General features: G+C 64.9%; 216 protein-coding genes, 3 tRNA genes and 1 pseudogene (1 of these 220 running past the window's edge). 133 read left to right on the top strand and 87 right to left on the bottom strand.

The features are described from left to right. Positions 1-89 precede the first annotated feature (89 nt). The 7 genes from ACN5W5_RS01690 (at position 90) to ACN5W5_RS01660 (ending at position 7,869) form a co-directional block, all read left to right on the top strand. Complete coding sequence (locus ACN5W5_RS01690) at positions 90-2,708, top strand: 4Fe-4S binding protein (RefSeq protein WP_420046871.1); 2,619 nt, start codon at positions 90-92, stop codon at positions 2,706-2,708. Positions 2,709-2,782: 74 nt separating this feature from the next. Then, positions 2,783-3,988 carry a nitrous oxide reductase family maturation protein NosD gene (locus ACN5W5_RS01685; protein WP_420047421.1) on the top strand — a complete coding sequence of 402 codons (1,206 nt, stop codon included), beginning with the start codon at positions 2,783-2,785 and terminating at the stop codon, positions 3,986-3,988. Next, entirely contained in the window at positions 3,969-4,913 is a 945-nt protein-coding gene (locus ACN5W5_RS01680; RefSeq protein ID WP_420046870.1) for an ABC transporter ATP-binding protein, read from the top strand. Before ACN5W5_RS01685 ends, ACN5W5_RS01680 begins: the two co-directional genes overlap by 20 nt. After that, on the top strand, positions 4,910-5,737 hold the full coding sequence (locus ACN5W5_RS01675) for an ABC transporter permease (RefSeq protein WP_420046869.1): 828 nt from the start codon (positions 4,910-4,912) through the stop codon (positions 5,735-5,737). The genes ACN5W5_RS01680 and ACN5W5_RS01675 overlap by 4 nt, the downstream gene beginning before the upstream one ends. Continuing rightward, positions 5,734-6,279 (top strand): nitrous oxide reductase accessory protein NosL, encoded by a 546-nt coding sequence (locus tag ACN5W5_RS01670; RefSeq protein ID WP_420046868.1) that lies wholly within the window; start codon positions 5,734-5,736, stop codon positions 6,277-6,279. The genes ACN5W5_RS01675 and ACN5W5_RS01670 overlap by 4 nt, the downstream gene beginning before the upstream one ends. Positions 6,280-6,400: 121 nt before the next feature. Then, positions 6,401-6,835 (top strand): c-type cytochrome, encoded by a 435-nt coding sequence (locus tag ACN5W5_RS01665; RefSeq protein WP_420046867.1) that lies wholly within the window; start codon positions 6,401-6,403, stop codon positions 6,833-6,835. Between the two features lie 17 nt (positions 6,836-6,852). After that, positions 6,853-7,869, top strand: a complete 1,017-nt coding sequence (locus ACN5W5_RS01660) for an FAD:protein FMN transferase (protein ID WP_420046866.1) — start codon at positions 6,853-6,855, stop codon at positions 7,867-7,869. Positions 7,870-7,888: 19 nt separating this feature from the next. Here the strand turns inward: ACN5W5_RS01660 and ACN5W5_RS01655 are convergent, their stop codons facing one another. After that, on the bottom strand, positions 7,889-8,455 hold the full coding sequence (locus ACN5W5_RS01655) for an Rrf2 family transcriptional regulator (RefSeq protein WP_420046865.1): 567 nt from the start codon (positions 8,453-8,455) through the stop codon (positions 7,889-7,891). 174 nt (positions 8,456-8,629) lie between these two features. Next, positions 8,630-9,076 (bottom strand): OsmC family protein, encoded by a 447-nt coding sequence (locus tag ACN5W5_RS01650; protein ID WP_420046864.1) that lies wholly within the window; start codon positions 9,074-9,076, stop codon positions 8,630-8,632. A gap of 176 nt (positions 9,077-9,252) precedes the next feature. On the opposite strand from ACN5W5_RS01650, the gene ACN5W5_RS01645 reads away from it, so the two are divergent. From ACN5W5_RS01645 to ACN5W5_RS01635, 3 genes are read left to right on the top strand one after another with little or no spacing between them, the layout of a single operon-like run. Then, positions 9,253-9,396: a hypothetical protein gene (locus tag ACN5W5_RS01645; protein ID WP_420046863.1), complete on the top strand. Its 144-nt coding sequence runs from the start codon at positions 9,253-9,255 to the stop codon at positions 9,394-9,396. Positions 9,397-9,404: 8 nt separating this feature from the next. Continuing rightward, positions 9,405-9,785 (top strand): hypothetical protein, encoded by a 381-nt coding sequence (locus ACN5W5_RS01640; RefSeq protein WP_420046862.1) that lies wholly within the window; start codon positions 9,405-9,407, stop codon positions 9,783-9,785. Between the two features lie 54 nt (positions 9,786-9,839). Next, the gene (locus tag ACN5W5_RS01635) at positions 9,840-11,102 is read left to right on the top strand and encodes a nitronate monooxygenase (protein ID WP_420046861.1); all 1,263 of its coding nucleotides are present in this window, start codon (positions 9,840-9,842) and stop codon (positions 11,100-11,102) included. A 92-nt stretch (positions 11,103-11,194) separates the two neighbouring features. Here the strand turns inward: ACN5W5_RS01635 and ACN5W5_RS01630 are convergent, their stop codons facing one another. The 5 genes from ACN5W5_RS01630 to ACN5W5_RS01610 all read right to left on the bottom strand — a co-directional run bounded on the left by ACN5W5_RS01630 (position 11,195) and on the right by ACN5W5_RS01610 (position 15,745). Further along, a complete protein-coding gene (locus ACN5W5_RS01630; RefSeq protein WP_420046860.1) occupies positions 11,195-11,494 on the bottom strand; it encodes a hypothetical protein in 300 nt (99 codons plus the stop codon). A gap of 142 nt (positions 11,495-11,636) precedes the next feature. After that, on the bottom strand, positions 11,637-11,891 hold the full coding sequence (locus ACN5W5_RS01625) for a MoaD/ThiS family protein (protein ID WP_177137973.1): 255 nt from the start codon (positions 11,889-11,891) through the stop codon (positions 11,637-11,639). Positions 11,892-11,968: 77 nt separating this feature from the next. Continuing rightward, a complete protein-coding gene (locus ACN5W5_RS01620; RefSeq protein WP_420046859.1) occupies positions 11,969-13,321 on the bottom strand; it encodes an NAD(P)/FAD-dependent oxidoreductase in 1,353 nt (450 codons plus the stop codon). Between the two features lie 68 nt (positions 13,322-13,389). Next, positions 13,390-15,237 carry an aldehyde ferredoxin oxidoreductase family protein gene (locus tag ACN5W5_RS01615; RefSeq protein ID WP_420046858.1) on the bottom strand — a complete coding sequence of 616 codons (1,848 nt, stop codon included), beginning with the start codon at positions 15,235-15,237 and terminating at the stop codon, positions 13,390-13,392. Positions 15,238-15,265: 28 nt separating this feature from the next. Then, the gene (locus ACN5W5_RS01610; protein WP_177137979.1) at positions 15,266-15,745 is read right to left on the bottom strand and encodes a 4Fe-4S dicluster domain-containing protein; all 480 of its coding nucleotides are present in this window, start codon (positions 15,743-15,745) and stop codon (positions 15,266-15,268) included. Between the two features lie 224 nt (positions 15,746-15,969). On the opposite strand from ACN5W5_RS01610, the gene ACN5W5_RS01605 reads away from it, so the two are divergent. Then, the gene (locus ACN5W5_RS01605) at positions 15,970-17,088 is read left to right on the top strand and encodes a helix-turn-helix domain-containing protein (RefSeq protein ID WP_420046857.1); all 1,119 of its coding nucleotides are present in this window, start codon (positions 15,970-15,972) and stop codon (positions 17,086-17,088) included. 341 nt (positions 17,089-17,429) lie between these two features. On the opposite strand, the gene ACN5W5_RS01600 is transcribed toward ACN5W5_RS01605, so the two are convergent. Both ACN5W5_RS01600 and pedF read right to left on the bottom strand, forming a co-directional pair. Next, on the bottom strand, positions 17,430-18,299 hold the full coding sequence (locus tag ACN5W5_RS01600) for a substrate-binding periplasmic protein (RefSeq protein WP_420046856.1): 870 nt from the start codon (positions 18,297-18,299) through the stop codon (positions 17,430-17,432). Positions 18,300-18,383: 84 nt separating this feature from the next. Further along, positions 18,384-18,881, bottom strand: coding sequence for a cytochrome c-550 PedF (gene pedF, locus ACN5W5_RS01595; RefSeq protein ID WP_420046855.1), 498 nt, complete (start codon positions 18,879-18,881; stop codon positions 18,384-18,386). Positions 18,882-19,316: 435 nt separating this feature from the next. Between pedF and ACN5W5_RS01590 the strand changes: the two genes are divergently transcribed. Beyond that, the gene (locus ACN5W5_RS01590; RefSeq protein ID WP_420046854.1) at positions 19,317-21,371 is read left to right on the top strand and encodes a sigma-54-dependent Fis family transcriptional regulator; all 2,055 of its coding nucleotides are present in this window, start codon (positions 19,317-19,319) and stop codon (positions 21,369-21,371) included. Between the two features lie 107 nt (positions 21,372-21,478). Here ACN5W5_RS01590 and ACN5W5_RS01585 read toward each other — a convergent pair whose 3' ends face one another. Both ACN5W5_RS01585 and ACN5W5_RS01580 read right to left on the bottom strand, forming a co-directional pair. Continuing rightward, on the bottom strand, positions 21,479-22,492 hold the full coding sequence (locus ACN5W5_RS01585; RefSeq protein WP_420046853.1) for an MBL fold metallo-hydrolase: 1,014 nt from the start codon (positions 22,490-22,492) through the stop codon (positions 21,479-21,481). A gap of 47 nt (positions 22,493-22,539) precedes the next feature. Then, the gene (locus ACN5W5_RS01580) at positions 22,540-23,658 is read right to left on the bottom strand and encodes an alpha/beta fold hydrolase (RefSeq protein ID WP_420046852.1); all 1,119 of its coding nucleotides are present in this window, start codon (positions 23,656-23,658) and stop codon (positions 22,540-22,542) included. A 78-nt stretch (positions 23,659-23,736) separates the two neighbouring features. On the opposite strand from ACN5W5_RS01580, the gene pqqA reads away from it, so the two are divergent. The 10 genes from pqqA (at position 23,737) to ACN5W5_RS01530 (ending at position 30,815) form a co-directional block, all read left to right on the top strand. Next, the gene (gene pqqA / locus ACN5W5_RS01575) at positions 23,737-23,811 is read left to right on the top strand and encodes a pyrroloquinoline quinone precursor peptide PqqA (RefSeq protein ID WP_068167214.1); all 75 of its coding nucleotides are present in this window, start codon (positions 23,737-23,739) and stop codon (positions 23,809-23,811) included. An 89-nt stretch (positions 23,812-23,900) separates the two neighbouring features. Then, the gene (gene pqqB / locus ACN5W5_RS01570) at positions 23,901-24,818 is read left to right on the top strand and encodes a pyrroloquinoline quinone biosynthesis protein PqqB (protein WP_420046851.1); all 918 of its coding nucleotides are present in this window, start codon (positions 23,901-23,903) and stop codon (positions 24,816-24,818) included. 10 nt (positions 24,819-24,828) lie between these two features. Further along, on the top strand, positions 24,829-25,560 hold the full coding sequence (pqqC, locus tag ACN5W5_RS01565) for a pyrroloquinoline-quinone synthase PqqC (protein WP_420046850.1): 732 nt from the start codon (positions 24,829-24,831) through the stop codon (positions 25,558-25,560). Between the two features lie 136 nt (positions 25,561-25,696). Then, the gene (gene pqqD, locus ACN5W5_RS01560; protein WP_420046849.1) at positions 25,697-25,972 is read left to right on the top strand and encodes a pyrroloquinoline quinone biosynthesis peptide chaperone PqqD; all 276 of its coding nucleotides are present in this window, start codon (positions 25,697-25,699) and stop codon (positions 25,970-25,972) included. Further along, positions 25,956-27,101 (top strand): pyrroloquinoline quinone biosynthesis protein PqqE, encoded by a 1,146-nt coding sequence (gene pqqE, locus ACN5W5_RS01555; protein WP_420046848.1) that lies wholly within the window; start codon positions 25,956-25,958, stop codon positions 27,099-27,101. Before pqqD ends, pqqE begins: the two co-directional genes overlap by 17 nt. Next, complete coding sequence (locus ACN5W5_RS01550; RefSeq protein WP_420046847.1) at positions 27,098-27,868, top strand: hypothetical protein; 771 nt, start codon at positions 27,098-27,100, stop codon at positions 27,866-27,868. Before pqqE ends, ACN5W5_RS01550 begins: the two co-directional genes overlap by 4 nt. Beyond that, positions 27,843-28,454, top strand: coding sequence for a hypothetical protein (locus ACN5W5_RS01545; RefSeq protein WP_420046846.1), 612 nt, complete (start codon positions 27,843-27,845; stop codon positions 28,452-28,454). The genes ACN5W5_RS01550 and ACN5W5_RS01545 overlap by 26 nt, the downstream gene beginning before the upstream one ends. Positions 28,455-28,606: 152 nt before the next feature. After that, positions 28,607-29,131, top strand: coding sequence for a hypothetical protein (locus ACN5W5_RS01540; RefSeq protein WP_420046845.1), 525 nt, complete (start codon positions 28,607-28,609; stop codon positions 29,129-29,131). Between the two features lie 119 nt (positions 29,132-29,250). After that, positions 29,251-29,919, top strand: coding sequence for a hypothetical protein (locus ACN5W5_RS01535; RefSeq protein WP_420046844.1), 669 nt, complete (start codon positions 29,251-29,253; stop codon positions 29,917-29,919). Positions 29,920-30,164: 245 nt separating this feature from the next. Next, the gene (locus tag ACN5W5_RS01530) at positions 30,165-30,815 is read left to right on the top strand and encodes a DUF5666 domain-containing protein (protein WP_420046843.1); all 651 of its coding nucleotides are present in this window, start codon (positions 30,165-30,167) and stop codon (positions 30,813-30,815) included. 13 nt (positions 30,816-30,828) lie between these two features. Here ACN5W5_RS01530 and ACN5W5_RS01525 read toward each other — a convergent pair whose 3' ends face one another. Beyond that, positions 30,829-30,957 (bottom strand): hypothetical protein, encoded by a 129-nt coding sequence (locus tag ACN5W5_RS01525; RefSeq protein ID WP_420046842.1) that lies wholly within the window; start codon positions 30,955-30,957, stop codon positions 30,829-30,831. Positions 30,958-31,087: 130 nt separating this feature from the next. After that, on the bottom strand, positions 31,088-31,735 hold the full coding sequence (locus ACN5W5_RS01520) for a hypothetical protein (RefSeq protein WP_420046841.1): 648 nt from the start codon (positions 31,733-31,735) through the stop codon (positions 31,088-31,090). A gap of 277 nt (positions 31,736-32,012) precedes the next feature. On the opposite strand from ACN5W5_RS01520, the gene ACN5W5_RS01515 reads away from it, so the two are divergent. Continuing rightward, positions 32,013-32,663 (top strand): DUF5666 domain-containing protein, encoded by a 651-nt coding sequence (locus ACN5W5_RS01515; protein WP_420046840.1) that lies wholly within the window; start codon positions 32,013-32,015, stop codon positions 32,661-32,663. 50 nt (positions 32,664-32,713) lie between these two features. Here ACN5W5_RS01515 and ACN5W5_RS01510 read toward each other — a convergent pair whose 3' ends face one another. The 9 genes from ACN5W5_RS01510 to ACN5W5_RS01470 all read right to left on the bottom strand — a co-directional run bounded on the left by ACN5W5_RS01510 (position 32,714) and on the right by ACN5W5_RS01470 (position 43,255). Beyond that, positions 32,714-35,116, bottom strand: coding sequence for an MASE3 domain-containing protein (locus ACN5W5_RS01510; protein ID WP_420046839.1), 2,403 nt, complete (start codon positions 35,114-35,116; stop codon positions 32,714-32,716). 121 nt (positions 35,117-35,237) lie between these two features. After that, on the bottom strand, positions 35,238-35,834 hold the full coding sequence (locus ACN5W5_RS01505; RefSeq protein ID WP_420046838.1) for a hypothetical protein: 597 nt from the start codon (positions 35,832-35,834) through the stop codon (positions 35,238-35,240). Beyond that, entirely contained in the window at positions 35,831-36,154 is a 324-nt protein-coding gene (locus ACN5W5_RS01500; RefSeq protein ID WP_420046837.1) for a c-type cytochrome, read from the bottom strand. Before ACN5W5_RS01500 ends, ACN5W5_RS01505 begins: the two co-directional genes overlap by 4 nt. A gap of 147 nt (positions 36,155-36,301) precedes the next feature. Further along, positions 36,302-37,993, bottom strand: coding sequence for a PQQ-dependent methanol/ethanol family dehydrogenase (locus ACN5W5_RS01495; protein ID WP_420046836.1), 1,692 nt, complete (start codon positions 37,991-37,993; stop codon positions 36,302-36,304). Positions 37,994-38,330: 337 nt separating this feature from the next. Continuing rightward, on the bottom strand, positions 38,331-39,320 hold the full coding sequence (locus ACN5W5_RS01490) for a quinoprotein relay system zinc metallohydrolase 1 (RefSeq protein ID WP_420046835.1): 990 nt from the start codon (positions 39,318-39,320) through the stop codon (positions 38,331-38,333). After that, positions 39,317-40,120 (bottom strand): quinoprotein dehydrogenase-associated SoxYZ-like carrier, encoded by an 804-nt coding sequence (locus ACN5W5_RS01485; protein ID WP_420046834.1) that lies wholly within the window; start codon positions 40,118-40,120, stop codon positions 39,317-39,319. Before ACN5W5_RS01485 ends, ACN5W5_RS01490 begins: the two co-directional genes overlap by 4 nt. Then, positions 40,117-40,962: an ABC transporter permease gene (locus tag ACN5W5_RS01480; RefSeq protein ID WP_420046833.1), complete on the bottom strand. Its 846-nt coding sequence runs from the start codon at positions 40,960-40,962 to the stop codon at positions 40,117-40,119. Before ACN5W5_RS01480 ends, ACN5W5_RS01485 begins: the two co-directional genes overlap by 4 nt. Beyond that, complete coding sequence (locus tag ACN5W5_RS01475) at positions 40,944-42,113, bottom strand: branched-chain amino acid ABC transporter substrate-binding protein (RefSeq protein ID WP_420046832.1); 1,170 nt, start codon at positions 42,111-42,113, stop codon at positions 40,944-40,946. Before ACN5W5_RS01475 ends, ACN5W5_RS01480 begins: the two co-directional genes overlap by 19 nt. 149 nt (positions 42,114-42,262) lie before the next feature. Beyond that, positions 42,263-43,255: a PQQ-dependent catabolism-associated beta-propeller protein gene (locus ACN5W5_RS01470; protein WP_420046831.1), complete on the bottom strand. Its 993-nt coding sequence runs from the start codon at positions 43,253-43,255 to the stop codon at positions 42,263-42,265. Between the two features lie 268 nt (positions 43,256-43,523). Between ACN5W5_RS01470 and ACN5W5_RS01465 the strand changes: the two genes are divergently transcribed. Both ACN5W5_RS01465 and ACN5W5_RS01460 read left to right on the top strand, forming a co-directional pair. Continuing rightward, positions 43,524-44,501, top strand: a complete 978-nt coding sequence (locus tag ACN5W5_RS01465) for a tripartite tricarboxylate transporter substrate binding protein (protein ID WP_420046830.1) — start codon at positions 43,524-43,526, stop codon at positions 44,499-44,501. Positions 44,502-44,526: 25 nt separating this feature from the next. Then, on the top strand, positions 44,527-45,267 hold the full coding sequence (locus ACN5W5_RS01460; protein ID WP_420046829.1) for an ATP-binding cassette domain-containing protein: 741 nt from the start codon (positions 44,527-44,529) through the stop codon (positions 45,265-45,267). Positions 45,268-45,315: 48 nt separating this feature from the next. Here ACN5W5_RS01460 and ACN5W5_RS01455 read toward each other — a convergent pair whose 3' ends face one another. The 9 genes from ACN5W5_RS01455 to ACN5W5_RS01415 form a co-directional block, all read right to left on the bottom strand. Further along, entirely contained in the window at positions 45,316-47,406 is a 2,091-nt protein-coding gene (locus tag ACN5W5_RS01455; protein ID WP_420046828.1) for a TonB-dependent receptor family protein, read from the bottom strand. Positions 47,407-47,532: 126 nt separating this feature from the next. Further along, positions 47,533-48,513, bottom strand: coding sequence for a helix-turn-helix domain-containing protein (locus ACN5W5_RS01450; RefSeq protein ID WP_420046827.1), 981 nt, complete (start codon positions 48,511-48,513; stop codon positions 47,533-47,535). A gap of 204 nt (positions 48,514-48,717) precedes the next feature. After that, complete coding sequence (locus tag ACN5W5_RS01445; RefSeq protein ID WP_420046826.1) at positions 48,718-49,113, bottom strand: VOC family protein; 396 nt, start codon at positions 49,111-49,113, stop codon at positions 48,718-48,720. Between the two features lie 17 nt (positions 49,114-49,130). Beyond that, positions 49,131-49,568 carry a nuclear transport factor 2 family protein gene (locus tag ACN5W5_RS01440; protein ID WP_420046825.1) on the bottom strand — a complete coding sequence of 146 codons (438 nt, stop codon included), beginning with the start codon at positions 49,566-49,568 and terminating at the stop codon, positions 49,131-49,133. A gap of 13 nt (positions 49,569-49,581) precedes the next feature. Continuing rightward, positions 49,582-49,938 (bottom strand): nuclear transport factor 2 family protein, encoded by a 357-nt coding sequence (locus tag ACN5W5_RS01435; protein ID WP_420046824.1) that lies wholly within the window; start codon positions 49,936-49,938, stop codon positions 49,582-49,584. Positions 49,939-49,959: 21 nt separating this feature from the next. Further along, entirely contained in the window at positions 49,960-50,388 is a 429-nt protein-coding gene (locus tag ACN5W5_RS01430; RefSeq protein ID WP_420046823.1) for a cupin domain-containing protein, read from the bottom strand. 244 nt (positions 50,389-50,632) lie between these two features. Then, positions 50,633-51,001: a DUF779 domain-containing protein gene (locus tag ACN5W5_RS01425; RefSeq protein ID WP_420046822.1), complete on the bottom strand. Its 369-nt coding sequence runs from the start codon at positions 50,999-51,001 to the stop codon at positions 50,633-50,635. Positions 51,002-51,080: 79 nt separating this feature from the next. Further along, complete coding sequence (locus ACN5W5_RS01420) at positions 51,081-52,601, bottom strand: aldehyde dehydrogenase family protein (protein ID WP_420046821.1); 1,521 nt, start codon at positions 52,599-52,601, stop codon at positions 51,081-51,083. A 232-nt stretch (positions 52,602-52,833) separates the two neighbouring features. Further along, complete coding sequence (locus ACN5W5_RS01415; RefSeq protein ID WP_420046820.1) at positions 52,834-53,625, bottom strand: TOBE domain-containing protein; 792 nt, start codon at positions 53,623-53,625, stop codon at positions 52,834-52,836. 258 nt (positions 53,626-53,883) lie between these two features. Here ACN5W5_RS01415 and ACN5W5_RS01410 point away from each other — a divergent pair, with 258 nt between their 5' ends. The 9 genes from ACN5W5_RS01410 (at position 53,884) to ACN5W5_RS01370 (ending at position 64,303) form a co-directional block, all read left to right on the top strand. After that, the gene (locus ACN5W5_RS01410; protein ID WP_420046819.1) at positions 53,884-54,297 is read left to right on the top strand and encodes a PepSY domain-containing protein; all 414 of its coding nucleotides are present in this window, start codon (positions 53,884-53,886) and stop codon (positions 54,295-54,297) included. 25 nt (positions 54,298-54,322) lie between these two features. Further along, on the top strand, positions 54,323-54,799 hold the full coding sequence (locus ACN5W5_RS01405; protein ID WP_420046818.1) for a DUF2271 domain-containing protein: 477 nt from the start codon (positions 54,323-54,325) through the stop codon (positions 54,797-54,799). Positions 54,800-54,809: 10 nt separating this feature from the next. Continuing rightward, entirely contained in the window at positions 54,810-57,017 is a 2,208-nt protein-coding gene (locus ACN5W5_RS01400) for a PepSY domain-containing protein (RefSeq protein ID WP_420046817.1), read from the top strand. Beyond that, on the top strand, positions 56,998-58,035 hold the full coding sequence (locus ACN5W5_RS01395; RefSeq protein WP_420046816.1) for an FAD:protein FMN transferase: 1,038 nt from the start codon (positions 56,998-57,000) through the stop codon (positions 58,033-58,035). The genes ACN5W5_RS01400 and ACN5W5_RS01395 overlap by 20 nt, the downstream gene beginning before the upstream one ends. Positions 58,036-58,404: 369 nt before the next feature. Further along, a complete protein-coding gene (locus ACN5W5_RS01390; RefSeq protein ID WP_420046815.1) occupies positions 58,405-59,247 on the top strand; it encodes a c-type cytochrome in 843 nt (280 codons plus the stop codon). Positions 59,248-59,315: 68 nt separating this feature from the next. Next, the gene (locus ACN5W5_RS01385) at positions 59,316-60,695 is read left to right on the top strand and encodes a cbb3-type cytochrome c oxidase subunit I (protein ID WP_420046814.1); all 1,380 of its coding nucleotides are present in this window, start codon (positions 59,316-59,318) and stop codon (positions 60,693-60,695) included. A gap of 41 nt (positions 60,696-60,736) precedes the next feature. Next, a complete protein-coding gene (locus ACN5W5_RS01380) occupies positions 60,737-61,537 on the top strand; it encodes a CbbQ/NirQ/NorQ/GpvN family protein (protein WP_420047420.1) in 801 nt (266 codons plus the stop codon). 13 nt (positions 61,538-61,550) lie between these two features. Next, a complete protein-coding gene (locus ACN5W5_RS01375) occupies positions 61,551-63,584 on the top strand; it encodes a nitric oxide reductase activation protein NorD (protein ID WP_420046813.1) in 2,034 nt (677 codons plus the stop codon). Beyond that, positions 63,581-64,303: a succinate dehydrogenase iron-sulfur subunit gene (locus tag ACN5W5_RS01370; protein ID WP_420046812.1), complete on the top strand. Its 723-nt coding sequence runs from the start codon at positions 63,581-63,583 to the stop codon at positions 64,301-64,303. Before ACN5W5_RS01375 ends, ACN5W5_RS01370 begins: the two co-directional genes overlap by 4 nt. Here ACN5W5_RS01370 and ACN5W5_RS01365 read toward each other — a convergent pair. Continuing rightward, positions 64,301-64,519 (bottom strand): annotated as a pseudogene (locus ACN5W5_RS01365) (hypothetical protein); the annotation flags it as partial. The gene ACN5W5_RS01370 and the pseudogene ACN5W5_RS01365 sit on opposite strands and share 3 nt — an antisense overlap. A 710-nt stretch (positions 64,520-65,229) precedes the next feature. Between ACN5W5_RS01365 and ACN5W5_RS01360 the strand changes: the two are divergent. The 5 genes from ACN5W5_RS01360 (at position 65,230) to modC (ending at position 71,794) form a co-directional block, all read left to right on the top strand. After that, positions 65,230-68,808, top strand: coding sequence for an autotransporter outer membrane beta-barrel domain-containing protein (locus ACN5W5_RS01360; RefSeq protein ID WP_420046811.1), 3,579 nt, complete (start codon positions 65,230-65,232; stop codon positions 68,806-68,808). Positions 68,809-68,814: 6 nt separating this feature from the next. Then, positions 68,815-69,126 (top strand): response regulator, encoded by a 312-nt coding sequence (locus ACN5W5_RS01355; protein ID WP_420047419.1) that lies wholly within the window; start codon positions 68,815-68,817, stop codon positions 69,124-69,126. Between the two features lie 125 nt (positions 69,127-69,251). Then, the gene (gene modA / locus ACN5W5_RS01350) at positions 69,252-70,007 is read left to right on the top strand and encodes a molybdate ABC transporter substrate-binding protein (RefSeq protein ID WP_420046810.1); all 756 of its coding nucleotides are present in this window, start codon (positions 69,252-69,254) and stop codon (positions 70,005-70,007) included. 15 nt (positions 70,008-70,022) lie between these two features. After that, positions 70,023-70,706 (top strand): molybdate ABC transporter permease subunit, encoded by a 684-nt coding sequence (gene modB, locus ACN5W5_RS01345; RefSeq protein ID WP_420046809.1) that lies wholly within the window; start codon positions 70,023-70,025, stop codon positions 70,704-70,706. After that, complete coding sequence (gene modC, locus ACN5W5_RS01340) at positions 70,703-71,794, top strand: molybdenum ABC transporter ATP-binding protein (RefSeq protein ID WP_420046808.1); 1,092 nt, start codon at positions 70,703-70,705, stop codon at positions 71,792-71,794. The genes modB and modC overlap by 4 nt, the downstream gene beginning before the upstream one ends. Here modC and ACN5W5_RS01335 read toward each other — a convergent pair. From ACN5W5_RS01335 to ACN5W5_RS01325, 3 genes are read right to left on the bottom strand one after another with little or no spacing between them, the layout of a single operon-like run. Then, positions 71,791-73,056: an NAD(P)/FAD-dependent oxidoreductase gene (locus ACN5W5_RS01335; protein WP_420046807.1), complete on the bottom strand. Its 1,266-nt coding sequence runs from the start codon at positions 73,054-73,056 to the stop codon at positions 71,791-71,793. The genes modC and ACN5W5_RS01335 overlap by 4 nt on opposite strands. A gap of 13 nt (positions 73,057-73,069) precedes the next feature. After that, positions 73,070-74,038, bottom strand: a complete 969-nt coding sequence (locus tag ACN5W5_RS01330; protein WP_420046806.1) for a proline racemase family protein — start codon at positions 74,036-74,038, stop codon at positions 73,070-73,072. Positions 74,039-74,040: 2 nt separating this feature from the next. Then, the gene (locus ACN5W5_RS01325) at positions 74,041-74,979 is read right to left on the bottom strand and encodes a dihydrodipicolinate synthase family protein (protein WP_420046805.1); all 939 of its coding nucleotides are present in this window, start codon (positions 74,977-74,979) and stop codon (positions 74,041-74,043) included. 126 nt (positions 74,980-75,105) lie between these two features. Here ACN5W5_RS01325 and ACN5W5_RS01320 point away from each other — a divergent pair, with 126 nt between their 5' ends. Beyond that, on the top strand, positions 75,106-75,849 hold the full coding sequence (locus ACN5W5_RS01320) for a helix-turn-helix domain-containing protein (protein ID WP_420046804.1): 744 nt from the start codon (positions 75,106-75,108) through the stop codon (positions 75,847-75,849). A gap of 2 nt (positions 75,850-75,851) precedes the next feature. Here the strand turns inward: ACN5W5_RS01320 and ACN5W5_RS01315 are convergent, their stop codons facing one another. From ACN5W5_RS01315 to ACN5W5_RS01305, 3 genes are read right to left on the bottom strand one after another with little or no spacing between them, the layout of a single operon-like run. Further along, complete coding sequence (locus tag ACN5W5_RS01315) at positions 75,852-76,769, bottom strand: extracellular solute-binding protein (protein ID WP_420046803.1); 918 nt, start codon at positions 76,767-76,769, stop codon at positions 75,852-75,854. Next, positions 76,766-77,506, bottom strand: a complete 741-nt coding sequence (locus ACN5W5_RS01310) for a phosphate ABC transporter ATP-binding protein (RefSeq protein WP_420047418.1) — start codon at positions 77,504-77,506, stop codon at positions 76,766-76,768. Before ACN5W5_RS01310 ends, ACN5W5_RS01315 begins: the two co-directional genes overlap by 4 nt. Before the next feature lie 38 nt (positions 77,507-77,544). Next, positions 77,545-78,273, bottom strand: coding sequence for an ABC transporter permease (locus ACN5W5_RS01305; protein ID WP_420046802.1), 729 nt, complete (start codon positions 78,271-78,273; stop codon positions 77,545-77,547). 118 nt (positions 78,274-78,391) lie between these two features. On the opposite strand from ACN5W5_RS01305, the gene ACN5W5_RS01300 reads away from it, so the two are divergent. Further along, positions 78,392-79,513: a substrate-binding domain-containing protein gene (locus ACN5W5_RS01300; protein WP_420046801.1), complete on the top strand. Its 1,122-nt coding sequence runs from the start codon at positions 78,392-78,394 to the stop codon at positions 79,511-79,513. Positions 79,514-79,642: 129 nt separating this feature from the next. On the opposite strand, the gene ACN5W5_RS01295 is transcribed toward ACN5W5_RS01300, so the two are convergent. Together ACN5W5_RS01295 and coaBC are read right to left on the bottom strand one after the other, a co-directional pair. Then, positions 79,643-80,713, bottom strand: coding sequence for an MBL fold metallo-hydrolase (locus tag ACN5W5_RS01295; protein WP_420046800.1), 1,071 nt, complete (start codon positions 80,711-80,713; stop codon positions 79,643-79,645). A 96-nt stretch (positions 80,714-80,809) separates the two neighbouring features. Next, entirely contained in the window at positions 80,810-82,036 is a 1,227-nt protein-coding gene (gene coaBC, locus ACN5W5_RS01290; protein ID WP_420046799.1) for a bifunctional phosphopantothenoylcysteine decarboxylase/phosphopantothenate--cysteine ligase CoaBC, read from the bottom strand. 137 nt (positions 82,037-82,173) lie between these two features. On the opposite strand from coaBC, the gene ACN5W5_RS01285 reads away from it, so the two are divergent. The 8 genes from ACN5W5_RS01285 (at position 82,174) to ACN5W5_RS01250 (ending at position 89,333) form a co-directional block, all read left to right on the top strand. Beyond that, positions 82,174-82,716, top strand: coding sequence for a hypothetical protein (locus tag ACN5W5_RS01285; RefSeq protein ID WP_420046798.1), 543 nt, complete (start codon positions 82,174-82,176; stop codon positions 82,714-82,716). Between the two features lie 116 nt (positions 82,717-82,832). Further along, the gene (locus ACN5W5_RS01280) at positions 82,833-84,500 is read left to right on the top strand and encodes a CTP synthase (protein ID WP_420046797.1); all 1,668 of its coding nucleotides are present in this window, start codon (positions 82,833-82,835) and stop codon (positions 84,498-84,500) included. A 12-nt stretch (positions 84,501-84,512) separates the two neighbouring features. After that, the gene (gene kdsA / locus ACN5W5_RS01275; protein ID WP_420046796.1) at positions 84,513-85,367 is read left to right on the top strand and encodes a 3-deoxy-8-phosphooctulonate synthase; all 855 of its coding nucleotides are present in this window, start codon (positions 84,513-84,515) and stop codon (positions 85,365-85,367) included. Further along, positions 85,364-85,717: a DUF1330 domain-containing protein gene (locus ACN5W5_RS01270; RefSeq protein WP_420046795.1), complete on the top strand. Its 354-nt coding sequence runs from the start codon at positions 85,364-85,366 to the stop codon at positions 85,715-85,717. Before kdsA ends, ACN5W5_RS01270 begins: the two co-directional genes overlap by 4 nt. Before the next feature lie 42 nt (positions 85,718-85,759). Beyond that, positions 85,760-87,043: a phosphopyruvate hydratase gene (gene eno / locus ACN5W5_RS01265; RefSeq protein WP_420046794.1), complete on the top strand. Its 1,284-nt coding sequence runs from the start codon at positions 85,760-85,762 to the stop codon at positions 87,041-87,043. Positions 87,044-87,081: 38 nt separating this feature from the next. Then, positions 87,082-87,366, top strand: coding sequence for an FtsB family cell division protein (locus tag ACN5W5_RS01260; protein ID WP_420046793.1), 285 nt, complete (start codon positions 87,082-87,084; stop codon positions 87,364-87,366). A gap of 60 nt (positions 87,367-87,426) precedes the next feature. Next, positions 87,427-88,104 (top strand): AAA family ATPase, encoded by a 678-nt coding sequence (locus ACN5W5_RS01255; RefSeq protein WP_420046792.1) that lies wholly within the window; start codon positions 87,427-87,429, stop codon positions 88,102-88,104. Beyond that, entirely contained in the window at positions 88,101-89,333 is a 1,233-nt protein-coding gene (locus ACN5W5_RS01250; protein ID WP_420046791.1) for an AGE family epimerase/isomerase, read from the top strand. The genes ACN5W5_RS01255 and ACN5W5_RS01250 overlap by 4 nt, the downstream gene beginning before the upstream one ends. Positions 89,334-89,346: 13 nt before the next feature. Here the strand turns inward: ACN5W5_RS01250 and ACN5W5_RS01245 are convergent, their stop codons facing one another. Continuing rightward, positions 89,347-90,327 carry an Hsp33 family molecular chaperone HslO gene (locus ACN5W5_RS01245; protein WP_420046790.1) on the bottom strand — a complete coding sequence of 327 codons (981 nt, stop codon included), beginning with the start codon at positions 90,325-90,327 and terminating at the stop codon, positions 89,347-89,349. Positions 90,328-90,365: 38 nt separating this feature from the next. Further along, entirely contained in the window at positions 90,366-90,890 is a 525-nt protein-coding gene (locus tag ACN5W5_RS01240; RefSeq protein WP_420046789.1) for a gamma carbonic anhydrase family protein, read from the bottom strand. Between the two features lie 71 nt (positions 90,891-90,961). On the opposite strand from ACN5W5_RS01240, the gene ACN5W5_RS01235 reads away from it, so the two are divergent. The 9 genes from ACN5W5_RS01235 (at position 90,962) to ACN5W5_RS01195 (ending at position 99,743) form a co-directional block, all read left to right on the top strand. After that, positions 90,962-91,831 carry a ferritin-like domain-containing protein gene (locus tag ACN5W5_RS01235; protein ID WP_420046788.1) on the top strand — a complete coding sequence of 290 codons (870 nt, stop codon included), beginning with the start codon at positions 90,962-90,964 and terminating at the stop codon, positions 91,829-91,831. A 156-nt stretch (positions 91,832-91,987) separates the two neighbouring features. Further along, positions 91,988-93,016, top strand: coding sequence for a sensor histidine kinase (locus ACN5W5_RS01230; protein ID WP_420046787.1), 1,029 nt, complete (start codon positions 91,988-91,990; stop codon positions 93,014-93,016). Beyond that, positions 93,013-94,500 (top strand): sensor histidine kinase, encoded by a 1,488-nt coding sequence (locus tag ACN5W5_RS01225; protein WP_420046786.1) that lies wholly within the window; start codon positions 93,013-93,015, stop codon positions 94,498-94,500. The genes ACN5W5_RS01230 and ACN5W5_RS01225 overlap by 4 nt, the downstream gene beginning before the upstream one ends. Before the next feature lie 173 nt (positions 94,501-94,673). Beyond that, positions 94,674-96,095, top strand: a complete 1,422-nt coding sequence (dbpA, locus tag ACN5W5_RS01220) for an ATP-dependent RNA helicase DbpA (RefSeq protein WP_420046785.1) — start codon at positions 94,674-94,676, stop codon at positions 96,093-96,095. 51 nt (positions 96,096-96,146) lie between these two features. After that, on the top strand, positions 96,147-96,404 hold the full coding sequence (locus ACN5W5_RS01215) for a DUF3297 family protein (protein WP_420046784.1): 258 nt from the start codon (positions 96,147-96,149) through the stop codon (positions 96,402-96,404). A 6-nt stretch (positions 96,405-96,410) separates the two neighbouring features. After that, positions 96,411-96,995 (top strand): DUF1439 domain-containing protein, encoded by a 585-nt coding sequence (locus ACN5W5_RS01210; RefSeq protein WP_420046783.1) that lies wholly within the window; start codon positions 96,411-96,413, stop codon positions 96,993-96,995. Between the two features lie 86 nt (positions 96,996-97,081). Next, positions 97,082-98,527: a phospholipase D-like domain-containing protein gene (locus ACN5W5_RS01205; protein ID WP_420046782.1), complete on the top strand. Its 1,446-nt coding sequence runs from the start codon at positions 97,082-97,084 to the stop codon at positions 98,525-98,527. Positions 98,528-98,599: 72 nt separating this feature from the next. Next, on the top strand, positions 98,600-98,851 hold the full coding sequence (locus tag ACN5W5_RS01200; protein WP_177138146.1) for a hypothetical protein: 252 nt from the start codon (positions 98,600-98,602) through the stop codon (positions 98,849-98,851). Between the two features lie 28 nt (positions 98,852-98,879). Then, the gene (locus ACN5W5_RS01195; protein ID WP_420046781.1) at positions 98,880-99,743 is read left to right on the top strand and encodes a PA4780 family RIO1-like protein kinase; all 864 of its coding nucleotides are present in this window, start codon (positions 98,880-98,882) and stop codon (positions 99,741-99,743) included. Positions 99,744-99,863: 120 nt separating this feature from the next. Here the strand turns inward: ACN5W5_RS01195 and xerD are convergent, their stop codons facing one another. Then, positions 99,864-100,826, bottom strand: coding sequence for a site-specific tyrosine recombinase XerD (gene xerD, locus ACN5W5_RS01190; protein WP_420046780.1), 963 nt, complete (start codon positions 100,824-100,826; stop codon positions 99,864-99,866). A gap of 154 nt (positions 100,827-100,980) precedes the next feature. Between xerD and ACN5W5_RS01185 the strand changes: the two genes are divergently transcribed. From ACN5W5_RS01185 to ACN5W5_RS00965, 45 genes are all read left to right on the top strand, one after another. Continuing rightward, entirely contained in the window at positions 100,981-101,940 is a 960-nt protein-coding gene (locus tag ACN5W5_RS01185; protein WP_420046779.1) for a TAXI family TRAP transporter solute-binding subunit, read from the top strand. Between the two features lie 88 nt (positions 101,941-102,028). Beyond that, positions 102,029-104,074, top strand: a complete 2,046-nt coding sequence (locus tag ACN5W5_RS01180) for a TRAP transporter permease (protein ID WP_420046778.1) — start codon at positions 102,029-102,031, stop codon at positions 104,072-104,074. A gap of 4 nt (positions 104,075-104,078) precedes the next feature. Continuing rightward, positions 104,079-104,507: a DUF1850 domain-containing protein gene (locus ACN5W5_RS01175; protein ID WP_420046777.1), complete on the top strand. Its 429-nt coding sequence runs from the start codon at positions 104,079-104,081 to the stop codon at positions 104,505-104,507. A 44-nt stretch (positions 104,508-104,551) separates the two neighbouring features. Continuing rightward, positions 104,552-105,481: an AEC family transporter gene (locus ACN5W5_RS01170; protein WP_420047417.1), complete on the top strand. Its 930-nt coding sequence runs from the start codon at positions 104,552-104,554 to the stop codon at positions 105,479-105,481. A 145-nt stretch (positions 105,482-105,626) separates the two neighbouring features. Next, on the top strand, positions 105,627-107,423 hold the full coding sequence (locus ACN5W5_RS01165) for a GDSL-type esterase/lipase family protein (RefSeq protein ID WP_420046776.1): 1,797 nt from the start codon (positions 105,627-105,629) through the stop codon (positions 107,421-107,423). Between the two features lie 196 nt (positions 107,424-107,619). Further along, positions 107,620-108,786 (top strand): nucleotide sugar dehydrogenase, encoded by a 1,167-nt coding sequence (locus tag ACN5W5_RS01160; RefSeq protein ID WP_420046775.1) that lies wholly within the window; start codon positions 107,620-107,622, stop codon positions 108,784-108,786. A 215-nt stretch (positions 108,787-109,001) separates the two neighbouring features. Next, on the top strand, positions 109,002-110,063 hold the full coding sequence (locus ACN5W5_RS01155; RefSeq protein ID WP_420046774.1) for a glycosyltransferase: 1,062 nt from the start codon (positions 109,002-109,004) through the stop codon (positions 110,061-110,063). Between the two features lie 41 nt (positions 110,064-110,104). Beyond that, on the top strand, positions 110,105-111,064 hold the full coding sequence (locus ACN5W5_RS01150) for a lysylphosphatidylglycerol synthase domain-containing protein (protein WP_420046773.1): 960 nt from the start codon (positions 110,105-110,107) through the stop codon (positions 111,062-111,064). An 87-nt stretch (positions 111,065-111,151) separates the two neighbouring features. Further along, positions 111,152-112,687: an ArnT family glycosyltransferase gene (locus ACN5W5_RS01145; RefSeq protein WP_420046772.1), complete on the top strand. Its 1,536-nt coding sequence runs from the start codon at positions 111,152-111,154 to the stop codon at positions 112,685-112,687. A gap of 83 nt (positions 112,688-112,770) precedes the next feature. Beyond that, positions 112,771-113,343, top strand: a complete 573-nt coding sequence (locus ACN5W5_RS01140; RefSeq protein WP_420046771.1) for a hypothetical protein — start codon at positions 112,771-112,773, stop codon at positions 113,341-113,343. A gap of 56 nt (positions 113,344-113,399) precedes the next feature. Then, positions 113,400-114,464 carry a dTDP-glucose 4,6-dehydratase gene (rfbB, locus tag ACN5W5_RS01135; RefSeq protein ID WP_420046770.1) on the top strand — a complete coding sequence of 355 codons (1,065 nt, stop codon included), beginning with the start codon at positions 113,400-113,402 and terminating at the stop codon, positions 114,462-114,464. Then, the gene (rfbD, locus tag ACN5W5_RS01130) at positions 114,461-115,348 is read left to right on the top strand and encodes a dTDP-4-dehydrorhamnose reductase (protein WP_420046769.1); all 888 of its coding nucleotides are present in this window, start codon (positions 114,461-114,463) and stop codon (positions 115,346-115,348) included. Before rfbB ends, rfbD begins: the two co-directional genes overlap by 4 nt. Continuing rightward, entirely contained in the window at positions 115,345-116,235 is an 891-nt protein-coding gene (gene rfbA / locus ACN5W5_RS01125) for a glucose-1-phosphate thymidylyltransferase RfbA (protein WP_420046768.1), read from the top strand. The genes rfbD and rfbA overlap by 4 nt, the downstream gene beginning before the upstream one ends. A 3-nt stretch (positions 116,236-116,238) precedes the next feature. Then, positions 116,239-116,784, top strand: a complete 546-nt coding sequence (gene rfbC / locus ACN5W5_RS01120; RefSeq protein WP_420046767.1) for a dTDP-4-dehydrorhamnose 3,5-epimerase — start codon at positions 116,239-116,241, stop codon at positions 116,782-116,784. A 66-nt stretch (positions 116,785-116,850) separates the two neighbouring features. Further along, positions 116,851-117,978 (top strand): glycosyltransferase, encoded by a 1,128-nt coding sequence (locus ACN5W5_RS01115; protein ID WP_420046766.1) that lies wholly within the window; start codon positions 116,851-116,853, stop codon positions 117,976-117,978. A 9-nt stretch (positions 117,979-117,987) separates the two neighbouring features. Continuing rightward, a complete protein-coding gene (locus tag ACN5W5_RS01110; RefSeq protein WP_420046765.1) occupies positions 117,988-119,436 on the top strand; it encodes a mannose-1-phosphate guanylyltransferase/mannose-6-phosphate isomerase in 1,449 nt (482 codons plus the stop codon). Positions 119,437-119,467: 31 nt separating this feature from the next. Next, the gene (locus ACN5W5_RS01105; protein WP_177138640.1) at positions 119,468-120,271 is read left to right on the top strand and encodes an ABC transporter permease; all 804 of its coding nucleotides are present in this window, start codon (positions 119,468-119,470) and stop codon (positions 120,269-120,271) included. 4 nt (positions 120,272-120,275) lie between these two features. Beyond that, positions 120,276-121,025 carry an ABC transporter ATP-binding protein gene (locus tag ACN5W5_RS01100; RefSeq protein WP_420046764.1) on the top strand — a complete coding sequence of 250 codons (750 nt, stop codon included), beginning with the start codon at positions 120,276-120,278 and terminating at the stop codon, positions 121,023-121,025. Between the two features lie 37 nt (positions 121,026-121,062). Further along, on the top strand, positions 121,063-122,448 hold the full coding sequence (locus tag ACN5W5_RS01095) for a phenylacetate--CoA ligase family protein (protein WP_420046763.1): 1,386 nt from the start codon (positions 121,063-121,065) through the stop codon (positions 122,446-122,448). Between the two features lie 7 nt (positions 122,449-122,455). Continuing rightward, on the top strand, positions 122,456-124,045 hold the full coding sequence (locus tag ACN5W5_RS01090; protein ID WP_420046762.1) for a polysaccharide deacetylase: 1,590 nt from the start codon (positions 122,456-122,458) through the stop codon (positions 124,043-124,045). Next, on the top strand, positions 124,042-125,172 hold the full coding sequence (gene wecB / locus ACN5W5_RS01085) for a non-hydrolyzing UDP-N-acetylglucosamine 2-epimerase (RefSeq protein WP_420046761.1): 1,131 nt from the start codon (positions 124,042-124,044) through the stop codon (positions 125,170-125,172). The genes ACN5W5_RS01090 and wecB overlap by 4 nt, the downstream gene beginning before the upstream one ends. Then, positions 125,159-126,355: a glycosyltransferase gene (locus ACN5W5_RS01080; protein WP_420046760.1), complete on the top strand. Its 1,197-nt coding sequence runs from the start codon at positions 125,159-125,161 to the stop codon at positions 126,353-126,355. Before wecB ends, ACN5W5_RS01080 begins: the two co-directional genes overlap by 14 nt. Before the next feature lie 66 nt (positions 126,356-126,421). Next, a complete protein-coding gene (locus ACN5W5_RS01075) occupies positions 126,422-128,452 on the top strand; it encodes a glycosyltransferase family 2 protein (RefSeq protein ID WP_420046759.1) in 2,031 nt (676 codons plus the stop codon). 62 nt (positions 128,453-128,514) lie between these two features. Then, the gene (locus ACN5W5_RS01070; RefSeq protein ID WP_420046758.1) at positions 128,515-129,615 is read left to right on the top strand and encodes a DegT/DnrJ/EryC1/StrS family aminotransferase; all 1,101 of its coding nucleotides are present in this window, start codon (positions 128,515-128,517) and stop codon (positions 129,613-129,615) included. Further along, entirely contained in the window at positions 129,612-130,559 is a 948-nt protein-coding gene (locus ACN5W5_RS01065) for a glycosyltransferase family 2 protein (protein ID WP_420046757.1), read from the top strand. Before ACN5W5_RS01070 ends, ACN5W5_RS01065 begins: the two co-directional genes overlap by 4 nt. Then, positions 130,560-131,510: a WxcM-like domain-containing protein gene (locus tag ACN5W5_RS01060; protein ID WP_420046756.1), complete on the top strand. Its 951-nt coding sequence runs from the start codon at positions 130,560-130,562 to the stop codon at positions 131,508-131,510. After that, positions 131,500-133,839 (top strand): GtrA family protein, encoded by a 2,340-nt coding sequence (locus tag ACN5W5_RS01055; RefSeq protein ID WP_420046755.1) that lies wholly within the window; start codon positions 131,500-131,502, stop codon positions 133,837-133,839. The genes ACN5W5_RS01060 and ACN5W5_RS01055 overlap by 11 nt, the downstream gene beginning before the upstream one ends. Positions 133,840-133,873: 34 nt before the next feature. Further along, entirely contained in the window at positions 133,874-135,364 is a 1,491-nt protein-coding gene (locus ACN5W5_RS01050; RefSeq protein WP_420046754.1) for a hypothetical protein, read from the top strand. 244 nt (positions 135,365-135,608) lie between these two features. Beyond that, complete coding sequence (locus ACN5W5_RS01045; RefSeq protein ID WP_420046753.1) at positions 135,609-137,552, top strand: acyltransferase family protein; 1,944 nt, start codon at positions 135,609-135,611, stop codon at positions 137,550-137,552. A gap of 244 nt (positions 137,553-137,796) precedes the next feature. Next, complete coding sequence (locus ACN5W5_RS01040; protein WP_420046752.1) at positions 137,797-138,990, top strand: rhamnan synthesis F family protein; 1,194 nt, start codon at positions 137,797-137,799, stop codon at positions 138,988-138,990. Beyond that, positions 138,960-139,964 (top strand): glycosyltransferase, encoded by a 1,005-nt coding sequence (locus ACN5W5_RS01035; RefSeq protein WP_420046751.1) that lies wholly within the window; start codon positions 138,960-138,962, stop codon positions 139,962-139,964. Before ACN5W5_RS01040 ends, ACN5W5_RS01035 begins: the two co-directional genes overlap by 31 nt. A 1-nt stretch (position 139,965) precedes the next feature. Continuing rightward, the gene (locus tag ACN5W5_RS01030) at positions 139,966-142,668 is read left to right on the top strand and encodes a glycosyltransferase (RefSeq protein WP_420046750.1); all 2,703 of its coding nucleotides are present in this window, start codon (positions 139,966-139,968) and stop codon (positions 142,666-142,668) included. Positions 142,669-142,682: 14 nt separating this feature from the next. Beyond that, on the top strand, positions 142,683-143,423 hold the full coding sequence (locus tag ACN5W5_RS01025; protein WP_420046749.1) for a class I SAM-dependent methyltransferase: 741 nt from the start codon (positions 142,683-142,685) through the stop codon (positions 143,421-143,423). 26 nt (positions 143,424-143,449) lie between these two features. Next, positions 143,450-144,520: a glycosyltransferase family 4 protein gene (locus ACN5W5_RS01020; protein WP_420046748.1), complete on the top strand. Its 1,071-nt coding sequence runs from the start codon at positions 143,450-143,452 to the stop codon at positions 144,518-144,520. Positions 144,521-144,698: 178 nt separating this feature from the next. Next, positions 144,699-145,673: a glycosyltransferase family 4 protein gene (locus ACN5W5_RS01015; RefSeq protein ID WP_420046747.1), complete on the top strand. Its 975-nt coding sequence runs from the start codon at positions 144,699-144,701 to the stop codon at positions 145,671-145,673. Between the two features lie 8 nt (positions 145,674-145,681). Then, positions 145,682-146,746 (top strand): glycosyltransferase family 1 protein, encoded by a 1,065-nt coding sequence (locus tag ACN5W5_RS01010; RefSeq protein WP_420046746.1) that lies wholly within the window; start codon positions 145,682-145,684, stop codon positions 146,744-146,746. Positions 146,747-146,748: 2 nt separating this feature from the next. Then, complete coding sequence (locus tag ACN5W5_RS01005) at positions 146,749-147,342, top strand: histidine phosphatase family protein (RefSeq protein WP_420046745.1); 594 nt, start codon at positions 146,749-146,751, stop codon at positions 147,340-147,342. A 10-nt stretch (positions 147,343-147,352) separates the two neighbouring features. Further along, positions 147,353-148,225: a hypothetical protein gene (locus ACN5W5_RS01000; protein ID WP_420046744.1), complete on the top strand. Its 873-nt coding sequence runs from the start codon at positions 147,353-147,355 to the stop codon at positions 148,223-148,225. 107 nt (positions 148,226-148,332) lie between these two features. Then, positions 148,333-149,283, top strand: coding sequence for a glycosyltransferase family 2 protein (locus ACN5W5_RS00995; RefSeq protein WP_420046743.1), 951 nt, complete (start codon positions 148,333-148,335; stop codon positions 149,281-149,283). 32 nt (positions 149,284-149,315) lie between these two features. Further along, positions 149,316-150,404 (top strand): acyltransferase family protein, encoded by a 1,089-nt coding sequence (locus ACN5W5_RS00990; RefSeq protein ID WP_420046742.1) that lies wholly within the window; start codon positions 149,316-149,318, stop codon positions 150,402-150,404. A gap of 5 nt (positions 150,405-150,409) precedes the next feature. After that, positions 150,410-151,336, top strand: coding sequence for a UDP-glucose 4-epimerase family protein (locus ACN5W5_RS00985; protein ID WP_420047416.1), 927 nt, complete (start codon positions 150,410-150,412; stop codon positions 151,334-151,336). Beyond that, positions 151,333-151,893 carry a sugar transferase gene (locus tag ACN5W5_RS00980; RefSeq protein ID WP_420046741.1) on the top strand — a complete coding sequence of 187 codons (561 nt, stop codon included), beginning with the start codon at positions 151,333-151,335 and terminating at the stop codon, positions 151,891-151,893. Before ACN5W5_RS00985 ends, ACN5W5_RS00980 begins: the two co-directional genes overlap by 4 nt. A gap of 16 nt (positions 151,894-151,909) precedes the next feature. Then, positions 151,910-153,844 carry a polysaccharide biosynthesis protein gene (locus tag ACN5W5_RS00975; RefSeq protein ID WP_420046740.1) on the top strand — a complete coding sequence of 645 codons (1,935 nt, stop codon included), beginning with the start codon at positions 151,910-151,912 and terminating at the stop codon, positions 153,842-153,844. A 106-nt stretch (positions 153,845-153,950) separates the two neighbouring features. Beyond that, the gene (locus ACN5W5_RS00970) at positions 153,951-155,093 is read left to right on the top strand and encodes a Gfo/Idh/MocA family oxidoreductase (protein WP_420046739.1); all 1,143 of its coding nucleotides are present in this window, start codon (positions 153,951-153,953) and stop codon (positions 155,091-155,093) included. A 78-nt stretch (positions 155,094-155,171) separates the two neighbouring features. Then, positions 155,172-157,136, top strand: a complete 1,965-nt coding sequence (locus ACN5W5_RS00965) for an acyltransferase family protein (RefSeq protein WP_420046738.1) — start codon at positions 155,172-155,174, stop codon at positions 157,134-157,136. Between the two features lie 106 nt (positions 157,137-157,242). Here the strand turns inward: ACN5W5_RS00965 and ACN5W5_RS00960 are convergent, their stop codons facing one another. The 3 genes from ACN5W5_RS00960 to orn all read right to left on the bottom strand — a co-directional run bounded on the left by ACN5W5_RS00960 (position 157,243) and on the right by orn (position 161,806). Continuing rightward, entirely contained in the window at positions 157,243-159,135 is a 1,893-nt protein-coding gene (locus tag ACN5W5_RS00960; RefSeq protein ID WP_420046737.1) for a DEAD/DEAH box helicase, read from the bottom strand. A 360-nt stretch (positions 159,136-159,495) separates the two neighbouring features. Next, positions 159,496-161,082 carry an inorganic phosphate transporter gene (locus ACN5W5_RS00955; RefSeq protein WP_420046736.1) on the bottom strand — a complete coding sequence of 529 codons (1,587 nt, stop codon included), beginning with the start codon at positions 161,080-161,082 and terminating at the stop codon, positions 159,496-159,498. A gap of 115 nt (positions 161,083-161,197) precedes the next feature. Next, complete coding sequence (gene orn / locus ACN5W5_RS00950; RefSeq protein WP_420046735.1) at positions 161,198-161,806, bottom strand: oligoribonuclease; 609 nt, start codon at positions 161,804-161,806, stop codon at positions 161,198-161,200. 101 nt (positions 161,807-161,907) lie between these two features. Between orn and ACN5W5_RS00945 the strand changes: the two genes are divergently transcribed. Genes ACN5W5_RS00945 through rsgA form a run of 3 tightly spaced genes read left to right on the top strand, consistent with a single transcriptional unit; the run spans position 161,908 to position 164,531 of the window. After that, positions 161,908-163,182, top strand: a complete 1,275-nt coding sequence (locus ACN5W5_RS00945; RefSeq protein WP_420046734.1) for a M48 family metallopeptidase — start codon at positions 161,908-161,910, stop codon at positions 163,180-163,182. Between the two features lie 24 nt (positions 163,183-163,206). Next, positions 163,207-163,527, top strand: coding sequence for a 4a-hydroxytetrahydrobiopterin dehydratase (locus ACN5W5_RS00940; protein WP_177138251.1), 321 nt, complete (start codon positions 163,207-163,209; stop codon positions 163,525-163,527). A gap of 32 nt (positions 163,528-163,559) precedes the next feature. After that, positions 163,560-164,531 (top strand): ribosome small subunit-dependent GTPase A, encoded by a 972-nt coding sequence (rsgA, locus tag ACN5W5_RS00935; RefSeq protein ID WP_420046733.1) that lies wholly within the window; start codon positions 163,560-163,562, stop codon positions 164,529-164,531. Between the two features lie 151 nt (positions 164,532-164,682). Here rsgA and ACN5W5_RS00930 read toward each other — a convergent pair whose 3' ends face one another. The 6 genes from ACN5W5_RS00930 to rpsP all read right to left on the bottom strand — a co-directional run bounded on the left by ACN5W5_RS00930 (position 164,683) and on the right by rpsP (position 168,946). Continuing rightward, positions 164,683-165,618 (bottom strand): CobD/CbiB family protein, encoded by a 936-nt coding sequence (locus tag ACN5W5_RS00930; protein WP_420046732.1) that lies wholly within the window; start codon positions 165,616-165,618, stop codon positions 164,683-164,685. Positions 165,619-165,707: 89 nt separating this feature from the next. After that, positions 165,708-166,391 (bottom strand): CoA pyrophosphatase, encoded by a 684-nt coding sequence (locus tag ACN5W5_RS00925; protein WP_420046731.1) that lies wholly within the window; start codon positions 166,389-166,391, stop codon positions 165,708-165,710. 118 nt (positions 166,392-166,509) lie between these two features. Continuing rightward, positions 166,510-166,866, bottom strand: a complete 357-nt coding sequence (gene rplS / locus ACN5W5_RS00920) for a 50S ribosomal protein L19 (RefSeq protein WP_177138265.1) — start codon at positions 166,864-166,866, stop codon at positions 166,510-166,512. A 144-nt stretch (positions 166,867-167,010) separates the two neighbouring features. Next, a complete protein-coding gene (gene trmD, locus ACN5W5_RS00915; RefSeq protein ID WP_420046730.1) occupies positions 167,011-167,787 on the bottom strand; it encodes a tRNA (guanosine(37)-N1)-methyltransferase TrmD in 777 nt (258 codons plus the stop codon). A gap of 262 nt (positions 167,788-168,049) precedes the next feature. Continuing rightward, a complete protein-coding gene (gene rimM, locus ACN5W5_RS00910; protein WP_420046729.1) occupies positions 168,050-168,640 on the bottom strand; it encodes a ribosome maturation factor RimM in 591 nt (196 codons plus the stop codon). A gap of 48 nt (positions 168,641-168,688) precedes the next feature. After that, positions 168,689-168,946: a 30S ribosomal protein S16 gene (gene rpsP, locus ACN5W5_RS00905; protein ID WP_226465634.1), complete on the bottom strand. Its 258-nt coding sequence runs from the start codon at positions 168,944-168,946 to the stop codon at positions 168,689-168,691. Between the two features lie 196 nt (positions 168,947-169,142). Here rpsP and ACN5W5_RS00900 point away from each other — a divergent pair, with 196 nt between their 5' ends. Both ACN5W5_RS00900 and ACN5W5_RS00895 read left to right on the top strand, forming a co-directional pair. Further along, positions 169,143-169,682: a GNAT family N-acetyltransferase gene (locus ACN5W5_RS00900; RefSeq protein ID WP_420046728.1), complete on the top strand. Its 540-nt coding sequence runs from the start codon at positions 169,143-169,145 to the stop codon at positions 169,680-169,682. Then, positions 169,679-170,203 (top strand): hypothetical protein, encoded by a 525-nt coding sequence (locus tag ACN5W5_RS00895; protein ID WP_420046727.1) that lies wholly within the window; start codon positions 169,679-169,681, stop codon positions 170,201-170,203. Before ACN5W5_RS00900 ends, ACN5W5_RS00895 begins: the two co-directional genes overlap by 4 nt. 102 nt (positions 170,204-170,305) lie before the next feature. Here ACN5W5_RS00895 and ACN5W5_RS00890 read toward each other — a convergent pair whose 3' ends face one another. The 6 genes from ACN5W5_RS00890 to ACN5W5_RS00865 form a co-directional block, all read right to left on the bottom strand. Next, a complete protein-coding gene (locus ACN5W5_RS00890; protein ID WP_420046726.1) occupies positions 170,306-171,262 on the bottom strand; it encodes an AEC family transporter in 957 nt (318 codons plus the stop codon). Positions 171,263-171,323: 61 nt separating this feature from the next. Continuing rightward, on the bottom strand, positions 171,324-171,647 hold the full coding sequence (locus tag ACN5W5_RS00885) for a DUF3299 domain-containing protein (protein WP_420046725.1): 324 nt from the start codon (positions 171,645-171,647) through the stop codon (positions 171,324-171,326). A 332-nt stretch (positions 171,648-171,979) separates the two neighbouring features. After that, positions 171,980-172,219, bottom strand: coding sequence for a hypothetical protein (locus ACN5W5_RS00880; protein ID WP_420046724.1), 240 nt, complete (start codon positions 172,217-172,219; stop codon positions 171,980-171,982). A 5-nt stretch (positions 172,220-172,224) separates the two neighbouring features. After that, positions 172,225-173,442: an FtsX-like permease family protein gene (locus ACN5W5_RS00875; protein WP_420046723.1), complete on the bottom strand. Its 1,218-nt coding sequence runs from the start codon at positions 173,440-173,442 to the stop codon at positions 172,225-172,227. Then, positions 173,439-174,083 carry an ATP-binding cassette domain-containing protein gene (locus ACN5W5_RS00870; protein ID WP_420046722.1) on the bottom strand — a complete coding sequence of 215 codons (645 nt, stop codon included), beginning with the start codon at positions 174,081-174,083 and terminating at the stop codon, positions 173,439-173,441. Before ACN5W5_RS00870 ends, ACN5W5_RS00875 begins: the two co-directional genes overlap by 4 nt. Continuing rightward, complete coding sequence (locus ACN5W5_RS00865; protein WP_420046721.1) at positions 174,080-174,571, bottom strand: Fur family transcriptional regulator; 492 nt, start codon at positions 174,569-174,571, stop codon at positions 174,080-174,082. Before ACN5W5_RS00865 ends, ACN5W5_RS00870 begins: the two co-directional genes overlap by 4 nt. 83 nt (positions 174,572-174,654) lie before the next feature. Here ACN5W5_RS00865 and aztA point away from each other — a divergent pair, with 83 nt between their 5' ends. The 4 genes from aztA (at position 174,655) to ACN5W5_RS00845 (ending at position 178,258) form a co-directional block, all read left to right on the top strand. Further along, the gene (gene aztA / locus ACN5W5_RS00860) at positions 174,655-175,455 is read left to right on the top strand and encodes a zinc ABC transporter ATP-binding protein AztA (RefSeq protein ID WP_420046720.1); all 801 of its coding nucleotides are present in this window, start codon (positions 174,655-174,657) and stop codon (positions 175,453-175,455) included. Then, positions 175,452-176,357, top strand: a complete 906-nt coding sequence (locus ACN5W5_RS00855; RefSeq protein WP_420046719.1) for a metal ABC transporter permease — start codon at positions 175,452-175,454, stop codon at positions 176,355-176,357. The genes aztA and ACN5W5_RS00855 overlap by 4 nt, the downstream gene beginning before the upstream one ends. 9 nt (positions 176,358-176,366) lie before the next feature. Continuing rightward, positions 176,367-177,302 carry a metal ABC transporter substrate-binding protein gene (locus tag ACN5W5_RS00850; RefSeq protein ID WP_420046718.1) on the top strand — a complete coding sequence of 312 codons (936 nt, stop codon included), beginning with the start codon at positions 176,367-176,369 and terminating at the stop codon, positions 177,300-177,302. Between the two features lie 74 nt (positions 177,303-177,376). Next, positions 177,377-178,258, top strand: coding sequence for an EamA family transporter (locus ACN5W5_RS00845; RefSeq protein ID WP_420046717.1), 882 nt, complete (start codon positions 177,377-177,379; stop codon positions 178,256-178,258). 89 nt (positions 178,259-178,347) lie between these two features. Here the strand turns inward: ACN5W5_RS00845 and msrA are convergent, their stop codons facing one another. The 5 genes from msrA to ACN5W5_RS00820 form a co-directional block, all read right to left on the bottom strand. Beyond that, entirely contained in the window at positions 178,348-178,881 is a 534-nt protein-coding gene (msrA, locus tag ACN5W5_RS00840; RefSeq protein ID WP_420046716.1) for a peptide-methionine (S)-S-oxide reductase MsrA, read from the bottom strand. Positions 178,882-178,949: 68 nt separating this feature from the next. Beyond that, positions 178,950-179,609, bottom strand: coding sequence for a nucleotidyltransferase family protein (locus tag ACN5W5_RS00835; RefSeq protein WP_420046715.1), 660 nt, complete (start codon positions 179,607-179,609; stop codon positions 178,950-178,952). 70 nt (positions 179,610-179,679) lie between these two features. Further along, positions 179,680-180,729 carry an XdhC family protein gene (locus ACN5W5_RS00830; RefSeq protein ID WP_420046714.1) on the bottom strand — a complete coding sequence of 350 codons (1,050 nt, stop codon included), beginning with the start codon at positions 180,727-180,729 and terminating at the stop codon, positions 179,680-179,682. An 11-nt stretch (positions 180,730-180,740) separates the two neighbouring features. Further along, complete coding sequence (locus ACN5W5_RS00825; RefSeq protein ID WP_420046713.1) at positions 180,741-182,981, bottom strand: molybdopterin cofactor-binding domain-containing protein; 2,241 nt, start codon at positions 182,979-182,981, stop codon at positions 180,741-180,743. A gap of 13 nt (positions 182,982-182,994) precedes the next feature. Then, positions 182,995-183,468 carry a (2Fe-2S)-binding protein gene (locus ACN5W5_RS00820; RefSeq protein WP_420046712.1) on the bottom strand — a complete coding sequence of 158 codons (474 nt, stop codon included), beginning with the start codon at positions 183,466-183,468 and terminating at the stop codon, positions 182,995-182,997. Positions 183,469-183,767: 299 nt separating this feature from the next. Between ACN5W5_RS00820 and ACN5W5_RS00815 the strand changes: the two genes are divergently transcribed. Then, positions 183,768-184,607 (top strand): AraC family transcriptional regulator N-terminal domain-containing protein, encoded by an 840-nt coding sequence (locus tag ACN5W5_RS00815; protein WP_420046711.1) that lies wholly within the window; start codon positions 183,768-183,770, stop codon positions 184,605-184,607. A 23-nt stretch (positions 184,608-184,630) separates the two neighbouring features. On the opposite strand, the gene ACN5W5_RS00810 is transcribed toward ACN5W5_RS00815, so the two are convergent. Then, positions 184,631-185,515 (bottom strand): LysR substrate-binding domain-containing protein, encoded by an 885-nt coding sequence (locus ACN5W5_RS00810; protein WP_420046710.1) that lies wholly within the window; start codon positions 185,513-185,515, stop codon positions 184,631-184,633. Between the two features lie 107 nt (positions 185,516-185,622). Between ACN5W5_RS00810 and ACN5W5_RS00805 the strand changes: the two genes are divergently transcribed. After that, positions 185,623-186,810: an acyl-CoA dehydrogenase gene (locus ACN5W5_RS00805; RefSeq protein WP_420046709.1), complete on the top strand. Its 1,188-nt coding sequence runs from the start codon at positions 185,623-185,625 to the stop codon at positions 186,808-186,810. 41 nt (positions 186,811-186,851) lie between these two features. Here ACN5W5_RS00805 and ACN5W5_RS00800 read toward each other — a convergent pair whose 3' ends face one another. The 3 genes from ACN5W5_RS00800 to ACN5W5_RS00790 form a co-directional block, all read right to left on the bottom strand. Then, complete coding sequence (locus ACN5W5_RS00800) at positions 186,852-187,691, bottom strand: class I SAM-dependent methyltransferase (protein ID WP_420046708.1); 840 nt, start codon at positions 187,689-187,691, stop codon at positions 186,852-186,854. A gap of 65 nt (positions 187,692-187,756) precedes the next feature. Beyond that, complete coding sequence (locus ACN5W5_RS00795; RefSeq protein WP_420046707.1) at positions 187,757-188,593, bottom strand: homocysteine S-methyltransferase family protein; 837 nt, start codon at positions 188,591-188,593, stop codon at positions 187,757-187,759. Positions 188,594-188,880: 287 nt separating this feature from the next. Further along, positions 188,881-189,288, bottom strand: a complete 408-nt coding sequence (locus tag ACN5W5_RS00790; RefSeq protein WP_420046706.1) for an MAPEG family protein — start codon at positions 189,286-189,288, stop codon at positions 188,881-188,883. 308 nt (positions 189,289-189,596) lie between these two features. Between ACN5W5_RS00790 and ACN5W5_RS00785 the strand changes: the two genes are divergently transcribed. From ACN5W5_RS00785 to ACN5W5_RS00735, 11 genes are all read left to right on the top strand, one after another. Beyond that, positions 189,597-190,802: a serine hydrolase domain-containing protein gene (locus ACN5W5_RS00785; RefSeq protein ID WP_420046705.1), complete on the top strand. Its 1,206-nt coding sequence runs from the start codon at positions 189,597-189,599 to the stop codon at positions 190,800-190,802. 190 nt (positions 190,803-190,992) lie between these two features. Further along, positions 190,993-191,640 carry a carbonic anhydrase gene (locus ACN5W5_RS00780; RefSeq protein ID WP_420046704.1) on the top strand — a complete coding sequence of 216 codons (648 nt, stop codon included), beginning with the start codon at positions 190,993-190,995 and terminating at the stop codon, positions 191,638-191,640. Between the two features lie 141 nt (positions 191,641-191,781). Next, positions 191,782-193,266 carry a potassium/proton antiporter gene (locus tag ACN5W5_RS00775; protein ID WP_420046703.1) on the top strand — a complete coding sequence of 495 codons (1,485 nt, stop codon included), beginning with the start codon at positions 191,782-191,784 and terminating at the stop codon, positions 193,264-193,266. A gap of 97 nt (positions 193,267-193,363) precedes the next feature. Beyond that, positions 193,364-194,062, top strand: a complete 699-nt coding sequence (locus ACN5W5_RS00770; RefSeq protein WP_420046702.1) for a TetR/AcrR family transcriptional regulator — start codon at positions 193,364-193,366, stop codon at positions 194,060-194,062. Next, complete coding sequence (locus tag ACN5W5_RS00765) at positions 194,059-195,255, top strand: efflux RND transporter periplasmic adaptor subunit (protein WP_420046701.1); 1,197 nt, start codon at positions 194,059-194,061, stop codon at positions 195,253-195,255. The genes ACN5W5_RS00770 and ACN5W5_RS00765 overlap by 4 nt, the downstream gene beginning before the upstream one ends. 10 nt (positions 195,256-195,265) lie before the next feature. Next, the gene (locus tag ACN5W5_RS00760; RefSeq protein WP_420046700.1) at positions 195,266-198,460 is read left to right on the top strand and encodes an efflux RND transporter permease subunit; all 3,195 of its coding nucleotides are present in this window, start codon (positions 195,266-195,268) and stop codon (positions 198,458-198,460) included. A gap of 42 nt (positions 198,461-198,502) precedes the next feature. Next, positions 198,503-199,198 (top strand): protein-L-isoaspartate O-methyltransferase family protein, encoded by a 696-nt coding sequence (locus ACN5W5_RS00755; RefSeq protein WP_420046699.1) that lies wholly within the window; start codon positions 198,503-198,505, stop codon positions 199,196-199,198. A 38-nt stretch (positions 199,199-199,236) separates the two neighbouring features. Further along, positions 199,237-199,584, top strand: a complete 348-nt coding sequence (locus tag ACN5W5_RS00750; RefSeq protein WP_420046698.1) for a rhodanese-like domain-containing protein — start codon at positions 199,237-199,239, stop codon at positions 199,582-199,584. 44 nt (positions 199,585-199,628) lie between these two features. Continuing rightward, positions 199,629-200,990: a TolC family outer membrane protein gene (locus ACN5W5_RS00745; RefSeq protein WP_420046697.1), complete on the top strand. Its 1,362-nt coding sequence runs from the start codon at positions 199,629-199,631 to the stop codon at positions 200,988-200,990. A gap of 63 nt (positions 200,991-201,053) precedes the next feature. Further along, positions 201,054-201,794: a glycosyltransferase gene (locus ACN5W5_RS00740; RefSeq protein WP_420046696.1), complete on the top strand. Its 741-nt coding sequence runs from the start codon at positions 201,054-201,056 to the stop codon at positions 201,792-201,794. Then, positions 201,770-203,800, top strand: coding sequence for a 3-deoxy-D-manno-octulosonic acid kinase (locus ACN5W5_RS00735; RefSeq protein WP_420046695.1), 2,031 nt, complete (start codon positions 201,770-201,772; stop codon positions 203,798-203,800). The genes ACN5W5_RS00740 and ACN5W5_RS00735 overlap by 25 nt, the downstream gene beginning before the upstream one ends. A gap of 83 nt (positions 203,801-203,883) precedes the next feature. Here the strand turns inward: ACN5W5_RS00735 and ACN5W5_RS00730 are convergent, their stop codons facing one another. The 3 genes from ACN5W5_RS00730 to ACN5W5_RS00720 form a co-directional block, all read right to left on the bottom strand. After that, positions 203,884-204,735: a glycosyltransferase family 2 protein gene (locus tag ACN5W5_RS00730; protein WP_420046694.1), complete on the bottom strand. Its 852-nt coding sequence runs from the start codon at positions 204,733-204,735 to the stop codon at positions 203,884-203,886. Between the two features lie 54 nt (positions 204,736-204,789). Then, positions 204,790-206,073, bottom strand: a complete 1,284-nt coding sequence (locus tag ACN5W5_RS00725; protein WP_420046693.1) for an O-antigen ligase family protein — start codon at positions 206,071-206,073, stop codon at positions 204,790-204,792. A gap of 111 nt (positions 206,074-206,184) precedes the next feature. Beyond that, on the bottom strand, positions 206,185-207,567 hold the full coding sequence (locus ACN5W5_RS00720; RefSeq protein ID WP_420046692.1) for a phosphomannomutase/phosphoglucomutase: 1,383 nt from the start codon (positions 207,565-207,567) through the stop codon (positions 206,185-206,187). Between the two features lie 116 nt (positions 207,568-207,683). Here ACN5W5_RS00720 and ACN5W5_RS00715 point away from each other — a divergent pair, with 116 nt between their 5' ends. The 3 genes from ACN5W5_RS00715 to ACN5W5_RS00705 are packed head-to-tail and all read left to right on the top strand — an operon-like array spanning position 207,684 to position 210,710. Beyond that, a complete protein-coding gene (locus ACN5W5_RS00715; protein ID WP_420046691.1) occupies positions 207,684-209,219 on the top strand; it encodes a DNA-3-methyladenine glycosylase 2 family protein in 1,536 nt (511 codons plus the stop codon). Next, positions 209,216-209,794 carry a methylated-DNA--[protein]-cysteine S-methyltransferase gene (locus tag ACN5W5_RS00710; RefSeq protein WP_420046690.1) on the top strand — a complete coding sequence of 193 codons (579 nt, stop codon included), beginning with the start codon at positions 209,216-209,218 and terminating at the stop codon, positions 209,792-209,794. Before ACN5W5_RS00715 ends, ACN5W5_RS00710 begins: the two co-directional genes overlap by 4 nt. Positions 209,795-209,798: 4 nt before the next feature. Further along, positions 209,799-210,710, top strand: coding sequence for a DMT family transporter (locus ACN5W5_RS00705; RefSeq protein WP_420046689.1), 912 nt, complete (start codon positions 209,799-209,801; stop codon positions 210,708-210,710). Positions 210,711-210,813: 103 nt separating this feature from the next. On the opposite strand, the gene ACN5W5_RS00700 is transcribed toward ACN5W5_RS00705, so the two are convergent. From ACN5W5_RS00700 to pip, 10 genes are all read right to left on the bottom strand, one after another. Beyond that, positions 210,814-210,890 (bottom strand) — tRNA-Asp (locus tag ACN5W5_RS00700). A 56-nt stretch (positions 210,891-210,946) separates the two neighbouring features. Further along, positions 210,947-211,022, bottom strand: a tRNA-Glu gene (locus ACN5W5_RS00695). Between the two features lie 75 nt (positions 211,023-211,097). Continuing rightward, positions 211,098-211,173, bottom strand: a tRNA-Ala gene (locus ACN5W5_RS00690). Between the two features lie 75 nt (positions 211,174-211,248). After that, a complete protein-coding gene (gltX, locus tag ACN5W5_RS00685) occupies positions 211,249-212,637 on the bottom strand; it encodes a glutamate--tRNA ligase (RefSeq protein ID WP_420046688.1) in 1,389 nt (462 codons plus the stop codon). Position 212,638: 1 nt separating this feature from the next. Then, positions 212,639-213,847 carry an O-succinylhomoserine sulfhydrylase gene (locus tag ACN5W5_RS00680; RefSeq protein ID WP_420046687.1) on the bottom strand — a complete coding sequence of 403 codons (1,209 nt, stop codon included), beginning with the start codon at positions 213,845-213,847 and terminating at the stop codon, positions 212,639-212,641. An 8-nt stretch (positions 213,848-213,855) separates the two neighbouring features. Then, the gene (purF, locus tag ACN5W5_RS00675; RefSeq protein ID WP_420046686.1) at positions 213,856-215,358 is read right to left on the bottom strand and encodes an amidophosphoribosyltransferase; all 1,503 of its coding nucleotides are present in this window, start codon (positions 215,356-215,358) and stop codon (positions 213,856-213,858) included. A gap of 33 nt (positions 215,359-215,391) precedes the next feature. Further along, the gene (locus ACN5W5_RS00670) at positions 215,392-215,877 is read right to left on the bottom strand and encodes a CvpA family protein (RefSeq protein WP_177138361.1); all 486 of its coding nucleotides are present in this window, start codon (positions 215,875-215,877) and stop codon (positions 215,392-215,394) included. A 31-nt stretch (positions 215,878-215,908) separates the two neighbouring features. After that, positions 215,909-216,562, bottom strand: a complete 654-nt coding sequence (locus tag ACN5W5_RS00665) for an SPOR domain-containing protein (RefSeq protein WP_420046685.1) — start codon at positions 216,560-216,562, stop codon at positions 215,909-215,911. A gap of 181 nt (positions 216,563-216,743) precedes the next feature. After that, positions 216,744-218,093 carry a bifunctional tetrahydrofolate synthase/dihydrofolate synthase gene (gene folC, locus ACN5W5_RS00660; protein WP_420046684.1) on the bottom strand — a complete coding sequence of 450 codons (1,350 nt, stop codon included), beginning with the start codon at positions 218,091-218,093 and terminating at the stop codon, positions 216,744-216,746. 30 nt (positions 218,094-218,123) lie between these two features. Beyond that, positions 218,124-219,071, bottom strand: a complete 948-nt coding sequence (pip, locus tag ACN5W5_RS00655) for a prolyl aminopeptidase (protein ID WP_420047415.1) — start codon at positions 219,069-219,071, stop codon at positions 218,124-218,126. Positions 219,072-219,127: 56 nt separating this feature from the next. On the opposite strand from pip, the gene ACN5W5_RS00650 reads away from it, so the two are divergent. Genes ACN5W5_RS00650 through argG form a run of 3 tightly spaced genes read left to right on the top strand, consistent with a single transcriptional unit; the run spans position 219,128 to position 221,198 of the window. Further along, the gene (locus ACN5W5_RS00650) at positions 219,128-219,475 is read left to right on the top strand and encodes an ArsC family reductase (protein ID WP_420046683.1); all 348 of its coding nucleotides are present in this window, start codon (positions 219,128-219,130) and stop codon (positions 219,473-219,475) included. Between the two features lie 56 nt (positions 219,476-219,531). Continuing rightward, positions 219,532-219,849, top strand: a complete 318-nt coding sequence (locus ACN5W5_RS00645; protein WP_420046682.1) for a pyrimidine/purine nucleoside phosphorylase — start codon at positions 219,532-219,534, stop codon at positions 219,847-219,849. 8 nt (positions 219,850-219,857) lie between these two features. Next, entirely contained in the window at positions 219,858-221,198 is a 1,341-nt protein-coding gene (argG, locus tag ACN5W5_RS00640) for an argininosuccinate synthase (protein WP_420046681.1), read from the top strand. Positions 221,199-221,273: 75 nt separating this feature from the next. Here the strand turns inward: argG and ACN5W5_RS00635 are convergent, their stop codons facing one another. Genes ACN5W5_RS00635 through murB form a run of 3 tightly spaced genes read right to left on the bottom strand, consistent with a single transcriptional unit; the run spans position 221,274 to position 224,562 of the window. Then, positions 221,274-222,854, bottom strand: coding sequence for a hypothetical protein (locus ACN5W5_RS00635; RefSeq protein ID WP_420046680.1), 1,581 nt, complete (start codon positions 222,852-222,854; stop codon positions 221,274-221,276). 6 nt (positions 222,855-222,860) lie between these two features. Further along, on the bottom strand, positions 222,861-223,454 hold the full coding sequence (locus ACN5W5_RS00630) for an SRPBCC family protein (RefSeq protein ID WP_420046679.1): 594 nt from the start codon (positions 223,452-223,454) through the stop codon (positions 222,861-222,863). Positions 223,455-223,512: 58 nt separating this feature from the next. Then, a complete protein-coding gene (gene murB, locus ACN5W5_RS00625; RefSeq protein WP_420046678.1) occupies positions 223,513-224,562 on the bottom strand; it encodes a UDP-N-acetylmuramate dehydrogenase in 1,050 nt (349 codons plus the stop codon). 40 nt (positions 224,563-224,602) lie between these two features. Between murB and ACN5W5_RS00620 the strand changes: the two genes are divergently transcribed. Continuing rightward, positions 224,603-225,094 (top strand): YajQ family cyclic di-GMP-binding protein, encoded by a 492-nt coding sequence (locus tag ACN5W5_RS00620; RefSeq protein ID WP_177138396.1) that lies wholly within the window; start codon positions 224,603-224,605, stop codon positions 225,092-225,094. Between the two features lie 188 nt (positions 225,095-225,282). Further along, positions 225,283-225,930: a retropepsin-like aspartic protease family protein gene (locus tag ACN5W5_RS00615; protein WP_420046677.1), complete on the top strand. Its 648-nt coding sequence runs from the start codon at positions 225,283-225,285 to the stop codon at positions 225,928-225,930. A gap of 4 nt (positions 225,931-225,934) precedes the next feature. Here ACN5W5_RS00615 and ACN5W5_RS00610 read toward each other — a convergent pair whose 3' ends face one another. The 4 genes from ACN5W5_RS00610 to ACN5W5_RS00595 form a co-directional block, all read right to left on the bottom strand. After that, positions 225,935-226,291, bottom strand: a complete 357-nt coding sequence (locus ACN5W5_RS00610) for a RidA family protein (protein ID WP_420046676.1) — start codon at positions 226,289-226,291, stop codon at positions 225,935-225,937. Continuing rightward, positions 226,288-226,917, bottom strand: a complete 630-nt coding sequence (plsY, locus tag ACN5W5_RS00605; protein WP_420046675.1) for a glycerol-3-phosphate 1-O-acyltransferase PlsY — start codon at positions 226,915-226,917, stop codon at positions 226,288-226,290. The genes ACN5W5_RS00610 and plsY overlap by 4 nt, the downstream gene beginning before the upstream one ends. 64 nt (positions 226,918-226,981) lie before the next feature. After that, on the bottom strand, positions 226,982-227,473 hold the full coding sequence (locus ACN5W5_RS00600) for an aminoacyl-tRNA deacylase (RefSeq protein ID WP_290971525.1): 492 nt from the start codon (positions 227,471-227,473) through the stop codon (positions 226,982-226,984). Beyond that, positions 227,473-227,769, bottom strand: partial view of an aldo/keto reductase gene (locus tag ACN5W5_RS00595; RefSeq protein WP_420046674.1) — the end only. 747 nt of this gene lie beyond the right edge of the window; only the last 297 of its 1,044 coding nucleotides appear in the window; its start codon lies off the right edge, out of view; the stop codon is at positions 227,473-227,475. The genes ACN5W5_RS00600 and ACN5W5_RS00595 overlap by 1 nt, the downstream gene beginning before the upstream one ends.

Below are 227,769 nucleotides of genomic sequence, written 5' to 3'. Positions count from 1 at the left end.
ACCTCCCCCCGGGGAGGTCCTGCTTTGCCGTGTCCGATGTCGGCGCCGTGTGGCGCTGGCACCGGACTCTGCCCCCCTGGACCCCAACGATGTCGATTGCACGCCTTTTCTCGGCCGCACTGACCGCCGCCGCCCTGTTGCTGACCACGCTCGGCAACGATGCCCAGGCACAAGCCTACGACGCCCATCTGCCCGCCGACCTGGCCACCAACCCGGACCTGTGCGCCCTCGTGCCGTGCACGGAGGTGTTCCCGGGCGCCCAGAGTTTTTCCCAGCGCATGGGCCAGCCCCCGTATGTGGAGGCCTATGGCGACGCCGACCCGCAGCAGCCGGGCAAGAAGACGCTGCTGGGCTACGTGATGCTCTCGACCGACATCACCGACATCCCGGCCTACTCCGGCAAGCCGGTGGTCACACTCATCGGCATGGACGCGCAGGGCCGCTATGTGGGCGTCAAGGTGCTCAAGCACTCCGAGCCCATCCTGCTGCTGGGCATCCCTGAAAAAGCCCTGGTCGATTTCAACCACCAGTACCTCGGCAAGTCGGTGGCCGACCAGATCGAAGTGGGGCCCTCGCGCCCCGACGAAAACGTGCTGGGCCTGGACGCCATCTCCGGCGCCACCGTGACCGTGATCGCGCAGAACCAGGTGATGCAGCTCTCGGGCTCGGCCGTGGCCCGCCAGGTCGGCATCATCGAACCCACGCGGCGCGACCCCGCCCGCTTCGTGGCGCGCCAGCAGCGCTACAGCTGGGCCGAGCTGGTCCAGATGGGCGCCGTGCAGACCCTGCGCGTCACGCCCGAACAGGTGGGCTTGCCGCGCGGCGACGTGCCCTTCATCGAACTCTGGTTCGGCGACCTCAACCACCCCGACATCGCCAGCAGCCTGCTGGGCGAACGCAGCTTCGCCAACCTGCGCGAGCGCCTGCAACCCGGTGAGAACGCGGTCTTCGTGGTGCGCACCGCGGGCGTGGAGTCGTTCAAGGGTTCCGGCTTCGTGCGCGGTGGCCTGTACGACCGCGTCCAGGTGAAACAGGGGGCCGACTCGTTCACCTTCCGCGACCTCGACTACGTCAACCTCTATGGCCTGCAGGCCGCGGGCGCGCCGGCCTTCAGCGAGTCGGCCATCTTCGTCATCCGGGCCGGCTCGTTCTCGGCGGCCTACCCCTGGAAACTGGCCTTCCTGGGCAACCGCGTGGACCGCGCCACCGGGCACCGCAGTTTCGCGAATTTCGAATCGAAGTACTGGCTGGCGGACAACCTGCTCGAAGGCGGGCGCCCGGTGGTCACCGAGCCCGACGCCCCCTGGGTGCGCATCTGGAAGTCGCGCGCCATCGAGATTGCCCTCTTTTGCGCCCTGCTGCTGGCGGTGGCCGTGGTCTATGGCCTGCGCGACCAGCTCACGCGGCGCTCGACCCACAAGAACAAATGGCCGGTCAACGCCTTCAAGTACTCGGCCTGGGCGCTCAGCATCGGATTCATCGGCTTCGGCCTCATGGCGCAGCCCTCCATCACCCAGGTGCTGACCTGGTTCCACGCCCTGCTGTTCCAGTGGACCTGGTCACTGTTCCTCTCCGACCCGTTCATCTTCGTCTTCTGGGTCTTCATCATCATCACCGTGTTCGTGTTCGGGCGCGGGTTGTTCTGCGGCTGGATGTGCCCTTTCGGCTCGCTCTCCGAAGCGCTCTACAAGGTGGGGCGCGTGATCGGCCTCAAGCGCTTCCAGACCAAGCTGCCGCAGGTCTGGCACGACCGGCTCAAGTGGCTGAAGTACGCCATCTTCTTCGGCCTGCTGGTGGTGTCCATGTTCTCCATGGGCCTGGCCGAGGTGCTGGCCGAGGTGGAGCCGTTCAAGACCACCTTCCTGGTCGGCCTCACGAACCGCAGCTGGCCCTACGGTCTGTTCGTGGTGGTGATCCTGGGCCTGTCGCTGTTCATCGAACGCCCCTACTGCAAGTACATCTGCCCGCTGGGTGCCTCGCTGGCCATGCCCAGCACCTTCCGCTGGTTCGGCCTGCAGCGCAAGCAGGACTGCAACAGCTGCAAGGCCTGCGCCGTGGGCTGCGGCGCGCAGGCGATCGACGCCGATGGCCGCATCGACCACCGCGAGTGCCTGCACTGCCTGGACTGCATGGTGCTCTACACCGACCAGAAGGGCTGCCCGCCGCTAGCCAAAGAGCGCAAGCGCCGCGAACGCGACGGCCTGCTCATCACGCCGATCGGACGCGACGGTTACTTCATCCCGATCCAACCGGTCTCGCCCGTCAGCGCCCGGGCCGCGCAGGGCCCCGATCCGCGCATGCCCACCGCGCCCGCCCAGCCCTGGCCCGGCGGCCGCGCCCCAGGCCTCAAAGGTCTGTGGCAGGAGGTGCAGCACCACCTGTGGCCCTGGAGCCGCGACGGCTGGAAGAACCAGCGCGCCCTGCAGTTCGCCGGGCTTTCGCTGGCCCTGGCCGCGAGCGTGGCCTGGCTGCTGGCGGCCGACGGCAGGCTGTCGGCCAGCGCCATCATCGGCTGGTGGTTCGGCTGGAGCGTCTACGAGGTGCTGATCCGCATGGCGGGCAAGCGCTACGTGAAGGATGGCCCGTGGTGGCAGGCGCGCTACCGCGTGGCGAACTGGATGGACATGCTCAGCTACGTCGGCTTCAAGAACCTGCTGATCGGCGCGACGCTGTTCCTCGCGCTCAAGACCCTGGGGCACCTGGCGTGAAGACCCACAGCTCCTGGTGCCAACGGCTGGCCTGCGTGTGGCTGCTGGGCCTGGCCCTGCCCGCGTGGTCCGCCGTGTGGCGGGTGGAGCCGGGCGGCGACATCCAGGCCACCGTGGCGCTGGCCGCCGCCGGTGACGTCGTGGAGGTGGCGCGCGGCTTCTACAGCGTGAACCTGCGCATCGACAAGCCCCTGACCCTGCGCGGCATGGACCGCCCCACCCTCAGCGGCGGCCAGCGTGGCGACACCATCCGCATCGCGTCGCCCGACGTGCTGATCGAAAACCTGATCGTGCGCGACTCGGGCACCAGCCTGAAGAGCCAGCACGCGGGCATCTACGTGCAGCCCGGTTCGCACCGCGCCGTGGTGCGGCGTTGCGACCTGACCTACAACCTCTTCGGCCTGTGGATCGAAAAGGCCAACGGCGTGCGCGTCGAACACAACCGCATCACCGGCCTGCGCGACCTCAACTCATCGCAGCGCGGCAACGGCATCCAGCTCTACAACACGCAGGGCGCGCGCATCACCGGCAACGACATCAGCTTCGTGCGCGACGCGCTGTACGTCGACGTGTCGCACAACGCCGAGTTCCGCGGCAACCGGCTGCACCACAGCCGCTACGGCTCGCACTACATGAACTCGTACCACAACCTGTGGGAAGACAACGACAGCTACTACAACCGCGGCGGCCTGGCCCTGATGGAGGTGCGCGACCAGGTGGTGCGCGGCAACCGCACCTGGGGCAACTCCGACCACGGCATCATGCTGCGCACCCTGCAGGACTCGGTGATCGAAAACAACGTGGTGGCCGGCAACGCCCGCGGCTTCTTCATCTACGACGTCGAGTTCGTGACCCTGCGCAACAACCTGGTGGTGGACAACCACGTCGGCGTGCACCTCTCGGCGGGGTCCACGCGCAACCAGGTGGTGGGCAACGACTTCATCGGCAACCGGGAGCAGGTGCGCTACGTCGGCGCGCGCGACGAACCCTGGGGCCACCCCAAGCCCGGCCAGGGCAATTACTGGAGCAACTACCTGGGCTGGGACCGCGACGGCAACGGCATCGGCGACCTGTCCTACGAAGCCAACGACCTGGTGGACCGCCTGCAGTGGCGCCACCCTTCCATTCAACTGTTGCTGGGCAGCCCCGCCGTGCAGGCCCTGCGCGTGCTGGGACACCAGTTCCCCGTGCTGCGCGTGCCCAGCGTGATCGACCCCCATCCGGCCATGGCGCCGAAACACCCCAACTGGAGCACCTGGCGTGACAAGTATTTCCGCTGAAGCCCTGCACCTGGAGGGCGTCACCAAACCCTACGGCAACCGGCGTGCGCCGCTGCTGGCGCTGGACAACGTGAGCCTGCAAGTGCCGCGCGGCCAGCTCTTCGGCCTGATCGGCCACAACGGCGCGGGCAAGAGCACCCTCTTCAAGCTCGTGCTCGGCCTCATCACCCCCAGCCAGGGCCGCATCCAGGTCAACGGCTGCGCGGTGAACGGCCCCGACTTCCGCACCACCCGGCGTGCCCTGGGCTACCTGCCCGAGAACCTGGTGCTGTACGACAACCTCACCGGGCTGGAGACGCTGCGCTTCTTCGCGCGCCTCAAAGGGGCACCGCAGACGCAGTGCGCCGCCCTGCTGGATCGCGTCGGCCTGACCCGGGCTGGCGGGCGCGCGGTGCGCGAGTACTCCAAGGGCATGCGGCAACGGCTCGGTTTTGCCCAGGCCCTGCTGGGCGCCCCCCAGCTGCTGCTGCTCGACGAACCCACCACCGGCCTGGACCCGTCGGCGATCCGCGACTTCTACGACCAGCTCGACCTGCTGCGCTCGCAGGGCGTGACCCTGGTCATCAGCTCGCACATCCTGGCCGAATTGCAGCAGCGCGTCGATGCCCTGGCCATGCTCAGCAACGGCCGCGTGTGTGCGCAGGGCACGGTGCAGGCGCTGCGCGAGCGCTCGCGCATGCCCCTGGTCTTCCAGCTGCGCGCCGCGCCGACCTGGCTGCAGACCCTGGCCACCGAACTGCCCGGGCAACTGGCCGGCGCCGAGATCGCGCTGCAGCTGCGCGAACCCGGCCTCTTGGAACTGCGCTGCCCCCGCGAACACAAGATGCGGGTGCTGGCCTGGCTGGCCAACGCGGAGCTGAGCGATCTGCAGATCCACGAACCCTCGCTGGAGGACGTGTACTTCGGCCTGAGGGAGGCACCATGAACGTTTCATTGCAGTGGCGCCAGGTGCAGGCGGTGGCCGCCAAGGAATTCCGTGACCGGCTGCGCAACCGCTGGGTGCTGGCCGTGGCCGTGGTCTTCACCGTGTTCTCGCTGCTCATCACCTACTTCGGCGCGGCCGCGCAGGGGCAGATCGGCCCGCGCTCGATCGAGCTGACCATCGCCAGCCTGGTCAGTCTGGTGATCTACCTGATCCCGCTGATCGCGCTGCTGCTCGGCTTCGACGCCATCGTCGGCGAGCGCGAGCGCGGCTCACTCGACCTGCTGCTGGCCCTGCCCATCACGCGGCTGGAACTGCTGCTGGGCAAGTACCTCGGGCTCGCGGGTGCGCTGACGCTGTCCACCGTGTCAGGCTTTGCACTGGTGGCCCTGCTGCTGTACCAGCGCTTCAGCTGGGCCGGCCTGTACCACTACGCCGGCTTCGTGCTCAGCTCGGTGCTGCTGGGGCTGGCGTTCCTGAGCCTGGCCGTGCTGCTGTCGGTGCTGGCCCGCGACCGCACCCGCGCCTCGGGCCTGGCCATCGCGCTGTGGTTCGCGCTGGTGCTGGTGTTCGACCTGCTGCTGCTGGGCTTGCTGGTGGCCACCGGCGGCCAGGTCGGCGGCGACTCCGTCGCCTACCTGCTGCTGCTGAACCCGGCCGACATCTTCCGCATCCTCAATGTGTTTTCGCTCGACGACGTGCAGCGCCTGTATGGCCTGGCCAGCATCCTGCCCCCGGCGCTCAGCCAGGTGGGCTGGCTCAGCAGCGCCATGCTGGCCTGGATCGTCGCACCCCTGGCCCTGGCTTCCTGGAGATTCCGACCATGAACACCCCTTCCAACGTCACCCTGAACCGGCGGCGCCTGCTGTGCGGCTGCGCCGGCCTGGCCACCCTCAGCCTGCTGGGCTGCGGCCAGAGCGGCGATGCCACCTCCGACGCCCCGGCCGAGATCGACGCCCAGTCCAGTTGCTCGCTGGACGGCATGCAGTTGTCTGACTACCCCGGTCCCAAAGGCCAGATCCGCTACGCCGGCGTGGCGGAGGTGCAGTGGTTCTGCGATTCGGTGGAATTGCTGTCGGTGCTGCTGGCGCCCGAGCAGGTGCGCGCGGTGGTGTCGGTGCACGTGCAGGACATGGGCCAGGCCGACTGGGACCAGCCCCGCGGGCACTGGATCGACGCGCGCCAGGCGCTCTACGTGCTGGGCAGCAAACGCCACGGTTCCATGGGCCCCACGGCCGCCAGCTTTGCCGCCGAAGCCGAGGCCCAGGCCTTCGTGCAGCAACACGGCGGCCGCCTGCTGCGCTACGCCGACATCAAACCCGAAATGGTGGATCTCAGCGGTGGCGCCCTGCACGACACCCGCATGTGATGCCGCCGCGCCACGCCACGCCGTCATCGGTCTGTCGTTGTCAGAACTCAATTAATTATTCATATAAAATGAACATTAAAATCCAACCCACCCCTTTCACCACCTCACGCAAGGACGCCCCATGAACGCCAAGAACCTTCTCCTGATCCTGGGCTGTAGCGCGGCCCTGATGGCCTGCGGCGAAAAGCCCGCCGACACCGGTGCGGCGCCGGCGGCTCCCGCCCCGGTGGCCGCTGCGCCCGCCCCGGTGGCCGCTGCGCCCGCGCCGGCCCCGGAACCCACACCGGCCCCCGTGGCCGAGAACGCCGTGGGCAAGAAGGTCTATGGCTCGGTGTGTTCCATGTGCCACGCCGCCAACGTGGCCGGCGCACCCAAGCCCGGCGACAAAGCCGACTGGGGCCCGCGCATTGCGCAAGGCAACGACACGCTCTACAAGCACGCCATCGAAGGTTTCACCGGGGCCAAAGGCATGATGCCCGCACGCGGCGGTGGCAGCACCCTCACCGACGACGAACTGAAGGCCGCCGTGGATTACATGGTCGCCCAGTCGCTCTGAACCCACCCGGCTGCACCATGACGTACCTGCTCCAACGCCGTCAGTGCCTGGCCGGGCTGGGCGGCCTGCTCGTGGCCGGCCTGGGCATGCACCCGGCGCTGGCCAGCCCCGCCGTCCACCGCGCGTCCCGCGTCCTGATGGGCACGCGGGTGGACATCGTGGCGCAAAGCGACAACCCCGGCGCCACGGCGGCCGCCGTGCAGGCGGCCTTTGCGGAAATGCAGCGCCTCGAACGCATGATGAGCCGCTACCGCGCCGACAGCCTGGTGAGCGCGATGCACCGCAGCGCGGGCCAAGGCTTGGTGCAGACGCCACCTGAACTGGTCGCGGTGCTGCAGCGTGCCGCCGAGCTGTCCCGGCTCAGCGAGGGCGCTTTCGACATCACCGTGGGGGCGTACCACGGCTGGTCCTTCGATCCGCAGGATGCCCGCGTGCCCGCACCGGAAGACCTGCGCCGCGAACGCCGGCTGGTGGATTTCCGCGATGTGTTGATTCACCCCGCGACGGGCCAGGCCGGCCTGAGCCGCCCGGGCATGCGCATCGACCTGGGGGGCGTGGCCAAACTGCCCATCCTGCAGGCGGGCCTGCGCGTGCTCGAACAACACGGCCTGCGCCACGCCATGGTCAATGGCGGTGGTGACGTGCTCACGCGCGGCCAGCTCCAGGGCCAGGACTGGCGCGTTGGCATCCGCGACCCGCGGGCTCCCGAGCGGTTGATCGGTACCGTGCAAGTGCGCGACGCCTGCGTGGCCTCGTCCGGTGACTACGAGCGCTGCTTCGTGCACAACGGCCACCTCTACCACCATGTGCTGGACCCGCGCACGGGCATGCCCAGCCGCGGCATGCGGGGCGTGGTCACGGTGTCGCACCAGACCGATCGCGTCAACGGCCTGGGGGCCTCGATCATGGTGGCGGGCGCCGCTGCTGGACAACACCTGCTTGCGCCCCTGCGCGGGGTGGACAGCCTGATGGTGGACGCCAGCGCCCAGGTCCTGACCACGGGACGCATGGTCGAACGCCTGCAAGGGGCCTGAAAACGGCCCCGGCGCTGCTTCAACCGGTCTTGGCCTGCTTCGGTTTTCGCGACGCCGCGGGCTTGGCCGGGTGAGCGACCTTGGTGGCGTCGGGCAAGGCCTTTTTCGGTCTGGCCAGCGAAGCAAACTGAATGGGAATGAGGTGGGGCAACTGCCCCGCAGGCCCCTTGCCTGACGCCTTTGGCGCGAGCAAGTCGGCCAGCGTGATGCCATCCAGCACGTCGAAGAAGCCCTGCATCGCCTTGTGCAAGGAATCCTTGAGGCGGCAATAGCCATCGAGGCGGCAGGTGTTGGTCTTGCGGTCAAAACACTCCACCAGCGTCATATCGGTTTCGGTCTGGCGGATGACTTCGCCCAGGGTGAGCTCCCCGGCCGGCTTGAGCAAGCGCAGACCACCGCCCCGACCCCGCGTGGTCGCGATCCAGCCGCACGCGGCAAGGATCATGGCGATCTTGGTGAGATGGCTGCGCGAAATGCCGTGCGCCTCGGCGATCTCGTTCACCGTTGGCGGATGCTCGCGCCCTTCACAAGCTGCGCAATACATCAGCATGCGCAAGCTGTAGTCGGTCCATTGGGTGAGTCGCATGGGGTCATCTGCCTGTCAGAAGAATGGGCGTTCGAGAATGGGTCACTGTACCGTCAAAACAGCGAGCGCCAGACGCGTTGCATCAAGGCGGCAGGGCCGTGGTCACGGAGTCCACCTTGCAGATGACAGCGCCTGCGGGACCCGGGCCCGCGGCAAGGCCAGCCGACCAGGCCCTCAGCCTTTGAGGAGGGCTCCGGTGCCGTCCTGCACCTGCACGTTGATCGCAATGCCCTGGCGCACGCTCATCGAAACGGTGCAGAACTCCTCGAACTGGGCGAGCACGCGGTCCAGGTGTTCGATGTCGGCCGCGGCCTGCCCAAGCTCCAGTTTCACGTTGATACCCATGATGCGCAGGCGCTTGTTTTCATTGCGCCCGACCTCGGCCGTGGCGGTCGCCTTGAGGGCGCCCGGATCCTGTTTGAACTTCTGCAACGAAAACAGCAGGCTGGCGCTCAGGCAGTTGGCCACCGCGGCCAGCAGCATGTGGTCGGGCGCCGGGCCTGCGCCCAGCCCCAGCGGCGCGGGTTCGTCGGCCAGCAGCTGCGGGATGGCGGCGCCGAAGTCCACCAGAAACTGGTAGCCCGACTGGCGGGTGATGGTCACGCTGGCGTTTTCGCTCATGGGAGTTCCTGAAGAGTGCGACCGCTGGACACGGGGCCGACGGTCGAGGGTTTCCGATAGGGGGCACAGGCCGCCAGATTGACAAAGGTCAAATCCCGATCTGCGGTCAATTTCCATATTAACAAACTCCCAGGGGTATCAAAACAACCGGAGCCATTCACCCGCAGGAGACACCCATGTCCGAGACCCTGCAACCCGACCCGCGGGTCGAAACCGAGCGCCGACGCGTCCTGGCCGGTCTGGCCGCCGCGGGCATCAAGCCGCCGGCCTGCACGGCATCAAACACCGGCGACTATCTGCCCATGGTGTCGAGTGGATGACGGAGCGGGTGGCCGATTCCGATCCGGAAGACAACGAGGTCCTCACCGACAGGGGCAAGGCCGTGGCCTGCGACTTCCTGATCCTCGCGACCGGCCTGGCACTGAACTGCGCCGGCACCGAAGGCATGGACACCGCGCGCATCGGCCAGAACGGCATCGGCAGCATCTGCCACAGCCCGCAGGCCGCCACCGCCACCTGGCAGGCCATGTCGGTGTTCGCAGAAAAGGGCGGTCTTCGCTTTTTTCAGCGACATCGCGTAAGGGATATGTCGCTTTTTCCGGGTACCGTCACAGGTTTGACCGAAAATGGCCCCTGCACCGAACGATTGAACCTGCGCGCCCGACGACGGGCGCCGGCCGATGCCGGTTCATATTTGACAAATCCGTGAAAAAAACAGTGTCATGGACCGGGTAAGCTTGGGCCGTACATTCGAAAGCTGACTATGAGACGATTGGAAGATTTCCGCCTGAAGATGGGCCGCCAGGAAATGGTGCCCATCATGATCGGCGGCATGGGGGTGGACATTTCCTCTGCCGACCTGGCACTGGAAGCCGCCCGCCTGGGCGGTGTCGGGCACATCTCCGACGCCATGATCAAGACGGTGACCGACCGCCGCTACAAGACCAAGTTCGTCAAGGCCAAACAGGCCATGTACAAGTACAACATGGCCTCGGAGGACAAGTCCGCCATCAAGTTCAACCTGGACGATCTGGCCGAAGCGACACGGCTGCATGTCGAACACACCATGGCCCGCAAAACGGGGCCTGGCCAGGTGTTCATCAACTGCATGGAAAAGCTGACGATGAACGCGCCCAAGGAGACGCTCAAGGTGCGCATGAGTTCCGCGCTGGACGCGGGCATCGACGGCATCACGCTCGCCGCCGGCCTGCATCTTGGCTCGTTCGCGCTGATCGAGGACCACCCGCGTTTCCGCGACGCCAAGCTCGGCATCATCGTCAGCTCGCTGCGCGCGCTGCAGCTGTTCCTGAAGAAAAACAGCCGCCTGAACCGCCTGCCCGATTACGTGGTCGTTGAAGGCCCGCTGGCCGGCGGCCACCTGGGCTTCGGCATGGACTGGGCGCAGTACGACCTGGCCACCATCGTGGCCGAGATCCTGGCCTGGATGAAGGCCGAGCAGCTCGACATCCCGGTCATCCCCGCCGGCGGTATCTTCACCGGCAGTGACGCCGTGCGCTTCATGGAGATGGGCGCCTCGGGCGTGCAGGTGGCCACGCGCTTCACCGTCACCAAAGAATGCGGCCTGCCCGACGACATCAAGCAGGAGTACTTCAAGGCCAACGAAGACGACATCGAGGTCAACGAGATCTCGCCCACGGGCTACCCGATGCGCATGATCAAGAGCAGCCCCGGCATCGGCGACGGCATCCGCCCGAACTGCGAGGCCTACGGCTACCTGCTCGATGCCAACGGCAAGTGCGCCTACGTCACGGCCTACAACCGGGAAGTGGCGGCGCACCCCGATGAAAAGCGCATCAAGGTCATGGACAAGACCTGCCTGTGCACCCACATGCGCAACTTCGACATCTGGACCTGCGGCCAGCTCACCTGGCGTCTGAAAGACACCACCGTGCGCAACGCCGACGGCAGCTTTCAGCTGCTCAGCGCCGAACACGTGTTCAAGGACTACCAGTTCAGCACCGGTAACCGGGTTTCGCTGCCCGAGCCGGAAGCCGTGCCCGCCTGAACCCGGGTCTCGACCGCTCCAAAGACAAAGGCCGCTCGCAGCGGCCTTTGTCTTTTTCAGTGCACCGCGCAAGGCCACGCCCTGCGCAGCGCTCAACCACCCCCGCGCTGCATGTACAGGTCGAAGCGCTTCATGAAGGCGAAGCGCTGTGCCGCGTCCAGTCCGCTGAAGGCGAAGTTCACACGCAGCACCGGCATGCGCATCAGCGCGATCACGCGCGGCGGCATGACCTGCCAGCGGAGCTGCAGCGCGCCGGGGGCGATATCCACCCGGGCTGATCCACCATCAAGCTGCCAGGGGCAACTGCCGATGGCCGCGGGCAGCCAGCCCAGCCACTCGGTTTCGGTGCAGCCCATGTCGCGCTCGAAGGTCTCAGCGTAGCTTGACTGCACGTCAGCGTTCCCGCAACGCGGACCCCGGTCCAAACCGGGGCGAAGGGTCTGACCCGGAGACACCGCCGGCCTGGCTTTGCCATACGGCTGGTGTCGCCCCCTGGAGGGGTTCGCGCGCAGCGCGGCGGGGGTGTTTCATCAATCAACCGCCCGCGATGGGCGGCCAGATGGCCAGCACGTCGCCTTCGGCCAGCGTCGCGGTCATGCGTTTTTCAGGCTCCACGTATTTGCCGTTGACCAGCACCAGGTGCACCAGCTTCGGCGGCAGGCCAAAGGGTTCGATGATCTGGCTGATGGGCGCAGCCGGACTCACGTCCAGCTCGACGAGGTTGCTGCGACGTGCCTCGGCGGGCAGGTAGTCCGTCAGGGTGGCGAAGAGCTTGAACGTGATTTTCATGGATGTGATTTTCCCATTCCGGGCTGCGCCGCGTCAGCGGCGCCGGGTATCGCCCCTGACGGAGCGGCGGAATGGACTCAGCGGCGGCGGTCGTCGGCAGCGCCGCTCCACTGCCCCTGCCCCTGCGCGCTGGCGAGGTAGGCGTCCATCAGCCTGGTCGGGTCGGCCATCAGCGTGTCCTTCCATTCGCCCAGGTGCACCTGCCCTTCCACCAGGCCCCGCATGACGCCCACGTGGTCGGTCCAGCCCACGCTGTTGCAACCGACCATGAGGTCGTCCTTGAACTGCAGGCTCAGGTGGCGGCCCGACTTCTCGTCGGTCAGCTCCACGTGTTCGCCACCCGGCAGGCCTTCCCAGTTGCCAAAGCTGGTGGAGATCATGCCCAGCGTGTCGAGCACGTTGATCTGCGTCACGCCTTTCAGCTCGGCGGTCTGACCCACCATGTTGAGCGCGGCCACGCGGGCCTGCTCGGCGGCGTTGGGCTGGATGGCGCTGACGATGGTCTTGCCACTGACCTTGTCGAAGGCCTCGGCGCAGTCGCCGGCGGCGTAAATGCCGGGCACGTTGGTCTGCAGGTGTTCGTCGGTCAGCACGCCGACCAGGCAGCGCACGCCGCTGTTTTCCAGGAAGCCGATGTTGGGCTTGACGCCGGTGGCGCTGATGACCAGATCGGCCTCCAGGCGGTCACCGGTGGACAGGCGCACCTGCATCTTGCCGTTGGATGCGTTCGACGACCCGATACCCACCACCTGCGCGATCTTGCCCAGCAGGCCGGGCTCTGCACCGTCACCGCGCTCGATCGCCTCGACCCGCGCGCCGGTGAAGACCTTCACGCCCTTTTTCTGGCACCAGTCCTTGATCATGCCGCCCGCGGTGGGGCCCATCATGCGGGGCACCATGCGGTCGCCCATCTCGACGACGGACAACTCCACGCCGCGTTGCTGCAGCGATTCCATGATGATGCAGCCGATGAAGCCGGCGCCCATCTGCAGCACCTTGGCACCGGGCTTGGCCAGGTTGGCGATGGCACGCGCGTCGGCCAGCGTCCAGCAGCTGTGCACGCCCGGGCCGTCAATGCCGGGAATCGGCGGCGTCGCGGGCGATGAGCCGGTGGCGATGAGCAGCTTGTCGAAGTGCAGCGTGTTGCCGTCGCTCAGCCCGATGCAACGGTTGGCCAAGTCCAGCTGCTTGGCGCGAACGCCGCGCAAGACCTTGATGTTCAGCGCCTCGAAGTGGCCGGCCGTGTGGCGCAGGTGCGTGCCCTCCTCGCCGACCTTGCCGATCAGCAGGTAGGGAATCGCCATGCGCGAGTACGGCGCTTCGTTTTCGTCACCGATGACGGTGATGCGGTCGTGGGGCGCGTGCTTGCGGATGGTCTCGGCCGCGATGACACCGGCCGGGCCGGCGCCGAGGATGACGTGGTGGGTCATGAAAGTGTTCTCCAAAAGAAAGAAGCGGCCGCAGGGGACCGCTTCTTTGATGTCCCCGATGCGAAAGATCAGAGGCTCAAGCGTGCCTTGGTCTCGGCGGTCGGGCGGCCTTCGGGGTCCCAGCCACGCGCGGCGTAGTACTTGGGCAGCATCTCGGGCAGCTTGCTGACCATGCCCTTGGAGGCACCGGTCTTGGCCGCTTCGGTCAGCAGGCGCTTGGGCAGGCTGTCGTCCTTGGCGGTGAAGCCGGCGGCGTTGTTGAATTCGCGCTCCATGTTCCAGATGCGCTCACCGATCTTCTCCAGCTCTTCGGTGGTGAACTCTTCGTTGCACGCGGCCTGCAGCTGCGGCGCCAGATCGGCCACGCCCCAGGCGAAGGTGGTGAACACACACAGGCCCGACGAGTCGAACGCGGCGGTGGCGTCCTGGAACGCCTTCACCAGTTCCGGCTTGCCTTCGCTCTCGACCGGATCGGTCTTGACCGGAATGCCCAGCACTTCCGACGCGATGGTGTAGCCACGCAGGTGGCAGGCGCCGCGATTGGACGTGGCGTAAGCCAGGCCGATGCCCTGGATCGCGCGACCGTCGTAGGCCGGGAATTCCTGGCCCTTGACGCTCATCGACAGATCGGGGTGGCCGTATTTTTCGGTCAGGCGTTTGGAACCCTGGCCGATCTCCTTGCCGAAGCCTTCGCCCTTGGCGGTGATCTCGGCGAAGTGGGCCAGCGCCTGCGCCGAGCCGAACTTGGCGTCGATGCCGAGCTGCTCCGCGGTGAGCACGCCCATTTCGTAGAGCTCCATCACCGCGCCCACGGTGGCGCCGAAGCTGATCGGGTCGAAGCCCTCTTCGTTGCACAGCATGTTGGCGTATTGCAGCGCTTCGAGATCGTTCACGCCGTTGGCCGCGCCCAGCGCCCAGGCCGCTTCGTACTCCAGACCGCCGTTGGCGCCCCAGTACTGCGGCTTGTTGGCCACGGTGAAGTGGCCTTCGTCCATCTTGCTGATGCGCCCGCAGGCGATGGTGCAGCCGAAGCAGGCCTGGTTGGTCACCAGGTGCTTCTTGCCGTCGCTCTCTCGCGGCGTGGCCATGGCTTCGGCCGAAATGTCTTTGGCGCCTTCGAACTGCACGTCGCGGTGGTTGCGCGTGGGCAATGCACCCATCTCGTTGATCACGTTCATCAGCACCTGCGTGCCGTAGGCCGGCAGGCCCTGGCCCGTCACGGCGTTTTCGGCCAGGATCTTCTTCTTCTCGAAGGTGACTTTCATGAAGGCCTTCGGATCGCGGATGTTGCCCACGCCCTTGGTGCCGCGCACGGCGATCGCCTTCAGGTTCTTGCTGCCCATGACGGCGCCCACGCCCGAGCGGCCGGCCGCGCGGTGCAGGTCGTTGACCACGGCGGCGTACAGCACACCGTTTTCGCCCGACTTGCCGATGCTCGACACGCGCAGCAGCGGGTCCTGCAGACCGGTCTTGAGCATCTCTTCGGTCTTCCACACGCTCTGGCCCCAGAGGTGCGAAGCGTCGCGCAGTTCGGCGTCGTCGTCGTTGATGTAGAGGTAGACCGGCTTGTCCGACTTGCCTTCAAAAATGATCATGTCCCAGCCGGCCATCTTGAGCTCGGCGCCCCAGTAGCCGCCCGAATTCGAGCAGGCGATGGCGCCGGTCAGCGGGCCCTTGGTGATGACGGTGTAGCGCCCGCCCGTGGAGGCCATGGTGCCGGTCAGCGGGCCGGTGGCCCAGATGATCTTGTTGTCCGGTGACAGCGGATCGACCTTGGGGTCGATCTCGCTGATCAGGTATTTGCTGCCGAGGCCGCGCGAACCGAGGTAGGAACGCGCCCACTCCATGTTCAGCGGTTCGGATTTGACGGTGCCCGCGGTCAGGTTGACGCGGAGGATTTTTCCAGCCCAAGACATGTTGTGCTCCTTGAATGGGTTGGGGGGATCAGGCGGCAGCGGACGGCTGGTTGCCCAGCTTGTCGGCCCACTGTTTCATCTTGTCGATGCCGGTCCAGTTGGCGTCCACAAACGTGATCGCGGCGGTCGGGCAGGCTTCGGCGCAGGCCGGCTCGCCACCGCAGAGGTCGCACTTCTGGACCTTGCCGGTTTCCTGCACGTAGTTGATGGTGCCGAACGGGCAGGCGATGGTGCAGACCTTGCAGCCCACGCAGGTGGTTTCGTTCACCACCTTGGCGCCGGTCATCTTGTCCACGGTGATCGCCTCGACCGGGCAGGCGTGCAGGCACCAGGCCTCGTCGCACTGCGTGCAGGTGTAGGGGACTTTCTTGCCGGTGTGGTGGAAATCGAAGACCTTGATGCGGGACTTCGAGGTGGCGTAGGTGCCGTAGTTCTCGAACGAGCAGGCCATTTCGCACTGCAGGCAGCCGGTGCATTTGTCCGGGTTGATGTGCAGGACTTTCTGCATGAGGTTCTCCTGTGGGGGTGCGGCGCCACTTGTGCTGCGCCATGCTTATGAAAAGATTTGCCTAGCCATTGTTGGTGGGCTGTTCCACTTTGTGGTCAGGGTTATCCCTCATTCGCTCCACCGCACCCGCGGAAATTCTCAAAATGAAACACCGCAGCCGTTGGCATACTTGATGCTGTCTGTGGCGTGGCAGACAAAAATTTGAACAAAAACGAGACACTCCCATGAGCATCCGCCAGCCCCCCCAGGCAGCCAGCAACACGTCCGACCGGCTGACCCTCATCGAGCACGCGCGCCAGGCGGTGTTCCAGAGCGACGGCATGGCCGCCGCAGCCCGGCTGGAACCCTGGATCGAACGTTCCTGGCGGCGCTGTCTGGCGCAAGGCCTGCAGCCCGACCAGCGCCTGGCTTTCGACCCGGTGTCGAGCGTGGCCATGCGCCGCGTGATCGAGGCCAACCAGCCGCTGCTGCGCGCGGCAGCACCGGTCATCCAGCAGCTCGCACGCGCCATGGCCGACACCCGCTACTTCGCCATCCTCACCGATGCCCAGGGCGTGGTGATCGATGTCAATGGCCCGATCGACCACCACAACCGCCTCGCACACCTGATCGCCCGCGTGGGCGTGGACCTGTCGGAGCAGGCCGTGGGCACCACCGCCATCGGCGCCACACTGGCCGAGCAGCAGCCCGTGTGGCTGCACCGCGGCGAACACTTCTTTGACGACACCAGCGCCTACAGTTGCGCCGGCGCCCCGCTGTTCGGGCCCGATGGCCGCTGTGTCGGCATGCTGGACCTGACCGGCATCAACGTGCCCGAACGCCCGGCCCTCAAACACCTGGTCACCCAGTCGGCGCTGAGCATCGAGAACGCGCTCACACTGGCGCAGCCGCACCACCTGCTGCTGCGCCTGAACTGGCCCGGCCGCTCGCCCGGCGAAGAGAGCGACGGTCTGGTGTGCCTGGATGCCGATGGCCGCATCAGCGGCGCCAACCGCGCGGCGGCCGACATGCTGACCCTGCCCGCCGGCGCGCCCTGGCCACATTGCAGCGACGTGATCGCCGTGCCACCCGACAGCCTGTTCGATGCCGCCCGCGCGCAACGCGGTGCTGTCGAGCTGCCCCTGTGGTCGGGCCTGCGCCTGCAGGTGCTCGCGCGCCTGAACGACGGGCGCGCCGGCACGGCCGCCTCGCAGCGACCGCTCAGAACCAGCGTGCCGCTGAAAGACGTGGAAACCGCACTCATCCGCCGCGCGGTGGAAGAAGCGCGCGGCAACGTGATGGAAGCCGCCCGCGTGCTCGGCATCAGCCGGGCCACGGTGTACCGAAAAATCGGACGGAGGTAGCCCCCCCTGCGCCGCTTCGCGGCTTCCCCCCAGGGGGACCACGCCCTTGGACCGGCAGAGCCGAGGTACTGGCCCCACCCCCGTCGCTTGTTCGCTTCGCGTAACCGCTCCGCCCCTCAAGGGGCAACGCGAGTGGCCCGGCAAAGCCGGTTCCACCGCGTTCTGGGTTGAGGCACATCGCGCCGGTTGGGTCCTTTGCGATGCGGCAGTTTGCTCCCGTGAGCCCACAGCCTCTCCGGAGCGCGTGCATCAGCCCAGCACACGCCGAAGATCCGGCTCTGCCGGTCCAAGGGCGTGGTCCCCCTGGGGGGAAGCCGCGCAGCGGCGCAGGGGGGAACCTGTCAAGGCGCGGTCAGCGTCATCCCGTGCTGCTGGAAAATCTTCAGCAACTCACCGCTCTCGCGCAGTGACTTGAGTGCCGCTTCCAGCGCCAGGCCCAGCTCTTTGTGGCCCGACTTGATCGCCATGCCCACGGGCCAGCCGGTGTCGGCGATGCCGTTGTTGAAGTTGAGCTTGGTGATGCGGAAATGCGTGGCGCTGCCCGGGTTGCGCGACAGCACCGACTCGGCCTGTGCGCGTGTCACGAGGGCCGCCGCCGCTTTGCCGTCCACCGCGGCCTGGACCGCTTCGGTGCCGGTGTTGAAGATCGACACCTGGTTGCGCAACAGGCCACCGCCGTAGCCCATGAGCACGCTGGCCGCACCCGCGCCGCGCTCGGCGGCGAGCTGCACGCCCTTGAGGTCTTCGGGCACCGCGGCATCGGCCAGTTTGCGCGTGTCGTGCACCAGCACCACCGACTCCCGCATGTACGGCGCCATGATCATCACCTGCGGGTTCTTCTGTGCGAGGTACTTGTCGGCCGGCACATGCAGCATCAGGTCGGCCGGGCCATAGCCCAGGTAGTGGCCTTTCCAGACCATGTTGCGCAGGTCGTCGCCCATGTTCTCGCCGGCATCAAAGGGCAGCAGCGAGAGCTTCAGGCTCATCTGGCGAGCCAGTGCTTCCGCCAGCGCCACATCCAGTCCTTTCATGTCGGCCGCCGCGCCATCGGAAAACGGCGCGTTGTCCTTGTACACAGCCACCTTCAACATGCCGTTGGCACGGATGCGGGCCAGGTCGGTCAGCTCGGTCTGCGCATACACCGAGTAGTGCCCGGCGACCAGTGGCATCAGCACGGCCAGCGTCTGCCGGCGGGTCAGGCCGCGGGTCACGGGCGGGAGTTCCTGAAAGCTTTTCGAAACGGACGGCATGGTGTGTTGTCTCTCTTGTGGTTGTGGGCGTGGCGACGGGGCGGATCAGGGCTCGCGACGGGTCTCGATGTAGGTGCGGATCGCCCACACCGCTTCCTGCGTCAGTGTGCCCTCAAAGGGGGGCATGTAGACACGGCCATCGCGCACACGGCCACGCCGCACGGTGGAGATGAAGTAGTCGTCCATCTCCTTGAAGCAGGCGGCCTTCTTGGCCTCATCAGCCAGGCCGGTGCAGTCGCCATCGAGCTTGCGCAGGTCGGGCGAAATGCCACCGGAGATGGCTTCCAGTCCGTGGCAGCGCGCGCAGTTCTGGTTGTAGGCCGAGGTACCGATGCGCAGGGCTTCCTTGCGGGCCGGACTCTCTTCGTTATAGGGGTTGGCGTCCAGCCACTTGGCGCCGAGCTGCGGCAACGTGGTGGTGTCCACGCTTTGCGGTACCACGTCGCCGTGGGCCATGACGGCGGCGGCCACCAGACCACTGGCCGCCAGGGCCAGGACACGCAGCGTGGTGCGAGAAGGTTTCTTGAAGAGTGAGGCTTTCATGGGGGATGTCTCCTGTTGTCAAAGGGTTTCCACCCCCAATCAGCAATATGCGGGCCACCGACACCAGGTGCCTTGAAATCCTTGGACAGTCGGCCATCCAGCGCGAACGCGCCGGGCACAGGTGTTCCAATTTGAATCATTTGCGCCTCATCGGACCGGCGCGCTGTCACAGACTGGCATTCAAAAGCACCCGCCAGCGGCACCCAGGTGGCCACACCCGGTGGCGGGCAAATTGCTTTGGCACACAAAGAGGCAGTCGGTACAACATGTTTCATACCGGGAATACCCAGTGTTGATTCATGGGACAGATATGAAGAGAATCACATGCACCAAGACCAACAAGACACAGACGAGACAACACCCCTCCTGACCCCGTGCGATGCGCCCTGGGCCATGGACTATTGGGGGGGATTTCCGCCCGACCCTGGAGACGACATGAGTGCAGGCATCCACACGCGCCCCGACGAAGGACGCGTCGGGGCTGCGCCAGCTGGCGCCTCCCCGAACCCCGACCTGATCGGCCAGTCCCACCAGCGTTCGCAGGCCTATGGCATCACGGCGCAGGCCGAACCCGACTTCTCCAGCCCCTCGCGTGGCGTGTTGAACGACGCGCTGGACGAAAACCGCTTTCTCTTCCAGCACGCCGCCCCCGTGATGGAGACGCTGTACGACCAGATCGTCAACACCCACAGCATGGTGCTGCTGACCTCGGCGCGCGGCATGGTGCTGCACTCGCTGGGTGACACCGACTTCCTTGAAAAAGCTTCGCGCGTGGCGCTCACGCCCGGTATGGACTGGTCCGAGCAGACCAAGGGCACCAACGCCATCGGCACCGCGCTGACCGAAGAAGAAGCGCTCACGGTGCACGGCAACCAGCACTACCTGAACGCCAACAAGTTCCTCACCTGCTCCGCCGCACCCATCTTCGATCCCTACGGCCAGGTCATCGGCGCGCTCGACGTCACCGGCGACCACCGCAGCTTCCACCAGCACACACTGGCACTGGTGCGCATGTCGGCGCAGATGATCGAGAACCACATGTTCGCCGACATCTTCCCGAAGGCGATCCGCATCCACTTCCACACCCGCTCGGAATTCCTGGGCACCCTGGTCGAAGGCATCGCGGTGTTTTCGCCCGAGGGGCGTTTCATCTCGGCCAACCGCAGCGGGCAGTTCCAGATCGGCCTGCCCTTCGCGGCGCTCAAGGCCCACACCTTTTCTTCGCTGTTCGGCATCCCGATCTCGGCACTGTTCGAGCTGTTCAGCGGCGCCATGCCCAACCCCAAGCAGCTGGTGCTGCACAACGGCGTGTCGGTGTGGTGCCGCGTCAAGGTCAAGACGGCCCATCCCTGGTCGGCTGCCCGGCCAGATGCCCACCAGGGACAGCAGGCCTTCACCGCGGAAACGGGTCAGGGCGTGGCAGCGCAGGCGCTGGCCAAACCCCTGGTCAAGAAGATGCAACTGTCGTCGCTGCAATACCTGGACACCGGTGACGCCCAGGTGTCGTCGGTCATCCACAAGTTGCGCATGGTGTCGGGCAAGGACATCCCGGTCATGATCCTGGGCGAAACCGGCACCGGCAAAGACCTGCTGGCGCAGGCCATCCACGGCGACTCGAACCGGTCCGGCCAGCCCTTCGTGTCGGTCAACTGCGCGTCGATTCCCGAGACCCTGATCGAGTCCGAGCTGTTCGGCTACGAAGAAGGCGCCTTCACCGGCGCGCGCAAGAAGGGCGCCATCGGCAAGATCCTGCAGGCCCATGGCGGTACGCTGTTTCTTGACGAAATCGGTGACATGCCCAAGCACCTGCAGGCGCGGCTGCTGCGCGTGCTGCAGGAGCGCCGGGTCAGCCCGCTGGGTGCGGGCAAAGAGGTCGACGTGGACGTGGCCGTGGTCTGCGCCACACACAAGAACATCAAGGACATGATCGCGCGCGGCGACTTCCGCGAGGACCTGTACTACCGGCTCAATGGCCTGGTGGTGCGCCTGCCGGCGCTGCGTGAGCGCACCGACTTCGAACTCGTCGTGCGCAAGATCCTCAAGGCCCTGTGCGAGAACGGCGAGCAGATCGGCATCTCGCCCGAGGTCATGAACATCTTCAAGCGCTACCACTGGCCGGGCAATTTCCGCCAGCTGCACAACCTGATGCGCACCGCCGTGGTCATGGTGGGCTGCCAGGGCGTGATCGAGCTGAGCCATCTGCCCGACGATTTCCTGGAAGAGCTGGAGCATGGCCTGCCCAACCCGATCCCGCCGCGCCTGATGGGATCGATCGGCCCGGCCCAGCCGCTGCCCGACGAGCCCAACACCGCCCCGATGCCCGAGCCAGCGGCGCCCGAGGGCAGTCGCCTGGAAGACGTGGCACTGAACGCCATGGCGCAGATGCTGCGGCTGCACAAGGGCAACGTGTCGGCCGCGGCCAAGGCGCTGGGCGTCTCGCGCAACACGATCTACCGCAAGAAGGATCTGCTGCCTCCGGGGACTTTGTAACCCCCTGCGCCGCCTGCGGCGTCCTCCCCAAGGGGCGATGCGAGTGGCCCGGCAGAGCCGGCTCCACCGCATCCTGGCTTCAAGGCACTTCGCGCCGGAGGTGCTGATTATTTTGTTGGCGCTGTTCCCTGCTCCATCCACACGGGTTCCAGCTCGCGCCAGGCGCGCTGCAGGTTGAAGCCGTGGCGCTCGCTGTACCCGGCCCAGTCGCGGTAGGCCGGTAGTTCGCCCCAGGCCGTTTCCTGTGGCTGGTGGCCCTGGTCCATGGCTTGCAGCACGCGCGCGCGCAGCGCCGTCAGGTAGTTTTGTGTGGCCGCCAGCGCTGGCGCTGCCTTTCCCGCCTTTGGCGCGCGAGACCACACGGTGCCCAGCACCTGTTGCGGCCGCAGCGCCTGCAGCCGTTCCAGCGCCGCGAGCCAGCCGTCCAGGCTGCCCTGCGCGAGTTCGGGCACGCGCCCGTCGTACACCAGACCACCGGCCCACAGCACGCGGTGGCGGGCGTTCCAGAGCACCAGGTCGCCCTCGGTGTGGCCGGGCTCAATGGACTTCACCAGAAGGCTCAGCAGGCCCACGCGCAGCCGCTCGCCCACCGCCAGCGTGCGGCTGGGCAACACGATGCCCGTGCCCGCCAATGCCGCTGTGCCTGCGCGGCTGGTCAGGCTGGCCAGGCAGTCCGTGCAGCGCTGTTGCATGGCCCTGCGCGTGGCGGCGCTGGCCAGGATCTCCAGTTCACCGGCTTCCAGCAGGTCGGCAAAGGCCGAGTTGGCCATCACGTTTTCGGCGTGAGCGTGGGTGTTCACCACCCAGCGCACACGCGCCTTGAATTGGCAGGCGATCGACGCGCGCAGGCGCAGGCCGTGGCGGTGGCTCGGGCCGGGGTCGATCACCAGCGCCTCGCCGCCGCTGACCACCACACTGGCGGGCAGCACATGGCCGGCGTTGGCGGGCGACACCTCGCCGTTCTCCGCCGCGGGCCAGACCCAGATGCCCGGTGCCACCGGCTGCCACGGCACGGCGTCGACCGCCTGGCAATCGATTGACGGGTCGGCCGCTTGCGACGGCGCCACGAAGCCGCCAAAGCACAGCAGCGCGACCAGCCAGCGGATCAGCACGGCGCTCATCGCCAGGCCTGCGTGCCGTGCTCGGTGAGGGCGTATGGAATGTGTCCTCATCCGTGTCTCCGCAGCACCGCGCGCAAGGCGGCGAGCATGCCCGGCTCGGCACCCAGGTGGCCGCTCAGGGGCTCGGTCAGCGTGACCCGTTGCGGCGCCAGATGACGGCCCAGCGCGGCCCAGGCACGGCTGTTGGCGGGCGGGCAGACGGCGTCGCAGGCGCCGTGCACCCAGTCCACCGGCACGCCCTGGCGCGCCAGGCCCAGCACGGCGCCATCCAGCGCGCCGGGCCGCACAAAGCCGCGGTGCTGCAGGTAGTGCGCCTGGATGCGGAATTTGTTCAGCGCCGCCCGGTCCAGCGGGCTCGTGGCGCGGCGGTGTCGGCTGGCCTGTGACTTCCGTTGCCGACGCCGCAGCGCAGCCCAGTCGCGCCGGATCGCGGCGGCCTGGGCAGCCGTTGCCTGCGTCACCGCCTGCCGCAGCGCGCGGCGCATGCCGTTCGAAACGCAGGCCGTCTCCAGCAAGGCCCAGCGCCGCGACACGCGCAGGCCTGCAACACCGGGTGTTCCACTTTGAAGCAGTTGTCTCAGCCGGGCCAGCGTCGCGGGCAATGACACACCCGGCACGGCGGGCCAGGCGGCCTCGCGGCCGAGGGTCTGTAGCACCCGGCGTGACGGCTGCAGCAGCCCGCCCACCTCGCGCCGGCTGAGCGCAAACGCGCCACGCAACACCAGGCGCTGCACCCGCTGCGGGTGTGCTCGTGCATAGGCCAGCGCCACCACCGTGCCCCACGAACCCGCCAGCAGCGACCAGCGTTCGACGCCCAGATGTTGCCGCAACAACTCCATGTCGGCCACCAGCGCATGGGTGGTGCTGGCCGCGGTTTTCCCTCTGGGGCGACTGGCTCCGCAGCCGCGCTGGTCGGGCGCGATCGCCCACTGGCACGACAGGTCCAGCGGCGCAAGCATGCCTGGCTGGCAACTGCTGCCGGGGCCACCGTGCAGCAGCAGCCAGGGTGCGCCCTGCGGGTTGCCCGCGGTGCGAAACGCCATGCGGTGACCGCGCCCGACGGACAGGTAGGCCGGCGGTGGCCAGGCGCTGCGCCGACCCGCGGAAAGCGCCGACTCAGGGGTATCCCTAGGTTGGTCTTTCGTGGCATCGATATTGCTGTTCATGGGGTGCAACTTGAGGTGCAGTGGTGCTGACAAGTTAGCAGACATGTTTCATGCCAACCCACCTACCGGAGACAGACTATGCAATGGACCACCCCCGCTTTCACCGACCTGCGTTTCGGTTTTGAAATCACGATGTACATCGCCAACCGCTGAAACGCGGCCGGCTTTGACCTGAAAGCGCACGGCCCCACCTCCGTGCGCTTTTTTCTTCACCCCACCCCCAACGTACAACAGGCTCGACCATGCGCATCCGGGTTCTCGGCTCATCGGCCGGCGGGGGCTTCCCGCAGTGGAACTGCAACTGCCCCAACTGCGACGGCTTTCGCCGTGGCACGCTCAAGGCGCGTGCGCGCACACAGTCGTCCATCGCCATCAGTGCCGACGGCAGCGACTGGCTGCTCGTCAACGCCTCGCCCGACATCCTGACCCAGATCCGTGAAGCGCCCGAGCTGCAGCCGGCCCGCGCCATCCGCGACAGCGGCATCGCCGCCGTGCTGCTCATGGACGCGCAGATCGACCACGTCACCGGCCTGCTGATGCTGCGCGAACGCCAGACACCGCTGCCCCTGCTCGCCACGCCCGAGGTGTTCTCCGACATCTCCAGCGGCTTCCCGATCACCGGCATCCTGTCGCACTACTGCGGCGTGCAACGCCAGGAACTGCCCATCGACGGCAGCACGGTGAACGTGCCCGGCCTGCCTGGCCTGCAGGTGCAGACCGTGTCGCTCTCGTCCAAGCCGCCGCCGTATTCGCCCTTCCGCGGCAACCCGCGCCCCGGTGACAACATCGGCCTGCTGATCAGCAACCCTGCCACCGGGCAACGCGCGTTCTACGCGCCCGGCCTGGCGGAGGTCACGTCCGCGCTGATCGAGCTCATGAGCGGCTGCGCCGTGGTGCTGATCGACGGCACCTTCTGGACCCACGACGAAATGCAGCGCCTGGGCCTCTCGGCCAAGGCCGCGCTCGACATGGGCCACCTGCCGCAGAGCGGCCCGGGCGGCATGATCGAACAGCTCGATAGGTTGCCGGCAGGCATCCGCAAGATCCTCATCCACATCAACAACACCAACCCCATGCTGGTGGAAGACTCCGATGAACGCGCCGAACTCACCGCGCACGGCATCGAGGTCGCCCACGACGGCATGGACATCACGTTCTGAAGACCCGGCCATGGAAATCGCCCAAGCCATCCGCACCAACAGCCACCTGCCCGCCTGGAGCCCCGACGCCTTCGAGGCCCAGCTGCGCGACAAGGGCCGCAGCTACCACATCCACCACCCGTTCAACGTGCGCATGAACTCGGGCGGCTGCACGCCCGACGAGATCCGCTGCTGGGTGGCCAACCGCTTTTATTACCAGATCTGCATCCCGCGCAAAGACGCCGCCATCCTCGCCAACATGCCCGACCGCGCGCACCGCCGGCTGTGGATAGAACGCATCCTGGACCACGACGGCCATGGCGACTACGAGGGCTCGGCCGCGGGCGGCATCGAGGCCTGGACGCGGCTGGGCGAAGCGGTCGGCATCGCGCGCGAAGACCTGTGGTCGCTGCAGGGCGTGGTGCCCGCGGTGCGTTTTGCGTGCGACGCCTATGTGAATTTCGCGGCCAAGGCGCCGTGGCAGGAAGCCGTGTGCTCCTCGCTCACCGAAATGTTTGCGCCGCAGATCCACAAGGACCGCCTGGCCACCTGGCCCACGCACTACCCCTGGATCGAGGCCAGCGGCCTGGCCTATTTCCGCAGCCGCATCCCGCTCGCCAGCCGCGACGTGGAACACGGCCTGCAGGTCACGCTGAGCCACTTCAACACCCGCGAAGCGCAGCACCACGCACTGGACATCCTGCAGTTCAAGCTGGACATCCTCTGGACCATGCTGGACGCCATCGAGAAAGCCTGTCAGTGATGGACGCCCCCCTGCGCCGCTTCGCGGCCTCCCCCCAGGGGGACCACGCCTTTGGACCGGCAAAGCCGGATCTTCGGCGTGTGCTGGGATTGACACGCAAGCCGGACAGGTTTCTGCACCGCATCGAACAACCAACATGGGCACTGCGATGAGTACGTTGCCGAATCAACCCAAGCTCTCGCGCCGCTTCCGCTTGCAGTACGAAGAAGCGCAGAGCCGCTGGGTGCTGCTGTACCCCGAGGGCATGGTGCAGCTCAACGGCAGCGCGGCGGAAATCCTGAAACGCTGCGATGGCGAGCGCAGCCTGGACACCATCGTGGGCGAGCTGGAGCAGGCGTTCAACGCTGAAGGGCTGGCGCCGCAGGTCCAGGCACTTCTTGAAGAGGGACAACGCCGTGGCTGGATCGACTGACGCCCCCACCGTCGGTCAGCCCCTGTGGCTGCTGGCCGAGCTCACCTACCAGTGCCCGCTGCACTGCGTGTTTTGCTACAACCCGACGCAGCACGCGCGCATCAAGGACGAGATGAGCACCGCGCAGTGGGTCGACGTGATGACCCAGGCGCGCAAGCTGGGCGCCGCGCAGTTGGGCTTTTCGGGTGGCGAGCCGCTGCTGCGCGACGACCTGGAGGAACTGGTGCAGGAAGCCCACCGCCTGGGCTACTACACCAACCTCATCACCTCCGGCGTGGGCCTCACGCCGACCCGCGCGCAGAAGCTGAAGGACGCCGGACTCGACCACGTTCAACTCTCGTTCCAGGACTCCACCAAGGAGCTGAACGATTTTCTGAGCCACACCAAGACCTTCGAACTCAAGCAGCGCGTGGCGCGGCTGATCAAGCAACACGACTGGCCGATGGTGATGAACTGCGTGCTGCACCGGCACAACCTGCCGCACGTGGGCAAGATCATCGAAATGGCCGTGGCGCTCGAAGCCGAGTACCTGGAACTCGCCAACACGCAGTACTACGGCTGGGCCTGGATCAACCGCGACCACCTCATGCCCACGCGCGAGGAGTTGCAGGAAGCCGAGGCGGTGGTCAACCGCTTCCGCGCCGAACAGGAAGGCAAGACCGGCCCCAGGACCCGCGTGCTGTTCGTGGTGCCCGACTATTTTGAAGAACGCCCCAAGGCCTGCATGAACGGCTGGGGCGCGGTGTTCCTCTCCATCGCGCCCGACGGCCTGGCCATGCCCTGCCACAACGCGCGCGACCTGCCGGGTCTGCAACTGCCGAACGTGAAAGACACGTCCGTCGCCGAAATCTGGCAACGCAGCAACGCCTTCAACGCCTTCCGTGGCGACAGCTGGATGAAGGCCCCCTGCCGCACCTGCGACGAACGCCACAAGGATTTCGGCGGCTGCCGCTGCCAGGCTTTCCTCATCACCGGCGACGCCACCGAGGCCGACCCGGTGTGCAGCAAGTCGCCGCACCACGAGAAGGTGGTGCAGCTGGTGAAACAGGCGCCCACGCGACGCAACATCCCGATCGTGTTCCGCAGCGATGCCGAATCCAGGCTGTTGCACGCCGAACCCAACGCATGAACCCACCCACGCCCGCCAGCGCCCCGCACCACCGCATGCTCGGTGCGGCGCTGGCCAGCCGCATCCCTGGCGCGCGCCACAGCCCGCTGGCATTGGAGCGCATGGAGCACGGCCTGTTCCTGCTCTGGCTGGCCTACATGGGCCTGCTGCTGTTCGGCGCCCTGCTGCTGTGGCAGGCCGGCGCCTGGCACCGTCTGGTCGAAGCCGATCCGACCGGGCTCACTGTCACCATCGTCCTGCTGTTCATCGGCTGCTCGGCCTGGGCCGGACGCCGCGCCTGGGTGCTGGGCCAGCAACGCCAGTGGCTCGACACCCATTTACACGCTGCCGGCACCTCTTCATCCGCCTGGAGCACCGAATACCACCAGGGCTGCGCCCTGCCCGGTGCCGACCGCAGCATCTGTCTCCAGGTCTTGGGCGAGCGTGCCCACGGCCCGCACGAGATGGCCTGGTGGCTCAACGGCATCCAGCTCAAGCTCGGCCTGCTCGGCAAGGTGATCGGTTTCTCCATCCTCGCGTTGCACCTGGGGCAGATGGACACGTTCGACGCCAGCCAGTCGTCGCTGCTGCTGAAGAACCTCACCGGCGGCCTCGGCATCGCCCTGCTCACCACCGTGACCGGCCTCACCGGCAACATCCTGCTCGGCCTGCAGCTCATGCGGCTGGACCGTTTTGCAGATGCGCTGGTGGCCGACACACTGGCCGCCATCCCCCCGACGACGCCACCGCAGGAGCCGCCCCATGGCGATCGGCCGAGCGGTCCGTGACACCGAAACCGACCCGTTCTACGACATGTTGTTCAACATGTTGATCGCCTTCGTCTTCTGTTTCGTCATCGCCCTGCTCTCGTTCAATCCCAAGGCCCGCAAGGCCGGCGACGTGCCGGCCAAGGCGGAGTTCATCGTCACCGTGTCCTGGCCCGACAACAACCCCAACGACGTCGACGCCTGGGTGCTGGAGCCGGGCGGCAAGACGCTGTGGTTCCGCCAGCGCGACGCTGGCATGCTGCACCTCGACCGCGACGACCGCGGCGCCAAGAACAACAGCGTCATGGTCAACGGCCGCGAGATCAGCAGCCCGATCCGGCAGGAGATCGTCACCCTGCGCGGCCTGGTGCCCGGCGAATACGTGGTCAACGCGCACTACTACGAGAGCAAGGACAAGCTGCCGGTGGACGTGTCGGTCGCGGTGGTGAAGGTCAACCCGCAGGCCGAGATCGTCTACACCGGCACGCAGCAGATTCCCGCCAAGGGCGACGAACGCACCCTCGTGCGCTTCAGCATCGACGAAGGTGGCAACGTCATCGACCTCAACACCCGACCCTTGACCATCGTTCAACGCGCCGGACTATGAAACACCCCCTGCGCCGCTTCGCGTCTTCCCCCCGGGGGACCAAACCAACGGCCCGGCAAAGCCGGCGCCTGGGTGTGTACTGGGTTGGCCCTGCTTCTTCCGTTGCGCTTCGCACGCCGGGCTGCTCACCTACTGACATGGTCTGAAAAATAATGATCCCCGCCGTTTCATCCCAGTTGCTGCTGCTCGTGCTGATGTACGCGCTGCTCGCCTTTCTGCTGCTTTGCCTGTGCCTGGCCACGCGCTGGCACTGGGGCCTGAAGGCCGCCATGGTGCTGCTGGTCAGCGGCTTCTATGTGTTTGGCCAGCAGACGCTGCTCGGCATTTCCGGTTGGCCGAGTGACGACGCTCTACCCAAGCGTTTCGTGCTGCTCGCCGCCGTGTTCGACGAACCCAGCCCGGCGCGCGACCACCCCGGCGCCATCTACATCTGGGTCAACCCCATGAAAGACAACGCGCCGCTGGCGATGCCGCGCGTGCACCGCCTGCCGTACGAGAAAGACCTGCACCGCATCCTGGGCGACGGCATGAAGAAGGCCCGCGACGGCAACACCCAGATGGGCAGCACCGAACCCAAGCGCGGCCAAGGCGGCCTGGCCTGGCTGCTGCCCGCGAGCAACGACAAGGTCGAGATCAAATTGACGGACCTGCCCCGCGCGCAGCTGCCGGAGAAATGATGAGCCCCCCCTGCGCCGCTTCGCGTCGTCCCCCCCACGGGGGGGACCCCACCAGTGGCCTGGCAAAGCCAGTTCCACGGTGGGTGCTGGGTTGCGCGCACACGTGGCTGGCTTCTGTTGTGATCGCCTTGCTCGCGACCGGGTGCGGCAACCGCAACCAGGGCAATCAGTGGTTCCCCCTGCGCGAAGGCGAAGCACAGGACTTCGTTGTGCAATACACCGGCGATGAACCGCGCGAGCCCGAACAATGGACCTTGCGCGTGACCCAACCCGAAACGTTTCAGGACCAGCCCGTCGCCGTGCGCCACCACTCCGCCGGCGTGAGCTACTACCTCAAAGTGGACGAGCAAGGCATCCGCCGCATCGCCACCCGTACCGACATCGACAATCAACCCACGGCCGACGCCGAACCGCTGTGGGTGCTGAAAGCGCCGTACCAGGTCGGTACCGAATGGACCACGCCCACCGTGCCCTACCTGATCCAGCGCAGGAACGAACACCCGCGCGACCTGAAATACACCCACAAGGCGCACATGACCTGGCGCATCGAGGCGGTGGATGACACCGTGAAGCTCGCCGACGGCACAGAACACCAACCCTGCCTGCGCGTGGTTGGTCAGGCCCGGCTGAACCTCTACACCGACCCGGTGAACGGATTCACCGACATCCCTCTGATCAGCCGTGAGTGGTATTGCCAAGGTGAGGGGCTGGTGAAATTCGAACGCGAGGAAAAGGTGCCCTCGGGTTTCCTGAGCGGAGGCCTGCTCACGGGTGAGTGGCTGCGGTGAGCGCAGACCAAAGCTGCCAGCGCTCCTTCCAGCGGATTGAAATCGGGACGGCACCCGAGGTCTCAAGGACTCCCATCTTGGCCGAGGAACTGACAGATCAGACAGGTGCGTCGATACCAAAAGTAAGTGCTGAATCGCCGGGTGCCACTTGCATTTCACGCAGGTCGGAAGACTGAAAATCCGGTACGTGCCGACACCGACACCGACACCGACATGTTCAGTCCAACCTTTTTCGGAGACACATCATGAACCAGCCCGCTTCTTTCATTCCGTTCTCGCCTTTTCGCTGGCATGCCATCAAACGAGCAACTGTGGTGCTGGCACTGGCGTCACTGACCGCCTGTGGTGGTGGCTCTGACGACGAGAACGCATTGACGAACGCCAAATCTTTCAAGGGCGTCGTTACCGACGTTGTCAGTCCATCGAGCTTCACCGTGGACGGCATCCCTGTGGACGCCTCGGGTGCACAGGCCACGCCACAGGGCCTGACAACAGGCAGTCTCGTGGAACTCCACGGTGAAGTGGTGAATGGCGTCTTTGTCGCCAGGCGCGTCGAACTGGACGACGACGATGACGACGATGACAACAACGACGATCCCAACGAACTCGAGGGTCGGGTGACTGCTTTCACAAGTCCGACCAGTTTCAGCGTGGACGGCATTCCTGTCGATGCAACCGCAGTCCCGATCACGCTCGCCCTTGGCGACGAGGTGGAAATCCATGGCGTGATCGTCAACGGTGTGATGCAGGCCAGTCGCATTGAACTCGAAGACGACGACGACGACGATGAAGACGACGACGATGAAGACGACGACGATGAAGATGACGACGACGACGAAGACCGCGATGACGACGAAGATGACGATGACAACAGCGGTCCGTCAGGGCAAAGCTGAACGGACATGCGGCTCAGTCCAGGCACCTCTGGTTCTTTGAGATTCCAGGGACGGTGGTGTCAGAGATGACGACCACCTTGCTGCCCGCCTTTGCCCAGATCCTGATCAGCCTCAGGCCAATCACCTGAAGGCGCAGGTTCATGGCGCCATCGTCCAGCATGAAAATGCTGGACGATCAGCCTGCCTTTGAAGCAGGCGGATCAATGATTGAGCTCCATCCAGGTCGACAGCCCCACCCCATCCGGATCTGGACAGGTCTGGCCCTCACAGGCTCAGCGCTTGCCTCCGCCATTCCCGCCGCCGCCACCTTTGCCTCCGCCATTCCCGCCCCCGCCATTCCCCCCGCCGCCACCTTTGCCCCCGGCGTTCCCTCCGCCGCTTGAGCGTCCACCCGCGTTGCCGCCGGCACTGGCACCACCCCCTTTGCTACCGCTGTTGCCGGCACCCTGTCCGCCACCATTGTTTCCGTTGCCCCCGGAGGCCTTGCCTCCACCCACACCGGCTCCAAGGCCGTTACCAGCGGCTGCCGCATGGCGGGTGGCGCGGGCACCAACAGTCACACCGGCCACGCGGTCGGCCTTGTCGGCCCGGTTGGCCGCGCTGACCACGGCGCCCAGGCGCAGGCCCAGGCTGTTGGCGATCTGGCCCCAGCCCATGCCACTGTCGCGCAGCGCCTGCACATCGCTGGTGGCCAAGGCGAGCTGCCCGGTGCTGGGCTCGCTGATGCCCTGCTGGCTGAGGTTGGCCCGGGCCAGTTGCAGGGTCATCTCTTGCTGACGCGTAGCCACCGCGGGGTCGGCAACCGCCACCGGTTCGACCACCACGTCCACGGTGACTTGGGCCCAGCTGGCGCCAGCGGCCAGGCAGGCAACGGCCAGCACGAGCGGGCGAAGGGTGGGGATTCGGTGTGTTGTGTTCATGAGTTTCTCCATGTGAACGAAAAGACAGACGGGATGCTACCCAGGGTAGCGGCAAGTCCCGTCACCAAATGTGACGAGATGTATGACTGAAGCACCGCACGACCCGCCTTGCGGGCCGGCCAATGAAGCACAACCACCAAGAAAACCTCGCCGGCTTCAGGTGGCGTTAAGCAACGGCCCGCATCGTTGCGCTGGCGGTGCAAGGGCACCCACCAACAGCCGATCCCGGTTTGGGGTCAGCAGCGTCACCACAAACACCCACAGAGGACACCAAGGCATGAACCACTCCCACACACTCCCCAACCGTTCCCCATTGGCAGCGCTGCGGCTGCTGTCTGCCTCATTGCTCATGGCCGGCCTGGTCGCCTGCGGCGGCGGCAGCGACGGCGACACCACCGCCGCAGCCAAGTCGTACAAGGGCACGGTGACCAGCTTTGACAGCCCGCAGAGCTTCAGCGTTGACGGCATCCCGGTCGATGCCAGTGGCTCCAATGCCGTGCCCCAGGGCATGGCCACGGGAACCCGGGTCGAGATTCAGGGCGAGATGGTCAACGGCAGGCTGCAGGCCCGACGCGTCGAGCTCGATGACAACGACGACACCGACGACGACAACACAGACCCCAACGAACTCGATGGCCGCGTGACGGCCTACTCAGGGCCTACCCGTTTCAGTGTGGATGGCATTGCCGTCGACGCGAGCGCCGTCCCCACCACCCTGGCCATCGGCATGCGCGTCGAGGTGTACGGAGCGATGAGCAACGGCACGATGGTGGCCAGCCGTGTCAAGGTCGAAAACCAGAGTGGTTCCGATGACAACGCGGACGACGACAACGAAGACAACGACGCCAACGATGACTCGGACAGCGGCAACGACGACCTCTGCGACGCCGTGGACAAATCGGCCTGTGAGGACGACAGCAAGGATTGAATGAGGCCTGAACGCGGGCGCCTTGCGAAAGACCATGCGGCCCCGCAGGTTCAAGCTTCAGCCACCTGTTCCACCGCAGGTCGCAGCGTGTCACCCAGCAGCTTCACCAGGTCATCGAGCACGCGGGTTTTCTCCAGCACGTGGCACACGCCCTGTGCGGCCGCGCGGGCGCGCAGTTCGTCGCTGACGTAGCCCGAGACCAGGATGGTCGGCAGGCCCGGGCGCATGCGGCGGATGGCGGTGATCACGTCGAGCCCGGAGTGCTGGGGCATGTTGTAGTCGGTCACCACAATGTCGAAGGCCTGCGGGTCGGCGCGCACCACGGCCATGGCCTGCTCGGGCTCGCTGTGGTGCGACACGCGGTAACCGTGGCGCGCGAGCAGCTTTTCCAGCATGGCGGACATGAGCAGGTCGTCTTCGATCAGCAACACCCGTTCGCCTTGCCCGAGTCCTGCTTCGGGCTGAGCCACTGTGCCGCGGGCCGGGGCGGGCGCCACTCCACCGGGCGGGGCCGGAATGAAAATGTCGAACCGGGTGCCCTGACCGGGGTGTGAATGCACGCCGATGGCGGCATCGTGCGAGCGCACGATGCCGTGCACCACGGAGAGCCCCAGCCCCGTGCCCTTGCCCACCGGCTTGGTGGTGAAGAAGGGTTCGAAGATGCGCTGGCGCACCTGATCGTCCATGCCGCTGCCGTTGTCCTGCACCCACAGGCGCACATGGCGCCCGGGCAGCAGGCCCAGGGGCATGGCCGCGGCGGCACCGAGCACCACGGTGTCCAGCCCCACTTCAATGCGCCCACCCTGGTCGCCCAGCGCATGCCAGGCGTTGGTGCAGAGGTTGAGCAGCACCTGTTCAAACTGGGTGCGGTCGATCTCGGCGCTGGCCTCGGGGTCGTCGATGCATTCGATCAGCTGCACGCCGGCCGGCAGAGTGGAACGCAGCAGCGACAAGCTTTCACGCAGCACCGGCAGCACGGGCTGCACCTGGCGCCGGGCGGCGTCGCGCCGGCTGAAGCTCAGGATGCGGTCGACCAGGTTCCTGGCCCGGTCGCTGGCCTTGATGATCTGGTCCAGGCTGAGCGCCACATCGGCCGGGTTGCCGCCCTTGAGGTCTTCACGGGCCATGTGGGCGTTGCCCAGGATGGCCGCAAGCACGTTGTTGAAGTCGTGGGCGATGCCGCTGGCCAGCGTGCCGATGGACTCCATCTTTTGCACTTCGCCCAGCTGCTGTTCCAGCCGGCGCCGGGCCTCCTGTGCTTCGGTGCGGTCGGTGACGTCGGTGAGCAGGCCATCCCACACGATGAGGCCACCGTCCAAGACGCGCGGCGCAGACACCAGATGAATGCGGCGCACGCTGCCGTCGGGCCGGCGGAAGCGTGCTTCGCAGTCGAACACCTGCAGTGCTTCGGCGCAGCGCTGTTCGGCGGCGGCGAGGCTGGCCATGTCGTCCGGGTGGACGCTGCCGTACATCGTGATCGGGTCACGCAGCACATCGGCCACGGTCACACCGCAGACGCGTTCCACCGAGTCGGACACCTCGGTGAAGCGGCGATGGCCATCGGGTTCCATCACCACCTGGTACAGCACGGCGTTCTGCAGGTTGGCGCCCAGCGCGTGCATGCGGGCCTGGCTTTCACGCACCCGGGCTTCCGAGAGGCGCAGGGCTTCGAAAGGGGCACGGATGCTGGTGATGAAGGTGGCGCGGTAAAGCAGGGCGTAGGCCGTCACCTTGTAGAGGTGGCCCACCACGTTCTGGAAATCCGAGGGTGCCACATAGGCCGTGAAGGCAAATCCACCCAGACCCATGAAGAGGCAAGAGAGTGCGAGCAGAGCGTGTTGCCGCGATTGTTCGGATTTCGCCCGGCGCCACAGCACCAGCGCGAGCAGGCCGTTGAGCCCTACCAGCACGTACTCGTAGCCCGCCTTGAAAGGCGTCACGCCCTGCCCCGGCACAAAGGTGACGGGAAACAGATCGAGCGCGAAAGAGCCAAAGGCGATGATGACCAACGCCACCGCCAGGCCAATGCCCAGCAAGGCCGCCCGGGGCCAGCGGGGTGCCAGGCCCGCCGCGACGGCACCCAGCGTCAAGAACTCGAAGCTGCGGCCCATGAGCCAGAAGAAGATGGCCTGGGGCGTGCTGCTCTCGGTGAGCAAGGGTGGCATGCCTTCGTAGGTCAGGGCGTGCATCAGATCGCAGCCGATGACCACCACAAAACCCGCGAGCAAGGCGTTGGCACTGTGGTCCTGCTGGCGGTCGAGGGTGTGCCAGGACACCGTGACCACCAGCGCGGCGATCACGATGGCAAACAGCTCCAGCAGCAGGTGCAGTTCGAGCATGCGGCCGGCGAGCAGACCGCTGGCGGTGTCGGGTGGGACACTGACGATGCCGACCATGCCCAGCACCGCAAGCAGGCTGAGAAAACCGTATCTGAGCGGGTGGGTGAAGGCCATACCGTCACATTAACGGAAAAATGCGCGGCCTCTTGAAAAGCGCTGCCGCGCGGTCGCGGGCCGTTCCCGGGAAGCGTTTCGAGCGCCGGAGGCGCCCGCGGCACAACTGCCCGCGCCCGCCTCACTCAATCCGCAGTTCCTGCATCCAGCGCGCCCCGGGCGCAAAGTCGTCGCGATCGAACGCGCCGTAGGGCGGCTCGTCCAGGTTGTCGGGCGGCACACCGATGCGGTTGAGGTCCACCGCCTGGGGTTTGCCCACGAGGCCGGTGGGCGTGGCCGCGAACTTGAAGATGACACCGTTCCACAGCTTGGCCCCGAAGTCGGCGGGCTGCTTGAAGAAGAACAGCAGGCTGTGCTCCAGCCAGGCGAACTGGCCGGGCGCGACGGTGCCGGGCTGCGCATAGGGATACGGCACGAAGCAGCTGATTTCCTGCGCAGCGGGCAGGCACTTGAATTCGCGCATGGAGAGGAAATGGTCGCGCATCACGGCGGGGTCCATCTGCACGCGGAAGCGGGATGTGCCCTGCCCCTGCGGCTCGAAAAACACCGCGCCGATGCGGGTGCGCTGACCATCCTTGGTGAAGGCCACCAGCGCCTTCTCGCCGCTCAGCTCGAAGGCCTGGGCACCCGCTGTGGTGCTCAGGCCACACAGCAGCGCACACGCCAGCCCCCCGCGCCAGCTTCGGCGCGCAGCGGGCGGTGTGCGCCGCGGGTTCATGGCTTGATGGTCATGACCCACTCGGCCAGGGTCTTGATGTCGGCGGGGCTCATGCCGGGGTGAGGCGGCATGGGGATACGTCCCCACTTGCCCTTGGAGCCGTACTGGATGGACTGCACCAGCGAGGCCACGGCGTCTTTGTCGTCCTTGTATTTTTCGTGCACGGCACTGTAGGCCGGACCGACCACTTTTTCGTTGGCCGAGTGACAGGAGAAGCAGCCGTTGGCCTTGGCCATTTCAATGGCGGCGGCGGCGTCGAGCGCGTGGACCGGGGCGCTGAGGCCAGCAAGGGCGGAGACAAGGATCAGAACGGGTCGCATGGCAAGGCACCTGAAAGAAGAAAAGAGAGATGGAAAACAAACACGGGACAAAAAAAGGGCGGGGTCGACCGTTCGCACGCGTGCGGCGGCCGACACCGCCCAATGTGGCAGGGCCGCCCCTTCAGGCTGCGCCCCGCTGCCGCTGAATCACTTCATCAACTTGAAGGTCCAGACCGAGCCGCCCTGTTCGAGGAAGTTGACCTTCTTGGCCACTTCACCGCCCCACAGGGGCACCGCGCCGCCCCAGCCGGAGACCACGCTCACGTACTGCTCGCCGCCTTCGGTCCAGGTGATGGGAGGTGCCACCACGCCGGAGCCGGTCTGGAACTGCCACACCACCTTGCCGGTCTTGGCATCGGCGGCCTTGAGGTAGCCTTCAGGCGTGCCCCAGAACACCAGGTCGCCCGCGGTCAGCACACCACCCCAGAGCGGGGCTTCGTTCTTGACTTCCCACTCGACCTTGCCGGTCTTGGGGTTGATGGCGCGCAGCGAACCGATGTGGTCGTCAAACAGCGGCTTGATGGTGAAACCCGCGCCCAGGTAGGCGGCGCCCTTCTTGTAGGTGATGGGCTCGTTCCAGATCTCCATGCCCCATTCGTTGGTGGGCACGTAGAACAGGCCGGTCTTCGGGCTGTAGGCCATGGGCATCTGGTTCTTGCCACCCAGGAAACCCGGCGCCGAGAACACGGACTTGCCCTTGGCACCGTCGCCACCGGCGGCCGTCGGGTCGCCCGGGCGGTTGGCCGGGTCAAAGTTCGGGCGGCCGGTCTTGAGGTCGATGCCGGTGGCCCAGGTCACCTTCTTCACGAAGGGGAAGGCGTTGAGCAGCTTGCCGTTCTCGGCGTCCATCACGTAGAAGAAGCCGTTGCGGTCGGCCTTGGCGCCGACGCGCTTGCCGTCCATGTCGAAGGTGATGAACTCGTTCACGCCGTCGTAGTCCCAGCCGTCGTTGGGCGTGGTCTGGTAGTGCCACTTGATCTGGCCGGTCTTCACGTCGATGGCGACGGTGGAAGCCGAATACAGGTTGTCGCCCTTGCGCACATGGCTGTTCCAGGGGCCGGGGTTGCCGGTGCCGAAATAGGCCAGCTTGGTCTTGGGATCGTAGCTGCCGCCCAGCCAGGTGGCCGCGCCGCCGGTCTTCCAGGTCTCGCCAGGCCAGGTGGCGTTGGTGGTGCCGGTGATGCCGTTTTCCTTGCCGTCCTTGTAGCCCATGTGGCCTTCGACCACGGGGCGCGTCCAGACCATCTTGCCGGTCTTGGGGTCGCGCGCTTCGACGCGGCCAACCACGCCGAACTCACCACCGGAGACACCGGTCATGAGCAGGCCTTCGGCGATCAGCGGCGCAGCGGTGTAGCTGTAGCCGGCGGAGTAGTCGTCGATCTTCTCGCGCCAGACCACCTTGCCGGTTTCCTGGTCGAGCGCCACCAGCTGGGCGTCCAGCGTGCCGAAGATGACGAGGTTGTCGTACAGGGCAGCGCCGCGGTTGATCACGTCGCAGCAGGGCATGATGCCTTCGGGCAGGCGGTGCTCGTACTTCCAGAGCTTCTTGCCGGTCTTGGTGTCCACCGCGTAGATGCGCGAGTAGGACGCGGTGACGAACATCTTGCCGTTGTTGACCAGCGGCTGCGACTGCTGGCCGCGCTGCTTTTCACCACCGAACGACATGGACCACACGGGCACCAGCTTGCTGATGGTTTTTTCGTTGATACCGGTCAGCGGTGAATGGCGCTGGCCCTGGGTGCCGAGGCCCCAGCTGAGCACGTTGTCGGGTGTCTTGGCGTCGTCTGCGATCATCGCGTCGGTCACCCCCTGGGCGCTGACGTGGGCCGTGGCGGCCATGACCAAAAGGCTCAATAGAGTGCGTTTCACTGGGTGGTCTCCTGCTCGTTTGTGAGGTTGATGGCTTGTGGGAACTGGCCGTGCCGCCTGACCGCTCTTCTGGCTCCAGCCCCTCCGGTCTCGGACATGCACGCGGGGAAGAAATGGCAACTTCTGTGCCAGTGCAAACCCTAGGGTTTTCACTGATCGGAATACCCCCACAACGCCACGACCGGGCCGCCGGACGGCCGCAAATGCGCCAAACCCGAACCGGGTGGCGAGACACCCTTGTGACAGTGTTCAGAAATGTCGCAGTGCCTGCGGTGCAGCGCTCCCGGGCCGCAACACGGCACGCTGCTCAGGGCCGGCGGACAGGTTCAGCCAGCACGCGCTGTTCGTAACGCGGGTACCACTGCGTGAGCGATCGGTGCAGCTCGGCGGGCTGGGCGGCCCAGCGCTTGAAACGCTCGGGCACGGGCGTGCCCAGCACCTCGCCGAGGTCGAGGCCGCGCTCGGCACTGTTCTGCATCAGGCTCGTGAGCCAGCGCAGCCAGTCCCGCGTCTGCTGCACCCCGGCCACACCGCTGTGCACCGGGCCGTGGCTGGGAACCACGGTTTTTGCGGCACCGCTGGTGATGAGCTGTTCCAGCACATCCAGACTGGCCAGCCACGCGGCGAAGTCGGCGTGCGGTGTGGTGGGCACACGTTCGGCGAACACCAGACCGCCGGCAAACAGCACGCCGGTGTGGTGGTCGAGCAGCACCAGGTCGTCGGCGGTGTGGCCGTGCAGGCGTTGGAGTTCCAGCTTGTGCTGGCCGAGCTGCAGCGTCTGCGGCAGCACGGCCTCGCGCGCGGGGGTGGACTCTGTTCCACGCATCCAGTCGCCGCAGAGTCGGTAGAGGTTGTCGGCGTAGGCCGTGCCTTCGGCCTGCATGCCGCTGATGCTGCCGGCCAGCGCCTGCGTGGGCCGGTCGGCCCAGGCCTGGTTGCCGAAGAAATAGTCGGGGTGCAGGTTGAGTTCGATCACGCGTTGCACCGGCTCACGCGTGACGCGTTCGATGGCGCGGCGCTGCTGCTCGCCGTACAGGCGCGAAGGCCCGGTGTTGATGACCACCACGCCCGCGCCGGTGGCGATGAAGGCGGTGTTGATGATGTTGCAGCCGTTGGCACGGCTGAAGTCCTGCACCGCGCCTTCGATGACCCAGGTGCCATCGGCGATCTGGCGCGGTTGCAGGTCGTAGTTGAACGCGGCGGCGTCGGGCTTGGATGCCGGCGGTGGCACGGCGATGGTCTGTGCCTGCGCCGTACCCACGAGCGCAAACGCTGTGAAAAGCAGAAGCCGCTTCACACGCCCACCTCGGCATCAATCCGGTTGCCGTTGTTGTCGCGTCCGATCAGTCGCAGGCCTGGGACCGCCTGCGGTGGCAGTTCAAAGGTGATGATCGGGTTCTCCGACACCGGTTCGTGCAAGGCCAGCTTCCACCAGGCCTGGCCCGTGCTGTCCACCAGCTGCAGCTCTTCGATGTAGAAAGCCGGGATGCCCGCGACCAGCCCCGTGTCCATCGGGTGCATCACGCGCACCCGCAGGCGCCGGCTGCCTTCGAGCACGTTGTTGAAAAACCGCGCCTGCACCTGACCCAGGGTCTTGCTCCAGGAACCGTCGGCGCGCGTGAGGCCGGGCACCGTGCAGCCACCGCCAGCCGCCTGCACCCAGGTGCTGCCCACATGCCACTGGCCGTCCTGGGTCTGCACAAAGGCGCGCACCGGCGAGGCCTGCTCCATGCGGATGCGGAAGGCCAGCATGGGCAGCGCGCGCAGAGGTTCGAAGTCCAGCACCTGACGCACCGGGTTGCGGTCCACCGCCACGCGGATGCGCGCGACACCGCCACCCACCTGGCCGAGTCCGCGCGCGTCCACCAGCAGCGGCACGTTCATCGCGTCGTCGGCAAAGGCCGGGCCCTTGATCATCACCGCGTCGGAGAACTTCGCCGTGGCCTTGCCGATCGTCTGCTCGCGCAGACTGGGGTATTGCATGGAGCCCAGCGGATCACCGCCGGTCTGGTCGTCTTGCGCGCGTAGCGCGGCGGGCACCAACACGCCAAGCAAGCCGCAACCCAGCAGATGGCGGCGTTGAATGATCGGGCTCATCCACCGCCTCCCTTGCTCTTGACCCATCCGCGTTGCGGGTCGTAGCCCCACAAAGCGGCCACGAAAAACACCACGCCGCAGCCCACCACCACCGACCACGACAAGGCCGTGAACTGCCCCACCAGCGCATAGCGCATCGCCTCCACCGCGTGCGTGAAGGGGTTCCACTCCGCCAGCCGGAGCAGCCACCAGGCACCCGATTCTTCGAGCTTCCACAGCGGGTACAGCGCGGGGCTGATGAAGAACATGGGGAAGATCACGAAGTTCATCGTGCCGGCGAAGTTCTCCAGCTGCTTCACGTACACCGAGAGCATCAGCCCGAGCGCGGCCAGCATCGTGGCGCCGCAGGCCATGGCGACCAGCAGGCCCGGCAGGTTGGCCAGCGGCACCTCGACCCCGAAGGCCCAGGCGATGGCGAGGAACACCCCCATCTGCAGCACCGAGAGGCAGGTGCCCGCGAGCAGCTTGAAGGCCAGCAACCAGCCACGCGCCAGCGGCGCGGTGAGCAGCAGGCGCATGACACCCATCTCGCGGTCGTACACCATGGACAGCGAGCTCTGCATGCCGTTGAACAGGGCCACCATGCCGAGCAGGCCCGGCACCATGTAGGCCTTGTATTCGATGTAGGTCTCGTAGGGCGGCACGATGGCGACGCCGAACACGTTGTTGAACCCGGCGGAAAACACCACGAACCACAACAGCGGCCGCACCAGCGCCGAGCCCAGGCGCGTGGGCTGGCGCAGAAAACGGTTGAGCTCGCGCCCCACCACCGCGCGCAGTGCGCGCAGCAGGTGCAGGGGCAGCGGTGGCGCAACGGCCGGCATCACGGACGCGACTTGCATGCACTCTCCTGTTCATCGACACCCAGCGTGTCGAGCACTTCCCTGGGATGCAACACGCCGTCCAGCGGCGCGGTACCGACCACGCCGTCCACATGGCTCAGGAACAGCGACTGGCGCAGCTGGCCGTCCCAGGCCCGGAACGACAGATTGCGGCCCTTGAAGCCGTCGAGCGTGGTGCTGCCCCCGCGCAGCGCCTTGAGCTGCTGCGCCACCGGCGCCTTGGGGTTCTCGGCGAGCACGGTGGCCACCGCGCGGCCCGCCGCCCAGGCCGCCCAGTCGGGTCCCCGCATCGGCCGGTCCACCAGCTTGACAAAGCGGCGCGTGAGTTGCGGGCCGCCGTAGCGCTCCCACTGCGGGTGCCAGGCCGTGGCCACCAGGCCGTTGGCACCGACCACCGGGCGCGGCCACTGCGTGGCGTAGGGCAGCAAACGCGCGAACTCGCCGTCGCTGTCCATCACCGCCACCACCTCGTGTTCGCGGTCGCCGGTGAGCAGGCGCGTGTTGCCCAGGTCACGTTCGCGCGGGTCGCCGGTGAGCTTGAACGGCTTCTGCGCCACGACCTTGATGCCAAAGCGTTTGGCCGAGCGGTTGAAGGCCTCGGTCATCAGCGCGTCGCCCGGCAACGGCCCCTGCAACAGCAGCGCCTTGCGCCAGTTGCGTGCGGCCAGGTACTGGGCCAGCGCGTCGCCGAACATGGCGCGGCTGGGGGCCGTGTGCAACAGGTGGGCGGCACACTGGGCGCCGCGCAGGCTGTCGTCGTCCAGCGCGGCGTTGAACACGATGGCACCGCCCAGTGCAGCGGGCGCGGCCTGCACCAGGGCTCGCAGCTCGGCCAGCGGCAGATCGGCCACCACGTGCTGCACCCTCAGAGCCTTCAGCTCGGCCAGCGCCTTGGGCAGCGCCGCGGCGTTGGGCAGCACCACGTCCTTCACCACCAGCTCCAGCCCGGCCGCGTCCAGCTCAAACGCCGAGTCCTCCGCCGCCAGCTTCACGCCGTCGATGGCCCGCCCGGTCGGGTGACCCGGATAGCCCTTCTCCATGCGGCGCGGCGCGTGGCGCGGGTCGCCGTCCAGCGACACCACCGCGATGGTGACCTTGGTGGCCGCGAAAACCGGCGAAGAAAGAAAGCCCGAAACGCCCAACAACGCCAACCCAGCAGCGCGCCACAGACCCCAACCCAGAATGCCGCGGAACCGGCTTTGCCGGGCCGCAGGCATTGCCCCCCCGGGGGGGTATGCGGCTAAGCGAATTGCCGCTTGCGGCGGCAATTCGGGGCGCAGCGAGCAAGCAACGGGGGGGGTCATTTAACTAAGATCGAGTGCGGCACCCGCCCGGCCGGCACCGTCTTGATCGCCTTGCCACTGGCAGCATCCACCAGCGTCATGTCGTCCGACAGTCCGTTGGCCACGTACAGCGTCTTGCCGTCCGGCGCGAAGCCCATGCCCCAGGCGCGCTTGCCGACCAGGATCTGGCTCTTCACCGCCTTGGTGGCCACGTCGATCTGCGCCACATGGTTGGCCCTGCCCAACCCGACCCAGATGCTCTTGCCATCTGGGCTGATGGTCATGCCCACGGGCGTGATGTCGGCCTGGCGCATGCCCTTGACTTCGAACTTGATCTTCTGCTTCTCGGTGTGGGTCTTCGTGTCGACCACGCTGACGGTGGCGTCGAGTTCGTTGGTCACCCAGAGTTCGGCACCATCGGGCGACAGCACGAAGCGGCGCGGGCGCTTGCCGACCTTGATGTTCTTCGTGACCTTCTTCGTGGCGAGGTCGATCACGTGGACCACGTTGGCCACCTCGGAGGTGACGTAGGCCGTCTTGCCGTCGGGCGTGACCAGCACGCCTTCGGGCTCACCACCGGTCTTGACCTCGAACACCGCCTTCTTCGTGCCGATGTCGTAGGCGGCCACCACGTTCTCGTCTTCGATCGACACGTAAGCGGTCTTGCCGTCGGGGCTGAGGGCAAACATCTCGGGGCTGTCGCCCAGGGGCACCGTGCCGGCCAGCTTGCCGGTGGCCACGTCCACCACACCCATGGCGTTGCTGTCGCCACAGATCACGAGGATCTGCTGGCCGTCGCCGCTGAAGCGCATGTCGCGCGGACGCTTGCAGACGTCGATGGCGCCGGTGCGCTCACCCTGGGTGTCGAAGACATAGATCTTGTTGTCCTTCTCGCTCGACACATAGACCTTGCCGGCACCCTGGGCCTGGGCCGACAAGGCGAGCGAGGCGACAGCTCCGGCGAGTGACACGGCGCGCAGGGCAGAAGCCATCGTGGCACGAAGGGGCATGAAAAGTCTCCTGTCTTTCTGGGTATCGGCGAACGGTGTTCGTCCGGCGCACGTCGAGGTGCGCACGAGCGATCAGCAAAAACGGTGCCAGGCGCACGGGAACAGAAATTGCCTGAAAACCACCGGTGCCCGGGGCTTTCCCGGGCGCTGGAGACACAGACACCGCCCCATGAGACACATACCGTCACGCCCAGCGTTCAAAAATGGCACAGGGAAAACCCTCGATGCGTTCCACCACTGCACGAACGGGGTTTCACGGCGCGGCTTCATGGGCCTGGGCGCATCGCTCGCTTTCGCATCCGCGCTGCCCCGCGCCTTGGCGCAGCCGGGCAGCCCTGCGGCCACCCCCTGGCCCACCAAACCGCTGCAGCTCATCGTGCCCTGGCCCGCGGGCGGCCAGACCGACCTGACGCTGCGCGTCCTGTGCGAGGAGGCCGAGCCGCTGCTGGGCCAGCCCATCGTGGTCATCAACAAACCGGGCGCGGCGGGCACGCAGGTGGCGCCGCTGCTCAAGGCCGCCGAGCCCGACGGCCACACCATCGGCCAGGTCCCGATCACGGTGTACCGCCACGCCCTGATGAACCATGTGCCCTGGGACCCGGTGGCCGACCTCAGCCCGATCCTGCAGGTCTCGGGCGTCACCTTCGGCGTGCTGGTGCCCGCCAGCAGCCCCTGGAAAACGCTCGCCGATCTGGTGGACTGGGCGCAGAAGCACCCGGGTGAACTGGTGCTGGGCTCGACCGGCATCGGCACCACGGCCCATCTGGCGATGGAAGAGATCTTGCTGAACCACGATGTGCGCTACGTGCACGTGCCTTACAAGGGCACGGCCGACCAGATGCTGGCGATCGCGGGCGCACAGATCATGGCCGGCGTCAATTCCACCGGTTTCGCGCCCTGGGTGGACCGCGGCCAGATGCGTCTGCTGGCCACGTTCAGCGCGCAACGCAGCCCACGCTGGCCCGAGGTGCCGACGATGCGTGAGCTCGGCTACGAGCACGCGGTCTACACCTCGCCCTGGGGCCTGGCCGCACCGCGCGGCACACCGGAGGCGGTGGTGCAGAAACTGCACGAGGTGTTCCGCCGTGCCATGTTCAGCGAGCGGCACCAGGCCGCGCTGGCCAAGTACGATCAGGGCCTGGACTACCTCAACACGCACGACTACCGGCAAGCCGTGCTGGCCACGGTGGAGCACGAAAAGCGCCTGCTCAAACGCATGAACCTGCTGGCCCGCCCGAGCAGCTGACCGCTCCACCACGAACACCCGAACGATGACAGACACCTGCCTGCTGACCGCACAGAACCTGCACAAGGCCTACAACGGCAAACCCGCTCTCAAGGGCGTCAACGTGGCGCTGCAGGCCGGTGAAATGCTGGCCCTGCTGGGGCCCAACGGCGCCGGCAAGTCCACCCTGCTGCAGCTGCTGACCGGCCTGTTCAGCCCGGACCAGGGAACGATCGTGGTGATGGGCCACGACATGCAGCGCCACCCCAGCCGCGCGCTGGCTTCGCTGGGCGTGGTGTTCCAGCAGAGCGCGCTCGACATGGACCTCTCGGTGATGGCCAACCTGCTGTTCCATACCGACCTGCACGGCCTGCCGCGCGCGGTGGCCAAGCAGCGCATCGCCGAGGGGCTGGCGGCCATGGGCCTGGGCGATCAGGCCAAGGCCGTGGTGCGCAGCCTCTCGGGCGGCACACGGCGCAAGGTGGAGCTGGTACGGGCCCTGCTGCACGAGCCGGCCGTGTTGCTCATGGACGAGGCCACGGTGGGCCTGGACCCGGCCTCGCGCCAGCACCTGCTCGACACCGTTCGCGGCCTGTGCCACACGCGCGGCATGGCGGTGCTCTGGGCCACGCACCTGATCGAAGAGGTGAAGGTCGCCGACCGCCTGATGCTGCTGCACCAGGGCACGGTGCGCTTCGACGGTTCGATCGACGCCTTCATGCAGGCATCTCAGGGCGGCGATTTCCAGACCGAGGTGCTGCGCGCACTGGAAAAGCCAGGCCTGTGAGCGCACGCACCCTCCCCCTCTCCCAGAGGGAAAGGGGGAGGGGCGGGATCAGAACGCATAGCTGGCTGTCAAACCCAGACCCCACTGCCGACCCGGCGCGGGCTCGAAGAAGCGGCGGTTGCCGTCGTTCGCGATGACCGAACCGATGTAGGCCTTGTCGGCCAGGTTGTCCAGGCGCAGCGATTCGCGCAGCTTCCAGGCGCCCAGCTTCTGCTCGAAACCCAGGCGCAGGTTGAACAGGGTGGCGGCCTCGGTGCGGTCACTGTTGAGATCGTCCACCGCCATGCCGCCCTGGTGCACCAGCTCCAGCGCGGCCGTCATGCCGGGCACGGCGCGCGGCTGCCAGGCCAGCTCGGCGAACAGCGCGCGGTCCACCGTGCCGGGAATGCGGTTGCCCTTGGCCACCGTGGCGCCACTGCTGCTGGCAAAGGCGTCGGCGAACTTCGCACTCAGCGTGGACAGCGCCACGTGCGTGCGCCACTCGGGCGCGAGCTGCCCGCTGTAGGCCAGCTCCAGGCCGGAGCGGCGGGTGCTGCCGGCGTTGGTGTAGATGGTGCGGCCCCCGCTGCTGGAGGCCACCACGATCTCGTTGCTGGTGTTGATGCGGAACAGCGCCACGTCGAGGCGGTGGCCCTCGGCCAGCTTCGTTTTCAGGCCCAGTTCCATGTGCGTGCTGCGCGCCGAGCGCAGGGCCAGGTTGGGGCCGCTGCCGTCGGCGGTGTACGCGATCTCGGTGAGCGTGGGCGTCTCGAAGCCCCGGCCCACGTTGGCGTAAAGGTTGGTGTCGGCGCTCAGGTGGCGCGTGATGCCCAGCACCGGGTTGGTGGCGCTGAAGTCGACCTCGCCGCTGTCGTCGGGGTTGCTGCCGTTGATGAAGCGGTCTTTGACGCGAAAGTCCACCCGGTTCAGGCGCAGGCCGGCTACCGCGCTCCAGTCTTCGTTGATGGCCCAGTCGGCCTGGGTGTAGAGGCCGGCGCTGTCGACGCTGTCGTCTTCGTCGCGCTTGAGATCGCCCTGCGTACCGAAGTTGTTGATGTAGCCGCGGCGCTGTTCGCTCATGCGGTCCAGGTCCAGCCCGGCGCTGAGCTGCACCTGGCCTTCACCGGCCGGGATGCGGCGCGTGTAGCGCAGGCCGGCCCCGCTGTAGCGGCGGTCCAGCTGCACGATGCCACCGGCCGCCGTGGGCGCGGTCTGCACAAACAGCGGGATGGAGAGGCGGTTGTCCAGATCGCGCTGGCCGGCGTAGACCCGCGCATTGAGGCTGCTGGCGGCGTCCAGCCGGTGGTCCAGCACCAGGCCGAGCTGGCGCTGCGACACGTCCTTGCCGGCCTTGTAAAGCGTCGAGTTGGTCACGGCCTGGCGCGGGTCGGCTTCAAACTGCTCGCGCGTCAGGCCCAATGGATCGCCCGACACCGGCTGATCGAACACATTGGCCACGACGGTCAGGCGGGTCTGCTCGCTGAGGCTCCAGCGCAGCTTGGCGTTGAGGTGCTGGCGCTCGGCCGCGCTGTTGACGCGCCAGCCATCGGTCTGGAAGTCGCTCAGGTCGACCACGTAGTTGAGCGCCCCGCTCTGCCCCGCGGCCTGCAGGCCGTAGCGGCGCAGGCCCTCGCTGCCCAGGTCGACGCTCGTGCGCAGCTCGGGCCGCTCGGGGCCGTCGGCGGTGAACACCTGCAGCACGCCCGCCGACGAGTTGCCGTACAGCTGGGCCAGCGGACCGCGCAGCACCTCGATGCGCTCGGCCGAAGGCAGGCTGATGGTGGAGGCCTGGCCCTGGCCGTCGGGCATGGTGGCGGGGATGCCGTCCACGATCAGGCGCGCGCCGCGGATGCCGAAGGGCGCACGCGAGCCGGAGCCGCGGATGGAGAGCTGCAGGTCTTGCGCGTAGTTCTGGCGGTTGAGCACCGTGATGCCGGGGATGCGGTTCAGCGACTCGGACAGGTTGACCTGCGGCCCGGCGGCCTCGATGGTCTCGCGGCCAATGCCCTGGATGGCGGCCGGCGCGTCGAAGCTCTGTTGCGCCTCACGGTTGGCGGTGACCACCACCTCCGACAGGGTCTGGGCGCCTGCCGTGCCGGCCAGGGCCATGAGGAGCGCGGCGTTCAGGCGCAGCAGGGTGAAGGTGGGGCGTGGGGTCATGTCTTGTCTCCATCAAATCCCCAGCGCACTCGTGCACGCTGGGTCGGTGGCGGTTGTTCCACCCGATTCTGGCTACAAGTTCCGTGCCACGCCTTTTGTGGTCGAAGGTGTCCGGAAATGGAACAGTCAGCTGGTGGGCCTCGTCCCACCTTCCCGGTACTCCCTGGGCCCCACGCCGAATTGCTGCTTGAAGACGCGTGTGAAATGTGAAGGGTCGGTGAACCCCCAGGCGTAGGCGATTTCAGCGATGCTGCTGTCGCGGTACGCCCGGCTGCGCAGGTCTTCCCTGCAACGCTCCAGCCGCTGCGTCCGGATCCAGACCGACGCGCTCACCCCGATCTGCGCGAACAGCATGTGCACGTAGCGGGGCGACATGTGGTTGGCGGTCGCAATGCTGGTTGGCGACAGCTGCTCGTCCTGCAGGTTGGTGAGGATGTGGTCCTGCAACTGCTTCAGGTAGCGCAACGCCAGACCGCGCTGCGGCACCTCCACCCGGTGGCTCATGGCCGCTGTCAGCAGCTCCAGCGTGGCCCGACGCACGGCCGCGTGGTCGTTTTCGGTGAACACATCGAGTTGCCTGGCCAGGCTGTCGACATGGGAGTACAGGACAGCACCAATCCCCACGCGGCTGTCGATGACCGTACCGGTGAACGCCGAACCCCGGGGCAGCCGCTCCTGCACATCGGCCCACGGCAGCACCAGCGAGACCTTGTGCAGGCGCTCCATCACGGTGAACTCGGTGGGTTGCGAGCCGCTCCAGATGAGCATGTCGCCCGCGCCCAGGCTGATGTCTTCGTCGCCGAAGTGAAACCGTTCGCGACCGGCCTTGGTGATCTGGACACCGATGTAGGGCTCCGGCGCGCGTTCGATGAACTGCGGCAGGCGCCGCCCGGTGCAGGGGTCGCAGACACATTCGACCACGCGCACACCGCTGAAATTCCGGTTGCGAACGCTGGCCGTGAACCCGTTGCCGACCGCTTGAGAGACCTGCCACTCACCGTAGTTCTCGGTGAGCGCAGCCTGCCAGGCGTCGGTGGCGTCGGAGCGGGTGAGGCCCGCGGTTGACCACTCGTGAACCGGCGCGGTATCGGCCGTTTTCGTCTTCATCAGCATCTGCGTCTCCGATGGTTCTGAGGTCTTCTGCCGGACCGTCCACACCCCTCGGCATGATAGGCCCGAGAGCGGCTGGCTCCAAGGCAAAAGGGTAGTCGGCAAGCACGGATCTCATGGGATGGGAGCGAAAGGTCAGTGGATGCAGAGCGAAGTCCCCCGGCGCGACAGCACAAGGGTTTTCACCAAAAGGCCAGGCCTTCAGCGGTAGTGGCCGTGCGTCTCCAACACCTCTATCTTGTAGCCGTCCGGGTCCAGGATGAAGAAGAAGCGCGCCAACAGCGTGTCGCCCACCTTGAACTCTTTGACCGGCAAAGGTCCGTGGCCGGCCTGCACCAGCTCTGCGTGCCGAGCCGACACATCGTCCACCACGACCGCCACATGACCGTAGCCATCGCCATGGGTGTAGGGCTCTTGACGTCCCTGGTTCCAGGTCAGCTCGATTTCGGCATCGGCCTCGGCATTGCGCAGGTACACCAGCGAAAAATCCGGGAAGTCCAGCCGGTGCGACGGGGTCAGCGCCAGCACCTCGCGGTAGAAGCGGAGGGAGGCGTCCAGATCGCGAACCCGGATCATGGTGTGGATGAGCTTGGCCATGGAGACGTGGGCGTGTCTCAGGCCGCCGTGAAGGTCTGCACAACGATCTTCTGGTGGCGAACCACCAGGGTGTCGGTCGCGATGTTCACGAACGGCTTGGCTTCCCACACCAGGTAGGCCACGTCGCGGTCAATGGCCTGCGCGTTGATCTTGAACGCCTCCCAGAACCCGGGCTTGACCGATTTCAGGAAGCCATCGAAGAAGCCCCTGATCTCCGCCACGCCTCGGTACTGCTTGTCGTGCGTGAGGATGACCGATGTCGCGCTGTAGTCGCGCATGAGCTCGTCGAGGCCTTTCGCGAAGGCGCCCAGGTGATGCGCCAGAACCTTCTGGGTGGCGCTCGACGCCTGCTCGCCAGCGGCGGCATCGCTGGACGTGGCGAGGAGCGGCAGAGCGAGCGCCAACGCGCCTCCTGCCAAAGCCTGCCGCCGGTTGAATGGGTTCATCTGTGTCATGTGGTTTCTCTGTTCAGGACAACGCAGTGAAGGTCTGGACGTGGATCTTGCCGTTGCGAATCAGCAGGGTGTCGGTGGCCAGCTTGATGAATGGCGCCGCCTCCCAAACCAGGTAAGCCGTGTCGCCACTGACGTCCTGCCGCACGATCTTGAAGGCGTCCCAGAAGCCGGGTTGAATGCCTTTCAGGAAGGCGTCAAAGAAGGCGCGAATGCCCGCCAGACCGGTGATGGTCTGGTCTTTCAGGAAGATGGACGAATGCTCCGTGTAGTCGGCAACGAGCGCGTCAAGCCCTTGGCTGAAAGCCTGAAGGTGGTGGTCGAACACCTCTTGCGCCGTTCGTACACGATCGGGTGATGCAAGTTCAGACATGGCAGTTCTCCTTGGTTTCCTTCAGCCCCAGGCGCCTTGCGCCTCTTCCCAGCCGATCACGGCGATCGGCGAGCCGTCGGGCTTGATGAAGGTCAAGGGCCCGAGGAAGGTCATGTAGAACTCGCTGTCGATGGGGAAGTTGGTGCGGTCGTGGCGCGCACCCGAAGACTCGAAACCGTAGCCGGGGGCCACGGCCGTGTCGCCACCGGCGGCCTTGCCGCCACGCACGTCCATGCGGCCCCGGGTGAGGAAGTACTCGCCGGGGCCGGCGTGAATGTGGGAGGCGAAAGACGAGCCCGCGGGGCAGTCGAAGATCGCCGTCCACGACCCCATCTCGGGCGCCACGTTGAGCAGCTTCCAGCGAATACCGCCGGTCGAGAACGCATCGGGAAAGGGCTGCCATTCAAGGGCATCGATCTGCACATACGCTTCGTTGGTTTTGGGTTTCATGGTGGTCTCCGGTGTTGAGGTGGGGCGATGCAACCAGGGCCGACCCAGATGGGATCAAGCCCCCGTTCCGGCGGCGCTTCTGGTGTTCATCTTTTGCGGTTCACTCCAGCGCGATGCCGTGCCGCAAGGTTAGGCGCGCCGCGCTGGCGCAGCCTGATCCTCCGCGCAAGGCGAATTGACCATGCGCGCACATCAGGGTTAGCACCGACGCGCACTGCGCGCGCCACCCACAACCGGGCAACCCCTAGGTTGACTCCGCGTCCAGCTCCGCCATCTCGGCCTCGGTGAACACCCGCGAGCGCGTGTGAAACGCCTTGCCCTCGGGCCCTTCGAGCGAGAAGGTGCCGCCGTGGCCCTCGATCACGTCGATGATGAGCTGCGTGTGGCGCCAGTAGGCGTATTGCGCCTTGCCGATGTAGAACGGGCAGCCGCCGATTTGGCCCAGGTACACGTCGCCCGCGCCCATGGTGATCTCGCCGGGCAGGTAGCAGTTGGCCGCGCTGTTGTCGCAGCAGCCACCCGACTGGTGAAACATCAGCTCGGGGCCGTGTTGGATCTTGAGGAACTCAATGAGTTCGACCGCGGCCGGTGTGGCAATGACTTTTTCAACCATCTCTTGTCTCCTTGTTCTGAAAAGGCAAAAAGGGGAGCCGTTGCCAGCTCCCCTTTGATCTCACTTCAATCCGGCTGGATCAGAAGAAGCCCAGCTTGTTTTCCGAGTAGGAAACGAGCAGGTTCTTCGTCTGCTGGTAGTGATCGAGCATCATCTTGTGGGTCTCGCGGCCGATGCCCGATTCCTTGTAGCCACCGAACGCGGCGTGTGCCGGGTAGGCGTGGTAGCAGTTGGTCCACACACGGCCCGCCTTGATCGCGCGGCCCATGCGGTAGGCCACGTTGCCGTTGCGGCTCCACACGCCGGCGCCCAGGCCATACAGCGTGTCGTTGGCGATTTCGAGCGCTTCGGCTTCGTCCTTGAAGGTGGTCACGGCCAGCACGGGGCCGAAGATCTCTTCCTGGAAGATGCGCATCTTGTTGTGGCCCTTGAACAGCGTGGGCTGCACGTAGTAGCCGCCTTCCAGATCACCACCCAGGTGGGCCTGACCGCCACCGGCCAACACTTCGGCGCCTTCGGCCTTGCCCAGCTCCAGGTAGGACAGGATCTTGGTCAGCTGCTCTTTGGAGGCCTGCGCGCCCATCATGCTGTCGGTGTCCAGCGGGTTGGCGTGCTGGATGGCGGCCACGCGCTTCAAGACGCGCTCCATGAACTTGTCGTAGATGGATTCTTGAATCAGCGCGCGGCTCGGGCAGGTGCAGACCTCGCCCTGGTTGAACGCGAACAGCACCAGGCCTTCGACGGCCTTGTCGAGGAAGGCGTCGTCCTTGTCCATGATGTCGGCGAAGAACACGTTGGGGCTCTTGCCACCCAGCTCCAGCGTGGCCGGGATCAGGTTGTTGGCAGCGGCCTGGGCGATCACGCGGCCGGTGGTGGTGGAGCCGGTGAAGGCGATCTTGGCGATGCGCTTGCTCGTGGCGAGCGGCATGCCGGCTTCGCGGCCATAGCCGTTGACGATGTTCAGCACGCCAGGGGGCAGCAGGTCGGCGATCAGCTCGGCCAGGATCAGGATGGAGATCGGGGTGGACTCGGCCGGCTTGAGCACCACGCAGTTGCCGGCGCCGATGGCCGGGGCCAGTTTCCAGGCCGCCATCAGGATCGGGAAGTTCCAGGGAATGATCTGGCCGACCACGCCCAGCGGTTCCTGGATGTGGTACGCCATGGTGTTCTCGTCGATCTCGCTGACGCCACCTTCCTGTGCGCGCACGCAGCCCGCGAAGTAGCGGAAGTGGTCGACGGTCAGCGGGATGTCGGCGTTGAGCGTTTCGCGTATTGCCTTGCCGTTGTCCACGGTCTCGGCGTAGGCCAGCAGCTCCAGGTTCTGCTCGATGCGGTCGGCGATCTTCAGCAGGATGTTGGAACGCGTGGCGGCGTCGGTCTTGCCCCACTTGTCGGCGGCGGCGTGGGCGGCGTCGAGCGCGAGTTCGATGTCTTCGGCGGTGGAGCGCGCGGCCTGCGTGTAGACCTGGCCACTCACGGGCGTGATCACGTCAAAGTACTGGCCCTTGCACGGCACGACCCATTTGCCGCCAATGAAGTTGTCATAGCGCGGTTTGTAGGCGATCTTGGCGCCGGCGACGCCTGGGGCTGCGTAAATCATGTTTGTCGTCCTCTGGGATGGTGAAAAAAAGGTGAATCGCCCGATGGGCTGCCTTCATCACCACAACTTCCGTGCCACGCCAGAAGACCGACTCAAATTGAGATTCCTGCTCTCTTTTCTGTCACAGCGTCACCCCGGGTGTGACAAAGCGGCGCACTGGTGTGCCAGCCTGTGCTGGCCTGGTACGGCACGGCCGTGCATAAGTTGGCCGGGTGGCGAGCACCCAAGCACGTCAGCCAGGCAGGGCCACCACCAGGGCCGAACGGGCCATGCGCGCCACGGCAGCGCGCCCGGGTTTCACCACAAACGGATGGGCCGCAAAGCCCACCCAGTGCCCGCCCCCGTCGAGCGAGAGCACCACCTCATCACGCCCTTGTCCGGGCGACACGCGCTCCACCGTGCCCTTCAGTTCGCTGATCGCCAGCTCCGCAGCATCCACGGTCCGGGACACCTTCGATGCGCGCGGCACTTCCGCCATCTCAACCGCCGTGGCCTTGCAGAGCACCAGCACCTCCAGCCCCGCATCCAGCCCCAGCAGATCGGCGCTCTCGCGGGTGAGGTTCGCCGTCAGCAGCGCCTGCCCGGGCGTGCGCAGGTGGACCCACATCATGGGATCGTCGGGCGAAGCGGGCTCACAGCGTTCCACGCGGCAAGGCAGCTGGTTGCGCATGCTGGTGCGCAGGCCCAGCCCCGTGCCCAACGAGCGCCCACCGGCAAAACGCGACAGCACGGTGTCGCGCGCCCGAGCCAGCTCGTCAGCCAGTTGCAACAGCTGCAGCCCCTGCGCCGTGATGCGCGCACCGCCCCCGCCCGCCCCGCCGACCGTGCGCTCCACCAGCGGCACACCGCTCAAGTTGGTGAGCGTGTCGATGGCCTGCCACGCGGCCTTGTAGCTGATGCCTGTGTCGCGGGCGGCCTGCGAGATGGAACCTGTCTCGCCGACGCAGCGCAACACCTCCAGGCGCTTGTCGCTCGCGGCATGGCCGAGGGCTTCGGAGAGGGCGGCTGGCGGGAGTGGCGTCATGACGGGATTGTTCCATGGGAGGTCAAGGCCACGTTGCCACAGCCATCGTCACCGCTGGCCGGCGTCTTGCTGCGTTTTGCCTTCTGGATGATGAACAGACAATGAACGCGCCATTCAGCACGCGTACAAGGTGGTTTTTCCACAATACCCGTCAACAAGGAAGCAAAACCCCCATGCCTGTCAAAGTTGCACCTGGAATCCAGCTGCTGGGCACCCGCCTTGACCGTCATGTGCCAACCCGTTGTAAAGGAGCCTCCCATGAAATCCATCCCCTCTTTGCGGCACGGCCTGCTGGTGCTGTCTCTGGGCTTGGCCGCCCTGCCCACATGGGCCGGTGACGCTTGCGAAGCGCCGCTGAATCGCTGGCAGACGCGTGAGGCTGTGCGGCAGATGGCCGCCGCACAGGGCTGGCAGATCCAGCGGCTGAAGATCGACGACGGCTGTTATGAAATTCGCGGCACCGATGCCGAAGGACGCAGCTTCAAAGCCAAGATCGACCCCGAAACCCTGAAGGTGTTGAAGATGAAGCAAGACAGGCAACAGCGTGTCCGGGAACGCGATCACGATGAGGACGGTGCTGCGCGTCAGACCCGACCGCCGCAACCGGACGACACCGCCGTGCCATCGCCTTTGTTGACCCCTGGCACCGCGCCGCGCGGCCAGATCGAGTAATCCCCCATCCCACAGGAGCATCACCATGTCCAAACCTCTGATGACCATTTTGGCCACCGCCAGCGCGCTGGCCCTTCCCGCGCTGGCCCACAGCCGCCCGCTCACGCTGACCGCCCAGCTCAAGAACTACGGCGGCGACGGCGCCTACCTGGCCGCGTACCTGACCGATGCGAAAGGCGCCTATGTGCGCACGCTGTGGGTGGCCGGTGGCAAGGCCAAGTACCACAAGCACCTGTCCGACTGGAGCCGCCTCTCGGCGGGTGATGCCAAGCGCCTGGATGGCGTGACCGGCGCCAGTGTGGGCGCGGGGCGCACGCTCAAGGTCACCGCCGATCTGGCGGATGCACTGATGGATGCGGGCTATGAAATCCGCATCGACGCCGCCGTGGAAGACATGCGGGACAGCCCGTCGGAGGTCCGCATCCCGCTGTCCAAAGCGAACGTCGGCAAGCCGCAGGCCGGCAAGCAGTACATCCAGTCGGTGACCTTCCAGCTGCAGTAAAGGGACTCGCATGAGCTGGAAAGTCATCCACCGCTGGCTGGGCCTGACCATTGGCACCCTGGCTGTGGTGCTGGGCATCACCGGCTCTGTCTTGGCGATCGACCCGGTGCAGCAGGCGTGGCAGGCGCCCGCCGCACCGGGCGATCTGCCCGTGGCCACGCTGGTGGAGCGCGTGACGCGCACCGTTCCGGATGCGGAAGAGATTCGGCACCTGCCCTCGGGTGCCGTCGTGGTGTTCAGCTTTGCCGGCGACCAGCCGCAGGCGCAGTACGTGGACCCGGCCGATGGCCGGGTACTGGGTGCGTGGCAAGCCTCGGCGCTGCCGCGCTGGGTGAAGAACCTGCACCGCTCGCTGTTGCTGGGCGATGCCGGGCGCTGGGGTGCAGCGGGCATTGCGCTGGCCATGGCTTTGTTGTGCGTCTCTGCCCTGGTGCTGTTGCTGCGGCGCATGGGCGGCTGGCGGCAGCTGGCGGCGCGGGTGCGTGGCTCGCTGGCGCAGCGCATCCACGTGGTCGCGGGCCGTGTAGTGCTCGCCGTGCTTTGCCTGACATCGCTCACGGCACTGACCATGAGCGCCTCGACCCTGGGCCTCGTGGAACTCGACGCCCGGGTCGAGCCGGAAGTGCTCTCGGTGCTCACCGGCCAGCCCGACTTGCCGGGCGCGCGGCTGGCCCCGCTGCAAAGCCTTGCGATGAAGGATTTGCGCAAGCTGAATTTTCCCGGCCCCACCGACCCGGAAGACACCTGGAACGTGGCCACCGCCCAGGGTCAGGGTTGGATCGACCGGTACTCGGGTCAGATGCTGGCCTGGCAGGACGCCACCCTGGCGCAGCGCATTTACGACTGGGCCGTGGTGCTGCACACGGGCGAAGCGTCCTGGCCCTGGGCCGTGGTGCTTGGGCTCGTGGGCGCCAGCATGCTGCTGTTCTGGCTGTCGGGCGTTGTCATCTGGTGGCAAGCGCGCCGCCAGGCGCCACGCATCACCGGCAACACCCCGCTGGCACAGGCCGACGTGCTCATCTTCGTGGCCAGCGAAGGCGGCAGCACCTGGGGTTTTGCCCAGACGCTGCAAGACGCGCTGAGCCAGGGTGGCCACCGCGTTCACACCAGCGAGCTGGAGAACTTTCAAACCACGGCCGCCACGCGGCAGGTGTTTGTGCTGGCAGCAACCTATGGTGAAGGCCAGGCCCCGGCCCACGCCAGCCACGCCCTGGAGCACATCGCCAAGCTCGGCGCCAGCGCTGTGCCGGTGACGGTGCTGGGCTTTGGCGACCGGCAGTTTCCCGCCTTCTGCGCCTTTGCCGTGGCGCTGGATCAGACGCTGCGCGCCCAGGGCTGGCCCGCATTGCTGCCACTGGAGTGCATCCACCAGCAATCGGGCCAGCAGTTCGCACGCTGGGGCGTTGCACTGGCGCAGGCGCTCGGCGAACCCCTCGTCCTGGAGCATGTACCTCGCGTGCCACCCACCACGACGCTCACGCTCGTGGCGCGCCAGGACTATCCCGGTGTCACCGGGCAGGCCACGGCGATCCTGCGCTTTGCCTGGCCGGCACAGGGACCGGGCGCACGCCTGCGCGGGCACGGTCTGGCGCGGTTTGCAGCCGGTGATCTCTTGGGCATCGTGCCACCGGGTTCGACCGTGCCGCGCTACTACTCGCTGGCGTCGGGCTGGAAAGACGGGTTCGTGGAAATCTGCGTGCGCCAGATGCCCGGCGGCCTGTGCTCGACGCACCTGCTGGGCCTGCAGATGGGGGACAGCATCACCGCCTTTGTCCGGTCCAACCCCGGCTTTGCACTGCCGCGAACGCGGCGGCCTGTGCTGCTGATCGGGGCGGGCACAGGCGTGGCGCCGCTGGCCGGCTTCATCCGCCGCAACGACAGACGCAGCCCGATGCACCTGTACTTTGGTGGGCGCGACCCGGCGCGGGACTTTTACTTCGGCTCCGACATTCAGCGCTGGCTCGACGAAGGGCGCCTGGCAACGCTGGAGACGGTCTTCTCCCGCGTGCCCGGTGGCGGCGGCTATGTGCAGGATGCCCTGCGCCGAGACGCCGAGCGCGTGCGCGACCTGGTGGCACAGGGCGCCCTCGTGCGCGTCTGCGGAAGCCGTGCCATGGCACAGGGCGTGGCGGAGACGCTGGACACGGTGCTCGCACCACTGCAGTTGAGCGTATCGACGCTGAAAGCCAAGGAGCGTTATGCCGAAGATGTCTTCTGAGCCCGCTGCGCCCTGCCAGCGCACCACCCTGCACGGTCCGACCATGGGCACACGCTGGTCTGCCACGGTCGACGCCGACCACACCGTGGACCTGGCGGCCTTGCGCCAGGACCTCGCCGCTGCGGTGGAGCTGGTGGACATGCAGATGTCGCCCTGGAAACCGGACAGCGACCTCATGCGCCTGAACCGCGCGCCCGTGGACGAGTGGGTGGACCTGCCCGCTGACATCCTGGAGGTGCTGGACTGTGCACTCGATGTCCACCGCCTGAGCGCGGGTGCCTTCGATCCGTGCGTGGGGGCGCTGGTGGATGCCTGGGGGTTTGGTGCGGTGCGCGATGCACCCGACGCGCAAGCGATCCGCGCCGCACGCCAGTCCACCCCCTCCACTGGGCACGGACGCCTGGAACTCGACAGGCCCTCTGGTCGCGCCCGCAAGCTTACGACCCTGCAACTCGACCTGTGCGGCATTGCCAAGGGCTACGCGGTGGACCGCATGGCCCAAGTGCTGCAACAGCACGGCGTGCGGCATGCGCTGGCGGCGCTGGATGGCGAGCTGCGCGCCGTGGGCACCCAGGCCAGCGGCGTGCCCTGGGCCGTGGCGCTGGAACGCCCAGAGCCCGGGCGCCGCGCGGTACACGGCGTCATCGAGCTGGAGGATCTGGCTGTGGCCACCTCGGGCGACTACCGACGCTATCTGGAAGTGGGCGATGCGCGCCTCGCGCACACCATGGACGCGCGCCGCTGCGCACCCGTGAACAACGCCGTGGCATCGGTCACCGTCCTGGCGCGCACGTGCATGCACGCGGACGCCTGGGCCACGGCCCTGCTGGTGGCGGGTCCCGACGAGGGCCTGGCCATGGCACAGCGCGTGGGGATGGATGTGCTGTTCCTGTTGCGCCGTGCTGAAGGCCTGGTCGAGGTGGGACTGGGGCGGTTTGGAAGATCCGCAGACCGTTCAAGCCTTGCACGCCCCCAAATTGAAGAAGCCAGATTGCACACCGACAAACCGGGTTTCTGATCAGCAACTGAAAAGGCACACAGGAGGCCTGCGACTCGCCGAATGTTCGCTGTCCCGTCTCGAAACCGAAAGGCGGTGGGCAGGTCTGGGTCACCAGCACGAGCGCGCCTGCATGTGAGCGATTCTGAATATGTGCGCTTCCGCACAGATGATGAGAAGCGACCTCGTCAACATGCACCGACTGCCGGCCTCTCTCACTCCCGAGGGAACGCGGGCCCAACCGTCGAGGTGCTACCCATGACCGCGTACCGAAGTCTCAAGGTGTTCAGCCATGTCGTGCTCGGTCTGATGCTGGCGGGTATCGCGTACGCCAGCACCATCAGCGTCATCTACTGGACGGGCATCAGCGTCTGACGCCGGTGCAGCCCCATGAACAAGCGTCAGGCACGTTACTTCGCGATCGGCTCAACCCTTCTCGCCACGCTGGTCTTTCTCGGTCTCACCATCGACAGCCACCGCCAGTTCCCGAAACTGACGAACGCACAGAACATCACGCCCGCGGTCACCCTGGGCAAGGATGTCTGGCACAAGAACAACTGCATCAACTGCCACACCATCTTCGGTGAAGGGGCGTACTACGCCCCCGACCTCACCAAGATCGCGCAGCAGCGCGGCGCGCCCTACCTGCGGGCCTTCCTGAAAGACCCTTCGAAGTTCTACGACGAGCAGCGCCACCGCCGGCTGATGCCCCAGCAGGACCTGAGCGATGCCGACATCGACGGCCTGATCGCGTTTCTGGACTGGGTGAGCCAGGTGGACAACCAGGACTGGCCACCGCGGCCCATCATGGTCACCGGCCTGGGCGCAACGGGAGCGAACGCCGCAAGCCCCGCCGCAGCTGTTGAAGGATCGACCGCTGCCGCGACCGCTTCCGACAAAGACCCGGTCGCCCTGGGCGAGCGTGTGTTCCGATCTGCCGCACCCGCCTGCACCGCCTGCCACGCCCTCACGCCCGGGGCCGACATGGCGGGCCCCTCGCTGGCCGGCATCGCCACACGCACGCAGGAGACGCTGGCCTCTCCCGACTACAAGGGCTCGGCCACCGACCTGGCGACCTACATCCGTGAGTCCATCACCCATCCCAGCGCACACCTGGTCGCAGGCGCGATGTACTCGGCCAACGGGGTTTCGTTCATGCCGAACACCTATCAAAAGGACCTGACACCCGAGCAACTGGCCCACCTCGCGGCCTACCTGGCGACCTTCAAGTAACGGGCTTCGAAGCCGTCCAGCCCACACAGGCCGCGGGCCACCGCCGCCATTTCTGCAGGAGTTTTCACATGCGCTACAGGTCTCAATCGGTTGCCTACTGGTATTTCGCCGTGGCCATGGTGCTGTTCGGGCTGCAGCTGGTGTTTGGCCTGCTGTCGGCCGCCAAGTACCTCGGCCCCGATCCGCTGCTGAACATCCTGCCGTTCGATGTGACCAAGGTGATCCACACCAACCTGCTGATCGTGTGGGTGCTCACCGGCTTCATGGGCGCCACCTACTGGATGGTGCCCGACGAATCGCGCACCGAGCTCTACAGCACCAAACTCGCCTACGTGCAGCTGGGCCTCTGGACCCTGATGGGCGTGACCGCCGTGGTGGGCTACCTGTTCCGCTACGGCACCGGCAACAAGCTGCTGGAACAGCCCCTGCCGCACAAGATCGTCATCGTGATCTGCATGCTGATCTTTCTCTACAACATCGGCATGACGATCTGGCGCTCCAAGCGCTTCACCACCACCGAGGGCGTTCTGGTGCTCGGCCTCGGCCTGGCCGCGCTGCTGTACCTGCCCGCGCTGCTGGAGTACGAAAACTACACCGTGTCCATCTACTACCGCTGGTGGACGATCCACCTCTGGGTCGAGGGCGTGTGGGTGATGATCCAGGGCGGTTTCCTGGCCTACCTGTTGATCCGCCTGTCCGGCGCCGACCGCGAGGTGATGGAGAAGTGGCTGTACGTGATCGTGGGCCTGGTGTTCATCGCCGGCATCCTGGGCACGGCGCACCACTACTACTGGGTGGGCGTGCCGTCGTACTGGCTGCCCATCGGCGGCGTCTTCAGCGCGCTGGAGCCCGCCGCGCTGGTGGGCATGGCCATGTTCGCGTATTCGGCCATGCGCCGCGCCGGCCTCTCGCACCCCAACACGCTGGCCCTTCACTGGACCATCGGCAGCGCGCTGTTCACCCTGTTCGGGGCCGGCCTGCTGGGCCTGGCGCACACCTTCCCCGACGTCAACAAGTGGACCCACGGCACGCTGATCACCGCCATGCACGGCCACGCTGCCTTCTACGGCGCCTACGCCATGATCGTGCTCGCGATGATCACCTACGCCCTGCCGGCCATGGCGCCGGGGCGCAGCGAGCAAGGCAGCAGCCTCGGCTACTGGGCGTTCTGGATGCAGGTCGGCGGCATGTTCGGCATGACGCTGTCGTTCGCCACCGCCGGCATCGCGCAGGTCTACCTCGAACGCATCATGGGCATGGGCTACCTCGACGCGCAGCTGAAGATCCAGGTGCACTTCGTGATGCTGATCGCCACCGGCTCGCTGTTCGCGATCGGCGTGGGGCTGTTCATCTACGACTTCTTCCGCCATGCACCGCGCTTCGATGTCGAGGCGGACCCCAGTGCGCCTCGCTCAACCAAAGCCGAAGCCATCTTGACAACCCTGTGAGTGCCCCCTTGGCCGCTCCACTGCTCCACACCGTTGGCCCACTGGACGGGTCAGATCGGTCGACCGTCGACGAGCCGTACTACCTGCCTTCGGGTGCCGAGGTGGCCGTCTTCGAGCACTGCCACGCCCTGCAACTGGCCGTGATGCTCAAAGGCCCCACCGGCTGCGGCAAGACGCGTTTTGTCGAGCACATGGCCTGGAGGCTGCGGCGCCCCCTGATCACGATCTCCTGCCACGACGACCTGAGCGCCAGCGACCTGATCGGCCGTTTCCTGATCCGCCACGACGGCACCGCCTGGCAGGACGGGCCGCTCACCCGCGCCGTGCGCGAGGGCGCCATCTGCTACCTCGACGAGGTGGTCGAAGCCCGGCAGGACACCATGGTGGTGTTGCATTCGCTGACCGACCACCGCCGCATCCTGCCCATCGACAAGACCGGTGAAACGCTGGTGGCCGCGCCCGGATTTCAGCTGGTCATCTCCTACAACCCGGGTTACCAGCGCATGCTGAAAGACCTCAAGCCCAGCACGCGGCAGCGCTTCGTGGCGCTGGACTTCGACTTTCCGCCGGCCCCGCGCGAGGCGGCGATCATCGAGAGCGAGGCCGACGCCGACCACGCCACGGCCATGGCGCTGGTGTCGCTCGGGCAACGGCTGCGCGCGCTGCGCGACCGCGGCCTGGCCGAGGTGCCGAGCACCCGTCTGCTGATCGCGGCGGCAGCGCTGGTGGTCAGCGGCATCCCGATCCGTCAGGCCTGCCTCAGCGCGGTGGTGTCGCCGCTGTCGGACGACGAAGCACTGGTGGGCGCGATGCGCGATCTGGTCGACGCCACCTTCGTCTGAGAGGCACCACCCGATGGCCGAAGCCGAGGACGTGATCACCGACGTGGCCCGGCACGCCACCGTCTTCACGCAGGCGCTGTGGCGGCGGCACCGCCCCAATGCGCCCGTCAAGCCCATGACCCAGCTGGCGGACGTGGCGCCGCGGCTGGGCCTGCTGATCGAGGCGGTGTTCGGCATCACCTACCGCTTGCGCACGGCGCAAACGCCGGCCCGCCCCACCCTGCTCGCCCAGGTGTTCCAGCGCGAAGCCTTCCCGCGCGCGCGCGCCGCGCTGCCGGCCACCGATGGAAAGTGCATCTGGTTGCCACCCGACACCGGCCTCCCGGACGCCACGCTGGCCATGGACCGCTTTCGCGCCATGGCCCTGGTGCAGGCCATGCGGGCAAGCCGGGGCAGTGCCGCCGGCCTGGATCCCGGTGCCTCGCCGCTGGTGCTCGACCTCTACCTGTTGATCGAGGCGGTGGCGGCCGACGCGGCGCTGGCGCGGCTGTTGCCCGGCATGGCGAGGGCCTTGAAGAGCCTGCGCAGCGCCGCGCTCGCGGCCCGCCCTCCTTTGTCGCAGTTCACCGCGTCGCGCCGCCCGCTGGAAGCCTGGGTGCGCGACTTGATCGCGCAGCCTTGCGAGGGGCCGAACGTGCACGCACCCATCCATACGTCGCCGGAAGAATCGGCCTGCATCGCACACCTCCTCGCGGCCGAAATGGTCCGCGACCTACCCAGCGCCGGGCGCCTGGGCCCATCGCCCCTGTTCCGCGACAGCTGGACCGGCGAGCTGCGCCCGCCCGGCGCGGCCACGGGCTCAGCGCTTGCGGGCCATGACGTGGCCGACAACGCAGCCACCCGCGCGCCGCGCAGCGCGCGCCTGACGCGCCGCCCCGAGGTGCGCGAAGGCGCCGAGCAGGAAGAAGACCAGACGCCGGGCGCGTGGATGATCCCGCCCGACGTGCCGCACGAACAGGCCGAGGACCCTTTCGGCTTGCAGCGGCCCACCGACCGCGACCAGTCGGCGGGGGCCGACGAGTTCGCCGACCTGGTGTCAGAGCTGGCGCAGGCGCGGCTGGTCTGGACCCCGGGCCAGGCTCCGGAGGTGCTGCTCTCCGATGACCCACCGGCCGTGCGGCCCCGACACACCAGCGCCACCGCGCCATACACCCCGCAGACCTTCTGCTACCCCGAGTGGGACTGGCGTACAGCGGTCTACCGCCACCCGGGCGCCACGGTGCGGCTGCTGGCCGCCCCGGCCGGCGCACAGCGGTGGGTGGACGACACCCTGGCCACGCACCGCGCGCTGCTCGGCGCCATCCGCCAGCGCTTCGCGGCCCTGCGCCCGCAGCGCACGCTGCGGCGCCGCCAGACCGACGGCGACGACATCGACCTCGAAGCCTGCGTGGAAGGCCTGGCCAACCTGCGCGCCGGCTGGCCGATGGCCGACGACCTGTATTGCTCGCAGCAGCGCACCCGGCGCGACATGGCCATCCTGATCCTCATCGACGTCAGTGGCTCCACCGACGGCTGGATCTCGAACAGCCGCCGGGTGATCGACGTCGAGCGCGAGGCCCTGCTGCTGGTGTGCATTGCCCTCGGTGCGATGGGCGAACCCTTCGCGGTGCAGGCCTTCTCGGGCAACGGGCCCGCCGCCGTGAGCCTCTGGGACATCAAGCGCTTCGACGAGCCCTACAGCCCCGCCGTGGCGCTGCGCATCGCGGCCCTCGAACCCGATCAGTACACGCGCACCGGCGCCGCCCTGCGCCACGCCAGCGCCACGCTCATGCGCGAAGGCGCCACACACCGGTTGCTGCTGCTCCTGTCCGACGGCAAACCCAACGACTGCGATGTCTATGAAGGCCGCTACGGCATCGAAGACACCCGCCAGGCCGTGACCGAAGCCCGGCTGCAGGGCATCTCGCCGTTCTGCCTGGCCGTGGACCGCCAGGCCGCGAGCTACCTGCCCGCCGTGTTCGGCGCCCAGCACCACGCCTTGCTGCAGACGCCGGCCTCGTTGCCCACCGTGCTGCTCGACTGGATGCAGCGGCTGGTGAAGTCATGAGCCTTTTTCTGAAAGCCCCCATGCACACCTTCAAGATCTACCGCTACGACCCCGATGTCGACGCCAAGCCCACCATGCAGACGCTGGAGCTCCATGTGAACCCCGGCGACCGCATGCTGCTCGACGTGCTCGTGCGCCTCAAGGCTCTGGACCCGAGCCTGTCGTTTCGGCGCTCCTGCCGCGAAGGCATCTGCGGCTCCGACGCCATGAACATCAACGGCAAGAACGGCCTGGCCTGCGTCACCAACATGAACACGCTGCCGCGTGTGGTGACGCTCAAGCCTTTGCCGGGCTTGCCGGTGATCCGCGACCTGATCGTCGACATGACCGGGTTCTTCAAGCAGTACCACTCGATCAGGCCCTACCTGATCAACGAAGCGCCCGCCCCGGAGCGGGAGCGCCTGCAGTCCACCGAGCAGCGCGAAGAGCTCAACGGGCTGTACGAATGCATCCTGTGTGCGTGCTGCTCATCGGCGTGTCCGAGCTTCTGGTGGAACCCGGACAAATACGTCGGGCCAGCCGGCCTGTTGCAGGCCTACCGCTTTCTCGTCGATAGCCGCGACACGGCCACCGCAGAGCGGCTGGACTACCTGGACGACCCTTTTCGTCTGTTCCGATGCCGCTCGATCCTAAACTGCGTCGACGTGTGCCCCAAGGGCCTGCTGCCCGCGGGGGCCATCAGCAAGATCAAGACGATGATGGCTCGGCGCAGCTTTTAGCGGTTGTCCTTGCGGCTTGGTGCCCGCACCGCCACCGCCTCTGCCGCCCACCGGGTGGTCCACCTGCGCCTGACCTCTCAGGTTGCTCAGCGTGTCAATCGCCTGCCATGCCGCCTTGTAGCTGACGCCCGCGTCGCTTGCGGCCTGCGGTATCGACCCCGCCTGTCCCACGTGGCGCAACGCCTCCAGGCAATGCCAACGCTGCTTTGGGTCCAACTGGAATCGGCAATAAGAGGCCCGTCAGTTTGTTGACGTGACGGGCTGTTTGAGGCTGGTTGCTGCCGCTGACCAAGCACGGCTGAATGTCGGCCGCTGTGGTCACCTGTCTTTCGAAGATGGAAGGGTCGAACGACCGCTGCGCCTCAGTCACCCGCCTCTCAACACACGCCAACATGGCTTAAGACTGCGAGTCTGACCTAGCAGTTGGCTCATGCGGTCGACCAGTGGCTGCTGAACAAGTCGCAGCGCTCAGGCTCCAGTTGTCGTTCTGCGACCAGCATCCCGAAAGCCTAGCGGTTGGGCTTTGCCGCGCTCGCCCGCCTGGACCGCCTCCAGCGAGCCTCCTTCGAGCAACGGCTGAAGGGGTCCGCTGCCAGGCCGCTGACGACCAAGGCACTTGTTCGGGATCGGCTCCGTTCTCAGGCTCAGCCGTGATCGGTCTATCCACCTGCTCGAAGCAGCGGCGGCCACGCTCTGTGGTTCTGTACGCCAGCAGACGGACTGCGCGCGGACTTGACCGCATGCTGGCGGCGCTGAGAAGGCCTTGCGTCGGGCGCCGCCGTCATCGGCGAGCCGGGTGCAGGGCATGCATAAACAACCAGTTGACCAAGGCCCGATCAAGAGGCCACGTACTGGTTTGACCCGCGATCAGCCAAACCATTCCCACGCCGTTATTGGCGTGTAACGCAACAAAAAAAGGCGGGATCATGAACAAGGTACATCGTGTCGTTTGGAATCGCGGTGCGGGACAGTGGGTGGTCGCGGCGGAAACGGCGCGCTCGTCGGGCAAGAGCGGCAAGGTCAACCGTTGCATGGCGGGCGCACAAACCTTGGTGGTTGGTGCGATGGCGCTTGCTGGATCCACGTTGGCGCACGCGGCCGACGAGTGCGGCCCTGCAGCGATATCGATCACCTGCGCGCTCGAAACCTACGCCAATGGCATCCTCTATTACCCGAACACCACGATCGAGAGCCTCATCCTGGACAACGCGGCCATGGTGGTGAGCACACAGGGTGTTCTTGCTGGATCGACCACGAGCGCCAACAACGTGACCGTGATGGCCAACCGGTTTTCCCAGATCAATGCGACGGCCTCGGGCGAGGAAGGGCGCGGCATCATGGCCGTGTCCAATGGGCAGGCCACTGTTCACATGACGGGTGGCCGCATCACCACGCTGGCCAGCGGGGCCCATGGCATCCTGGCCAGTTCAACACAAGGCAGCGGTGTGACGGTGGGCGGTGACATTTCCACCCTGGGCCCCGATGCGCATGGCGCCCAGGCAAACTCCAGCGAGGGCTCTGCGCAGGTGGACATGCAATCGGGTCTCGTGAGCACGGCAGGCGACAACGCAGAAGGCCTCTACGCAGTGGGTGGTGGCAGCATCGTCACCATCAGCGCGACACAAAGCGGTGGCAGCATCGTGACATCGGGTACGAACGCCGACGGCGTCATGGCGCATGCCAACAACGCCACAGCCACGGGCGTGGTCGTGCAGGCCAGCCAGACCGGCGGCACCATCGAGACATCGGGCGGCGCATCGCCTGTTTTCAACGGTTCCTCTGGCGTGGTGGCTCTGATGGAGGGCCAAGGCACGGCCACTGCCTCACAAAGCGCTGGCGCCAGCATCGTCACGCAGGGCGATTTCGGCTATGGCCTTTCTGCTACCACCGGTATCACGACAGGCCAGGGCGATGTGGACGTTGTGCAGGCGGGCAGCATCACCACCCATGGCGTCAACGCACCTGGCGTGTATGCCGCCACCCGCGATGGCCATGCCCATGTGCTTCAGGAAGCCACTGGCAGCATCACCACCCTCACCACCACCACCGCCAGCTCCAGCGGGATCCATGCCGAGTCGCCCACCAACGGCACCAGCAGCGTGACCCAGAGGGGAACCATCAACTCCAGCGGTGAAGGCATTGCCGCCAATGCCACCGGGCAAGTCTCCGTGATCCAGGAGGGCGGCTTCATCAACGCCACACTCGCCGGTGTCAACACCAACTCCACGGCGGGCGATGTGCAGGTGTCGCAAGATGCGGCCGGTCAGATCACCACCACCGATGCCAGCGCCGCTGGCATCCGGGTGCAAGCGGCGTTGGGCGACGCGGCAGTACGTCAGGATGGGCGCGTTCAGTCGGCAGGCGTCGGCATCAGCATCAGCACGCCGCAGGGCGCGGCAAACCTGGTGCGCAACGACGGTCACATCACCGCCGTGGGTGACGGGGTGCAAATCACGTCCGGAACCGCCAGCGTCACCAACACAGGCGGCAGCATCACCAGCACTGGCGGCGACGGCATCGACCTGAGTGGTGTAACGAATGGCAGCACGGTCAACAACAGCGGCAACATCACAGCGACCTCGGCGGGCAACTTCGCCATCCGTGGCAGCGCATCGGGCGACCGCGTCACCACGACCGCAGGCACCCTCCGGGGCGACATCGGTCTGGGTGCCGGCAATGACCAGCTCGTGGCCAGCGGTGGATCGCTGGTCGGTTCCACTTTCATGGACAGCGGCAACGACACCGTGCTGCTCGCCGGCAGCGTCGATATCAGCCGCGCTCCTCGGTTCGATGGCGGCGCTGGCGATGACGCCCTGACGCTCAGCGGGCTGAGCGTGCGGGGCTTCACGGGCGCAACCGACAACCTGGCCAGGGGCAACAATCTGACCGGCTGGGAGACCATCAATGTCGTCGACGGCGGCACCCTGAAACTCACAGGCGACCTGTTCGAGGCCGGACCAGCTGGCGTGCGGCAACTGAACATCGATTCAGGCGCCACCCTGGATCTCAAAGGCGGTTCTCCAGGCGTTTTCACCATCAACGGCTCGCTGGGCAACGCCGGCACTGTCACCTTTCAGGACGGTGCCGGCGACGACCAGGCCACCCTGACAGGCAACTACCTGGGCAACACCGGCAGCGTGCTCCTGTTTGACACGGTTTTCGGTGACGACGCGAGCGCCACAGACCGCCTGAACATCCAGGGCAATGTCAGTGGTCAAAGCACACTCAACATCAACAACATCGGAGGCAGCGGTGCCCAGACCACCAACGGCATCCAGCTGATCCAGGTGGACGGCAGCTCCGACAGCAGCAACTTCAGCTGGGACATTGGCAACCTGCAAGTCGGCAACTACCAATACGTGCTGCAACAGGGCAGTGCCGCAGACGCCAATGACTGGTATCTGGTCTCGGCCGTGGTGCCTTGCGAACAAAACAACACCTGCCCGGGAGAATCCGAAGGTCCGAACCCGCTCAAGACCATTGGACCCGTGGTTTACGCCCCTGGCGCGGCTGTGCCGCTTTGGCGACCGGCCATCAGCGCCTACAGCGTTGCACGCAGCATGAACGCGGATGTGGGTTTCCTGCAGACGGCCACCCTGCACCAGCGCCAGGGCGACCTGAACGTGCAAGGCGCCGAACAAGGCAAGGCCTGGGGTCGATTCCTCGCGCAAGATCTCTCCGGCAAAGGGCGGGACCGCTTCAGTTACGACCAGGAATCCCAGGGCTTCCAGTTTGGCAACGATCTGCGCAACAGCAGCGACGAGCAAGGCACCCGCAGTCGCATGGGCTGGCTGGGCCACTACGTGAGCAGCCAGACAGACACCTGGGACCGCGTGCGTCCGACCGCGGGCCTGCCAGCCGACACGGGGCTCATCAACACCAAGAGCTACGGTCTTGGCGGGTACAAAACCGAGATGAAGGCAGATGGCAGCTACACCGACTGGGTGGGGCACCTGAACCTGATCAAGAACGATTTCAGCGTCAGCTACGGCGACAAAGCCACGCAAAAAGGCTGGCAACTCGCGCTGGGTGTGGAAAAGGGCGTGCCCCTCAAGACCTTCCAGTTCGCATCGGGCACGCAGTGGACGGTGGAAGGTCAGGGGCAGGCGGTGCTGCTGCACACGCGCTACGGAGCGTTCGAAGACACGTACTCGCGCATGAAAGGCGAGAGCTTTGATGCGTTGCGAACGCGAGCCGGTGTTCGCGTGCACAACGGGCAGGCCTGGGATGGGAAAGGCCGGACGGACGAAACGCAGTATTACGGGATAGCGCACCTGGTACACGACCTGGTCAAGACCCGCCAGATGACGCTCAGCGCCAAGCAAGGCGGTGGGCAGGTCAAAGCCGGAGAGACGTTCGACCAGACCTATCTGGAGCTGGGCGTCGGGGTGCAGACCCAGACGGGTGATGCGGCGTGGCTCTGGGCCGATGCGCGCTACGAAGCGGGATTGCGAAACCGCAAGGACACCAGCAAACTGTCCCTTGGATTCAAAAAGAGCTTTTGAGCAAGGCTGCACCCGTCCAGGGACCTCTGGGAGAGTCGCCTAGCCCGTTGGCGCGGCGGAGGCCATGCCCTGCTGCAGACGGACCTTCACATGCCGGTCATGGACGGCTACTCGCTGGCCGCTTCGGTGCGTGCCGAAGAAACTGAAGGCTCTCGGCTGCCCATCATCGCGTTGACGGCCAACGCATTGCACGGCGAAGAACTGCGTTGCCGCGATGCCGGCATGGACGCTTACCTGACCAAGCCAGTGTGTTTGGCCCAGTTGAGGACTGCCATCCAGACGGCCTGCACGCTTGGGCATTGTCGCGTGCAGGTATGAACACCTAATGAGCAGCAGTGTGGCCTGTACCACTCCCGAACCCAAGCGAACACCCGCTACACTCGCTATTCCATTTTGGGATAACGAGTCCCAGCTGCCGCGTCCCGCTCCGATCCGAGGTCACCATGCCCCTGCCCTTTCGCCCTCTAGCCGTCCTGCTCTTCGCCACGCTCGTGCACAGTGCCGCCTGGTCCGCCGAAGCCCAGGTGGCCGTGGCGGCCAACTTCGCCGAGCCGATCAAGGCCATCGCGGCCGAGCTGGAAAAGACCACGGGCCACACCCTGAAGATCACGTTGGGCTCCACCGGCAAGCTCTACGCGCAGATCAGGAACGGCGCGCCGTTCGACCTGCTGCTGGCGGCCGACGCCAAGACGCCTGAGGCACTGGAGAAAGAGGGCTTGACGCAGCCGGGCAGCCGCTTCACCTACGCCACCGGCAAGCTGGTGCTGTGGTCGGCCAGCGCCACCACGGTGGATGCCCGGGGTGACATCCTCCGAAGCCCCAGCCTGGGCAAGGTGGCCCACGCGGCGCCCAAGCTGGCGCCCTACGGCGCGGCCGCGGTGCAGGCGATGGACCGGCTGGGCCTGAGCGCTTCGCTCGCGCCGAAGCTGGTGCAGGGCGAGAGCATCGGCCAGACCTACAGCTTCGTGCACACCGGCAACGCCGCGGTGGGCTTTGTGGCGATGTCGCAGGTGCTGGAGGGCGGGCGGCTCAAGGGCGGCTCGATGTGGGTGGTGCCGCAGACGCTCTACGATCCGATCCGGCAGGACGCCGTGCTGCTGAAACGCGGTGCGGGCAACGAGGCCGCGCAGGCGCTGCTCACGCTGCTCAAGAGCCCGAACGCCAAAGACCTGATCCGCTCGTTCGGCTATGACATCTGACACCGCGCGCACCCCATGCTGCTGACTCCCGCCGATCTCCAGGCCATCGGGCTGACTTTGAAAGTCGCCACGCTGACCACGGCCATCCTGCTGCTGCTGGGCGTGCCGCTGGCCTGGTGGCTGGCGCGCACCCGCTCGTGGCTCAAGACGCCGCTGGCCACAGTGGTGGCGCTGCCCATCGTGCTGCCGCCGTCGGTGCTGGGCTTTTATTTGCTGGTGGCCATGGGTCCCAACGGCCCGGTCGGCCAATGGACGCAGGCGCTCGGCCTGGGTCTGCTGCCTTTCAGTTTCACGGGCCTGGTGGTGGCCTCGGTGTTCTATTCGCTGCCGTTCATGGTGCAGCCGGTGCACAACGCCATGGAGGCCATGGGCAACCGCCCGCTGGAGGTGGCGGCCAGCCTGCGGGCTTCGCCGCTGGACACGTTTTTCAGCGTGGTGCTGCCGCTGTGCCGCCCCGGGCTGGTCACCGGCGTCATCATGAGCTTTGCCCACACGGTGGGCGAGTTCGGCGTGGTGCTCATGGTGGGCGGCAACATCCCGGGGGAAACACGCGTGGCCTCGGTGCAGATCTACGACCACGTGGAGGCGCTGGAATACGGCGACGCCCACCGCCTCGCCGCGGTGCTGCTGGTGTTTTCGTTCGCCGTGCTGTTGGCCTTGCAGCTCTACAACGCGCGCCGCCGCCGGAGCGCCTCATGACCTCCGGCCTGACCCTGCAAACCCGGCTGGTGCGCGGCGCCTTCACGCTGGCCATCGACCTCACGCTGCCGGGCCGCGGGCTGACCGCGCTGTTTGGCGCCTCGGGCTCGGGCAAGACCACCTGCCTGCGTGTGCTCGCCGGCCTGGAGCCCGCTGCCAGCGGGCGCCTGAGCGTGGGCGGCGAGCTGTGGCAGGACAGCGCCCGGGGGCTGTTCGTGCCGCCGCACCAGCGCGCGCTGGGCTATGTGTTTCAGGAAGCCAGCCTGTTTGACCACCTCAGCGTGCAGGACAACATCCGCTTCGGCTACCGCCGCACACCCGCCGCGCAGCGCCGCTACGGCTGGGACCACGGCCTGGAGCTGCTGGGCATCGGCCACCTGCTGCGGCGCATGCCCCACGAACTCTCGGGCGGCGAGCGCCAGCGCGTGGCCATGGCCCGGGCGCTGGCCACCAGCCCGCGCGTGCTGCTGATGGACGAGCCCCTGGCCGCGCTGGACGCGCCGCGCAAGGCCGAGATCCTGCCCTGGCTGGAGCAGCTGCACCAGAAGCTGGACATACCGGTGGTCTACGTGACGCACTCGGCCGACGAGGTGGCGCGCCTGGCCGACCACCTGGTGCTGCTGGAACAGGGCCGGGTGATGGCGCAAGGGCCGGTGCTGGAGCTGATGACGCGCGCCGATCTGCCGCTGGCGCACGGCGACAGCGCAGGCGCCCTGGTGGAAGCCGTCACTTGCGGCCTGCTAAGCGACAGCGACCTGTGCGAGCTGCGCTTTGACGGCGGCACGCTGCTGCTGCCACAAACCCGCGCCACACCGCTGCCGGACCGCACGCCGGTGCGCGTGCGCATCCAGGCACGGGACGTGAGCCTCTCGCTGGTGCAGCCGGAGCAGACCAGCGTGCTCAACTGCCTGCCCGCCACCGTGGCCGACGTGAGCGACGACGGCCCGGGTCAGGTGCTGGTGGGCCTGCGTCTGGGGCAGGAAACGCGCCTGCTGTCGCGCATCAGCCGGCTTTCTTGCGAGCGGCTGGGCATCGCGCCCGGCCTGCCGGTGTATGCGCAGATCAAGGGCGTGGCGATGGTGCGCTAGAAGCGGTCGGGCCGGAAGGGCTCGAGCGGAATCGACGGGGTGTGCCCCGCCAGCAACTCGGCCACCAGGTGCCCGGTGGCGCCGCTTTGTGTCAGGCCCAGGTGCCCATGCCCGAAGGCGTACACCACCTGCCGGCTGGCCTTGGCGTGCCCGATGACGGGCAGGGAGTCGGGCAGCGAGGGGCGGTAGCCCATCCACTGCGTGCCGCCCTCGGTGCGCAACCCCGGCAACAGGCGCGTGGCCTTCTCCAGCATGTGAGCCGACCGCTTGAAGTTGGGCGGCAGCTGGAGCCCGCCCAGTTCCACCGCACCACCAACCCGGATGCCGGTTGAGAGCGGGGTGACCACAAAACCATGGGCGCCGAAGATGATCTGGCGCTGGAGGTCGAAGGCCCCGGGCGGCAGGGTCGTGTTGTAGCCGCGCTCGGTTTCCAGCGGGATGGCGTCGCCCAGCTGGGCCGCAAGCTGGCGTGACCAGGCGCCGGTGGCGATCACCGCCTGTTTCGCGCGCACGGCGCCGCCCTGCGCGAGCTGCAGTTCCACACCGCCATCGCGCACGGCGATGGACCGGACTTCCGCCTGCCGCCAGCTGGCGCCCGCCTGCAGTACATGGCGCCCCAGCGCCGAAGCCACCTCGAACGGGTCGCTCACGGTTTCCCAGTGCGGCACGAAGGTGCCCACGACGATGGAGCTGGCCAGACCCGGTTGCAGCGCCCGCAGCCGCTCGCCTTTCACATGCTCGAAGGCGATGCCCGCTTCGGCGCGCAGCTGCCAGCCCGCGAGGCTGGAGCGGAACTCGGCATCGCTTTCATAGACCTGCAAGGATCCGTCCTGGCGGATCATGTGCGAGGCCTGCGCGCGGGCCAGCATGGCGTGAAACGCGGGCGCGGCCAGCCGCATCAGCTGCGTCTGGGCCTGCAGGCTCGCGCGGTAGGCCGAGGGCCGGCTGGCCATGCCAAAGCGCATGAGCCAGGGCAGCATCTGCAGCGCGTAACCCGGGCGGATGGCCAGCGGCCCCAGCGGGTCGAGCAACCAGCGCGGCGCCTGCCGCAGGATGCGCGGCGAGGCCAGGGGCAGGATGTCGGAAAAGGCCAGCGCTCCGGCGTTCTGGGCACTGGTTTCCAGCGCGATGCCTTTGCGGTCGATCAGCAGCACCGAACGGCCCTGGGCCACCAGGTGCATCGCCACCGAGAGGCCAATGATGCCGGCGCCCACCACCGCCACGTCGGCGGGTGTGGACCCGGGGTTCATCGCGGAACTCATGGGCCTGGCGACTTCAGGCCAGCGCTGCGCGGAACGCCGCAGGCAACAGGGGATCGGCGGGGTCGGCGATCAACCGCGCTTCGGCGGTGACGTAGGCGCGGCCGGTGATGCTGGGGATGACGCCGTGTTCGGTGGGCTGGTAGCTGGCCTCGAAGCGGCTGCCGATCACGCTTTCCTGCACCCAGGTCTGGCCCGGCTGCAGCTTGCCGGCCGCGGCCAGGCAGGCCAGCTTGGCGCTGGTGCCGGTACCGCAGGGGGAGCGGTCGTAGGCACCGCCGGGACACAGCACGAAGTTGCGGCTGTGCGCATCGGCCGCCAGCGCGGGGCCAAAGAACTCGATGTGGTCGATCTCGGCGCCGTCGCGCCCGGTGATGCCGTCGCGCACCAGCGCCGCCTTGACGGCCTCGGCCTGGCGGGTGAGTTCGCCGATGTTCTGCAGCGTGAGTTCGCAGGGGGTGCTGTGGCAGAGGAAGAACCAGTTGCCGCCCCAGGCGACGTCGCCCACGATCCGCCCCAGGCCGGGCACGTCGATCGCCACATCGCGCCGGAAGGCCTGGCTCTCGACGTTCTGGATCGTCACTTCGTGGGCGGACCGGAGGTCCACGCTCACCACACCGACCGGCGTCTCGAAGCGGTGGACGCCGGGCGCGATACGGCCCATGTGGGCGAGCGTGACGGCAGCGCCGATCGTGCCGTGGCCACACATGCCCAGGTAGCCGGTGTTGTTGAAGAAAATCAGGCCGGCGGCGCAGCTGGTGTCGACCGGCTCGCACAACAAGGCGCCGACCACCGCGTCGTAGCCGCGCGGCTCGTTGGCCGCCAGCACGCGGTAGTGGTCGAAGTCGCGGGCAAACAGGGCTTTGCGTTCGCTCAAAGAGCCGTTGCCCAGCGGTGGCCCGCCGGCCACCACCATGCGCGTGGGCTCACCCTCGGTGTGGGAGTCAATGACCTGCATCTCGATCCGCGTCGTGTTCGGTGCCATGGTCAGGCCCTCCCCGGCCAGCTGGCGTACCAGCGTTTGAAGAGCTCGAACTGGGCGGTGGCGTAGTTCTTCTGGCTGTCCGACAGCGCATCGCTGGGGTTGAAGTGCAGGGCATAGGCCTTGTGGCCCTGCAGCACCATCAGGTGCTTGAAGTACAGCACCAGGTCCACGCCTTCGTCAAAAGACGACAGCACCGCCAGCGCCGCCTCCAGCTCTTGCGCGCGCTGGCGGGCCAGCACGTCGCCGCCGGCCGCCTGCTCGCACAGGGCCACCAGTTGCAGCACCTCCTTGGGCAGCACGTTGCCAATGCCCGTGATGGCGCCCTTCGCGCCGCAGTTGACAAAGCCGTGGAACACCTGCGTGTCCACCCCGACCATCAGCGTCACGCCCGCATCGCGCGACGTGATGTGCTCCGCCGCGTAGCGCAAGGAGGCCGCGCCACCGAACTCCTTGAAGCCGATCAGGTGGGGAAAGCGCGAGCGCAGCTCGAAGAACAGGTCGGCCTTGGTTTCGTAGCCGTAGTAGGGGCTGTTGTAGATCACGCTGGGCAGGTCGACCGCCGCGGTCAGGATGTCGGCGAAGTGCGCGCGCTGGGCCGCCGCCGAGTTGCCACGCGACAGCACGCGGGGAATGATCATCAGGCCTTTGGCGCCGCAGGCCTTGGCGTGCGCGGCCAGCGCGCTGGCGCGGGCCGTGTTCTGCGCCCCGGTGCCCACGATCACGGGCAGGCGTGCGCGGACCAGCCGCTCGACGCCTTCCATGCGCTGCTCGTCGCTCAACAGGGGCCAGTCGCCCATGGAACCGCAGTACACCAGGGCCGACATGCCGGCCTCAATGAGGTCGCGGCCGGTGCTGACCAGGGCGTCAAAGTCCGGTTGACGGTCGGTCGTGCAAGGGGTCATCAAGGCGGGAATCGTGCCGCCGAAGATATTCCGTTTCATGGGTGGGATGCTCCGTTCAAGTGACTGTTAAGCTGCCGGCAGTCTCGCAGTTTGGGCGCGCCACGTCTTGTCGGAAAGTGGGGTGCCGACTGGGGAAATTGCACAAACGGTCGGCCCCTGAATGCCATGGATGTTTCTCTGCCATCGCCCCTGTCACCAGGGCTCCTGATCGACCACGGGTTCTTCCGGGGCGACCTGCTGTTCGACCACGTGCCCGACACGGTGTTCTTCCTGAAAGACAGGCAAGGGCGCTACACGGCGGTCAACCACACCCTGGTCGGGCGCTGCGGCTTCGAGCACAAGGCGGAGCTGATCGGCAAGACAGCGGAACAGGTGTTCCCGCTCCCGCTGGGGTCCGGGTATTCGCAACAGGACCTGCGCATCCTGCAAGGTGGCCCCGCGATCAACGCTCAGCTGGAGCTGCACCTGTACGGCAACCGGAAACCGGGCTGGTGCCTCACCTGGAAGGTCGCGGTCACCGACACGCAAGGCCAGATCGTCGGGCTGGCCGGTCTGTCGCGCGACATCCAGCAGCCCATGGGCTCCACGAACGAGACGGCTGCGGTGTCGCGCGTCATCGAGCACGTCGCGCGGCACCTGGACTCACCGCTGCATCTGGAAGAACTCGCCGCCCTGGCCGGTCTGTCGGTGTTTCAGCTGGACCAGCGCATCCGCGGCCTGTTTGGTGTGACGGCGGGTCAATACGTGCTTCGGGCGCGCATCGAGCGGGCGTGCGACCTGTTGCGCCATTCGCGCGACCCGATCAGCGAGATTGCCCTGGCGTGTGGCTACGCCGACCAGGCCTCGTTCACACGCCAGTTCCGCAAATCGGTGGGGCTCACGCCGTCAGCGTACAGAGCAATGAACTGAAATCAGCGGGAGGCTGCGGCCGCATTCGGGAAGAACAGCTGCTCGCCGCCGATCTTGTAAGAGGCGATGGCCTTCTGCCCAGCGTCGCCCGTCACCCAGTCCACGAACTTCTGGCCTTCGGCGGTTTTCACCTGCGGGTGCTTGGCGGCGCTCACGAGCATCACTCCGTACTGGTTGAACAGGCGCCTGTCGCCCTCGACCAGCACCACCATGTCGGCGCGGTTCTTGAAGTTGAGCCAGGTGCCGCGGTCGGCCAGCACGTAGGCGCCACTGCTGGCGCCGATGTTGAGGGCGGGGCCCATGCCACAGCCGCATTCCTTGTAGCCCGAACCCTTGTTGGCATCGGTGTCGGTCATCTTCCAGAAGCGCAGCTCGGCCGCGTGGGTGCCGCTCTTGTCGCCGCGCGAGATGAAGGGTGCGTTGGCCGTGGCCACTTTCTTGAGCGCGGCCACGATGTCTGTGCCCTTGGTGCCCGCCGGGTCGGCCTTGGGGCCGATCAGCACGAAGTCGTTGTACATGACCTCCTGGCGCTTCGCGGCAAAGCCATCGGCCACGAATTTTTCTTCGGCCACCTTGTCGTGCACGAACAGCACGTCGGCGTCGCCGCGGCGCGCCATGTCGATCGCCTGGCCGGTGCCCAGCGCCACCACCTTCACATCGATACCGCTGGCTTTCTTGAACTCGGGCAGCAGGTAGCTGAACAGGCCCGACTGCTCGGTGGACGTGGTGGACGCCACGACGATGCTGCTTTGCGCCAGCGCGGCGGTGCTGGCCAGCAGGCCGACAGACACGATAACGGCCGTCACGCATGCAGCGGCCCAGCCCAGGGCACCGCCGGGCCGGCTTTGCCGGACGGCCAGTGCCGCTCCCTTGAGGGGGTCGCTCGAAGCGCGGTGAGGGTGTTTCAGATCGGTCTTCATGTGGTTTCTCCTTTGACAAAAGCACTGGCCTGCGGCGAACGTTGTTCGAGCAGGTCCTGGTTGAAGAAGTCGTGCACCGGCAGATCGGCCAGCACACGCCCCTGTTCGAGATAGATCACGCGGCTGGCCAGGCGCTTGACCTGGCCGAGGTTGTGGCTGGCCAGCACCAGCGTGGGGGGCCGTCGGCCAGGCGCGGGCAGCTCGTCGCCGAAGTCGGCGATCAGCGCCTCCACGTCGCGCTTGGCGTGCGGGTCGAGGCTGGCGGTGGGTTCGTCGAGCAACCACACGTCGGGCTGCAGCGCCCAGGCGCGCGCCAGCGCCACGCGCTGCTGCTGCCCGCCCGACAGCGCGCGGCCATTGCGGTCGGCCAGGTGCACGAGGTCAACACGCACGAGTGCCTGCTGCGCACGGCCGCGCGTCTGCGCCCAGGGCACGCCGCTCAGCCACAGACCGAGCTGCAGGTTGCGCCGCACCGACATGCGCAACATATGTGGCCGCTGGAACAGCATGGCGATACGCGAGGCCTGCGGCACCCGACGCTGCCCAGAAGCGATGGGCAGCAGGCCGTGCAGGGTGCGCAGCAACGTGCTCTTGCCACAACCGTTGGGACCGACCAGCGCCACGCGTTCACCGGCTTCGATCGTGAGCGTGATGTTGCGCAGCGCTTCGACCTGGGCCGCCGGGCCCAGGCTCACGTTCACGTCGAGCAGTTCCAGCACGGCGTCCTGACGCACCATCGCGCCGGCCATGCTGCCTTCGGTGGAGCGTTCGATCCTCATGTCGTGGCCATCCGCAGGTCGCCACCGTCCAGGTGTTCGCGCCAGCGGCGCAACAGCGCCACCAGGCTGTTGAGCAGCAACACCACGGCCAGCAACACGATGCCCAGCCCGAGGGCCAGCGGCAGGTCGCCCTTGCTGGTTTCGAGTGCGATGGCGGTGGTCATGACGCGGGTGAAACCTTCGATGTTGCCGCCCACGATCATCACCGCACCCACCTCGGCGATGGCGCGGCCAAAGGCGGTGATCAGCACCGTGAGCAGGGCGTAGCGCTCGTCCCATGCCAGCAGCAGGCTGCGCAGGCCCAGGCGGGCGCCGAGCGACGACAACTGCTCGCCATGGCTGCGGTCGACATCTTCCACCACCTGGCGCGTGAGCGCGGTGACCAGTGGCAGAACCAGGATGGCCTGCGCCAGCACCATGGCCTGAAAGCTGAACAGCCAGCCCAGGAAACCCAGCGGCCCCGAGCGCGAAAGCAGCAGGTAAACCACCAGCCCCACCACCACCGCCGGCACGGCCAGAAAGGTGTTGAGCAGCGTCAGCACCACGCCCCGGCCCGCAAAGCGCGACACCCCCAGCCAGGCGCCCAGCGCCAGCCCCAGGCTGCAGGCCAGCAGACAGGCCATGGCGCTGACGGCGAGTGAGCGCAGCACGATGGCCCAGAGCCCGGCATCGCCCGAGAGAATCAGTTGCAGCGCGGTTCCCGCGCTATCGGAAAAGGTGTTCATAGGGTGCGGACGAGCTTACGTGGCCGCCGGGGGTTTGAGAGTACGTAGTGACGCGGTATGAACCCGCGTGCATAGGAAGCGGGCCAGTGGTGATGGCGCTTGAGGCACACTCGCGCCCATGAGAAAGGTCGAGCTTTCGTATTCACTCACGGCCCAGGGCACGGACCGCACGCCCCACCATGCGCTGCTGCGCAACACCATGATGGACGTGCTGCACGCCGTACGGGAGCGGGGTTCCATCTCGGGCGCAGCACGCTTTCTGGGTCTGTCGTACCGCCACGTCTGGGGCCTGCTCAAGGCCTGGGAGACCGAGCTGGGCCAGGAACTGCTGGTGTGGGAACGGGGCCAGTCGGCCCTGCTCAGCCCGTTCGGCGAGCGCCTGCTGATGGCCGAGCGGCTGGCGCAGGCGCGCCTGGGGCCGCAGATGGAAAGCCTGCGTGCCGAGCTGGAGCGTGCCTTTGCGCTGGCGTTCGAGCCCGAAACCAGCGAAGCGGGCGCCGAAGTGCTGACGCTGTACGCCAGCCATGACCACGCCCTGAACGAACTGCAGGACATCGCTGCCAGCCCGGTGGCCGGCGCGACAGGACTGCACCTGGACATCCGCTTCTGTGGCAGCGTGGACGCCATCCGCGCGCTGAACGAAGGGCGCTGCGTGCTGGCGGGTTTTCACACCCAGCCGTTCGCCGACGCGACCAGCCTGAGCGCGCGCACCTACCGCCCGCTGCTCAAGCCGGGCACACACAAGATCATCGGCTTCGCGCGCCGCTCCCAGGGCCTGATGGTGGCGCCGGGCAATCCGCTGCGCCTGTGGGACATGCGCGACGTGGCCCGGCTGCAGGCCCGCTTCATCAACCGCGCCAAGGGCACGGGCACCCGGCTGCTGCTGGAAGAGTTGCTGGCACAGGCCGGCATGGCCCCGACCGATCTGCGGGGCTTTGACCGCGTGGAAAGCTCACACGCCGCCGTGGCACAGGCGATCGCCAGCGGCGACGGCGATGCGGGCCTGGGCACCGAATACGCGGCACGCAGTCAGGGCCTGGGCTTCGTGCCACTGACCGATGAACGCTACCTGCTGGTGTGTTTGAAGTCCGCGCTGGAACTGCCCGCGGTGAAGCGCCTGCTGGCGTTGCTGGGCAGCCAGGCGTGGCAGGCGCGACTCGACAGGTTGCCTGGTTACACCAGTGACCACAGTGGCGAGGTGGCCGCCATGAAACGCCTGCTGCCCTGGTGGCGGGCTTGACCCACCCCAGAGCTTGACCCACCCCCATCGCCGGCTCGCTCCGTGTAGCCGGCTCCGTCCCTCAAGGGGCAGCACCTGCTGCCTGGCAAAGCCAGTTCCGCGGTGCTCTGGGTTGAATTTCCCTTCGACTCAAAAGGCTTCCTTCTCGGCTTCCAGATACGCCAGGCTGGTGTACTTGCCGATGTTGCTGTCGAAGCCGTCCATGGTCTTGGCGCGGCTGGCGACCCGTGGATCGCTCATCACGAGTGTCTTGGCTCCATCCAGCGGAATGCCGTCTTTCACGGCCTGAACGCAAGGTTCCCAGATACCCTTCATGAAAGTGCCATAGGTGTCGAGCAAGTCCTTGCTGCCGCGACCATGGCCGGGCACCCACAACTGCTCACCCGCAGCCTTCTTGATCGCGTCGTAGTACTTGAAAGTGCCGGGGTAGGAGCCGTCGTCGATGTTGGCGATGCGGTTCGCCATGGCGATGTCGCCCACGTAGGTCAGCTTGTCCTGCACGATCTCGAAACACAGATCGGACGGGGTGTGGGCGCGGCCGTAGTGGTGCAGTTTGATCTGCACATCGCCGTAGTCGAACACCTGGCCATGTTCGACCACCTGGTTGGGCGCCACCACCTTGGTGCCCAGCGTCGCCTGGTTGGTCCAGCGCTCCATCAGGCTGCGCCAGAGATTGCCTTCATGGCCTGCGATCTGGTCGCGCGTGTGGGCCAGCGCGTGAATCGGCAGGTCGGCGCCATAGGCGTCGGCGAAGGCGTGGTTGCCCAGCCAGTGGTCGCCGTGGTAATGGCTGTTGAAGACCGCTATCACCGGCTTGGGCGTCACGGTCTTGATCATGCGGATCGCCATCTGGCCGATCTGCACCGAAGCGCCGGTGTCCAGCACCACCACGCCTTTCTGGGTGATGGCGAAGATGATGCTGGCCATCAACCCCTGGTTTTCCTGCGTCGGAAAGCCCTCTTTGGCGTACACCATCCAGACGTGTGGCGACAGCTGCTCGGGTTTCACATCGGGTACCGGCGGCCCTTCGATGAACTCGTGCACCTGCTGGGCAAAAAGCCTCACCTCAGGAACCAGGGCCAGCCCGGCCACCCCCAACCCCGCGCCCCCCATCATGCGAAGCCACGCGCGGCGACTGCGTGGGTTGGTGGGTGGATTGAGGGTGTTGCCGGCCTGTGCCGGTGTGGACCGTTGCTTCATGGGGTGTCTCCTGTCTTTGGATCATCAAATAAGCATGTGCTTATTTTTAATCATAAGACCGGAACCGCCAGGCAGGCAAGCGGGCCGGTGACAGGGTCAGGTCGGCAGACGCAGGGCGATCTCGGCCACGAGCTGGCGCGCCAGCTGCAGCTTGGAGGCCTTGGGCAGATCGGTGGTGCCTTGGGCATCCACCAGCAGCAGGGCGTTGTCGTCCTGACCGAAGGTGTCGGGCCCGATATTGCCCACCAGCAGGGGCACGCCCTTGCGTTCGCGCTTGGCCTGGGCGTTCGCCAGCAGATCGTGGCTCTCGGCCGCAAAACCCACGCAGAACAGCTGGTGGTTCTGGGCCCGGGCGCCCGAGGCAATACCGCCCAGGATGTCCGGGTTCTCGACAAAGGACAAGGTGGGCGCCCGGCCACTGCCGTCCTTCTTGATCTTTTCGTCAGCAGACTGCGCCGGGCGCCAGTCGGCCACGGCGGCGGCCGAAATGAACACCGTCGCGGTCTGGCTCAGCACGTTGAGCGTCTTCTGCATGTTCAGCGCCGACTTCACGTTGATGCGCCCCACCCCACGCGGCGTGGGCAGGCTCACTGGACCGGCCACCAGTGTCACGTGGGCGCCCGCTTCGTGCGCCGCGCGCGCAATGGCAAAGCCCATCTTGCCGCTGGAGAGGTTGGTCAGGCCGCGCACCGGGTCGATGGCCTCGTACGTGGGGCCAGCGCTCACCAGCACCTGCTGGCCCGCCAGCACCTTGGGGGTGAAAAAGCGCACCAGCTCGTACAGCAGCTCGTCGGGTTCCAGCATGCGGCCGTCACCCGTTTCGCCGCAAGCCTGATCGCCCACGCCGACATCCAGCACGGTCGTACCGTCGGTGCGCAGCTGGGCCACGTTGCGCTGCGTGGCCGGGTGCGCCCACATCTCGCGGTTCATGGCAGGTGCAAGGATCAGCGGCACCTTTTCCAGAGGCCGCGCCAGACACATCAGGCTCAGCAGTTCGTCGGCCCGGCCATGCAGCAGCTTGGCCATGAAGTCGGCACTGGCCGGCGCCACCAGGATCGCATCGGCCTCGCGGCTGAGGTTGATGTGCGGCATGTTGTTGTCCGAGCCACCGGACGTGCGCTGGTCCCACTGCGAAGTGAACACCGGGCGACCCGACAGCGCCTGCATCGTGACCGGCGTGATGAACTGCTCGGCCGCCTCGGTCATGACCACCTGCACGGAGGCGCCCTCCTTGATCAGGGCGCGACAGAGCTCGGCCGCCTTGTAGCAGGCGATGCCGCCCGAGAGGCCCAGGACGATGTGTTTTCCGGCGAGGTCGTTCATGACCTCAATGTATCAGTTTGTATGCGGTTTTGAACAGCGCTTGCAGGCACAATGCCCCCGACAGGCCTTGCACCCGCATCACTGCGAACCGCAGTGATAATCCCCCTGCAACATCAACCAGACCTACAGACACCGCCATGCGTATCGCTCCCGCACTTCGGACCATGGGCCTTTGCGCCGCCCTCGTGACACAGGCTGCCTGCGGCGGCGGATCGGATGACTCCGAGGTCACCCCGACCGGGTCGCCATTGCCCAATCTGGCGTTCATTGACAGCGACAGCTACTTCCCGCTGGACAAGCTAAAGGCCGACGGCAGTTACTTCGTGGGCAACGAGGCCGATTTCGGGCCACGAAACCCGGCCTATGCGGCCAACAACCGCACCGAATCAAAATGGGCCATCGACACCTCGGCCAGCGTGCCGGCTGGGCATACGCTGAGCTACAGCTTCAAGGTCACAGGCGTGAACGTTGGCGCGGCCGAAGTCGCGAGCCTGACCAGCAACCTCCGGATCCAGGCGGACACCGGCCTGATCACCCAGAGCTGCACGGGCTTTCCGAATTGCTACGACAACCACAGTGCCCAGGACCATGAATTCCAGATCACGGCGACGGCCAGTGTCAATGGAAACAAGGGTTCGCTGTCCCGCAACTTCAGGTTGCGCGTGCGGGCCAACAACTGAGCGTTCTCTGACGGTCGTTCGGCCCGGTCCCATCGGGCCGCAGGCCGGCCTGGTCCGTGGGGTGCCCTCTATAATCGGCATTTCCACCTCCTGCGAGCGACCGGCTCGCCCGAGACATGACCAAATTTGTGTTCGTCACCGGCGGTGTGGTGTCCTCCCTGGGCAAGGGCATCGCTTCTGCTTCCCTGGCTGCGATCCTTGAATCGCGCGGCCTCAACGTCACCCTCATCAAGCTCGACCCGTACATCAACGTGGACCCGGGCACCATGTCGCCCTTCCAGCACGGCGAGGTGTTCGTCACCGACGACGGCGCCGAAACCGACCTGGACCTCGGTCACTATGAGCGTTTCATCGAAACGCGCATGAAGAAGACCAACAACTTCACTACCGGCAAGATCTACCAGTCGGTGCTGGAAAAAGAACGCCGCGGTGACTACCTCGGCAAGACGGTGCAGGTGATCCCGCACGTCACCAACGAGATCCAGGAATTCATCAAGCGCGGCGCCGGCATCGGCACACCCGACGCGGTGGACGTGGCCATCGTTGAAATCGGCGGCACGGTGGGTGACATCGAGTCCCTGCCTTTCCTTGAAGCCGTGCGCCAGATGAGCCTGCGCATGGGGCCGAACAACACGGCCTTCGTGCACCTGACCTACCTGCCCTGGATCGCGGCCGCCGGCGAGCTGAAGACCAAGCCCACGCAACACACGGTGCAGAAGCTGCGCGAGATCGGCATCCAGGCCGACGCCCTGCTCTGTCGCGCCGACCGCCGCATTCCGGAAGAAGAGCGCGCCAAGATTTCGCTGTTCACCAACGTGCCCGAGTGGGGCGTGATCAGCATGTGGGACGTGGACACCATCTACAAGGTGCCGCGCATGCTGCACGAGCAAGGTCTGGACGGCCTGATCTGCGACAAGCTGCGCCTGAACACGCCGCCCACCAGCCTCAAGCGCTGGGACAGCCTGGTGCACGAAACCGAACACCCGCAAGGCGAAGTCTGCATTGCCATGGTCGGCAAGTACGTCGATCTGTCCGACAGCTACAAGTCGGTCAACGAGGCCCTGCGCCACGCCGGCATGCGCAACCACGTGCGCGTGAAGATCGATCACGTGGACTCCGAGACCATGGAAGGCGCCGACGCCGTGGACAAGCTCGCGCAGTACGACGCCATCCTCGTGCCGGGCGGCTTCGGCCAGCGCGGCGTCGAAGGCAAGATCAACACCGCCCGCTTCGCCCGCGAACACCAGGTGCCTTACCTCGGCATCTGCCTGGGCATGCAGGTGGCCACCATCGAGTACGCCCGCCACGTGGCCGGCCTCGCAGGCGCCAACAGCACCGAGTTCGATCCGGCCACCCCACACCCGGTGATCGCTCTGATCACCGAATGGAAGGACGCCGATGGCAGCATCCAGACCCGCAGCGCCAGCTCCGATCTGGGTGGCACCATGCGCCTGGGCGCCCAAAGCTCCGACGTCGAGACCGGCACCCTGGCCCACAGCATTTATGGCGACGTGGTCACCGAGCGCCACCGCCACCGCTACGAGGCCAACGTCAACTACCTCGAGCGCCTGCGCAAGGCTGGCCTGGTGATCTCCGCGCTCACCCAGCGCGAGCAATTGACCGAAATCGTGGAGCTGCCCAAGGCTGTGCACCCCTGGTTCATCGGCGTGCAGTTCCACCCCGAGTTCAAGTCCACGCCCTGGAACGGACACCCCCTCTTCAACGCCTTCGTCAAGGCCGCGGTGGAACACCAGCACAGCCGCCAGACCGCCCTTGCCGCGTAACGGAACGCCCTCATGAAACTCTGCGGATTCGATGTCGGTCTGGACCAGCGCTTCTTCCTGATCGCCGGCACCTGCTCGATCGAAGGTCTGCAGATGTCGCTGGACGTGGCCGGCCAGCTCAAGGAAGCCTGTACATCGCTGGGCATTCCGCTGATCTACAAAGGCTCGTTCGACAAGGCCAACCGCTCTTCGGGAACCAGCCAGCGCGGCGTGGGCATCGATGCCGGCCTGAAGATCCTCGATGAGGTGCGCCGCCAGCTGGGCCTGCCGGTGCTCACCGACGTGCACGACACCTCACACGTGGCCGAAGTGGCCAGCGTGGTGGACGTCCTGCAGACGCCCGCCTTTCTGTGCCGCCAGACCGATTTCATCCGTGCCGTGGCGCAGTCCGGCAAGCCGGTGAACATCAAGAAGGGCCAGTTCCTCGCGCCCTGGGACATGAAAAACGTGATTGACAAGGCCCGCGATGCTGCAAGGGAAGCCGGCCTGTCCGAAGACCGTTTCCTGGCCTGCGAACGTGGCGTGAGTTTTGGCTACAACAACCTGGTGGCCGACATGACCAGCCTGGCCGAGATGCGCAAGTCCGGCGCGCCGGTGGTGTTCGACGTGACCCACTCGGTGCAGAAGCCGGGTGGCCTGGGCTCGGTCAGTGGCGGTGCCCGCGAGATGGTGCCGGTGCTGGCCCGTGCGGGTGTGGCCGCCGGGGTCGCAGGCCTGTTCATGGAAACCCATCCCAAGCCCGCCGAGGCCTGGTCGGACGGCCCCAATGCGGTGCCGCTCCAGCACATGAAGGCGCTGCTCGAAACACTGGTGGCGCTCGATGCCGTCATCAAGAAAACACCACTGCTGGAGAACAACTTCCAATGAGCGAAGCGCCGGGCCGCCCCAAGCAAGCTCGCACCGCAGCCCGTGAGGGCGAAGGTTCAACACCTTGTGCGTACATCATTGCGGAAGTGACCGTCACCAACGAAGAGCAGATGAAGATCTACCGCGAATGGAGTTCGCGCGCCATGACGGAATTTGGCGCCGAGACGCTGGTCCGCGGCGGTCGCATCGAGCCCCTCGAAGGCGACTGGCATCCGCAGCGTGTGGTCGTGCTCAAGTTCAAGGATCTGGCCACCGCGCAAGCCTACTACCACTCCGAAACCTATACCCATGCCCGCCAGTTGCGGGAAGGTGCGGGCTCGATCCGCATGTTTGCTGTCGAGGGCGTCTGAGCGTCCTCGTCTTTTTGTTTTGTTGATCCAAAGGTTGAAAACATGAGTGCAATCGTTGATATCGTCGGCCGTGAAGTCTTGGACAGCCGCGGCAACCCCACCGTCGAATGCGACGTGCTGCTGGAGAGCGGCGTGATGGGCCGTGCGGCCGTGCCATCGGGCGCCTCCACCGGCAGCCGCGAAGCCATCGAGCTGCGCGACGGTGACAAGAGCCGTTACCTTGGCAAAGGCGTCTTGAAAGCCGTCGAACACATCAACACCGAAATCTCCGAAGCCGTGCTGGGCCTTGACGCTTCCGAGCAGGCCTTCCTGGACAAGACCCTGATCGACCTCGATGGCACCGACAACAAGGGTCGCCTGGGTGCCAACGCCCTGCTCGCTGTGTCCATGGCCGTGGCCCGCGCCGCCGCCGAAGAAGCCGGCCTGCCCCTGTACCGCTACTTTGGTGGCATGAGCGCGGTGCAGATGCCCGTGCCGATGATGAACGTCATCAACGGCGGCGAACACGCCAACAACAACCTCGACATCCAGGAGTTCATGATCATCCCCGTGGGGGCGCCGAGCTTCCGCGAAGCCCTGCGCTACGGCGCCGAGGTGTTCCATGCGCTGAAGAAGATCCTGCACGACCGCGGCATCAGCACGGCCGTGGGCGACGAAGGCGGTTTTGCCCCCAACGTGGACAACCACGAAGCCGCGATCCAGATGATCCTGGAAGCCATCGACAAGGCCGGTTTTGTGGCTGGCGAGCAGATCGCCCTGGGCCTGGACTGCGCCGCTTCCGAGTTCTACAAGGATGGCAAGTACCAGCTGGCCGGCGAAGGCATGAGCCTCACCGCCCAGGAGTGGACCGACATGATGGCCAACTGGGTCGACAAGTACCCCATCATCAGCATCGAAGACGGCATGGCCGAAGGCGACTGGGACGGCTGGAAGCTCATGACCGACCGCCTGGGCAAAAAAGTGCAGATCGTCGGCGACGACCTGTTCGTCACCAACACCAAGATCCTGAAAGAAGGCATCGACAAGGGCATCGCCAACTCGATCCTTATCAAGATCAACCAGATCGGCACGCTGACCGAAACCTTTGCCGCCATCGAGATGGCCAAGCGCGCCGGCTACACCGCCGTGATCTCGCACCGCTCGGGCGAGACCGAAGACAGCACCATCGCCGACATCGCCGTCGGCACCAACGCCGGCCAGATCAAGACCGGCTCGCTGTCGCGCTCGGACCGCATGGCCAAGTACAACCAGCTGCTGCGCATCGAGGAAGATCTGGGCGACGTGGCCGTGTACCCGGGTCGCGCTGCCTTTTACAACTTGAAGTGATGTCTGCGGGCCTCTTGCAACGATAGACTCCTGCCACCATGGGTTCACGCTTCATCCCCGCCCTGCTGATCACGCTGCTGCTTGTGCTGCACGCGCAGCTCTGGTTCGGTCGGGGCAGCGTGCCCACGGTGTCCGGCATGAAGCAGGAGCTGGCCAAGCTGGAGCGAAGCAACCGCGAGGCCACACTTCGCAACGACCAGCTGGCCAGCGAGGTGCGCGACCTGCAGGAGGGCCTGGACATGGTGGAAGAGCTGGCCCGGCAAAACCTGGGCATGGTCAAGCCCAACGAGGTCTTTGTCCAGATCGCGCAGACACGGCCCTGAGCCGGTCATCCATCCCTCGTCGCGCATCACCGCCACCATGCATCGTTGAACGCGACTCCCTTGGCCACGACGATCACGCTGCTGGGCGGTGAATCCACCGGCAAGTCCGACCTGGCGCTGGCGCTGTGCCGGCACCTCAACGAAACACTCCACATCCCCACCGTGCTCGTGGCGGAACAACTCCGGCACTGGTGCGAGACCATGGGTCGTGCGCCGCGCGCCGATGAACAGTTCGCGCGCGCTGCCGAGCAGACAGCGCTCATCGCACAGGCTGCCAGCCAGCATGGCGTGGAACTCGTGGTGGCCGATACCACTTCGCTCGTGATCGCGGCCTACAGCGAGCTGTACTTCAACGACACCTCACTGCTGCCCGCCGCCCGGGCCAGACAGCGCGGTTACGGCCTGACACTGCTGATGGGGCTGGACCTGCCCTGGGTCGCCGACGGCCTGTTTCGCGACGGCCCGGCCGTGCGCGAGGCCACCGACGCGGTGCTGCGGCGCGAGCTGCAGATCGCCGGCGTGCGCTACCAGACCATCTATGGCAAAGGCCCTCAGCGCCTGCAGCAGGCCTTGAGGGCCATCGGCAACCACCTCGGCCGGCCACTGCTGGCCGACGATCCGGCGCTGCGTCTGGGCCGGGGGCGCTGGGTCTGCGACAGCTGCAGCGACCCGGACTGTGAACACCGCCTGTTCAGCCAGCTGGTGACCACCGATCACCCCAAGGACCCGCCACCATGATCCCGGCACAACCCCTGCCCGACTTCCGTTCACCCGATTTCCTGCGCGCGCACGTGCGCGACTGCATGGCCTTCTACCACCCGCGGGCCATCGACCCCAGCGGCGGTCTGTTCCATTTCTTCCGCGACGACGGCGAGGTCTACGACCGCCGCACCCGCCACCTGGTCAGCAGCGCCCGCTTCGTTTACACCTACGCCATGGCCGTGCGCTCGGGAGCCGATGCCTCGCACCGCCAGGCGCTGGTCCACGCCTTCGACTTCCTGCGCCGCGCGCACCGCGACCCCCACAGCGGCGGCTACACCTGGCTGCTGGACTGGCGCGATGGGAAAAAGACCGTGCTCGACGGCACCCAGCACGCCTACGGCCTGGCCTTCGTCCTGCTGGCCCATGCCCACGCCTTCATGGCCGGGCTGCCGGAGGCGCACGCCGGCATCGCCGAGACCTTCGAGCTGCTGGAGCAGCGCTTCTGGGAGCCGGACCACGGCCTCTACGCCGACGAAATCGGCCCCAACGGGGTGCTCAGCGACTACCGGGGGCAGAACGCCAACATGCACCTGTGCGAGGCGCTGCTGGCCGCCTTAGACGCCACCGGCGAGACCCGCTACCTGGTCCGAGCCGAGCGCCTGGCCGACCACATCTGCATCCGCCAGGCGGCGCTGGCCGATGGCCTGGTGTGGGAGCACTACCGCGCCGACTGGTCGGTCGACTGGGACTACAACAAGGACGACAAGAGCAACATCTTCCGCCCCTGGGGTTTTCAGCCCGGCCACCTGACCGAATGGGCCAAGCTGTTGCTGCTGCTCGATCAGCGCCGCCCCCGCGCCGACCACCTGCCACGTGCCCGGTTCTTCTTCGACACCGCGATGGCGAAGTCGTGGGACACGCAACACGGCGGCCTGTTCTATGGTTTCGCGCCCGACGGCAGCGTGTGCGACAGCGACAAGTACTTCTGGGTCCAGGCCGAGTCGCTGGCCACGGCAGCGCGCCTGGCCCAGGCGACCGGCGAGGCGCGCTACTGGGTCGACTACGACCGCCTGTGGGCTTACGCCTGGCAGCATTTCGTGGACCACGAACACGGTGCCTGGTGGCGCATCCTGCGCGCCGACAACTCAAAAATCAGCGATGAAAAAAGCCCCGCAGGCAAGGTGGACTACCACACCATGGGGGCTTGTTACGACGTCCTCGACACGCTGGGCCAGGGCGCGCGGCGGTTGCGCGCGACGACCTGACCCTGCCCGCCGTTCACTGAAGATTGGGCGTGGCGGGCGGCTGCGCGTGCGGCTGCAAAAACACCTGCGCCGCGTCCACCGGATCGAACCGGTACTGCGCGCCGCAGAAGTCGCAGCCCACCTCCACCTGGCCCTGCTCGGTGATGATAGATTCGATCTCGTCGCGGCCCAGGCTGCGCAGCATGCTGCTCACGCGCTCGCGCGAGCAGGTGCAGGCAAAACGCGGGCCTTCGTCGCCCACCAGGGGCTCGAAGCGGCGCAGGTCTTCTTCCCAGAACAGGCGGCGCAGGATGGTGTCGGCGTCCAGCTCCAGCAGCTCCTCGCGTTTGAGGCTGGCGGCCAGGATGGCGATGCGGTTGTAGTCCTCGTTCAGGCCGATCTGGTCTTCGTCCCTGGCCACCGCGCCGGCGCCGGCCAGGTTGGCCTCGCCCTGCAGCGGCAGGCGCTGGATCAGCAGGCCCGCCGCCACCTTGTCGTTGGCAGCCAGCACCAGGCGGGTGTCGAGCTGCTCGCTCTGCAGCATGTAGTGCTCGATCACCTCGCTGAGCTTTTCCAGCTTCTCGTGGCGGTCACCAAACAGCGGCACCACGCCCTGGTAGGGCTGCTGGCCGGGCTGGCGGTCTTTCGGATCGAGCGTGATGGCACAGCGGCCCGCGTTGTTCACGTTGACCATGTGCGAGAGCGGCGCATCGGCCGCCACCTCGCCCAACACCGTGGCGGTGGCGCGCAGGCTCAGGTCGGGCTGCACCTCGGCCACCGCGAGCTTCACCGGGCCGTCGCCCATGATCTGCATGACCAGCGCGCCATTGAACTTGATGTTGGCCTGCATCAGCGTGGCCGCGGCGGTCATCTCGCCCAGCAGTTCCTGCACCGCCGCCGGATAGCCGCCAGCCTGCTCGCGCCGCTTCAGGATATCGGTCCAGGCACCGGTCAGGCGCACCAGCATGCCGCGCACGGGCAGGCCTTCAAACATGAATTTGTGGAGTTCGGACAAGGGGTTCTTTCGATTCGGTCAACGCTGGCAGATCGGGGTCAAGCGATCTTTTTCAAGCCGCGCCGGAAGCGCTCCGCGTTCTCGACATAGTGTTTCGCGCTCTGGCGCAAGCCTTCGATCTGCTCGGGCGTGAGCTGGCGCACCACCTTGGCCGGGCTGCCGATGATCATGGAGCCGTCGGGGAATTCCTTGCCTTCGGTCACCAGCGCGCCCGCACCCACCAGGCAGTTCTTGCCGATTTTCGCGCCGTTGAGCACGATGGCGCCGATGCCGATCAGCGATTCGTCCCCCACGGTGCAGCCGTGCAGCATCACCTGGTGGCCCACGGTCACGTGGGCGCCGATGGTCAAAGGCTGCCCGTCGTCGGCGTGCAGCACGCTGCCGTCCTGGATGTTGCTGCCGGCACCGATGGTGATGGTGGCCGTGTCGCCGCGCACCGTGGTGCCGAACCACACGCTCGCGTGCTCGCCCAGACTCACATCCCCGATCACCAACGCGTTCTCGGCCACCCACGCCGAATCGGCCACGCGCGGCGCCACGCCATCAAGTTCATAAATCGCCATGCCGGGTGTCTCCAATCCTGGTTGTTGTTGCGGTGCCCGGGGGGCCACACGCGAAACCTAGAATTGTAGGGATGCAGCGCCCCGATGACCGCCCCCCGTCCGACATGCCCGGCACCAGCCTGAGGGAACGCGCCTTGCACACGCTCTGCATCCCCGCCCCGGGCGACAAAGCCCAGGCGGCTCTGGCGCTGTGGGCCGCCCTGGGTGGGTGCGCCGATGCGGATCGATGCCTCGACGCCCTGCGCCCCAACGCCACCCTGAACCCAGCGCCCGGTACACCCCTGCCGGGTCGGCCGGACCGGCCCGCCCTGGTGCCACCCATGGACGTGCCGCACCGTTCGCCCTTCACCTCCGAGGGCTTGGCGGCGCTGTTGCATGCGGTCTGCCACATCGAATTCAACGCCATCAATCTGGCCCTCGATGCGGTCTGGCGCTTCGCCGGCATGCCGACCGACTTCTACCGCGACTGGCTGCGCGTGGCCGCAGAAGAGGCCACCCACTTCGGCCTGCTGCACACGCACCTGCAAAGCCTGGGCTTCCGCTACGGTGACTTCCCAGCGCACGACGGCCTGTGGGAAATGTGCGTGAAGACGCAGCACGACATCACCGCGCGCATGGCGCTGGTGCCGCGCACGCTCGAAGCGCGCGGGCTCGACGCCACGCCGCTGATCCAGGCCCGCCTGCGCAAGGTCAACACCCCCGCAGCCCTGCGCACCGTCGACATCCTCGACGTGATCCTGCGCGACGAGATCGGCCATGTCGCCATCGGCAACCGCTGGTACGGCTGGCTCTGCGCGCAGCAGGGGCTGGACCCGCTGGCGCACTACCGCGTGCTCTCGCGCATGCACAACGCGCCCAGACTGAAACCACCTTTCAACGACGCGGCCCGGCGCGCGGCCGGCTTCAGCCAGCAGGAACTGGACTACCTGCACGGCGCCTGAGCCGCGTGACGAATCGTTTGTTGCCCGTGGCCCGCACAGCCTGTGCGGACAAGGACACCTTCACGTGCAGTGTTGCCGATTCGCGCTTATGCTGCGCCGCAGAGCCGCGTTGCATCAGGGCAGGCGGTGAGGCAATGACCTTTCCGAATATTGGCAATGAGCGTAAAACACATCCAGCTGGACGAATACCTCGGGCAGGCCTTTGACCGCATACCGGTTGCCATGGTGGTGGTCAACCTGCAGGGGGTGATCACGCGACTGAACCGGCTGGCCGAGTCCACCTTCGGCTACACCAGCGAAGAGCTGCTGGGACAACCGGTCGAGGTGCTGGTGCCCGAACGCTACCGCCATGCACATCCGGGCTACCGCCGGGGCTTCCAGACCGAAGCCACCGCCCGCCCCATGGGTGCCGGCCGCGATCTCAGCGGCCTGCGCAAGGACGGCAGCGAGTTCCCGGTGGAGATCGGCATCAACCCGGTCGAGACCGGCGAAGGCCCGATGATCCTGTCGGTGATTCTGGACCTGAGTGAACGCAAGCAAAACGAAAAGCGCATCCACGACGCCCTGCAGGAAAAAGAACTGCTGCTGGAAGAAGTGCACCACCGCGTCAAGAACAACCTGCAGGTGATCCACAGCCTGCTTGATCTGCAGGCGCTCAAGATCAAGGACCCGGATCTCGTGGCCATGTTGCGCGACAGCCAGAACCGGATCCGGTCGATGTCGATGATCCACCAGACCCTGTACCAGTCGCACGACTTCGCGCAGGTGGAGTTTCAGCAGTTTCTGGGTGAGCTGCTGCCCAATCTGATGGACTCCTACGGCATGGTGACCGGGCATGTGGCCATGGCGATCGAGGCCAACCATGTCAAGCTGCCCATCAACGAAGCGATCCCTTGTGGCCTCATCGTCAACGAACTGGTGAGCAACGCGCTCAAGCACGGCTTTCCCGCCGGGCAGAGGGGCACGGTCCGGGTGCTCATGCGGCAAGACGACGACCACCACATCGAACTCGCCATCAGCAACGATGGCATCGGCATTCCCGAGCATCAGAACCTCGAACGCAACGGTTCACTCGGCCTGCAACTGGTCCAGTTGCTCACGCGCCAGCTCCATGGCCGGCTGGACGTGCAACGCAGCGGTCCCACCTGCTTCACCTTGCGCTTTCCTCTGGAACGAAAAAAATGAACAGTCCCTCCCGCATCCTGGTGGTGGAAGACGAAAGCATCGTCGCCTTCAACCTCCAACAGCGTCTGGCGCAGCTGGGCTACGACGTGCCCGCCATAGCGGTCTCAGGTGAAGAATGCATGGAGATGGTCTCGCAGACCCTGCCCGATCTGGTGTTGATGGACATCCACATCCAGGGCGACATGGACGGCATCGAGGTGGCCTCCCGCCTGCGTGAAACCCACTCGACGCCGGTGATCTACCTCACCGCCTATTCCGAAGATTCCACGCTGGAGCGCGCGCGACAGACCCGCCCCTATGGCTACCTGCTCAAGCCCTTTTCGGAGCGCGAGCTGCATGCCACCATCCAGATGGCCTTCGAGCGATACAAGCTGGAAGTTGAACTCGTGGACAACCGGCAACTGCTCCAGCAGGCCCTGGATGCCGCGAGCATGGGTGTACTGGAAATGAACACGGCCACCTCGGCCATCACCGCTTCGCCCCGCACGGCCGATCTGCTGGGCTGGTCACCGAACCAGCCACACTGCCGGGACGACCTGCTCTCGTGCGTGGACGCCGAGGAACGGGCTGAGGTGACCGCCCGGCTGGACGAGAGCCTGGCCAAACTGAAGCGGTTCAGCGAAGAGTTTCGTGTGCTGTCCGAAGACGTCCCTCCGCGCTGGATCAAGCTCGACGCGGGCCACGCCTCCGGCCGGCGCCTGACGGGCGTGGTGCAGGACATCTCGGAACGCAAGAACAGCGAACTCCGGATGGCGCTGCTCAACGACAGCCTGGAGAGCCTGGTGGCCGAGCGCACCACGGAGCTCAAACAGTGCCTCAAAGAACTCGAAGCCTTCAGCTATTCGGTTGCTCACGACCTGCGCTCCCCGGTCCGGGTCATCGTCGGGTTCGGCCAGGAACTGATCCGGGAACACGCCAGCGAACTGGGCGTCGACAGCATCGATCTGGTCAACCGGATCGTGACAGCGGGCCAACGCATGGGGGCGCTGATCGACGCGCTCTTGCACATGTCGCGCCTGAACCAGTTGCCCATGCAACTGCGCGTGGTCAATGTCAGTGAAATCGCCAGCGAGATCGCCGCCCAGCTCATGGAGGCGGCCCCCGAACGGGTGGCGCAGGTGCGGATCGCCCCGAACCTGGAAGCCATGGCCGACCCGACCCTGGTGCGCAGCCTGCTCGACAACCTGTTGCGAAACGCCTGGAAGTTTTCTGCCCGCAAAGAGATCACCCACATCGACGTCGGCAGCAAGACCCTCAACGGCGAGACCGTTTTCTTTGTGCGCGACAACGGATGCGGCTTCGACATGGCGTCGGCGGACCGGCTCTTTGGCCCCTTCCAGCGCCTGCACCGCGAGGACGAATACGCCGGCACCGGCATCGGCCTGACCATCGTGCAGCGCATCGTCATGCGCCACGGCGGCCGGGTCTGGGCCTTTTCCGAGCCCGGCCTGGGCGCCGCGTTCCACTTCACGCTGAGCACGTGATTTGAAACACCCCCGCCGCGCTTCGCGCGACCCCCTCCAGGGGGCGGCACTGGCGGCCCGGCAAAGCCGGTTCCGCAGTGCCCTGGGCTGGACCGCTTCATGCGTTACCGGTGGCACTCCGGTCCCATGAAGAACCCATACCGTTCGCCCGCACGGTACGCCGATAATCGGGGATGACCACCGCTTCCCCGAACACTTCCCCCGCCGCGGCCTCCGCTGCCGATTTCAGCCAGTTACCGCTCACACCGGCCATGCTGGCCAACCTGCAGCAGCTCGGCTACCTGAGCATGACGGCCATCCAGGCCGCCAGTCTGCCGGCCGCTCTGCTGGGCAAGGACATCATTGCCCAGGCCAAGACCGGCAGCGGCAAGACCGCCGCTTTTGCCCTGACCCTGCTGGCCAACCTGAACCCGCGCCGCTTCGCCGTGCAGACCCTGGTGCTCTGCCCCACGCGCGAACTGGCCGACCAGGTGACCACCGAAATCCGCCGCCTGGCGCGCGCCGAAGACAACATCAAGGTCGTCACGCTGTGCGGCGGTGTGCCGCTGCGCGGGCAGCTGGCCACGCTGGAGCATGGTGCACACATCGTGGTCGGCACACCCGGCCGCATCATGGACCACCTGGAGCGCCAGAGCCTGCAACTCGACGCGCTCAACACCCTGGTGCTCGACGAAGCCGACCGCATGCTCGACATGGGTTTCTTCGACGACATCGTGAAGGTCGCGCGCCAGTGCCCGAAAGATCGCCAGACCCTGCTGTTCTCCGCCACCTACCCGGAAGGCATCGCCAAGCTGGCCGCGCAGTTCATGCGCGATCCCGTCACGGTGACGGTGGAGGCGCAGCACGCCGGTGGCCAGATTGAACAGCGCTGGTACCAGGTGAAAGACAGTGAGCGCCTGCATGCGGTGAGCCAGCTCCTGCTGCACTTCCGCCCGGCCAGCACGCTCGCGTTCTGCAACACCAAGGCGCAGTGCCGCGATCTCGTGGCCGTGCTGCAGGCGCAAGGCATGAGCGCACTGGCGCTCTTCGGTGAACTGGAGCAGCGTGAGCGCGATCAGGTGCTGGTGCGCTTTGCCAACAAGAGCTGCTCGGTGCTGGTGGCCACCGACGTGGCCGCGCGCGGGCTCGACATCGCGAGCCTGGCCGCCGTGATCAACGTGGACGTGACGCCCGATGCCGAGGTGCACATCCACCGCATCGGCCGCACCGGCCGCGCCGGCGAAAGCGGCCTGGCGCTGAACCTGGCCAGCATGAACGAGATGGGCAGCGTGGGCAAGATCGAGCAGCTGCAGGGCCGCGAATCCGAGTGGCACGAACTGGCCGAACTGGTGCCCACCGGCAAAGGCCCGCTCGTGCCACCGATGGTCACGCTGCACATCCAGGGCGGGCGCAAGGAGAAGATCCGCCCCGGCGACGTGCTGGGCGCGCTCACCGCCGACCTTGGCTACACACGCGAACAGGTCGGCAAGATCAACGTCAACGACTGGTCCACCTACGTCGCGGTGGACCGCGCCATCGCCGAGCAGGTCGCCAGCCGATTGAACGATGGCCGCATCAAGGGCAAGAGCGTGAAGGTGCGGGTGCTGACCGATTGATGCCACCGGACCGCTGCCTGCCGCCCCCCAGAACTCCCCGAAAATAGCCCCATGAACGACACGAACACCCAACCGGCCCAACCCGCCCTGCCCGACCGCCTCTCCATCGACCCACGCAGCCCGCACCACGTGGCCGCCGTGTTCGAACACGACATCGGCATCCGCTTCAATCACAAGGAGCGCTTCGACGTGGCCGAATACTGCATCAGCGAAGGTTGGGTCAAAGTACCCTCCACCAAGACGGTGGACCGCAAAGGACAGCCCCTGCTGATCCAGCTCAAGGGCAAGGTCGAGGTGTTCTACAAGTAAACCGCCATGCACCGCCGCGTCTTGCTGACCGCCTGGATACCGCTGCTGCCCTGGATCGGCGCGGCACGGGCACAGGCCGCGCCTTCACCGGACGCGGCGCCCGCCTCGCCGCCCCGCCTGAACGTGCCGCTCGATGTGCTGCAGAGCGAGGTGGCCAAACGGTTCCCGCTGCGTTACCCGGTGGCCGGGCTGGTGAACCTAGACCTGGCGGTGCCCCAGCTGGGCTTGCTGCCGGCCTCGAACCGGCTGCGCGCCGAGATGGCGGTGAACGCGGCCGGCCCGATCCTGCAGCGCAGCCAGCCGGGCACTTTCACCGTCGATTTCGCGCTGCGCTACGAGCACAGCGATCGAACCTTGCGAGCCCACCAGCTCAAGGTGTACCGCATGCGTTTCCCCGGCCTGCCGGCCGACGCAGCGGAGCTGCTCAACACCTACGCGCCGGCGCTGGCCGAACAGTCCCTGCGCGAAGTGGTGCTGTACCAGTTGAACGCCCAGGAAACGGCGATGGCCGACCTGCTGGGTCTGCGCCCGGGCCGCATCACCGTGACCGGTCAGGGCCTGGCGGTCGAACTGGTCACCAAACCGCTGTAGGCCCCGGCCGGTCGGCACTTCGCCGCTGGCGACGGGTGCGATACTGCGCCCGCACACGGCATTCAAACGATGACAGGGAACACAGCATGAGTGGGAGCCGATGGACCCTCTGGCGCGCCGCGAAAGTCCTGGTCTGGAGCCTCGTGGGCATCTTCGTGGGCCTGCCCGTGCTGCTCTACCTCGGTTTCCTGGGCATCCAGGAAGCGAGCGAACGGCAGTGGCTGGGCAAGGCCCCCACACACCCCGCCATCGACGTGCGCTCGCGCGAGCCCCACACGGTGGCCCTGCTCGACGTGGGCTTTGACTCGCTGGCCACACGCATGCGGCTCATTGAAGAAGCCAAAGAGTCCATCGAGCTGGAATTTTTCATCTACGAGGTCGACACCGCGAGCCGGCTGGTGACGCAGGCCCTGGCGCGCAAGGCACGCGAAGGCATCAAGGTGCGCCTGCTGGTGGACTTCGCGCTGCCGGTCTTCAAGCTCGCGCCGCACTACGCCCAGGCGCTGGAGGCCGCTGGCGTGGAGGTGCGTTACTACAACACCGCGGGCCTGGCCCGGTTCTTCGCCTCGAACCACCGCACCCACCGCAAGCTGCTGGTGGTGGACCGCCAGAAGGCCATCATCGGCGGGCGCAACATCGCCGACGACTATTTCGACCTCTCGGAACGCTACAACTTCCTCGACAGCGACATGTACATCGATGGCCCGGTGGTCTCGGGCATCACGGACAGCTTCGAGCTGTACTGGGCATCGGACTGGGTGACGAACCCCATCGACGTGACCGCATCGCCGTCCGTGCCGGGCCCGGAACTGCTGGGCCTGCCATCCCCCGCTGAAGTCGCGCTGGCCGCCGAACTGCAGCGCCACCAGCCCCAGCACGCGTTGAGCACCTGCAACGACATGCACTTCGTCACCGACTACCCGGGCTCGGGCGTGGAGCGGCGCAAGGTGTTTCTGGAGCTCACCCGGCTGGCCAAGGAGGCGCGCCAGCAGATCATGGTGGAGAGCCCCTACCTGGTCTTGCGCGACGACGGCCTCGCGGTGTTGCAGCAGGTGGCGCAACGCGGCGTCAGGCTACAGATTTTGACGAACAGCCTGTATTCCACCGACGCGTTCTACACCGTGGCCAGTCTGGCGAATTCGCTGGATCGCCTGTCCCTGCCGAAGCTGGAAGTCTGGGCCTATGGCGGGCAGGCGCTGGCGGGCAGCGAGCGACCTTCCGCTTCGCCGCGCTGGGGCGTGCACGCCAAACGCGCGGTCTTCGATGACCACACGGTCGTCGTCGGCACCTACAACATCGATCCCCGCTCGGCCAACCTGAATTCGGAGCTGATGGTGGTCTGCCGCAACAACCGCTTCCTCGCCGAGACCCTGCAACACAACATGCGCCTGCGTATCGCGCAGTCCCGCGCGGTGGTGGGTGGGGCCAACGCGGGCGGGCTGAATGCCCTGGTGAAAGACGCCGATGAGGACACCTTGTTCAAGATGCGCGCCATCGCCCCGATCGCCAGCCTGCTCGACTTCCTGATGTAACCACAGCACACCAGTCGCTGGGCGCACAATCTCCTTCCTGAACCCGCGTGATCGCACGCCCCCCCTAAAGCCATGAATCCAGCACCAGACGCCACCAGCCCCATCGAACCCTCGCCGCTGTGCGAACCCTGCCAGGGCATCCAGCGCAACTGGCGCGGCGCACCCGGCCATGCCGAGCTGCAGCAGGGCAACCACCGCAAGGAACTGCGCGGCGATGTGCAGGTGACGATCACCGGCTATTTCTGCGACCGCTGCGGCGCCCACTGGCACTACACCAACGACAAGACGAACCAGCGCGCCGGCTGGTCGCTGGCGCCCAAGTGAGCGCTTCCCGCAACGGACGCGGGTCCGAATGAAGGCGCCGCCCCGCCTGCAGGCGCTGATCGAAGAAGGTCTGATCGACTCCGTGGTGCGCCAGCTCATGAGCGGGAAGGAAGCCATGGTGTTTGTGGTGCGCTGCGGCGACGAGACGCGCTGCGCCAAGATCTACAAAGAAGCCAACAACCGCAGCTTTCGCCAGGCGGTGGACTACACCGAAAACCGCAAGGTCAAGAACTCGCGCCAGGCCCGCGCCATGGCCAAGGGCACGAAGTTCGGCCGCGAGGCGCAGGAGGCGGCCTGGCAAAGCGCCGAAGTGGATGCGCTGTACCGCCTGGCCGCGGCCGGCGTGCGCGTGCCGCAGCCCTACAACTTCTGTGACGGCGTGCTGCTGATGGAGCTGGTGACCGACGCCCATGGCGACGCCGCCCCGCGCCTGAACGATGTGCGTTTCACCCCGGGTCAGGCGCGCCAGCACCACACCACCCTGGTGGCCGAGGTGGTGCGCATGCTGTGCGCGGGCGTGGTGCACGGCGATCTGTCGGAATTCAACATCCTGCTCGCGCATTCGGGCGAAGCGGACGGTGAGGACTTCCCCGTGATCATCGACCTGCCGCAGGCGGTGGACGCCGCCGGCAACAACCACGCACCGCGCATGCTGCTGCGCGACGTGGCCAACCTGCGCGACTTCTTTGGCCAGTTTGCGCCCGAGCTGCTGGCCACCCGGTACGGTCCCGAGATCTGGAGCCTGTACCAGCGTGGCCTGCTGAGCAACGACACGCTGCTCACCGGGCGCTACACGCCGTCCCACGCCGAAGTGGACCTGGCCAGCGTGATGCGCGAGATCGACGACGCGCGCGATGAAGACGCGGCACGTCGACTGCGCATGGCGCAGTGAGCTGCGCTTTTTGACTCATACGGGTTTGCATTCAAGCGCAGAACAAGGCGGGAGCCGCAGACAGTGCTGCAGCACGGCTAGGCGAACCAACGCCGTTATGCGTTTGAAGGCGAAGCCGTATCAACCGCGCGGGTGGTGCTGCGCCACTATGCTCTTGAGCCGCTCCCGCGCCACATGCGTGTAGATGGTGGTGGTGGAAATGTCGGCGTGGCCCAGCAGCATCTGCACCGCGCGCAGGTCGGCGCCGTGGTTGAGCAGGTGCGTGGCGAAGGCATGGCGCAGGGTGTGCGGCGAAAGCGGCGAGGTGATGCCGGCGACCAGCGCGTATTTCTTCACCAGCTGCCAGAACATGGCGCGCGTCATGGCCTCACCCGCGCGCGAGCCGCGCGAGGTGACGAACAGGTCGTCGCTCTGCAATCCGCCCAGCACCTCGCGCCGCCCCTGCCCGAGCCAGACCTGCAGCCACTGCCCCGCAATCTGGCCGAACGGCACCAGCCGCTCCTTGTTGCCCTTGCCGGTGATGCGCAGCACGTGCTCGTTCATGCCCACATGAAAGGTCTTGAGCTTCACCAGCTCGCTCACGCGCAGGCCGCTCGCGTACATCAGTTCCAGCATGGCGCGGTTGCGTTGACCCAGCGGTGTGCCGGTGTCGGGCGCATTGAGCAGGGCTTCCACCTGCGCCTCGCTCATGGTCTTGGGCACCCGCATCGGCTGGCGCGCGGCCATCAGGCGCAGCGTGGGGTCGGCGGTGATGAGGCGTTCGCGCAGCGCCCAGCGGTAGTAGCGCTTGAACACCGTGAGCCGCCGGTTGGCGGTGGTGGCACGGGTCTGGGCGTGGCGTTCGGCGAAGTAGGCGTTGATGTCGCTTTCGCTGGCCTGCAGCAGGCCTCGGTCGCGCTGCACCAGCCACTGCCCGAACAGCGTGAGGTCGCGTCGGTAAGCGTCGAGCGTGTTGCGCGAAAGCCCCTCTTCGAGCCAGAGCGCGTCGGCAAATTGCTCGGCGCTCGCCTGGCTGGCGAGCAGCAGCGGCGATGCAGCGGCGAGAGGGTCGGCAGGAAGGTGCGAAGGTCGTCGAGCAGGCATGGGAACGTTGAAAAACCACGGTTGCTGTCGCGCGCGGCACAGGCCGCGTCGGGGAAAACCCGCCCCCGCTGGTAAGCGTTTACCGGGGGGAGCCTGCTATCGAATTGGGGTATTCTGCCCTTTTGATTTCATCCCAACCACAGGAGACACATCCATGCGTTTGATTCACAAGATCGGTCTGGGCTTGAGCGTGGCAGCGGCCATCGTATCGGGTGCTGCGGTCGCGCAGCAACAGCAGTTCATCAACGTGCTCACCGGCGGCCAGAGCGGCGTGTACTACCCCATGGGTGTGGCGCTGTCGCAGATCTTCGCCAAGGACATCCCCAACGCCCGCGCCACCGCGCAGGTCACCAAGGCCTCGGCCGAAAACCTCAACCTGCTGCAGGCCGGTCGTGGCGAGCTTGCGCTCACGCTGGCCGACGCGCTGTCCAACGCCTGGAAGGGCGACGCCGAAGCGGGCTTCCCGAAGAAGCTGGACAAGCTGCGCGGCCTCTCCGCCACCTACAACAACTACATCCAGATCGTCGCCAGCGCCGACTCGGGCATCAAGACCCTGGCCGACCTCAAGGGCAAGCGGGTTTCGGTGGGCGCCGCCAAATCGGGTACCGAGCTCAACGCGCGCGCCATCTTCAAGGCCGCCGGCCTGGGCTATGGCGATCTGGCCAAGGTCGAATACCTGCCGTTCGGCGAGTCGGTCGAACTGATGAAGAACCGCCAGTTGGACGCCACGCTGCAGTCCGCCGGCCTGGGCGTCGCGTCCATCCGCGACTTGGCCACGGCGGTGAAGATCGTGGTGATCCCGGTGCCCGCCGATGTGGTGGACAAGGTCGGTGACCCGGCCTACCAGGCGGCCATGATCCCGGCCAACACCTACGGCGGCCAGACCGAGGCCGTGGCCACCGCGGCCATCCCCAACTTCCTCGTGACCCACAACGGGGTGTCCGACGACGTGGCCTACCGCATGGCCAAGGCCATGTACGACAACATCGACACGCTCTACGCCGCCCACAACGCGGCCAAGAACATCAAGCGCGAGAACGCCATCAAGGGCATGCCCGTGCCGCTGCACCCCGGTGCCGAGCGCTACTACAAGGAAGTGGGCCTGATCAAGTAACCGGGCCCGCGGGCAAGCCTGCCGGCACTCCCCGTCGTGATGCGGCCCCGTCCCGGGGCCGTTTCCATTTCTGCCAGCCGAGGATTCCATGAACGACAACAACAGCACCGACGACGGCCAAATGGGCCACGGCGATCACCTGACCGGCGCCATCTTCTGGGTCGCGATTGCCTTCTCGGCCTACCAACTCTGGATGGCCTCGTTTCATCCGCTCTCCAGCCAGGTGATCCGGGCCATCCACGTCGGCTTTGTGCTGCTGATGATCTTCGCGCTGTTCCCGCCCATGGACGGGCGCTCCGGTCACTGGCGCGGCCTGGGCTGGTTGCTGGGCCTGGCGGGGTTCGCCACCGGCCTGTACCAGTGGGTGTTCGAGGCCGATCTGACGCTGCGGGCCGGCGAGCTCACGCAAGCCGACTGGGTGGTGGGCGTGCTGCTGATCGCGCTGGTGTTCGAGGCCGCGCGCCGCGTCATGGGATGGGGTCTGCCGCTGGTGTGTCTGACGTTCCTGCTCTACGCCCTGTTTGGCCAGCACCTGCCGGGCGTGCTGGCCCACCGTGGCTACGGCATGGACCAGGTGGTGAGCACACTGGGCTTCGGCACCGAAGGCCTGTACGGAACGCCCACCTATGTGTCGTCCACCTACATCTTCCTGTTCATCCTGTTCGGCGCCTTCCTGGAACAGGCCGGCATGATCCGCCTGTTCAACGACTTCGCCATGGGCACGGTCGGCCACACGCGTGGTGGCCCGGCCAAGGTGTCGGTGATCTCGTCGGGCCTGATGGGCACCATCAACGGCTCGGGTGTGGCCAACGTGGTCACCACCGGGCAGTTCACCATCCCGCTGATGAAGCGCTTTGGCTACAGCCCGGCTTTTGCGGGTGGCGTGGAAGCCACCGCCAGCATGGGCGGACAGATCATGCCGCCGGTGATGGGCGCCGTGGCCTTCATCATGGCCGAGACCATCAACGTGCCCTATATCGACATCGTGAAGGCGGCGCTGATCCCCGCCATCCTGTATTTCGTCACCGCGTTCTGGATGGTGCACCTCGAAGCCGGGCGCAAGGGCCTGATCGGCCTGCCCAAGGACGAATGCCCCAACCCCTGGACGGCGGTGCGCGAACGCTGGTACCTGCTGCTGCCGCTGGTCGGCCTGGTGGCCCTGCTCTTCTCGGGCTACACACCACTGTTCTCCGGCTCGGTGGGGCTGGGCCTGACCGTGATCCTGATCTTCGGGGCCGCGGTGATCAGCGGGGTCAAGGCCCCCGCTCTGCGCGGCCTGGCCTGGGTGCTGCTGGGCTTCGCCTGCGCCGGCTTCTTCCAGTTCGGCGTCGGTACCTTCTTCGTGGTGAGCGCCTTGCTGATCGCCTTGACCTTCATCCTGCGCACCGGAGGCGATGCACGCGCGCTGGCGGTGAAGGCGCTGGTGGACGGCGCACGCCATGCGTTGCCCGTGGCGATTGCCTGCGCCCTGGTGGGCGTGATCATCGGTGTCATCAACCTCACCGGCGTGGCCGCCGAACTGGGCGGCCACATCATCGCCATCGGTCGGGAGAGCCTGTTCCTGGCGCTGCTGCTGACCATGGTCACCTGCCTGGTGCTGGGCATGGGCATTCCCACCATCCCCAACTACATCATCACCAGTTCACTGGCCGCACCCGTGCTGCTGGAGCTGGGCGTGCCGCTGATCGTCTCGCACATGTTCGTTTTCTATTTCGGCATCATGGCCGACCTCACGCCCCCGGTGGCGCTGGCCTGCTTCGCCGCCGCGCCGATCGCGCGCGAGAGCGGCCTGAAGATCAGCATGCAGGCGATCCGTGTGGCCATCGCGGGCTTCATCGTGCCGTTCATGGCGGTCTACAGCCCGGCGCTCATGCTGCAAAGCGGTGACTGGCTGGACACCACCTGGATCGTGTTCAAGGCGCTGGTGGCCATCGCCATGTGGGGCGCTGGCGCCATCGGGTTCCTGCTCGGACCGCTGAACTGGGCGGAGCGCATCGTGGCGATTGCCTCGGCCAGCTTCCTCATCGTCGCGCTGCCGCTCACCGATGAGATTGGCCTGGGCGCGGTGGCGCTGTTTGCGCTCTGGCACGCCTGGCGCACCCGCCAGCAACGCGCCCTGGGCGCCGTGCGCTGACCCCATGCCCGTGTTCGGCGTCTGTCTGGCCCTGGCGGCATCGGCGGCAACGCCGCCGGTGTTCGTGCCGGTCGAGCGCTTCACGCTGGCCTGGACGCATTCGATCGAAAAGGTGCGCTGGGAGGAAGACTACGCCGTGGTCGCGTCGACCACCGCCGGACAGCCCCCGGTGCTGCGGGCATTGGGGGCGCGTGTGCGCGGCTCTGCCGCCGGTATGGAGCCACCCGACGACGCGGTGCTGCGCAACGGCTGGTACGAATACACCCCCCACATGTGGTCGCCACAGGGCTTGCGGCTCACGCGCTCGCCGTACACCGCCGACTACGCCTGGTGCGTGGGCGGCCAATGCGTGCCGCTGGGCCAATGGCTGCCGTCGGATGGTGGCGTCACCCTGCTCACGCCCTGCGTTCAACCGCCCGCCACAGCACGATGACCCGGTGACACGCTGACGGCAAAGCCCAAGGTATGCTCGCGCCGGTGAACTTTGCCCAGCTGCTCTTCCCCGACTTTTCGCTCATCCTGATCGGCTACCTGTTGTGCCGTTTCACCGCACTCGACCGCAAGGTCTGGGAGCCCATCGAGAGCCTGGTCTACTACTTCCTGTTTCCCGTGCTGCTGTTCCAGTCCATTGTGAAAAGCCCGCTGGACCTGGGGGTCACCTCCAGCCTCATGGCCGCCGGCTTCACACTCGGCCTGCTGGGCATCGCACTCTCGTATTCGCTGCCGCACTGGCCCTGGCTCGGCAAGCGCCTGGACGTGCGGCTGCACGCCGCCAGCGCACAGATCGGCTTTCGCTTCAACTCCTTCATCGCCCTGGCCCTGGCCGACAAAGTGGCCGGTCCGCAGGGCCTGCAGCTGATCGCCGTGATCATCGGCGTGTGTGTGCCGCTGTTCAATGTGGGTGCCGTGTGGCCCATGGCCCGCCATGCACAGAAGCACTTTGTGGGCGAACTGCTGCGCAACCCCCTGATCATCGGCACCGCTTCGGGCCTGATGGCCAGCCTGCTGGGCTTCCATATCCCGGTCTGGCTGGAACCCACGGTGAGCCGCATCGGCCAGGCCTCGCTGGCGCTCGGCCTGATGGCGGCCGGTGCAGGCATGCAGCTCGGTTCGCTGCACGCGGCCAAGACGCTGGGGGTGGCGGTGCTGGCCGTCAAACACCTGGGCATGCCGCTCATGGCGCTGGGCCTGTCCCGCCTGTTCCAGCTCGATGCCACACAAACCACGGTCCTGCTGATGTTCTCCGCCGTGCCCACCGCGTCCAGCTGCTACGTGCTGGCCGCCCGCATGGGCTACAACGGACCGTATGTGGCCGGGCTGGTCACACTGTCCACCCTGCTGGGGATGGTGAGTTTGCCGTTTGCACTGGGCTTTCTTTCAAAATTTCAGGTATTCGGGAATCTCTGACTGGCCAACGCCTGGACAACACCCTGGTTTTCGATAGGAAGCACAACCGCCTGTGGCAGAATTCAAAAGATTTTTGGGGCCCGATCGGCCCCCACCTGCCTTGTTCAAGCCGTCGTGATCGGCAACCTGTCATCGAGGATTCAGCATGTCTTTCCCCGCCCCCTTTGGCCACCTTGCGCCCCTCACAGCTTCGGTGGTTGCGGCGATCAGCCTCATGGGTTGTGCCAGCAGCGGCGGCTCCGTCGCACCCAACCCCTTCAAGATCGCCACGAGCGCGGGGGCTACGCAACCCCACATTGGCACATTGCGGGTTTTTGGTGACAGTTACAGCGACATTGCCTTCACCAACTCGCAACGCACGGGCAACTGGGTGAGGGAACTCGGTGCACGGATCCCTACCGATGTGACACTGAACTACGCCATCGGGGGCGCACGGGCTGGGTACGCGGGTCACCGGGAGTTCAACCGACAACTCGACACCATGACCTTGCGCGGTCAGGACAAAGTGGGCGACACCGACCTGACCATCGTCTACCTGGGCCACAACGACATCAACAAGAACGGCGCACGCGACGACTTGGCCCATGCCAAGTTTGGTCTCACCGACGGTGTGAACCGACTGAAAGCCATGGGCGCCGCCAATGAAAACCGGCGCCTCTTCCTGACCCAGCTGCACGACTGGAGCAAGAATCCCGGCGTTGCAGATTCAACCCATGATCAGGTGGTCGCCTGGAATGCGTATATCGCGGGGATTGCCAACAGCAATCCCAACATCGTTGCCGTGGACATGTACACGGCTTTCGAACGCATTTTTGCCAATCCCCAAGCCTTCGGATTCAACAACGTTTCCACGCCGGATGCCAGCCGGTCGGCGGTTGACGCCCTGTTTCACGACACCACCCATTTCGGCACCCGCGGTCAAACCATCATCGCGCGCGTGTACGAACACTACCTGACGCGCGGCTGGGAATGGTCGAACACGATGGCGGCCGGCGCTGAGTCGGCCCAGCGCCTTGGGGCGGAAGTCGACAGTGGCATCCTGGCATTCAACCTGCGCGGCACACCCACAGCCGCCGGATTCAACCTGATCCCGATCGGTCAGACCAGCGCTACAGATCGTCGCTCGGTGGCAAGCAACCGGTTTGCGACGCTCAATGACCCTCACGCCAACGCGACCGTACCGACCGGCGTGGCCCTCGACTTCACCGCCAGCAACAGCCTCTTCAAAAAGAACGGTCGCTACGGTTTTGCGATCACGCAAAACGACAATGCCCAGCCACTGCACAGCACCGACCGGCTTTTGCAGCGCTACAGCTCAAAAGGATCCACTTTTTACTGGCACCAGCCCGTTTCCAGTTTCCTTTTCACGACCCAGCTTTCCAACCTGACATTGCGCGTCGAGAACAACGCACGCGACGAATTGCTGGATCGGTCGTTCGCCAATACCAGCGTCGGTAATACATGGTCTTTCGAACAAAAGATTCGCCGCCCGATGGGTAACGAGTGGATGAGCTTCACGCCATGGGCCTCCTTCTCCAGCCAGACCCACCAGCTCAAACCTTATGTATCCCAGTCGCTCTACACCTCGGACGTCTCATACAGTGCTTCTCGCGCCAGAGACGTCTTCTCGGGCATCGGGTTCGATGTGCAGTTCGCGCCGCTTCACCTCCAGAACGGAAAAACCCTGACCTTCAGCGGCGGGTTCAGTCACACGGAATCGCTGTACCGCAGCGCCTTGAGCATTTCCATGACGGAAGCCAATCAACCGGGTGTGCCACAGCGTGAAACGATTGAACGGGCAAAATTCCGCAGCACGCTGGCTGGCGTGAATGCCTCCCTGGGCGTTTCAAAGTCCCTGAATTTTTCCGCCTCCTACGCCGCCGACCTGCAAAAAACAAAGGACACGCAGCGCGTCAGCCTGCTGGCCAACCTCCTGTTCTGATCCCATGGGCTGACCGAACCTATTGAAGGGCGCCTGAGCGCCCTTCAACGTTTCTGTAGAACGCTGCGCAAAAATCAACACCTCTCATGGGCAACTTTGCTCAACGCCAGCATTGCAGATGCAGGGAGTGTTCCCCGCATTTGCAGCAAAAACCCATGCCAGTGCACCCAACCAACATTGACCTTCAAGACAAATCATGAAAATCGCCATCGTGGGTACCGGCTATGTCGGCCTTTCCAATGCCGTTTTGCTGGCCCAGCACAACGAAGTGGTCGCACTGGACATCGTGGCCGACAAGGTGGCGATGCTCAACCGCAAGCAGTCTCCCATCATCGACGCAGAGATCGAGGAATACCTCAAGACAAAACCGTTGAACCTTCGGGCCACCACTGACAAGCACGAGGCCTATGAAGGCGCCGAATTTGTCATCATCGCGACGCCCACCGACTACGATCCCGTGACCAACTACTTCGACACCCGATCGGTCGAATCGGTTATTCAGGACGTCAAGGCGATCAACCCGAAGGCCGTGATGGTGATCAAGTCCACCATCCCTGTGGGCTATACCGTCAAGGCACGCGAGAAGTTCCAGACCGACAACCTGATCTTTTCTCCCGAGTTCCTGCGCGAAGGCCGCGCCTTGCACGACAACCTCTACCCCACCCGCATCGTGGTGGGCGAACAGAGCGAGCGTGCCCGCACATTCGCCGGCCTGCTCCAGCAAGGGGCCATCAAGAAAGACATGCCCCTGCTGTTCACGGACCCGACCGAGGCCGAGGCCGTCAAGCTGTTCGCCAACACCTACCTGGCCATGCGCGTGTCGTACTTCAACGAACTCGACACCTATGCGGCGACCCACGGTCTGGACAGCCGGCAGATCATCGACGGTGTGTGCCTGGACTCGCGCATCGGCGCCCACTACAACAACCCCTCGTTCGGCTATGGCGGTTACTGTCTGCCCAAGGACACCAAGCAGTTGCTCGCCAACTACCAGGAAGTGCCGCAGAACCTGATCCAGGCCATCGTGGCGTCCAACAGCACACGCAAGGACTTCATCGCCGACGACATCATCCGTCGGCGCCCCAAGGTGGTGGGCATCTACCGCCTGATCATGAAGAGCGGTTCGGACAATTTCCGTGCATCCAGCATCCAGGGCATCATGAAACGCATCAAAGCCAAGGGCATCGAGGTTGTCATTTACGAACCCATGTTCAATGAAGACAACTTCTTCCAGTCGCGCGTGATCCGCGATCTGGACGCTTTCAAGCAGATGTCGGACGTGATTGTGGCCAATCGCCAATCCGAAGCCTTGACCGATGTAAAAGACAAGGTCTACACCCGCGATCTGTTCGGCAAAGACTGAGCCTGCGAACCCGAGTGACCATTCTTTTGGCATTGGCGTGACAAGGTATCATTGCGGGTGACGTTTCCGGGGCCCGTTTGAACACTTTTGGCGGTCTTCACCGCGCGAGCCGGTTCAATCTGCACGGGCAAACACCCCACCTTTAGAATTCCATCGCCCCAGCCGCCGAGGCGTGGCCGTTGACCAGCGCCGGCATCCCGAACTGATCTCCCATCATGAAAATTCTGTATGTCGCCGGCCGGGAAGAAAGCTACTCCCGCACGCGAATCGTCATCCGTGCGCTGGAAATGCGGGGACATGAGGTGGTCAAATGCCTGCCCCCGGACAAATCGTTCAAACACTACCCCGGACTGGTCCTCTCGGCCCTGCTGAAGGCGCCGTCCTGCGATGTGGTGCTGACCGGGTTTTACGGCCAGTTGCTGACCCCGGTCATTCGGCTGCTGACCTGGAAGCCGATCGTGTTCGACATGTACATCACGACCTACGACACCATGGTGTTTGACCGGGAAAAAGCCAAACCCGGTTCGCTGAAAGCCAAGCTCTACGCCCTGTCCGACTGGTTGTCGTACAAGGCCGCCAACGTGTCCATCCTGGACAGCAACCACGTGATCGCCCACTTCGGCGAATACGCTCGCTCCAGCACCAGCAAGCTGCGCCGCCTGTTTCTGGCCGTGGACAACACCGTCATCTACCCCCGGGAACGCCAGCAGAAGCACGAGGCATTCCTGGTGCATTTCCACGGCGAGTACATCCCGTTCCATGGCGTCAAACACATCTTCCAGGCCGCCAAACTGCTGGAAGCCGAGAACGTCGCCTTCCAGATCATCGGCCGTGGCCTGACCTTCGAGCAAGACATGGCCCTGCTCAAGGAACTGAACGTCCAGAACGTGAAGATCCTGGACCCGGTTCCCTACGCCGGACTGGCGACCCACATGGCAGAGGCCGATGTGTGTCTGGGCATCTTTGGCGACAACATGCGTGCCGAACTGGTGCTGACCAACAAGGTCAACGAAGCCATCGGCATGGCCAAACCGCTGATCACACGCCGCAACGCACCGGTCCAGGAACTGCTGACGCACAGGGAGAGCGTGTACCTGGTGGATGCCGCCAGTCCCCGCGCGATCGCCGATGCCATCCTCGAGCTCCAGCGCGACGAAGGCCTGCGTCAGAAGATCGCAGAAAACGGCCATCGGCGCTTTCTCGAACACGGCACCATCCAGAAACTGGGTGAAGGACTGGAAGCCATCCTGAACGAAGTCGTGAGCAAAAAGGCCTGAGCCCGCACCCAGAGACGTCACTGGGTCGGTCTGGCAACCGCATGAATCTCAAAAAAATCCTCTTCAAGATCGTCTCGTATGGGCTGGTGTCCGTCGCGGTGGTCTATTTCGGCCTGCAACTCAACCGGCATCTGGCCGACATTCCGCCGATAGACTGGTCCTTCACGATCGTCCTGGCGCTGGTGCTGTCGATCCTGGTCACGGCGTTGAACACCCTCACCATCGCCCTCAACTGGCGCCTTTTGCTCAGGGATCAGGATGTGCATGTCTCGCTGCTGCACGTCTGGCAAATGGTGGCTGTTTCGCAGATCGGCAAGTACCTGCCTGGCAACGTGGGCCATTTCGCCGGCCGGGCGGTGCTGGGCAAGGAACAAGGCATCCCCATGGGGGTGACGGTGGCCACCACCTCGATCGAAACCATCTGGAACATCATCGTGGGCGCGGCGCTGACACTGCTGGCACTGGCGATGGGCATCGGCGGGTTCGAATCGGTGCTGGAAGACAGCTTCGCAACAACCGAGATGCTCGTCGCACTGCTGCTGGTGTCGGTGGCCGCGCCCACGGTGGGCATCATGGTGATGAACCGGTTGTTTCCACGCCTGAGCCTGAAGCTCGGTGGCGGTTCCCTGGTCAAGCCCCCCAGGGTGGTGACCAGCCTGGTGGTGGGCGGGATCATCCTGTTCAACCTGTTCGTGCTGGGCGCCGTGCTCAAACTGCAGGCCACGGCGGTATTTCAGGCCCACGGGGGCAACTTCTTCCTGTTTGCCCTGCTGTTCAGCGTGGCCTGGATCATCGGCTACGTGGTGCCAGGATCACCGGGTGGCATGGGCGTGCGCGAGGCCATGATGCTGCTGCTGTTCACCCCGGTCATTGGTGCCGGCGCCACCCTGGGCATTTCAGTGACAATGCGCGTCACATCCATCCTGGGTGACGGGCTGGCCTTCCTGCTGGGCATGGCGAGCCTGAAAATGTCGCCGCCACCCGTGCAAAACCACCGCTGAAACCAGCTCCTTGTCACCCACAAGCCCACCATGAACAATCGATCCTGGCCTGCGTACCTGGTGGCATCCCTGTTTGCGAGTCTGGCCGTGTTCCTGGCCATTTTTGTCACGCCTCCTGGCGATCTGCCAGACGAATCCGGGCACTACGCCTATGTGGTGGACATGACCAAGGGGCGGCCGTTCCCCCTGCTGAACCAGGCGGAGATACCGCCAAACCTTTGGCGCGACATCGAAGGCGCACCGGATCGCCACCGGAAGAACTACATCGTCCAGCACCCCCCGCTGTACTACGGTGTCGCAGCCATACCTTACGCGATCGTTCACAAGTTCACCGAAGACAAGCAGATCCTCTCGCGTGCACCGCGGATGGTAACGGCGCTGTCGCTCGGCTTGCTGGTGTTCGTCCTGTTCAGGATGCTGACGTTTCTGGGCATCGCAGAAGGTCCGGCGCTGGCCGGTGCCTCACTGATCGGTTTCATCCCGATGGTGACCCACCTCGCCTCGGGCATTTCCAACGACCTGTTTCTGACCTTGATGGCCGCCCTGGCGACGCTCTACCTGGTGAAGTATGTCGTGGATGGTCACATCCGCCACGCCTATGCCTGCGCGTTCTGGCTGGCCTGCGCCGGGGCAACCAAAATGACGGCGTGGATTCTGATCGCGGCCTACGTGGGCATTCTGCTGTTCGAGATGCGCAAACGGGGTCTGCTGTGGATCGGACACGCGCTCGCCGTGTCGCTGCTGTCCGTCAGCACCGCCCTGTGGTGGATGCGTCGAAACATCTACCACTTTGGCGATCCCTTTTTCGTCTATGGGTCGCACCTGAAACAGCAGGTTTTTGACTACTCCTTGCTGGATTATTTTCGTCAGCAGCCGTTTTTTGAATGGCTGATGTACCACTTCTACGCCTTGATGGGGTTTTCAGGCTATTGCCAGACGCCTCAGACCGCAGAACAGGTACAACGCCTGTGCCACGGCGCCAAGATGTTTCGGGTGGAAGGGCCCTCCTACTGGGTGTTCACGGCGCTGGCCCTGGTCTGCGTGCTGGCGCTGCTGGTGGGCATCACGCGGAACGCCTGGCGCGCGACGGCTGTTCGTCCAGAGACCAAGGGCTGGACCAGCTTCCAGGCATGGCTTTCATCCCTGCTGGGCAACGGGTCTCTTCGCAAGCTGATCTTTGTCCTGCTGTTCGCCGCGGGCACCGCTGGCGTGACATGGGCGCTGATGAACAGCCACAACGATTCATGGAATGCAACCGCACTGCCTTTTGGCGCCAGCTTTCTGCTGGCGTTTGCGGGCTTCCTGGGCATCGCCAGCGTGTTCACGAGCGAGCAACCTCAGCAACGCCTGACCGCCTATGGTCCCCTGCTGCTGACACTGTTCGTGGCACTGCTGTTCTACAAAGGCTATCAGGCCGTTTTATTGACGGGTGCACCCCACGGCATCCAGGGGCGCTACCTCCTGCCCTTTGTCCCCCTGTTGCTGGCTTCGTTCATGCTCGCCACCAAAACCTTCCGGTACCAAGCGCAACTCCTGTTCGTGATCTGCCTGGGGATGGGCTGGGCCTATGCCAACGCCTACGCCACCTACGTGCTGCCCTTCTTCCAATTCGTGCGGATATGAGCAAACTTATCAACACCTTGCTGCTCACTGCCGCGCTGTTTGCCGGCTTTTCTGCATTGACCTGGACGCTCAGCAAAGACAAGGTGCAGTACTTCGGCAACACACAGGTCCTGGACCAGCGGGAAATCACAGCCATCACGCCGGTGGGCCCTTTCGACGGGCAATTCCTGGTGAGCCAGAAAATGGACATGAGTCACATCAATTTCCGTGACGATTTTCTGGATCGCCCGATCTGCCTGTCCCTGTTCCTGGACAATGGCCCTCCCCCCCCGCCCATCGAGCACGTACCCTTCAAGCTGTCCCTGGTTGGCGACCGACTGAACGTTGTCAAAGTGCTGAGCACCGCCGTGATCAAAAATGACTTCGGCCGCATCTGCTTTGACGACACCACGCTGGGCCAGTTGAGGGACCAGCAGGTGTCCATCCAGATTCTGGCCGAGTCACCCGCCAAAGCCTGGGTTGTCATGACACCCTACAAGAAGGGATTTCCCGCCGAGATTGACGGCGTCGCATCCAACCTGTCCCTGCCCTTCTCACTCGAAGTCATGCAACCCATTTCCAGGCGCCAGTGGATGTCCTTCGCGGTCATCAACCTGATCGTCAGCCTGGTGCTGGTGATCGTGTTCGTGCAATCTTTCTCAAGAAAACAATCCTGAAGCACCTGTGCGCGCTTCCACCTCCACTCCAGAGACTCACCTTCAAGGACATACCCATGATTTTGGTAACAGGGGCCGCTGGCTTCATCGGATCGAACTTTGTGATCGACTGGCTGGCCCAGAGTGGCGAGGCCGTTGTCAATCTGGACAAGCTGACCTACGCCGGCAACCCCGAAAACCTCAAGACCCTGCAGGGCGACGCACGGCATGTATTCGTGCAAGGCGATATTGGCGACCGGGCACTGGTTGACCAACTGCTGAAAGACCATGCTCCCCGCGCCGTGGTGAATTTTGCAGCCGAGAGCCACGTGGACCGGTCGATTCATGGCCCCGGCGAGTTCATCCAGACCAACGTGGTCGGGACATTCAACCTGCTGGAGTCGGTGCGTGCCCACTGGACAGCGCTGGGCGACGCCGACAAGGCCGCCTTCCGTTTCCTGCACGTGTCCACCGACGAGGTCTATGGCACCCTGGGCCCCGATGATGCGCCGTTCACCGAGACCACCCCTTTCGCGCCGAACAGCCCGTACTCGGCCTCCAAGGCATCGTCTGACCACCTGGTGCGTGCCTACCACCACACTTACGGCATCCCGGTCCTGACCACCAACTGCTCCAACAACTACGGCCCGTACCACTTCCCCGAAAAACTCATTCCGCTGGTGATCGTCAATGCCCTGCAGGGCAAGCCCCTGCCGATCTATGGCGATGGACAGCAGGTGCGCGACTGGCTCTTCGTGAAGGACCATTGCAGCGCCATCCGCCGCGTGCTGGAAGCGGGCAGGCCCGGCGAAACCTACAACGTCGGTGGCTGGAACGAAATGGCCAACATCGAGATCGTGCAAAAGGTCTGCGCCCTGCTCGACGAGTTCCGCCCACGGGCCGATGGCAAGCCCTACAACGAACAGATCACCTACGTGAAAGACCGCCCGGGTCACGATCGCCGTTACGCCATCGACGCCCGGAAGATCCACGCGGAACTGGGCTGGAAGCCGGTCGAGACCTTTGAAAGCGGCATCCGCAAGACGGTGCAGTGGTACCTCGACAACCCCGAGTGGGTGGCCCATGTGCAAAGTGGTGCCTACCGCAACTGGATCGGCACGCAATATGGTGCCGCTGCATGAACATTCTCCTGACCGGCAAGAATGGTCAGCTGGGCTTTGAACTGCAGCGGGCGCTGGCGCCGCTGGGTCGGGTGTTTGCGGTCGACTCCAGCGACTGCGACCTCGAAGACGGTGAAGCCGTGCGCGAACTGGTGCGCCGGGTCCGGCCGCAGGTGGTGGTCAACCCTGCGGCGTTCACGGCGGTGGATCTGGCCGAGTCCCATGCGGACAAAGCCATGGCCGTGAATGCCGTGGCGCCCGGCTTGCTCGGCGAAGAAGCGCATCGACTGGGCGCACCGGTGATCCACTTCTCGACCGACTACGTGTTCGACGGTGTGAAAGGGGCGCCCTATGTGGAGGACGATGCCCCCCACCCTCAGTCGGTCTACGGTCGCAGCAAGCTTCTGGGGGAAATCGCGCTGAGGCAGGCCTGTCCGAAGCACCTCATCCTGCGCACCAGCTGGGTGTTCGGGGCGCATGGACAGAACTTCGCCAAGACCATGTTGCGGCTCGCCCAAGAGCGCAGCGAGCTGCGCGTGGTGTCCGACCAGATCGGCGCCCCCACGTCGGCCGCCCTGCTGGCCGATCTCACGGCCCATCTGGTGCGCCAGCTCCAGCAGTCCGACCACGCCGCTTTTCCCTTCGGGCTCTACCACGTGACGGCCTCTGGCGAGACCTCCTGGCACGCGTATGCCCGGTACGTTCTGGAACAGGCGACAATCAAGGGTTATGAACTGCGGACGAGCCCGGACCGGGTGATGCCCATCACCACCGACGCCTACCCCACACTGGCCAAACGTCCACGGGACTCCCGGCTGGATTCGTCCAGGTTCAAACGCAGCTTCGCCCTGGAATTGCCCCACTGGGAGCAAGGCTTGAACCACATACTGCAACAGATCTTATGAGCACCTCTCAACGCAAAGGCATCATCCTGGCCGGCGGGTCCGGCACGCGCCTCTACCCGGTCACACAGGCCGTGAGCAAGCAACTCATGCCGGTCTATGACAAGCCGATGGTCTATTACCCCTTGAGCACCCTGATGCTCGCGGGTATCCGTGACATCCTGGTGATTTCAACGCCGCACGACACACCCCGCTTCCAGGAACTGCTGGGCAACGGCAGCCAGTGGGGCCTGAACCTGGAATATGCGGTCCAGCCCAGCCCGGACGGCCTCGCCCAGGCCTTCGTGATTGGTGAAAAATTCATTGGTGACAGCCCGTCGTCGCTGGTGCTTGGCGACAACATCTTCTACGGCCACGATTTCGCCGCCTTGCTCCACAACGCCGGACAGCGTACCGAAGGCGCCACGGTGTTCGCCTACCACGTGAACGACCCGGAGCGCTATGGCGTGGCCGAATTCGACCCGTCGGGCAAGGTGCTGAGCCTGGAAGAAAAGCCGAAGCATCCCAAAAGCAACTACGCGGTCACCGGCCTGTATTTCTACGACAACGATGTGGCCCGCCTGGCCAAGGACCTCAAACCGTCCCCCCGCGGCGAGCTGGAAATCACCGATCTCAACCGCCTGTACCTGGAAGCCAACAAGCTGCAGGTGGAGGTGATGGGCCGGGGGTACGCCTGGCTGGACACCGGCACCCACGACAGCCTGCTCGAAGCGGGGCAGTTCATCGCCACGCTGGAAAAGCGCCAGGGCCTCAAGGTCGCCTGCCCCGAAGAAATCGCCTACCGGCACCGCTGGATCGATGCCGGGCAGATGGAAGCCCTGATCAAGCCCCTGTCAAAGAACGGCTACGGACAGTACCTTCAACAGATCCTGCGAGAAGACGTGCGATAAGCCATGAAAGCCACACCGCTAGCCATTCCGGACGTGATCCTGTTTGAACCCAAAGTCTTCGGGGACGATCGTGGGTTCTTCTTCGAGAGCTTCAACCAGATGCGCTTTGAAGAAGCTGTCGGCCGCAAGGTCGATTTCGTGCAGGACAACCACTCCAAGTCCGCGCGCCACGTGCTGCGCGGCCTGCACTACCAGATCCAGCAGGCCCAGGGCAAGCTGGTCCGCGTTGTTCAAGGCGAGGTCTTTGACGTGGCGGTGGACATCCGCCGCTCCTCACCGACCTGCGGTCAATGGGTGGGGGCCCATCTCAGCGGCGAAAACAAACACCAGCTCTGGATACCGGAAGGTTTTGCCCACGGTTTTCTGGTGCTGAGCGAGTCCGCAGAATTTCTGTACAAGACCACCAACTACTACGCGCCGGCCCACGAGCGCAGCATTGTCTGGAACGATCCGGACATCGGCATCCAGTGGCCGACCGATGCCGCGCCCTTGCTGTCCGGCAAGGACCAGGCCGGGGCCCTGCTGAAGAACGCCGACCTGTTCGACTGATTCCACCACAAGGGCAAGCGCTATCGAACTGCATCCCGTTTTGAGTCCAGTGCGATACCGAAGACCATGAAAGTTCTGCATGTCTATCGCACGTACTACCCCGATCCACCGGGCGGGTTGCAGCAAGCGATTCAGCAAATCTGTGCCGGTTGCCAACCACTCGGCATCGAGTCAGCGGTGTTCACGCTGTCACCCTCCCCGCTCCCGGCCAGCTTGTCCCGTGCCGAAGGCATGGTGCACCGCTCGCGATCGTATTGGGCCCCCGCCTCCTGCGATCTGGGTGGACCCGAAGCCTTTCGCCACTTCGACCAGCTCGCCCAGTGGGCCGATGTGCTGCATTTCCATTTTCCCTGGCCGTTTGCCGATCTGCTCAACCTGATGCCGGCAGCGCGCAAACCCAAGGTCATGACCTACCACTCCGACATCGTCAAGCAGCGGGTATTGGGTCGTCTGTACTACCCGCTGATGCGGCACACGCTCGGCAGCATGGATGCCGTCGTCGCCACCTCGCCGGCCTATGCACAGACCAGCCCGGTGCTGCAGCAGCTGGTGCGCGCAGAGCAACTGAAGGTGATCCCGCTGGGGATGAACGATGCGTTGCCACTGGCCGCAGTCGACGGCGCCGACTCCATCGTGGCCCGGCTCGGGTTGACGGATCAGCCCTTTATCCTGTCGCTGGGGGTGCTGCGCTATTACAAGGGCCTGCATGTCCTGGTCGAAGCAGCGAAGCATACCCGCGGCACCATTGTGCTGGCGGGCAGTGGGCCGGAAGACCAGAATCTGCGCCAGCAGGTCGCCCGCCTGGGACTCGACAACGTGGTCTTTGCCGGTCAGGTCAGCGAAGCCGAGAAGCACGAGTTGCTCGGCCGTTGCACGGCTCTGGCACTGCCCTCTCACCTGCGGTCCGAGGCCTACGGCATGGTGTTGCTCGAAGCCGCCATGCACAGCAAACCGCAGATCAGTTGCGACATCGGCACCGGCACCAGTTTCATCAACCAGCATCTGGACACCGGTTTTGTCGTCCCCCCCGAGGACCCCGAATCCCTGGCGGCGGCGATGAACCGCCTCATCTCGGATGAAGTCGAGGCCCAGGCCATGGGCCACCGGGCACGCCAGCGCTACGAGCAGCACTTCACGGGCGCCATCATGGCCCGGTCGTACGCGGCGCTGTACCAGTCCGTCACCCCACACTGAACCCACGCCATGCCCCCTGGACTTCAGCCCATCATTCCCGTGATCCTTTCCGGTGGCACAGGCACACGCCTGTGGCCGGTGTCGCGTGAGGCGCACCCCAAACCGTTCATGCTGATGCCCGACGGCCAAAGCCTGCTGCAGAAGACCTATCTGCGGGCGCAACAGACAAGTGGTGCCGATCGCTCCATCACCGTGACCAACCGGGACTACTTTTTTTCCAGCCGTGACACCCTCAAACAGTCGGTTTCAGACACGAGTGAATGTGTGTTCCTGCTGGAGAAAAATGGCCGCAACACGGCCGCGGCGATCACGATGGCGGCGCTGCACGCCGCCGAACACCTGGGTGGCCCATCGCTGCTGCTGGTGCTGCCGTCCGACCACCTGGTGGGCCGGGTGGAGGCGTTTGCCGAGGCCGTGCAACAGGCCGCCGTGCTGGCCACCCGGAAACGGCTCGTCACCTTCGGCATCCAGCCCAGCCGTCCGGAAACCGGCTTCGGCTACATCCAGACCGGTGAGGCGCTGTCCCCGGGGTACACCGTGAGCCGCTTTGTCGAAAAACCCGATCTGGCGACGGCCACGGCGTACGTGCAATCGGGCGAGTACCTTTGGAACGCCGGCATGTTCTGTTTCGAGGTCAGCACCTTCCTTCATGAAATGGGCTTGCACGCGCCAGAGGTCCTGTCCGCCTGCCAGGCGTGTTACGCGGCCATGCGTGGCCAGACAGGGGCCGATGGGCAGGGGCTGGAGATTCCGGACGCGCTGTATGCCCAGGTGCCGTCCATTTCCATCGACCACGCCCTGATGGAAAAGTCGGGCCAGGTGGCCGTGATCCCGGCCGACATCGGCTGGTCGGACATCGGGTCGTGGACGGCCGTTCGCGACCTGACACCGGGCGACGCCGACAACAACCGGTCGAACGAGGACAGCATCTTCATCGACAGCCAGAACACCTACATCCACGCCGACCAGCGCCTGGTCGCCACCGTGGGCACCCGCAACCTGATCATCGTCGACACGCCCGATGCCTTGCTGGTGTCGGATGCCGACAGCGTGCAGGATGTGCGCCAGGTGGTCAGCCTGCTGAAGCAGAAACAGCACCCGGCGTACCAGCTGCACCAGACGGTGGCGCGGCCGTGGGGCACGTACACCGTGCTGGGCGAAGGGGCCCGCTACAAGCTCAAGCGCATCGAAGTGCTGCCGGGCGCGAGCCTGAGCCTGCAGATGCACCACCACCGCAACGAACACTGGATCGTGGTCAGCGGCGTGGCCGAGGTCACCAACGGCGAAAATGTGTTCCGTCTGGCCAGCAACGAATCCACCTACATTCCCGCCGAGCACAAGCACCGTCTGCACAACCCCGGCCCGGATCCGCTCGTGATGATCGAGGTCCAGAGCGGCTCCTACCTGGGTGAAGACGACATCGTGCGATTTGAAGACATTTATGGCAGAACAAACTGATACGGCCTTGAGCCAGTCCCCACCCCTGGACATGGGCCACGACGACGCCTGGTACGAACACGACGGGCGCAGCGACATCTGGGTCGGGCTGCGCAACGCGCACGTGTGGTCGGCCCTGGGCTGGCACGACATCCGCCAGCGTTACCGGCGTTCGGTGCTCGGTCCGTTCTGGTTCACCCTGAGCACCTTCATCATGATCGGTGTGCTCGGCGTGCTGTACTCCACCCTGCTCAAGCAGGACATCGTCACTTACCTGCCCTACCTGGGCGTGGGCCTGGTGATCTGGCAGTACGTCTCGACCGTCATCACCGAGGGCGCGAACTCGATGATCAACTCGGCCTTTCTGATCAAGCAGATCCGCATGCCGCTGAGCATCCATGTCTGCCGCATCGTCTGGCGCAATTTCTGCATCCTGCTGCACAGCCTGCCGGTGGTGATCCTCTTCCTGCTGGCCATCGGCCACTGGCCCGGCATCACGTTCCTGCTGATCATTCCCGGCCTGCTGATCCTCTTGCTGCACGGTGTCTGGATGGGGGTTCTGCTCGGCATCCTGTGCGTGCGCTACCGCGACATCCTGCCGATCGTCACCAACTTCCTCCAGGTCGCCTTCTTCTTCACGCCCATCATGTGGTCGCCCGAGCTGTTGCAGGATCGCGCCTGGATCGCCCACTTCAACCCCCTGTACCACCTGATCGAAATCGTCCGGGCACCGGTGCTGGGCACCCCGATCCACCTGCAATCCTGGGTGTGGTCGATCGGTTTCCTGATCGTGGGCTTTGTCGCCGCCCAATACCTGATGCAGCGCGCGCGCCACCGTCTGACTTACTGGCTGTAATCCCATGAGCACAAGCATTTCCGCCCGGCAGCTGACCGTGGAGTTCCCGATTTTTGAAAACTCGCACCGCTCGTTGAAGAAAAAGGTGCTGCACCTGACCACCGGGGGCACCATTGGCAACGACGCCGGCAACCACCCCGTGGTTTGCGCCCTCGACGCCCTCGACTTCGAGTTCAAGGACGGCGACCGCGTCGGCCTGGTGGGCCACAACGGCTCGGGCAAGACCACGCTGCTGCGCGTGCTCTCGGGCATCTATTCACCCACGCGCGGCCAGCTCAAGATCAAGGGCAAGACAGCGTCCCTGCTCGACGTCTCCACCGGCGTGGACCCGGACGCCACCGGGTTTGAAAACATCTACCTGCGCGGCATCATGAACGGCTTCAAACCGAGCATGATCCGCAGCAAGATCGATGAAATCGCCGACTTCACCGAACTCGGCGAATACCTCAACCTGCCGGTGCGCACCTATTCGAGCGGCATGATGCTGCGCCTGACGTTCGCGATCTCGACCAGCATCCAGGCCGACATCCTGCTCATGGACGAATGGCTCAGCGTCGGCGATGCCGACTTCCGGGAAAAGGCCGCCAAGCGCCTCAAGTCCCTGGTTGACAACGCCTCCATCCTCGTGATCGCTTCGCACAACCCCGAGCTGATCGACAACGTCTGCAACAAGAAGCTGCAGCTGGAGCACGGCAAGATCGTGGCCAGCGAGGTGCTGGGCCAGGCCAGCAGCCCGGCGTCCGCGCTGGCTTGAAGCCGGCCGGACCGGTTCCTCCGATCAATCGCCTGCCATGAACGCCGACCACCCCATCTTTCCCTACCTGGAATGGCTCTCCGGCCGCCAGCCCGTTCGCACCCTGAAGGGCCTGACCAGCGCCTACCTGGCCTACCCGGTGGCCGAGCGCATGGAACAGCGCCAGGTGCGCGGCAAGCTGGCCGAGCTGCACCGCCACTACCGCAAGCCCTTCGCCGAGCGCCTGCGCCTGGCCCGGCACCAGCTCGCGGACACCGTGGCTTTCGCAATGCAGGCCGTGCCCTACTACAAGGACACGCTGGGCGGCATCGGCTTTGACCCCGAACGGCTGCGCACGGACATCGGCTACCTGCAGGACATGCCCCTTCTCACCAAGGACATCATCCGCGAACAAGGCGATCGCCTGCTGTCCCGCCCGCTGGCCGCGGCACCCCACTTCACCTGCAAGACCGGCGGCTCGACCGGCCTCTCCTGCGTCATCGAATACGACCAGATCGCCGCCGATCACGCCGCGGCCGTGGTGCTGTATTGCCGCAAGATGGCGGGCAAGTCGCAACGCCAGTCCGAGCTGCATTTCGCCTGCCGCTTCCCCGGCGACCCGGTGCCGCGCTGGCCATCGCGCGAAGACTTCAAGTGTTTTGCGATGAACCGCAGCAACATCTTTTTCGGCGCGCTGGACGCCGCGGGTCTGGATGAGATCTGGGCCACGCTGCAGCGGCGCCGGCCCTACCTGGTGCACGGGCACCCGTCGACCATCTATGCGCTGGCCTGCCACATCGAGAAGACGCAAGGCAAGGACAAGGCCTTTGCCGTTTTTGAATCCAGCGGCGAACTGATGGAAGACTACCAGCGCAAGAAGATCGCCGAGGTGTTGCAGTGCCGGGTGGTCAACCGCTACGGCCTGGCCGAACTCGGCGTGATGGCCTACGACCTCGACGGAGGCCGGGGCCAGGGCATGCAGCTGCTCGACTCCGAAGGCTGGAGCGAATCGCTCGCCACCGACAACGCGCCCGACGGCCACCAGGAGCTGGTGTTCACCTCGTTCCGCAACCGCCTGATGCCGCTGCTGCGCTACCGCAGCGGCGACCTGGGTCGCGTCGAACAACGGGCGAACGGCCTGTTTCTCACCGACGTGGTGGGCCGCCTGCACGACATCGTGCCGATCAACGGCACACCGCACGCCACGCACCACATCCAGGACGTGCTGGACCACCGCGTGGGCGGCATCCAGGAATTCCAGATCGACCTGCGCTCGTCGCCCCCCACGCTGCGCGTGGTGGTGGACAACCATGGCAATGAAGCGCACATCGCCAGTCGGGTCGAGGCCTTCTGGCCCAGCGCCTTCCGGGTCGAATTTGTGCAACACGGTGACCTGGTCCGCGTCGGCCGGCACGCCAAGTTCCGCCACGTCGTCACCCCCTGATTGCCCCATGATCCACGTTCTCGCTCCCGGAAATCAACAGACCACCGCCACGCTGCTGACGGCGGCACTGGCCCGCAGCTGCGGGCTGGACCAGGTATCGCCTGGCAGTTTTTCCGGTCTGCTGCAGACGCCTCCTGAACCGGGCGGGCACCATGCATGGGTCGTGATCAACCCGCTGGAAGACTGGGTCCCCGCGCTCATTCGCATGGCCAGTGCCCGCAGCAAGATCATTGTTCTGGGCGAACTTGCGCCCTCTCTGGCCGACTTCCTGAAGGTGCGCACCGAGCCGCTGCCGCAGGACCTCATCGAGGCGGCCAATTGCGCGCCGGCCAGCACCTACCAGTGTTCTGAAAGTGCCGCCCGCGTGCGCTGGTTGCCCGATCCGATGCGCCGCCTGACGGGCCGCACCTGTCGCCAGCCAGAGCGGGCACTGCGCCGCTACGATTTCACCGACGAATGGAACAACCTGGGCTTCGGGGCCATCACAGCGGACGGCTCACCCTGGTCACTGGCGCAACGCGCCTGGCTGGAGCCCGGCAACGAACTGGCACAGGTCGTGGTCGAAGCGGAGCACCACGGTGCCTACGCGGGCCTGTGGGACCACGGTCCGGCCAGCCTGCTCTGGGTCAACCGCGCGGTTGGCCCGATCGATTCACAGGAATGGCGCTGGATCGAAGACTTCCTCTCCGATCATCGTCCGGCCGAGTTGCCGTGCTGGCCCGTGCTGGCCGAAATTCCCCACGGGTTTGACGCTGCCGTGACCATGCGGCTGGACTGCGACGAAGACGTGGAGTCGGCTCGAACGCTGTGGCAGGTGTACCAGCGCGAAGGCGTTCCGTTCAGCCTGGCGCTGCACGCCAAGGTGCTGAGCGATGTGCAGCACCACGTCCTGCCCCGGGAAGTGCTGGCCGCCGGAGGCGCCATCCTGTCGCACACCGCCACCCATGCCCCGGACTGGGGAGGCAGCTACGAAGCCGCCTACCTCGAAGGCAAAACATCGGCCGACGTGATCCGCGACACCATCGGCCACACCGTGCGCTACGCGGTCTCACCCTTCCACCAGACGCCCGTGTATGCACGGCTGGGGCTGGCCGACGCCGGCTACAGCGGCTGCATCGGCGGCATCATCCGCAACGACTTCGACTTCCTGATGGCCCGCGCAGGCGTGCCACCGGCTTCGGGCACCGGCTTCATTGGCCACAGCCAGCAGTGCATGCTGCACGGCGACTGCATGCTGGAGGGCGACGAACCCATGAAGATCTTCAAGCAGGCCTTTGATCTGGCCTGCGAAGGCGGTGCGTTTTTTGGCTACCTCGACCACCCGTTTTCCGAACGTTATCAATACGGATGGCTCACCGAAACGCAGCGTGCCAGCGCCCATGTCCAGCTGATTCAGCACATGCGCCAGCGCGGACGGGTTCTGTTCGCCAACGAAGACCAGGCCATGGATTTCCTGCATGACCGCGCGCACACGCGGATTCGGGCCACGCCCGAGGGCTTCCTCGTTGTGCGACCGCAGGCGGCTTCCCCCTGGCCGCTGCAAGTGCGGTACCAGGGCCAGTCCCTGTGCATCGAACGCGAAGGCCTGGTGCGATGAAACTCATGGTTGTTTTTGGCACCCGCCCGGAAGTCATCAAGCTCGCGCCCGTGATCGAGGCGGCGCGCCACCTGGATGGCATCGAACTGCTCAGCTGCTCGACCGGCCAACACCGTCAGATGCTGGACCAGGCGCTGGCGTGTTTTGGCCTCCAGGCCGACATCGACCTGGGCCTGATGCGCGACAACCAGACCTTGCCGGAACTCACCGCCCGACTGATCGAAAGCCTGACCCACACCTACCAGCAACACCGGCCGGACGTTGTGGTCGTGCAAGGTGACACCACCACAGCGTTTGCGGGTGCGCTGGCAGCCTTCTACCAGCGCATCCCCGTGGCACACGTGGAAGCCGGACTGCGCACGGGCGACCCTTACAGCCCCTTTCCAGAAGAAATCAACCGCGCCATGATCGCGCGTCTGGCGCGCTGGCATTTCACGCCGACCAGCAAGGCCACCCGCAACCTGCTCGCTGAAGGCATCGCGCCGGAACACATCACGCAGTGCGGCAACACGGTCATCGACGCGATCGAGCTGATCCGGCGTCAATGGGCGCAGCACCCCTATCAGGGCGAAGCCGTCGACCTCTTCCCGGATCAGGACGTGGTCCTGATCACCACCCACCGGCGCGAAAACTTCGGACAGGGACTGGAAAACATCTGTGAAGCCCTGCTTCAACTGGGTCGCGAGTACCCCCAGCTGGGTTTCGTGTTTCCGGTTCACCTGAACCCGCAGGTGCAGGAAGTGGTTTACCAGCGGCTGGCCGGCATACCCAACCTGCGGCTGATGCCACCCGTTGATTTCGAGACCAGTCTGTACCTGCAGAGCCGCTCGGTCCTGATCCTGACCGACTCCGGCGGCATCCAGGAAGAAGCGCCGTCGTTTGGCGTGCCGGCGGTGGTCATGCGTCAACACACCGAACGGAGCGAGGGCATAGACGCGGGATTTGCGACCCTGGCCGGTACCGATGTCGACCCCATTCTGGAAGCGGCCCGCGGGTGGTTGAACGCCCCGGAGCGGCGAGCCCGGTTGCTGGGTCAACCGAATCCCTATGGCGATGGCAAGGCCTCGCAACGCATGCTGCAGGTGCTGTTGAACGAAGGAAACGGGGCCCGACATGGCCACCGCTGAGCGGACACCACACGCCAGCAAGGATTGCATTCTCTTTGCCACCGCCGACTGGGACACGCCCTACTGGACCAACAAGCAGCACACCGCGGCCCATCTGGCCGAAGCCGGGTGGCGCGTGCTGTATGTCGAGAGCATCGGCCTGAGGCCACCCAAACTGGGCAGTGGCACCGACTGGGGACGCATCTTCAGACGCCTTTGGCGAGGTCTGCGCGGCCCAAGGCAGGTGAGCAAGAACCTGTGGGTCTATTCCCCGCTCCTGGTGCCGTTCCGCCATGACCATCCCTGGATCCGCACACTCAACCGCCGCTTGCTGAGCGGCGTGCTGCGCTGGTTCATTCGCCAGCGATCATTTTCCCGGCCCATGATCTGGACCTACCACCCGTACATCGTCGATCTTCTGGACGATCTTGATACCGGTCCCTTGGTCTATCACTGTGTCGACGATCTCGCAGCGATCCCCGGTATAGACGCGGGCGCATTCAACCAGGCCGAAGTGCGCCTCCTCAAGGTCGCAGACCACGTTTTCACGACCAGCCCAGCCCTGCAAGCCAAGTGCAGCCGTCATCACCCTCAGGTGGTCGACTTGCCCAACGTGGTGGATGCCGGGCATTTCGGGCAGGCCCTGGAAAGCGGGCCACTGCCTGAAGATCTGGCAGCGATCCCGACCCCGCGCCTGGCCTACGTGGGCGCCCTGTCGGACTTCAAGGTCGACTTTGCGCTGCTGCATGCACTGGCACAACGACATCCCGAGTGGAGCTTTGTCCTGATCGGCGAAGAGCGGGAGGGACAACACGACCCCACGCTGTCCGAGATGCACAAGCTGTCCAATGTGCATACCCTGGGGCACAAACCCTATGCGGCCTTGCCGCAATATCTGCGCGGCATGGCTGTCGGGCTGCTGCCCACCCGGGTGAACGACTACACACGCAGCATGTTTCCGATGAAGTACTTCGAGTACCTGGCCGCGGGTGTACCGGTGGCCTCGACACCGCTGGAATTCACCCGACACAACCATGCCGGACTGTGCATTGGCCATGATGTGCCGAGCTTTTCCCGGGCCATTCATGACCAGTTGCGGCGTGGCCGATTGACGTCTGAGGAAGCTGCGGAGTTCGTCGGCGAAAATACCTGGTCACGGCGCCTTGAAAAGATGCTTCAAATCGTGAACGGCTCTGGCGGTTGATGCGCCGAATACGCCGTTTTCCCACCCGCTTTCAGCTCCTCGGCTTTCGATAGAGCACCCAACGACATGGACAAGAACACAACCCCACTGGCGCTCTTGGCGCACTACGAACGCCGCGAAGCAGAAATCGCGCGCCTGAACGACCAGCTTCGCGTCGATGAAGCCCTCAGCATTCAAGGCGAGGGCATCGCCCGCAACAGCCTGCTGAAGGCGCTGCTGTCCCCCAACGGTCAGGCAGCACGCACGCTGTGGGAGCGCCTCCGGTTCTCCGCGAAATACCTGCGCGGTGATTTTGACAAAGACATCAGGCGCCTGACCCTTGATACCCGGCTGCTGTCCGAAACCAGCAAGAAAACCAGCAACGACTACACGCGCTGGGTCCGGCAATACGATCAAAAAGACGCCGGCTACCTCAAGCGCCTGCTGTTGCAGGCCAAGACGTTCACCAGCACACCCAAGCTGTCCATCGTCATGCCGACCTACAACCCCGACCCGGTGTTCTTTCGCAAGGCGCTGGACTCCGTGTTGGCACAAACCTACAGCAATTGGGAACTGTGCATCTGCAACGACTGCTCCACCCGCCCGGAGGCTGAAGAGATCGTCCAGGAGTACCTGGCTCAGGACGACCGGATCCGCTACGTGAAGCTGGAGAAGAACAGCGGCATCTCGGGGGCCACCAACGGCGCCATCGAACTCGCCACCGGTGACTGGGTGTGCTTTCTGGACCATGACGACGAACTGACCCAGGATGCCCTGCACTGGGTCGTGGACACGATCAACCAGCGCCCGCAAACCAGGCTCATCTATTCAGACGAAGACAAGATCGACGAAAACGGCAACCGGTTCGAGCCCTATTTCAAGTCCGACTTCAACTACGAACTCATGTTGGCCCAGAACATGGTCTGCCACTTCACGGCGGTTCAAAAAACACTGCTGGACCAGGTGGGGCCGCTGCGCAGCGACTTCGACGGATCACAAGACTACGACCTGACCCTGAGATTGGTCGAAGGACTCAAGAAGGACGAAATCGCACACATCCCGCGCATCCTCTACCACTGGCGCGCCTGCGAAGGCAGCACCGCGTTGAGCATTGACAACAAGAACTACGCACTGGATGCGGCGCGGCGAGCGGTGGCCGAACACCTGGCGCGCGTGGGGCTTCCGGGCGAAGTGGTACCGGGCATCATCCCCCACTACAACCGCGTCAAATTCCAGTTGCCCGACCCGCCGCCCCTGGTCAGCATCGTCATCCCCACGCGGGACAAGCCCGAACTCATTGCCCTGTGCCTGAAGACGGTGCTGGAGAAAACCACCTACCCCAACTTCGAGATCGTGGTGGTCGACAACGGCAGCGTGGACGAACAGGTCAAGGCGCTCTACAAGCAGGTCGCCAGCGAAAAGGTCCGCATCCTGGATGCCAGCATCCCGTTCAACTTCTCGCGCCTGGTGAACATGGGTGTCGCTGCAAGCAAGGGTGACATCATCCTGCTGCTCAACAACGACATCGAAATCCTGGACGGCGGCTGGATGCACGAACTCGTGTCCCACGCCGTGCACAACGATGTCGGTGCGGTGGGCGCCAAGCTGCTCTACCCGGATGGACGCGCCCAGCACAACGGCGTGATCGTGGGTATCGGCGGTGTCGCCGGCCACTCGCACAAGTTCTTCCCTGGCGACGCACCCGGGTATTTCGGTCGTGCTCAGCTGCATCAGGAACTCAGCGCCGTCACCGGCGCCTGCCTGGCCATCAAACGATCCGTCTGGGAGGCCGTGGAAGGCTTTGACGAACAGCTCGGCATCGCCTTCAATGACGTGGACTTCTGCCTGCGCGTGCAGGCCGCAGGATTCAGGAACGTCTGGACCCCACATGCTGTGCTCAAGCACCATGAGTCAGCCTCGCGCGGACTGGAAGACAACCCCGCCAAACAGGCGAGATTCGCCAGCGAAGTGCAATACATGTTCGCCCGCTGGGGTAACACGATGGCGGAGGACAGGAATTACAGCCCCAACCTGTCGCTGGTCCATGAGGACTTCAGTCTGGCTTGGCCGCCGAGAGTCGAACATGGTGCCCCCGCTAGCAACCACACCGCACGTTGATCGCACGACATCCTGTCTGCGATCAGCGTAATTCAAACCAACCCTTCAATCGTCGATACAACATGCTATTGATCAATGACCTGACGCGGCAAGACGGCACGCTCTCCGAACAAATCATGGAGGCAGCGCGACGGGTGCTGTCATCGGGCTATTTCGTGTTGGGCAGCGAAGTTGAACACTTTGAAGGCCTGTTCGCTCAGTACTGCGGTGTTGAACATTGTGTGAGCACGGGCAATGGCACCGACGCGCTGGAACTGGCCATGCGGGCGCTGGACCTGCCGGCCCAGTCGGGCATCGCGTTGGTTGCCAATGCCGGTTTTTATTCCTCTGTTGCTGCGCTCGGCGCAGATCTGCAACCGGTCTATGTCGATGTCGACGACGACTCGTTGTTGATGGACCTGGAGGCTCTCGCAAGCGTCCCTGCTACAGATATAAAGGTGGTCGTGGCCACCCATTTGTTTGGTCGCATGCTGGACATGAACAGATTGACAACACTGTGTCAGCAGCGGGGGTGGTTTCTGATCGAGGACTGCGCGCAGTCGCACGGGGCAAAAGGTGCCGATGGCCGGATGGCGGGCAGCTACGGTGATCTGGCTGCGTTCAGCTTCTATCCAACGAAGAACCTCGGTGCAGCGGGTGACGGTGGTGCCGTCGTGACCGCGTCAACACCGCTGGCGCAGCGACTGAAAAGCCTGCGCCAGTATGGTTGGGGCAAAAAATACGAGGTATTGCACGCTGGAGGGCGCAACTCCCGGCTGGATGCCTTGCAGGCAGCCATTCTGGTCGAGAAGCTGCCCTATCTTGACCAGTGGAATCAACAGCGGCGAGACATCGCACGGCGCTACAGCGAGCAGATCACCAACCCGTTGGTCAGGCTGCCCACGGTCACCGGCGACGACTATGTCGCCCACCTCTTCGTGGTCAGGGTCCATCAGCGCGGCTCACTGGCTCAGCACCTGCGCCAACACCATATCGCCACCGATGTTCACTATCCGATTCCGGACCACCGACAACCCGTGTGTTCGTCTGAATATTCGGGAACCCATCTTCCGGTCACAGAAGCAGCCGCACAAACCGTGTTGACCCTGCCCTGCTTTCCAGCCTTGAACGACGCCGAAGTCAACAGGATTGCACAAATCATCAACGACTGGAACGGGCAATGAACTCATTGATCATTCCGGTATATCTCAACGAGGGGTCCATTCCGCGCCTGCTGACCACCGTTCAGGGCATGTACGAAGCCCTGAACGGTGAGTTGGAGGTCGTCTTTGTTGTGGATGGCAGTCCTGATGCCAGCGCCGAGCGCCTGCATGAAGGACTGCAGCAAGCCAGGTTTCCAGCGCAACTGGTGACCTTGTCAAAAAACTTTGGTTCTTTCCCTGCTATCCGCACGGGTCTTCAAGTTGCGCGGGGCGAGCATTTTGCTGTCATGGCGGCCGATCTGCAGGAACCGCCCGAATTGATCTTGAAGATGTTTGAGGTCTTGAACGCCGACAGTGCGGATGTGGTTGTCGCGAGTCGCGTCAGTCGTGACGACCCACGCCTTTCACAGTGGTTCTCACAATTGTTCTGGTGGGCATACCGCAAGTTCGTTATGCCTCAAGTACCACTGGGCGGTGTCGACGTGTTTGGCTGCAATCGCTTGTTTTTGGAACACCTGCTTTCGCTGCAGGAGGCCAGAAGCTCGCTGATTGGGCAGATTTTCTGGCTGGGATTTCGTCGAGAAACCCTTTCCTACAGCCGACTAGGACGCCAGGAAGGAAGCAGTGCATGGAACTTCCGTCGCAAACTGGACTATTTGTTTGACAACGTGTTTTCGTTTTCGGATCTTCCTATCCGGATCCTGACACGCTTGGGCATTACTGCACTCTCTCTGGCGTTTTTAATGGCCCTGGTCGCGGCCTTTTCTCGATTGACCGGCCTCATCGAGGTGCCAGGCTACACAGCCACCTTGCTGGCGGTATTAGGCTTTGGAGGTTTGAACACACTGGGCCTGGGCATTGTTGGCACCTACGCCTGGCGGGCTTACGAAAACACCAAGCAGCGCCCGCTGTCCATGATTCAACGAAAATTCGAATTTAATACGAATACAACCGAAAAGATCTGAATGAAAGACTATTTCTGCCACGAGCATGCCCTGTGCGAAAGCACAAAGATTGGAGCGCGAACCCGTATTTGGGCATTTGCACATGTATTGCCAGGGGCCATGGTCGGATCCGATTGCAACATTTGCGACAATGTTTTCATTGAAAATGATGTTGTCATTGGTGACCGTGTTACGGTTAAATGTGGCGTCCAGCTGTGGGATGGCATGGTCGTTGAAGATGATGTATTCATCGGGCCCAATGCGACCTTCAGCAACGACCGCTACCCGCGCAGCAGACAACATCTCGAAAGCTACCCACTGACCAGGATAGAAAAGGGAGCATCCATCGGTGCAAACGCGACCATTTTGCCAGGGCTTCATATCGGCGCAAACGCAATGATCGGAGCTGGCACAGTCGTCACCCGCTCAGTGCCGCCCAATGCGATTGTCATGGGAAACCCTGGTCGCATTACTGGCTATGTTGGCACCGATCGGAGCCGCAAGGCGACAACACTACCTGACGAAGTTGACGTCAGTGGTGTGCAACAGCTGAACGTGAAAGGTGTAACGCTGCGCAAACTCCCGCAGGCCCGGGATTTGCGCGGTAGTCTGGTCGCTCTGGAGTTTGGGCAACATGTTCCATTCTCGGTGAACCGCTCCTTCGTGGTCTTTGGCGTTCCCAATCGGGAGGTGAGAGGAGAACATGCGCACAAGGTATGCCATCAATTCCTGGTTTGCTTGAATGGGCAATGCAGCGTCGTGGTCGATGACGGCACGCTCCGCCAGGAAGTCAAACTGGACAATCCCGGTCTTGGTTTGCACATGCCGCCCATGACATGGGGCATCCAGTACCAGTACTCCGAAGGTGCGGTCTTGCTGGTCCTGGCGTCGCATCATTACGATTCAAGCGACTATATTCGTGACTACGGTCAGTTCTTGAGCATGACCAGCAAGCAGACCGATGCAAGCTAATCGCCCGTTTTTTCTCCAGTTCAATCGATTTCTGGTTTCTGGCACGGTCAATACAGCGCTGAGCTATGCTGTTTACCTCTTATTGCTCAGGGTAACGTCTTATGAACTGGCCTATATCGTCTCTTATGTCCTGGGACTGGGTTTTGGCTACTACCTGAACAGCCGCTGGGTGTTCTTCAAGAGCAGCACCAAGCTGAAGATTGCGCTCTACCCAATTGCCTACTTCCCGCAATTGATCATTGGCACACTGCTATTGCGTTTGATCAGCGATGGGATGGGGGTTCCTCCAAGTCTGGCAGCCATTTTTGTGATCATCTTGAGCGTGCCCATCAACTTTGTTGCAGTTCGTTGGGTGATGCATCAAAATTACACCCTTCAGATGCTGTGGCAGAAACTTCAACTGAACGCTGGCCGCCTGACACAGCCCAAGATCATATTTTTTTGGCTGATATCCTGCGCTTTCGCTTCACTATTTTTAGGCTACCACCCGCAACTCGAGATCACTTTAAGAAGTGCTGGTGGTCAGATGCAACTGACTCAAACCCAGCCTTTCACCCGCTCAATTGAGTCCACAACGCAACAGGTGCTGTCCGGAACCCGCACGATTGTGTTTTCCGCATCGAATACACTGGCAAGAAGTCTAGTTTTAGATATCTCCTCGTTTTCAGACTCAATCCAGCTACAGAAGGTAGACTTTCTATTTCTTGGTTTGCGCAAACATGTCAAACCAGATTCAATCATCAGACAAATTGATCAAGCTGGAAGCTATTCGAACCTAGAAATAAGTATCCCTGCAACCGTCACCCTTTTCGGAATGATCCCCTGGCTGTTTGCAGGGCTGTTTTTGTTTGCACTTTTCAAACTCTGGCCCAAGCAGCTCGATGGCCATGATGGTGCAACAAACTGGGCTGTGGCATGGGTTGTGTTTTGCTTTTCGATTTTTGCACACCAAGTGGTATGGTCCTCCGCCTGGCTACCCCTTATGGACGACTGGCGCTATTATTCCGATGGAGGATTTTCGCTCATCAACGAAAGTTTTGACTGGATTTTGATTTCCGGCAATGACACCTACTTTTTAACCGGACAGGTATTCGACTGGATATTGTTGAAAGCATTCAATGGCAATTTTTTATCGATCCGAATTTTCGGACTTGTTGCGTTGGCTGGATTTCTATCTTTCGCGATTGCATTGCTCCTGCACTTCAGCCGAAATTTCACAGCAATTGCACTGATTTTTCTGAGTCTTTGCATATCAAGTTCGGGGTACTGGGGCCACACTGGCATTGCTTACCATCAAATGTTGCCTGTGCTTTTTTTCACATGGAGCCTCTGGCATCTCACGAAAATCAGCGACCAAAACCCATCAACGCCGGGTCAGCTGGTGGTGTTTGCTTCTTTGGCACTGGCAGCGGGTCTGGCTTATATATCAGGCCCTATATTATTCATATCACTGGGCATTGCAAGCCTTGCCATCATTTCCCTTCCATGGCTTCAAGCACGACCTGGCATCATCAAGAACAATCAGGATGCCAATCGCTGGCGACCCGCACTTATAACATTGAGTTTGGTCGGCGTTACGACCATGCTGGTACAACTTGGCATCGTCATTTCGCGGCAAGGATCGCTGCTGGAACACAGCCACGCTTCTGCAACGGTCTTGCCAATTGAAGCCCGATTTTGGTGGTTTTTTGCCGGTTTGTTTGGACGCGCAACTGGCCTGCCCAACACGTCTGTTTGGCTGGATCTTTTTATAGTTATATTGTTTTTTGCAAGCTTGCTTTTTCTTGCCTTTATTGCGACCCGGCGTCGACTCAGCATCCGTGAAAATCAGACCCTGTTGATAGCCTTCGGCTGCGGGTTTGGGGCACTTCTGTATGCTTGCATGGTGTCCGCAGGACGTTCAGGATTGACCGCAAAAGATGCCACCGGCTGGGCACAAATCGCTGTTTATGCAAAGGGCAGGTTCCATTATTGGTGGCTTGCTGCATTGCTCCCGATTTTTTTCGCACTGACACTTGAATTCATCAAACCCAACACAGCTTGGCGACGCCGGCTTACCATTCCTCTAATATTACTTCTTGTAATATTTAAATCTGATCAGATTATCCACAACGATTCGAAAAAATTCGAGACCATAAAGGCAAAAGAACTCAGTGGAACTGATTGCATTCGCAACCGATGGATGGAAGCACAACATGACAAGAGTAAGCGCTATGATTGCCCTGACTTTTACCCAGACATTTTAAATGGCTTCATAAGACCCATCACCACAAGAAACCTACAACCCGCCACAGAGTTATTTCAATACCGAATGAAATCCTCGGAATAGTTACCGGTCAAACCGATTAAAAACAGGGACACGCATGCAAAGCGAGTCGACAGATATCCGTTGCGCAAACCGGCACGCAATGGCATGCGCATTTATTGCGATTGTAATCTTCATCATTGTCAGCCAGATTACAGGTCGCATACCGGTGGCTCAAGGTGCTGGATGGGATGGTGCCTTGTACTTGCGCTATGTTCAGACAATCGCAGCGGGGTCATTTGTCGACACAGGCCCATACCACCTCAGTCGAATGCTTGGTTTTGCGCCTGCGTTAATCGCAGCACTTGGTGGCCTTAAAGAGCAAGGACTGTTACTTTTTCAGTCCATATTGAATTCGGTGATGTTGGCCATCTCTTTGGGGATGTTCCTTCGCCTGCTACTGGACTGGGGGCTATCGAAGAGTGCGGCATGGATCGCGACGTCTTGCCTTGGTCTGAGTTGGTCCTGGCTGATCATGCCTGTGTTCTACCCGATGCTCAGTGATCACACTGCGTTGGTAGTGTCTGTGTTGTCTATGTGGGTCTGGAACAGAAACAGGCCCGACCTTCTAGCGATCCTGGCCTTTGCTTCCGTTTGGATCATGCCGGGTCTTTTATTGGTTCCCATGTTATTGGCCTGTGCGCCAATGGATCCAAATTCCTCCGTGGAGTTAAAAAGTACCTTGCGGCCAATGTTTCGATGGATGCTGCAGATACTGATTGCCCTTCCTTTGATTGCAGTTTGCGTTATCGCGTTCCACATTGAAGATGCTGAAATCACGACACATCCAAAAGGCCTTGATGTTGCGTGGCTTTCGTTGAAATATATCTCGATGACTTGCCTCCTCCTATCGGTTGTCGCAATTTGGTTGGCATGGACAAGGTTGTTTACACAACGCTGGTTCTGGTCGAAGCTATCATTGCAGGGCATGATTTGGACCATTGGTGCTAGTGCTTTCAGCTTGTTGCTATTGGTATTTATTCTTGACTGGGATAGCGGTTTCCGGGGTCCGCCTATTCTTCATAACATGTTGCTGCAATCCCTCGCAGCTCCTTTCAAGCCCCTCGTTGCAAACTTCCTGTACTTTGGCCCCATTCTTCCGCTTGCCATTGCGTCGGTACTGCGATGGTCCATTGCGATACCTAAGTCAAAACTTGAGCCACATCTTGGTCTGGCAGTCGTCATACTCGCGTTTCTACCATTTTTGTTGATGGGATCGGAAAGTCGCCAATGGGCCGCAGTGTTCCCTGTGAGTGTTGCATGGTTGGCTGTTAGATTGCGCAGCGAATGGCGCCTGCTACCTTTTGCGGTGATGGCTGTGGTCATGCTTATCCCTGCTGCTGCCATAAAACCGACTCTGGCACAGGCCGTTATTTCACAGCTCCCATTGTCGCACCCTGATTGGCAGGTTTACTTCGGCAGGTTAGGCCCTTGGATGTCGAGGGAAAGCTATTTTAATGGAGTGATAGCTTTAAGCTCTTTTGTTCTGGTTTTGTTCGCAATTAAAAGATCTTGGCGCATCTTTTCACTCGATCAACGACACAATTGAGCAACGAAGTTTTTTTGCTGGGTGGATTCAATAGAAACCGCATCCAGATAGGATTCGCAGCCCACTCACTGACACCGGCCAACGGCCACCGACTTCTTCCCATAGTTCACGAGCACCGCTTTTCACACAATATTCGCTACAACTGTACCTGTCCCATGGGCAAGCTACCGTGCAATGTCACTTGCCGTAGTTGAGATATTGTTTGACAGACTTTGAATCCACCAAGCGCTAAGGTCAAATATTTATGGAATACAGACGAGAGGTGGATGGCCTCAGGGCACTCGCGGTGCTGCCGGTCATACTTTTCCACGCTGGTTTCGAGGTATTCAGTGGGGGTTTTGTAGGGGTCGATGTTTTCTTTGTCATCAGCGGCTACTTGATCACAACGATCATTTTGTCTGAACTCGAGCAAGGAAATTTTTCAATCATCAACTTTTACGAGCGGCGTGCAAGGCGGATTCTCCCGGCCCTGTTTCTCGTAATGCTCGTGTGCCTGCCATTTGCTTGGCTATTCTTGTTACCAAGCGAGATGAAGGGCTTCGCGGAGAGTCTTGTTGCGGTACCGCTATTCGTTTCCAACATACTGTTTTGGCGTGAAAGTGGCTACTTTGATGCTGCAGCTGAACTCAAACCCCTGCTACATATTTGGAGTCTGTCTGTAGAAGAACAATATTACGTCATTTTTCCCTTATTCCTCATATTGACCTGGCGCCTAGGCAAGCGCAGCATCCTAGTATTTCTTGCAATATTTGCCTTGGCAAGTCTTGGCGCAGCACACTGGGGGTCCAAGTTGAATCCGGCTGCTGCATTTTATCTTTTACCAACACGAGTTTGGGAGTTGCTCATCGGCGCCTTCGTTGCGTTCCATCTATCAGCAAAAATTCGAACCAATCCGAGCCCCACGGCGCAAGAAATCGGTAGTGTGGCGGGTCTGGGCTTGTTGCTGTACAGCGTGCTTGTTTTTGATAAATCAACACCTTTCCCAAGTCTCTACACGCTCGTTCCCACCGTTGGTACTGCACTGATCATTCTCTATGCTTCACAGTTCACATTCGTAGGGCGCATGCTCGGTATGAAAGTTTTTGTAGGTGTGGGCTTGATCAGCTACAGTGCCTACTTGTGGCACCAACCATTATTTGCATTTGCCAGGCATAGAGGCTTGACAGAATTTGACCGAGGTGCGTTCCTTGTTTTAGTTTCATTGTCTCTCTTGTTGGCGGGAGCCAGCTGGCATCTTGTCGAAAGACCTTTTAGAAGCAAGAAATTAGTAAGCCGCAATAAGATCTTTCTACTCGGAATTACTGGCATTTTGTTTTTTGTTTCATTCGGTCTTTTAGGCCATTATAAGGATGGCAATATTGGACAGCTTGATACAAAACAGGAAATGTTTTTAGCAAGTTTCGAGAATGATTTGCCAGCCTGGAACTACTTCAAGAGGACCAGAATTCCAGAGAAGTACCGTTTTGACTGCGACTTTTACGACTTACCAAAGTACCGCACTGGGAACGCAACCAACGTACCATTGGAATCCATTTCGATCAAATGTTTCACAAGCCAAAAAGATAGAGAAAAGTTGATTTTTATTTGGGGTGATTCGCACGCACAGCAACTGTATCACGGGTTAAGCAAAGTGATCTCTACGGATCACGATATTCTGCAAGTTGCCAGCTCGGGCTGCGTTGCCAAAATAGCGACCACCAGATCCAATCTCGATTATTGCGAATACTCAAACTGGTTTGCATTTCAAAAAATACAGGAACTAAGACCGAAATCTGTAATAATTGGGCAAAACCTCCATCACAATGCGAAGGAGATGAAGAAGATTTCTGATGTGCTTGTAGGCATCGGAATCGAGAATGTGATATTTACCGGACCAGCCCCTCATTGGACCCCTAAATTACCCAATATTATTGCCTATAAATTTTTCCCAAATACTCCTCATCGTACATTTGTTGGTGTCAGGAAAGAAGTTCTTGAAAATGATAAAAAAGTCAAAGCAGAGTTCTTTTCTTCTTCAAATGTTTTCTATCTAAGTCTGATCGACTATTTTTGCAATGACGATGGATGTCTTGTGTATTATGGTGATGATGTCGGTGATGGTATTACGACTTGGGACGCCGGCCATCTTGCTCCGATTGCGTCATACAACTTCGCCAAAGACGTTCTTGCAAAGTACTTGGTTGAATAGCGTTGTGCTCCCAAGGTCTTGTGCATGTCGAACATTGTGCGAGTCGGCGACTTGGAACAAGCGCGGTTCGCAAGCACTCGCCCATCGGCGGTGACGCTCGCGATGTATCCCCCCACCTTCTACGTTCGGTATTGGTTTTACCTGCTCCGGCTCAGCAATGGCGCTCTAAAAAGGGACCGACAATACAGGGTGGCAGCGCTTGACAGCTCGCCACAGTCTGTTTCCTGCAGCCTTTTCACAGAACATGAAGATCCTCACCTCCAGGTTTTCTGGCGACACGCCGACCACTCCGGCCAAATACTGCGTCTTCTCCCACTTTGATGCGAACGACCGGGTAGAGCGCTATGTGCTGCACTACCTGGAACAGCTCAAGCTGTGTGGGTACGAGGTGCTTCTGGTGTCCACCAGCCGGGCCATCTCTGAAGCTGACCATGCCGCCTTGTCCCATGTCTGCCACACGGTCTGCCTTCGAGAAAACGTCGGCTACGACTTCGGCTCCTACAAGGCGGGGATTGAGTTGCTGAAGCAGCACGGCGCCCGAGTCAGTCGTCTGCTGGTTGCCAACGACAGTGTTTTTGGCCCGTTCAACGATCTGCAGCCGATCCTCCATGAGATGGAGCGCGAGGACATCGACCTCTACGGCCTGACCGACTCACACGACCACGGTTACCACCTGCAAAGCTACTTCATCTCGTACGGCTCCAAGCTGTATGAAAGCGCAGCGTTCGACGACTTCTGGTCTTCGGTCGACCTCATCAGCAACACCACCGACAATTTCAAACAGAAAATCGTTCACAACTACGAGGTGGGTGGCAGCCAGCACTTTCTTCAGGCTGGTTGCAGCTACGCGGTTGTCTTCCCCTACCGGGATATTCTCAATCGGGTGTTTCAGCGCACATTGCGGAGGCTGGATGAGTCCCGGCAACCCGACTCAGACATCGTCATCCAACCCGGCGAACTGGTTTACAACCTCAACGCATCGCACTGTTATTGGGAAGAACTGATTGACATGGGCATGCCTTTCATTAAGCGCGAGCTTTTGACCAGGAACCCCACCGCCACGGATGTCTCGACATGGCCACAGAAGATAGAGACCACCTCGCACTACGATGTTTCCATGATCCTCGAAGCACTCATCAACCAGGGCGCGATCGAAAACGTATACCCCATCGATATCGGTCAGGCGCTGTCCGTCATCCAGACCCCGGAAGACGTTGTTGATGTCCCCCTCACCCCTGCCCTCAGCAAGTGGATCAACGCTGCCAGCGTGCCAGCTGCAGTCCAGTTCCGCTTTGACGACCAGTTCTACCTCAGCAGCTACCCCGACATTGCCGCGGTGGTCGAGATTGGCGACTACCCCTTCGGCCTGGCGCATTTCAAACGCTACGGTTTCCTGGAAGGCCGCAAGTGCGCATTCAAACGGGTGGTGAAGAATTGAAAGTCCTGTTTTCCACGTATCCGATGGCGTTTCATACGCCCGGCGGAGGTGAAGTCCAGTTGCTGGCCTATCGGGATCATCTGCCGCAGATCGGGGTCGCTGTCACCCTGTTTGACCTGTGGAATCCACGCTTTGACCAGCACGATGTGGTTCACTTTTTTTCGTGCGTTGGTGGCTCGGTGCACTTCTGTCACTTCGTCCGCAACTTGCGAAAGCCCCTGGTCATCACGTCCAGCCTCTGGATCACTGAAGAAACCAGGCATCTCTACCCCATCGATGAGATCCGCCACCAGCTTTCGCTGGCGGACCGGGTGATCACCAACTCGGAGATGGAGAGCGACACACTGGCCCGGGTCCTGGAGCTGGACCGATCGAAGTTCGCAGCGGTGTACAACGGTGTGGACGAGGTTTTCCAGAAGAAGCCGTCTCCGGATCTTTTTCGGTCCAACTTCAACGTTCGAGGCCGGTTTGTGCTCAATGTCGGCAACATCGAGCCGCGAAAGAACCAGTTGGGCCTTGCCCAAGCCATGGCATCCCTGCCCGATCACGAACTGATCCTGATCGGTCACATCCGCGACGCAGCCTATTTCGACAAGATCAAGGAAGCGGTGCCGGAGGGGCGGTTTCGATACCTGGGACCGCTGGACCACCATTCCGAATTGCTCCGCTCCGCCTACCAGGCCTGTGACCTGTTTTGCCTGCCCAGCACGCTGGAAACGCCGGGTTTGGCCGCGCTCGAAGCCGCTACACAGGGTTGCCGCCAGGTCATCACGGAGGAGGGTTCGACCCGGGAGTATTTTGGTGACGATGCCATCTATGTTTCACCCAAGGATCCTCAAGCGATCGCCTCCGGACTGAGGCAGGCCCTGTCGATGCCAGCCCCCACCGCTGCACAGGCGGACCAGATCTACGAGCGCTTCGCCTGGATCCGGGTCGTCGAAAAACTGAAGTCGATCTATGAAGGCGTCATCTGACATGGCCACCACGCAACTTGTCCACGAGGGATCGCCCCGACAGTCTGGCCAGACAACGGCCTGCGTGTTTGCGCACACTGCCGGCGGCGAGTTCATCGGCGAGTACGTTTTCCACTATCTGCAGTGCCTGAAGCAGATCGGTTGCGCCACCGTGTTCTGTTCCAGCGCCGTACAGCTCCGGCCCGAGGATTTGGCGCGCTTGCAGATGCTGTGTCACCAGCTTGTTCTCGGTGTTCCGCTGGGCGGTGTGTTCCATGCCTACCGTGCTGGCCTGGGTCAGCTGCAAGCCGACAAGGACACCTGGGACAAGGTAGTGTTCACACACGACCAGCTGTACGGCCCGCTGAACGATCTGGGTCCCTTGTTGCGCTTTGGTGACGAGCGGGACCTTGATATTTGGAGTGCCTCGGATGGGTTCGCCAGCGGGTACTACCTGCACAGCGATTTCCTGGTCATGCGGGCAGCGGCTTTGACGCACCCATCCGTCCGCGAATTCTGGGACCGCCTCCCAGCCCTGCTGCCCGAGGCAGGGAACACGGAGGGCAACCGTGCAGCGCTTCGCCAGATCGAGAAGGAAGCCTGCACCCGATTCACCGATGGCCTGCTGAGGTTGGGGGCGTTCTGCAGCGTGTCCGATGTGCGGCGCCATGTAGCCGAAGTGCTGTCCTCGCAACTGCCGGACCATTCTTCCATTCGACGCCGGTTGCTGGACGGTGTGAGCGTGCGCCAGGACGTTCGCCACGCCCACTGGGACTTGATCGTTGAGACGTTCCGCTATCCCTTCATTCACGCCGACCTGCTGCGGCACAATCCCCTCGGCGTCGACATCGATGGATGGGGCGCCCTCGTCCAAGCGCAGGCCGGCTGCGACGTTGACCTGATCGGCCAGGATCTTCGCGAGTTCCACCATGCGGACACCTCGAAACAACTGGCCTGGCTGCTGGATGAAGTCGAAACACCATCGGGCATTCGGATCCCCTACTTCCTGACACAGCTGCTCACGACCTGGCCAGATCTTGAGGAAAAGCTGAACATCGGCGTGGCCACCGAAGAGGCGGTTCTCAACTCCATTGCGTTTTGGGAGCATCCTCAGCGCAAGGCGATGCCGGACCTTATCTGGCCGGCAGCCAATCGGTTCCCGGATGTGGTCTACGAACCCGCTCCGGGCATCGTCCAGGACTCCGCCCTGTCCATCACCAAAGGGGCCCTGGCCGTCTGGCGAACCCGGACAGATATTCAATCCTTCGATCTGAATACCTTCCTGGGCCGGCAGCAGTTCAACCACTGGCGCCTCACGCTGGGCCAGGCGGAGTATCGATTCCTGGCGCTGACCGATCAGGACATCGCCCACCTCCATGCCCCCTGTCAGGTGTTTGCCGGCAAGATATCGCACCTGCCCAATCTGGCACTGCTCTCCGCCGCCTTCCACAACACACCAGGCATCGTCCAGCAACTGCAAGAAGGCGATGTCGCTGCCTATGAGCAGTGGTGGCCATGGAAGCAGGTCGAGCTGACCGCGTCACTGGATGCCCTGGTCAAACATCCCTCGCAGCAGAAATCGGGTTTCAGGGCGGCTTTGCCTCGCGGCACGCGCCACGAGCGGGGGGTCAATGTGGTGGGATTGCCCAATGGCCAGTTTGGTGTCGGCGAGGACGCACGAACCGCCACCCGCGCGTTGCTGCGCGCAGGGGTCGACACTTGCGTGTGCCCCGCACCCATCGGCGCCCTGACAACGGTATACAAACCCGAGTGGACCGATGACCTCGTCTCCAGCACACCCAGGTCCAGGACCAACCTGATCTGCCTGCCGGCCGCCGACACCTACCAGCTCATCCTCAAGGGGTGGGCCCCAGTGCTTGCCGGTCGATACAACATCTGTGCCTGGCAATGGGAGTTGCCCGTGTGGCCCAAGAGATGGGTTCCGTTGCTGAACATACCGGACGAGATCTGGGCGCAGTCCCGCTATGTGGCGGACATGTTTGCCAAGACCACCGACAAGCCGGTGACCTACATGCCGCTGTCCATCGACAAGCCGGTGTTTTCCCCGAGAGGAAAAGCCTTTTTCGGCATTCCGGACAACGCCTACACGTTCTTGTCCGTGTTCGACTGCAATTCGTGGATCAAGCGAAAGAACCCGATGGGTGCGGTCAAGGCCTTTGCTGCGGCCTTTCCGCCCGAGCGTTCGGACGTGCGACTGGTCGTCAAGATCATGAACTCCCAGTCATCCATTCCGGAGTACCAGGAGCTTCTGGCCCAGGTGGCCAAGGATTCGCGGATCATCCTGATCGACAAGTACCTGCCGCGCAACGACATGCTTGCGCTCATCGACGCATGTGACGTTTTTGTTTCACTGCATCGATCGGAGGGTTTTGGCCGTGTGATCGCCGAGGCCATGTACATGGGCAGGCCCGTGATATCCACCAACTACTCCGGCAGTGTGGACTTCGCATTCGAAGGCACCGCGTATACCGTTGACGGACCGCTGGTGCCATTGCGGCAGGGTGACTACGTCGAATTCGAGGGCCAGTACTGGATGGATCCGGACATCGATGATGCGGCCATGGCCTTTAGACATTGTGTAGAGGACGAGAGTGGAACTCAGGCCATCGCTCAGGCGGGGCATCTGCAGATCTCGACCCATCACACCATTGAGAAAATTGCTCAAAGATATCTTGAACGCCTCAAGGCACTGGCATCGAACTAACTGTTGAAAAACATATGAAATCCGATACTCCAAGCGACATTCACCCTGATGACGACATGTTTTCGGGTTCGCTTGACCATTACGAGTCTGTTGGCAAGGAAATGGCCGATCTTGTTGAGGTGGCCGCGCACGATTTGGGACTGTCTGCACCTCATATCCTTGAACTACCCTGCGGCTACGGGCGGGTCACACGCCATCTGGTCAAATTGTTCCCTGCTGAACGCATCCTTGCCTGTGACATCATGGTACCCGCCGTGGAATTCGTCGCCACCAAATTTGGCGTGAAAGGCCACCCAGCCGAGATCCCGGTCAATGAGCTCACGGGTATTGAGACGGACACTTTTGATATTGCAGTCATGGGGTCTTTGATCACCCACCTTTCTGCCGCGAACTCGCATACTTTGCTCCAGAATTTCTCCCGCGTAATGAAATCCGGGGGTATTGCAATTATTACCACACACGGCATTCGGTCGCGGCAACTGCTTGGAGAAAAGGACGTTTACCAGGTCGGCGAAGAAGCACGGCAGCATCTTGTCCAGCAATACGACAACAGTCGATTTGGTTTCGTCAATTACCTACCCGATCATTCGTTTGAAGCAAAGACTGTGGACTACATCGGTGACAGCTACGGTATATCGCTGATTCCAGACCAATGGATGACCGAAATCAGTCAAACTCTTGGCCTGAACATCATTAAAAAGATAGTCGGCGGCTGGGACAATCACCAGGACGTATTTTTCCTGCAAAAGCAATAAACAGTTCCGGGGCATATCTTTTCTGTATGAGCGCATCCCTTCATATCGCCGCACCAGACATCCACCGCTTTGACGCGGTGGGCAACCACTGCCTCTACCTGGCCGAGGATTTGCGCCACACCGGTCTGGACGTGCAGCTGTACGCCCAGCGATTTTCGCCGCCCGACGTGCCCGTGCACGACCTCGAAACGCTGTTCACACAAGACCTCTCCGACAGCCTGCTGCTGGTGAGCTACTCGATCTTTGACCCGTATCTGGAGCGGCTGCTGGCCCTGCCCTGCCGCAAGATCTGCTATTTCCATGGCGTGACGCCGCCCGAGTTGTTGCGCGAACACGAGCCTGTCACAGCCGATTTATGCCAACGATCGATCGAGCAGTTTCCCTTGTTGGCCGGTTTTGATCGACTGGTGTTCAGCTCGCAACTGAACCAGCGCTTTCTGGAGCGCTACGCACCGGGTCGACCCAGTGTGGTGATTCCCCCGGTGTCGCCCAATTTCCCGCAGTTTCAGCCCGGCCCGATGCTGGAGCACGACCAGCACGAAGGCCTGCACCTCCTGGTGCTGGGCCGTGTGGTGCCGCACAAGCGCCTGGAAGACGCGATCCAGGTGCTGGCGCTGCTGCGCCAGCGCGGCGTGGCGGCCACGCTGAACATCGTGGGTTCGTCCGGCAACAGGGTCTACCAGGACCATCTCGACCATCTGGTGCAGTCCCTGGGGCTGAGCGCTTTGGTGCACTTCAAGGGTCTGGTCGACGCGCCCACCCTGCTGCGGGCCTACAACGAAAGCGACGCTTTGCTGCTGACCAGCGAGCACGAGGGCTTTGGTGTGCCCGTTCTGGAGGCGATGCACCGCGGCCTTCCCGTGGTGATGCGCGAGGGTACGGCGGCGAGTGAGGTGGGTGCAGACGCAGTGCAGAACTTCGCCTCCATCGAACAGGCGGCCGGCCAGCTCCAGCGCCTGGCGCAGGAGCCGGGGCTCAAGGGGGCGATGGTAAAATCCGGTCAGCGACGCGCCGCCGAGTTGCTGGAGCAGGCTTCGGCAGGTGCTTGGCAAAAGCTGTTGCAGGAAGTTGACGCGCAGTCCGGTATTTCATGCTGATGGCAGCGCCGCTTCGTTTCAGCACCGCCTTCTCATCAAGGCGGGCGCATCAAGACGCCCACCCCGGCCACGCCGCCGCAAGCGACCACCCAGCCACGCATCAACGCCATTCTAGGCCCATGAACACGGACCCGGATCATGCAACGCCAACACGCCAGCAGGAAACGACATGGCCGGTATGAAGTTTTTGCTTTCCACGTACAGCACGGCCTTTCTGGCCAGCGGCGGCGGCGAGTCCGAATTGGTGCAGATCGCCGAGACGCTGAACGAGTCCGCCGTGCACGCCGACATCTACGGCATACAGAGCCGCCCGCTGGACTTTTACGACGCCGTCATGCACTTCTCGGTGCAAGCCGAAGGCAAGGCTTTTTTTGACGCTGTTCGGGCACGCCAGACGCCGATTCTGCTGTGGCCCAACGTGTGGTGGAACAACCCACCGACCGCCAGCGAGGTTGAACGCATACAGGTGTTTGTCGATCAGGCGCACAAGGTCTTGTTCAAATCGCTGACCGAATGCGAGCAGTTTTCACGTTATGTGAGCGTGCCGCCGGCCAAGCGCGTGGTGGTTCCGATCTGTGTGTCGTCGCGCTTTACCACCGCCCCCGACCTCGACCTTGCCAAGACCGTCTGCGAGATGGACGACTATGTGCTGTGCCTCGGCCGGGTCGAACCGATCAAGAACCAGCTCACCTTGATCCGCGCCTTGCGCCGGCTCGGCCTGAGCGGCGTCATGGTGGGTGGACACAATGATGCGGCCTACCTGCAGCAGTGCAAGGCCGAGGCCGGTGACACCGTTCAGTTCCTACCCTGGGTCAAGCCCTGCAGCCGCCTGCTGCTGTCTTTGCTGGCCGGCAGCCGGGTGGTCGCAGAGACCAGTTTCGATCCGGCCGGACGCTCCAGCCTTGAAGCCGCTCTGGTGAACAAACCCCTGGTGCTGTCGGCCGATGACTGGGTCAACGAGTACTTTGCCGACACCGTTTACAAGGCCGACCCGCACAGCCTGGATCAAACCGTGGCCGCACTGCAGCAAGCCATCAGCGACGCCCAGGGCGCGCGCCTGGCTGCACGGGCCCACGAACGCATCGCCGAGCGCCACGCCTCGACCGCAGCCGTCGCCCAGTTCGTGACCACCATTGTCGACGCCTGTGACTGATAACGTGAATGCCGCTTTCAACTGACACCCGCTCCCCGCCGCGCCTGCTCGTGGTGCAACGCCTATCGCTTTCGCACAGCCGACTCAAGTCACGCTCCATCGGCGCCCGCTTTGGCCCGTTGCTGGACTACATGGAACGTCACGGCCTGATGCAGTGGCAGGAGATTCTCGAAACCGAAATCGGCATCGAGGACTTCCGCCGTCACGACGCCGTGCTGCTGAACAAACACAGCTCCACGCGTGGCCTGGAAATCATCCAGACCGCCAAGGCGCTGGGCCTGCGCTGCATTTACGATCTCGACGACTGGATCCTGGACCTGCCCAGCTACAGCGTCACCAACCTTGACGAAGACGTGCTGGCCAACATCGTGCGCATGATCCGCGAGGCCGACGTGGTTTCGGTATCGAACCCGGTGCTGCAAAACAAGCTGAAGTACATTCGCCCGGTCTCGGCAATCCTGAAGAACGGATTCGACCACGAGGCCCTGCCGTACAGCCCCACGGCCCACAACGAATCCAGTCAGCCGCGCATCCTGTTTTCCAACACCGACGGCATCAAGCTGGTGTCGCACCGCAAGCAGTTCCTGCAGCAACTGGTGGCCTTCATGGAAATGCACCCGGAGGTGCAGCTGGATTTCTGGGGCGATCACTTCCCCGAAATTGGTCGCATTCCGCGCTTGAACGACAAGGGTTTTGCCCCCAACAAGACCTACAAAGAGACGATTCGCGACGCCGGCTACTGGTTCGCTGTCGTGCCCCTGGGCGGTCAGGAAGACCCGGAAACCCTGTTCTTCAACAGCTGCAAGTCGTGCATCAAATACATCGACTACGGCAGCCTGGGCATACCCGGCATGTACTCGCATTCGCCGGTCTACAGCGAGGTGGTGCAGCACGAAAAAACCGGCATGCTGGTCCACAACCAGGGTGACGAATGGCTCAAGGCCATGAACCTTCTCTACCAGCAAGCCGCTTTGCGCCAGAAAATACGGGAACAGTCGTACGCCGATTGCATCGCCAACTTTGGCCTGCAGGCCTCGGCCCACAAGCTGCTTGAACTGATCACCAGGACCTGAACATGGACATTGTTTTGATTCGGCACGGCCAATCGGTGGCCAACCAGAAAGGCCTGTTGATCTCGAACGACCAGGACGACCTGACCGAGAACGGTGTGGCGCAGTCGCATGCGCTGGCAGCGCGGATTTCTGCCGTGTTGGCCGAGGCGCGCTGGTTGTATTGCAGCCCCTGGCGCCGCGCCTTGAGCACGGCGGAAATCGTGCTCGGCGAACGCATGCCCGAAACGCAGCTGGATGCGCGCCTGGCCGAAACCTTTCCCGGGCGCCACGGCACCTGGCTGGAGAAAGACTTCAATGCCGCGTTTCCCGACTTCTACCAGGACCTGGGTCGGCGCTACGACGGCGGCGAATCGCACCGCGACATGGCGCAGCGCGTCTGCCAGTGGGTGCAGACCGAGATCGTGCCGCGTCAGCACGAGCCCGGGCTGCTCATGGCCGTGGCCCATGGCGGCCCGATCACCGTCATCCTGCAGTACCTGCTGGGTGTGCCCATGGAAGAACGTTACCCCAGTTTCACCGTGCCCAACGCCAGCATGAGCCGGCTGCAATGGCGCGCCGACCTGGGGCGCTTCTGCCTGATCACAGCCGGTGCCTGAGTTTGCTGCCATGACCAGACCGGGGACCGTCATCTATGAATGCCTTTATGCCAAGGATCAGACCCTCAGCGATCCGTTCCTGACCCCGTTGGCGATTGCCAATGACCATCCGGAATGGCGCGAGCTTCAGGCCTTTCTGGAAATTTACCGCCGCGGCGACTGGCGCCAGCATGACTTCACGGGCATGTTTTCGCCCAAGTTCGCGCTCAAGACCCACATCGGCGTGGATCGTTTCCTTGGGTTCGTTGCTGACAACGCAGATGCCGACGTCTGCCTGATCAACCCTTTTCCGCAGATTGGCTATTGGTCCTACAACGTCTGGATGCAAGGCGAGCACGCTCATCCCGGTCTGGGCGCGGCCGCGCAGGCCGTGCTGGACGCAGTCGGCATTCCCTGGCAACTGAGCGAGGTGCCGCGCCACGGGCCCGGCCTGCTGGCATATGGCAACTTCTGGGTGGCCCGCCCGAAGTTCTGGCAGGCCTATGTGGGCGAGGTGCTGCAACCGATCGCGGACTTTTTGCTGCGAGAACCGTCGCACCAGGCCGCCATTGGCATATTGAGCGCCACCCGCCACACCGATGCTGCACCATTCCTGCCGTTTATGATTGAGCGGCTGTTCAGTACCTATCTGTCGCTGAACGCCCAATGGCGTGTCGCTGCCTACCCTCTGCAAAGCGACGTGCAGCGCTACTGCCAGAACGCTTTTGAATGTTTGTTGCAACAACAACTGCGCGACGAGGTGGATGCGGCTGATGCCCGGCAGGATTTTCCACCGTCACTGATCGCACACATGAACAAGCAATGCGCGTTGTTTCAGCAGCATTTTTTTGATTACTACCAACACCATGTGCATCCTCACTCCGGGAAGACCGTAAGTAAATAGCCCGGCCATTGAGACTCCAATCCATGCCGTATCACGATCTGGAGTTGGAGCTGCCCCGTTTTCGTGGACACAGCCCGTCATAACTGCCGAACCATAGAGGCGACCCCTTGAAACTCATCATCCAGATCCCTTGCTACAACGAAGCCGCAACCCTGGGCATTGCCCTGTCAGCGCTGCCGCGACAAGTCCCCGGATTCGACAGCGTGGAGTGGCTGATCATTGACGACGGCAGCACCGACGACACGGTCAAGGTTGCGCTGAGTCATGGTGTCGACCATGTGGTCAGGCACACGCGCAACCAGGGTCTGGCGCGTGGTTTCATGAACGGCCTGCAAGCCTGCCTGGAGCACGGCGCCGACGTGATCGTGAACACCGATGCCGACAACCAGTACGAGGCCGACGACATCCCCCTGTTGACGGCCCCCATCGTCAATGGCAAAGCCGACATCGTGATCGGTGCCCGCCCTATCCAGGCGATCGAACACTTCAGCCCGATCAAGAAATTGTTGCAAAAGCTGGGGAGCTGGGTCGTGCGCGTGGCCAGCAAGACCAGCATCCCGGACGCTCCAAGCGGCTTCCGGGCCATGAGCCGGGCCGCGGCCCAGAAGCTCACGGTGTTCAGTGACTACACCTACACCCTGGAAACCATCATCCAGGCGGGCCAGAAAAACATGGCCATCACATCGGTGCCCATCCGGGTCAACGGCGACCTGCGGCCTTCCCGCCTGGTCAAAAGCATTTCCTCGTACATCCGGCGCAGCATCGTCACCATCATCCGCGTCTTCGTCATCTACCGGCCGTTCCGTTTTTTCGCTTCGATCGGCATAACCCTCTTTGGTCTGGGCTTCCTGATCGGGATGCGCTTTGTCTACAAATGGTTGACGACGGACAACGGTTACGACGGCCATGTGCAATCCCTGATTCTGGCGAGCTCGCTGATGGTCATCGGTTTTCAGACCATCCTGATTGCCTTCGTGGCCGATCTGCTCTCCGCCAACCGCAAGCTGCTCGAAGAGATCCGCTCGATGACCTTGCAGAACCGGGATGCGCTGCGCTGAGCGTGGCAGTTCCCGACCCGTCCACCACAACGATGCAGCCTGTAACCCGTCCCGTCAACGAACCCCGCAAGGGTTCACGCATTGACTGGATTGACGCGGCCAAGGGGCTGGGCATCGTGCTGATCGTGATCGGTCACATTTATTCGGTCGCGGAGCCTTCGCCGCTCTACGTCTTCATCTACGCCTTTCACGTTCCCCTGTTTTTCTTCATTGCCGGTCTGACCTACAGCTTTGACCCGCCTGCCCTCCCGGCCTTCTTCCTCAAGAAGTTCCGTTCCCTGCTGGTGCCCTACCTGTGTTATGCCGCACTGGGCTACCTTTTTTACCTCGCGGGCTACTGGGCTGCGGCCCGTTCGGGACTGAAACTAGAGCAGTTCAACCATGGTCTGCTCACGCCCTTCCTGGGCATTTTTTACGGATCGCTGGGCGACGGCCATCTGGTCAACACACCGGTCTGGTTTGTCATCGCCTTGTTCTGCACCCTGATGATCGGCCACCTGCTCCGGCGCCTGACCTCTTCTTTCGCCCTGCGGATGTTCATCGCTTTGCTGCTGGCAGCGGTCGCCCATGCCGTGGCACCGCACTTCAAGCTGCCGTTCAGCCTCGGTCCGGCCCTGGCCGGCCTGGTGTTCTTCGAAACGGGCGTGGCGTTTCAGGGTCTCGCCCGGTCGGGATGGCCGTCTGCTGGCTGGCGCTGGGCCGGGTTGGCCGTTTGCCTGCTCATCAGCCTGTTCAGCCAGATCAACGGCTTCGTGACCATGGCCGACACCCGGCTGGGTCACCCCGCGCTCTTTTTCCTGTTCGCCTTCAGCGGGCTGTTCATGGTCTTGGCGCTCGTTCAGCTGCTGGGAAGCAAGGGGCATTTCCTGGCCTGGATCGGGCGCTACAGCCTGTCCATCATGCTGATTCACATGCTGATCATCAAATCGGTCAAGGTGGTGCTCGCGGGGGTGCTGTCGATGCCGATCCGGGAAATCGAGGCCAGCGTGGGCCTGGGCCTGGTGGTTCTGGCGGTCACAGCCGTTATCCTGATCCCGGTGGTCGCGGTGATGGAACGCTGGCTGGCTCCCAGCCTGGGCAAAACCGGCACCGTTCGCCTCGCAGCAGGGGGGCGGGCTTGATCGCCGTGACCGGTGCCAGCGGCTTTGTCGGTCGTGCACTCTGTCAGGCCCTGGCCGATCAGGGCGTGCCGTTCCGCGCCCTGGTTCGTACTCCGGATGCGACCTTGCCCCAGGCCCGCGTGATCGGCGACATCGGCGCCGGCACCGAATGGGCTGCTGCCTTGCTGGGGGTCAGCTGCATCGTCCACTGCGCTGCGCGCGTCCATGTGATGCAAGACACCGAGGCAGATCCCCTGGCTGCGTTTCGGCGGGTGAACGTGGAAGGCACGCGCCACCTGGCGCACTCGGCAGTGCAAGCCGGTGTGCAAAGGCTGGTGTTTCTGAGTTCGCTCAAGGTACTCGGCGAGCAGACTGCGCCGGGCCTGCGTTTCAACAGCCTGACGCCCCCGGCACCAGAGGACGCCTACGGTCGCTCCAAATGGGAAGCCGAGCAGGCCTTGTGGGCCGTTTCAAGGCTCACCGGGCTGGAAGTCGTGGTGGTCCGTCCGCCGCTGGTGCACGGCCCGGGTGTCAAAGCCAACTTCCTGCGCCTGATGCAAGCGGTGGCGCGCGGTCTGCCCCTGCCATTCGGGCAGGTACACAACCAGCGCTCCCTGCTGGCCCTGGGCAATCTGACCGACCTGTTGCAGCTGTGCACCCGACACCCCGACGCGCCCGGACAGACCTTCCTCGCCTCGGACGATCAGGATGTTTCCACCCCCGATCTGGTGCGGGAGCTGGCCGCAGCCATGGGACGACCACCTCGGCTGCTGCCGGTTCCGGTCAGCTGGCTGCGCTGGGCAGGCCGTCTGACCGGGCGGTTGCACCAGATTGAGCGCCTGATCGGGTCTTTGCAGGTGGACATCGGGCATACTAGAGAGGTTTTGGACTGGTCACCCCGTTTGACATTGCAGCAGGGTTTGAGGCTCACCGTGCAGGGTTTCACCAGATGAAGCGGGCTTTCGACTTCTTGCTGGCGGCCTGTCTGGGTCTGCTGCTGCTGCTGCCGATCGGGGTCATTGCCCTGCTTGTGCGATGGACGTCACCAGGACCCGCCCTGTACTGGAGTGACCGTGTTGGCCAGCACAATCGCATTTTCCGCATGCCCAAGTTTCGCAGCATGAGAGTGGACACGCCCGCTGTGGCCACCCATCTGTTGCCCAATCCGCAGGCCTGCCTGACACCGATGGGGTCTTTCTTGCGCAAAACAAGCCTCGACGAATTGCCGCAACTGTGGAACATCCTTAAGGGTGACATGAGTTTCGTCGGTCCACGCCCCGCGCTGTACAACCAGGACGATCTGATCGAATTGCGCACGCACAATGGCATCGACCGACTGGTTCCGGGTCTCACCGGATGGGCACAGATCAACGGGCGGGACGAACTGCCGATTCCCGAGAAGGTTCGCCTGGACGCCGAATACTTGCGGACGCACTCCTTCGGGCTGGACCTCAAAATCATGTTCTTGACCGCGTGGCGCGTGCTGCGTCGTGATGGCGTCACCCACTGAAGTCAGGAACCCTCCGATGCTGAACCGTTTCGCCTTGCCCATACTCGCCATGCCGCGGCGAGCCAAGCGCGTCGTCGTGCTGAGCGTGGACGCATCGCTGTGCGTGATCACCGTGTGGCTGGCTTACTACCTTCGCCTGGGTGAGTGGGTCAAGCTCTCCGGTGACGGCTTCTGGCAACCCTTGTGGGCGGTCGGGGGGTCGCTGCTCGTGGCCCTGCCGATATTTGTCGTGAACGGGTTTTATCGCGCGATCTTCCGCTACTCGGGACTGACAGCGCTGATGACCATGATCAAGGCGATCGCTGTGTACGGGCTGCTCTATGCCACGGTTTTCACGGCCTTTGGCGTGAATGGCGTGCCGCGCACCGTGGGGCTCATTCAACCCATGCTGCTGCTGCTGCTGGTCGGAGCCTCGCGCATGCTGGCGCGTTTCTGGCTCGGAGGCCTCTACCGCAACCAACTCAAGCTGGTTGCGCTGCCCCGTGTGCTGATCTATGGCGCCGGCAATGCCGGGCGGCAGTTGGCCGCGGCCATGGCCAACAGCCACGAGATGCGTGTGGTGGGCTTTCTGGATGACGATGACCGCCTGCACGGTCACGTGCTCAATGGCCTTTCCATCTACAGCCCGGCAGATCTGCATGGTCTTGTCAATTCACTCCAGGTCAGTACCGTGTTGCTGGCCCTGCCATCGGTGAGCCGGCACCGCCGCAACGAACTCATCGCGCAGATGCTTGATGCCCACGTGCAGGTGCGCACCTTGCCCGCCGTGAGTGAGTTGGCGCAGGGCATGGTCAGTATCTCCGACCTGCGCGAGCTCGACATTGACGACCTTCTGGGGCGCGAACCCGTCAGCCCCAACCACATCCTGCTGGGCAAGAACATCACCGACAAGGTCGTTCTGGTGACAGGTGCCGGCGGCTCCATCGGGGGGGAGCTCTGCCGGCAGATTCTTGGCATGGCCCCGGCCACGCTCATCCTGCTGGAGCAAAGCGAATTCGCCCTGTACGAAATCCAGCAGGAGCTTGAAGACAAGCTCGCCGACGACACCACCCTGCTCGTGCCTATTCTGGCATCGGTGCGGGATGCCGATCGTCTGCGGGATGTCATGGCCAGCTGGAAGCCGGACACGATCTACCACGCCGCGGCCTACAAACACGTTCCGCTGGTGGAACACAACCCGATCGAGGGCATCAAGAACAACACCCTGGGCACGCTGACCACCGCCCGGATCGCGGTGGAGCATGGCGTCACCGACTTCGTGCTGATCAGCACCGACAAAGCCGTGCGTCCGACCAACATCATGGGGGCCAGCAAGCGCCTGGCCGAAATGGCCTTGCAGGCCCTCGCCTCCACCGCGCCTCACACCCGGTTTTCGATGGTCCGGTTTGGCAATGTGCTGGGCTCATCGGGTTCCGTGGTACCGAAGTTCCGGCGCCAGATCCGCGACGGGGGTGCCATCACGCTGACCCACCGCGACATCACACGCTACTTCATGACCATCCCCGAGGCTGCCCAACTGGTGATTCAGGCCGGTGCCATGGCCAAGGGCGGCGATGTGTTTGTGCTGGACATGGGCGACCCGGTGAAAATCATGGACCTGGCCCTGCGGATGATTGAACTCTCGGGCCTGACCGTCAGGGACGAAGAAAATCCCGAAGGCGACATTGCGATCGAGATCACCGGCCTGAGGCCAGGCGAGAAGCTCTACGAAGAACTGCTGATCGGCAACGATCCGCGCCCCACATCACACCCGCGCATCATGAAGGCGCATGAAGAATTCCTTGCCTGGCCTCTGTTGCAGGACAAACTCCAGGAGCTGGAGAACCTGCTCGCCAGCAACGACGTCGAAAGCACCAAGGCGCTGCTGGTCGAGCTGGTTTCCGGCTACACCCCGCAAGATCAGGGGCAGGATGCCGCCAGCCCGGCCCGCCGTTTGCGTTACAGCGTGTAAGGCCAGGACACCCCTTGTCTTATTCCCGGCGCGCAGGGGGCCATAGAGCCATGGCTTGTGTGGCCCCCTCTCATCAATACATCACGACTCAACGGTCAGGACTTCCATGAACAGCTTGAACAAGCACCGAATCGGCCTGGTGGGTACCGGGTTCATCGCCAGCGGTTTCGCACGCCTGGTGCACAACCACGCCCCGGACCTGGACATTGCAGCCGTATTGACACGCCGTGCACCCGACAACACCGAAGGCTTTCCCTTCCCCGAGCGGCTCACCCGTTCGGTTCAGGAACTGCTCGACAAGTGCGACATGATCGTGGAGTGCAGCGGTGACGTGCTGCACGCCACCGATGTCATCGACACCGCGCTGCGCGCCGGCAAGCCGGTGGTGACCATGAACTCAGAGTTTCACGTCACCACCGGCTCCTGGTTCGCCGACAAGGGCCTGTTGACCGAAGCCGAGGGCGACCAGCCCGGCTCCATCGCGGCCCTGCGCGAAGAAGCCGTGATGATGGGCTTCAAGCCCCTGGTCTACGGCAACATGAAAGGCTTCCTCAACCACCACCCGACCCCTGAAGAAATGGCCTACTGGGCTGGCAAACAGGGCATCAGCGTCGAGCAGACGACCTCGTTCACCGATGGGACCAAGATCCAGATCGAGCAGGCGCTGGTGGCCAACGGCTTTGGCGGCACCATCACCCGACAGGGCATGGAAGGCCCGAAGTCGGCGGATGTCACCAAAGCTGCCATTGAACTGGCCCGCACCGCGGCCGAACGCGGACAGGCCATTTCCGACTATGTGCTCTCGCCAGGAAACGCCGGCGTCTTTGTTGTCGGGACGCACGACAAGTCGGAGTGGAAAGCACTGAACTACCTCAAGCTGGGCGATGGTCCCTACTACGTGCTGGTTCGCCCGTTCCACCTCTGCCAGTACGAAATCATCAAGACCGTGCGCCGTGTCATCAACGGCGGTGGCGTGCTGCTCAACAACTCCAGCGCCCCGACGGTTTCCATCGTGGGCATTGCCAAAACCGACCTGCCCGCAGGCACCCGGATCGACCGCGCCATCGGTGGTTTCCAGGTGCGCGGCGAAGCGGCCCGCATCCAGGACGTGCCGAACCATGTGCCCATCGGCATGATCCAGAATGCCGTGATCACCCGACCGGTCCTGGCCGGCCAGACCTTGAGCTTCGACGATGTGGAGCTGCCGGACACGCTCGCGCTGAGCATCGCGCGCAAGCTCTACGCCTGACCGCCGCGGCCTCCGTTCTCAGGGGGCGGCCCTTTCTGCTCATGAATCGCCGCGCGCAGCGCGGCCTGTCTTCCCTCCATGTCTTCTGATCCCCACAGTTCCCAATACCGCCCCGACATCGATGGCTTGCGCGCGATTGCGGTGGTCTCGGTGGTGCTGCACCACGCTTTCCCCGAACACATCCGTGGTGGCTTCATTGGGGTGGACATCTTCTTCGTGATTTCCGGCTACCTGATCAGCTCGATCATTCTGGGCGGATTGAAGAAGCAGCACTTCGGGTTTGCGGATTTTTATGTGCGCCGCATCAAACGCATCTTCCCGGCCTTGTTCCTTGTGCTGGCCACGGTGCTGGTGATGGGCTGGTACCAGTTGCTGCCGGTTGACTACAAACAGGTGGGCAAACACATTTTTGCGGGCAGCACCTTCATCTCCAACTTCGCCTTCTGGGGCGAAGCGGGCTACTTTGATGCAGACTCGGCCAACAAACCCCTGCTGCACCTCTGGTCGCTGGCGATTGAGGAGCAGTTTTACATCTTCTGGCCACTCACACTGTTCGCCCTCCACCGCTGGCGCATGAATGCGCTGCGCTGGATATTCGCCTTGCTGGTGGTTTCGTTCCTGATCAACCTTGCCTTGGTCAGGACCTCACCCACCGCCGCCTTCTATAACCCGGTCTCGCGTTTCTGGGAACTGATGGTCGGCGCGATGCTGGCGGCCATGCATGTCCACCGAGTGGGCTGGAAATCCATCTTCCGCAACCAGGTGTCGACCGAGGAAGACAGCGTGACCGAGCGGCACTGGCGCAACAACCTGTGGTCGTGGACCGGTTTGGCGTTGCTGGTCATCGTGCTGCTCACCATCCACCCGGAGCGCCACTTTCCGGGCTGGTGGGCCCTGTTGCCGACCCTCGGCACGGTGCTGCTGATCGCCGCCGGCCCCAGGGCCTGGTTCAACCGCCACGTCCTTGCCAGCAAACCTTTTGTCTGGATCGGCCTGATCAGCTACCCGCTGTACCTCTGGCACTGGCCGCTGCTGTCGTTTGCCCATATCCAGGCGGGTGAGTTGCCGCACTGGCAGACCCAGATGGGCTGGATCGCCCTGAGCGTGCTGCTGGCCTGGCTCACCTTCCAGCTCGTGGAGAAACCCATCCGCTTCGGCCGATGGAACCGAAAGGTCGTGATCGGCACGCTGTGCGCCGGCATGACCGCCATGGCGGGGTCTGGCTACGCCACCTACCAGCGCGACGGTTTTGAGCAGCGCTTCCCGGAAATCGTGCGCAACATGATGTCCAAGGGTGGGAAAACCGCCGTCGTCGAGGGGTGGCGCGACGGCGACTGCACGCTGGATTTCAGGCTTCCGGCCTCCCACTACAAAGACTTCTGCATCGAGAAGAAGCGCCCGCTGGTGTTTCTCTGGGGTGATTCGCACGCCGGTTCGCTGTATCCCGGCTTCAAGGCGCTGCAGGCGGGTGGCAAGTACAGCTTCGGCCTGGGCGAGCGTGCGGCCGCCATTTGCCCGTCCGTGCTCGGCATCGAACCCCGCCCACTCTGCAAAAGCCTCAACGAGGCCAATATCCAGGCCATCCGGGATGCCAAACCCGACGTGGTGATCCTCTATTCCTGGTGGCACAACAAACGCTACGACCTGAGAAACCTTGAAGCCACGGTGACGGAAATCAAGAAGGCCGGCGTGCCGCGGATCATCATGCTTGGCGCGGTACCGTACTGGAAAAAACAACTGCCCCAGATCCTGCTGGAGGAATGGAAAAAGGGGCCGCCCATGAAGCGACCTCCGATGCGGTTGAAAGACGAGTTTCTGGATCCCGCCGTTCGCGCCGCCACCGCGAGCATGCGGGCGCGGGCACAGAAGATGAACATCGAGTTCATCTCCGGCATGGATTATTTCTGCAACGAACAAGGCTGCCTGACCCGCATGTCCGAGGATTCAAGCCAACCGCTTTCCTATGACTACGGACATCTGTCCACCAGCGCTTCCACCTATTACGTCGAACAACTGGCACCTCTGATCTTCAAGACGAAATAGAGTCACCTGGGCTCTGCTCGCTGGATACTCACACGCAACAAAAAAGCCGGGTCAAACCCGGCTTTTTTATTGGGCGTCTGACGCGCCCTTTTTGCGGAACGGTCGATCAGCGAGGCTGACGACGTGCCACCGGACGTGCAGTGCCGCCTTCGCTGCGGCGAGGGGCGAATTCGCCGCCACGCATGGCCGCACGTTCGGAGTTGCCGCGGTCGCTGAAGCGATCACCACCGGCGTCGCTGCGGCCGAAGCTGCCAAAGCCACTGGGCTTTCCAGCGGGACGCGCCGGGGCACCACGATCGGCAAAACCACGGCTCGGAGCGGCCGGGCGGCTGTCCGAACGGTTGTCAAAACGACCTTCGAGACGCGGGCCACCGCGGTTCTCGAAACGCGCAGGTTCGGCGCGGTTGTCGAAACGGCCTTGTTCACCACGGCCTTCGAAGCGCGGTGCATCACCACGGCCTTCAAAACGCGGAGCTTCGCTGCGACCTTCAAAGCGCGGACCACGGGCCGGGCCACGGCGCTCGGCGTAACGCTCGTTGCCACCACGACCCGCCGGGCGGCCAGGGCCGCCGCGACCGAAGGGCTCGGCCATCGGCGCACGCTGGCGCGGCTCCAGGCCGGTGACGGTTTCCACCGCGATGCGCTGGCGCGTGAAGGCTTCGATATCGCCGATCTTGCGGCGATCACGCAGTTCGGCAAAGGTCACCGCCAGGCCGTCACGACCGGCACGGCCGGTGCGACCGATGCGGTGGGTGTAATCCTCAGCCTTCATGGGAAGACCGAAGTTGAACACGTGGGTGATGGTGGGCACGTCGATACCACGTGCAGCCACATCGGTGGCCACCAGGATCTGCACCTGACCGCCACGCAAGGCCATCAGGCGGCGGTTGCGGATGCCCTGGCTGAGCGCCCCGTGCAGCGCGACGGCGGCAAAGCCCACCTGCTGCAGGTCGGTGGCCAGACCATCACATTCGATCTGCGTGCTGCAGAACACGATCGCCTGGTTGATACCGGTGTCACGCAGCCAGTGGTCCAGCAGCTTGCGCTTGTGGTCGGCGTTGTCGGCCCAGAACAGCACCTGTTTGATGTTGGCGTGTTGTTCCTGCGGGCTGTCGATCTGAACCTTCTGCACATGCTTGCCGCCATCGTGCATCACGCGCATGGCGAGTTGCTGGATGCGCGGCGCAAAGGTGGCGCTGAACATCATGGTCTGGTGGCGCTGGCTGGTGAGGTCGTTGACTTCGGCCAGGTCGTCGGCAAAGCCGAGGTCCAGCATGCGGTCGGCTTCGTCGACCACCAGGAACTGCACCTTGTCGAGCTTGAGTTGCTGCGAGCGTTGCAGGTCGAGCAGGCGGCCTGGCGTGGCGACCACGAGGTCGGCGTTCTGCAGCTTGGCGATCTGCAGCTGGTACGGCATGCCGCCGACCACGTTGGCGATGCGCAGGCCACGGCAGTGGCGCACCAGGTCGATGGCGTCGTTGGCCACCTGCTGGGCGAGTTCGCGCGTCGGGCACAGGATCAGGGCGCCAGGGGTGGCGGCCTTGAAATTGCGCGGGTTGGTCGGGTCCTTGCGCTTGGCGCGCTTCGGAGCCACTTCACCGCGGGCCAGGGCGTCGGCAACGCTCTGCTCGAACTCGGCTTTTTCGTTGGCTTCGGCCTGGGCCTGTTGCTGCAGCAGGGTGTGCAGCACGGGCAGCAGGAAAGCCGCCGTTTTGCCACTGCCGGTCTGGCTGGACACCATCAGGTCGGCAAAACGCTTTTCGCCTTCGCCGAGCATGGCCTTGGGGACCACGTTGCTTTGCACCTGTGTCGGCTGCACATAGCCGAGGTCGGCACAGGCTTGCACGAGTTCGGGCGCCAGACCCAGCAGCTCGAAGCCATTGGGCTCCGCAGGCACGTCAGGGGTCTCCAGAACAACCGGCTGGTCCAGCAGGTTGTCGGATTCGTTGGAAATCATTTCGGGCGAGAAATCGCCGCGGGCTTCAAAAGAGTCGCTCATGTTCGTCCTTGCGCAGATACAGCGCAATTGATCGAATAAAGCACAAGGATGATGCCCGCCTCATGGGCGGGCGCTCCTGGGCGCTTGATCCGTTCGTGGTTACAAAACATCAACCATCAAACGGTCAACGCGCTCGGTGTCCTGCTCAAAAGCAGATGACACCGGGAGCGAATGGCCTCTTCCGTGGCGCCAGCGGAATGTTCCGTGGCGGGCTGGCAGATCCCCTTCCTGGGAAGGGGCAGTCAGCACAAGTATCGGGAGGCCTGGTGTGAGAGGCAGATGCACAAATCAGCACAGTTTCCTGTGCAGCCTGCAATTATCGCAGATTTTCAGGGAAAACCCTAGAAATATTTCAAACCATCAACCCAGCACGGCAGAAACGAGGTGGAACAGGATGGCCGCGAGCACCGCAGTGGCCGGCACGGTGACGATCCAGGCGGCCACGATCCGCAGCACGGCTGAACGTTTGACCAGCTCCTTCTTGTAGGCTTTCTTCAGCGCCTTCTGTTCCTTCTTGGCAAACACCGCGCCCTCAGCCGCTTCGTGCAGCCTGGCGCGGCGCTTCATGTCGGCCAACATGCGTTTTTTCTCCTGCACTTCAGCCGCTTCAAAACGCTGCAGGTAAGCCTCGACCTCGGCCCGGTCTTCGCCCTGGTGACCGGCAAAAACCACGGCTTCCATCTTGGCGTAGTTCACCTTCAGCAGCTCGCGCAGAAAGCCCACACCGAACACGGCGCCAATGGTCACGTGGGTCGTGGAGACTGGCATGCCCAGCTGCGAGGCCACGATCACTGTCAAGGTGGCGGCCATGGCGATGGAATAGGCCCGCATGTTGTCCAGTTCGGTGATTTCCTTGCCCACGGTGCGGATCAGCTTTGCCCCATAGAGCGCCAAACCGACCGCCAGCCCCAGCGCGCCCAGCAACATGACCCACATCGGCGTCGCCGCCTTGGTGGCGATGGCCCCCGCCTTCACCGCTTCATAGATCGCTGCCAGAGGGCCCACCGCGTTCGCCACATCGTTGGCGCCATGGGCAAAACTCAGCAGCGCTGCCGAGCACACCAGGGGCCAGGTGAACAACTTGTTCACGCCATCTTTGCTGTTGTCCTGTCGCACAGCCAGCCGCGCGATCGGGCGACGAATCACGGCCCAGACCACGACAGCAAACAACGCCCCCAACAAGAACGCGCTCCAGAACGGGACCTTCACCAGTTGCCCCACGCCCTTGAGCAGCATGTAGGTGCCAAAAGCCCAGGCCATCACCGCTATGAGCCACGGCACCGCGCGAGTAGCCGCCACGGTCATTTCGTTGCGGTAGGTGATGCTGCGCTTGATCACATAGAGGAAGGCGGCAGCAATGGCACCGCCCATCAAGGGAGACACCACCCAGCTCACCACGATCGAACCGATGGTGCCCCAGTTCACCAGGCCCCAGCCACCGGCCGCAATGCCCGCGCCCATGATGGCGCCAATGATGGAGTGCGTGGTCGACACCGGCGCACCAATGGCCGTGGCCAGGTTCAGCCACAGCGCCCCGGCCAGCAAAGCGGCAAACATCACCCAGGCGAACAGCGTTGCATCGGTGATCTGCTTGCTGTCAATGATGCCGCCCTTGATGGTGCCCACCACTTCGCCGCCGGCCACGATCGCGCCCATGGCTTCAAAGACCGCGGCAATAACGATCGCCCAGCCCATCGTCATGGCGCCCGAGCCCACGGCGGGACCCATGTTGTTGGCCACGTCGTTGGCACCGATGTTCATGGCCATGTAGCCGCCGACCACGGCCGAGATGATCAGCAGCCAGACCGCCGTGCTGGACAGACCCAGCACGTTGGCGCCCGTGAGCGATGCGTAGAACCCCACCAGGAGCAGAAAACCGATGGCGGAGGTCAGCTGCAAAGCGTCCATGTGGCGCGTGACGAAACTGGAGCGGGATTTTTTTGTCATAAAAAGCTCTCGTGGATGACACGATTCTGACATGCCGACCTGACGATCCCGGGCGCTGAGCCAAGCCGTCAAAGCCCGGCGTGCGGGCGGGATTCGGGTGAATACGGCGCGCCGGTCAGCGCAGGAAATGCGTTCGGTAGTGCACCAGCTCGTCGATCGACTCGTGCACATCGGCCAGCGCCGTGTGCTTCTGGTGTTTCTTGAAGCTGTCGTACACCGCCGGGCGCCAGCGCTTGGCCAGCTCCTTGAGGGTGCTCACGTCCAGGCAACGGTAGTGGAAATACGCCTCCAGCTTGGGCATGTACTTCACCAGGAAACGGCGGTCCTGGCTGATCGTGTTGCCGCACATGGGCGAGCCGTTTTTGGGCACGTAGCGGGCGATGAAGGCCAGCAGTTCGGCCTGCGCCTGCTCTTCGTCAACCGTGCTGGCGCGCACCTTGTCGATCAGGCCGCTCTTGCCGTGCGTACCCTTGTTCCAGTTGTCCATGGCGTTCAGCACCGCATCGCTCTGGTGGATCACCAGCACCGGCCCTTCCACGCGCGGCGTGAGTTGCGGCCCGGTGATGACCACCGCAATCTCCAGCAGGCGCTCTTTTTCGGGGTCGAGCCCGCTCATCTCGCAATCGAGCCAGACCAGATTCTGGTCACTCTTGGTCAGGACAGGGGTATCGCTCGGCGCGGCAGGTTCTACGGCCGGCAACGAAGGGGGGGTGTGTTCGTTCATGCCGCCGATTTTCACCGATTGGCCTGTCTGCCCCGCCAGCGAGCCCGTCCGGGCCATCCCTCCCGGCACCATGTGCATGCGGTGTTGGATAGACTCCCCCCATGGAATCCCCCGCCCTGATGCTTTCCCTCATGTTCTGCGCCCTGCTCGTGGCCGGGCTGATCACGCGCACCGTACTGGCCAGCCGGCAGATCCGGCACGTGGCCCGCCACCGCGCCACCGTACCGGCCGCCTTTGCCCAGACCATCACGCCCGAGGCCCACCAGAAAGCGGCCGACTACACCATCACCAAAGCCCGTTTCGGCCTGCTGGACACAGCCCTGGAAGCCGCTATGTTGCTGGGATGGACGCTGCTGGGTGGACTCGACTGGCTGAACCAGACCCTGCTCGCGGCGCTCGGTGGCGGCATGGTGCAACAGCTCAGCCTGCTGGCCGCGTTTTCTTTGATCGGTGGCCTGGTCGGGCTGCCGCTCGCCTGGTGGTCCACATTCCGCATCGAAGAGCGCTTCGGCTTCAACAAGATGACGCTCTCGCTCTGGCTGGGCGACCTGTTCAAGGGCGCGCTGGTGGGTGCGCTCGTGGGCCTGCCCATCGCCGCGCTGGTGCTGTGGCTCATGGGTGCCGCGGGCGCGAGCTGGTGGGTGTGGGCCTGGGGTGTCTGGATGGCCTTCAACCTGCTGGCACTGGTGCTCTACCCCACCGTCATCGCCCCGCTGTTCAACAAGTTCGAACCGCTGCAGGACGAAACCCTCAAGACGCGGGTCAACGCGCTCATGCAGCGCTGCGGCTTTGCCGCCAAGGGCCTGTTCGTCATGGACGGCAGCAAGCGCAGCGCCCACGCCAATGCCTACTTCACCGGCTTTGGTGCCGCCAAACGCGTGGTGTTCTTTGACACCCTGCTGCAGCAACTCAATCCGGCCGAGATCGACGCCGTACTCGCCCACGAGCTGGGCCACTACAAACGCCGCCACATCCTCAAACGCATCGTGCTCATGTTCGCCCTGAGCCTGCTGGGCTTTGCCCTGCTGGGCTGGGTGTCGGGGCAGAACTGGTTCTATACCGGGCTGGGGGTCATGCCATCGCTGGACGCGCCCAACAACGCCCTCGCGCTGCTGCTCTTCATGATGGTAGTGCCGCTGTTCACCTATTTCCTGTCGCCGCTGATGGCGCGCATGTCGCGCAGCCACGAGTTTGAGGCCGATGCCTACGCCATGGCGCAGACCAATGGCCAGGACCTCGCCAGTGCGCTGCTCAAGCTCTACAAGGACAACGCCAGCACCCTCACGCCCGACCCCGTGTTCGCGCGCTTCTACTACTCCCACCCGCCCGCGAGCGAACGCATCGCCCGCCTGCGCGCCGCCGGCACCCCGGCCTGATCCACATCGATGCCCTCAAGGCTTATGAATCCCATCCACCAGAACCGGCAAGCCCTGTCCGCCACCGCGGTCGTGACCCAGCTCACCCAGCTCAATGGCGACGCCGCCCAGGGCTGGAAACTGATCGACGGGGCGCTGGAGAAGACCTACACCTTCCCCGACTTCCACGCCACCATGGCCTTCGTCAACGCCGTGGCCTGGATCGCGCACCGGGAGAACCACCACCCCGATCTCGCGCTCGGCTTTGGGCGCTGCACCGTGCGCTTCAACACACACGACGTGGGCGGCATCTCGGTGAGCGATTTTTTCTGCGCCGCCGCGGTCGACGCGCTGCTGAAAGACTGAATGCACGCCCTCCCCGCCACCGGAACCACGCCTTGAGCAAACACCCCGCCACCCCCGCAGCCGGTGCGCTGCAACCCGGTCTGGTGGTCGCCGCCTTCGGACGGCATTGCCTGGTGGAGAGCCCCGATGGCACACGGCGCATCTGCCATCCCCGGGGCAAAAAGAACACCGTGGTGGTTGGCGACCGGGTGGCCTGGCAGGCCACCGGCGACGAGGGCAGCATCGAACGTGTGGAACCGCGGCGCAACCTGTTCTACCGGCAGGACGAGATGCGCACCAAGTCGTTTGCCGCCAACCTCGACCAGATCCTGGTGTTGATCGCGGCCGACCCGGAGTTCTCCGAGCGCCAACTCGCACGCTCGCTGATCGCCGCCGAAGCCGAGGGCATTCCGGTGCTGATCGTGCTCAACAAGAGCGATCTGCAACCCGCCTTCGACCAGGCGTGGGAACGGCTGGAGAGCTACCGCCGCATGGGCTGCGAGGTCCTGCCCCTGCGCCTCAAAGGCCAGACCGCTGCCGAAACCGAACGGGGCCTGATCGAACTGGAGCAACACCTGGCTGGCAAGACCACGCTTGTGCTCGGTCCTTCGGGTGTTGGCAAAAGCACGCTAGTCAACCGGCTCGTGCCACACGCCAAGGCGCTGACCGGTGAAATTTCACGCGCGCTCAACTCCGGCAAACACACCACCACCAGCACCACCTGGTACTGGGTGGACGAGACCCGCAGCACCGCCCTGATCGATTCCCCGGGGTTTCAGGAATTCGGCCTCAACCACATTGAACCGATGCAGCTCGCGCACTTCATGCCCGACCTGCGCGCCACGCTCGGCCATTGCCGCTTCTACAACTGCACGCACCTGCACGAACCAGGCTGCGCGGTGCGCGATCAGGTGATGGGCGTCGAAGACGCGGGCCGCGCGAGCAAAGAAAAAAGCATCGGCGACAACCGCTACCGGATCTACGGCGAACTGTTCGCCGAACTCTCGGCCCGCCGCAGCTACTGAGAAAGACCGCCCCCGCAGCGCTTCGCGCTACCCCCTCACGGGGGCGACACCAGCCGTCCGGCAAAGCCGGCCCGGCGGTGTCCCCGGTTGGACCACGTCGTGCGACGCCAATCGCGCAGCTTCGTGATGAAACTGTAGCCCGCCCAACAGCTCATCCAATCAAGCGGGCCAGCGTCAGCAGCGCCAGCAGCAACATCCACAGCACCACGCTGCGCCAGACCAGACCCACGGCGCTCGCCAGATGGGCGATCTGGGGTTCAGCTCTGGAACCGCCCTCCACGGTTTCGACCACGCCATTGACCTCGGCGAGCTGCGCCAACCGCACACCGAGCGCGCCCGACGTGGCCGCCAGCAACACGCCGTCGTTCCCGTGCGCAAAGCGGTCGGACTCATCGCGCCAGCTGGCCACCGCCTCTTCGAAGTTGCCCACGATGGCGAAGCCCAGCGCGGTCACCCGCGCGGGCAGGTAGTCCACCCAGGCCCATGCGGTGGCAGCCGCCTGCTGCAGGGCGGCGCTGGGCGTGCCATCGGGCCGGGCGCGCCAGTTGCGCGCCAGGTATTCGGCCATGCGGTAGAACACCGCCCCCGACGGCCCCAGCCCCAGCACCCAGAAGATCACAAAACAGGCCAGCACGCCAAACACATGGCGGTGGGCCGCCAGCACCGAGTGCTCGATGACCTGGCGCAGCAACTCGGCGCGCGGCAGGCTGGCCGCATCCACCCGGAGCCAGGCAGCCAGCTTCTCGCGGGCTTCCGTGTCGTTTCCGGTTTCCAGCGCCTGGCGGATGTCGGTGAAATGGTGGCTGAACTGCCGGAACCCGACCATTGCGTACAGCACCACCACCAGCCACGCAAAGGCCAGCACCGTGCTGAACGTCCACAGCCCCCAGTACACCAGGCCGGCGAGCAGCGCCGGCACCCCTGCGGCCAGCAACCAGGCCAGCCAGCCGTGGGCACTCTGCCCGGCATCAAGGTTGCGGCGCACCAGCCGCGCCCAGGCACGCAAGCCCGAATGCACCGGGTTGTCGTAGGCGAGCGGGCGCGCCTGTTCCAGCAGGAAAGCGATCAGGATGGCGAAGAAACTCATGGGTCAATGATAGTGTCTGGTCCCGCGTGCGGGTGGCTGGCACCCAGCGGACGCCACATTCAGCGCGGCGACCCTTCCGGCACCAGGCGTCAGGCGCTGAGCAGCCGGTAGAAGTTGCGCAACATGCCGGCCGTGGCCCCCCAGATGAAGCGCTCCTGCTCGCCGTCCTGATAGGGCATCGAGTACCACTCGCGCACCACGCCCTCCCATTCCAGGGCGTGCCTGCGGTGGTGTGCCGGGTTCATGAGGAAGTCGAGCGGCACCTCGAACACATCGTCCACCTCGTGCGGGTTGGGCTTCAGCGTGAAGCCGGGTTGCACCAGGCCCACCACGGGCGTCACGATGTACGAGGTGCCCGTCACATAAACCGGCAGGCTGCCCAGCACCTCCACCCGGTCCGGGGGCAAACCGATCTCTTCAAAGGTCTCGCGCAAGGCCGCAGCCGTGGCGTCGGCGTCCGTCGCATCCAGCTTGCCACCGGGAAACGCAATCTGGCCCGAATGGGTGGACAGGTGTGCCGTGCGCTGGGTCAGCAACAGGGTCGGCCGCGCGTGCATCACCAGTGGCAGCAGCACCGCCGCCTGCGCGGGCGCCCGGTCGGCAAATTTCACCTCGCGCCACAACTCGGGGGTCCAGGCGGGCGGGCGGGAAAACCGTTCGCGCAAGCCTTGCTCGGTCAGGTGATCGGCCCGGGCGGGCAGCAAGTTTTCGCGGGATGCACCGGGCACCACCGGGATCAGGCGTGGATCAAAAACAGGCAATGTTTGAGACATGGTGGTCCAAGCATAGGACACAAGGCGTGCAACCGGCCGTCCCGCCAGGAACAGCCCCAGCGGACAAAAAAAAACCGCTCCAGGGAGCGGTTTTTTTGCGAAGGAAAGCGGTCGCCGATCAAGCGCCCAGCTTTTCCTTGATACGTGCCGACTTGCCGCTGCGCTCGCGCAGGTAGTAGAGCTTGGCACGGCGCACGTCGCCACGGCGCTTGACTTCGATCTTGGCGATCAGCGGGCTGTACAGAGGGAACGTACGCTCGACGCCTTCACCGTTGGAAATCTTGCGCACGATGAAGTTGGAGTTCAGGCCACGGTTGCGACGGGCGATCACCACGCCTTCGTAAGCCTGAAGGCGCTTGCGCGTGCCTTCGATCACATTGACGCTGACGATCACGGTGTCGCCAGGCGCAAAGGCGGGAATGGTCTTGCCAAGGCGAGCAATTTCTTCTTGCTCAAGGGTCTGGATGAGGTTCATGGTTTCCTGTTTTCACGATCATGCCCGCGCTGCACTAAAGGCCACAAATCCGGCAAAAGCCCTGTCCAGTTGGCACCGACGAACGGCGCTGGCTGCGGGCTGGCCCGGTCATGGCGGCCGGTCAGAGGATCGAAAAGCCTTGGATTATAGCCTTTTTGGCTGGCTCAGAAAAGCCTCATCGGCCTTGCTGAGTCGGCCAGCCGCCCTCGCATCCTCCAGCAGCTCAGGCCGCAGGCGGGCGGTGAGCGCCAGGCTCTGCTCGCGCCGGTAGCGCGCGATGCGCTCGTGGTGCCCACCCTGCAGCACCTCAGGAACGGCCATCGGTCCCTGCGGGCCGTTCCAGACTTCGGGTCGGGTGTGGTGCGGGCTGTCGAGCAGACCGTCCAGCGCCGGATTGAAGCTGTCCTGCTGGTGGCTGCCCTCATCGCCCAGCACGCCCGGCATGAGACGTGCCACCGAATCCAGCAAAGCCAGCGCAGCGATCTCGCCACCTGAGAGCACAAAGTCACCCAGGCTGATCTGCCGATCGACACAGGCGTCGATGAAACGCTGATCGATGCCCTCGTAGCGGCCGCACACCAGCACCGCTCCGGTGCTGGCGGCCCACTGTGTGGCGCCCGCATGGTCCAGACGCTGGCCGATAGGCGAAAACAGCACCACCGGCGCGCGTGTTTCGTCGGGTTCGGCCCGGTCGGCACGGATGGCCTGCAGGCACTGCCAGAGCGGCTCGGCCATCATGACCATGCCAGGGCCACCGCCGAACGGCCGGTCGTCCACGCGGCGGTAATTGCCCTCGGCGAAATCACGCGGGTTCCACAGACGCACATCCACCTGTTTCGACTCGAACGCACGGCGGGTGATGCCGCTCTTGAAAAACGGCTCGAACAGCTCGGGAAACAGGGTGATGACGTCAAAGCGCATGTGGGTATTGTCACCCCCCTGCGCCGCTGCGCGGCTTCCCCCCAGGGGGACGGCGCCCTTCGACCGGCAAAGCCGGATCTTCGGCGCCCGCTGGGCAAGACACCTTGCTCGCGAGCGTCCTGTGAATTCGTTGTCGAGCTTTCTGCGACACAAGGGATGGCGGCGCGCCCCGGCCCAACCCAGCAAACGCCGAGGAACCGGCTTCGCCGGGCCTAAGGCGTTGTCCCCCTGGGGGGAAGCCGCGCAGCGGCGCAGGGGGGGATTAGTAGTCGAGACCCCAGTCGGCGGTGATGCGGCGGGCTTTGAGATCGACGTCGTCGATGTAGGCGGCCACGAAGGGGATCATGCGCTCGGCGCTCTGTTCCTTGCCATCCACCGTCTCGGTGTATTCCATCACCAGCACGGAATTGGGTCCGGTGGGCATGAGGTCGCGCACCACGCCCAGGTGCACGCCATCGCGGTTGACCACGGTGAGGCCGATCAGGTCGACCCAGTAATACTCGCCTTCGGGTGTGGCCGGGAACGCACTGCGCGGCAGGTAGATGCGCACGCCCTTGAGCGCTTCGGCGCCGTTGCGGTCGTCCAACCCTTCGATCCGGGCCACGATGCCATCGGAGTGGGCCTTGATCTCGGCCACTTTCACCCGGACACCGCCCGCAAACGCCGAAAAGCCGCGCGCGAAGCGGGCTTCGGGCGGCTGGAGGAACCATTCGGACGATTCAAACAGCGCCGAAGTGTCGGCGCTGTGCGGCAGGATGCGAACCCAGCCTTTGATGCCCCAGGCTTCCTGGATGCGACCCAGTTCGATGGCGTCGTCCGGGAGGGACGCGGTGGCGAACGGGCTGTTGGACATGCAGGAAAGAGGCAAACCGGCCAGCCCTGTGCGGGCCGGCCAGGCCCATCAGGCGGGCACGACCTTGGCGGCGGCTTGCTTGACCAGGCGGGACACGGTGTCCGACGGCTCGGCGCCGACGCTGGTCCAGTAGGTCAGGCGGTCCATGGCGACGCGCAGGGGCTCTTCACCACCGCGGGCCAGCGGGTTGTAGAAGCCGATGCGCTCGATGAAGCGGCCATCGCGGCGGTTGCGCTTGTCGGCAACCACGATGTTGTAGAACGGGCGCGATTTGGAACCGCCGCGGGAGAGTCGGATGACGACCATGATTTATCCTTCGGATGGAGAAGCCCCAAAATCGGGACTTCAGTGGGTTTTTTTGGCTGAATAAACCCCATTCATTGCAGCGCCTGAGACACACGACTGACCACCCGGCCAGCGAAACACCACAAAACCCGCGATTATAGCCCGTGTGGTACCCCCATCAGCGTCTCATCCCCAACCATTCGCCCTCCCTCACGACATGCCCCTCATCCGACCCAGCCGCGACGAAGATCTCGACGCCATCACCCGCATCTACGGCCACCACGTGCTGACCGGCACCGGCACTTTCGAAACCACCCCGCCCTCGCTCGCCGACATGACGGCGCGCCGCGCCGACGTGCTGTCCAAGGGCCTGCCCTGGCTGGTGGTCGAAGAAAGCGGCCAGGTGCTGGGCTTCGCCTACGGCAACTGGTTCAAGCCGCGCCCGGCCTACCGCTTCTCGGTGGAGGACTCGATCTACCTGGCGCCGGAAGCCGCGGGCAAGGGCCTGGGCCGCGCCTTGCTGGCCGAGCTGCTGGCCAGTTTCGAGCGCGCCGGCGTGCGCCGGGTCATGGCGGTGATTGGCGACTCGGCCAACGCCGGCTCCGTCGGTGTGCACCGCGCACTCGGTTTCGAGCAGGTCGGCGTGGTGCCGTCCTGCGGCTGGAAGTTCGGTCGCTGGCTCGATATCGTGCTCATGCAGCGCAGCCTGGGCGCGGGCGACAGCACCCCGCCCGAGCCGACCGAAGGCGCGGCATGAGCGCCGCGCCGGGCCGCTCCCAAGCAAGCTCGCTCCGCAGCCCGCAGGGCGAAGGTACTCCAGTGCCCGCCCGCGCACGCAACAAGACGCTCACCGTCTGGCTCGCCGTGCTCGGCGGCAGCATGGGTCTGCACCGGTTCTACCTGCGCGGCCTGGGTGACTGGATCGGCTGGCTGCACCCCATCGCTGCGGCACTGGGCTGGTGGGGCGTGGAGCGGGTGCAGGAACTGGGGCAGGACGACAAACTGGCCTGGGTGCTGATTCCGTTCCTGGGCGCGAGCATCGCCACCAGCTGCCTCGCCGGCATCGTCTACGCGCTGAGCGACCGCGCGCAGTGGAACAGCTGGTTCAACCCCGGCCTGGACGCCGAAGCGGTGGCCGGCGGCACCAACTGGCTCACCATCGGCGCGCTGGTGCTGGCGCTGCTGGTTGGCACCGTGGCCTTCATGGGCAGCCTGGCGTTTGGCATACAACGTTACTTCGAATACCAGATCGAAGAAGCCAGAAAGATCAGTCAATAGGCGTATCCGGAACGCGTGTCCCACCCAGCACACGGCAGAACCGGCTTTGCCGGGCTGCTCGTGTTGCCCCCTGAAAGGGGGTCGCGCGCAGCGCGGCGGGGGTCAGCCCATGTAAGACATGACCAGCATGACCAGGCTCAGCGTGAACAAGGCCAGCACGGTGGACAGGCCCATCGCTGCCGTGGTGAGCTCCTGCGCCACTTCGTAGCGCTGGGCAAACAGGAACACGTTGGCACCCATCGGCAGCGCGGCAGCCACCACCATCACGGTGAGCGGCAGACCCGTGATGCCCAGCGCCCAGGCCGCCAGCCCGACCAGCAGCGGCAAGAGCAGATTCTTTGAAGCCGTGATCCAGAGCGCCTGGCGCAGGTGACCGCCCAGCGGCGTGCGCGCCAGCGTCACACCGACCAGCACCAGCGCGATGGGCCCGAACGCGCTGCCCAGCAACTGCAGCGGCTTGTCCACCACCGTGGGCAGCGTCCAGCCGGTCTGCGCGAACAGCAGGCCGCTGATGATGGGCAGCGGAATCGGGTGGATCAGCGCGCCCTTGAAGGCCATCCATGCCGTCTCCAGCACATGCGGCACGCGCTCGCCACCCGCGCGTGCCTCGCGCGCCACCACCAGTTCCAGCACCACCGAGCTCACCGTGAGCAGGATCAGCGCGTGCACCGACACCAGGGTCAGCAGCGTCACCAGCGCCGCCTTGCCATAGGCCAGTTCCACCAGCGTGATGCCGATCATGACCATGTTGGAAAACACGCCACCCACCGCCATCACCACGCTGCCGCGGTTGAAACCGCGCCATGCGATCGAAGCGCCCAGCAGGCCCAGCGCCACCGGGAAGTAGGCCGCCAGCGGCCGCAGGTCCAGCGCCTGCACGTTGACCGCGCTCATGGTGCGGAACAGCAGCGCCGGGATCAATAGCAGGAACACCAGGTTGGACAGGTCCTTCACCGCGCCCTCGCGGATCCACTGCAATCGCCCGGCCAGGTAGCCCAGGCCAATGAGCAGGAAGACCGGGGTGAGCGATGCGACGACGGGGTGGGCGGTGATGTTCACCGGGCGATGGTATCGCCGCGGTGCGCGTGCCCACAGGCCAGGGGCTTTCGGCTTTGGCCGTTCACTTCACCCCTGAGGCTTCGGTGAAGCGGTAATACAGCCCGGAGGGGTCCTTCTGCAGCACGTGGAATTTTCCTTCGACCACCACCGCGGCCTGGCTGTACTTCACCGGTTTCACGGTGCGCACCTCGACCATGCTCTCCGGTCCGCCGGGGGTGCAGAACGCACAGGTCAGCGGCACGGAAGCGAGCAGGAAATGGCGCTGCTGCTCGCCCGGACCCAGCGGCATCATGAAGCCCTGCAGGCGGATCGTCTTCTGGTCCAGCGCCGTCACCGCGACCGGGTACACCGGCACGATGCGCCGGTTCTGGATTCGGGTTTTCACATCCGTCAAGACCGACCAAGCCACCACGTCGGTGCGTGGTTTGAGCGGTGCGAACGGGCTCAGCGGACTGTGCACCCCCGCGCCCTGGCCGTGCGGCACAGCCGACGGCGTACCTGCCGGAGCGGATGCAGCCGGCGACCCCAACGGGGACGACAGGGCCTGCGCGAAAACGGCCGTTGCTCCGCACAAAGACACAGTGATCAAAGAACGAGAGAGGTGATTCATGTCAACGAAGTGTCTCCAGCCGAGAACGCCGCGGAACCGGCTTCGCCGGGCCGCCAGCGTTGCCCCTTGAGGGGGTGACGCGCCGCAGGCGCGGCGCAGGAGTGGGCTCAGTGCCCATGCCGCATCCCGCAATACTTGCCAATCGCCAGACCCTTGCAGGCGGCCTGAAGTTCCGCCATGCACACGTCTTCCTTCTTGCCCGACGCCAGGCACTTGGCCGCGCCTTCGTGCGCCGCGGCCATGGCGCGGTGGCGCGCGATGTCTTCCTGGGTTTCCTTGTCGGAATGTTGAGCGAAAGCGGCCGTGGCGAGCAGGACCAGAGACAGCGAGAGCAGGTGTTTTTTCATCCGGTTTACCTCGGTTGCAAAAGAGACAGTACATCCATGCGGTAGGCGCTCACCGCCGGCACCGCAGCCGCGGCCAGCGCCACGCCCAGGGCCGCCACGGGCACGCCGGCCAGTGCGGTCGGCCAGTGCCAGCCACTGATGGCCAGGCCCTGGTCGGCCATCCACCACCAGCCCACCAGAGCGGACAGGCCCTGCGCGGCCAGCAGGCCCAGCGCGCTGGCGAGCAGCGCCAGCCAGAGCGCTTCACACAGCAGCAAGGCGCCCACCTTGACCGGCGGCGCGCCCAGCAAGCGCAGCATGGCGGTGTCGGCCCGGCGCTCTCGCACCGCGCTCCACAGCGCGATGAACACCGAGAGTGCCGCCACCAGCAGCAGCACCGCGCCCATGCCCTGCAGCACCCGCGTGCCCACGCCCACCATGGAGAGCAGGCGCGTGATCTCCATCGCCGGCGCGGCGGCCTGCATCTTCGTGGTGGCGTTGATGAAACGCGGAAAACTGATCGCCGCCATCGGCGTGTTGTAGCGCACCAGCGCCAGCGTCACCTCGCGCTCGGCCTCGATGGCTTCGCGGTCTTCGGCCGACAGGCTCTGAAACTCGCCCGCCGCCAGCCCCTCGTGCACGTTCCAGACCGAGGCCGTGTCGGTCACCACCAGCCGGTCCAGCACGCAGCCGCAGGGCGCGAGAACGCCCACCACGGTGTAGGGCATGTCGGCGTGTTCGTGGCCACCACCGCCCAGACCGTGTGAACCGGTGAAACGCTGGCCCAGCTGCAGCCCGGTGGCCTGCGCCACCTGTGCGCCCAGCACCGCCTGCATCGGCACACTCCACAGCGCGCCCTGCGCCAGCATGGCGCCATAGTGCGCCGGGTAATCGGCGTTGGTTCCAACGATGCGAAAGCCCATCACGCTGTCGCCCAGGCTGAGCGGAATCACCTGCGCCACCTGCGGGTGCGAAGCCAGCGCCTGCACCTCGGCCAGCGGCACATTGCCCGGCGGCACGTCCATGTGGAAAACGCCCGCCAGAATGAGTTGCAGCGGGCTGCCCTTGGCACCCACCACCACGTCGATGCCCGCCAGATCGCGCTCGAAGGCGTGGTCAATCTGGTCCTGCGCGATCAGCACGAACGCCATCGACGCCAGCCCCAGCGTGAGCAGCAGCAGGTTCAGCGCCGAAGCCAGCGGACGCGACCACAGGTAACGCCAGGAAAGCGAGAACACGTTCATGCGTCGCCGCCCATGGCCAGCACCTGCGCGCCTGGCACTGCCTGCACCACGCGCGCGTCGTGGGTGGCGATCACCAGCGTGGCACCCGCGATCTGGGCGCGCTCGCGCAGCAGCGTGAGCGCGGCGGCGCAAGCCGCGTCGTCCAGGCTGGCGGTGGGCTCGTCGGCCAGGATCACGCGCGGGCGCAGCAGCAGCGCGCGCGCCAGCGCCACGCGCTGCGCCTCGCCGCCCGAGAGCCGAGCGGGCTTGCACGCGGCCAGTTGCGCCACACCGAGCGCATCCAGCGTGTGGTGCATCGCCACCTTGTCCAGCGGCAGGCCGGCGGCGAAAAACACCAGGCCCAGGTTGCCCGCCACCGTGAGCGCTTCGCTCAGCAGCAGTCGCTGCGGCAGAAAGCCGATGGTCCGGGCGCGCCAGGCGTCGCGCGCGGCAGGCGCCAGCGCGCCCACCGATTGCCCGGCCACCGCCATCTCGCCACCCGTGGCCGAGAGCAGGCCCGCGGCCAGCGCCAGCCAGGTGGACTTGCCGCTACCGGACGGCCCGCGCAGCAGCAACGTGCCGCCCTGGGGCACATCGACATCGGCGAAGCGCAGCGCCCTGCCGTCGGCAAAACGGCAGGCCAGGCCGCGGGTGTGGATCACGCGGCCGGCTCCTGCGGCAAGCAGCTCGCGCAGGTGCCGTGGATCGCCACATCCACGCGCAGACCCTGATGGCCCAGTCCGGCCAGCGTGCGCAAGAGATCGCTGGCCACCGCCTGCGTGGGCGCGCTGCCCTCGACCAGGCGGAACTGGCGATGGCAGGCGTCGCACTCAAAGCGCGGCGCCAGGCCCTCGTCGGTGTCGGCCAGGCCGTAGCGCCAGGTGCGGGCGTCGTCGTTGGCGTGGCGCTGCAGCACGCCGCAGGCGGCCAGCCGGTCCAGCAGGCGGTAGAGCGTCACGCGGTTGATGTCCAGCCCGCGCGCGGTGAGCGAGGCCAGCGCTTGGGCGTGGCTCAGCGTACCTTGCGGATTCGCCAGAAACAGGCCCAGCACGGCGCGTGTGGCCAAGGTGCGGCGCAGGCCCGCGCGTTCCAGGCGGGCCTGGATCTCGGCAGGCACCAGGGCGGTTTCTTTGGGCGGACGTGTGGACACGGGCATGGCTCCATTATTGCAACAAAGTTGCGTTAATATCATCTTTATTGCAATTCAGTTGCGATAGTTTACGCCCGCCTTCCATGAACAAACCTCCATCCCCATCCGCTGTCCCGGCGATCGAACTGCACGACCTCACGCTCGGCTACGACCGCCACCCGGCCGTGCACCACCTGAACGCGCGCATCGCGCCCGGTTCGCTGCTGGCGCTGGTCGGCCCCAACGGCGCGGGCAAGTCCACGCTCATCCACGCGCTGGCCGGTGAACTGCGCCCCATCAGTGGCACGGTGAGCGGTCTGGCCGGCCAACGCATCGCCTGGCTGCCGCAGCACAGCGGGCTCGACCGCAGCTTCCCCGTCACCGTGCGCGACATGGTGGCCCTGGGGCTGTGGCACCGCGTCGGCGCGTTCGGGCGCTTCACCGCGGAACACCGGCGCCTGTGCGACGAAGCACTGGCAACCGTCGGGCTCACGGGCTATGAACAACGCAGCCTGGACGCGCTCTCGGGAGGCCAGTTGCAGCGTGCGCTGTTTGCCCGCCTGATCCTGCAGGACGCACCTGTCGTGCTGCTCGACGAGCCGTTTGCCGCGGTGGACAACCGCACCAGCGCCGACCTGCTGGCCCTGCTGCACCGCTGGCACCGCCAAGGCAAGACGGTGATCGTGGCGCTGCACGATCTGGCGCAGGTGCGCGCGCACTTCCCGCTCACCCTGCTGCTGGCGCGCGAGCTGGTGGCCGTCGGCCCCACCGCCGAGGTGTTGACCGATGCGCGCTGGGCACGCGCCCAGCGCATGCACGAGGCGTTCGACAACGAAGCGCCGCTCTGCGCGGCGACGCCGGACAAGCGCATCCACGCCCACGCCATCGGGGAGGCCCTCGCATGAACGACACAGCCGCTTCCCCGTTCCTCGCCTGGCTGCTGGCCAACCCCGTGCTCGGCCCGTTTGCCGAATTCGGCTTCATGCGCGACGCCCTGCTCGGCTGCGTGGCGCTCTCGCTGAGCGCGGCGCCCGTGGGCGTGTTCCTGATGCTGCGCCGCATGAGCCTGACCGGCGATGCCATGGCCCACGCCATCCTGCCGGGCGCCGCCATCGGCTACCTGGTGAGCGGCCTCTCGCTCACCGCCATGACCCTCGGCGGCATCGCGGCCGGGCTCACCGTGGCCGTGGGCTCCGGGCTGGTGGCGCGCAACACCGTGCTGCGCGAAGACACCAGCCTCGCCGCCTTCTACCTGCTCTCGCTCGCGCTGGGCGTGCTCATCGTCTCGGTGCGCGGCAACAGCGTGGACCTGCTGCACGTGCTGTTCGGCACCGTGCTCGCGCTGGACAACGCGGCGCTCACGCTGCTCGGTGGCATCTCCGCCACGACGCTGGTGGCGCTCGCCCTGCTCTACCGCCCGCTGGTGCTCGAATGCCTGGACCCGGGTTTCCTGCGCCAGGTCAGCCGCTGGAGCCCGGTGGCGCACCACGGTTTTCTGGGTTTGCTGGTGATCAACCTCGTGGCCGGTTTTCACGCGCTGGGCACGCTCATGGCGGTGGGCATCATGGTGCTGCCCGCGGCCACCGCGCGTTTCTGGGTGCGCCGCCTCGGCCCCCTGCTGCTGCTGGCCACCGCGCTCGCCCTGCTGGCCTGCCTGAGCGGCCTGCTCATCTCGTACCACGCCGACTGGCCCACCAGCCCGGTGATCGTGCTCAGCCTCGGCGCGATGTACCTGCTTTCCCTGCTCTTCGCGCCGCACGGCGCGCTGCGCCACCAGCGTCCCGCCTCGTCCCATCTGCAAGCCTAAGGATCTTTCATGAACACCTCACTGCGCCGCCCCCTCATCGCCACCGTCATCGGCCTCGCCACCGCAGCCCTCAGCCCCGCGCTGCCGGCCCGGACCATGCCCCCCATCAAGGCCGTGGCCAGCTTCAGCATCCTCGGCGATCTGGTGCGCCAGGTCGGCGGGGACCGCGTCGCGGTGGCGGTGCTGGTGGGACCCGGCAGCGATGCCCATGTGTTCCAGCCCACGCCTTCGCAGGCCCGGCTGGTGGGCCAGGCGCAGATCGTGTTCTCCAACGGCCTGGGCTTCGAAGGCTGGATGAACCGCCTGCTGGGCGCCGCCAGCTACTCGGGCCGCCACGTGGTGGCCAGTCGGGGCATCCAGGCGATCCACACCGAAGAAGCCGGTGGACACCCACATGGTGGCCTCCAACACGAGGAAACCGACCCGCACGCCTGGCAAAGCGTGCCCAACGTGATGGTTTATGTGGGCAACATCGTCAAAGGCCTTTGCGAGGCCGATGCGGCGGGTTGCGACAGCTACCGGCGCAACGCGGTGGCCTACAACGCACAGCTCAAGGCGCTGGACACCGACATCCGCGCCACCTGGGCCGTGATTCCGGCCGCGCAACGCAAGGTCATCACCTCGCACGACGCGTTCGGCTACTACGCCCATGCCTACGGCGTGAAATTCCTCGCCCCGCAAGGCGTCAACACCGACAGCGAAGCCTCGGCCAAGGGCGTGGCGCAACTGGTGCGCCAGATCAAGAAGGAGCAGATCAAGGCGCTGTTCGTCGAGAGCATTTCCGACCCGCGCCTGATCGCGCAGATCGGTCGCGAGACCGGCGTCAAGCCCGCGGGTGAGCTGTTCTCCGATTCCCTGTCCGACGCCCAAGGCCCGGCCACGAGCTACGTGGCCATGATGCGCGCCAACACCACCGCGCTCACGCAGGCCATCCACGGCCACTGAGCGTCGCGCAGGCGCGCTGCCCCGGGGGCTGCACGTGGCTACACTGGCGGGCTTTTCACCCGCCGGAGCCCCCTTTGCCCATCAACCACCTGTTGCTCGCCCTCGCGGTGGTGTTCGTCTGGGGTACCAACTTCGTGGTCATCCGCTGGGGACTGGACGGCCTGCCGCCGTTCCTGTTTGCCACGCTGCGCTTCACCTTTTCCGCCCTGCCCTGGCTGCTGTTCATTCCGCGACCCACCGCACCGTGGCGCAAGCTGGCCGCGTTCGGCGTGTTGCTCGGTGTGGGTCAGTTCGGCCTCTTGTTCCTGGCCATGCGCAGCAGCATCTCGCCCGGACTGGCCTCGCTGGTGGTGCAGGTGCAGGTGTTCTTCACCATCGGTCTCTCGCTGCTGCTCATGGGCGAGCGCGTGCGCGGCTTCCAGATCGTGGGCCTGCTGCTGGCGCTAGCCGGACTGGGCGTGATCGCCTTGAACCTGGACGCCGCCGTGGTCACGTGGCTGGGGCTGGGCCTGGTGCTCTCGGCCGCCTTCTTCTGGGCCGGCGCGAACCTGGTGGTGAAGTCGCTCGGGCCGGTGAACATGCTGCACTTCATGGTCTGGAGCAGCGTGTTCGCGGTGCCGCCGCTGCTGGCGATTTCATGGTTCATCGAAGGCCCTGCCCTGATGCAGAGTGCGGTCACGCACGCCACACCGCTGGTGTGGGCCAGCGTGCTCTGGCAGGCGCTGGGCAACACGCTCTTTGGCTACGGCGTGTGGAACTGGCTGCTGGCGCGCCACCCGGCCGCCACCGTGGCGCCGCTGGCCTTGCTGGTGCCGGTGTTCGGCATGGGGGCTTCGGCCTTGTCGCTGGGTGAATCGCTGCCGGGGTGGAAGCTGGGCGCTGCGACGCTCGTGCTCTGCGGCCTGGCCGTGATCGTTCTGTGGCCACGGCTGCGGGCCCGCCTGGAAAGGCCCTGAACTCCGAGACGATCCGCCGACGGGCCGCCCCAAGGCGGATCAGCCCCCTGGGGGGCAGTGACCCGCGCAGCGGCGGAGCGTGGGGGCCTCTATTTCGCCAATCGCGCGAAGGTCTTGCGGAACTTCGCCACCTTGGGTGCGGCCACGGCCATGCAGTAGCCCTGGTGCGGGTTGCGCTCGAAGAAGTCCTGGTGGTAGTCCTCGGCCGGCCAGTAGTTTTCCAGCGGCGCGAGTTCGGTCACGACCGGGCGGCCAAAAGGCTTGTCGCGCGCGAGTTCGTCCAGCAGCGCCTGCGCGGTTTCTCGCTGTTCGTCGTTGGTGAAGTAGATGCCGCTGCGGTACTGCGTACCCACGTCGTTGCCCTGGCGGTTGAGCGTGGTCGGATCGTGGATCACGAAGAAGATTTCGAGGATCTCGCGTGTGCTGATCACGGCCGGGTCGTATTCGAGCTTCACGACTTCGTTGCAACCGGTGCGGCCGGTGCACACGTCTTCATAACTCGGTCGTTCGGTCTGTCCGTTGCTGTAGCCCGACTCGACGTCGGTGATGCCGCGCACTTCCTTGTAGACGGACTCGGTGCACCAGAAGCAGCCGCCGCCGAGCACGATGGTCGATAGGGTCATGGTTGATTCTCCTTGGCCCGCAGTATGGGACAAGCCCCAAGCACCCACCGTCCCAGGGGTCGGCCGCGTCAGGGTGGTTTCGGCCAGGCGATGCTCGCGCCCGCCAGACGGGACCGCAGCATCTGCAAGTCGTCCGGCGTGTCCAGGTCGATGACGCAGGCGTCGCGGTCGGCCTGGAGCCACTGTGTCGAGCCGGTGTTGGCCAGCATCCACGCCCTCACCGCGCGGGGCCAGGGCTGCCCGGCGACCGCTTGCACGGCCTGCCAGGACAGCAGCACCGGATGGCCGCGCACGCCGCCAACCACGGGCACCTGCGCCTGCGTGTGCGCGGGTCGTTGCGCCCAGGCCCGCAGCAGTGGCCGGATGTCGTCGGCCGCCAGCAGCGGCAGGTCCGCCACCAGCAGCATCAGGTCGGCGCCCGGCTGGTGTCGCAGGTGTTCATGCACCGCCAGCCGCTGCGAGGCCACCAGTTCGTCCGCGGGTCCGCTGTGCCGGATGACCTGCACGTCACAACGCCGGGCGAGCGGCAGCAGCGTGTCGGCGTACGGGCCGATCACGGCGCTGATGGCTTCGATGCCCGACTGGTGCAGTGCGCGCACCAGCCGCTCGAACAGGCTTTCCCCATCGATCAGCAGCGCCGGTTTGGGCACGCCACCCAGTCGGCGGCCCAAACCGGCCGCCAGGAGGGTGGCCGCCACCGGGGCACCGGGGTGCACAGACGGGTTCATTGGCGTACCTCCGCCCTCCGGGCTGCGGTGCGAGCTGGCTTGGGAACGGCCCGGCGCGGCGCTCATCTGTTCACACCGGACAGGTGGCCGGCAGCTCCGCGGTTGCAGCCCCACCGTCCAGCCACGCCGCCTTGCCTTCGGCCACCGGCACCGGCGTGACCCGCTGAATGCCGTTCTTCGCCGCCACCACCTCGGCCATGATGGACAGCGCGATCTCGGCCGGCGTCTTGCTGCCGATGTACAGGCCGGCCGGCCCGTGCAGGGCGTCCAGCTCGGCCTCGCCCAGGCCGAAGTGCTCGCGCAGGCGCTCGCGCCGCAGCGCGGTGTGGCGTCGCGAGCCGATGGCGCCCACATAGAAGGCCTCGGACTGCAGCGCGTCGATCAGGGCCAGGTCGTCGAGCTTGGGGTCGTGCGTCAGCGCCACCACCGCCGTGCGCGCGTCGGGCTGGAGGCGCAGCACCAGGTCATCCGGCATCTCGTGGCTGAGGGTCACGCCGTCCAACGACCAGCTGGCGCGCTGCTCCTCGCGCGGGTCGCAGACGATGACCTCGAAGTTCAGGCTCAGCGCCATCTGGCTCAGGAAGCGCGAGAGGTCGCCGGCGCCGATAAGGATCAGCCGGTGGCGCGGCCCGAAGTGGGTGATCAGCGTGTGATCGGTCAGCTCCGGCACACCGTCGCGCCGACCCGGCTGCAGCTCCACCGCGCCGCTGCGCAGGTCCAGCCGGCGCTGTGTGCTGCGCCGCTCCAGGTTGGCCTGAAGCAGTTGCGGCAGCTGGCTGTGTGCGGCCACCGGCTCCAGCACCAGCTCCACCGTGCCGCCGCAGGGCAGGCCGAAGCGGTGCGCCTGGTCGGCCGAGATGCCGTATCGCAGCGTGGCGGGCCGGCCCTGCGCGCACACCGCGTCCAGACCTTCTTCGCGCACGCGGCGGATCAGGTCGTCCTCGATGCAGCCGCCCGAGACCGAGCCCACGGTTTCACCCCGGCCGTTGATGGCCATGAGCGAGCCCGGTGGCCGGGGCGACGAACCCCAGGTACGCGTCACCGTGACGAGCAACACGGACAAGCCCGCCGCGTGCCAGGCCTGCGCCGCGCGCAGGACTTGGGTGTCCAGGTCTTCCATGGCGGGGCTCCTCACGCCAGTTTGAATGGCAGCTCGCGCAGCGGCTTGCCGGTCAGGCGCGCCACCGCGTTGGCGAAGGCCGGCGCCAGCGGCGGCAGGCCCGGTTCGCCCATGCCGGTGGGCGGGTCGGCGCTGGGCACGGTGTGCACGCTGATGGCCGGCATGTCGGTCACGCGTGCCACGGTGTAGTCGCCAAAGTTCTGCTGCTCGACCACGCCGTCCTTGAGCGTGATGGCTGCCCCCGGCAGGCACATGCCCAGGCCCATCAGGGCCGCGCCCTGCACCTGGGCTTCCACCGTGCGCGGGTTGACCACCAGGTTGCAGTGCACGCCGGCCGTGACCGTGTGCAGCACCGGCTGGCCGTCTTTCACCGAGGCTTCGACCACGTAGGCCACCACCGATTCGAAGGACTCGTGCACCGCCACGCCCCAGGCGCGGCCGGCGGGCAACGGCTTCTTGCCGTAGCCGCTCTTGTCCACGGCCAGCTGCAGCGCGGCGCGGTGGCGTGGGTGCTCGGCGCCGAAGAGCTTCATGCGGTAGGCCACCGGGTCCTGGTTCGTCTCGCGGGCGATCTGGTCGACCAGCGTTTCCATGACGAAGGCCGTGTGCGTGCTGCCCACGCTGCGCCACCACAGCACCGGCACGTTCTGCTTGGGGTGGTGCACCGTCAGCCGCATCGGCAGTGGGTACGGCGCGCGCATGCCTTCCACGGCGGTCATGTCGACGCCGTTCTTGACCATCATTCCCTCGAAAGGCGAGCCGGCCAGGATGGACTGGCCCACGATCACGTGGTCCCAGGCCAGCACCTTGCCGGTCGCGTCAAAGCCCACCTGCGCGCGGTGCAGGTGCATGGGGCGGTAGTAGCCGCCCTTGATGTCGTCCTCGCGGCTCCACAGCGTGCGCACCGGCGCACGCAGGCCGGCAGCCTGGGCCGCCTTGGCGATGGTGCAGGCTTCCACCACGTAGTCGCTGGTGGGGATGGCGCGGCGGCCAAAGCCCCCGCCGGCGGACTGCACCAGCACCTTCACCTGCTCGGGCTTGAGGCCCAGCGCACCGGCGGCGGCCATGCCGTCCAGCCCCGGCATCTGCGAACCCATCCAGAGCGTGGCGCCCTGCTCCGTCAGTTCCACCGTGCAGTTCAGGGGCTCCATGGGCGCGTGCGCCAGGTAGGGGAAGACGAACTCGGCCTCGATCTTTTTCGGCGCGTTCGCGAGCGGCGCCATGTCGGCGTCGAAGTGTTTCGCGCCGGGCTGGCCGGCCAGTTCGCGGTACTGCACCAGCTGGCGGGCGCTGTCCACCTTCTCGACCGCGCTGGCGTCCCACTCCAGCTTGAGCGCGTCGCGCGCGGTCTTGGCGGGCCAGTAACCGTCGGCGATCACCGCCACGCCCTCGGCGCCCCGGTCCAGCGGCACACGCAGCACCGCCTTCACACCTTTGACGGCGCGCGCCGCGGTGTCGTCCACCGACTTGAGCCTGGCGCCGAACACCGGCGGGCGAGCGATCACGGCCGTCAGCTGGCCGGGGCGGCGCACGTCGATGCCGAAGTCCTGCCGGCCGCTGCTCTTGGCGGCGGCGTCCAGCCGCGTGGTGGGCTGGCCGATCAGGCGGAACTGCTTCGGGTCCTTGAGCGTGACGCTGGCCGGCACCGGCAGGGCCATCGCGGCTTCGGCCAACTCGCCGTAAGTGGCATGGCGGCCACCGGCGCCGAGCACCGCGCCGTTCTGTGTGCGCAGGCTGGCGGCGTCCACGCCCCAGCGCGTGGCAGCGGCCTGCACCAGCATGGCCCGGGCGCGCGCGCCCAGCTCGCGGTACTGCGTGAAGCTGTGTTTGATGGAGTTGGAACCGCCCGTGAGGTGCATGCCAAACCGCGGGTCGGCGTAGGCCATGTCGTTGGTGCCCAGCTGGCTGCGCACCTTGGACCAGTCGGCGTCCAGTTCCTCGGCCAGGATCATGGGCAGCGCGGTCTGCACGCCCTGGCCGAACTCCAGCCGGTTGACCGTGACGGTGACGGTGCCGTCGGGCGCGATGGCCACGAAGGCGCCGGGCAGTTGCGTGGGCTTGAGCGCGGCGGGCGCGGCTGCTGCGCCCTGCGCCTGCGACAGCAACGGGAACACGCCCAGCGCAAAGCCGCTGGCCGCGCCCAGCTTGAGGAAGGTGCGGCGCGGCAGTTCGGCCACGGGCACCGGTGGCTGGTCACGCGCCAGCAGGTGTTGCAGCGCGCGTGGAAGTTCTTGCATCGAATGGGTGAACATGGTGGGGTCTCCTTCAGGCCAGGTTGCGCGCGGCGTCGGCCACGGCGGCGCGGATGCGGGCGTAGGTGCCACAGCGGCAGACGTTGCCAGCCATGGCGGCGTCGATGTCGGCGGCGCTCGGTTGTTGGCCCTTGGGCAGCGTTTTGAGGAAAGCGGTGGCGCTCATGATCTGGCCGCTCTGGCAGTAGCCGCACTGGGCCACGTCGTGCTTCACCCAGGCGTCGCGCACGGCGCGGCCCACGCGGTCGTCGCCGCCGGTGACGGCTTCGATGGTGGTGATCTTTTTGCCCTCGACGCTGCTGATGGGCGTGACGCAGGAGCGCACCGCCTGGCCGTCGACGTGCACGGTGCAGGCGCCGCACAGGGAAGCGCCGCAGCCGAACTTGGTGCCGGTCAGGCCCAGCGAATCGCGCAGCGCCCAGAGCACGGGCGTGGAGGGATCGACGTCGAGCTGCTGGACGCGACCGTTGACTTGCAGGGTGGTCATGAGGGGTCTCCTGAAAACATGGGGAACGGGGATGCGGGTTCCCGTGGCCGCAACCCCGGGAAGGGCGCCAGTGTCGTCCCGGGTCCCCGTCCGGCGTTAGCCTGAACCTGCGCCATGTTTGCCCAATCCTGCGACCGCCCTGCACAAACGGGCAAGGGCCGATACCATGGGCCGCAGCCCAGACACACCGCTCCGCCATGCCCGATCCTTCCTCCCACTCCCCCCCCTCCCCTGCCTCCGGCGCACGCGCATCCATCGTCCGGCGTTTGCTGGAGCGGGCGATCGACAGCTCGCCGCACATGCCACCCGAGATTCCGGGGCTGATGCTGATCCGCATCGACCAGCCCTTCCTGAACACCTGCAGCGTTTATGAACCCTGCGTTGCCGTGATCGTGCAGGGCAGCAAGCGCGTCTCGCTGGGCGACGAGACCCTGTGCTACGGTGAAGACCGTTACCTGATCACGTCGATGGACCTGCCGGTGAGGTCGGCGGTGGTCGAAGCCAGCGCCGCGCGGCCGTACCTCGGCGTCGCCCTGCGCCTGGACTGGCGCGAGATCGCCTCGCTGATGCTGGAGTCGCCCGCGGCCCCCACAGGGACCGTGGCCCGCGACAGCCGCGCCATGACCACCGGCGCCCTCACCGCACCCCTGCTCGAAGCCTTCGACCGCCTGCTCGCCCTGCTGGACCAGCCCGAACACATCCCGGCGCTGGCGCCCCTCATCAAGCGCGAGATCCACTACCGCCTGCTCACGGGCGAAGCCGGTGCGCGCCTGCGCCAGATCGCCACCGTCGACACCCAGAGCCACCAGGTCGCGCGCGCCATCGCCAGCCTCAACGCCCGCTTCACCGAGCCACTGCGGGTCGAGACACTGGCCCGCGAAGCGGGCATGAGCCTCTCGACCTTCCACCACCATTTCAAGACGCTGACGGCCATGAGCCCGCTGCAGTACCAGAAGCAGCTGCGCCTGACCGAGGCGCGCCGCCTCATGCTCTCCGAAGGCATGGATGCGTCCACCTCGGCGTTTCGGGTCGGCTACGAAAGCCCGTCCCAGTTCAGCCGCGAGTACCGGCGCATGTTTGGCGCACCACCGTCGAAAGACGTGGCCGAGTTCCGCTGGCAGGAGCCGGTCGCCGCATGATCCGGCGGCGGTTGCCCCCGCCTTCAGCGCGCCGCCACCTCGCGCACCGCCGCCAGAAATGCCCCCAGCGCCGACTGGTCGCGCCCGGTGCGCCAGAGGCAGTGCGTGTCGTAGGGCGCCAGCGGCTGGGCCAGCGGCACGAAAGCCACGCCGGGCAGGCCGGCCTGCTGCAGCGCGGCCGGCACCAGGCCCACGCCCAGCCCCTGCGCGATGACCGAGACCACGCTCAGCCAGTGCCGCAGTTCAAACGCCAGCGATGGCTCAAAGCCCGCGTCGGCACAGGCCGCGAGGATGCGGTCGTGGTAATCGGGCGAGACGGCGCGCATGACAATGGCAAAGGCCTCGCCTTTCAACTGGTCGAGCGACAGCACTTTGGCATTTGCCAGCGGGTGCGCTGAAGGCAGGCAGGCCATGAACGGCTGGCTCGACACCAGGATCTGAGAAAAGCCCGCTGGCACGCGCGTGGTGTGCACGAAGCCCAGGTCCAGCCGGTCGTGCACCAGCTCCACCAGTTGCTCGCTGCTGCTCAGTTCGCGCAACGCCAGCCGCAGCATGGGGTGCGCGGCGGCAAAGTCGCGCAGCACCTGCGGCAGGCCGCGATACAGCACCGTGCCGGCAAAGCCGATCTGCAGCTGCCCGGCCAGCCCCTGCCCCACGTCGCGCGCCTCGCGCGCCGCGAGCGCCGCCTGCTCCAGCAGCGCCTGTGCGCGCGGCAGAAAGGCCAGTCCGGCGGCCGTGAGCGCCACGCCGCGGCTGTTGCGCTCGAACAGGCGAGCGCCCACCGAGGCTTCGAGCTGCTGGATGCTCATAGACAGCGGCGGCTGGGTCATGGCCAGCCGCTGGGCCGCCCGCCCAAAGTGGAGCTCTTCGGCGAGCACGGTGAAACAGCGGAGGTTGCGGAATTCCATAAATACATAATATGTATTGATCAATCGGCAATCAATATTAGACAGCTATTCATGCGCCGCCGACAATCGCAAACAATCCCTTCTTCCAACCCGCCCGGAGACACACCATGGCCAGCCCCAAAAACACCTTCAACTGGGAAGACCCGTTCCACCTGTCCGCCCAGCTCACCGACGACGAGCGCCAGGTGCAGGACGCCGCGCGCGCCTATTGCCAGGAAAAACTGCTGCCCCGCGTGACCGAGGCCTTCCGCCACGAGAAGACCGACGTGGCCATCTTCCGCGAGATGGGCGAGCTCGGCCTGCTCGGCCCCACCATTCCCGAACAGTACGGCGGCGCCGGCCTGAACTACGTCTGCTACGGCCTGGTGGCGCGCGAGGTGGAGCGCGTGGACTCCGGCTACCGCAGCATGATGAGCGTGCAAAGCTCGCTGGTCATGGTGCCGATCAACGAATTCGGCACCGAAGCGCAGAAGCAGAAGTACCTGCCCAAGCTCGCCACGGGCGAGTGGATCGGCTGCTTCGGCCTCACAGAACCCAACCACGGCAGCGACCCCGGCAGCATGGTCACCCGCGCCAAGAAGGTGGACGGCGGCTACAGCCTGAGTGGCGCCAAGATGTGGATCACCAACAGTCCCATCGCCGACGTGTTCGTGGTCTGGGCCAAGGACGAAGGCGGCCAGATCCGCGGCTTCATCCTGGAGAAGGGCTGGAAAGGCCTGAGCGCCCCGGCCATCCACAGCAAGGTCGGCCTGCGCGCGTCCATCACCGGCGAGATCGTGCTCGACGAAGTGTTCTGCCCCGAAGAAAACGCCTTCCCCGACGTGCGCGGCCTCAAAGGCCCGTTCACCTGCCTGAACAGCGCGCGCTACGGCATCGCCTGGGGCGCGCTCGGCGCGGCCGAAGACTGCTACTTCCGCGCCCGCCAGTACGTGATGGACCGCCAGCAGTTCGGCCGCCCGCTCGCCGCCAACCAGCTGATCCAGAAGAAGCTGGCCGACATGCTGACCGAAATCAGCCTGGGCCTGCAGGGCTGCCTGCGCCTGGGCCGTATGAAGGACGAAGGCACCGCCGCGGTGGAGATCACCAGCATCCTCAAGCGCAACAGCTGCGGCAAGTCGCTGGACATCGCCCGCATGGCGCGCGACATGATGGGCGGCAACGGCATCAGCGACGAATTCGGCGTGGCCCGCCACCTGGTGAACCTGGAAGTGGTGAACACCTACGAAGGCACGCACGATGTGCATGCGCTGATCCTGGGGCGGGCAATCACCGGGATTGCGGCTTTTTCGAACTGACGGGTTCAGCGCCGCCTGCGTACGCAGACGGCGCAGCTCGGTCAGTGCTCGCCCTTCCTGGCAACGATCTGCGCCAGGACAATCCGCCCCTCCTGGAGGTTTCGCCGCTGGTTCTGGGCCATCGTCTGGAAATCAGCCCCCAGCAGCACATGGAAGCCGAGCGTCGGAAGTCCTTCTTTCCGGATGTTCTCGGCCAGTGACACAAACCACGCACGCGCCGCCTCGGTGGTGTCGGCCCAGTCCGACACGGTGAATCCGGCCGCCTCGATAAGCCCTCGCAGCTCGTCCGGTTGCACGAGGAAGCTGGTGTCCGGCGTGCGGGCCCACGGGACCGGAAACAGGACCGGTGTCGTCGGGCCGGCCAGTATGTCGTGGATGGCAAGCGTGCCACCCGGCTTCAGCACCCGGTGCATTTCCCGGTAGAGCCGGGGTTTGTCCGCAATGTTCATCGCGGCATGCTCGGTCCAGACCACATCGAACGCGCCGTCATCGAACGGCAGGCTGGTTGCATCGCCCTGGCGATAGTCGACCAGGTCCGTGAGGCCGACCTTTTCGCAGAGCATGGCGGCGGCTCGGCAGTACCCGTCGGTGAGATCGATGCCGGTGACGCGGCAGCCGAACGTCTTCGCCAGGCATCGCGATGTACCGCCAACGCCGCTGCCGACGTCGAGAACGCGCTGGGTGGCATCGAGACCGGCCGCCCGTGCAAGCTCGAGCGTCGCGGCCCGGCCACGGATGTGAAATGCGTCGATGGGGGCCAGGTCTTCCAGCGTGAGGTGGCCCAGGTCTTTGCCCGCCTTCTCCAGCGCCTTCAGGATGGCGCTGCCCAGGTCCGGGCGTGCGTAGTGCGTCTGGATGGCTTCGTTGACCCGGTTTGACATGGACATGTCCCTTGGAGCTGGCGTGCGAGCGGGTCCGGCGACGGGCCTTCCAGGCATGGGCCCCGTCAGGCCAGTGCGTCCCGGATCGATCGCAGGTGGCGCAGGTCCGTGCCGCAGCACCCACCCCAGACGTTCAGGCGCGGCAGCGCGCCCTTGAACCCCCGGTACCTTTGCGCCAGGTCCGACGGGTCACCGATGTCCAGTTCGCTGGCCTCGTCGAGTTCGGCATGGCTCTTCTCCGAAGCGTTCGCGCGGATGCAGCGGATGCGCTGTACCCAGGGCGCCGAGGTGTCCAGCACTGCCATGAAATGCGTGGGATGGGCGCAATTGATGGCAAAGTCATCGGGCGCTGCGGACGCATCCACCCGCTCGATCGCGTCGCCCAGCGCCTCGGACGAGCTCGTCATGGTGACGGTGGTCAGCATGTCCACACCGCCTTCTGCCAGCGCTTCGGCCTGCAACCCGTGGTACTGCGCCGCATCCGACGCACTGCCGGGTGCATGGGCAACATAGCCATCGCCCCGGGGTCCGATGACGCCACTCACGACGATCGGTCCTTCAATGCGGGCAGCCCAGTCGTCGCGCAAGGAACAGATCATGCGGGCAGCCTGCGTGTTGGAAACCCGCAACCGCTCGGCGTCCAAACCGAGCAAAGCGGCCCAGTCGGGGTTGGCGCGCCAGGTGGGTGTGTCGAGCACGAAGCCCGCGCCCGGCAGGCCGGCGCACAGTTCCAGGTAGGACGCGTAATAGCGCTTCAGGTGTTCGCGACCGGTTTCGTCGTCGAGCAGCACGAAGGCGGCAAAGTGCGGCAGTTCGACCCCCTCGTAAAACATGAGCGAGGTCTCCAGCCCCCCGTCGCACAGGAAGGTTCCGCCGGACAGCTGGGGCAGTGTGATGGCCATGTGCATGCTCCTTTGCCGATGACTCACTGCATGGGCCAATGACCATACGCCGGTTGCTTCCGGCGCGCAACCGGTTTGCCCCGGCGCAGCGAGACGCCTGTGCAGATGCGTCGGCCCGGTGGCCTGGCGGGCGCCAGGCGGCAGGATTGAGCAGAACGCCCTGCCATGATGTCCGCTGCTTCTGTCACAACGATGCGGCCGTAAATGCCGCCTGGTTCAAGGACCTCGAGGGCGATGTCCTCTGCCTCCACGAGGATCTGCCGGTGGCGTTTTGGCCTCCGGTCGCTTCACGACCGGTAGAGCCCGAACACCCAGCACACAGCGATCGCCATCTGGACCGCGAAAGCGGTGAGCCGGGCCGTCACGGCGGCGGGCGAGGTCGACGCGAGGGGGATGAGGGACTGGACGATGCGGGCACCGGGCAGCGCCCACGCCAGCGGGTCGGTGACGGCCGACCGTCCCGCCACCGCAGCCAGCAGCATGAGTCCGCCGAAAATGGGGAGGCCCTCAAGGCAGTTCGCGTGCGCGCGGGCCAGGCGCTGCATGAAGGGCGAGAGGTTGGTGTTCTCGGGATTGAAACCGTTGGCGGGCACAGCGCCCGTCAGCACAAGCCAGGAACGCACGGCCTCCATGAGAACCAGCAGGAACAAGGTCCAGGCAATGCATCCGAGAAGTGCTTGCAGCGTGGTCGTCATGGTGCGGACTCCCGGCTGCCAGCGTGGGCAATCGGCCACGGTTGGAAGGCTGTGCAGCCAGCCCAGATGTATCGCGCAGCCCCAGCTCTGGCACACATCTTGTCGGTTCGCAGGCATGGCCGTTGCGCCCGATGTGCCCGCACCGATTCCGACACCTTCCGCACCGGTCTGAAACGCTGGCCGCGGCCACGGACGCGTGGCTGAAGCCAGGAAGGCAGGCTGTGGCCATGCAGGGCGCTGTGGTCGACAAGAACAGACCCGATAGACTCGAACGCAACCGACAGCGCTCGCATGACAGGTGACAACGCATGAATCACGACAGAAGACCCATTTCATTCCTCGTCCTGATCGGCGCGATCGCGTGCGCCAGCTGGCTCACGGGCTGCGGCGGCGACACCTCGTCGACCATGACTTCCAGCCCGGAGCTCAAGCAGTTGGCCACCAGTCAGTGGAACAATTTTTCAACCACCCTGCCCGGCGGGCTCTCGATCGCGGTCATCACGCCCAAGGGGGCGTACTTCGCAAGCACCCTCGATGCTGCGACAGCCGATTCGCATTTCCGCGCCGCCAGCACCACCAAGACCTTCACGGCAGCGGCGATCATGCTGCTCCAGCAACGCGGCCAGCTCAACATCGACGACGTGCTGAGTGCGCACATGCCGGGGACAACGCGCCCCTATGTGCCGGCCACGCCGGACTACGCGATTCCTTACAAGGACCAGATCACGATCAGGCAGCTCCTGCGGCACCGCGCCGGTGTCTTCGACGTCGGCAACAGGGACATTCCCGCGACGGCCCATGCACCCTACGCCGGCATGCGCTACGGCGACTGGATTGAAGACACGCTGGGCCCGGCACACACCTTCACGCTGGATGAACTGGTCGGCGTGGTCGCCCGGAACCAGTTGGTCGGCGGCTTGCCGGGCGAGGCCTTCCGGTACTCGAATACCGGTTACTCCTTGCTCGCCAGGATCGTCGAGCAGGTTTCCGGCAAGACATACGCACAGTTCGTGCACGATGAACTCCTCGTGCCCAACGGCCTGCACGACACCGGTTTCCCGGACGACGGCCGAACGCAGGATCTCCCGGCCCCGTTTCTGGAAGGAACAACGCGGGTCGGCGGAGCGATCCTGGCAACGACAAGCCGCAATGTGTCCTGGGGCGTCGGCGAGGGCAACGTGGTCACGACCCCGTCCGATCTGGCCCGATGGTTTCGTCGGCTGATCAAGGGTGAAGCCGGATTGAACGCACAGACAGTCGCCCGCATGCGCGAATGCGAGATGACCAACGAGGTCCATGTCTCCTACGGACTCGGCCTCGCCTGCGATCCGCCCGAACTCGGGCTGGGGCACAACGGCGGCATCACCGGCTACCTGACCACGGCACGCCACGATCCGGCAACCGACGTGACGGTGGTGGTCTTCGCGACCCTGCTCGATGCCGACGATCTCTTCACCGAGGCCATGATGCTCTACGATGCAGCACGCCAGGCACGAACCGTGCTCGGCTACTGAGCGAAGTCCGCGGCCTTCATGCCTGACGATCCCCGGCACGGGATGTTGCGGTGCTGGCCAACCACCCTCTCGAACATGGAGACCCTCAATGTGCAATCTTTGCGTCAACGGTGACACCTCGAACCATGCCCCTGCGTCAGCCTCGAGGCGCACCGCGCTCGGCACGATGGGTGCACTCTCCTGGTTGGGCATGTCGGCAATGACCGGCGTGGCGCAAGCCAAGTCTCCCCCCAAACCGGACAACGTGCTGTCGCCCGATCAGGCCGTCAAACGCCTGATGGAAGGCAACAAGCGATACACCTCGGGCAAGACCCGGAGCCGCAGCTATTCGTCGACACGGGCTGCCCTGGCCCGGGGTCAGAACCCCTACGCCTGCATCTTGAGTTGCGCCGATTCCCGCATCAGTCCCGAGCTGTGTTTTGACGAGGAGCGGGGCGACCTCTTTGTGACGCGTGTGGCCGGCAACTACGTCACGCCCGATATCCTCGCCAGTCTGGAATATGGCGTCGCCGTTCTGAAGTCCCAGCTCATCATGGTGCTGGGACACACCAGCTGTGGTGCGGTGAGCGCGACGGTCCGTGCGCTCGAAAACCAGGCCGAATTCCCCGGCCATATCCAGACCATCGTCACGGCGCTGATGCCGGCCGTGCGTGCCGCAGCGGCGGAGCCGCACACGGGCTCCTTGCTCCAGGCGGCGACCGTTGAGAACATCAAGCAGAACGTTCAACGGCTGCAGGAGGCCACGCCCCTGTTGAGCAAGGCGGTGCAAGCGGGCGCGCTCCAGGTCGTCGGCGGCCTCTACGACCTCGAAACCGGCCGCATCACGCTTGTGGCATAAGCGTTCGGGCGCGGGACCGCGTTCCTGAAGCCCGCCGGACGGGTCCTGGTGGATGGCGGCATCGCCGCGGTCCACCGATGCTTTTCTTTTTTCGGGAGCGCGCCATCCACGCGCTGGCACACATTCTGTTAGCTTCAGGGCATGTCCCTGTCGCTCGACTTTCTCTCCCTGCCGCTCCTTGTGGCCGCGTCGCTGGTGTTCATCAGCGTGCTGGCGGGGGTGTTGTCGACCCGCATGGGGTTTTCCTTCCTGCTGGTGTTTCTGGTCGTGGGCACGCTCGCGGGTGTGGACGGGCCGGGCGGGCTGGTGTTTGACGATTTCCGCCTGAGTTTCTGGGTCGGCAACGTGGCGCTGGCGGTGATCCTGCTGGACGGCGGCTTGCGCACCGACTTCAGCACCTTTCGCACCGGTTTGAAGCCTTCCATATTGCTGGCCACCATCGGCGTCGTGGTCTGCACTGGCATCACCGGAGCGGCGGCCTACTGGTTGCTGGACCTGAGCTGGCCGCTGGCCTTGCTGGTGGGCGCCATCGTGGGCTCGACCGACGCGGCGGCGGTGTTCTCGCTGCTCAAGTCGTCGGGCGTGAAGCTCAACGAGCGGGTGGCCGCCACGCTGGAGATCGAGTCGGGCATGAACGACCCGATGGCGGTCTACCTGACGCTGACCTTCATCACCGTGGCGCTCACCGCTCAAGGGGTGGCGGGCGCTGCCGCCGGACCGACCGCGCTGGACGTGCTGCTGTCGCTGATGCAGCAGTTCGGCTGGGGGGCTGCGCTGGGCATGGGCAGCGGCTTTGCGCTGGCCGATCTGCTCAAGCGCCTGGGCCGCGGGGTGGACGGCGGGGGCGGCATCCGTGCGCTGCTGATGGTCTCGGCCGGGCTGGCGGTGTTTGCCGGCACCACCTGGCTGGGCGGTTCGGGTTTTCTGGCGGTGTACGCCATGGGCGTGATCACGGGCAACATGGCGCGGCGCCAGGTGCGGGCGGCGCTGTCCGCCATGGACGGCTACGCCTGGCTCTCCCAGGCGGGCATGTTCCTGCTGCTGGGGCTGCTGGTCACGCCCACCAGCCTGCTGCGCACGCTGTGGCCCGCGCTGGGCGTGTCGCTGGCGCTGATGCTGGTGGCCCGGCCGCTGTCGGTCTGGCTGTGCCTGGCGCCGTTGCACTTCAACGCCCGCGAGATCACCTTCATTTCGTGGGTGGGCCTGCGCGGCGCGGTGCCGATTGTGCTGGCGGTTTTCCCGGTGATGGCCGGGGTGCAGGGCGCGCAGACGTTCTTCAACGTGGCGTTTGTGGTGGTGCTCACTTCGCTGCTGCTGCAGGGGTCGACCATCGCCTGGAGTGCCCGGCGGCTGGGCGTGAGCCTGCCCGACCCTGGCGATGCGGCCCAGGCACGGCTGGTGTATGGCGACTTTGTGCTGGACGCCGGCACCTCGATGGACAACCTCTGCGCCTTCTACGGCCTACCGCTGCCGGCCGATGCCTCCCAGGACCTGGCCACCTGGCTGCGCAGCGAACTGCAGCGCCCGCCGGTGGTGGGTGACAGCACCCTGCTCGGGCAGGCCGAAGTGAGCGTGCGCGAGATGGCGGGCGAACGCATCACGCGCGTGGGCATCAAGCTGGGTTGAAGGCTCCGGCGCGCCGGGCGCAAGGCTGGGTGGACCCCTGGCCAGGCTGGTGAAACCGGCGATGGGTTATATTAATAACCAGCCGGTCATTAAACCCATGCCATCCTCATCCCGTTCTCTCACGCCCCCTTCCGAAGAGGCGCCGCGCCAGCGCCGCGAGCGCCGCAAGGAAGCGCGCCCGGGCGAGCTGCTGGACGCTGCACTCACCCTGTTCGTTGAAAAGGGTTTTGCCGCCACGCGGGTGGAAGAAGTGGCCGCGGCCGCCGGCGTATCCAAGGGCACGCTGTTTCTCTATTTCCCGAGCAAGGAAGAGCTGTTCAAGGCGGTGGTGCGCGAAACCATCGCCGGGCGCTTTGGCGAGTGGAACGAGGAACTGGACGCCTTCGAGGGCAGCAGCGCCGAGCTGCTGCGCTACTGCATGCAGTCGTGGTGGGAGCGCATCGGCATGACCGCGGCCTCGGGCATCACGAAGCTGGTGATGAGCGAGGCGGGCATGTTCCCGGAGATCGCGGCGTTCTACCAGCAGGAGGTGATCGGCCCCGGCCACGACCTGCTGCGGCGCATCCTGCAGCGCGGCATGGACCGCGGCGAGTTCCGTCCGATGGAGCTGGAGTATGCGGTCTACAGCCTCATCGCGCCCATGATCTTCCTGCTGATGTGGAAGCACTCCATGGCGCCGTGCTGCCCGGCATCGCAGCGGATCGAGCCGGTGGCCTTCATCGACAGCCAGGTCGGCCTGCTGCTGAACGGCATGCTGGCAACGCCCGACAACACACCCAAAAGTCCCACGCCATGAACCCACACACGCCCCGTTCCGCCTGGTTGAAATGGCTGCTGCTTGCCGCCCTGGTGCTGGCCATTGGTCTCGGCGTGGCGCGTGCGCTGAACAAGCGCAAGCTGCAGAGCGAAGCCGCCAGCGCCGCGGCCGCAGCCATGCAGCAGGCGCCGGTGTACCAGTTGGCGCCGCAGGATGTGACGACCGTGCAGGCGCTGGCGCTTTCGCAGGCGGTGGGCGTGTCGGGTGCGCTCAAGGCGTTGCAGACCGCGGCCATCAAGGCCAAGGTGGCGGGTGAATTGCAGGGCCTGCAGAAGCGCGAAGGCGAGAGCGTGAGCGCGGGCGAGGTGGTCGCGCGCATCGACAGCACCGACGCGCAGGCGCGCGTGCGCCAGGCCGAGCAGCAGGCGAAGTCGGCGCAGGCGCAGGTGGCCATCGCGCGCCGCGCACTGGAGAACAACCAGTCGCTGGTGAAACAAGGCTTCATCTCGGCCACCGCGCTGGAAACCACCAGCAACAACCTGGCCGCGGCCGAAGCCACCCACCAGGCCGCCCTGGCGGCGCTGGACATCGCGCGCAAGGCGCTGGGCGACACCACGCTGCGCTCGCCGTTGACCGGCCAGGTGTCGGCCCGGCTGGTGCAGAACGGAGAGCGGGTGGCCATTGACGCCCGTGTGCTGGAGGTGGTGGACCTCTCCGGCTTCGAACTCGAAGCCGCGCTGGCCCCGGCCGACGCCATGGCCGTGGTACCCGGCCAGAAGGCCCGGCTCACGGTCGAAGGCCTGGCCCAGCCGGTGGACGCCACCGTGGCGCGCATCAACCCCAGCGTGCAGGCGGGCAGCCGCAGCGTGCTGGTGTACCTGCGGGTGCCGGCGGTCGCGGGCATGCGGCAAGGGCTGTTCGCCCAGGGCCAGATCGTCACCGGCCAGCTGAACGCGCCGGCGGTGCCACTCTCGGCGGTGCGCAACGACAAGCCGCAGCCCTACATCCAGACCGTCACGGACGGCAAGATCGCCCACGTGCCGGTGGTGCTGGGTCGCCAGGGCCTGCTCGACGGCGAGCCCATGCTGGTGATCGACGGCGTGGCGCTGGCGCCCGTGGGCACCACGCTGCTGCGGGTGCAGGCCGGCCTGATCCGCGAGGGCACGGCGGTGACGCTGACGGGCCCGAGCGCCGCGGCCACCGCGCCGGCGACATCCACCGTTTCGCACTGAGCCCCGCGCCATGTGGTTCACCCAGATTTCGCTGCGCAACCCGGTCTTTGCCACCATGGTGATGGTGGCCTTCGTGGTGCTCGGGCTGTTCTCCTTCCAGCGCCTGAAGGTGGACCAGTTCCCCAACATCGACTTCCCCGTGGTGGTGATCACCACCGAATACCCCGGCGCCTCGCCCGAGATCGTGGAGAGCGAGGTCACGAAGAAGGTGGAGGAGTCGGTCAACGCGATCGCGGGCGTGAACACGCTCACCTCACGCAGCTACGAAGGCCAGTCGGTCGTCATCATCGAATTCCAGCTGCACATCGACGGGCGCAAGGCGGCCGAAGACGTGCGCGAAAAAATCGCCATCCTGCGCCCGACCTTCCGCACCGACGTGAAGGAGCCGCGCGTGCTGCGCTTCGACCCGGCGGCGCGTTCGATCTGGTCGGTCGCGGTCCTGCCCGAAGCTGTCCATGGGAAAGCGCCCTCGGCGGTCGAACTCACCACCTGGGCCGAACAGACGCTCAAGAAACGCATGGAAAACGTGCGCGGTGTGGGCTCGGTCACGCTGGTGGGTGGCACCCGTCGCGCGGTCAACATCGACCTGGACCCGGCCGCGATGGAGGCGCTGGGCATCACCGCCGAGCAGATCACCTCCGCGGTGCGCAACGAAAACCAGGACCTGCCGGTGGGTACGCTCAAGACCACCGAGCGCGACCGCGTGGTGCAGGTGCTGTCGCGGCTGCAGAACCCCCAGGATTTTGAAGACATCATCGTGGCGCGCCGCGGCGGCAGCGCCGTGCGCCTGGCCCAGGTGGCGCGCGTGAGCGATGGCACCGAAGAGGTGGAGAGCCTGGCGCTCTACAACGGCCAGCGCACGTTGCTGCTGCAGGTGCAGAAGGCGCAGGACGAAAACACCATCGCGGTGACCGACGGTCTCAAGGCCACCATCGCATCGCTCCAGGCCGAACTGCCGCCGGGCGTGCGGCTGGAGCCGATCGCCGACGGCTCGCGGCCGATCCGCGTGTCGGTGGACAACGTGCGCCGCACCCTGATCGAAGGCGCGCTGCTGACCGTGCTGATCGTGTTCCTGTTCCTGAACTCGTGGCGCTCGACCGTGATCACCGGTCTCACGCTGCCGATCTCGGTCATCGGCACCTTCTTCTTCATGAACCTGTTCGGCTTCACCATCAACATGATCACGCTGATGGCGCTCACGCTGTCGGTGGGTCTGCTGATCGACGACGCCATCGTGGTGCGCGAGAACATCGTGCGCCATGTGCAGATGGGCAAACGCCCGTTCGACGCCGCCATGGACGGCACGCAGGAGATCGGCCTGGCGGTGCTGGCGACCACGCTGTCCATCGTGGCGGTGTTCCTGCCCATCGGCTTCATGGGCGGCATCATCGGCAAGTTCTTCCACGAGTTCGGCATCACCATGGTGGCCGCCGTGCTGATCTCCATGTTCGTGAGCTTCACGCTCGACCCGATGCTGTCGTCGATCTGGCACGACCCGGAAATCGAAAAGCACGGCCAACACGCCGCGCCGGTCACGCTGTACGACAAGACCATTGGCCGTGTCACCGGCTGGTTCGACCGCGTGCAGGACGACCTGACCGAGCTTTACCAGGGCGCCCTGCGCTGGTCGCTTCAGCACAAGCTGGCCACGCTGGGCCTGGCGCTGGCCGTCTTCGTGAGCAGCCTGTTCATGGTGCCGCTGCTGGGCACCGAGTTCGTGCCCAAGGCCGACTTCTCCGAAACCTCGCTCTCGTTCCACACGCCGGTCGGTTCCTCACTCGAAGCCACCGAGGCCAAGACGCGGCAGGTCGAAGGCATCCTGCGCGAATTTCCCGAGGTGAAGTACACGCTCTCCACCATCAACACCGGCAACGCCCAGGGCGCCATGTACGCCAGCGTTTACGTGCGCCTGGTGGACCGCAAGGACCGCAGCATCAACGCCGATGCCATGGCCGCGAAACTGCGCGAGCGCCTGCGCACCGTGCCCGGCATCAACGTGACCCACGCCGGCCTGCTCGACCCGGTGGGTGGCAACAAACAGATCGAGTTCTCGCTGCAAGGCGACGACCTGGCCGAACTGGAGCGCCTGACCACGCAGGTGATGGAGCGCGTCCGCCCCATCGTCGGCCTGGTCGACCTGGACGCCAGCGTGAAGCCCGACAAGCCGACAGTGGACGTGGTGATGCGGCGCGAGATCGCGTCCGACGCCGGGCTGAACGGCGCCGCCGTGGCGAGCAGCCTGCGCACCCTGGTGGCGGGTCAGACGGTGGGCAACTGGCGCGCAGCGGACGGCGAGAGCTACGACGTGAACGTGCGCCTGGCGCCCGAGCAGCGCGCGCGCACCAGCGACCTGGAGCAACTGCCCTTTGTGGTCGGCACCGCCGCCGATGGCAGCGCGCGCGTGGTGCGCCTGGGCCAGGTGGCGCAGGTGGTGGAATCCACCGGACCCAACCAGATCAACCGCCGCAACCTGAACCGCGAGGTGGCGATCAACGCCAACGTCTTCGGCCGCTCGGCCGGCGATGTGTCGGCCGATATCCGCCAGGCGCTCGACACCATCGCCATGCCACCGGGCTACCGCTACGAATTCGGCGGCTCGACCAAGAACATGCAGGAATCGTTCGGCTACGCGGTGTCGGCGCTCGCGCTGGCGATCATCTTCATCTACATGATCCTGGCCAGCCAGTTCCAGAGCTTCCTGCAGCCGCTGGCGCTCATGACCTCGCTGCCGCTCACGCTGATCGGCGTGGTGCTCACGCTGCTGATGTTTGGCTCCACCATGAGCATGTTCTCGGTCATCGGCATCGTGCTGCTGATGGGCCTGGTGACGAAAAACGCCATCCTGCTGGTGGACTTCGCGATCCGCGCCCGCCGCGGGCTGGATGGCGCCGCGCCACTGGACCGCGAAAGCGCCCTGATGCTGGCCGCCAGGGTGCGGCTGCGCCCCATCCTCATGACCACGCTGGCCATGGTGTTCGGCATGGTGCCGCTGGCCTTCGCGCTCACCGAAGGCTCGGAGCAGCGCGCGCCCATGGGCCAGGCGGTGATCGGCGGCGTCATCACCTCGTCGCTGCTGACGCTGGTGGTGGTGCCCGTGGTGTACTGCTACATGGACGATTTCGCCCGCTGGCTGCGCCGCCTGTTTGGGGCGGGTCACACCGATGACAGCACGCCCGTCAGGGCCGCAGCGGGTGGCGCTCAGTAAAATGCATCAGGATCGGCTAATATACCCACCGGAGTATCAAACATGACTTCTCAGACCCCCACCAGCTTCGACCAGGCCCGCTTCAACATGATCGAGCAGCAGATCCGCCCCTGGGAGGTGCTCGACCCCCAGGTGCTGGCTTTGCTGGCCCGCATGCGCCGCGAGGACTTCGTGCCCGCCGCCCACAAGGCACTGGCCTTCGTCGACATGGAACTGCCGCTGGGGCAGCCGGCCGTGGACGGCGAAACCATGCTGGCGCCGCGCGTGGAAGCCCGCCTGCTGCAGGACCTGGCCATCCAGCCGACCGACAAGGTGCTGGAGATCGGCGCCGGCAGCGGCTTCATGGCCGCCTTGCTCGCCAGCCTGGCGCAGCGCGTGGTGTCGCTGGAGATCAACGAATCCCTCGCGCGCACCGCGCGTGAAAACCTGCAGAAGACCGGCTTCACCAACGCCGAAGTGCGCGTGGCCGATGCCGCCGCCAACAACTTTGCCGCCTGCGCCACCGAAGCGCCGTGGAACGTGATCCTGCTCAGCGGTTCGGTGGCCGAAGTGCCGTCCGCCCTGCTCTCGCTGCTGGCCCCCGGTGGCCGCCTGGCCGCCATCGTGGGCAACGAGCCCGTCATGCGCGCCACCTTCATCACGCGCACCGGCGAGGCGTCGTACGTCACCGCCCAGCCCTGGGACACCCTGGCGCCGCGCCTGCGGAACTTCCCCGAGCCTTCGCGCTTCCAGTTCTGAGTCAGCGCACCCGCTGAAACGCTCACAAGTCCGACCCCATGATTTCCATCCACCCCGCCCAACTCACCGAGTGGCTTGAACAAGCCCGCTCGAAGTCGCCGGACCTGCGCCCCGTCGTGCTCGACGTGCGCGAGCCCTGGGAACTCCAGACCGCGGCCGTCAAGCCCGATGGTTTTGATCTGCTCCACATGCCCATGCGCAGTGTGCCGGCACGCTACCTGGAACTCGACCGCAAGCAACCCGTGGCCTGCCTGTGTCACCATGGCGCGCGCAGTGCACAGGTGGTGCACTTCCTGATGCAGAACGGCTTCTCCGAGGTGGTGAACATCCACGGCGGCATCAACGCCTGGGCCCGCGAGCGGGATCCGTCCGTGCCGGTGTACTGAAGCCGCCACCCTGCATTCCTCGCCTGTTATCCAAAGGAACTCTCATGACCGCCCTGTCTGACCACACCCCGTTGAAGCTGCGCCCGCTTTCCCTGAAGCCGCTCGCGCTGGCAGCCCTGCTGGCACTGGGCGTGTCCGGCGGCGCGCAGGCGCAGAGCCTGGTTGAGCTCTACGACATGGCGCGGGGGTTTGACACCACCGTGCAGGCGGCGCGCGCGCAGTACGAGGCCAATCTCGCCAAGGCCGATCAGGCCAAGGCGGGCTTGCTGCCCCAGGCTGGCCTGGGCGCCGGCGTCAACTGGGCGAACGTGGACAGCAGCGCAGCAGCTGGCAGCCGCAGTACCGATAGCCAGAACCTCGCGCTTTCTGCCAGCCAGCCCCTGTACCGCCCCGCCAACCGCCTGACCAACGAGCAGGGCCAGCTGTCGATCGACGTGGCCAAGGCCCAGCTGGACGCGGCCGAGCAGGACCTGATCGTGCGCACCGCGCAGGCGTACTTCGACGTCGTCGCAGCGCAAGACACGCTGACCTTCGTGCTGGCCCAGAAAGCCGCCGTGGCGGAACAGCTGGCTTCTGCCAAGCGCAACTTCGAGGTGGGCACCACCACCGTCACCGATTCGCGCGAAGCCCAGGCCCGCTACGACCTCGTGCTGGCGCAGGAGATCGCCGCCAGCAACGACCTGCGGGTGAAGAAGCTGGCGCTCGATCAATTGGTCGGCAAAGACAACACCAGCCCCAAACCCCTGGTGAGCGCCGTCGCGCTGGAGCCGGTGCAGCCCGCCGATCCCGAAGCCTGGGTGCAGCAGGCGCAGCGCGAGCATCCTCTGGTGCGCCAGGCCATCCGGGGCTTTGACATCGCCGAGCTGGAAGTCAAGAAAGCACAGGCCGGCCACAAGCCCACGCTGGATCTGGTGGGCCAGTACCAGGTCGCGCGCGGCCCCAGCACCACGATGCCCACGGCCGGCAACGTGCGCACCAACACCGCCAGCGTCGGGCTGCAGTTCAACCTGCCGCTGTACGCCGGCCATGCCATTGAAAACCGCGTCAAGGAAACCGTGGCGCTGGTGGAAAAGGCCCGCGCCGACCGCGAGACGGCCCTGCGCAACATCGGCCAGGCCACACGCAGCGCCTACTTTGGCGTGCTCTCGGGCCTGAGTCAGGTCAAGGCGCTGGAAGCCGCAGAGGCTTCCAGCCAGAGCGCGCTCGACGCCAACCAGCTGGGCTACCAGGTGGGCGTGCGCATCAACATCGACGTGCTCAACGCCCAGAGCCAGCTCTTCCAGACCAAGCGCGACCTGGCCCAGGCACGCTACAACGTGCTGGTGGGCCAGTTGCGTCTGAAGCAGGCCGGCGGCCTTCTCAAGGCCGAGGACCTGCAGCCCATCAACGCCCTCCTCGCGCGGTAAACTGCGGCACCTCGCCGGCCGGGCATGTCGCCCGCGGCTGCGCGATCCAGTGAAGGGTGATTCATGCAAGCGGTCAATGTGCTGTGCATCAAATGGGGCAAGAAGTACGGCCCCGAGTACGTCAACAAACTGCACAGCATGGTCAGCCGCCACCTGCACCGGCCGTTCCGCTTCGTCTGCCTGACCGACGACGGCGCCGGCATCGACCCGGCGATCGAAGTCAAGCCCATCCCCATGGTGGGCTTTGACGAGTTCGACCAGCGCAAACCCTGGACCTTCGGCCACGGTTGGCTCAAGCTCACCAGTTTCGCCAGTCCGCTCTACGACCTGCAGGGCCGCACGCTGTTTCTCGACCTGGACATCGTCATCCTGGACAGCCTGGACCCGTTCTTTGAACAGCCCGGCGAGTTCACCGTGATCAAGGAATGGGACAAGAGCGACGGCACGGGCAACACCTCCTGCTACGTCTACACCATCGGCGCCCACGCCGACGCGCTGGAGCACCTGAAGAACGACTACCCGGCCTCGATCAGCTCCGTGCGCAACGAGCAGGAGTTCATCACGCTTTATCTGGCGCGCCAGGGAAAGCTCAGCTACTGGCCCGACACCTGGTGCCGCAGTTTCAAGCGCCACTGCCTGCGCGGCGGCATCATGGGCTGGTTCCTGCCACCCACCATTCCTGAAGGCGCGCGCATCATTGCCTTCCACGGCAAGCCCAACCCGCCCGACGCGATCGCCGGCGTCAGTGGCAAGTGGTACCGGCGTGTGCTGCCGACCCAATGGGTCGCCGACCATTGGCGTTGAAGGCCATCCCGCTGGCGCACCGGGGCTACCGGCTGCTGCTGAGGGGGCTGGCGCTGCCGATGCTGGCCTGGCTCTGGTGGCGGCGGGGCCGCAAGGATGCCGGCTACCGGCAAGGTCTGGCACAGCGGCTCGGCTTCATCGAGCCTGCGCCCTCCTCGTTGAGTGGTTTGCTGATCCACGCGGCATCGGTTGGCGAAGTGCAGGCCGCACGGCCATTGATCGAGGCGCTTCGCCAGGAATGGCCCGACCACACGATCACCGTCAGCACCCAGTCGCCCACCGGCGCGCGCCAGTTGCGCAGCCACTGGGGCGACGCCATCCAGCATGTCTTTTTCCCCATCGACACGCCCGGTGCAACGGCCCGGTTTCTGGACCGCCTGCAACCCCAACTGGTGGTGCTGGTGGAGCGCGAGTTGTGGCCCGAATTGCTGCTGCAATGCCGCGAGCGCTCGATCCCCGTGGCGCTGGTCAACGCCCGGTTGTCAGAGGCGTCCGCGAGCTCTTACCGGCGCTGGCATGCCCTGATGCGACCGGTCTGGGCGCAGCTCGCGCTGGTGGCCACAGCCGACACCCCGACCACCGAGCGCCTGCGGTCCCTGGGCGTACCCGCGGAGCGCTTGCTGGAAACCGGCAACCTGAAATTTGACCAACCCGTTGCGGCGACCGGCTCACAGGATCTGCCTTGGCTGCAGGGGCGCCCGGTGGTCGTGGCCGGCAGCACCCACGAAGGTGAAGAAGACGCCTTGCTGGCGGCCTGGCCGGATTTTGCGGCGCGCCATCCCGGCAGCGCCCTGATCCTGGTGCCCCGACACCCTGAACGCTTCGACGCCGTCGCCGAGCTGATTGATCAGGCGGGGCTGCCCTATGCCCGACGCAGTCGGCACGAAACGCTGGCACCGGAAACAGGCGTGTACCTGGCCGACACCATGGGTGAACTCGACCTCTGGTATGCACATGCCAGCGTGTGCTTTATCGGCGGCAGCCTGGCCGCCATCGGTGGACACAACGCCCTCGAAGCGCTGGCTTGCGGCAAACCCGTGCTGTTCGGTCCGCACACCCAGCACTTCCAGCGTCTCTATCAGGAAATCCAGAGCCACGGCATCGGAGAACGCATCACATCGGCCCAATCCCTGCTGGACCTTGCCGGACGGTGGCTGGATCAGCCAGCCCAGCTCGCCAGCAAGGGCGAACAGGCGCGTCACTTCGTGGCGCGGCAACAAGGCAGCAGCCAGCGCAGCCTGCAGGCACTCAGACCCTTGTGGCAACCCACGCGGCCCGGCTTGTTGCCCCCCGTGGTGCAACAGTCGTTGACGAACCAGACCCTGTGGCACGACCCGGTGTTGCTCAAATCCTGCAACCCGACCCTGTTTGAACCCGAAAACGGCAGCACCGCGCTGGCCACGGGCAGCGGTCGTGGCCAGGCCCACCGGATGGTGCTCGAAGGTCTCGACGTGGTGTTGCGCCACTACCGGCGCGGCGGACTGATGGCGCGGCTGAGCCCCGACCGCTACTGGCGCAGCCGCCCCCAGGACAGCCGGGCCCTGGGTGAATATGCGCTGCTGCGCCACATGCGAGCCTGGGCGCTGCCGGTACCGGCGCCGGTGGCGGCCCGGCAGCTGCGCCACGGCTGGTGGTACACCGCCGACATCGTGGTGGCCATGATTCCGGGCACGCAGAACGTGGCTCAGCGCCTGTCACAGGCGCCACTGGGCTGGGACGAATGGCAGGCATTGGGCCGTGCCATCCGACAGCTGCACGATCGACAGGTGTTCCATTCCGACCTCAATTGCCACAACCTGCTGCTCGACGACAGCGGGTGCGCCTGGATCGTGGATTTCGACAAATGCGGGATCCGGGGGGAACACCACTGGAAACAGCAGAACCTCGATCGGCTGCTGCGCTCCTTGCGCAAGGAAAAGCGAAAACGCGCGTCGTTCTTCTGGGAAGAAGCCAGCTGGGAGGCATTGACCAGCGGCTACGGTGAAACCACGAACAACCTTGCCTGAAATCCTGGTAGTCGGAGCGCTCTCGCCTATCTGGATGCCACATGCATTTGAGACACCCCGGGACGGCAGACCGCCACCCTAATTCATCGGGGTTTTTCGGCCAGCTCCCAGCTTTGATCAACGCCATACTGATCAATCCCGACCAAGGCTTTCACCGTTCGGTGCAGCCGGGTTTCCAGACGGATCTTTTTATTGGCCTCAATCATGGCCGGATTGACATATCCCCGGCCATGCTCAAGATGAACGCAGATCGCAGAATAGCGAATGCGCTTCGCTTTGAGGCCCAGATTTTTCAGCCGGTCCCCAAACTCGCAATCCTCACCCCCGTATTGCATGCGCTCATCGAATCCATTGACCGCGAGCACAAACTCCTTGTGACATGACGAATTGTGACCGTTCCATGTCAGCTTCGCCGGACTGATGAAGTTCAGGAAACGCGTCAAGAAACCGCGCGTCATCACTTTCAGATCCTTGACCGATCGCTTCAACCCCCTGGAGCGCAACCAATCGATGTTGAACACCCGCTGGGAAGTGATATCTTCGCGGGAGATCAACTGACTGATGTCAATCGGCAATTTGAAATATCCGCCCGACAGAAAAGTCCCATGCGATGAGAGTCGCAGGTGTTGCTCCACAAAATCCGAGCGCGGAATGCAATCGCCATCGGTAAATATCAGATAGTCGCCGGATGCGGCCAGGACGGCCTTGTTCAAGATCCGGCATTTCTGGAATCCGTCATCCGGATGCCATATGTGCCGGATAGGAACCGGGGACTCCAGACGCATTTTTTCGATCATGGCCCTGGTGTCATCGCGAGAACCGTCATCCGCAATGACGATTTCAAAATCGCGAACAGATTGGCAAAAAAAGCCCACGAGCACCTTCTCCAGCCACTCGGGAGAATTGTATGTCGTGAAGATGACCGATACCTTCATATGAAATCACACTCTCAATACAGCCACAGATGCGCGACCTCGGCACCAAGCCACCTACTCACCCTGGCGCTTTTCAAGCCGCAGCAAAAAGATCGATGACAACGCCAACCCGATCATGACACTGTAATTGTTGGTTTGGGAATTGGCATCCGTAAAGCTCATCATGACATGAATGTACGCCAGTCCGCCAGCAGACATCGCAAGGAAATGGCAGTGGCGGCGCAAGATGATGGTCAGAAATATCAAACCGGCCATATAGGTCAACGTGCTCAACAAGCCAAACACACCATGGTCAACCATTCCGTTGATGTACTCGCTATGAAGGTGGGTCTGGTCCTTCACAATGTGCGCGTTCGCCTGACCACCCCATTCTTTGATAAATCGTATGCGCTGCGCCCTCCCGTAGCCGATCCAGGGGCTTTCCTGAATCACGTCAAGGCTGCGCTGCCACATGTAGATTCTTGCGCCGATGGAGGTGTCAACAACATTCTCGGTCGTTTTCTCATCCGACAACACCGCGTGGATTTCGGCAACAGCAATCGATATGCGCTCTGTGGGAACCTCGATGATTTTCGGCGCAAAGTAGGAAACCAGAACCGCGCAGACCGCAAGCAGGGCAGCTGCACGGTATACCGCTGCACCCGAACACCCGCCATTCAGGTATCCACGAAGCACAACCAAGCCACTGATCAAAATCCAGGGAAATGCCAGGTATGCACCGCGCGCCCCGGACATCAGAATCGCGGAAAGAAAAACGACAATGCCCACGGTTGCGCACCATCTCCAGCGCAATGCAATCTTCCTGGATGCGGTGACGGGCAGCAGGACGCAAGACAGCATGGCCAGTCCACCGGCCCAGTTGATCCGGTTCGATGGCGTTGCCCAGCCATACTGGGCATGCATGTAACTGACCGCAATGGCGGAAAAACTGGCCAACGTCAATGCCATCACCAACATCAGGACCTGACCCGCCGACAACCGGATGCGGGGTACGAGGGCCCAAAGGGCAAAAGCCATCAGCAGGATTCTGAAGTCAAAATGGCGAGTTCTCCAGGGATCATCCCAGTAGAACATGCCGATCGCTTTAAAACAAAAAGCCGCAATACAAAAATAAAGCCACCATCTGACCGCATCATAAAAAATCTTCTTTTCAGAAGATTCAGGCGGAACCACTGGCAAGCGCCAGAAAGCCCATGCACCCAGGCAAATCATCAGAACCCAGGCCGCCCCAGCCATTTTTGTGGAAATGGGCGCGAGGATCAGCAATGCCAGAAATAGCATCCATATCCAACCAGGGATATTGCTGGACGGTCTGGAGGACAATTCAGTGTGACTCATCAGAGCCGTCATTGAGCCATGCAGTCCTTTGATTGATTTTCAGAGAATCAATCAAACCACACACTCCGAATACAGGCAAACAGAGCAATCATTTTCAGGCTTGGCTCTATCTCAGTGCGCACTGGCGCCCACCACCGCGTCCGGCTTGGCCTGCCGGAGCAGGGTCAGCATGGACGCTTCTATGCGGTGCAGGGCTTCGGGGGTATGCCCCTCGAAACGCAGCACCAGCACGGGTGTGGTGTTCGAGGCGCGGATCAGACCAAAGCCGTCGGGCCAGTCCACCCGCACGCCGTCGATGGTGGACACCTTGGCTGGCGCATCGAAGCGGGCGAGTTCGACCAGTTGGGCAACCACCGTGTGAGGCTCACCTTCGGCACAGGCCACGTTGAGTTCGGGGGTGCTGAAACTGGTGGGCAAGGCGTCGAGCACGGCGTTGGCGTCCGGGCTGCGGCTGAGGACTTCGAGCAGGCGCGCGCCCGCGTAGGTGCCGTCATCGAATCCGTACCAGCGCTCCTTGAAGAAGATGTGACCGCTCATCTCGCCCCCGAGCGGGCTGTCCAGCTCCTTCATGCGGGCCTTGATCAGCGAATGTCCGGTCTTGTAGATGTGCGCCACGCCGCCCGCTGCTTCGATGGCCGGCGCCAGCCGCTGGGAGCACTTGACGTCGAACAGGATGTTGCCACCCGGCACGCGCGACAGCACATCCCGCGCAAACAGGATCATCTGGCGATCGGGGTAGATGTTGTTGCCGCCCTGGGTCACGATGCCGAGGCGGTCGCCATCGCCATCGAAGGCCAGGCCGAGTTCCGCGCCGGTCTCGCGCAGGGTGCGGATCACGTCCTGCAGGTTTTCCGGTTTGCTCGGATCCGGGTGGTGGTTCGGAAAGTTGCCGTCCACTTCGCTGAACAGCTCGATCACCTCGCAACCGAGCGCGCGGAACAGCGCCGGAGCGGATGCACCCGCCACGCCATTGCCACAGTCGATCACCACCCGCATCGGGCGCTGGAGCTTCACGTCGCCCACGATGCGGTCGTGATAGGCGGGGCCCACGTTGACCTCGCGAACCCGTCCGCCGTCCAGACGCTGCCAGTTTTCGACCTCCATCATCCGGCGCAGCACCTGGATGTCGTCGCCATAGATCGCGCGTCCACCGAGCACCATCTTGAACCCGTTGTAGTCCTTGGGGTTGTGGCTCCCGGTGACCTGGATGCCACTGCGGCACAAGGTGTGGGCGGCGAAGTACAACATGGGCGTGGTAACCATGCCGATGTCGATCACATCGACACCCGCGGCGGCGAGGCCACGGATCAGCGCTGACGACAGGGCCGGCCCACTCAGCCGGCCGTCGCGGCCCACGGCCACGGTGTGCTCACCTTGCTGGAGAGCCTGCGTTCCAAAAGCCAGCCCGAGGGCTTCGGCCACCTCTTCGTTGAGGGTATCGGGAACGACACCCCGAATGTCGTAAGCCTTGAAGATGGATGCCGCGAGTTGCATGAATGGGAGCTGTGAATGCCAATCCCCGCATTGTAGGTCGCGGGACTGGCAGAGGCTGGCAGCACAGGTCCGAAAACGGCCAGCCAAAGACCGTGGCAAGTTCTACCATGGGCGTCATGAACACCCCTGACCCGATCGACGACGATGCCCGCTACCGGGCGCTGTGTTCGCACGACGCCCGGTTCGACGGCCGGTTTTTCACCGCTGTCACCTCCACAGGGATCTACTGCCGGCCGGTTTGCCGCGTGCGCACGCCGCGGCGCGAGAACTGCCGCTTCTTCGAGCACGCGGCCCAGGCCGAACAGGCGGGCTTCCGGCCCTGCCTGCGCTGCCGCCCGGAGCTTGCACCGCTGCAACGGCACTGGTCCGTCGAGGACGCGCGCAGCATCCTGGTGCAACAGGCCACGCAATGGCTGGACAACCCACAAAACTGGCCCGGGGCCAGCGAAGGCGGCGCCACGGTGGCGCGGCTGGCCTCGCGCCTGGGCGTGAGCGACCGCCATCTGCGCCGCATTTTCGAAGACCGGCTGGGCGTCTCCCCCCTGCAATACCTGCTCACGCGCAAGTTGCTGGCCGCCAAGCAGATGCTGGCTGACACGGCGTTGCCCATCACCCAGATCGCCCTGGCCAGCGGTTTCGCCAGCCTGCGCCGGTTCAACGCCGCCTTCGGGGATCATTACGGCTTGAGCCCCGGCCAGATGCGGCGACAGCCCCTCAGCGCCAACAGCCAACGCGACGGCACCCCGGTGCAGCTGTTCTGGCGCCCACCTTTTGATGTCGCCGCGCTCCTGCGCTTTCTCGCCGAACGACAACTGCCCGGCATCGAACACATCCAGCCAGACGCTCCCCTTGGCCTGCAGCGAACCGCACGGATCGAATCCGGCGGGTTGACGCACACCGGCTGGTTTTCCGTGCGGTTCGATCCCGGTGCCAACCGGCTGGGGCTGCAGGTGAGCGACAGCCTGCTCCCCGTGCTGCCGGCGGTGATCTGGCGGGTGCGCGCCCTGTTCGACCTCGACGCCAACCCGCTGGTCATCAACTCTGCCTTGCACGCCGACTTTCCCGCGGGTGATGGCCTTCGCGTACCGGGCTGTTTCGATGGCTTCGAACTGGCCGTGCGTGCCATCCTGGGGCAGCAGATCACGGTGGCCGCGGCGCGCACCCTGGCCATCAGGCTGACCGAGCGACTGGGCGAAGCCATCACCACACCGTATCCCCAGTTGCACCGCCTGTTCCCGACGGCCCAGGCACTGGCCAACGTCAGTCCCGGCATCCTGGGCGAACTGGGCATCGTGCGCCAGCGCCAGGCAGCCTTGCAGTCCCTGGCCCGCGCGATCGTCGATGGTGGCCTGGTGCTGAACGCCTTTGCCGATGCCCACACCACCGCGCAAGCCCTGCAGGCGCTACCGGGCATTGGCCCCTGGACCGCACAGTACATCGCGATGCGGGCCCTGCGCTGGCCCGATGCCTGGCCGGTGGGCGACGTGGCCCTGATCAAAACCCTCGGCATCGAAGGGCGGGGACGCGCCGCCGCGCTCGAAGCCGACCGGCAATCGGCCGCCTGGCGACCCTGGCGCAGCTACGCCGTGATCCGCGCCTGGGCCGGCACCCATGCAAACCCCATCCTTCCTTCCGGAGTGCCAACAACATGAAAACCACCACGCACCGGGTGACAGCCACCGTCCTCTCGCCACTGGGCCCTTTGCTGCTGGCCGCCACCCCTTCGGGTTTGAGCGGTGTCTGGTTCATGGACCAGCGGCACCTGCCCGCAGAACGGGAGGTGCAGGACTGGACACCCGTTCAGGACAACGCCATGCTGAACACTGCGGCCGACCAGCTGACCGCCTATTTTGAACAGCGCACAGACCACTTTGACCTCCCGCTGGATCTGTCCGCAGGCACCGCATTTCAGTCATCGGTCTGGCGCGCGCTGCTTGACATTCCTTTTGGCCAGACACGGAGCTACGGCGAACTGGCCCGCGCCATCGGCAAACCCGCAGCGGTGCGCGCCGTGGGCGCGGCCATCGGTCGCAATCCCCTGGGTATCGTGGTGCCTTGCCACCGGGTGGTCGGCGCACAGGGCGCGCTCACTGGCTATGCTGGCGGGCTTGACCGCAAGCGATTCCTGCTCCGGCTCGAAGGCGCATTGATCGACAAAGCGCATCAATCGCTGGGGCAAACAACATCAACGGGCGACCCCGCCGCACAGCCTTTGCCGGCACACTGAGCCCATGTCGCCCGCCCTCCTTCTTGAGTTTTTCCTGCTCGCCGCCCTCTGGGGTTCTTCGTTCCTGTTCATGCGCCTGGGTGCTGCCGAATTTGGCGCACTGCCCACGGCGGGTCTGCGGGTCGCACTCGCCGCACTGTTTTTGCTGCCGGTATTTCTCGTCAAAGGCGTCTGGGCCGACTTCCGGCAGCGCGCCCGACCCATCCTGTTCGTCGGCCTGCTGAATTCGGGCATTCCGTTTGCGCTGTTTGCCTTCGCCGTGTTGCACATCACCACCGGCCTGACCTCCATCCTCAACGCCACCGTGCCCCTGACCGGTGCGGTGGTGGCCTGGCTCTGGCTCAAGGACCGCCCAAGCGGCTCCCGCATGCTGGGCCTGCTGATCGGCTTTGTCGGTGTGACCCTGCTGGTGATCGGGAAATCCGGATTCAGCGCCACTGGCGTGGCCGGCGCTGCATCCATCGGCACGACCTTGCTGGCCATGGGCGCCTGCCTGCTGGCCACCACGTGTTATGGCCTGGCCGCCAGTTTCACCAAGCGCTACCTGACCGGGGCCCATCCCCTGGCCACGGCCACCGGCAGCCAGATCGGCGCTGCGCTCGGCCTGGCGTTGCCCACTTTCTGGTTCTGGCCCGAGACACCCGTGAGTCTGGGCGCCTGGGGTGCGCTCGCGGCGGTGGCCTTGTTCTGCACATCCATCGCGTACATCCTGTTTTTCCGCATCATCGAGCAAGCTGGACCGTCGAAGGCGCTGACCGTCACGTTCCTGGTCCCGGTGTTTGCGCTGATGTACGGTGTGTTCTTTCTGGGCGAAAGCATCACCCCGTGGATGATCACCTGTGGTGTCATCATCGTCTGCGGCACCGCGCTCTCCACCGGACTGCTGCGCCTGGGAAGGCTGGAGCGAGCAACTTGAGAGCGGCTCGCTGCTGATAGCGGCCGCACGCCAGACCAAATCCATTCTGAAGCGCACAAGAAAAAACCGCCGCAGTCTTGCAACTGGGCGGTTTGTCTTTAACTGGCGGAGTGGACGGGGCTCGAACCCGCGACCCCCGGCGTGACAGGCCGGTATTCTAACCAACTGAACTACCACTCCGCAGTGGTGCAGCTTTTGCCTGATGCCTTACAGCTTCAGGCCAAGTGCCACAAACTTGGCGACCCTACGGGGATTCGAACCCCGGTACTCACCGTGAAAGGGTGATGTCCTAGGCCTCTAGACGATAGGGTCAAAACCTTGGAACTTCGAGAATCTCGCATTGTATCAGCGGCGCAATCGCTTTCCCGACACAAGCTTCACAAATTTTGGTGGAGGTAAGCGGGATCGAACCGCTGACCTCTTGCATGCCATGCAAGCGCTCTCCCAGCTGAGCTATACCCCCACAGGGTTTGTTGATTCACACTTCGCATGTCACCGCTTGGTGCGAATCAGCAAGCCTCAGATTATAGGACATTTTTCAGCGATTTTGAAGTCGAGCCAAAACTGTTTGCTGATTTTGCAGTTCAAGCACTGCGTCCAGCGACGGCGTCTGCGCCGTGCCCATGACCAGCACGCGCACCGGCATCGCCAGTTGCGGCATCTTGATGCCGTGGGCGGTGATGGTTTCCTTGATGGCCGCCGAGATGCTGGCCTTGTCCCAGGCGCTGGCCGCCAGCTTCTCCGCCAGCGTGGCCAACGCGGGCTGAATGGCTGGCGTGACATGCTGCGCACGCTCTTCGGCGCTGGGCGTCACATCCGCGTAGAACGCAGCGGCCCAGCCAGCCAACGCTACGGTCGTGTCACAGCGGTCCTTGAACAGGCCACAGATGCGCGGCAGGCGCTCGTCGGCCGTGATGCCACGTTTCGCCAGTTGCTCGGCCACCAGGGTGCTGAGCGCCCCATCGTCCATGGCCTTCATGTGCTGGGCGTTGACCCAGCGCAGCTTGGCCTCGTCGAACTGTGCGGCGCTGCGCCCGAGGTGATCGAGGTTGAACCATTCGAGGAACTGTGCGCGGCTGAAAATTTCATCGTCACCGTGGCTCCAGCCCAGGCGCGCGAGGTAGTTCACCATCGCGTCGGGCAGGTAGCCTTCGTCGCGGTACTGCGTCACGGGCTTGGCGCCGTTGCGCTTGCTCATCTTCTCGCCCTGCTCGTTGAGCACGGTGGGCAAGTGGGCGTACACAGGCGGTTCTTTGCCAAGGGCTTTGAAGATGTTGATCTGGCGCGGCGTGTTGTTCACGTGGTCGTCACCGCGGATCACGTGGGTGATCGCCATGTCGATGTCGTCCACCACCACGCAGAAGTTGTAGGTGGGCGTGCCGTCGGGGCGCGCGATCACCAAGTCGTCGAGTTCGTCGTTGCGGATCTCGATCAGGCCCTTGACCTTGTCGTCCCAGGCCACCACGCCGCCCTGCGGGTTCTTGAAGCGCAGCACCGGCTTCACGCCTTCGGGCACCGGTGGCAGCACCTTGCCCGGCTCGGGCCGCCAGGTGCCGTCGTAGCGCGGCTTTTCCTTGTTGGCCATCTGGCGCTCGCGCAGCGCGTCGAGTTCGACCATGCTCATGTAGCAGGGGTACACATGGCCACCGGCCACCATCTCGGCCAGCACCGCCTTGTAGCGGTCCATGCGCTGCATCTGGTAGAACGGCCCTTCGTCGTGGTCCAGGCCCAGCCACTTCATGCCTTCGATGATCACGTCCACCGCGGCCTGGGACGAGCGCTCCAGATCGGTGTCTTCGATGCGCAGCACGAAAACACCGCCTGTGGCGCGGGCGAACGCCCACGGGTAGAGGGCCGAGCGGATGTTGCCCAGGTGGATGAAGCCGGTGGGCGACGGAGCGAAGCGGGTGCGAATGGGTGCTGTCATTTCAGAATGTGCCGAGGCCGCGGTCGAGGTCGGCCTGGATGTCGGTGATGTGTTCAAGGCCTACGGCCACGCGGATCAGGCCCTGGCTCACGCCGGCGATCTGGCGCTGCGCTTCGGTCAGGCGACCGTGTGACGTGCTGGCGGGATGGGCGCACAGGGTCTTGGTGTCGCCCAGGTTGGTCGAGAGCGACAGGGTCTTGAGCGAATCGAGCACGTGGAAAGCGCGCTGGCGGGCCTGATCGGCATCGGATGCTTTGACCTCAAACGACAGCACCGCGCCGCCGCAGTTCGACTGCTGGGCCATGGCCAGTTCGTGCTGCGGATGGCTGGTCAGGCCGGGGTAGTGCACGCGCGCCACGCCAGGGTGGCTCTGCAGCCACTGGGCCAGCGCCAGCGCGCGGGCGGATTGCGCCTGCATGCGGATCTCCAGTGTCTCCAGGCCCTTGAGCACGACCCAGGCGTTGAACGGAGCCAGCGTCATGCCGCCGCTCTTGAGCACGGGCAGGAAGGTCTTGGTCACCATCTCCTGGCTGGCACACAGGGCACCGGCCATCACACGCCCCTGGCCATCCAGGTACTTGGTGCCCGAGTGCATGACGATGTCGGCGCCCAGCGCCATCGGGCGCTGCAGCGCCGGTGTGGCGAAGCAGTTGTCCACCGCCAGCAGCGCGCCCGCGTTGTGTGCGATGTCGGCCAGCGCGCGGATGTCGCAGACATCGGTCAAGGGGTTGGTGGGCGTCTCGGCGAACAGCAGTTTCGTGTTGGGCCTGACGGCCGCAGCCCATGCCGACACATCGGTCTGCGAGACAAAACTCGACTGCACGCCGAACTTGGCCAGATCCGAACCGATCAGCTTGATCGTCGAGCCGAACATGGAGTGCGAGCAGATCACGTGATCGCCGCTTTGCAGCAGGCCCATGCACATCATCAGGATCGCCGACATGCCCGAGGCGGTGGAGATGCAGGCTTCTGCGCCTTCCAGTGCCGCCAGGCGCTGCTCGAAACTGGACACCGTGGGGTTGCCGTAGCGGCCGTAGGTGTAGCCGTCTTCGTCGCCCGCAAACCGCCGTGCGGCGGCTTCGGCCGAGGGCTGCACGTAACCGCTGGTCAGGAACAGGGCTTCGGAGTTTTCACCGTAGGGAGTGCGCTGCACGGCGGCGCGCACGGCCAGGGTGTCGCGGTGAAGGTCGGGGTCTTTGTCTAAAGGCATGGGCGTGTTCAGGCGGTCTGGGCGTTGGGCAAGGCCAGACGCGAGTTGTCTTCCTGGCCTTCTTCGCTCTGGTCGCGCCCCTGGTTCATGCGTTCGATGGTCTCGAGCGTGATGTCGCCGGTGACATAGACGCCATCGAAACACGAGGCGTCAAAGCCGGCCAGGTTCGGATTGAGCGAGCCGATGGCCTGCTTCATTGCGCCCACGTCCTGGTAGATCAGCGCGTCACAGCCAATGCTCTCGCGCACCTGCTCCACCGTGCGGTCGTGCGCCACGAGCTCGCTCGAGGTCGGCATGTCGATGCCATAGACATTGGGATAACGCACCGGCGGCGCGGCGCTGGCCAGGTAGACCTTGCGCGCGCCGGCATCACGCGCCATCTGCACGATCTCACGGCTGGTCGTGCCACGCACGATGGAGTCGTCGACCAGCAGCACGTTGCGGCCCTTGAACTCGCTCGCGATCACGTTGAGCTTCTGGCGCACCGACTTCTTGCGCACACCCTGCCCTGGCATGATGAAGGTGCGGCCCACATAACGGTTCTTCACGAAGCCTTCGCGGTACGGCAGGCCCAGCAACTGGGCCAGCTCCATGGCACTGGGGCGCGAAGATTCGGGAATCGGGATGACCACGTCGATCTCGTTCGGCGGCACCGTCGACACCAGGCGCTTGGCCAGGGTCTTGCCCAGGTTCAGACGCGCCTGGTAGACCGAGATGCCATCGAGCACCGAGTCCGGCCGTGCGAGGTAGACGTACTCAAAGATGCAGGGGTTGTGGCTGGTATTCTCGGCGCACTGCTCGAACTGTGTGCTGCCGTCGTGGGCCACGAACAGCGCTTCGCCCGGCTGGATGTCGCGGTCCAGTTCAAAACCATTGCCTTCCAGCGTGACCGATTCGCTCGCCACCATCACGTTGTCGCCCTGCCGGCCCACGCACAGTGGCCGGATGCCGTAGGGGTCGCGGAAGGCGAGCAGGCCGTGGCCGGCGATCAGGGCGACCACGGCGTACGAGCCGCGAATGCGCTGGTGCACGCCGCGCACCGCCGCAAACACGTCGGCGGGCTTCAGCGTGATGCCGCGGCTGACTTTTTCCAGCTCGTGGGCCAGCACGTTGAGCAGCACCTCGGAGTCGCTGTCGGTGTTGATGTGACGGTGGTCGGTCTGAAACAGCTCCTGCTTCAAGGCCTGTGCATTGGTCAGGTTGCCGTTGTGCACCAGCACCAGGCCAAACGGTGCGTTCACATAAAACGGCTGCGCCTCTTCTTCGCTGTAGGCATTGCCCGCGGTCGGGTAACGCACCTGGCCCAGGCCGCAGTGGCCAGGCAGGCTGCGCATGTTGCGCGTGCGGAACACGTCACGCACCATGCCTTTGGCCTTGTGCATGAAGAACTTGCGACCTTGTTCGGTCACGATGCCGGCCGCATCCTGGCCCCGGTGCTGCAGCAGCAGGAGTGCGTCGTAGATGAGCTGGTTGACCGGCGCCTGGCTCACAACGCCAACGATTCCACACATGATCGGATCCTTACGGAAATAGTGACAAAAACTTCAAGGCAGGTAGCTCGCCAGAGCCGCCGGCAACAGGGGGCGCAGTGCGTGGACACTGTCCGCCATGGCATCGGCCACCACCGACGCCCGCCAGTCGGTTTCGGCACGCAAAGGGGTCATGCTGATCACCACCGTCAGGGCCAGCAGGATCAACACCCCGCGAGCCAGACCAAAGGCAGCACCCAGCACCCGGTCGATGGGCCTGAGCCCCACCGAAGCCACCAGCTGTTTCACCAGCCAGGCCAGCAAACCACCCGCAAACGCGGTAGCAATGAACACCAGCGCAAACCCCGCCGCCAGCTTCAAGGCCGGCAAGGCGTCGCCCATGGGCAACACCGCAGCCACCTCGTCGGCGTAGGCCTGGGCCAGCAAAAAAGCCGCCACCCAGCCCGCCACGGAAATCACCTCATACACCAGGCCACGCCACAGGCCCAACACCGCCGACAGCACCAACACCGCCAGCAAAACACCATCGACCCAGTTCATGCGCCAGGACCCGCGATAAAAAACAGCTCCATCACAAGGTCAGGATGGCGGCGGGCAGTCCGAGGGCTTTCACGCGCGCTGCCGCCTTGTCGGCTTCGACCCGGCTCGTGAACGGTCCCAGGCGCACACGAATGCGCTTGCCTTGGGGCGTGTCGGCCACATGGGTGTAGGTCGTAAGGCCTGCACGCTCCAGTTTCAAACGGGTTTCGCGTGCCCGGTCTGGCTCGGCAAAGGCGCCCACCTGCACCACGATGCGCACGCTTCCAGCCGCGGGCTTGTCTTCCAGCAGGGCTTTGGCCCGCGCGGTCTCGGTGGCCGCGGTGCGCTCCTTGGCTGGCGCTTCGACCTTGGCCACCGGCTTCGGTGCGGTCTGGACGGCGGCGACAGGCGTGTCCTTCGCTTTGGGCTTTTCGGAACCGGGCGTTGCCGCCACGACTTCTTCGCGCACATCGAGCCCGTCGCCGGCCGGCAGGCGGCCCTCCGGGCTCTTGCTTTTTTCTGCTTCGACGGGAACCGGTGCGGGTGTCTGGACCGGCGCTTTGGCCTCTGGGCTGGCGGCCTTGGCACCAGGCAGGGGCTGCGCGGGATGGCGAGCCGGAATCTCGATCGAAATGTCCACCGCGACGGGCCGCGGCTGCGTGTCAAAAAGCATCGAGAAGCCCAGCACGCCGAGTAACACCAGCACGGCGGCACCGATCAACCGGTGGCGGGCGCGGCGGCGAATGGCCTCGATGCTCTGAGGCGGAGGCGTCGTGGGACTGCTCTGGGAACCTGAACGGGGTGTGAGCATTCGGGGTTGGACCAATACGCTTTCAAAGCCGGCGGTGAGGCGAAAAAACGCACAAAGGCGTGATCGGCGGAGAGGGTCAGGCGGTCAGGTGTTTCGCCGACAGCCGGGGTATCCCATCCTGCAAAACCCCACCCACGGTGAAGAAGGAACCAAAGACCACGATTCTATCAGCGGGGTCCGCTGCAGACACCGCTGCCTGCAATGCCCCCAAGGGGGTGGCGTGGCGCCCGGCCACTCGGCTCTTGCCCCCTGGTGCGGTGGCTGGATGGGCATCCAACAGCTGCGCCAGCGCTGCGGCACTGCTGGCCCGGGGCAGTGGCAGGTCGGTCACATGCCAGCGGTCGATCAGCGGTGCGATGCGCTCCAGCATGGCGCCCAGGTCTTTGTCGGCCATGGCACCGAACACGGCATGGGTGGTCGGGTAATAGCCCATGGCGTCCAGGTTTTCGGCCAGCGCCGCCACCGAATGCGGGTTGTGCGCCACGTCCAGCACCAGGGTGGGTGTGCCGGGCACGATCTGGAAGCGCCCGGGCAGCTCCACCATGGCCAGCCCGTTGCGCACGGCCTGGGCCGTGACCGGCAGGCGCGGGCGCAGGGCCTCGATCGCCGCCAGCACGCCCGAAGCGTTGACCAGCTGGTTGGCGCCGCGCAGCGCCGGGTAGGCCAGACCGGCATAACGCCGCCCGCCATGCGAAGGGTGCATGGCCCAGCCCCATTGCTGCTGGTCGCCGGCGAAATGGAAGTCCTTGCCCAGTCGCCACAGCTCGGCGCCCACCTCCAGCGCACGGTCCAGCACGCTTTGCGGCGGCACCGGGTCGCTCACCACCACGGGCCGGCCGGTGCGCATGATGCCGGCCTTTTCGTAGCCGATGGCTTCGCGGTCCGGGCCCAGGATGGCCATGTGGTCCAGCGCGATGCAGGTGATCACGGCACAGTCGGCGTCGAGGATGTTCACCGCGTCCAGCCGCCCGCCCAGACCCACCTCCAGAATCGCCACATCCAGCCCGCTGCGCGACAGGGTGCGCAGGATCGCCAGCGTGGTGAACTCAAAATAGCTCAGGCTGATGCTGTCTTCACCATCCTGTCCGAGGCGGGCCGCCTCCACCTCGGCGAACGCGGGCAGCAGCGCGTCGGCGGCCACCGCCTCGCCCTGGACACGGCATCGCTCTTCAAAATGCACCAGGTGCGGCGAGGTGTAGACGCCGGTGCGGTAGCCCGCTTCGCCGTAGATGGCTTCGAGCATGGCGCAGGTGGAGCCCTTGCCGTTGGTGCCCGCCACGGTGATCACCGGGCAGCCCATCGCCAGCCCCATGCGCTGCGCCACGCGCTGCACGCGGTCCAGGCCCATGTCGATGGTGACGGGGTGCAGGCGCTCGCAGTGCGCGAGCCAGTCTTCAAGCGTATTCGGGGCCGGGAACGTGTTCATGGCCCCGATTATCCCGGGCCAGCCAAAACCTCAGCGCGCGAAGCGGTCCGTGGCCTCGATCAGGCGCGTGAGGATGCCGGGTTCGTTGAACGCGTGCCCGGCATCGGGCACCAGGTGGAACTCGGCCTGCGGCCAGGCGCGGTGCAGCGCCCAGGCGGTATGGGCGGGGGTGCAGACGTCGTAACGGCCCTGCACGATCACGCCGGGGATGGCCGCCAGCTGGCCCGCGTCGCGGATGAGCTGACCCTCGTCCATCCAGCCGTCGTGCACGAAGTAGTGGTTTTCGATCCGCGCGAAAGCCAGCGAAAACGCATCGTTCGAGTGTTTGGCCGTGTTGGCCTCGTCGGGCAGCAGGCGGATCGTCTGCCCTTCCCACAAGCTCCAGGCGCGCGCGCAGGCCAACTGCTCAACCGGGTCTGCCCCGGTCAGGCGCTGGCGGTAGGCGCTGATCAGGTCGCCCCGCTCGGCCTCGGGAATGGGCGCCACAAAACCCTCCCACAAATCCGGGAACAGCCACGAAGCGCCCTCCTGGTAGTACCAGCGCAGTTCCTCGCGCCGCAGGGTGAAGATGCCGCGCACGATCAGCGCCGACACGCGCTGTGTGTGCGTCTGTGCGTAGGCCAGCGCCAGCGTGCTGCCCCAGGAGCCGCCAAACACCAGCCAGCGGTCCACGCCCAGCATCTCGCGCAGCCGCTCCATGTCAGCCACCAGGTGCCAGGTGGTGTTGTTCTCCAGCGAGGCGGCGGGCTGGGAGCGCCCGCAACCGCGCTGGTCGAACAGCAACACGCAATACCGTTCGGGATCGAACAGGCGGCGGTGATCAGCCGAGCAGCCCGAACCCGGCCCGCCGTGCAGGAACACCGCCGGCTTTCCCTTCGGGTTGCCACACAGCTCCCAATAGACCGAGTGGCCGTCGTCGGTGTCGAGCACGCCGGTCTGAAACGGTTCGATGGGCGGGTAAAAGTCGCGCTGTGTCATGGTGGTGGCTTCGGGTTGGGCCGCGCCTGCCGAGAGGCGCATGCCAGAATTCGGGGATGACCACACTCTACGGCATCCCCAACTGCGACACCGTCAAAAAGGCCCGTGCCTGGCTGGCGGAACACGGTGTCGAACACCGCTTCCACGACTTCAAGAAACAGGGTGTTCCCGAGGTCGAGCTCAACCGCTGGCTGGCCGCCGCCGGCTGGGAGAAAATCGTCAACCGCAAGGGCACGACCTGGCGCGGGCTGGACGAGGCCACGCGCAACGCGGTGACGGACGACGCCACCGCCCGAGCCCTGCTGCTGACCCACGCCAGCGTGATCAAGCGCCCGGTGGTGGCATGGGCCGATGGCCAGATCACCGTCGGCTTCGACGCCGCGGACTGGGCACAACGGCTCTGACCGTCCACAGCGGCCTAAAATCGCGGTTTCGCCTCCACTTTTCACCCCCTCCTCCCATGAGCACCACCCAGATCAGCGGCGTCACCGTCAGCACCCAGGCCAGCGTGTATTTCGATGGCAAATGTGTCAGCCACGGCATCACCTTCCCCGACGGCACCAAGAAGTCGGTCGGCGTGGTGCTGCCCGCCAACCTCACCTTCAACACCGGCGCGCCCGAGATCATGGAGTGCGTGGCCGGCGGCTGCGAATACAAGCTGGCCGGCACCGACGCCTGGCTCAAGTCCGGCCCGGGCGACAAGTTCAGCATCCCCGGCAACAGCAGCTTCGACATTCGGGTGACCGAGCCCTACCACTACATCTGCCACTTCGGCTGAGCACACACATGGCCACCATTCTTCAGAACCTGCCCACGAAACAGAAAGTCGGCATCGCCTTCTCCGGCGGCCTGGACACCTCCGCCGCCCTGCTGTGGATGAAGCAAAAGGGCGCGATCCCCTACGCCTACACCGCCAACCTCGGCCAGCCCGACGAGCCGGACTACGACGAGATCCCGCGCAAGGCCATGCAGTACGGCGCCGAGCAAGCGCGCCTGATCGACTGCCGCACCCAGCTGGCGCACGAAGGCATTGCCGCGCTGCAGTGCGGCGCCTTCCACATCAGCACCGCGGGCGTGACCTACTTCAACACCACGCCGCTGGGCCGCGCCGTGACCGGCACCATGCTCGTGGCCGCCATGAAAGAAGACGACGTCCACATCTGGGGCGACGGCAGCACCTACAAGGGCAACGACATCGAGCGCTTCTACCGCTACGGCCTGCTCACCAACCCCAGCCTGAAGATCTACAAGCCCTGGCTCGACCAGCTGTTCATCGACGAACTGGGCGGCCGCGCCGAGATGAGCGCCTTCATGACGGCCAACGGCTTCGGCTACAAGATGAGCGCCGAAAAGGCCTACTCCACCGACAGCAACATGCTGGGCGCCACGCACGAGGCGAAAGACCTGGAGCACCTCAACAGCGGCATCACCATCGTCAACCCCATCATGGGCGTGGCGTTCTGGAAAGACGAGGTTGAAGTCAAACGCGAAACCGTGACGGTGCGCTTCGAAGAAGGCCAGCCGGTCGCCCTGAACGGCCAGACCTTCGACTCGCCGGTGGACCTGATCCTGGAAGCCAACCGCATCGGCGGCCGCCACGGCCTGGGCATGAGCGACCAGATCGAAAACCGCATCATCGAAGCCAAGAGCCGCGGCATCTACGAAGCCCCGGGCCTGGCGCTGCTGCACATCGCCTACGAGCGCCTGGTGACCGGCATCCACAACGAAGACACGATCGAGCAGTACCGCATCAACGGCCTGAAGCTCGGCCGCCTGCTCTACCAGGGCCGCTGGTTCGACCCGCAGTCCATCATGCTGCGCGAGACCGCCCAGCGCTGGGTGGCGCGCGCCATCACCGGCGAGGTGACGATCGAGCTGCGCCGCGGCAACGATTACTCGATCATGAACACCGACTCGCCCAACCTGACGTACGCGCCCGAGCGCCTGTCGATGGAAAAGGTGGAAGACGCGCCGTTCACGCCGCTGGACCGCATCGGCCAGCTGACCATGCGCAACCTCGACATCGTGGACACCCGCGCCAAGCTGGGCATCTACGCCAAGAGCGGCCTGCTGTCGCTGGGCGAAGGCGCGCAGATGCTGCGACTGGAAGGCGACAAGGGCGAATAAGCCCTCCCGTCTGCGCCCCTGAAAAAGCCGCTCTCCGGAGCGGCTTTCCTGCATCTGGGCGCGACTTACCGGGCATCAGTGGCTTGGGGCGCCGACGCCAGCCGGTTCGACCCGCTCGAAACGCCGATCGATCAGGTCCGGATCGTCAAAATGCCGCCGCCCGACAAAGGCGGTGGCATGGTGGCCCCACTGGCGCTGCGCGCCCGCATCGCGCACGCCCATGGGCCAGAACAGGTAGCGCTCGGCGCGCTGTGTGCCCGCGATGATGCCGTCGGAACCGTACAGACTTCGGCGCGCGCCGGGTTCACCACCGGGCCAGGGCAGCGAACGCAACGCGGACTCCGCCTGTTGCCCATAGGGTACGCCCACCGGCTCGCGCGCCGTGCTCAGGCCTGTCAGGTAATGCGACCCCGAAACCAGCCGAAGGACCATGCGCTCCCCGGCCCCCGGCGCCGGCGCCTCACCCGGCATGAACACCCATTCAATGCCCGGCTCGGGTGCGGGCCTGGCGCGCAGCGTGCGGGTCGGAAAAAAGAGGTGGTAACAACCGCAGGCGTGGATCGTGTCGTACAGCAGCGGTTGACCATGGGTGTCGAGCGTCACGCGCCAGACCAGGCCATCCAGTTGGCCCGCCAGCAGATCGAAAAATCCGGCCCGTGGCCGCTCGGGAAACCAGGCGAGGTACACCAGTTGCACCAGCGTGCGCCCTTCATGTCGCACAAACGCGATGCGCCGGTACACCTGCGGCTGCGAAGTGTCCACACGCGGCGTGCCACCGGGCGCCAGGGTGATGGCACCGATGCGGTCGAAGCCGGCCCCCGCGGGCAGCTCAAACACCGGGGCATGGTGATCCAGCAGTTGCTGCTGCAGGCGCTCATCGAGCTGGGGAATGCCCAGCGCGTTGCGCGGCACACGCGCGAACGCATCACCAAGTTCCACGACCTCCGGTGCCCGAGGCACAAAGCGCGTGGTGGACTTCGCGACAGACGCCGACTGTGCCTCACGGGCAAAGGCCTCCAGCGTGTCCTGTTGCCAGCGCTGCACACCCGCGCTGAACGGCAAGCGCGTGATGGCGTACGCGCCCAGCGCACGGGCCAGAGTGGAATAGGCGTCGGGCACCTGCGCCCGTTCCAGCAGCCTGTCGCGACGCTCCGGATTGCTTCGGTCAACGTCCGTCAACGCCTGCGCGCAGTGCCGCGTCCGCTCGGCAACGGCCATCCGCGGCTCCATTGACGAGCTGTCGTTCCTGCCCTCTGCAACCGCAACCAGACCGGCAATGCCCGCGTCGGACAGGTTGGCGATTTCAATCCCGTGCCCCTCGGTTCCCTGCGCCAGCAGCAAGGCGATCCAGTCGTCGAATGCCGCCCCGCCCTGCTCGGCCTGGTCTCGAAACGAAGCCAGAAAACGGGTGCTCCGCAGCTGCGGGAACCCCGCCACCCTATGGGCCTCGGCGTCGTTCACCCGGTGCTGTGTCACGACACGGTCCAGCCGGTCGAACCAGACCCGGCAACCGGCTGCCGGATCATCCGGCTGACTCGCCACGGGCTCCGACGGGGCGGGCCACGAAGCACAGGCCGACAAGGCCGCCAGCAGCAGCGCGGCCCACAGCCACCGCGTGGCCTGCAGCGGCGGGGCATCAGCGCGCGCGAACCCCATGGCTGCCTACTTCGGCACCGCTCGCGCGCGGCGTTGAATCTCGGCCACGAGACTTTCAAACCGCTGGCGAATGTTCGCCCGCAGGATCGGCTGGGCCAGGAACCCCGGCACCGGCGACGCCAGTTCCATCTCACCGCGCCAGGTGAGGTCGTACAGATCGGTGGCGCCCGTCACGGGGACCAACCGGTATTCCCCTTCCAGGTGGCTGAAATCGCCGCGCACCGCCTTCACCGCGATGCGCTCCGGCGGTTGTTCATCCACCTCCAGCACCACGTTGACCGCCATGTTGAAAAACAGGATGTCGGCGTGTCCACTTTGTTCAACCAGCGCGCCGCCCGGCTTGCGCCCAAGAACCACGCTGCGGTCCATGCCGGTGATCCACCGGGCGGTGTTGTCGTAGTCGGTCAGGGTGGCCCAGATCACGCTGTAGGGCGCAGCCACCGTGGTGCGCATGCCGATGGTGACGCGGCGGCCCTGGTGGGTGGACGTGATGTCGACGCCAGCGGTCTCGGCCATCGCCAAGCGGGCCGGCACAGCGTAGGCCACACAGCCGGTCACGAGCAGCAACCGCACCATCTGCGAAAGGTATCGACGGTTCATGTGCCGCATGCTACAGCGGCAGACCATTTGGCGCAGGCGCCCGGAAACGCTCAGCCGATCAAACCACCACGGGCTCGGGTTCCAGCCGGATACCGAAACGTTCGTAGACGCTGGTCTGGATCGCCTTGGCCAGGGTCATGACCTCGCCGCCGGTGCAGGGGTGGCTGGGTCCCCCGCGGTTGACCAGCACCAGCGCCTGCTTCTCGTACACGGCCGCATTGCCCACGCTCTTGCCTTTCCAGCCGCAGGCGTCGATCAGCCAGCCAGCGGCCAGCTTGATGCTGCCGTCGGGCATGGGGTAGTGCACCACCTTCGGGTCGCGCGCGATGATGTCGGCGCACTGTTCGGGCGTGACGGTGGGGTTCTTGAAGAAGCTGCCGGCGTTGCCGATCAACGCCGGGTCGGGCAGCTTGGCGCGGCGGATCGCCACGATCCAGTCGAAGATCTGCTGCGCATCGGGCGTGTGGATGCCGGTCTCAGCCATCTTGCGCTCCAGGTCCAGGTAGCCCAGTACCGGCTTCCAGGGTCTGGGCAGCAGAAAGCGCACGCGGGTGATCAGCGCCCGACCCGCCAAGCCAAAGCTGCGCGCGTCCGATGGCACGTGTTTGAACACCGAATCGCGGTAGCCGAAACCGCACTGCGCTGCGTCAAGCGAAAAGGCGCGACCGGTCTGCAGATCGATGGCGTCGAGCGAATGGAACCGGTCCTGAAGTTCCACGCCGTAGGCACCGATGTTCTGCACCGGCGAAGCCCCCACCGAACCGGGTATCAGCGCCAGGTTTTCCAGCCCGGGCCAGCCCTGCTCCAGCGTCCAGGCCACGAACTGGTGCCAGTTTTCACCCGCACCGGACTCCACCAGCCAGCCCTTGGCGGTTTCTTCCACCAGGCGCCGGCCCGGGATGTCGACCTTGAGCACCAACGCCTTGATGTCGCCCGTGATCACGAGGTTGCTGCCCCCGCCGAGCACAAACACCGGGGCGACCCAGTCCGGGCCGGCCATCAACGCGGTCAGGTCCGCCTCGGAGCGCACGCGCGCGAAACGCTGGGCCCGCGCCGCGATGCCAAAGCTGTTGAGGGGCTGGAGCGCCACATTGTTCTCGACTAACATCCGAAGATTGTCTCACCCACGCATTCTGGAACCACGCACCATGCCTTCTTTTGACACCGTTCTCGAAGCCGATCTTGTGGAAGTGAAAAACGCGGTCGAACAGGTCGCGCGCGAAATCGGCACCCGCTTTGACTTCAAAGGCACCAGCGCCGGCATCGAACTCAAGGACAAGGAAAAGGAAATCACCCTGTTCGGTGATGCCGACTTCCAGCTCACCCAGGTCAACGACGTGCTGGTGGCCAAACTGGCCAAGCGCGGTGTCGATGTGCGCTTCCTCGACGCCGGCAAGGTCGAAAAGATCGGCGGCGACAAGGTCAAGCAGGTGGTGAAGGTCAAGAACGGCATCAGCACCGAAGACGGCAAAAAGATCCAGCAAACCCTCAAGGGCAGCAAGATCAAGGTGCAGGGCGCCATCCAGGGCGACGCGGTGCGCGTGACCGGCGCCAAGCGCGATGACCTGCAGGCCGCCATGGCGTTGATCAAGAGCGAGCTGAAGGACCTGCCTTTGTCGTTCAACAACTTCAGGGATTGAGCGTGCCCCCACGCTCCGCCGCTTCGCGGGTCGCTGCCCCCCAAGGGGGCGCACTCGCCTTGGGGCGGTCCGGCAGCGAGATGGTCCCCACCCGCGCGCCGCCCCTATGGGCGCGTCACCCCCTCAAAGGGGCGGCGCCTTTGGGCCGGCAAAGCCGGACCCTCAGTGCCCACTGATTGAGACACCTCATGACCACGCCTTTGCTGCCTGCACTTGTCCTTGCGCTCGCCGCGGGTTCGTCGTTTGCGCAGTCGGTCGCGCTCTCGGGCATGAGCGGCAGCAAGGCGCTGCTGGTGATCGACGGGGGCGCGCCCCGGTTCATGAGCGCGGGGCAGACGCACCAGGGCGTGCGCCTGATCAGCGCCCAGGACGACACCGCGGTGATCGAGATCGAGGGCAAGCGCCAGACATTGCGGGTGGGTGATGCGCCAGTGAGCGTGGGTCGCATGGCCGCCAGCGGCAGCGGTGGCCAGCGCATCGTGCTGACGGCCGACGCGCGTGGCCACTTCATGCCGCAGGGGCAGATCAATGGCAAGACGGTGCAGTTCATGGTGGACACCGGGGCCACCGGCATCGGGATCGGTGAAGCCGAAGCCCGGCGCATCAACCTGAAGTTCGATCAAGGACAGAAGGTCCGGATGAACACCGCCAACGGCTCGGCCAACGGCTACCTCATCAAGCTGGATTCGGTGCGCCTGGGTGATGTCGTGGTGTACGACGTGGCGGCCATCGTGTCGCCGCAGCCGATGCCTTATGTGCTGCTCGGCAACACCTTCCTCACCCGATTCCAGATGCAGCGCACGAACGACCAGCTCACGCTGGAAAAAAGGTACTGACCGTTCAGGCCTGCGCAGCCGTCACGACGATCTCGATCTTCCAGTCCGGATTCGCCAGCGCGGCCTGCACGGTGGCACGTGGCGGTGCAGTGCCCGGCACCACCCAGGCGTCCCACACCTCGTTCATGATGCCGATTTCGCGGATGTCGGTCAGGTAGATCTGTGCGCGCAGGATGCGCGACTTGTCGCTGCCGGCGTCCAGCAGGCGCTGCTGGACCTGGTCGAGCACGTCCTGCGTCTGGCCACGGATGTCCTTGTCGCCCCGTTCGGGCACCATGCCGGCGAGGTAGACCACGCCGTTGAAAACCGCCGCTTCGCTGTAGCGGGCCGCCACGCCGTGGCGCTCAATATCCTGGCTCATTTGCTTTTGGACCCCAGTTTGCTTTCTTTGCCGGCGAACAACCGGTTGATGTTTTCCGCGTGGCGCCACACCAGCAGGATGCCCATGACCGCCAGGCTCAACACCATCACATTCGGTGCGTCCCAGGCCACCTGGCGGCCAAACAGGTAGTACGCCGGGGCAAACACCGCCGTGACGATGGAGGCCAGTGACGAGTAACGAAAGAAGAACGCCACGATCACCCAGGTGGCGAGCGTGGCGAAGCCGAGCCAGGGGTTGAAACCGAGGATCACGCCGGCCGCCGTGGCCACACCTTTGCCACCCTGGAAGCGGAAGAACACCGGATACAGGTGCCCAAGAAAAGCCGCCAGGCCGACCAGCGCCACCGTGCCGTCGCCCAGCCCCCAGGCATCGCCCCACCACTTCACGGCCACCACCGGCAGCCAGCCCTTGAAGGCGTCCAGCAGCAGCGTGACGATGGCAGCGGCCTTGCTGCCCGAGCGCAACACGTTGGTGGCGCCGGGGTTCTTGCTGCCGAAGGTGCGCGGGTCGTTCAGACCCATCGCGCGACTGACCAGGACAGCAAAAGACAGCGAACCGATCAGGTAGGCGGCCAGGGTGGCGATGAGGGGATAGAGGGATTCCAAGGCGGTGTCCTCGTTGTTGTTCTGGGGGTTCGCGCTTGCTGGGCGCGCGGGCGGTTCCGGTCGCCTATTCTGCCAGCGCGCACTGCACGGCCCTGGCCCCCAGCGGACCGCTGAGCACGGCCGGGTCGATGCCGACCAGAAAACCGCGCCGCCCGCCGTTGATCCAGATCTTCGGCAGCGCCAGCACCGTGGACTCCACCCACACCGGCATGTCGCGTTTGAGGCCAAACGGCGAGGTGCCGCCCACAAAATAGCCGCTGTGGCGGTTCGCCACTTCGGGCTTGCAGGGCTCGACCGACTTGGCGCCGATCTGGCGCGCCAGGTTCTTGGTGGACACCGTGCGGTTGCCGTGCATCAGCACCGCCAGCGGCTTCGCCGCCTCGTCCTGCATGATCAGCGTCTTGACCACGGCAAATGGGTCGAAGCCCAATACCGCGGCGCTGTGCTGCGCACCCCCGTGCTCCAGGTACTCATAGGGGTGCTCGGTGAAGACCACGCCATGGGCTTTGAGCCAGGCGGTGGCAGGGGTCTCGGAGATGTGTGTCTTCTTCGCCATCACTGTGCAGGGTCGCGCGTCTCCCAGCGGATCTTGTCGATGGCCTTGAGAACATCCGGCGAGAGCGCCGTGCCCCAGGCATCCAGGCATTCGTCCAGCTGCGCCAGCGAGGTCACACCGATGATGGTGCTGGCCACGCGCCAGTTGGTGTAGCAGAAGGCCAGCGCCAGTTGCGCGGGCGTCATGCCGTGCTCGCGCGCCAGCGCGTTGTATCGGCGCGCGGCATCCAGCGCTTCCGGCCGGCCCCAGCGCTGTTTGCGCATCGAGTCGTACAGCGCCATGCGCCCGGCGTCGCC

It is taken from the genome of Hydrogenophaga sp. ZJX-1 (assembly GCF_048590325.1).
Taxonomy (GTDB): Bacteria; Pseudomonadota; Gammaproteobacteria; order Burkholderiales; family Burkholderiaceae_C; genus Hydrogenophaga.
This window is presented reverse-complemented; position numbering and strand designations above follow the sequence as displayed.

Coding starts and splice junctions, on each gene's coding strand:
- ACN5W5_RS00900 (WP_420046728.1), top strand. CDS start 169,143: ATGCCCCTCATCCGACCCAGCCGCGACGAAGATCTCGACGCCATCACC.
- ACN5W5_RS00680 (WP_420046687.1), bottom strand. CDS start 213,847: ATGCCTTTAGACAAAGACCCCGACCTTCACCGCGACACCCTGGCCGTG.
- ACN5W5_RS00780 (WP_420046704.1), top strand. CDS start 190,993: ATGTCGGCAATGACCGGCGTGGCGCAAGCCAAGTCTCCCCCCAAACCG.
- ACN5W5_RS01235 (WP_420046788.1), top strand. CDS start 90,962: ATGCAGCGCCCCGATGACCGCCCCCCGTCCGACATGCCCGGCACCAGC.
- ACN5W5_RS01250 (WP_420046791.1), top strand. CDS start 88,101: ATGATCCCGGCACAACCCCTGCCCGACTTCCGTTCACCCGATTTCCTG.
- ACN5W5_RS01395 (WP_420046816.1), top strand. CDS start 56,998: ATGCCGAAGATGTCTTCTGAGCCCGCTGCGCCCTGCCAGCGCACCACC.
- ACN5W5_RS01670 (WP_420046868.1), top strand. CDS start 5,734: ATGAACACCCCTTCCAACGTCACCCTGAACCGGCGGCGCCTGCTGTGC.
- ACN5W5_RS01440 (WP_420046825.1), bottom strand. CDS start 49,568: ATGACACAGATGAACCCATTCAACCGGCGGCAGGCTTTGGCAGGAGGC.
- murB (WP_420046678.1), bottom strand. CDS start 224,562: ATGTTAGTCGAGAACAATGTGGCGCTCCAGCCCCTCAACAGCTTTGGC.
- xerD (WP_420046780.1), bottom strand. CDS start 100,826: ATGCCTGCTCGACGACCTTCGCACCTTCCTGCCGACCCTCTCGCCGCT.
- ACN5W5_RS00830 (WP_420046714.1), bottom strand. CDS start 180,729: ATGGAAGACCTGGACACCCAAGTCCTGCGCGCGGCGCAGGCCTGGCAC.
- ACN5W5_RS01000 (WP_420046744.1), top strand. CDS start 147,353: ATGACCAGACCGGGGACCGTCATCTATGAATGCCTTTATGCCAAGGAT.
- ACN5W5_RS01400 (WP_420046817.1), top strand. CDS start 54,810: ATGAGCTGGAAAGTCATCCACCGCTGGCTGGGCCTGACCATTGGCACC.
- ACN5W5_RS01520 (WP_420046841.1), bottom strand. CDS start 31,735: ATGAACACAACACACCGAATCCCCACCCTTCGCCCGCTCGTGCTGGCC.
- trmD (WP_420046730.1), bottom strand. CDS start 167,787: ATGCGCTTTGACGTCATCACCCTGTTTCCCGAGCTGTTCGAGCCGTTT.
- ACN5W5_RS01280 (WP_420046797.1), top strand. CDS start 82,833: ATGACCAAATTTGTGTTCGTCACCGGCGGTGTGGTGTCCTCCCTGGGC.
- ACN5W5_RS00800 (WP_420046708.1), bottom strand. CDS start 187,691: ATGTCAAACCGGGTCAACGAAGCCATCCAGACGCACTACGCACGCCCG.
- ACN5W5_RS00965 (WP_420046738.1), top strand. CDS start 155,172: ATGTCTTCTGATCCCCACAGTTCCCAATACCGCCCCGACATCGATGGC.
- ACN5W5_RS01055 (WP_420046755.1), top strand. CDS start 131,500: ATGCAAGCTAATCGCCCGTTTTTTCTCCAGTTCAATCGATTTCTGGTT.
- ACN5W5_RS01590 (WP_420046854.1), top strand. CDS start 19,317: ATGAGTGCAGGCATCCACACGCGCCCCGACGAAGGACGCGTCGGGGCT.
- ACN5W5_RS00725 (WP_420046693.1), bottom strand. CDS start 206,073: ATGAGTCACACTGAATTGTCCTCCAGACCGTCCAGCAATATCCCTGGT.
- ACN5W5_RS00945 (WP_420046734.1), top strand. CDS start 161,908: ATGGAATCCCCCGCCCTGATGCTTTCCCTCATGTTCTGCGCCCTGCTC.
- ACN5W5_RS01325 (WP_420046805.1), bottom strand. CDS start 74,979: ATGAAACGGAATATCTTCGGCGGCACGATTCCCGCCTTGATGACCCCT.
- ACN5W5_RS01455 (WP_420046828.1), bottom strand. CDS start 47,406: ATGACCCCACGCCCCACCTTCACCCTGCTGCGCCTGAACGCCGCGCTC.
- ACN5W5_RS01480 (WP_420046833.1), bottom strand. CDS start 40,962: ATGCAAGTCGCGTCCGTGATGCCGGCCGTTGCGCCACCGCTGCCCCTG.
- ACN5W5_RS01005 (WP_420046745.1), top strand. CDS start 146,749: ATGGACATTGTTTTGATTCGGCACGGCCAATCGGTGGCCAACCAGAAA.
- ACN5W5_RS00715 (WP_420046691.1), top strand. CDS start 207,684: ATGAACACCCCTGACCCGATCGACGACGATGCCCGCTACCGGGCGCTG.
- modA (WP_420046810.1), top strand. CDS start 69,252: ATGCCCCTGCCCTTTCGCCCTCTAGCCGTCCTGCTCTTCGCCACGCTC.
- ACN5W5_RS00760 (WP_420046700.1), top strand. CDS start 195,266: ATGTGGTTCACCCAGATTTCGCTGCGCAACCCGGTCTTTGCCACCATG.
- ACN5W5_RS01505 (WP_420046838.1), bottom strand. CDS start 35,834: ATGAACCCGCGGCGCACACCGCCCGCTGCGCGCCGAAGCTGGCGCGGG.
- ACN5W5_RS00925 (WP_420046731.1), bottom strand. CDS start 166,391: ATGTCTCAAACATTGCCTGTTTTTGATCCACGCCTGATCCCGGTGGTG.
- ACN5W5_RS00615 (WP_420046677.1), top strand. CDS start 225,283: ATGACCACGCCTTTGCTGCCTGCACTTGTCCTTGCGCTCGCCGCGGGT.
- ACN5W5_RS01105 (WP_177138640.1), top strand. CDS start 119,468: ATGGGCCACGACGACGCCTGGTACGAACACGACGGGCGCAGCGACATC.
- aztA (WP_420046720.1), top strand. CDS start 174,655: ATGAACAAACCTCCATCCCCATCCGCTGTCCCGGCGATCGAACTGCAC.
- ACN5W5_RS00820 (WP_420046712.1), bottom strand. CDS start 183,468: ATGACCACCCTGCAAGTCAACGGTCGCGTCCAGCAGCTCGACGTCGAT.
- ACN5W5_RS01300 (WP_420046801.1), top strand. CDS start 78,392: ATGAGAAAGGTCGAGCTTTCGTATTCACTCACGGCCCAGGGCACGGAC.
- wecB (WP_420046761.1), top strand. CDS start 124,042: ATGAAACTCATGGTTGTTTTTGGCACCCGCCCGGAAGTCATCAAGCTC.
- ACN5W5_RS01240 (WP_420046789.1), bottom strand. CDS start 90,890: ATGGCGATTTATGAACTTGATGGCGTGGCGCCGCGCGTGGCCGATTCG.
- ACN5W5_RS00880 (WP_420046724.1), bottom strand. CDS start 172,219: ATGAAAAAACACCTGCTCTCGCTGTCTCTGGTCCTGCTCGCCACGGCC.
- ACN5W5_RS01650 (WP_420046864.1), bottom strand. CDS start 9,076: ATGAGCGAAAACGCCAGCGTGACCATCACCCGCCAGTCGGGCTACCAG.
- ACN5W5_RS01655 (WP_420046865.1), bottom strand. CDS start 8,455: ATGCGACTCACCCAATGGACCGACTACAGCTTGCGCATGCTGATGTAT.
- rfbA (WP_420046768.1), top strand. CDS start 115,345: ATGAGCACCTCTCAACGCAAAGGCATCATCCTGGCCGGCGGGTCCGGC.
- ACN5W5_RS01270 (WP_420046795.1), top strand. CDS start 85,364: ATGAGCGAAGCGCCGGGCCGCCCCAAGCAAGCTCGCACCGCAGCCCGT.
- coaBC (WP_420046799.1), bottom strand. CDS start 82,036: ATGAACGACCTCGCCGGAAAACACATCGTCCTGGGCCTCTCGGGCGGC.
- ACN5W5_RS01260 (WP_420046793.1), top strand. CDS start 87,082: ATGGGTTCACGCTTCATCCCCGCCCTGCTGATCACGCTGCTGCTTGTG.
- ACN5W5_RS00620 (WP_177138396.1), top strand. CDS start 224,603: ATGCCTTCTTTTGACACCGTTCTCGAAGCCGATCTTGTGGAAGTGAAA.
- ACN5W5_RS01525 (WP_420046842.1), bottom strand. CDS start 30,957: ATGAACCTGCGCCTTCAGGTGATTGGCCTGAGGCTGATCAGGATCTGG.
- ACN5W5_RS01665 (WP_420046867.1), top strand. CDS start 6,401: ATGAACGCCAAGAACCTTCTCCTGATCCTGGGCTGTAGCGCGGCCCTG.
- rfbC (WP_420046767.1), top strand. CDS start 116,239: ATGAAAGCCACACCGCTAGCCATTCCGGACGTGATCCTGTTTGAACCC.
- ACN5W5_RS00630 (WP_420046679.1), bottom strand. CDS start 223,454: ATGAACCGTCGATACCTTTCGCAGATGGTGCGGTTGCTGCTCGTGACC.
- ACN5W5_RS01415 (WP_420046820.1), bottom strand. CDS start 53,625: ATGACGCCACTCCCGCCAGCCGCCCTCTCCGAAGCCCTCGGCCATGCC.
- ACN5W5_RS00795 (WP_420046707.1), bottom strand. CDS start 188,593: ATGGCCATCACACTGCCCCAGCTGTCCGGCGGAACCTTCCTGTGCGAC.
- ACN5W5_RS00645 (WP_420046682.1), top strand. CDS start 219,532: ATGAGCACCACCCAGATCAGCGGCGTCACCGTCAGCACCCAGGCCAGC.
- ACN5W5_RS01435 (WP_420046824.1), bottom strand. CDS start 49,938: ATGTCTGAACTTGCATCACCCGATCGTGTACGAACGGCGCAAGAGGTG.
- argG (WP_420046681.1), top strand. CDS start 219,858: ATGGCCACCATTCTTCAGAACCTGCCCACGAAACAGAAAGTCGGCATC.
- ACN5W5_RS01060 (WP_420046756.1), top strand. CDS start 130,560: ATGAAAGACTATTTCTGCCACGAGCATGCCCTGTGCGAAAGCACAAAG.
- ACN5W5_RS01390 (WP_420046815.1), top strand. CDS start 58,405: ATGAACAAGCGTCAGGCACGTTACTTCGCGATCGGCTCAACCCTTCTC.
- ACN5W5_RS01010 (WP_420046746.1), top strand. CDS start 145,682: ATGCCGCTTTCAACTGACACCCGCTCCCCGCCGCGCCTGCTCGTGGTG.
- pqqD (WP_420046849.1), top strand. CDS start 25,697: ATGGGCACTGCGATGAGTACGTTGCCGAATCAACCCAAGCTCTCGCGC.
- ACN5W5_RS00670 (WP_177138361.1), bottom strand. CDS start 215,877: ATGAACTGGGTCGATGGTGTTTTGCTGGCGGTGTTGGTGCTGTCGGCG.
- ACN5W5_RS01230 (WP_420046787.1), top strand. CDS start 91,988: ATGAGCGTAAAACACATCCAGCTGGACGAATACCTCGGGCAGGCCTTT.
- ACN5W5_RS01100 (WP_420046764.1), top strand. CDS start 120,276: ATGAGCACAAGCATTTCCGCCCGGCAGCTGACCGTGGAGTTCCCGATT.
- ACN5W5_RS01110 (WP_420046765.1), top strand. CDS start 117,988: ATGCCCCCTGGACTTCAGCCCATCATTCCCGTGATCCTTTCCGGTGGC.
- ACN5W5_RS01075 (WP_420046759.1), top strand. CDS start 126,422: ATGGACAAGAACACAACCCCACTGGCGCTCTTGGCGCACTACGAACGC.
- ACN5W5_RS01605 (WP_420046857.1), top strand. CDS start 15,970: ATGAGCATCCGCCAGCCCCCCCAGGCAGCCAGCAACACGTCCGACCGG.
- ACN5W5_RS01155 (WP_420046774.1), top strand. CDS start 109,002: ATGAAAATTCTGTATGTCGCCGGCCGGGAAGAAAGCTACTCCCGCACG.
- ACN5W5_RS00740 (WP_420046696.1), top strand. CDS start 201,054: ATGCAAGCGGTCAATGTGCTGTGCATCAAATGGGGCAAGAAGTACGGC.
- ACN5W5_RS01215 (WP_420046784.1), top strand. CDS start 96,147: ATGAACGACACGAACACCCAACCGGCCCAACCCGCCCTGCCCGACCGC.
- ACN5W5_RS01175 (WP_420046777.1), top strand. CDS start 104,079: ATGCCCGTGTTCGGCGTCTGTCTGGCCCTGGCGGCATCGGCGGCAACG.
- ACN5W5_RS01185 (WP_420046779.1), top strand. CDS start 100,981: ATGCGTTTGATTCACAAGATCGGTCTGGGCTTGAGCGTGGCAGCGGCC.
- ACN5W5_RS01460 (WP_420046829.1), top strand. CDS start 44,527: ATGACAGACACCTGCCTGCTGACCGCACAGAACCTGCACAAGGCCTAC.
- ACN5W5_RS01540 (WP_420046845.1), top strand. CDS start 28,607: ATGATCCCCGCCGTTTCATCCCAGTTGCTGCTGCTCGTGCTGATGTAC.
- ACN5W5_RS00650 (WP_420046683.1), top strand. CDS start 219,128: ATGACCACACTCTACGGCATCCCCAACTGCGACACCGTCAAAAAGGCC.
- ACN5W5_RS00765 (WP_420046701.1), top strand. CDS start 194,059: ATGAACCCACACACGCCCCGTTCCGCCTGGTTGAAATGGCTGCTGCTT.
- ACN5W5_RS01450 (WP_420046827.1), bottom strand. CDS start 48,513: ATGAAGACGAAAACGGCCGATACCGCGCCGGTTCACGAGTGGTCAACC.
- kdsA (WP_420046796.1), top strand. CDS start 84,513: ATGAAACTCTGCGGATTCGATGTCGGTCTGGACCAGCGCTTCTTCCTG.
- ACN5W5_RS01420 (WP_420046821.1), bottom strand. CDS start 52,601: ATGATTTACGCAGCCCCAGGCGTCGCCGGCGCCAAGATCGCCTACAAA.
- ACN5W5_RS01615 (WP_420046858.1), bottom strand. CDS start 15,237: ATGTCTTGGGCTGGAAAAATCCTCCGCGTCAACCTGACCGCGGGCACC.
- ACN5W5_RS00930 (WP_420046732.1), bottom strand. CDS start 165,618: ATGAGTTTCTTCGCCATCCTGATCGCTTTCCTGCTGGAACAGGCGCGC.
- ACN5W5_RS01620 (WP_420046859.1), bottom strand. CDS start 13,321: ATGACCCACCACGTCATCCTCGGCGCCGGCCCGGCCGGTGTCATCGCG.
- folC (WP_420046684.1), bottom strand. CDS start 218,093: ATGAACACGTTCCCGGCCCCGAATACGCTTGAAGACTGGCTCGCGCAC.
- gltX (WP_420046688.1), bottom strand. CDS start 212,637: ATGACAGCACCCATTCGCACCCGCTTCGCTCCGTCGCCCACCGGCTTC.
- ACN5W5_RS01070 (WP_420046758.1), top strand. CDS start 128,515: ATGCTATTGATCAATGACCTGACGCGGCAAGACGGCACGCTCTCCGAA.
- ACN5W5_RS01385 (WP_420046814.1), top strand. CDS start 59,316: ATGCGCTACAGGTCTCAATCGGTTGCCTACTGGTATTTCGCCGTGGCC.
- ACN5W5_RS01305 (WP_420046802.1), bottom strand. CDS start 78,273: ATGAACACCTTTTCCGATAGCGCGGGAACCGCGCTGCAACTGATTCTC.
- ACN5W5_RS00730 (WP_420046694.1), bottom strand. CDS start 204,735: ATGAAGGTATCGGTCATCTTCACGACATACAATTCTCCCGAGTGGCTG.
- ACN5W5_RS00940 (WP_177138251.1), top strand. CDS start 163,207: ATGAATCCCATCCACCAGAACCGGCAAGCCCTGTCCGCCACCGCGGTC.
- ACN5W5_RS01465 (WP_420046830.1), top strand. CDS start 43,524: ATGGGCCTGGGCGCATCGCTCGCTTTCGCATCCGCGCTGCCCCGCGCC.
- ACN5W5_RS00895 (WP_420046727.1), top strand. CDS start 169,679: ATGAGCGCCGCGCCGGGCCGCTCCCAAGCAAGCTCGCTCCGCAGCCCG.
- ACN5W5_RS00705 (WP_420046689.1), top strand. CDS start 209,799: ATGTCGCCCGCCCTCCTTCTTGAGTTTTTCCTGCTCGCCGCCCTCTGG.
- ACN5W5_RS01545 (WP_420046846.1), top strand. CDS start 27,843: ATGGCGATCGGCCGAGCGGTCCGTGACACCGAAACCGACCCGTTCTAC.
- rfbB (WP_420046770.1), top strand. CDS start 113,400: ATGATTTTGGTAACAGGGGCCGCTGGCTTCATCGGATCGAACTTTGTG.
- ACN5W5_RS00815 (WP_420046711.1), top strand. CDS start 183,768: ATGCCACCCGAGATTCCGGGGCTGATGCTGATCCGCATCGACCAGCCC.
- rpsP (WP_226465634.1), bottom strand. CDS start 168,946: ATGGTCGTCATCCGACTCTCCCGCGGCGGTTCCAAATCGCGCCCGTTC.
- ACN5W5_RS01675 (WP_420046869.1), top strand. CDS start 4,910: ATGAACGTTTCATTGCAGTGGCGCCAGGTGCAGGCGGTGGCCGCCAAG.
- ACN5W5_RS01330 (WP_420046806.1), bottom strand. CDS start 74,038: ATGGCACCGAACACGACGCGGATCGAGATGCAGGTCATTGACTCCCAC.
- ACN5W5_RS01315 (WP_420046803.1), bottom strand. CDS start 76,769: ATGAAGACCGATCTGAAACACCCTCACCGCGCTTCGAGCGACCCCCTC.
- ACN5W5_RS00755 (WP_420046699.1), top strand. CDS start 198,503: ATGACTTCTCAGACCCCCACCAGCTTCGACCAGGCCCGCTTCAACATG.
- ACN5W5_RS00855 (WP_420046719.1), top strand. CDS start 175,452: ATGAACGACACAGCCGCTTCCCCGTTCCTCGCCTGGCTGCTGGCCAAC.
- pqqB (WP_420046851.1), top strand. CDS start 23,901: ATGCGCATCCGGGTTCTCGGCTCATCGGCCGGCGGGGGCTTCCCGCAG.
- ACN5W5_RS01410 (WP_420046819.1), top strand. CDS start 53,884: ATGAAATCCATCCCCTCTTTGCGGCACGGCCTGCTGGTGCTGTCTCTG.
- ACN5W5_RS01310 (WP_420047418.1), bottom strand. CDS start 77,506: ATGGTGCGTCAGGACGCCGTGCTGGAACTGCTCGACGTGAACGTGAGC.
- eno (WP_420046794.1), top strand. CDS start 85,760: ATGAGTGCAATCGTTGATATCGTCGGCCGTGAAGTCTTGGACAGCCGC.
- ACN5W5_RS01015 (WP_420046747.1), top strand. CDS start 144,699: ATGAAGTTTTTGCTTTCCACGTACAGCACGGCCTTTCTGGCCAGCGGC.
- ACN5W5_RS00960 (WP_420046737.1), bottom strand. CDS start 159,135: ATGAGCGACTCTTTTGAAGCCCGCGGCGATTTCTCGCCCGAAATGATT.
- ACN5W5_RS01500 (WP_420046837.1), bottom strand. CDS start 36,154: ATGCGACCCGTTCTGATCCTTGTCTCCGCCCTTGCTGGCCTCAGCGCC.
- rfbD (WP_420046769.1), top strand. CDS start 114,461: ATGAACATTCTCCTGACCGGCAAGAATGGTCAGCTGGGCTTTGAACTG.
- ACN5W5_RS01625 (WP_177137973.1), bottom strand. CDS start 11,891: ATGAAAATCACGTTCAAGCTCTTCGCCACCCTGACGGACTACCTGCCC.
- pqqC (WP_420046850.1), top strand. CDS start 24,829: ATGGAAATCGCCCAAGCCATCCGCACCAACAGCCACCTGCCCGCCTGG.
- dbpA (WP_420046785.1), top strand. CDS start 94,674: ATGACCACCGCTTCCCCGAACACTTCCCCCGCCGCGGCCTCCGCTGCC.
- modB (WP_420046809.1), top strand. CDS start 70,023: ATGCTGCTGACTCCCGCCGATCTCCAGGCCATCGGGCTGACTTTGAAA.
- ACN5W5_RS01660 (WP_420046866.1), top strand. CDS start 6,853: ATGACGTACCTGCTCCAACGCCGTCAGTGCCTGGCCGGGCTGGGCGGC.
- ACN5W5_RS01445 (WP_420046826.1), bottom strand. CDS start 49,113: ATGGCCAAGCTCATCCACACCATGATCCGGGTTCGCGATCTGGACGCC.
- rplS (WP_177138265.1), bottom strand. CDS start 166,866: ATGAACCTCATCCAGACCCTTGAGCAAGAAGAAATTGCTCGCCTTGGC.
- ACN5W5_RS01205 (WP_420046782.1), top strand. CDS start 97,082: ATGAGTGGGAGCCGATGGACCCTCTGGCGCGCCGCGAAAGTCCTGGTC.
- ACN5W5_RS01080 (WP_420046760.1), top strand. CDS start 125,159: ATGGCCACCGCTGAGCGGACACCACACGCCAGCAAGGATTGCATTCTC.
- ACN5W5_RS00745 (WP_420046697.1), top strand. CDS start 199,629: ATGACCGCCCTGTCTGACCACACCCCGTTGAAGCTGCGCCCGCTTTCC.
- ACN5W5_RS01200 (WP_177138146.1), top strand. CDS start 98,600: ATGAATCCAGCACCAGACGCCACCAGCCCCATCGAACCCTCGCCGCTG.
- ACN5W5_RS01335 (WP_420046807.1), bottom strand. CDS start 73,056: ATGAGTTCCGCGATGAACCCCGGGTCCACACCCGCCGACGTGGCGGTG.
- ACN5W5_RS01020 (WP_420046748.1), top strand. CDS start 143,450: ATGAGCGCATCCCTTCATATCGCCGCACCAGACATCCACCGCTTTGAC.
- ACN5W5_RS01160 (WP_420046775.1), top strand. CDS start 107,620: ATGAAAATCGCCATCGTGGGTACCGGCTATGTCGGCCTTTCCAATGCC.
- ACN5W5_RS01550 (WP_420046847.1), top strand. CDS start 27,098: ATGAACCCACCCACGCCCGCCAGCGCCCCGCACCACCGCATGCTCGGT.
- ACN5W5_RS00785 (WP_420046705.1), top strand. CDS start 189,597: ATGAATCACGACAGAAGACCCATTTCATTCCTCGTCCTGATCGGCGCG.
- ACN5W5_RS00825 (WP_420046713.1), bottom strand. CDS start 182,981: ATGTTCACCCATTCGATGCAAGAACTTCCACGCGCGCTGCAACACCTG.
- ACN5W5_RS00750 (WP_420046698.1), top strand. CDS start 199,237: ATGATTTCCATCCACCCCGCCCAACTCACCGAGTGGCTTGAACAAGCC.
- ACN5W5_RS01150 (WP_420046773.1), top strand. CDS start 110,105: ATGAATCTCAAAAAAATCCTCTTCAAGATCGTCTCGTATGGGCTGGTG.
- rimM (WP_420046729.1), bottom strand. CDS start 168,640: ATGTCCAACAGCCCGTTCGCCACCGCGTCCCTCCCGGACGACGCCATC.
- ACN5W5_RS00770 (WP_420046702.1), top strand. CDS start 193,364: ATGCCATCCTCATCCCGTTCTCTCACGCCCCCTTCCGAAGAGGCGCCG.
- ACN5W5_RS01095 (WP_420046763.1), top strand. CDS start 121,063: ATGAACGCCGACCACCCCATCTTTCCCTACCTGGAATGGCTCTCCGGC.
- ACN5W5_RS01065 (WP_420046757.1), top strand. CDS start 129,612: ATGAACTCATTGATCATTCCGGTATATCTCAACGAGGGGTCCATTCCG.
- ACN5W5_RS00790 (WP_420046706.1), bottom strand. CDS start 189,288: ATGACGACCACGCTGCAAGCACTTCTCGGATGCATTGCCTGGACCTTG.
- ACN5W5_RS00635 (WP_420046680.1), bottom strand. CDS start 222,854: ATGGGGTTCGCGCGCGCTGATGCCCCGCCGCTGCAGGCCACGCGGTGG.
- ACN5W5_RS01030 (WP_420046750.1), top strand. CDS start 139,966: ATGGCCACCACGCAACTTGTCCACGAGGGATCGCCCCGACAGTCTGGC.
- ACN5W5_RS01320 (WP_420046804.1), top strand. CDS start 75,106: ATGGATGTTTCTCTGCCATCGCCCCTGTCACCAGGGCTCCTGATCGAC.
- ACN5W5_RS00805 (WP_420046709.1), top strand. CDS start 185,623: ATGGCCAGCCCCAAAAACACCTTCAACTGGGAAGACCCGTTCCACCTG.
- ACN5W5_RS00710 (WP_420046690.1), top strand. CDS start 209,216: ATGAAAACCACCACGCACCGGGTGACAGCCACCGTCCTCTCGCCACTG.
- ACN5W5_RS00775 (WP_420046703.1), top strand. CDS start 191,782: ATGTCCCTGTCGCTCGACTTTCTCTCCCTGCCGCTCCTTGTGGCCGCG.
- ACN5W5_RS01690 (WP_420046871.1), top strand. CDS start 90: ATGTCGATTGCACGCCTTTTCTCGGCCGCACTGACCGCCGCCGCCCTG.
- ACN5W5_RS01180 (WP_420046778.1), top strand. CDS start 102,029: ATGAACGACAACAACAGCACCGACGACGGCCAAATGGGCCACGGCGAT.
- ACN5W5_RS01025 (WP_420046749.1), top strand. CDS start 142,683: ATGAAATCCGATACTCCAAGCGACATTCACCCTGATGACGACATGTTT.
- pedF (WP_420046855.1), bottom strand. CDS start 18,881: ATGAAAGCCTCACTCTTCAAGAAACCTTCTCGCACCACGCTGCGTGTC.
- ACN5W5_RS01360 (WP_420046811.1), top strand. CDS start 65,230: ATGAACAAGGTACATCGTGTCGTTTGGAATCGCGGTGCGGGACAGTGG.
- ACN5W5_RS01050 (WP_420046754.1), top strand. CDS start 133,874: ATGCAAAGCGAGTCGACAGATATCCGTTGCGCAAACCGGCACGCAATG.
- msrA (WP_420046716.1), bottom strand. CDS start 178,881: ATGACCCTATCGACCATCGTGCTCGGCGGCGGCTGCTTCTGGTGCACC.
- ACN5W5_RS00975 (WP_420046740.1), top strand. CDS start 151,910: ATGCTGAACCGTTTCGCCTTGCCCATACTCGCCATGCCGCGGCGAGCC.
- ACN5W5_RS01090 (WP_420046762.1), top strand. CDS start 122,456: ATGATCCACGTTCTCGCTCCCGGAAATCAACAGACCACCGCCACGCTG.
- ACN5W5_RS01510 (WP_420046839.1), bottom strand. CDS start 35,116: ATGGCCTTCACCCACCCGCTCAGATACGGTTTTCTCAGCCTGCTTGCG.
- ACN5W5_RS00970 (WP_420046739.1), top strand. CDS start 153,951: ATGAACAGCTTGAACAAGCACCGAATCGGCCTGGTGGGTACCGGGTTC.
- ACN5W5_RS01195 (WP_420046781.1), top strand. CDS start 98,880: ATGAAGGCGCCGCCCCGCCTGCAGGCGCTGATCGAAGAAGGTCTGATC.
- orn (WP_420046735.1), bottom strand. CDS start 161,806: ATGAACGAACACACCCCCCCTTCGTTGCCGGCCGTAGAACCTGCCGCG.
- ACN5W5_RS01635 (WP_420046861.1), top strand. CDS start 9,840: ATGAGACGATTGGAAGATTTCCGCCTGAAGATGGGCCGCCAGGAAATG.
- ACN5W5_RS01225 (WP_420046786.1), top strand. CDS start 93,013: ATGAACAGTCCCTCCCGCATCCTGGTGGTGGAAGACGAAAGCATCGTC.
- ACN5W5_RS00980 (WP_420046741.1), top strand. CDS start 151,333: ATGAAGCGGGCTTTCGACTTCTTGCTGGCGGCCTGTCTGGGTCTGCTG.
- ACN5W5_RS01295 (WP_420046800.1), bottom strand. CDS start 80,713: ATGAAGCAACGGTCCACACCGGCACAGGCCGGCAACACCCTCAATCCA.
- ACN5W5_RS01210 (WP_420046783.1), top strand. CDS start 96,411: ATGCACCGCCGCGTCTTGCTGACCGCCTGGATACCGCTGCTGCCCTGG.
- ACN5W5_RS01515 (WP_420046840.1), top strand. CDS start 32,013: ATGAACCACTCCCACACACTCCCCAACCGTTCCCCATTGGCAGCGCTG.
- ACN5W5_RS01485 (WP_420046834.1), bottom strand. CDS start 40,120: ATGAGCCCGATCATTCAACGCCGCCATCTGCTGGGTTGCGGCTTGCTT.
- modC (WP_420046808.1), top strand. CDS start 70,703: ATGACCTCCGGCCTGACCCTGCAAACCCGGCTGGTGCGCGGCGCCTTC.
- ACN5W5_RS01165 (WP_420046776.1), top strand. CDS start 105,627: ATGTCTTTCCCCGCCCCCTTTGGCCACCTTGCGCCCCTCACAGCTTCG.
- ACN5W5_RS01375 (WP_420046813.1), top strand. CDS start 61,551: ATGGCCGAAGCCGAGGACGTGATCACCGACGTGGCCCGGCACGCCACC.
- ACN5W5_RS01405 (WP_420046818.1), top strand. CDS start 54,323: ATGTCCAAACCTCTGATGACCATTTTGGCCACCGCCAGCGCGCTGGCC.
- ACN5W5_RS01580 (WP_420046852.1), bottom strand. CDS start 23,658: ATGAACAGCAATATCGATGCCACGAAAGACCAACCTAGGGATACCCCT.
- ACN5W5_RS01045 (WP_420046753.1), top strand. CDS start 135,609: ATGGAATACAGACGAGAGGTGGATGGCCTCAGGGCACTCGCGGTGCTG.
- ACN5W5_RS00835 (WP_420046715.1), bottom strand. CDS start 179,609: ATGAACCCGTCTGTGCACCCCGGTGCCCCGGTGGCGGCCACCCTCCTG.
- ACN5W5_RS01115 (WP_420046766.1), top strand. CDS start 116,851: ATGAAAGTTCTGCATGTCTATCGCACGTACTACCCCGATCCACCGGGC.
- ACN5W5_RS01530 (WP_420046843.1), top strand. CDS start 30,165: ATGAACCAGCCCGCTTCTTTCATTCCGTTCTCGCCTTTTCGCTGGCAT.
- ACN5W5_RS00810 (WP_420046710.1), bottom strand. CDS start 185,515: ATGGAATTCCGCAACCTCCGCTGTTTCACCGTGCTCGCCGAAGAGCTC.
- ACN5W5_RS01430 (WP_420046823.1), bottom strand. CDS start 50,388: ATGAAACCCAAAACCAACGAAGCGTATGTGCAGATCGATGCCCTTGAA.
- ACN5W5_RS01425 (WP_420046822.1), bottom strand. CDS start 51,001: ATGGTTGAAAAAGTCATTGCCACACCGGCCGCGGTCGAACTCATTGAG.
- ACN5W5_RS00600 (WP_290971525.1), bottom strand. CDS start 227,473: ATGGCGAAGAAGACACACATCTCCGAGACCCCTGCCACCGCCTGGCTC.
- ACN5W5_RS01610 (WP_177137979.1), bottom strand. CDS start 15,745: ATGCAGAAAGTCCTGCACATCAACCCGGACAAATGCACCGGCTGCCTG.
- ACN5W5_RS00850 (WP_420046718.1), top strand. CDS start 176,367: ATGAACACCTCACTGCGCCGCCCCCTCATCGCCACCGTCATCGGCCTC.
- ACN5W5_RS00735 (WP_420046695.1), top strand. CDS start 201,770: ATGGGTCGCCGACCATTGGCGTTGAAGGCCATCCCGCTGGCGCACCGG.
- ACN5W5_RS00610 (WP_420046676.1), bottom strand. CDS start 226,291: ATGAGCCAGGATATTGAGCGCCACGGCGTGGCGGCCCGCTACAGCGAA.
- ACN5W5_RS01645 (WP_420046863.1), top strand. CDS start 9,253: ATGTCCGAGACCCTGCAACCCGACCCGCGGGTCGAAACCGAGCGCCGA.
- ACN5W5_RS01585 (WP_420046853.1), bottom strand. CDS start 22,492: ATGAGCGCCGTGCTGATCCGCTGGCTGGTCGCGCTGCTGTGCTTTGGC.
- ACN5W5_RS01285 (WP_420046798.1), top strand. CDS start 82,174: ATGCGTATCGCTCCCGCACTTCGGACCATGGGCCTTTGCGCCGCCCTC.
- ACN5W5_RS01040 (WP_420046752.1), top strand. CDS start 137,797: ATGAAGATCCTCACCTCCAGGTTTTCTGGCGACACGCCGACCACTCCG.
- ACN5W5_RS00955 (WP_420046736.1), bottom strand. CDS start 161,082: ATGACAAAAAAATCCCGCTCCAGTTTCGTCACGCGCCACATGGACGCT.
- pip (WP_420047415.1), bottom strand. CDS start 219,071: ATGACACAGCGCGACTTTTACCCGCCCATCGAACCGTTTCAGACCGGC.
- ACN5W5_RS00720 (WP_420046692.1), bottom strand. CDS start 207,567: ATGCAACTCGCGGCATCCATCTTCAAGGCTTACGACATTCGGGGTGTC.
- ACN5W5_RS00990 (WP_420046742.1), top strand. CDS start 149,316: ATGCAGCCTGTAACCCGTCCCGTCAACGAACCCCGCAAGGGTTCACGC.
- ACN5W5_RS00875 (WP_420046723.1), bottom strand. CDS start 173,442: ATGAACGTGTTCTCGCTTTCCTGGCGTTACCTGTGGTCGCGTCCGCTG.
- purF (WP_420046686.1), bottom strand. CDS start 215,358: ATGTGTGGAATCGTTGGCGTTGTGAGCCAGGCGCCGGTCAACCAGCTC.
- ACN5W5_RS01470 (WP_420046831.1), bottom strand. CDS start 43,255: ATGCCCCTTCGTGCCACGATGGCTTCTGCCCTGCGCGCCGTGTCACTC.
- ACN5W5_RS01495 (WP_420046836.1), bottom strand. CDS start 37,993: ATGGCCGCCACGGCCCACGTCAGCGCCCAGGGGGTGACCGACGCGATG.
- ACN5W5_RS01370 (WP_420046812.1), top strand. CDS start 63,581: ATGAGCCTTTTTCTGAAAGCCCCCATGCACACCTTCAAGATCTACCGC.